Annotated in this window: 147 protein-coding genes; 52 read left to right on the top strand and 95 right to left on the bottom strand. The window is 65.2% G+C overall.

Annotation, left to right across the window (positions count from 1 at the left end; translation table 11 throughout):
* Positions 1 to 102: 102 nt before the first annotated feature.
* The 5 genes from AWB83_RS21680 (at position 103) to AWB83_RS21660 (ending at position 5,896) form a co-directional block, all read left to right on the top strand.
* The gene (locus tag AWB83_RS21680; protein WP_087047662.1) at positions 103 to 1,575 is read left to right on the top strand and encodes an NAD-dependent succinate-semialdehyde dehydrogenase; all 1,473 of its coding nucleotides are present in this window, start codon (positions 103 to 105) and stop codon (positions 1,573 to 1,575) included.
* Entirely contained in the window at positions 1,572 to 2,540 is a 969-nt protein-coding gene (locus AWB83_RS21675) for a M14 family metallopeptidase (protein ID WP_087047661.1), read from the top strand. The genes AWB83_RS21680 and AWB83_RS21675 overlap by 4 nt, the downstream gene beginning before the upstream one ends.
* 10 nt (positions 2,541 to 2,550) lie before the next feature.
* Complete coding sequence (locus tag AWB83_RS21670) at positions 2,551 to 2,895, top strand: cupin domain-containing protein (RefSeq protein ID WP_087047660.1); 345 nt, start codon at positions 2,551 to 2,553, stop codon at positions 2,893 to 2,895.
* Positions 2,896 to 3,139: 244 nt separating this feature from the next.
* On the top strand, positions 3,140 to 4,150 hold the full coding sequence (locus AWB83_RS21665) for an ABC transporter substrate-binding protein (protein ID WP_244197838.1): 1,011 nt from the start codon (positions 3,140 to 3,142) through the stop codon (positions 4,148 to 4,150).
* Positions 4,151 to 4,165: 15 nt separating this feature from the next.
* Positions 4,166 to 5,896: a GMC family oxidoreductase gene (locus AWB83_RS21660; protein WP_087047685.1), complete on the top strand. Its 1,731-nt coding sequence runs from the start codon at positions 4,166 to 4,168 to the stop codon at positions 5,894 to 5,896.
* Between the two features lie 35 nt (positions 5,897 to 5,931).
* Here the strand turns inward: AWB83_RS21660 and AWB83_RS21655 are convergent, their stop codons facing one another.
* The 6 genes from AWB83_RS21655 to AWB83_RS21630 form a co-directional block, all read right to left on the bottom strand.
* Complete coding sequence (locus AWB83_RS21655) at positions 5,932 to 7,359, bottom strand: aldehyde dehydrogenase family protein (RefSeq protein ID WP_087047659.1); 1,428 nt, start codon at positions 7,357 to 7,359, stop codon at positions 5,932 to 5,934.
* An 18-nt stretch (positions 7,360 to 7,377) separates the two neighbouring features.
* A complete protein-coding gene (locus tag AWB83_RS21650; RefSeq protein ID WP_087047684.1) occupies positions 7,378 to 8,178 on the bottom strand; it encodes an ABC transporter permease in 801 nt (266 codons plus the stop codon).
* Positions 8,179 to 8,183: 5 nt separating this feature from the next.
* The gene (locus AWB83_RS21645) at positions 8,184 to 9,095 is read right to left on the bottom strand and encodes an ABC transporter permease (RefSeq protein WP_087047658.1); all 912 of its coding nucleotides are present in this window, start codon (positions 9,093 to 9,095) and stop codon (positions 8,184 to 8,186) included.
* Entirely contained in the window at positions 9,092 to 10,426 is a 1,335-nt protein-coding gene (locus tag AWB83_RS21640; RefSeq protein ID WP_087047657.1) for an NAD(P)/FAD-dependent oxidoreductase, read from the bottom strand. Before AWB83_RS21640 ends, AWB83_RS21645 begins: the two co-directional genes overlap by 4 nt.
* A gap of 2 nt (positions 10,427 to 10,428) precedes the next feature.
* Positions 10,429 to 11,142 (bottom strand): HAD-IA family hydrolase, encoded by a 714-nt coding sequence (locus AWB83_RS21635; RefSeq protein WP_087047656.1) that lies wholly within the window; start codon positions 11,140 to 11,142, stop codon positions 10,429 to 10,431.
* 70 nt (positions 11,143 to 11,212) lie between these two features.
* Positions 11,213 to 12,289 (bottom strand): ABC transporter ATP-binding protein, encoded by a 1,077-nt coding sequence (locus AWB83_RS21630; protein ID WP_087047655.1) that lies wholly within the window; start codon positions 12,287 to 12,289, stop codon positions 11,213 to 11,215.
* A gap of 102 nt (positions 12,290 to 12,391) precedes the next feature.
* On the opposite strand from AWB83_RS21630, the gene AWB83_RS21625 reads away from it, so the two are divergent.
* A complete protein-coding gene (locus AWB83_RS21625) occupies positions 12,392 to 13,363 on the top strand; it encodes a LysR family transcriptional regulator (RefSeq protein ID WP_087047654.1) in 972 nt (323 codons plus the stop codon).
* On the opposite strand, the gene AWB83_RS21620 is transcribed toward AWB83_RS21625, so the two are convergent.
* The 11 genes from AWB83_RS21620 to AWB83_RS21570 all read right to left on the bottom strand — a co-directional run bounded on the left by AWB83_RS21620 (position 13,277) and on the right by AWB83_RS21570 (position 25,685).
* A complete protein-coding gene (locus AWB83_RS21620) occupies positions 13,277 to 13,693 on the bottom strand; it encodes a helix-turn-helix domain-containing protein (RefSeq protein ID WP_087047653.1) in 417 nt (138 codons plus the stop codon). The genes AWB83_RS21625 and AWB83_RS21620 overlap by 87 nt on opposite strands.
* The gene (locus AWB83_RS21615) at positions 13,690 to 14,859 is read right to left on the bottom strand and encodes an NAD(P)/FAD-dependent oxidoreductase (protein WP_087047652.1); all 1,170 of its coding nucleotides are present in this window, start codon (positions 14,857 to 14,859) and stop codon (positions 13,690 to 13,692) included. Before AWB83_RS21615 ends, AWB83_RS21620 begins: the two co-directional genes overlap by 4 nt.
* Positions 14,856 to 16,244: an FAD/NAD(P)-dependent oxidoreductase gene (locus tag AWB83_RS21610; RefSeq protein WP_087047651.1), complete on the bottom strand. Its 1,389-nt coding sequence runs from the start codon at positions 16,242 to 16,244 to the stop codon at positions 14,856 to 14,858. Before AWB83_RS21610 ends, AWB83_RS21615 begins: the two co-directional genes overlap by 4 nt.
* Positions 16,229 to 16,543 (bottom strand): (2Fe-2S)-binding protein, encoded by a 315-nt coding sequence (locus AWB83_RS21605; protein WP_087047650.1) that lies wholly within the window; start codon positions 16,541 to 16,543, stop codon positions 16,229 to 16,231. The genes AWB83_RS21610 and AWB83_RS21605 overlap by 16 nt, the downstream gene beginning before the upstream one ends.
* A complete protein-coding gene (locus AWB83_RS21600; RefSeq protein WP_087047649.1) occupies positions 16,540 to 18,381 on the bottom strand; it encodes an ABC transporter ATP-binding protein in 1,842 nt (613 codons plus the stop codon). The genes AWB83_RS21605 and AWB83_RS21600 overlap by 4 nt, the downstream gene beginning before the upstream one ends.
* Entirely contained in the window at positions 18,378 to 19,319 is a 942-nt protein-coding gene (locus AWB83_RS21595; RefSeq protein WP_087047648.1) for an ABC transporter permease, read from the bottom strand. Before AWB83_RS21595 ends, AWB83_RS21600 begins: the two co-directional genes overlap by 4 nt.
* On the bottom strand, positions 19,316 to 20,272 hold the full coding sequence (locus AWB83_RS21590; RefSeq protein ID WP_087047647.1) for an ABC transporter permease: 957 nt from the start codon (positions 20,270 to 20,272) through the stop codon (positions 19,316 to 19,318). The genes AWB83_RS21595 and AWB83_RS21590 overlap by 4 nt, the downstream gene beginning before the upstream one ends.
* A gap of 79 nt (positions 20,273 to 20,351) precedes the next feature.
* Positions 20,352 to 21,974: an ABC transporter substrate-binding protein gene (locus tag AWB83_RS21585; protein WP_087047646.1), complete on the bottom strand. Its 1,623-nt coding sequence runs from the start codon at positions 21,972 to 21,974 to the stop codon at positions 20,352 to 20,354.
* A 66-nt stretch (positions 21,975 to 22,040) separates the two neighbouring features.
* Positions 22,041 to 23,315 (bottom strand): NAD(P)/FAD-dependent oxidoreductase, encoded by a 1,275-nt coding sequence (locus AWB83_RS21580; protein ID WP_087047683.1) that lies wholly within the window; start codon positions 23,313 to 23,315, stop codon positions 22,041 to 22,043.
* Between the two features lie 25 nt (positions 23,316 to 23,340).
* Positions 23,341 to 24,009, bottom strand: coding sequence for a haloacid dehalogenase type II (locus AWB83_RS21575; RefSeq protein WP_087047645.1), 669 nt, complete (start codon positions 24,007 to 24,009; stop codon positions 23,341 to 23,343).
* Between the two features lie 197 nt (positions 24,010 to 24,206).
* Complete coding sequence (locus AWB83_RS21570; RefSeq protein ID WP_087047644.1) at positions 24,207 to 25,685, bottom strand: aldehyde dehydrogenase family protein; 1,479 nt, start codon at positions 25,683 to 25,685, stop codon at positions 24,207 to 24,209.
* Between the two features lie 247 nt (positions 25,686 to 25,932).
* Between AWB83_RS21570 and AWB83_RS21565 the strand changes: the two genes are divergently transcribed.
* A complete protein-coding gene (locus AWB83_RS21565) occupies positions 25,933 to 26,805 on the top strand; it encodes a GNAT family N-acetyltransferase (protein WP_244197837.1) in 873 nt (290 codons plus the stop codon).
* Between the two features lie 30 nt (positions 26,806 to 26,835).
* Here the strand turns inward: AWB83_RS21565 and AWB83_RS21560 are convergent, their stop codons facing one another.
* Positions 26,836 to 27,390 carry a periplasmic substrate-binding domain-containing protein gene (locus tag AWB83_RS21560; protein WP_244197836.1) on the bottom strand — a complete coding sequence of 185 codons (555 nt, stop codon included), beginning with the start codon at positions 27,388 to 27,390 and terminating at the stop codon, positions 26,836 to 26,838.
* On the opposite strand from AWB83_RS21560, the gene AWB83_RS21555 reads away from it, so the two are divergent.
* On the top strand, positions 27,382 to 28,176 hold the full coding sequence (locus tag AWB83_RS21555; RefSeq protein ID WP_244197835.1) for a LysR substrate-binding domain-containing protein: 795 nt from the start codon (positions 27,382 to 27,384) through the stop codon (positions 28,174 to 28,176). The two genes, AWB83_RS21560 and AWB83_RS21555, sit on opposite strands and share 9 nt — an antisense overlap.
* On the opposite strand, the gene AWB83_RS21550 is transcribed toward AWB83_RS21555, so the two are convergent.
* The 4 genes from AWB83_RS21550 to AWB83_RS36180 all read right to left on the bottom strand — a co-directional run bounded on the left by AWB83_RS21550 (position 28,151) and on the right by AWB83_RS36180 (position 31,708).
* A complete protein-coding gene (locus tag AWB83_RS21550; RefSeq protein WP_087047642.1) occupies positions 28,151 to 29,080 on the bottom strand; it encodes a LysR family transcriptional regulator in 930 nt (309 codons plus the stop codon). The genes AWB83_RS21555 and AWB83_RS21550 overlap by 26 nt on opposite strands.
* 177 nt (positions 29,081 to 29,257) lie before the next feature.
* Positions 29,258 to 30,535 carry an MFS transporter gene (locus AWB83_RS21545; RefSeq protein ID WP_087047641.1) on the bottom strand — a complete coding sequence of 426 codons (1,278 nt, stop codon included), beginning with the start codon at positions 30,533 to 30,535 and terminating at the stop codon, positions 29,258 to 29,260.
* Positions 30,536 to 30,926: 391 nt separating this feature from the next.
* Positions 30,927 to 31,373 (bottom strand): SRPBCC family protein, encoded by a 447-nt coding sequence (locus AWB83_RS21540; protein ID WP_087047681.1) that lies wholly within the window; start codon positions 31,371 to 31,373, stop codon positions 30,927 to 30,929.
* Positions 31,374 to 31,408: 35 nt separating this feature from the next.
* On the bottom strand, positions 31,409 to 31,708 hold the full coding sequence (locus tag AWB83_RS36180; RefSeq protein ID WP_143750086.1) for a hypothetical protein: 300 nt from the start codon (positions 31,706 to 31,708) through the stop codon (positions 31,409 to 31,411).
* A gap of 89 nt (positions 31,709 to 31,797) precedes the next feature.
* On the opposite strand from AWB83_RS36180, the gene AWB83_RS21535 reads away from it, so the two are divergent.
* A complete protein-coding gene (locus AWB83_RS21535; RefSeq protein ID WP_087047640.1) occupies positions 31,798 to 32,037 on the top strand; it encodes a hypothetical protein in 240 nt (79 codons plus the stop codon).
* Between the two features lie 204 nt (positions 32,038 to 32,241).
* Here the strand turns inward: AWB83_RS21535 and AWB83_RS21530 are convergent, their stop codons facing one another.
* Positions 32,242 to 32,574, bottom strand: a complete 333-nt coding sequence (locus AWB83_RS21530) for a cupin domain-containing protein (RefSeq protein WP_087047639.1) — start codon at positions 32,572 to 32,574, stop codon at positions 32,242 to 32,244.
* A 506-nt stretch (positions 32,575 to 33,080) separates the two neighbouring features.
* On the opposite strand from AWB83_RS21530, the gene AWB83_RS21525 reads away from it, so the two are divergent.
* Positions 33,081 to 34,202 carry a GGDEF domain-containing protein gene (locus AWB83_RS21525; RefSeq protein WP_341866729.1) on the top strand — a complete coding sequence of 374 codons (1,122 nt, stop codon included), beginning with the start codon at positions 33,081 to 33,083 and terminating at the stop codon, positions 34,200 to 34,202.
* A gap of 33 nt (positions 34,203 to 34,235) precedes the next feature.
* Here the strand turns inward: AWB83_RS21525 and AWB83_RS21520 are convergent, their stop codons facing one another.
* Together AWB83_RS21520 and AWB83_RS21515 are read right to left on the bottom strand one after the other, a co-directional pair.
* Complete coding sequence (locus AWB83_RS21520; RefSeq protein WP_087047637.1) at positions 34,236 to 35,054, bottom strand: FkbM family methyltransferase; 819 nt, start codon at positions 35,052 to 35,054, stop codon at positions 34,236 to 34,238.
* A gap of 393 nt (positions 35,055 to 35,447) precedes the next feature.
* On the bottom strand, positions 35,448 to 36,359 hold the full coding sequence (locus tag AWB83_RS21515; protein ID WP_087047636.1) for a LysR substrate-binding domain-containing protein: 912 nt from the start codon (positions 36,357 to 36,359) through the stop codon (positions 35,448 to 35,450).
* A gap of 103 nt (positions 36,360 to 36,462) precedes the next feature.
* On the opposite strand from AWB83_RS21515, the gene AWB83_RS21510 reads away from it, so the two are divergent.
* The 4 genes from AWB83_RS21510 to AWB83_RS21495 are packed head-to-tail and all read left to right on the top strand — an operon-like array spanning position 36,463 to position 40,192.
* Positions 36,463 to 37,608, top strand: a complete 1,146-nt coding sequence (locus AWB83_RS21510; RefSeq protein WP_087047680.1) for an NAD(P)/FAD-dependent oxidoreductase — start codon at positions 36,463 to 36,465, stop codon at positions 37,606 to 37,608.
* Positions 37,592 to 37,894, top strand: a complete 303-nt coding sequence (locus AWB83_RS21505) for a (2Fe-2S)-binding protein (protein ID WP_087047635.1) — start codon at positions 37,592 to 37,594, stop codon at positions 37,892 to 37,894. The genes AWB83_RS21510 and AWB83_RS21505 overlap by 17 nt, the downstream gene beginning before the upstream one ends.
* Positions 37,891 to 39,351 carry an NAD(P)/FAD-dependent oxidoreductase gene (locus AWB83_RS21500; protein ID WP_087047634.1) on the top strand — a complete coding sequence of 487 codons (1,461 nt, stop codon included), beginning with the start codon at positions 37,891 to 37,893 and terminating at the stop codon, positions 39,349 to 39,351. The genes AWB83_RS21505 and AWB83_RS21500 overlap by 4 nt, the downstream gene beginning before the upstream one ends.
* A 46-nt stretch (positions 39,352 to 39,397) precedes the next feature.
* Entirely contained in the window at positions 39,398 to 40,192 is a 795-nt protein-coding gene (locus AWB83_RS21495) for an ABC transporter substrate-binding protein (RefSeq protein ID WP_087047633.1), read from the top strand.
* 93 nt (positions 40,193 to 40,285) lie between these two features.
* Here AWB83_RS21495 and AWB83_RS21490 read toward each other — a convergent pair whose 3' ends face one another.
* The 3 genes from AWB83_RS21490 to AWB83_RS21480 form a co-directional block, all read right to left on the bottom strand.
* Positions 40,286 to 41,953 carry a tannase/feruloyl esterase family alpha/beta hydrolase gene (locus tag AWB83_RS21490; RefSeq protein ID WP_087047632.1) on the bottom strand — a complete coding sequence of 556 codons (1,668 nt, stop codon included), beginning with the start codon at positions 41,951 to 41,953 and terminating at the stop codon, positions 40,286 to 40,288.
* Between the two features lie 115 nt (positions 41,954 to 42,068).
* Positions 42,069 to 43,061 carry a hypothetical protein gene (locus AWB83_RS21485; protein ID WP_087047679.1) on the bottom strand — a complete coding sequence of 331 codons (993 nt, stop codon included), beginning with the start codon at positions 43,059 to 43,061 and terminating at the stop codon, positions 42,069 to 42,071.
* Positions 43,058 to 44,413 (bottom strand): MFS transporter, encoded by a 1,356-nt coding sequence (locus tag AWB83_RS21480; protein ID WP_087047631.1) that lies wholly within the window; start codon positions 44,411 to 44,413, stop codon positions 43,058 to 43,060. Before AWB83_RS21480 ends, AWB83_RS21485 begins: the two co-directional genes overlap by 4 nt.
* Before the next feature lie 115 nt (positions 44,414 to 44,528).
* Between AWB83_RS21480 and AWB83_RS21475 the strand changes: the two genes are divergently transcribed.
* On the top strand, positions 44,529 to 45,440 hold the full coding sequence (locus AWB83_RS21475) for a LysR family transcriptional regulator (RefSeq protein WP_087047630.1): 912 nt from the start codon (positions 44,529 to 44,531) through the stop codon (positions 45,438 to 45,440).
* Positions 45,441 to 45,475: 35 nt separating this feature from the next.
* On the opposite strand, the gene AWB83_RS21470 is transcribed toward AWB83_RS21475, so the two are convergent.
* The 12 genes from AWB83_RS21470 to AWB83_RS21415 form a co-directional block, all read right to left on the bottom strand.
* Positions 45,476 to 46,321 (bottom strand): BtpA/SgcQ family protein, encoded by an 846-nt coding sequence (locus AWB83_RS21470; RefSeq protein ID WP_087047629.1) that lies wholly within the window; start codon positions 46,319 to 46,321, stop codon positions 45,476 to 45,478.
* 22 nt (positions 46,322 to 46,343) lie between these two features.
* A complete protein-coding gene (locus AWB83_RS21465) occupies positions 46,344 to 47,249 on the bottom strand; it encodes a ribokinase (protein WP_087047628.1) in 906 nt (301 codons plus the stop codon).
* The gene (locus AWB83_RS21460) at positions 47,246 to 48,373 is read right to left on the bottom strand and encodes a M20 family metallopeptidase (RefSeq protein ID WP_087047627.1); all 1,128 of its coding nucleotides are present in this window, start codon (positions 48,371 to 48,373) and stop codon (positions 47,246 to 47,248) included. The genes AWB83_RS21465 and AWB83_RS21460 overlap by 4 nt, the downstream gene beginning before the upstream one ends.
* On the bottom strand, positions 48,370 to 49,131 hold the full coding sequence (locus AWB83_RS21455) for a glutamine amidotransferase (protein WP_087047626.1): 762 nt from the start codon (positions 49,129 to 49,131) through the stop codon (positions 48,370 to 48,372). The genes AWB83_RS21460 and AWB83_RS21455 overlap by 4 nt, the downstream gene beginning before the upstream one ends.
* A gap of 55 nt (positions 49,132 to 49,186) precedes the next feature.
* Entirely contained in the window at positions 49,187 to 50,284 is a 1,098-nt protein-coding gene (locus AWB83_RS21450; protein WP_087047625.1) for a phosphotriesterase family protein, read from the bottom strand.
* Positions 50,285 to 50,287: 3 nt separating this feature from the next.
* Complete coding sequence (locus AWB83_RS21445) at positions 50,288 to 51,292, bottom strand: ABC transporter permease (protein ID WP_087047624.1); 1,005 nt, start codon at positions 51,290 to 51,292, stop codon at positions 50,288 to 50,290.
* 2 nt (positions 51,293 to 51,294) lie between these two features.
* Positions 51,295 to 52,089 carry an ATP-binding cassette domain-containing protein gene (locus AWB83_RS21440; RefSeq protein ID WP_244197834.1) on the bottom strand — a complete coding sequence of 265 codons (795 nt, stop codon included), beginning with the start codon at positions 52,087 to 52,089 and terminating at the stop codon, positions 51,295 to 51,297.
* A gap of 37 nt (positions 52,090 to 52,126) precedes the next feature.
* On the bottom strand, positions 52,127 to 53,080 hold the full coding sequence (locus AWB83_RS21435; protein ID WP_167389141.1) for a substrate-binding domain-containing protein: 954 nt from the start codon (positions 53,078 to 53,080) through the stop codon (positions 52,127 to 52,129).
* A gap of 181 nt (positions 53,081 to 53,261) precedes the next feature.
* Entirely contained in the window at positions 53,262 to 54,275 is a 1,014-nt protein-coding gene (locus tag AWB83_RS21430) for a LacI family DNA-binding transcriptional regulator (protein ID WP_167389140.1), read from the bottom strand.
* Between the two features lie 118 nt (positions 54,276 to 54,393).
* Positions 54,394 to 55,695: an MFS transporter gene (locus tag AWB83_RS21425; RefSeq protein WP_087047623.1), complete on the bottom strand. Its 1,302-nt coding sequence runs from the start codon at positions 55,693 to 55,695 to the stop codon at positions 54,394 to 54,396.
* Between the two features lie 50 nt (positions 55,696 to 55,745).
* The gene (locus AWB83_RS21420) at positions 55,746 to 56,606 is read right to left on the bottom strand and encodes a sugar phosphate isomerase/epimerase family protein (protein WP_087047622.1); all 861 of its coding nucleotides are present in this window, start codon (positions 56,604 to 56,606) and stop codon (positions 55,746 to 55,748) included.
* Positions 56,607 to 56,651: 45 nt separating this feature from the next.
* Positions 56,652 to 57,545, bottom strand: coding sequence for a phytanoyl-CoA dioxygenase family protein (locus tag AWB83_RS21415; RefSeq protein ID WP_087047621.1), 894 nt, complete (start codon positions 57,543 to 57,545; stop codon positions 56,652 to 56,654).
* Positions 57,546 to 57,743: 198 nt separating this feature from the next.
* Here AWB83_RS21415 and AWB83_RS21410 point away from each other — a divergent pair, with 198 nt between their 5' ends.
* The 5 genes from AWB83_RS21410 to AWB83_RS36525 all read left to right on the top strand — a co-directional run bounded on the left by AWB83_RS21410 (position 57,744) and on the right by AWB83_RS36525 (position 61,029).
* Positions 57,744 to 58,769, top strand: coding sequence for a LacI family DNA-binding transcriptional regulator (locus tag AWB83_RS21410; protein WP_087047620.1), 1,026 nt, complete (start codon positions 57,744 to 57,746; stop codon positions 58,767 to 58,769).
* Positions 58,770 to 59,239: 470 nt separating this feature from the next.
* On the top strand, positions 59,240 to 59,653 hold the full coding sequence (locus AWB83_RS21405; protein ID WP_087047619.1) for a DoxX family protein: 414 nt from the start codon (positions 59,240 to 59,242) through the stop codon (positions 59,651 to 59,653).
* A 234-nt stretch (positions 59,654 to 59,887) separates the two neighbouring features.
* A complete protein-coding gene (locus AWB83_RS21400) occupies positions 59,888 to 60,337 on the top strand; it encodes a hypothetical protein (protein ID WP_087047618.1) in 450 nt (149 codons plus the stop codon).
* A gap of 57 nt (positions 60,338 to 60,394) precedes the next feature.
* Positions 60,395 to 60,541 (top strand): hypothetical protein, encoded by a 147-nt coding sequence (locus tag AWB83_RS36530; protein WP_159463073.1) that lies wholly within the window; start codon positions 60,395 to 60,397, stop codon positions 60,539 to 60,541.
* Positions 60,541 to 61,029, top strand: coding sequence for a caspase family protein (locus AWB83_RS36525; RefSeq protein WP_159463072.1), 489 nt, complete (start codon positions 60,541 to 60,543; stop codon positions 61,027 to 61,029). Before AWB83_RS36530 ends, AWB83_RS36525 begins: the two co-directional genes overlap by 1 nt.
* 460 nt (positions 61,030 to 61,489) lie before the next feature.
* Here the strand turns inward: AWB83_RS36525 and AWB83_RS21390 are convergent, their stop codons facing one another.
* On the bottom strand, positions 61,490 to 62,821 hold the full coding sequence (locus AWB83_RS21390) for an ABC transporter substrate-binding protein (protein WP_374729126.1): 1,332 nt from the start codon (positions 62,819 to 62,821) through the stop codon (positions 61,490 to 61,492).
* A 723-nt stretch (positions 62,822 to 63,544) separates the two neighbouring features.
* Between AWB83_RS21390 and AWB83_RS21385 the strand changes: the two genes are divergently transcribed.
* From AWB83_RS21385 to AWB83_RS21350, 8 genes are all read left to right on the top strand, one after another.
* A complete protein-coding gene (locus AWB83_RS21385) occupies positions 63,545 to 64,294 on the top strand; it encodes an IclR family transcriptional regulator (RefSeq protein ID WP_087047616.1) in 750 nt (249 codons plus the stop codon).
* A gap of 42 nt (positions 64,295 to 64,336) precedes the next feature.
* Positions 64,337 to 65,110, top strand: coding sequence for a transporter substrate-binding domain-containing protein (locus AWB83_RS21380; RefSeq protein ID WP_087047615.1), 774 nt, complete (start codon positions 64,337 to 64,339; stop codon positions 65,108 to 65,110).
* A 17-nt stretch (positions 65,111 to 65,127) separates the two neighbouring features.
* Entirely contained in the window at positions 65,128 to 65,796 is a 669-nt protein-coding gene (locus AWB83_RS21375; RefSeq protein ID WP_087047614.1) for an amino acid ABC transporter permease, read from the top strand.
* Positions 65,793 to 66,557 (top strand): amino acid ABC transporter ATP-binding protein, encoded by a 765-nt coding sequence (locus AWB83_RS21370; RefSeq protein WP_087047613.1) that lies wholly within the window; start codon positions 65,793 to 65,795, stop codon positions 66,555 to 66,557. Before AWB83_RS21375 ends, AWB83_RS21370 begins: the two co-directional genes overlap by 4 nt.
* Positions 66,554 to 67,102 (top strand): HutD/Ves family protein, encoded by a 549-nt coding sequence (locus AWB83_RS21365; protein ID WP_087047612.1) that lies wholly within the window; start codon positions 66,554 to 66,556, stop codon positions 67,100 to 67,102. The genes AWB83_RS21370 and AWB83_RS21365 overlap by 4 nt, the downstream gene beginning before the upstream one ends.
* Positions 67,099 to 68,499, top strand: coding sequence for a formimidoylglutamate deiminase (locus tag AWB83_RS21360; protein WP_087047611.1), 1,401 nt, complete (start codon positions 67,099 to 67,101; stop codon positions 68,497 to 68,499). The genes AWB83_RS21365 and AWB83_RS21360 overlap by 4 nt, the downstream gene beginning before the upstream one ends.
* A gap of 29 nt (positions 68,500 to 68,528) precedes the next feature.
* Positions 68,529 to 69,335 (top strand): N-formylglutamate deformylase, encoded by an 807-nt coding sequence (gene hutG / locus AWB83_RS21355; RefSeq protein ID WP_087047610.1) that lies wholly within the window; start codon positions 68,529 to 68,531, stop codon positions 69,333 to 69,335.
* 194 nt (positions 69,336 to 69,529) lie between these two features.
* Complete coding sequence (locus AWB83_RS21350) at positions 69,530 to 70,156, top strand: dihydrofolate reductase family protein (RefSeq protein ID WP_087047674.1); 627 nt, start codon at positions 69,530 to 69,532, stop codon at positions 70,154 to 70,156.
* A 128-nt stretch (positions 70,157 to 70,284) separates the two neighbouring features.
* On the opposite strand, the gene AWB83_RS21345 is transcribed toward AWB83_RS21350, so the two are convergent.
* The 4 genes from AWB83_RS21345 to AWB83_RS21330 form a co-directional block, all read right to left on the bottom strand.
* A complete protein-coding gene (locus AWB83_RS21345; RefSeq protein WP_159463071.1) occupies positions 70,285 to 70,776 on the bottom strand; it encodes a MaoC/PaaZ C-terminal domain-containing protein in 492 nt (163 codons plus the stop codon).
* A gap of 17 nt (positions 70,777 to 70,793) precedes the next feature.
* On the bottom strand, positions 70,794 to 71,912 hold the full coding sequence (locus tag AWB83_RS21340) for a CaiB/BaiF CoA transferase family protein (protein ID WP_087047608.1): 1,119 nt from the start codon (positions 71,910 to 71,912) through the stop codon (positions 70,794 to 70,796).
* Positions 71,909 to 72,913 carry a ketopantoate reductase family protein gene (locus tag AWB83_RS21335; protein ID WP_087047673.1) on the bottom strand — a complete coding sequence of 335 codons (1,005 nt, stop codon included), beginning with the start codon at positions 72,911 to 72,913 and terminating at the stop codon, positions 71,909 to 71,911. Before AWB83_RS21335 ends, AWB83_RS21340 begins: the two co-directional genes overlap by 4 nt.
* Positions 72,914 to 72,997: 84 nt before the next feature.
* Entirely contained in the window at positions 72,998 to 73,957 is a 960-nt protein-coding gene (locus AWB83_RS21330) for an AraC family transcriptional regulator (protein ID WP_087047607.1), read from the bottom strand.
* Positions 73,958 to 74,135: 178 nt separating this feature from the next.
* On the opposite strand from AWB83_RS21330, the gene AWB83_RS21325 reads away from it, so the two are divergent.
* The gene (locus AWB83_RS21325; protein ID WP_087047606.1) at positions 74,136 to 74,936 is read left to right on the top strand and encodes an SDR family NAD(P)-dependent oxidoreductase; all 801 of its coding nucleotides are present in this window, start codon (positions 74,136 to 74,138) and stop codon (positions 74,934 to 74,936) included.
* Between the two features lie 13 nt (positions 74,937 to 74,949).
* A complete protein-coding gene (locus AWB83_RS21320) occupies positions 74,950 to 75,924 on the top strand; it encodes a LysR substrate-binding domain-containing protein (RefSeq protein ID WP_087047605.1) in 975 nt (324 codons plus the stop codon).
* 20 nt (positions 75,925 to 75,944) lie between these two features.
* Here the strand turns inward: AWB83_RS21320 and AWB83_RS21315 are convergent, their stop codons facing one another.
* The 9 genes from AWB83_RS21315 to AWB83_RS21275 all read right to left on the bottom strand — a co-directional run bounded on the left by AWB83_RS21315 (position 75,945) and on the right by AWB83_RS21275 (position 86,050).
* Positions 75,945 to 77,168: a cytochrome P450 gene (locus tag AWB83_RS21315; protein ID WP_087047604.1), complete on the bottom strand. Its 1,224-nt coding sequence runs from the start codon at positions 77,166 to 77,168 to the stop codon at positions 75,945 to 75,947.
* A gap of 29 nt (positions 77,169 to 77,197) precedes the next feature.
* Complete coding sequence (locus AWB83_RS21310) at positions 77,198 to 77,893, bottom strand: SDR family NAD(P)-dependent oxidoreductase (protein ID WP_087047603.1); 696 nt, start codon at positions 77,891 to 77,893, stop codon at positions 77,198 to 77,200.
* A 62-nt stretch (positions 77,894 to 77,955) separates the two neighbouring features.
* Positions 77,956 to 78,270: a 2Fe-2S iron-sulfur cluster-binding family protein gene (locus AWB83_RS21305; protein WP_087047602.1), complete on the bottom strand. Its 315-nt coding sequence runs from the start codon at positions 78,268 to 78,270 to the stop codon at positions 77,956 to 77,958.
* Between the two features lie 13 nt (positions 78,271 to 78,283).
* Positions 78,284 to 79,525, bottom strand: a complete 1,242-nt coding sequence (locus tag AWB83_RS21300) for an NAD(P)/FAD-dependent oxidoreductase (protein WP_087047601.1) — start codon at positions 79,523 to 79,525, stop codon at positions 78,284 to 78,286.
* Positions 79,522 to 80,721 carry a CaiB/BaiF CoA transferase family protein gene (locus tag AWB83_RS21295; RefSeq protein ID WP_087047600.1) on the bottom strand — a complete coding sequence of 400 codons (1,200 nt, stop codon included), beginning with the start codon at positions 80,719 to 80,721 and terminating at the stop codon, positions 79,522 to 79,524. Before AWB83_RS21295 ends, AWB83_RS21300 begins: the two co-directional genes overlap by 4 nt.
* Positions 80,718 to 81,584 (bottom strand): enoyl-CoA hydratase/isomerase family protein, encoded by an 867-nt coding sequence (locus AWB83_RS21290; RefSeq protein WP_087047599.1) that lies wholly within the window; start codon positions 81,582 to 81,584, stop codon positions 80,718 to 80,720. The genes AWB83_RS21295 and AWB83_RS21290 overlap by 4 nt, the downstream gene beginning before the upstream one ends.
* Positions 81,585 to 81,624: 40 nt before the next feature.
* Positions 81,625 to 83,127, bottom strand: coding sequence for an aldehyde dehydrogenase family protein (locus AWB83_RS21285; RefSeq protein ID WP_087047672.1), 1,503 nt, complete (start codon positions 83,125 to 83,127; stop codon positions 81,625 to 81,627).
* Between the two features lie 34 nt (positions 83,128 to 83,161).
* Complete coding sequence (locus tag AWB83_RS21280; RefSeq protein ID WP_087047598.1) at positions 83,162 to 84,304, bottom strand: acyl-CoA dehydrogenase family protein; 1,143 nt, start codon at positions 84,302 to 84,304, stop codon at positions 83,162 to 83,164.
* Between the two features lie 81 nt (positions 84,305 to 84,385).
* A complete protein-coding gene (locus AWB83_RS21275) occupies positions 84,386 to 86,050 on the bottom strand; it encodes an FAD-dependent oxidoreductase (protein WP_244197833.1) in 1,665 nt (554 codons plus the stop codon).
* Positions 86,051 to 86,410: 360 nt separating this feature from the next.
* On the opposite strand from AWB83_RS21275, the gene AWB83_RS21270 reads away from it, so the two are divergent.
* The 7 genes from AWB83_RS21270 to AWB83_RS21240 all read left to right on the top strand — a co-directional run bounded on the left by AWB83_RS21270 (position 86,411) and on the right by AWB83_RS21240 (position 95,432).
* The gene (locus AWB83_RS21270) at positions 86,411 to 88,066 is read left to right on the top strand and encodes a spinster family MFS transporter (protein WP_087047596.1); all 1,656 of its coding nucleotides are present in this window, start codon (positions 86,411 to 86,413) and stop codon (positions 88,064 to 88,066) included.
* Between the two features lie 22 nt (positions 88,067 to 88,088).
* A complete protein-coding gene (locus AWB83_RS21265; protein ID WP_087047595.1) occupies positions 88,089 to 89,555 on the top strand; it encodes an MmgE/PrpD family protein in 1,467 nt (488 codons plus the stop codon).
* A 67-nt stretch (positions 89,556 to 89,622) separates the two neighbouring features.
* Positions 89,623 to 90,840, top strand: coding sequence for a multidrug effflux MFS transporter (locus tag AWB83_RS21260; RefSeq protein ID WP_087047594.1), 1,218 nt, complete (start codon positions 89,623 to 89,625; stop codon positions 90,838 to 90,840).
* Positions 90,841 to 91,018: 178 nt separating this feature from the next.
* Complete coding sequence (locus AWB83_RS21255) at positions 91,019 to 92,251, top strand: porin (RefSeq protein WP_244197832.1); 1,233 nt, start codon at positions 91,019 to 91,021, stop codon at positions 92,249 to 92,251.
* Positions 92,252 to 92,447: 196 nt separating this feature from the next.
* A complete protein-coding gene (locus tag AWB83_RS21250) occupies positions 92,448 to 93,584 on the top strand; it encodes a CaiB/BaiF CoA transferase family protein (protein ID WP_087047592.1) in 1,137 nt (378 codons plus the stop codon).
* A 31-nt stretch (positions 93,585 to 93,615) separates the two neighbouring features.
* Positions 93,616 to 94,533 (top strand): fumarylacetoacetate hydrolase family protein, encoded by a 918-nt coding sequence (locus tag AWB83_RS21245; protein WP_087047591.1) that lies wholly within the window; start codon positions 93,616 to 93,618, stop codon positions 94,531 to 94,533.
* The gene (locus AWB83_RS21240; protein WP_208636787.1) at positions 94,530 to 95,432 is read left to right on the top strand and encodes an alpha/beta fold hydrolase; all 903 of its coding nucleotides are present in this window, start codon (positions 94,530 to 94,532) and stop codon (positions 95,430 to 95,432) included. The genes AWB83_RS21245 and AWB83_RS21240 overlap by 4 nt, the downstream gene beginning before the upstream one ends.
* A 68-nt stretch (positions 95,433 to 95,500) precedes the next feature.
* Here AWB83_RS21240 and AWB83_RS21235 read toward each other — a convergent pair whose 3' ends face one another.
* The 8 genes from AWB83_RS21235 to AWB83_RS21200 all read right to left on the bottom strand — a co-directional run bounded on the left by AWB83_RS21235 (position 95,501) and on the right by AWB83_RS21200 (position 104,466).
* Positions 95,501 to 97,165, bottom strand: a complete 1,665-nt coding sequence (locus AWB83_RS21235; RefSeq protein ID WP_244197831.1) for an FAD-dependent oxidoreductase — start codon at positions 97,163 to 97,165, stop codon at positions 95,501 to 95,503.
* Between the two features lie 40 nt (positions 97,166 to 97,205).
* The gene (locus tag AWB83_RS21230) at positions 97,206 to 98,264 is read right to left on the bottom strand and encodes a cupin domain-containing protein (RefSeq protein ID WP_087047589.1); all 1,059 of its coding nucleotides are present in this window, start codon (positions 98,262 to 98,264) and stop codon (positions 97,206 to 97,208) included.
* 19 nt (positions 98,265 to 98,283) lie between these two features.
* Positions 98,284 to 99,216, bottom strand: coding sequence for an electron transfer flavoprotein subunit alpha/FixB family protein (locus AWB83_RS21225; protein WP_087047588.1), 933 nt, complete (start codon positions 99,214 to 99,216; stop codon positions 98,284 to 98,286).
* A 14-nt stretch (positions 99,217 to 99,230) separates the two neighbouring features.
* The gene (locus AWB83_RS21220; RefSeq protein ID WP_087047587.1) at positions 99,231 to 99,980 is read right to left on the bottom strand and encodes an electron transfer flavoprotein subunit beta/FixA family protein; all 750 of its coding nucleotides are present in this window, start codon (positions 99,978 to 99,980) and stop codon (positions 99,231 to 99,233) included.
* A 178-nt stretch (positions 99,981 to 100,158) separates the two neighbouring features.
* Positions 100,159 to 101,301, bottom strand: coding sequence for an acyl-CoA dehydrogenase family protein (locus AWB83_RS21215; protein WP_087047586.1), 1,143 nt, complete (start codon positions 101,299 to 101,301; stop codon positions 100,159 to 100,161).
* A gap of 24 nt (positions 101,302 to 101,325) precedes the next feature.
* The gene (locus AWB83_RS21210; RefSeq protein ID WP_087047585.1) at positions 101,326 to 102,120 is read right to left on the bottom strand and encodes an SDR family NAD(P)-dependent oxidoreductase; all 795 of its coding nucleotides are present in this window, start codon (positions 102,118 to 102,120) and stop codon (positions 101,326 to 101,328) included.
* A gap of 68 nt (positions 102,121 to 102,188) precedes the next feature.
* Complete coding sequence (locus AWB83_RS21205) at positions 102,189 to 103,067, bottom strand: enoyl-CoA hydratase/isomerase family protein (protein ID WP_244197830.1); 879 nt, start codon at positions 103,065 to 103,067, stop codon at positions 102,189 to 102,191.
* 118 nt (positions 103,068 to 103,185) lie between these two features.
* The gene (locus AWB83_RS21200; RefSeq protein ID WP_087047584.1) at positions 103,186 to 104,466 is read right to left on the bottom strand and encodes an MFS transporter; all 1,281 of its coding nucleotides are present in this window, start codon (positions 104,464 to 104,466) and stop codon (positions 103,186 to 103,188) included.
* Between the two features lie 206 nt (positions 104,467 to 104,672).
* Between AWB83_RS21200 and AWB83_RS21195 the strand changes: the two genes are divergently transcribed.
* Positions 104,673 to 105,476: a FadR/GntR family transcriptional regulator gene (locus AWB83_RS21195; protein ID WP_087047583.1), complete on the top strand. Its 804-nt coding sequence runs from the start codon at positions 104,673 to 104,675 to the stop codon at positions 105,474 to 105,476.
* Positions 105,477 to 105,507: 31 nt separating this feature from the next.
* Here AWB83_RS21195 and AWB83_RS21190 read toward each other — a convergent pair whose 3' ends face one another.
* The 6 genes from AWB83_RS21190 to AWB83_RS21165 all read right to left on the bottom strand — a co-directional run bounded on the left by AWB83_RS21190 (position 105,508) and on the right by AWB83_RS21165 (position 111,654).
* The gene (locus AWB83_RS21190; RefSeq protein WP_159463070.1) at positions 105,508 to 106,944 is read right to left on the bottom strand and encodes an FAD-dependent oxidoreductase; all 1,437 of its coding nucleotides are present in this window, start codon (positions 106,942 to 106,944) and stop codon (positions 105,508 to 105,510) included.
* A 29-nt stretch (positions 106,945 to 106,973) separates the two neighbouring features.
* On the bottom strand, positions 106,974 to 107,684 hold the full coding sequence (locus AWB83_RS21185; RefSeq protein ID WP_087047581.1) for an ABC transporter ATP-binding protein: 711 nt from the start codon (positions 107,682 to 107,684) through the stop codon (positions 106,974 to 106,976).
* A complete protein-coding gene (locus tag AWB83_RS21180) occupies positions 107,671 to 108,486 on the bottom strand; it encodes an ABC transporter ATP-binding protein (RefSeq protein ID WP_087047580.1) in 816 nt (271 codons plus the stop codon). The genes AWB83_RS21185 and AWB83_RS21180 overlap by 14 nt, the downstream gene beginning before the upstream one ends.
* Complete coding sequence (locus AWB83_RS21175) at positions 108,483 to 109,529, bottom strand: branched-chain amino acid ABC transporter permease (protein ID WP_087047579.1); 1,047 nt, start codon at positions 109,527 to 109,529, stop codon at positions 108,483 to 108,485. Before AWB83_RS21175 ends, AWB83_RS21180 begins: the two co-directional genes overlap by 4 nt.
* Entirely contained in the window at positions 109,526 to 110,407 is an 882-nt protein-coding gene (locus tag AWB83_RS21170; RefSeq protein ID WP_159463069.1) for a branched-chain amino acid ABC transporter permease, read from the bottom strand. The genes AWB83_RS21175 and AWB83_RS21170 overlap by 4 nt, the downstream gene beginning before the upstream one ends.
* Before the next feature lie 71 nt (positions 110,408 to 110,478).
* Complete coding sequence (locus AWB83_RS21165; RefSeq protein WP_087047577.1) at positions 110,479 to 111,654, bottom strand: ABC transporter substrate-binding protein; 1,176 nt, start codon at positions 111,652 to 111,654, stop codon at positions 110,479 to 110,481.
* Between the two features lie 268 nt (positions 111,655 to 111,922).
* On the opposite strand from AWB83_RS21165, the gene AWB83_RS21160 reads away from it, so the two are divergent.
* Positions 111,923 to 113,008 (top strand): alcohol dehydrogenase catalytic domain-containing protein, encoded by a 1,086-nt coding sequence (locus tag AWB83_RS21160; protein ID WP_208636786.1) that lies wholly within the window; start codon positions 111,923 to 111,925, stop codon positions 113,006 to 113,008.
* 21 nt (positions 113,009 to 113,029) lie between these two features.
* Here the strand turns inward: AWB83_RS21160 and AWB83_RS21155 are convergent, their stop codons facing one another.
* The 9 genes from AWB83_RS21155 to AWB83_RS21115 form a co-directional block, all read right to left on the bottom strand.
* The gene (locus AWB83_RS21155) at positions 113,030 to 114,757 is read right to left on the bottom strand and encodes a GMC family oxidoreductase (protein WP_087047576.1); all 1,728 of its coding nucleotides are present in this window, start codon (positions 114,755 to 114,757) and stop codon (positions 113,030 to 113,032) included.
* A gap of 28 nt (positions 114,758 to 114,785) precedes the next feature.
* Positions 114,786 to 116,294, bottom strand: a complete 1,509-nt coding sequence (locus AWB83_RS21150) for an aldehyde dehydrogenase family protein (protein WP_087047575.1) — start codon at positions 116,292 to 116,294, stop codon at positions 114,786 to 114,788.
* An 18-nt stretch (positions 116,295 to 116,312) separates the two neighbouring features.
* Entirely contained in the window at positions 116,313 to 117,542 is a 1,230-nt protein-coding gene (locus AWB83_RS21145) for an NAD(P)/FAD-dependent oxidoreductase (RefSeq protein ID WP_208636785.1), read from the bottom strand.
* A gap of 54 nt (positions 117,543 to 117,596) precedes the next feature.
* Positions 117,597 to 117,794 (bottom strand): ferredoxin, encoded by a 198-nt coding sequence (locus AWB83_RS21140; protein WP_087047573.1) that lies wholly within the window; start codon positions 117,792 to 117,794, stop codon positions 117,597 to 117,599.
* A 44-nt stretch (positions 117,795 to 117,838) separates the two neighbouring features.
* Complete coding sequence (locus AWB83_RS21135; protein ID WP_244197829.1) at positions 117,839 to 119,050, bottom strand: cytochrome P450; 1,212 nt, start codon at positions 119,048 to 119,050, stop codon at positions 117,839 to 117,841.
* Positions 119,051 to 119,070: 20 nt separating this feature from the next.
* A complete protein-coding gene (locus tag AWB83_RS21130; RefSeq protein WP_244197828.1) occupies positions 119,071 to 120,330 on the bottom strand; it encodes a CaiB/BaiF CoA transferase family protein in 1,260 nt (419 codons plus the stop codon).
* The gene (locus AWB83_RS21125; protein ID WP_087047572.1) at positions 120,330 to 121,529 is read right to left on the bottom strand and encodes a CaiB/BaiF CoA transferase family protein; all 1,200 of its coding nucleotides are present in this window, start codon (positions 121,527 to 121,529) and stop codon (positions 120,330 to 120,332) included. The genes AWB83_RS21130 and AWB83_RS21125 overlap by 1 nt, the downstream gene beginning before the upstream one ends.
* A 180-nt stretch (positions 121,530 to 121,709) precedes the next feature.
* The gene (locus tag AWB83_RS21120; RefSeq protein WP_087047571.1) at positions 121,710 to 121,898 is read right to left on the bottom strand and encodes a hypothetical protein; all 189 of its coding nucleotides are present in this window, start codon (positions 121,896 to 121,898) and stop codon (positions 121,710 to 121,712) included.
* A gap of 36 nt (positions 121,899 to 121,934) precedes the next feature.
* Positions 121,935 to 122,174, bottom strand: a complete 240-nt coding sequence (locus tag AWB83_RS21115; RefSeq protein ID WP_087047570.1) for a hypothetical protein — start codon at positions 122,172 to 122,174, stop codon at positions 121,935 to 121,937.
* Between the two features lie 217 nt (positions 122,175 to 122,391).
* Between AWB83_RS21115 and AWB83_RS21110 the strand changes: the two genes are divergently transcribed.
* Positions 122,392 to 123,045, top strand: a complete 654-nt coding sequence (locus AWB83_RS21110) for a TetR/AcrR family transcriptional regulator (RefSeq protein WP_244197827.1) — start codon at positions 122,392 to 122,394, stop codon at positions 123,043 to 123,045.
* Between the two features lie 66 nt (positions 123,046 to 123,111).
* Positions 123,112 to 123,468, top strand: coding sequence for a BON domain-containing protein (locus AWB83_RS21105; protein ID WP_087047569.1), 357 nt, complete (start codon positions 123,112 to 123,114; stop codon positions 123,466 to 123,468).
* Positions 123,469 to 123,677: 209 nt separating this feature from the next.
* On the opposite strand, the gene AWB83_RS21100 is transcribed toward AWB83_RS21105, so the two are convergent.
* On the bottom strand, positions 123,678 to 125,057 hold the full coding sequence (locus AWB83_RS21100; protein ID WP_087047568.1) for a glycosyltransferase family 87 protein: 1,380 nt from the start codon (positions 125,055 to 125,057) through the stop codon (positions 123,678 to 123,680).
* Positions 125,058 to 125,724: 667 nt separating this feature from the next.
* Here AWB83_RS21100 and AWB83_RS21095 point away from each other — a divergent pair.
* The 3 genes from AWB83_RS21095 (at position 125,725) to AWB83_RS21085 (ending at position 128,950) form a co-directional block, all read left to right on the top strand.
* A complete protein-coding gene (locus AWB83_RS21095) occupies positions 125,725 to 127,149 on the top strand; it encodes a UbiA family prenyltransferase (RefSeq protein ID WP_087047567.1) in 1,425 nt (474 codons plus the stop codon).
* Between the two features lie 20 nt (positions 127,150 to 127,169).
* The gene (locus tag AWB83_RS21090) at positions 127,170 to 127,541 is read left to right on the top strand and encodes a DMT family transporter (protein WP_087047566.1); all 372 of its coding nucleotides are present in this window, start codon (positions 127,170 to 127,172) and stop codon (positions 127,539 to 127,541) included.
* A gap of 185 nt (positions 127,542 to 127,726) precedes the next feature.
* Positions 127,727 to 128,950 (top strand): hypothetical protein, encoded by a 1,224-nt coding sequence (locus tag AWB83_RS21085; protein WP_143750084.1) that lies wholly within the window; start codon positions 127,727 to 127,729, stop codon positions 128,948 to 128,950.
* A gap of 251 nt (positions 128,951 to 129,201) precedes the next feature.
* Here AWB83_RS21085 and AWB83_RS21080 read toward each other — a convergent pair whose 3' ends face one another.
* On the bottom strand, positions 129,202 to 130,626 hold the full coding sequence (locus AWB83_RS21080; protein ID WP_244197826.1) for an aldehyde dehydrogenase family protein: 1,425 nt from the start codon (positions 130,624 to 130,626) through the stop codon (positions 129,202 to 129,204).
* A gap of 149 nt (positions 130,627 to 130,775) precedes the next feature.
* Positions 130,776 to 131,927, bottom strand: coding sequence for a helix-turn-helix transcriptional regulator (locus AWB83_RS21075; RefSeq protein WP_087047564.1), 1,152 nt, complete (start codon positions 131,925 to 131,927; stop codon positions 130,776 to 130,778).
* Positions 131,928 to 132,204: 277 nt separating this feature from the next.
* On the opposite strand from AWB83_RS21075, the gene AWB83_RS21070 reads away from it, so the two are divergent.
* Positions 132,205 to 133,548, top strand: coding sequence for a UbiD family decarboxylase (locus tag AWB83_RS21070; protein WP_087047563.1), 1,344 nt, complete (start codon positions 132,205 to 132,207; stop codon positions 133,546 to 133,548).
* The gene (locus AWB83_RS21065; protein WP_087047562.1) at positions 133,545 to 134,132 is read left to right on the top strand and encodes a UbiX family flavin prenyltransferase; all 588 of its coding nucleotides are present in this window, start codon (positions 133,545 to 133,547) and stop codon (positions 134,130 to 134,132) included. The genes AWB83_RS21070 and AWB83_RS21065 overlap by 4 nt, the downstream gene beginning before the upstream one ends.
* A 169-nt stretch (positions 134,133 to 134,301) precedes the next feature.
* Here AWB83_RS21065 and AWB83_RS21060 read toward each other — a convergent pair whose 3' ends face one another.
* From AWB83_RS21060 to AWB83_RS21035, 6 genes are all read right to left on the bottom strand, one after another.
* Positions 134,302 to 135,222, bottom strand: a complete 921-nt coding sequence (locus AWB83_RS21060) for an ABC transporter permease (protein WP_087047561.1) — start codon at positions 135,220 to 135,222, stop codon at positions 134,302 to 134,304.
* Positions 135,219 to 136,001 (bottom strand): ABC transporter ATP-binding protein, encoded by a 783-nt coding sequence (locus AWB83_RS21055; RefSeq protein WP_087047664.1) that lies wholly within the window; start codon positions 135,999 to 136,001, stop codon positions 135,219 to 135,221. Before AWB83_RS21055 ends, AWB83_RS21060 begins: the two co-directional genes overlap by 4 nt.
* 50 nt (positions 136,002 to 136,051) lie before the next feature.
* Positions 136,052 to 137,080 (bottom strand): ABC transporter substrate-binding protein, encoded by a 1,029-nt coding sequence (locus AWB83_RS21050; RefSeq protein WP_244197825.1) that lies wholly within the window; start codon positions 137,078 to 137,080, stop codon positions 136,052 to 136,054.
* A 155-nt stretch (positions 137,081 to 137,235) separates the two neighbouring features.
* Positions 137,236 to 138,612: a protoporphyrinogen/coproporphyrinogen oxidase gene (locus AWB83_RS21045; protein ID WP_087047559.1), complete on the bottom strand. Its 1,377-nt coding sequence runs from the start codon at positions 138,610 to 138,612 to the stop codon at positions 137,236 to 137,238.
* Positions 138,613 to 138,639: 27 nt separating this feature from the next.
* Positions 138,640 to 140,334, bottom strand: a complete 1,695-nt coding sequence (locus AWB83_RS21040; protein ID WP_244197824.1) for a thiamine pyrophosphate-dependent enzyme — start codon at positions 140,332 to 140,334, stop codon at positions 138,640 to 138,642.
* A gap of 49 nt (positions 140,335 to 140,383) precedes the next feature.
* Complete coding sequence (locus AWB83_RS21035) at positions 140,384 to 141,529, bottom strand: porin (protein WP_087047558.1); 1,146 nt, start codon at positions 141,527 to 141,529, stop codon at positions 140,384 to 140,386.
* Between the two features lie 399 nt (positions 141,530 to 141,928).
* On the opposite strand from AWB83_RS21035, the gene AWB83_RS21030 reads away from it, so the two are divergent.
* Genes AWB83_RS21030 through AWB83_RS21015 form a run of 4 tightly spaced genes read left to right on the top strand, consistent with a single transcriptional unit; the run spans position 141,929 to position 147,512 of the window.
* Complete coding sequence (locus AWB83_RS21030; RefSeq protein WP_087047557.1) at positions 141,929 to 142,951, top strand: ABC transporter substrate-binding protein; 1,023 nt, start codon at positions 141,929 to 141,931, stop codon at positions 142,949 to 142,951.
* 2 nt (positions 142,952 to 142,953) lie between these two features.
* Entirely contained in the window at positions 142,954 to 143,718 is a 765-nt protein-coding gene (locus AWB83_RS21025) for an aspartate/glutamate racemase family protein (RefSeq protein ID WP_087047556.1), read from the top strand.
* Positions 143,715 to 145,862: a hydantoinase/oxoprolinase family protein gene (locus AWB83_RS21020; protein WP_087047555.1), complete on the top strand. Its 2,148-nt coding sequence runs from the start codon at positions 143,715 to 143,717 to the stop codon at positions 145,860 to 145,862. Before AWB83_RS21025 ends, AWB83_RS21020 begins: the two co-directional genes overlap by 4 nt.
* A gap of 3 nt (positions 145,863 to 145,865) precedes the next feature.
* The gene (locus AWB83_RS21015) at positions 145,866 to 147,512 is read left to right on the top strand and encodes a hydantoinase B/oxoprolinase family protein (protein ID WP_087047554.1); all 1,647 of its coding nucleotides are present in this window, start codon (positions 145,866 to 145,868) and stop codon (positions 147,510 to 147,512) included.
* On the opposite strand, the gene AWB83_RS21010 is transcribed toward AWB83_RS21015, so the two are convergent.
* Positions 147,493 to 147,942 (bottom strand): phosphate-starvation-inducible protein PsiE, encoded by a 450-nt coding sequence (locus tag AWB83_RS21010; protein WP_087047553.1) that lies wholly within the window; start codon positions 147,940 to 147,942, stop codon positions 147,493 to 147,495. The genes AWB83_RS21015 and AWB83_RS21010 overlap by 20 nt on opposite strands.
* Positions 147,943 to 147,965: 23 nt before the next feature.
* Positions 147,966 to 148,955 carry a LysR family transcriptional regulator gene (locus AWB83_RS21005; RefSeq protein ID WP_087047552.1) on the bottom strand — a complete coding sequence of 330 codons (990 nt, stop codon included), beginning with the start codon at positions 148,953 to 148,955 and terminating at the stop codon, positions 147,966 to 147,968.
* A gap of 336 nt (positions 148,956 to 149,291) precedes the next feature.
* On the opposite strand from AWB83_RS21005, the gene AWB83_RS21000 reads away from it, so the two are divergent.
* Complete coding sequence (locus AWB83_RS21000) at positions 149,292 to 150,719, top strand: aminotransferase-like domain-containing protein (RefSeq protein ID WP_087047551.1); 1,428 nt, start codon at positions 149,292 to 149,294, stop codon at positions 150,717 to 150,719.
* Positions 150,720 to 150,757: 38 nt separating this feature from the next.
* On the opposite strand, the gene moaA is transcribed toward AWB83_RS21000, so the two are convergent.
* The 6 genes from moaA to AWB83_RS36985 form a co-directional block, all read right to left on the bottom strand.
* A complete protein-coding gene (gene moaA, locus AWB83_RS20995) occupies positions 150,758 to 151,861 on the bottom strand; it encodes a GTP 3',8-cyclase MoaA (protein WP_087047550.1) in 1,104 nt (367 codons plus the stop codon).
* A 213-nt stretch (positions 151,862 to 152,074) separates the two neighbouring features.
* Positions 152,075 to 152,986: a bestrophin family protein gene (locus AWB83_RS20990; protein WP_087047549.1), complete on the bottom strand. Its 912-nt coding sequence runs from the start codon at positions 152,984 to 152,986 to the stop codon at positions 152,075 to 152,077.
* Between the two features lie 37 nt (positions 152,987 to 153,023).
* Positions 153,024 to 154,031 carry a cytochrome d ubiquinol oxidase subunit II gene (gene cydB / locus AWB83_RS20985; protein WP_087047548.1) on the bottom strand — a complete coding sequence of 336 codons (1,008 nt, stop codon included), beginning with the start codon at positions 154,029 to 154,031 and terminating at the stop codon, positions 153,024 to 153,026.
* 4 nt (positions 154,032 to 154,035) lie between these two features.
* A complete protein-coding gene (locus AWB83_RS20980; RefSeq protein WP_087047547.1) occupies positions 154,036 to 155,424 on the bottom strand; it encodes a cytochrome ubiquinol oxidase subunit I in 1,389 nt (462 codons plus the stop codon).
* Positions 155,425 to 155,614: 190 nt separating this feature from the next.
* Positions 155,615 to 157,897 (bottom strand): FdhF/YdeP family oxidoreductase, encoded by a 2,283-nt coding sequence (locus tag AWB83_RS20975; protein ID WP_087047546.1) that lies wholly within the window; start codon positions 157,895 to 157,897, stop codon positions 155,615 to 155,617.
* Positions 157,898 to 158,496: 599 nt separating this feature from the next.
* The gene (locus AWB83_RS36985) at positions 158,497 to 158,724 is read right to left on the bottom strand and encodes a hypothetical protein (RefSeq protein WP_087047544.1); all 228 of its coding nucleotides are present in this window, start codon (positions 158,722 to 158,724) and stop codon (positions 158,497 to 158,499) included.
* Between the two features lie 180 nt (positions 158,725 to 158,904).
* Here AWB83_RS36985 and AWB83_RS20960 point away from each other — a divergent pair, with 180 nt between their 5' ends.
* On the top strand, positions 158,905 to 159,120 hold the full coding sequence (locus AWB83_RS20960) for a hypothetical protein (RefSeq protein ID WP_087047543.1): 216 nt from the start codon (positions 158,905 to 158,907) through the stop codon (positions 159,118 to 159,120).
* A gap of 41 nt (positions 159,121 to 159,161) precedes the next feature.
* Here the strand turns inward: AWB83_RS20960 and AWB83_RS20955 are convergent, their stop codons facing one another.
* A complete protein-coding gene (locus tag AWB83_RS20955) occupies positions 159,162 to 161,948 on the bottom strand; it encodes an ATP-dependent Clp protease ATP-binding subunit (RefSeq protein ID WP_087047542.1) in 2,787 nt (928 codons plus the stop codon).
* Positions 161,949 to 162,167: the final 219 nt, after the last annotated feature.

Below are 162,167 nucleotides of genomic sequence, written 5' to 3'. Positions count from 1 at the left end.
TGTCCTGAAGGAAGGACCGAGGACCGGCGATCTCGGCGGCAAGGCAAGTACGCAGGAAGTGGGCGAGGCCATCGCGCATCTGCTCGCGTAAAGGAGACCACCATGACGAAACGATTCGAGCTGAACGACCTGATTCGCGCCGACAATTTCATCGACGGCAAATGGGTGGCCGCCGCGAGCGGCAAGCGCTTCGCCGTCACCGATCCAGCGACGGGCGAAGTCATCGCGCAAGTCGCCGACAGCGGCCCCGCCGATGCGCGCGCCGCGACCAACGCCGCCGCGCGCGCCTTCCCCCCCTGGCGCGATGCGTTGCCGAAGGACCGCGCTGCCGTGCTGCATCGCTGGCATGCGCTGATCGTCGAGAACGCGGATGCGCTCGGGCGTCTCATCTCCCTCGAGCAAGGCAAGCCGTTCGCGGAAGGTCGCGGCGAAGTGATGTATGGCGCGTCCTACGTCGCGTGGTTCGCGGATGAAGCAACGCGCATCTACGGCGACATCATTCCGCAGCAGCAGCGCGGCAAGCGCATGAGCGCGGTCAAGGAGCCCGTGGGCATCGTCGCCGCGATCACGCCGTGGAATTTTCCGCTCGCGATGATCGCGCGCAAGATCGCGCCCGCGCTCGCGGCGGGCTGCACGGTGGTCGGCAAGCCCGCTGAGGACACGCCGCTCACCGCGCTTGCCCTAGTGATGCTCGCGCACGAAGCGGGCGTGCCGGCGGGCGCGTTGAATCTGATCAGCGCATCGCGCGAGAACGCTCAGGACGCGGTCGCCGACTGGCTCGACGACAGCCGCGTGCGCAAGATCACGTTCACGGGCTCGACGCCGGTGGGCAAATATCTCGCGCGTGAATCGGCGGGCACGTTGAAAAAGCTTTCGCTCGAACTCGGCGGCAATGCGCCTTTCATCGTGTTCGATGACGCGGATCTCGATGCCGCCGTCGCCGGACTCATGGCATCGAAGTTCCGCAACGGCGGGCAGACGTGCGTATGCCCGAATCGCGTGTACGTGCAATCGTCGGTCTACGAGCAGTTCGCCGAGTTGCTGACGAAGCGCGTCGCCGCATTGAAGGTCGCGCCGGCGACCGACCCGGACGCGCAAATCGGTCCCATGATCAATGCGCGCGCGGTCGAGAAAATCGAACGTCACGTGAACGATGCGCTCAGGCGCGGCGCGCGCGCGCTCACGGGCGGCCAGCGCCTTTCCGGGCTTGGCGCCAACTACTACGCCCCGACCGTCCTCATCGACGCCACGCCCGACATGCAGCTGAGCTGCGAGGAAACCTTCGGCCCGGTCGTGCCGCTGTTCCGTTTCGATGACGAAGCGCAAGCCATCCACGCCGCCAACGACACGCCGTTCGGGCTCGCATCGTATTTCTATAGCCAGGACATGAGGCGCATCGATCGCGTGTCGCGTCTGCTCGAAGCGGGCATCGTCGGCATCAACGAAGGCGCGATTTCGAGCGAAGCCGCGCCGTTCGGCGGCGTGAAGGAATCGGGCTACGGACGCGAAGGCTCGAAGTACGGCCTCGACGATTACCTCTCGATCAAATATCTCTGCCAGGGTGGACTCGAATGAGCGCTTATCCGATCGAGATCACATTCCCCGACATCGCCGCTCACGAATCGGGCAGCGCGGGCATTCCGTATGTGCACACCTTCGATTCAGGCGTCGCAGGCCCGCATGTGATGATCAACGCGCTCACGCACGGCAACGAAGTGTGCGGCGCGATCGTCGTCGATGCCCTGTTGCGCGCGAATCCGCGGCCGCGGCGCGGCAAGCTCACGCTCGCTTTCGCAAACGTCGACGCCTACCGGAGCTTCGATGCGAGCAAGCCCGATGCGTCGCGCTTCGTCGATCAGGACTTCAATCGCGTGTGGACCGCGAAAACGCTCGATGACGCATCGCGCGATTCGATCGAACTGCGCCGCGCCCGCGCGATGCGGCCTGTCATCGACACCGTGGATTTGCTGCTCGACCTGCATTCCATGCACGAGAAGAGCAAGCCGTTGATCGTCGCGGGGCCGCTTGAAAAGGGCATCGAATTGTCGGCGCGGCTCGGCACGCCCGCGACCGTGATCTGCGACGAAGGGCATCCGGAAGGCCGGCGCATGCGCGACTACGAAGGTTTCGGCGATCCGTCGAGCAGTAGAAACGCATTGCTCGTCGAATGCGGACAGCATTGGGAAGCGAGCGCGGTGACCGTCGCGCGCGACGTGACCGCGCGTTTTCTCGTGCTATCCGGCGTGCTCGACAAGGAAGATCTGCCCGCCGGCTGGATTCAACCCGCGCCGGAAGAAATGCTCGTCGTGCGCGTGACGGAACCCGTCGTGGCCAAGAGCATGGACTTCCGCTTCGCCGATCACTACACCGGCCGCGAGGTGTTTCCCGAAGCGGGCAGCGTGATCGGCTGGTCCGAGGGCGAGCCCGTCAAAACGCCCTACGACGATTGCATGCTCGTGATGCCGTCGCTGCGTCAATTGCGTCCGGGCGTGACGGTCGTGCGGCTCGGCAGGATCGAACGGCGCATCAATTCCCTTTGAAGGCGACTACATGAAAGTTCAGCAGATCAGGCAGAGCATCGCGTTGCAGGGCCTGGAGGACTGGGGCACGGCCGGCCTTCCGGGCACGCGGGAAATCAAGGTATCCGGCGTGCAGAAAGTCATTCCAGGCAGCGAGGCGATCGATACGGGCGTGTTCGAATGCACGCCGGGCGTTTATCGTCGTGCGGTCAAGCAGGCGGAAGTCATGCATTTTCTGACGGGCAAAGGCCGCTTCACGCCCGATGGCGAAGACACGATCCACTTCACCGGCGGCGACACGCTCTTCTTTGCGGCGCACACGGAAGGCACCTGGGAAGTCGATGAGACCATGCGCAAGGTCTATGTGATCTTCTGAAAGCGCGGCACGGCGTGACCATTGCGCTGACATAACACCAAGTCATGGTCACTCCAACAATTCCGGCGTTGATCGCGCGTATTTGACTCAATATATTTTGAATCAGCACGCGTCCTCTTCGCCCGTCGACCAGGTGAAAGCGCGCGCCCTGCATGACGTCCACCGCTTCAACCTTGTCGAGGAAAACGCCGTGATGAAGATTGCAAGGTTCCGCTGTCCGCGCTTCCCTGTGCGCCCGTTGGCCATGACCCTGCTGCTGGGCATCGCGGGCACCGCGCCGACGTTCGCAGCGGGAAAGATCACGTTCGTGTCGCAAGGCGGCGCGTATCAGGAAGCGCAGACCAAGGCGATTCTCGACCCTGCCGCAAAGGAGCTCGGCATCACCATCAGCCAGGACAGCATTCCGGACGCGTGGCCGCAGATCAAGGCGCAAGGCTCGACCGGCAAGCCGATCTGGGACGTCGTCGATACGCCCACGTCCAACTGCCTGCGCGGGGGACGCGAAGGCTTGCTCGAGAAGCTCGATTTCTCGAAGATCCCCAACGCCGCGTCCGTTCCCGAGAAATACCGCACGCCTTATTCGGTGGCTTACGAGTTCTATTCGACGGTCATCGGCTACAACAAGAAGACGCTCAAGAAGATTCCGCAAAGCTGGAAGGACTTCTGGGACGTGAAGAACTTCCCCGGCACGCGCGCGCTGCGCAACGACCCGGTGACGGTGCTCGAAGCCGCGCTGCTCGCGGACGGCGTGCCGCGCGACAAGCTCTATCCGCTCGACGTGGATCGCGCGTTCAGGAAGCTCGCCGAGATCAAGCCGAACGTCACCGTGTGGTGGACATCGGGCGGCCAGTCGGCGCAATTGCTGCATGACGGCGAAGTCGACATGACGATGATCTGGAACGGCCGCGCGAGCGCCGTGATGAAGGACGATCCGGACATCGGCTTCACGTTCAACGATGGCATTCTGCAGAACACGCAGCTGTGCATCCTGAAGAACGCGCCGAATCTCAATGATGCGGTGCGCTTCCTGAATGCGGCGGTATCGCCGGAATTGCAGGCGAATCTGCCGCTGTATATCGACTACGGCCCGGGCAATCCGGCTGCGTTCAAGACCGGCAAGATCACGGACAAGCGCGCGGCGGAGTTGCCGAGCTCGCCCGCGAATGCGGCGAAGCAGGCGCTGATGTCGGAGGAATGGTGGGCGTCCGATGCGGGGGTTCAGGCGAAGGCGCGCTGGTTGAAGTTCATGCAGTAATTGCTGCACGCCGGCGTGTTCGACTATCTGATCCTGGGCGGCGGCTCGGCCGGTTGCGTGCTGGCCGCGCGCCTTTCCGAAGATGCCCGGGCGAACGTGTGTCTCGTCGAAGCCGGGCGTGACATCTCCGCACACGCGATGCCCGATGCGATTCGCAGCCGCTATCCGGGCCGCGCCTATCTCGACACGCGCAATATCTGGCAGCAGTTGAAAGCGCGCATGAGCGAGCGTGGCGCGGTTCGTCGCTATGAGCAGGCGCGGCTTCTGGGCGGCGGCTCGGCGATCAATGCGCTGATGGCCAATCGCGGCTCGCCCGCCGACTACGACGAATGGGAAACGCTCGGCGCGTCGGGCTGGAACTGGCAGACCTGCCTGCCCTATTTTCGCAAGCTCGAAACGGACTGCGATTTCAGCGGCGAGCTTCATGGCGGCGAGGGTCCCGTGCGCATTCAACGCACGGCATGGCCGCGCATATCGCCATTCGTCAGAGCGGTGCTCGGTTCGCTTCGAGAAAGCGGCCATGCGATGCATGAGGACCAGAACGGGCCCTGGGAAGACGGCACGTTCATTGGTTCCATTGCGATGAGCGCGAAGGGCGAACGTATCCCGACATCCGTCTGCTATCTCGACGACGCGACCCGCACGCGCAGCAATCTGACCATACGCACGGACGAGCGGGTCGAACGTGTCCTGTTCGACGGCAAGCGGGCGACCGGCGCATGCGTGCTGCGCGCAGACGGCACGCGTGAAGCGTTGCAAGCGCGACGCGTGATCGTATCCGCGGGCGCGATACACAGTCCCGCGCTGCTGATGCGCAGCGGCATCGGACCCGCCGACGAGCTCCGCGCACTCGGTATCGACGTGCGCGCGAATCTGCCGGGCGTGGGCCGAAATCTGATGGAGCATCCGTCGATTGCCGTGTCCGCGTTTCTGCCGCGCGGCGCGCGCACGCCGTTTCCCGACGAGCACCATGAACAGGCGATCGTGCGCTTCTCGTCCGGCGTGACGGACACCGTGCCCGGCGACATGCACGGCGCGATTCTGTCGCGTTCGGGCTGGCATTCGGTGGGCCATCGGCTCGGCACGATCTTCTTCTGGGTCAACAAGTCGTATTCGCGCGGGCGCGTCACGCTCGTGTCGGCGAACGCGTCCGATGAGCCCAGGGTCGATTTCGCCATGCTCTCCGATGCACGGGATCTCGATCGGCTCAAGCTCGCCTTGCGCTTCGGGGCGATCACGCTGGCGTCGCCTTCGATGGCCGCACACCGCGACGTGATCTTTCCGTCGAGCTATTCGCCGCGCGTGGCCGCCGTCGCTGTTCCGGGGACATGGAACGCGGTGCAGCGCGGCGCATTGAGTGCGTTGCTCGATGTCGCCGGGCCTTTGCGCGGTGCCTTGATCAAACGCGTCGTGACTCAAGGCGTGACGATCGACGAGTTGCTCGCCGACGATCGCGCGATGACCGATTTTGTCATGCGCTCCGTCGGCGGGACGTGGCATCCGTCCGGGACGTGCCGCATGGGAGCTTCGAATGATCCGCTGGCAGTGACCGATTCGCGCGGCGCGGTTCATGGCGTCGAAGGCTTGCATGTCTGCGATGCCTCGCTCATGCCATCGATCCCATGCGCCAACACCAATGTGCCGACGATCATGATCGCGGAGCGTGTGGCCGATTTGCTCCGCAACGAAGCGCGTCATTCGAGCAGCACGACAGCGCGCGATCGAGCCGTTTCCGGCGCGTCATGACCCGGGCAAGAAACCTAAGAACGGCTTCGTGCGCGTCACTCGCCGTAACCGACGATCCCCTTCACTTCGAGAAACGCCTCCAGCCCCCACTCGCCGTATTCGCGCCCATTGCCGGACTGCTTGTAACCGCCAAACGGCGAGCCCGCATCCCAGGCCGGGTAGTTCACATAGACGCTCCCGGCGCGCATCCTGAGCGCGACACGACGCGCGCGCTCCTGATTCCCGGACTGCACGTACGCCGCCAGACCATAAGGCGTGTCGTTGGCGATGGCAATCGCATCTTCCTCGTCGCGATACGGCATGATCGCGAGCACGGGCCCGAAAATCTCCTCGCGCGCGATCGTCATCGACGGACTGACGTTTGCGAAGACAGTCGGCTTCACGTAAAAGCCGCGTTCGAGCCCATCAGGCCGCCCGAGGCCGCCTGTCACCAGCGAAGCGCCTTCCTTGATGCCCACGCCGATCAGCCGCTGCACGCGCCCGAACTGCACGTCGCTGACGACAGGACCCATCGTCGTGTCCGGATCGCTTGCCGGTCCGACGCGATGTTTCTGCGCGGCGCGCAAGGCAATCCCCACCGCTTCATCGTGACGCGACGCAGGCACGAGCATGCGCGTCGGCGCGTTGCATGACTGTCCGCTGTTGCTGAAGCACGCGTTCACGCCAGCAGTAACCGCCGCTTCGAAATCGGCATCGTCGAGCAGAATGTTCGCCGACTTCCCTCCCAGTTCCTGATGCACGCGCTTCACGGTCGGCGCGGCCAGCTTCGCAATCTCGATGCCCGCGCGCGTCGATCCGGTGAACGACACCATGTCGACATCCGGATGTGCGCTGAGTGCGGCGCCGACGGTCGGCCCATCGCCATTCACGAGATTGAAGACGCCCCTGGGGACGCCCGCTGCGCCCATGATTTCGGCGAACAGCACCGCATTCATCGGCGACACTTCGCTCGGCTTCAGCACCACCGCGCACCCCGCCGCAAGCGCAGGCGCAACCTTGCATACGATCTGGTTGATCGGCCAGTTCCATGGCGTGATGAGGGCGGCCACGCCCACGGGCTCGTGATTGACGAGCGTCGTGCCCTTCTTGCGCTGCCATTGAAACCGCTCGACCGTGCGCAGCGTTTCTTCCAGATGCCGCTTGCCCAGCGCGGCCTGCCACGCATGCGAGAGCTTTCTCGGCGCGCCTATCTCGCGCGTGATGACATCGGCCATCTCGTCGTAGCGCGCGAGATACGCTTCGAGAATGCGTTCGAGCAACGCAACGCGTTCCTCGATGCGTGTCCTGGAAAACGACGCAAAAGCACGCCGCGCCGCCGCCACCGCGCGCTCGGCATCGCGCGCATCGCCGAGCGCGAGCTCGCCGATCGATTCTTCCGTGCTCGGATCGATTACAGCCAGACGTGCGCTGCCCAACGGCTCGACCCATTCGCCGTCGATATAGAACTGCTGTAGATGTCGCATATCTTGAGTAGTGGAGAATCAGGTCCGGGCCGCGGCGGAAGAACGCCGGCTCACGACCACGATCATCACGAGGCACAGTGTCAACGCCGTCAACATCGTGCTGATGGCGGCAATGGTCGGATCGATTTCATCACGCAACGTGACGAACATGCGGCGCGTGAGCGTCTGATTGTTGCCGCCGGAAATGAACAGCGCGACGACCGTTTCATCGAGCGCCTGAATGAACACGAACACCGCGCCGGAGATCACGCTGGCCTTGATCTGCGGCAGCGTCACCACCATGAACGCGCGAAAGCGATTCATGCCGAGACTGCGCGCGACCATCTCCTGCGTGCGATCGAACGTGCGCAAATCCGCGCCGACCGAGATCAGCACATAAGGCAGGCCGAGCATCGTATCCGCGATGACGAGCCCGCCCAGCGTGTTCACATAGCCCATCTGCGTGAACACGAAAAACACGCCCACCGCGACGATGATGATCGGCACCATCAACGGCAGCATCAGCAGCGTGCGCAGATAGCGCAAGGACCAATGCGACCCGTACTGAATGCCGTATGCCGCTGCGATGCCGACCGGCGTCGCGATCAAAGCCGCGCACGTCGAAGCCGCGAAGGTCGTCTTGGCGGCATCGATCCACGCGGGGTTGTCGAAGAACGCGTGATACCAGCGCAGCGAATAACCTGGCGGCGGAAACGTCAGGAAACGTGCGTCGGAGAATGACAGCGGCACGACGATGACCACCGGAATCATCAGAAACGCGAGAATCAGCATCACCGATGCGCCGAGCGTCACGCGACCCAACGAAAGTGAGTTCCTCATTTGCGTCATTTCGCCCCCAGCGTCCTTTCCAGCGGAATCACGCGGCTCGCGGCATGGAAGATCGCAAACACGCAGATGAGCAGCACCACGCTCACCGCGCTCGCCGCGCCCCAACTGTTATAGATCTCGACGTTGCGGCTGACGATCATCGAGACCATCATCGACTTGCCGCCGCCCATCAGTTCCGGCGTGATGTAGAAGCCGAGGCACAGCACGAACACGAGCGTCACGCCCGCGAGCACGCCGCTCATCGAAAGCGGCAGGAACACGCGCCAGAACACGTGCAACGGCGAGCCGCCGAGGCTCGCGCCCGCTTGCGAGAGATTCGGCGGAATCTTCTGCATCGCGGAATAGAGCGGCAGCACCATGAACGGCAGCAGGATATGCACCATCGCGATGATCGTGCCGAACTGGTTATACGAAAGCTGCAACGGGCGATCGATCAGACCCATGCCGAGCAGCGCCTTGTTGATGAGGCCCGTGCGCTGCAACAGCACGAGCCATGCATACGTGCGCACGAGCACGCTGGTCCAGAACGGCAGGATGACCATGCCGAGCACGAGCGCGCTCCATCGCGGCGATATCGATGCCGCGAAATAGGCGACCGGATAGCCGAGCAGCAGCGTGATGCCCGTCACGATGAAGCTCAGCTTGAAGGTCAGCAGAAACGTATCGAGATAGGCGCCCGTGAAAATGCGCCGGTAGTTCACGAGCGAGAAGACGCCATCGTGATAGATCGACTGCCACGATAGCCACGCGAGCGGCACGACCAGCAGCACCACGACGACGAGAAGCGCGGGCGCCATCAGCAGCAGCATCGCGCGATCTTCGCGTCGCTGATGGCGCACCGAGGGATCGATCGTGGCGGCATGCATCACGGCGGTGTCCTGGAGAATCCGTTTGGCTGTCGTCATCATGCACCCACGGCGTCTAGAAACTGATACCACGCGGCGACGAGCCTCACACCCGGCGCGCGCAGCGCGTGAAACGGCACGGGCCGCAATCCGTCCTGCGCGAGCAGCGCGAGCTCGGGCTTCTCACCGAGCGCGAGCGCCGCCGCGTGCTGGCCGATCAGACTCGCCATCGCCACGCCCGCGCCGTTGTAGCCGAGACAGAACGTGGTCGCATCGTCGCTGCGGCCGACGTGCGGCAGGGCATTGAACGTCATGCCGACATAACCCGACCAGCGATATTCCACCGGCACGCCCTTCAATTGCGGAAAGAGCGCGACCATCGCGCGTTGCAGCGCATCGAAGCCGGTGGGCTCGCCTTCCTTGCCGAACGCGTCGCGGCCGCCGAACAGCATGCGGCCGTCGGCCTTGCGGAACCACTTCATCATGCGGCGCGTTTCGGTATAGCTGCGGCGATTGACCATCAACTGCGCGTCCAGCTCCGGTGATAAGGGCGCGGTGGCGATCATCGCGCTCCTGAACGGCACGAGCTCACGATGATACGAAGCGGTGGCACCGGTCAGATTCGAATACGCGTTCGTCGCCACGATCACCTGTTTCGCGCGCACCATTCCGCCCGGCGTTCGCAGCACGACGCGGCCATCCTGCGCGCGCGACATGTCGATGACGGGCGTCGCTTCGTAAATCGGCACGCCGCGTGCGGTCAAGGCCGCCGCGATGCCGCGTACGTATTCGAGCGGCAGAATCGTGCCCGCGTCCGCACTCAGCACGCCGCCGACGAAAGCCTTCGAGCCTGTTTCGTATTCCACTTCCGCGCGCGATTGCACGGTCATCGACGTATCGTTGAGCGTCGTGCGCAGCCAATCCGCTTCGGCATGTATCGATGCCAGCGCGCGCTCCGTATGCGCGCAGCGCAAGCTGCCCGTGTGCTCGAAGCACGCGCGCTCCAGCCCGAATTCGTCGATGTACGCTTCCACGGCACGCACACCGTCATGCGCGAGCCGATGCATGCGCTTCGCGACATCGACGCCATGCGCGCTCGCGATCGCCGGAAACGACAGGCGAAACTTCGACGACACCACGCCGCCATTGCGCCCGCTCGCGCCCCAGCCCACGGGATTCGCATCGAGCACCGCACATTGCACGCCACGCTTTTGCAGCGCATACGCGGCGCTCAAGCCCGAATATCCCGCGCCGACGACCGCCACTTCCATGTCGATATCCCGAGCGAGCGGCGCGCCGGTGGAAACGGGCGCGTCCATCGTCGGCACGCGCGCGGCCATCGCTCGCCACAGCGATTCGGGTTGCGGACGCAGCGGTGTGCTGGGAGCGCGCATCGTCACGCAGCAGCGCGCACTTCGCCGTCGACGGCATCCGCGAGGGCGGCGAGCGTCGCGAACCTGAAGGTCGGCGTCGTGACGGCTTCGGGCACCGGCGTCGCACCGAAGCCCTTCATGCCCTGACGCCGCTCGATCCAGCACGTCGCATAACCGAGCCTCGTCGCGACGCCGATGTCGTGGTACTGGCTCTGCGCCGTATGCAGGATCTCCTCGAACTTGTAGCCGAATGCGGCCTGACGTCCGCGGTTGTATGCGAAGAATTGCGGATCGGGCTTGGCGACGCCGGTTTCATCGCAGCACACGGTATCGTCGAACGGATTGCCGAGCGTGTGCGCATAAGCCGACAACGCGACGCGGTCCGCGTTCGTCATCGCCACGAGGCGAAAGTGCTTGCGCAAGCGCTTCAACGCAGCGACCGAGTCTTCGAACGCGGGCCATTCGAGCACGTCGCGCTGGAACGCGGCGGCGGATTGCGCGTCATCCGGCAAGCCGAGCTGCTTCGCGAGATGCAGATACACATTCGCCATCTCGTGGCTCGAACGGCCGGGATATTTCGCGCGCCCTTCCATGTACGGCTCGAAGATCTGATCATCGGTCAGGTCCTTCGCCTTCGGCCCGCCCAGCCGGCGCACCGAATCGAGCACGCCCTTTTCGAAGTTGATCAGCGTGCCGACGACATCGAAGGTCAGGACCTTGAAATCGGTGAGATTCATTGCTTCATCCTTTGCAGTTTGCGTTTGATACGCGACGACGAAATCGCCCGTGCACAGGCGGTGAAAGAAATCAGGCCGACACGACGATCGTGTCCTGCGGATCGAGCGCGACGATCATCGACGCCCCCGGCGCGGGAATGCGCCGGCGCGCGTCATGGCTGCCGGGCTGTCGAAGGCTGATGGCGGTGCCATCGGCGAGCGCGGCGAACACACGCAGGCTCTCGCCCTGATAAAGCACTTCGGTGACGCGGCACGAAAGGCGGTTCGCGTTTGCATGACGGTTCTCGCCGTCGATGACGAGCTTTTCCGTCTGCACGGCGAGCAGCAGCTTATCGCCGCGCGGCAAGGCGTGTGCGGTGCGCAGGACGGTATCGCCGAGACGCACGGCATCGTCGCCGGCGCGCGTGACGTCGAGCATCGTCGCCTCGCCGATGAAGCTCGCGACAAACGCATCGCAAGGGCGGTCATACAGGCGTTCGGGCGTGTCGATCTGCACGAGCCGGCCGTCCTTCAGCACGGCCACGCGATCGCTCATCGTGAGCGCCTCGCGCTGATCGTGCGTCACGTTGACGATGGTCGCGCCAAGCTGGCGATGCAGCCGGCGCAATTCGATCTGCATGGTCTCGCGCAATTGCTTGTCGAGCGCGGAGAGCGGTTCGTCCATCAGGATGAGTTGCGGCTGGAACACGATCGCGCGCGCCAGCGCCACGCGCTGCTTCTGTCCGCCGGAGAGCTGATGAATGCCGCGGCCTTCGTAGCCTTTGAGCTCGACCATCGCGAGCGCTTCGGCAACACACTTCGCCCATGTCGATTTCGGCTCGTGCCGCGCCCGCAGCGAGAACGCCACGTTCTCGCCGACGGTCATGTGCGGAAAGAGCGCGTAGTTCTGAAACACGATACCGATGTCGCGCTTGTGAGGCGGCGCAAATGTAATGTCGCGCTCGCCTACCCACACGCTGCCCGAAGTCGGTTGAACAAAGCCGCCGAGGATGCCGAGCAGCGTCGTCTTGCCCGAGCCCGAGGGGCCGAGCAGCGAGACGAACTCGCCCGGCGCGATATCGAGCGATACGTCGTCGAGCGCCGTCAGCGCGCCGTAGCGCTTGGTGGCGGACTTGATCGAGACTCCGGTTTTCGCGCGTGCGTCCATGGCGTTCGTCTCATCGTCAAGGAGAGGGGGTTGGGAAAATACTAAGTCGCGATGTTTTTGACGGCAATTCCAAAATTGTTGGATCGGGCATAACATGAAGTCATGCCAAACCTCCGCAAGAAACTGCCCAGCGCGAACGCGCTTTTCGTGTTCGAAGCGGCCGCGCGCTGCGGGAATTTCACGCGCGCCGCGCAGGAGCTCTATGTCAGTCAGCCTGCGGTCAGCCGCATGCTCGCGCGCATGGAAGACCATATCGGCGTGCGGCTCTTCGAGCGCGTGCGCGGCGGTATCGAGCTGACGGAAAGCGGCAAGATTCTCTATCGCAAGATTTCCGAAGGCTTCAGCGGAATCGAAAGCGCAATCCGCGAGATCGAGGCGCGCGCGACGGGCGTCGAAACGGTCACGCTTTCCGTTTCCACCGGCTTCACCACGCATTGGCTGATGCCGCGCATGAGCCGCCTGAATCAGGCGTTTCCTTCCGTCGATCTGCGGTTCCAGCTGATATCGGGACGCATCGGCGGGCCGCTCGTTGACGTCGATCTCGGCATGCGCTTTCTGCACGACGAGGATATCGACGAAAACGCCGTGCTCGTGATGCCCGAAACGCTGCTGCCTTTGTGCAATCCGCGTTATCACGAGCTTGCGCAAACGGAAGCGGGGCGTGTGCACGGCGATACCGTCATCGTCATGGATGATGAGGAGCGCGGCTGGCATGAGCGCTTTCGTGCGTTCGCTTCAAGAGAGCGCCACGCCGCGGGCATGCTGAGCTTCAACGACTATGCGATCGTCGTGCAGGCCGCGCTGCTCGGGCAGGGCATCGCGCTCGGCTGGTTGAACGTGACGTCGCATTGGCTCGCGCAAGGCGCGCTCGTGCCTGCCGAAGAAGAATTGATCGTCACGAGCCGGCGCTGTTGTCTGCTCACGCCGCCGAATCGGCCTTTGAGACCCATCGTCGCCGATGTGCGCGCGTGGATCATCCAGGAAGCCTTAAGCGACATGCGCATCGTCGAAAGCAAATACCCTGCGCTCGGGCTGCGCGGCGCGCTTGAGCAGACCGGCATCGCGCTCGGCTGAACACGCCTTGCTACGCGTGCGCTCCACGAAAGCGCTGGGCGTCAGGCCGCAAAAGCGCTTGAAATGCCGCGCCAGATGGCTCTGATCGAAGAAGCCCACTTCAGTCGCGACGACCGATCCCGGCACGCCCGCAAGCAACAACGTCTGCGCACGCCGCACACGCAGTTCGCACAGGTACTTGTACGGCGAAAGCCCGAATTGCTCGCGAAACACGGTCGCGAAGCGCGATACGCTCAGCGCCGAGAGATCCGCGAGCTGCGCGAGGCTCACTGTCTTGTCGAAATTGGCTTCGATATAGGCGAGCGCGTCGACGAGATTGGCGTGGCTCATGGCGAAGTCTCGGAAGTGACCGACTCGGCGCGCGCCGATGACGCGCACTCGAATCGTCTGATGGAAAACGATGCAAGGTCGATCGGCGTGCTGCCGGTGTCGAGCAATTCGGCGAGCGTTTCGCCGACGCCCGGGCCGATCTGAAAACCTGAACCGGAAAAGCCGAATGCATAGAAGAGGCCATCGGCCCTGGAGCTCGGGCCGATCACCGGCTCCGAATCCGGTAGATAGCTTTCCACGCCGCTCCAGACGCGAATCACATGCAGCGGTCGCATCGCGGGCACCATGCGGCGGAACTGTGCCATCTGCGCGACAGTATTTTCGGGCAGGACGGAAGCGCGCCGCGTGGAGGCATCGGCGGGACCGGGCGGACCGCCACCCAGCACGATGTTGCCGCGCGGAATTTGCCGGAAATACACGCTCTCTTCCTTGATCGACGTGTACACGCCCATCGAAAACCTGAAGACGTACGGCACGGGCTCGGTCACCGCCATCTGCGGACCGCGCGCGACGAGCGGCACGGGCTCGCCGAGCTGGGTCGACAGCGCGTTGGCCCATGCGCCCGCGCAGATCAGCACTTGCTCCGCGCGATAGACATCGCCCGCCGCGCTTTCCACGCGAAAGCCGCCCGCCTCCTTTTCGACGCGCACGACTTCCGTGTTCTCGACGATGCGCGCGCCAAGCCGCGCCGCCGCGCGTCCGAACGCGGGCGCGGCGAGACGCGGGTTCGCGTGGCCATCGAGCGGCGAGATCGATGCAGCGAGCACGTCGCGTCCGAGAAACGGAAAGCGACTGAACATGGCCGCACCTTCGAGCACTTCGAGATCGAGGCCATGGGCGCGCGCCTCGGTGGCATAGCGATGGAAGTATTCGGCGTCGTGCGCGTGATAGCAGACGCGCGTGTGCCCCGACGGCAGGAACTCGATGTCTTCACCGAGCAATTCGCGCGAACGACGCCACGTTTCCAGCGCGCGATTCGACATCGCGAGTTGCTCGAGCGCCCGTCCCTGTCGACGCACGCCGCCGAAGTTCACGCCGCTCGCCTGCTGTCCCGTCAAACCACGTTCGAGCAGAATCACGGAGCGCTGGCGGCGTCGCAGGAAAAAAGCGGTCGTCGTGCCGACGATGCCGCCGCCGATCACGATTACATCGGCGCGCTGGTTCATTCGCTCGTCTCCATGTCCTTGTGGGGCGCGAGCGCCATCGGCAGCGGTTTGACGGGCGCCTGGCCGCGCAGCCTTCCCACGGCTTCGAGCGGCACGCGCGCTTCCGCGGCAATCACTTCGGCGCCGGCATGCGCGCAAAAGCGGCCCTGGCAGCGGCCCATGCCGACGCGTGAAAACGCCTTTGCGCGATTCGCTTCTTTCGCGCCCATTTCGTTGACGACCCGGCGAAGCTCGCCCGCGGTGATCGCCTCGCAGCGGCAGACGATGGTTTCGTCCGGCAACGCCGCGGCAAAGCGCGCGGGCCATGGGAATGCGGTGCGCAACCCCGCGGCAAAGCGCGTGAAGCGGGTTAGTTGCACGCGCAACTTTCTGGCCTCGGCGGCATCGTGCGCGACACCCAGATCGTTCAAGGCGGCCAATGCCGCGAGTCGCCCCGCGTGTTCGGCGGCATCCGCGCCGCGCACGCGCGCGCCGTCGCCCGCGACATAGACGCCTTTTATGTGGCTGCGGCCGTCTTCGTCCGCAATCGGCAGCCACTGGTGCAAAGCCCGGTCGAAGTGGAACTCGCAGCCCGCGAGATCGGCGAGCTGCGTCTCGGAACGCAAGTGATAGCCTAGCGCGACCGCATCGCATTCCACTTCGAACATCGAGCCGTTCGCTTGCGTGACGCGCACGCTCTGAACGCCATGCTCGGGCGTTCCTTCAATCGATACAGGCGTGATGCCGCGATGAATCGGCACACCAGCGCGTTTGAGCACGCTCATCAACGCGATGCCTTTCTTCAACGTCGATGGAATCGCGAGCAATTGCGGCAGCGCACGCACGCGTTGCACGAATGTCGACGTATCGAGCACCGCGCTCACCTTCGCGCCCGCTTTCACGTACTGCGCGGCGACGAGATAAAGGAGCGGGCCGGTGCCCATCATCACGACGCGCGAGCCGATCGCGCAGCCCTGCGATTTCAACGCGACCTGTGCGCCGCCCAGGCTATATGTGCCCGCGTGATGCCAGCCGGGAACGGGCATCAGCCGATCCGTCGCGCCGCTGCAAATGATGAGCCCATCGAATGCAATCTTTCGATAGCGCGTGCCGCTCACCACATGCACCGCATTCGGCTCGATGTTCCACACGAGCGTCTCGGGAACGTAGTCGATCCGCGCGCGCAACGCATCGAAATCGCCATGCAATGCTCGAGCCCGTTCGGCTTCGCTGCCGTACAAGGTCTCATACGTGCGCGTAAAACCTTCGGGCTGACGTCGATAAATCTGTCCGCCATCCCTTCTGCCTTCATCGATGACGACGGGACGCAAACCCGCCTGCACGAGCGCCTGCGCCGCGCGCACGCCCGCCGGCCCCGCGCCGATCACGATCACAGTCGCGGCCATACGCCCTCCTGCGCCTGCGCGAAGCGCGTGACGATCGACATGCCTTCGACCGCCTGCGTCGTGCACGCGCGCAAGCGCTCGCCGCTCGCGGTCCAGACCCAGCAGTCCTGGCACGCACCCATCACACAGAAGCCCGCGCGACGGCCATCGCCGAATTCGGAATCGCGCAAGTCTTCCTGTGACGTCAGCAGCGCGACCATCAGCGTGTCGCCCTCGGCCGCGCGCGCACGCTTTCCGTCGATGACGATCTCGAACGTCCTGCGCCCTTTCTCCGCGACTCTCACGAACCGTCCGCTCATGCCGTCACCGTTTCCGTCGATTGCATGCGCGAGAGATCGGCGGCGCTGTGATGGCACAGAATCTCCGCGCCCGAAGGCAATTTCTTCCTGGCAGGCGGCGTGACGTTGCACTTGCCGTCGATGCGCGCCGCGCAGCGCGAACGAAAGCTGCACAGTTCGTGCGCATCGCTTTCCGGGCCGAGCGCGGGCAACGCGGCGAGCGCCATCGCACGACGCGAATCGAGCCAGCCGGGACGCAATGCAGGCACCGAATCGACGAGCAAACCGGTGTACGGGTGATACGGCGGACGCGAAAGCGCGTCGCGCTGACCGGCTTCGACGCACTGGCCCGCGTAGAGCACGATCACTTCGTCGCAGATGGCGCGCACCGTCGAGATATCGTGGCTGATGAACATGTACGACACGTTCAGCTCGCGGCGCAGTTCGGCGAGCAGATCGAGAATCGCGGCGCCGACGACCGTGTCGAGCGCGGACGTCACTTCATCGCAGAGAATGAGTTCGGGGTTCGCGGCGAGTGCACGCGCGAGATTCACGCGCTGCTTCTGCCCGCCCGACAAGCCACCCGGCTGACGCCTCGCGATCGACGCCGGCAGCTTCACCAGATCGAGCAGCTCGAGCATGCGCTTTTGCGCCGCCGCGCCGCGCAGGCCGTGATAGAAGCTCATCGGCCTGGCGAGGATATCGGCGATGGCGCGGCTCGGGTTCAGCGCGGTATCGGCGTTCTGGAACACGATCTGCACGCGACGATATTGATCCAGCGTGCGATCCGACAACTTCGCGGGCAAAGGCTTGCCGTCGAGCAGCACGTCGCCGCGCGCGCGATCGACGAGACCCGCGACCACGCGCGCGAGCGTCGTCTTGCCCGAACCCGATTCGCCGATCACGCCAAGCGTGCTGCCACGCGCGATCTTCAGGCTCACGTCATCGAGCACGCGCACGGCGGGCACACCGCTGGCATCGACGCGGCCATAGCCCGCGCTCAGGTTGCGGATTTCGAGCAGCGGAACCTCGCGAACTTCGTCGGGCGCGGTGAACTCCGCCTCGGGACGACGCGTCGCCGCAAGCAACTGACGCGTGTATTCGTCGGCGGGCGCATCGAGCACCTGCGCCGTGGTGCCGTTTTCGCGCACGCGTCCGGCGTTCAACACGACGATGCGATCCGCCATCTGCGCGACGACCGCCAGATCGTGCGACACATACACCGCCGTCGTGCCGAGCTCGCGGATCACGCGCTTGAACGACGAGAGCACTTCGATCTGCGTGGTCACATCGAGCGCGGTAGTCGGCTCGTCGAACACGACGACAGCCGGATCGGTGATCAACGCCATTGCCGCCATCAAACGCTGCAGCTGACCGCCCGACACCTGATGCGGATAGCGATCGCCAATCGTTTCAGGACCCGGCAACGCAAGCGAACGAAACAGGCCGATGGCCTTCTCGCGCGCGGCGGCGGGCGTCATCAGCTTGTGCAGCAGCGCGGGCTCGGTCACCTGATCCATGATCGTGCGCGCCGGATTGAAGCCCGCCGACGCACTCTGCGCGACATACGCAACGACGCGCGCACGCAACGCGCGGCGGCCCTTCTCATCGAGGGAAAGCACGTCGATATCGCCGATCTTCACCGAGCCGCCCGCGATCGAACATCCGCCGCGTGCGTGTCCGAGCAAAGACAACGCGATGGTCGTCTTCCCCGAACCCGACTCGCCGATCAGCGCGAGCACTTCGCCCTTCTTCACCGTGAACTCGACGCCCTTCACGATCTCGACAACCGGATCGGGCGCGCTGCCCGCGACCACGCGCAGGCCTTTCACTTCGATCATGCTCGTGTTCGTTGTCATTGCCCGCCTCCGTGCGAACGCGCGCCATGACGACGCAAGCTGTCGATGAGCAGATTCACGCCGACGGTCAGCGTCGCGATCGCGACAGCGGGCATCAGCACCGCAGGCGCGCCTTCCGCGAGACCGCCGATGTTCTCGCGCACGAGCGAGCCCCAGTCCGCGTTCGGCGGCTGCACGCCCAGGCCGAGGAAGCTCAGCCCCGAAAGCAGCAGCACGATGAACACGAAGCGCAAGCCGAAGTCCGCGAGCATCGGGTGAATCATGTTGGGCAGCACTTCGACGCGCGCGATGTAGAAGAGCTTCTCGCCGCGCGCCTTCGCGACCTGCACGTATTCGAGCGTCATGATGTTCACCGCGAGCGAGCGCGAAATGCGAAACGCGCCGGGAATGTACGCGAGCGCGGCGACCATCATCAGCATCGGAATGGACGAGCCGAACGCGGCGATCACGACGAGCGCGAGAATCTTGCTCGGGATCGAGATGAGCGCATCGAAGAGGCGGCTCAGGACCTCGTCGACCCAGCGGCCCGACACGGCCGCCACCAGCCCGAAGAACGTGCCGATGACGCTCGCGAGCACCGTCGATGCAAGCGCGAGTCCGACCGTGTATTGCGTGCCGTAGAGAATGCGGCTCAGCATGTCGCGGCCGAGATAGTCCGTGCCGAGCCAGTGCGCGGCGCCATACGAGCCGAAGATTTCCGTCGACGTGAACGCGCCGCCCTTGTACGGCGCGACGATCGGCCCGACGAATGCAACCGCGAGCCAGAACACGACGATGAAAAGCCCGATCAGCCCGAGCACCGAGAAGCGGTTCACGAGGCGCCTCCACACGCTCCGCCTGACGACGGACGCCTGCTCCTGCGGCGCATCGGCGGAGGGCTGCTCGTACAGCACGGTGGTGGCGTGAGAGGAGACGGGAGTTGCGGCGTGTCGGTTCATCGTTGACGCAGCCTCGGGTTGGATACGATCTGGCACAGGTCGGCGACGAGCACGAGCGCGAGATACGCCGCGCAGAACACCATCACGCAGCCCTGCACGAGCGGCATGTCGCGATTGGTGACCGCATCGACCATCAGGCTCGCAAGACCGGGATAATTGAAGATCGACTCGACGATCACCACGCCTCCGAACAGATACGAAAGGCTTAGCGCAACCGCGTTGGCGATCGGCCCGATGGTGTTCGGCAATACGTGCCGCAAAACGACTCGCATCGGCGAGGCGCCCTTGAGCAACGCCATCTCCACATACGACGCGTTGAGCTGATCGAGCACCGCCGCGCGCGTCATGCGGGCCATCTGCGCGACGATCACGCAGCAGAGCGTCATCACCGGCATCGCGTAAGTGCGCACGAGCGCGCCGAACGACGATACGTCCGACAGATACGACAGCGCCGGCAGCCAGCGCAGCTTCACCGCGAAGATCAGCACGGCGATGGTCGCGACGAGAAACTCGGGCACGGCGACCGTCGAAAGCGTGAATACATTGAGCACGCGATCGAGCAGCGAACCGCGATACATCGCCGATACGATGCCGATCACGAGCGCGAGCGGCACGGACACGAGCGCGGTCAATCCCGCGAGCACGAGCGAGTTCGGCAGACGCGTCGCGATCAGCTCACGCACGGGCAGATTGTTCGACAGCGACGTGCCGAAGTTGCCCGTCACTACATGCACGAGCCACTGCACATAGCGCGTGAAGGCCGGCTGATCGAGACCGAACTGATGCCTGAGCGCCGCCACCTGCTCGGGCGTGGCCGCCTGTCCGAGCGCCTGCTGCGCGGCATCGCCCGGCAACAGGCCGGTGATGCCGAACACCACCATCGACACGATCAGCAACGTAAGCAGCGCCAGGCCGAGGCGCGCGGCGATGAGTCGTTGCGCGTGAGCTTTCATCGGATATCGCCTCCCGATTGAGGGTTGACTTCGCGCGCCGCCGCTTTGAAGACGGCGCGCATCCCGTATTGAAGCGCGCTTACGCCTCGAGCCACACGTTCTCCGCGAACATCCAGCCCATCAGGCCCGCGAGCGGAATTCCGCCGAGGCCTTTCAGCTTGGTCGTGTGCGCATCGAGCGAACTCTGGAACATCGGAATGCCGACGCCGCCGTCCTTGTGCACGAGCTCCTGCATGTCGCCGTAGAGCTTCTTGCGCTTCGCATCGTCCGGCTCGCCGCGCGCGGCGACGAGCAGCTGATCGAACTGCGGGCTCTTCCAGTTCGCTTCATTCCACGGCGCATCGGACTTGAAGAACTGCGTGAAGATGACGTCCGCGCTCGGGCGCGCATTGATGTTGCCGAAGCCGAGCGGATGCTTCATCCAGTGGTTCGACCAGTAACCATCGGCCGGCACGCGCACGACTTGCAGATTGATGCCCGCCTGCGGCGCGACTTGCTGCATCAGCACGGCCATCTCGACCGAACCTTCCGCCGCCGGCGATGCATAGAGCTGGATCGGCGCGCTGCCGACTTTCGCCTTCTGGAAGTGGAATTTCGCCTTGTCGGGATCGAAGCCGCGCTGCGGCAAGCCCGACATGTAGTACTTGTTGGTCGGATCGATCGGCTGATCGTTGCCGATCGCGCCATAGCCGCGGAAGATGGTCCTGCGCATCTGCTCGCGATCCATCAGATACATCATGCCGCGGCGGAAATCGGCGTTGCCCGTGACGCCGCCCTCGTCGCGCATGATGAGATCGGTGTACTGGCCCGTCTTCGTCTCCAGCACCGCGAAGCCCGGCGTGCCCTTGATGCGGTCCGTCGAGCGCGCGCTCACTGCGTTGATGAGCTGCACGTCGCCGGACATGAGCGCGTTCACGCGCGCGGGCTCGTCGGCGATGCCGATCAGCTCCACTTCGTCCAGATGCGGCATGCCCGGCTTCCAGTACTTCTCGTTGCGCACGCCGACGGTGCGCACGCCCGGCGAGAACTCCTTCAGCCTGAACGGACCCGTGCCGACGGCCGTCTTGAAGTCCGTCGTGCCGTCCTTGATGATGAGGAAGTGCGAGTCGGCGAGAATCACCGGCAGATCCGCGTTCGCGCCGGTGAGCGTGATCGTCAGTTCGTTCGGGCCGGTCGCCTTGATCTCCTTGAACTGATCCGCCAGCGTCTTCGCCTTCGAGCCGACCGCCGGGTCCTTGTGGCGCATCAGCGAATAGATCACGTCGTTGGGCGAGAGCGACTTGCCGTCGTGGAACTGCACGCCGCTGCGAAGCTTCACGACCCACACCGTCGCGTCCGTCGTTTCGAGCGATTCGGCGAGCGCCATCTTCGCGCCGAGATGCGAATCGAGCTCGGTCAGGCCGCTGTAGAACATGAACGCGCGCGCATAGTCGGTGCCGAGCGCGCCCTTGGCGGGATCGAGCGTATCGGCGGCGGACGACGATTGCGTCGCCACGCGAATCTTGCCGCCCTGCTTCGGCTTGTCCTGCGCGAAGGCCGCGCCGCTCGCGGTGAGCAGGCCCGTGCCCGTCACCGACAACAGTCCGCCCGCGGCCATCGCGCGAAGGACGTTGCGCCGCGACGCGCCACGGCGCGTCAGTTCTTCGAGCCGTTTGCCGGCATCGGCATGGGCAACTGCTTCAGGCGATTGATCGATGCTCATGGACTTCTCCGCGTGAGGGGTGCTGTGATCGTTCGACGGCTCGGTAGGCGGCCGCCTGTCTTGGCTTCAATAGAAAACGTCTTTGATCGAGTAATAGGCGCCGACGAGCGGCAGAAACCACGGCTTGCCGGTATGGCCCGGAATCGCGGGCCAGTCGAAATCTCGCCACGGGTTCGCGGCAGCGTTGCCGTTCATCACGTCGGCCATGATCTGTCCCATGTGCGTGGACATCTGCGTGCCGTGGCCGCTGTAGCCCATCGAGAAATAGATGCCGTCGTGCTGGCCCGCGCGCGGCAGGCGATCGGCGGTGATATCGACGAGCCCGCCCCAGCAATAATCGACGCGCACATCCGCGAGGCTCGGGAAAATCGATGTGAGATTCGCTTGCAGGATGCGTCCGCTCCTGGCATCGGAAGGACGCTCCGATGCGGTGAAGCGCGCGCGTCCGCCGAGCAGCAGGCGCGAATCGGGCGTGACGCGAAAGTAGTTGTGCATCAGACGGCTCGTGGTGTACGAGCGGCGCTTCGGCAGGAGACGCGCGAGCTCGCCGGCCGGCAGCGGCTCCGTCACGATGATGAACGAGCCCACCGGCGCAAGCCTGCGGCGATACCAGGCGAACGGGCCGTGCTTCGAGGGACCGGTTGCGATCAGCACCTGATTCGCGCGCAACGAACCGCGCTTCGATTCGATGCGATACGCGCCGCCTTCCTTCACGATGTTCGTGACTTCGGCATGTTCGTAAAGGCGCGCGCCTTGTCTTGCGGCTGCATTGGCGAGTCCGGCCGCGAACTTGCCCATATGCATCTGGCCGCCGTGACGCTGCAACAGGCCGCCATGGAAAGCGTCGGATTGCACTTCGCTGCGGATCTGCTCGCGATCGAGCAGATCGATGTCCGGATCGACTTCACGCCGGATCAGTTCGGCGGTCCTGGCGATATGTTCGAGATGATGCGGCTTCGCGGCGAGCTTCAGTTTTCCCGAAGCCAGATAGTCGCAATCGATCTGCTCTTCGCGGATCAAGCGCTCGACCGTATCCACCGCCGCCGCATACGCGCGATAGCAGCCCTGCGCACGCTCCACGCCGAGCTGCGCGCGCAAGGCCGCATAGTCCTGCGCAACGCCCGTATTGCACTGACCGCCATTGCGGCCCGACGCGCCGCCGCCCATGCGCCCGGCATCGAGCACGGCGACCGACGCGCCGCGCCTGCCCAACGCGAGCGCCGCCGACAAACCCGTGAACCCGCCGCCGATCACGGCGACATCGACCTGACCGTCGGCCGGGCCTTCGCACGTCGAGATCATGGCGGGCGCGGTATCGAGCCAGTAGGAGTCGAGTTTCATCGGCATTGCTCGCGTGAAGTGGTGATCAGAGACCCAGTTGCGTGGCGAGATCGCCGATGGTGTCCACTTCGTAATACTCGTAGTACGGCGTGCCCGGCTCGTGGCCGCGCTTGACGAACGCCTTGTGCTTGATGCCCATGTCGTGCGCCGTCATCAGGTCGTAGCGCAGGCTCGACGAAACGTGCAGCACGTCTTCCGGATTGCAGTCGAGCTGATCGAACATGTACTCGAAGCCCTGCATGCGCGGCTTGTACGACTGCGCCTGCTGCGCCGTGAACACGCGATGAAACGGCGCGCCGAGCTTGTCGACGTTGCTTTGGATCTGGTCGTTCGATGCGTTCGACAGAATCACGAGCCTGTACTTCGAAGCAAGCCGCGAGAGACCTTCCGGCACGTCCGGATGCGGGCCCCAGGTCGGCACGGCGGTGTAGAACCTCTCGGCTTCCGCCTCGTTGAATGCGACGTTCATGCGCTTGCACGCGCGGCGCACCGAATTGACGATGACGTCGCGATACGGCTTCCACGCCCCAAGCACTTCATCGCGCCGATAGCCTGCAAAGAACTTCACGAATTGCTCAAGAGCGTCGCCTTGCAGGCGGTCGGCGTACATCTCGCGAGCCATGTCGGCCATGCGGAATTTCGTCAGCGTGCCGTAGCAGTCGAACGTGATGTACTTCGGCTCGAAATCGATCATGGTGTCAGTCCTGTCGTGTGATGAACCCGTCCGGAGTTCGGTGTTGAAAGCAAGGAACAGCGATGTGTCGAGAAAAATTTAAACAAGGCAAAAATGTCGGATGGCGTTGAATGCGGGCCTTGCAACCACATAAGTCATGCGTTTTTCGACGCCGCGACAGCAGAAAATGCGGCGCATTTTTCGAACGTTCGTGCGTGTCAGCCTTCTGTATCGATCAGCACGCTCTTGAAGCGCAGATTCGCTTCATAGGCTTGCCGCCCGAGATCCTTGCCGATGCCCGAGCGCTTGTAGCCACCGGTCGGAATCACGAAGTCGCTCGTGCGGCCGTAGCGGTTCACCCATACGGTGCCCGCTTCGATGCCCCGCACCATGCGCAACGCGCGGCCGATGTCCGCCGTATGCACGCCCGCAGCGAGGCCGTAATCGGGGTGCGCGGCCAGTTCGAGTGCTTCCTCCTCGGTGTCGAAGGACTGCACGGTGAGCACCGGGCCGAAGATTTCGCCGCGCACGGCGTCGCTTTCCTGCGTGACGTCGCAGAGCAAAGTGGGTGAATAGAACGCGCCGGGCGTCGCGGCATCCGCGCGCTTGCCGCCGCAGCGCAAGGTCGCGCCGCTTGCGATGCTGCGCTGAACGATCGCGTCGATGCGCTGCGCCTGCGGCTCGGAGATGATCGGCGGCAATGTCGTGCCCGCGGCCCACGTCGGGCCTGCCTTCAGTTCACTGAATGCCCCGGCGATCCGATCGGTCAGATCTTCGGCAATCGAACGCTGCACCAGCAGCCGCGAGCCCGCGACGCATACTTGTCCCGCATTCCCGGTGATCGCGCCCGCGATGCGCCGCGCCACTTCGTCGATGCGCGGCGCGTCCGCGAAGACGATCTGCGGGCTCTTGCCGCCCAGCTCGAGCGTGACGGGCTTCGTGCCCGTTTCCGCGCACGCGGCCATGATCGCGGCGCCGGTTCGCGTCGAGCCGGTGAAAGTCACCTTGCCGATGCGCGGATGACGCACGAGCGCATCGCCCGTCGTGCGCCCATCGCCCTGCACCACGTTGAAGATGCCCGGCGGCACGCCGGCTTCCAGCGCAAGTTCGGCGAGACGCAGCGCCGAGAACGGCGTCATTTCCGAGGGCTTCAGCACGACCGCGTTGCCGGCCGCGAGCGCGGGCGCGGTCTTCCATATGCCCATCACGAGCGGAAAATTCCACGGCGCGATGGCGCCGATCACGCCGTACGGCTCGGCGATCGTCATGCCGAGATGCCGATGGTCGGTGGCCGCGACGTCGCCGCCGATCTTGTCGGCGAGTTCGGCGTAGAAGCGGATGCTTTCCGCGGTGAACGGTACGTCCCAGTTGTACGCATCGCGCACGGGACGCGTCGAACCCAGCGCCTCGAGCGGCGCGAGCGTGGCGGCATCGGCGGCGACAAGATCCGCGAACTTGCGCAGCACGCGTGCGCGCTCGCGCGGCGCGCGGCGCGCCCAGTCGGTCTTTTTGAACGCGGCCCACGCGTTCTGCACGGCATAGTCGATCATCGCATGATCGGCGACGGGCACCGATGCATACACGACGCCATCCGACGGCCGCGCCACTTCGATGCGCGACGCGCCCGCATCGATCAGCTCGCCACCAATGAAATGCCCGCTTTTGATGGAGATGCTGACGGGATCGAAACGGTCCATATGCGAGAGTCCTCCTCCGGGATGTTGTGTTGGCATGACGTCATCGTAGGACCGGACCGCCGGCATATTTCGCCGACAAAATTGCCGAGTCGGCACAACGCGCGCGTTCTTGCGGCCATAACCTCCGGTTTTGCGTTGCACCACGCGTACGGGCTCACCCATGGAGCGGGACAGGAAGATCATCCTAGCCATGTGCGCCGCGCGGTGTCACAGTCACGGTAACTGTCTTCAAAGCGAGGAGGCCGGCGTGCCCGACTCAGGCAAGAACGATGTGATCGAATACAGGGCTTTCACGCCCGACGACATTCCCGCCGCGCATGCGCTGTCGACGGCGGTCAAATGGCGGCATCGCATGGACGACTGGCGTTTCGCAGCACGTCTGGGCAGCGGGTTCGCCGCCGTCGATCAGCAAGGGACGCTCGTCGGCACGGCGCTCGCGTGGCAGTTCGGCACGGATGCGGCGACGCTCGGCATGTTCATCGTGTCGCCGGGGCATCAGCGGCGGGGCATCGGGCGTGGCCTGCTCGATCGGCTGATGGCGAAGCTCGGCTCGCGCACGTTGCTGATTCATGCGTCCGACGAAGGCAGGCCGATGTGCGAGGCGCTCGGCTTCGAGCACATGGGCACGATTCATCAGCATCAGGGTGCGGCGTTTCAGCCGCCGCTCGTTTCCCTGCCGCCAGGCGAGCGGCTGCGCCCGATCGGCGCGAAGGATACACCGCGTCTCGTCGAACTTGCATCGCGTGCGAGCGGGCTGGATCGTAGCGAGCTGCTGCCGCAACTGCTCGACGTGGCGAGCGGCATCGCACTCGATCGCGATGGCGAGCTGATCGGCTTCGCGCTCTTCCGACGGTTCGGCGACGGACATGTGATCGGGCCGGTGATCGCGCCCGAATCGCCGGACGAGAGCCGCGCCAAGGCGCTGATCAGCTATTGGCTTTCCCTGAACGCGGGCATGTTCGTGCGCGTCGATACGCCGCTGCGGTACGGGCTTTCCCCGTGGCTCGAAGGGCTCGGGCTGCCGCTCGTCGATACCATCGAGCAGATGGCGCTCGACGGCCCGCCATCCACCGATGCGACGCTCACCCAGTTCGCGCTGACGAGCCAGGCGCTGTGGTAGCAGAGGCGCGAACATCGATCGGACCGAGCTTCAGGCCTGTTGCAGCCACGCGAACTCGGCGAAGCGATAACCCATCACGCGGCCCGACGGACTGCCTTTCAATCCATGCAGCTTCGAGCTCTGCGCGTCGATGAAGTTGATGAACGCGGGAATCACGAGGCTGTTCTTCTCGTAGACGATCGTCTGCATGTCGCCGTACATCTGCTTGCGCTTCGCTTCGTCGCGCTCGCGGCGCGCCTGCACGAGCAGTTGATCGAACTGCTCGTTCTTCCAGCCCGACTCGTTCCAGTTCGCATTCGACCTGAAGAACTGCGTGTAGAGCAGATCGAGCGTCGGGCGCGGCAGGATCGAGCCGTAGGTCATCGGGTACTTCATCCAGTAGGTGGACCAGTATCCGTCCGCGGGCACGCGGCGAACGTTGATGTCGACGCCCGCCTGCTTCGCGGCCTGCTGGACCATCATTGCGGAATCGAGCGCGGTTTCCACCGAAGGCGGCGCGATGATCTCCGCGCGCGCGCCCGGCGTGCCGGCCTTCTTGAAGTGGAACTGCGCCTTGTGACTGATCGCGGCGCAACATTGCAGCACGCCGTGGCGTCCGGCTTCGGGCAAATCGGCCGTACCATCGACGAGCTCAAGCGCGATCATGCACAAGGCGAGATCGTCACGTTGTCGCTCGCAAGCGGTTTCGCCGCGCTGTGGCTCCTGCCGCGTTATGCCGAGTTTCGCAAGGCGTTTCCTTGCGTCAATCTGCGCTTGCAGGTCATGCCCGGGCGCCTGTACGGACCGCTCGAAGATGCGGACCTCGGCATCCGGCTGCATGGGCCCGGCTCGGACAGGAATCCGTTTTGCCTGTGTCCGGAAGTCATCGTTCCGATATGCAGCCCAAACTATCTCTCCGAGTTCGGCTCGCTCGACGCGCCGAAAAGCGCCGAAGGCCACACCTACATTCATCTCGATGTGACCACGCATTCGTGGGCCGACTTTCATCGAACGACGGGCCTCACCGATACGGGCGTCGGTAAAGCCGTACATCACACCGATCCGGGACTGTCGGTGCAATGCTCGATGCTCGGCCAGGGGATCGTGCTCGGCTGGCTGCTTGCCATCGCGGCGCCGCTCAACGAGGGCAAGGTGATTCCCGCATGGGATCGCTATGTCGAGACGGGCTGCCACTACATACTCGAACATCGCTCGTCCAGTCCTTCCGAGAATACGCGCAAGGTTGCACAGTGGCTCATCGATGAGATGAAAAGGGAACTCGATGACGCGCGGCGCGTGCTTGCTTCATTGCCAGCGGTTCACAAGACCCGTCAGGCGGACGAGGGGCGATCGGGCCCGCATCCGCCTATCTCACCCATCCGCGCTGAATGAGCGGCACGTCCCACGCGGGCTCGGGCCCCAGCCGCTCGGCGAGGAACTCGACCAGCGCCTTCACCTTGAGCCCCTGACGTTGCGTTGCGGGATAGACGGCTGCGAAGTTCAGCGGTGAGAGCGCATAGTCCGCCAGAATCGGCACGAGCGAGCCGTTCAGCAGCGACGCGCTCGCCACCAGCGTCGGCAGGCAAACCACCCCGCCGCCCGTCAACGCATAGTCGTGTAGCAGATGAACGGAATTGGAGCGGATGATGCCGGGCAACTCCATTTCCACGACCTCGTCGCCGCGCGTCATCGTCCAGCGATTGCGCGACGGATAGCCCGAATAGAGAGCCGTCCTGTGCTCCAGCAAGTCACGCGGATGCTGCGGTGCGCCATGCTCGTCCACATACGAGGGCGCTGCGCAAAACAGCCGCCGAACGGTAAAGAGACGCCGCTCGATCAGAGATTCGGAGATCGGCGGGAAGATCTGAAACGCGACGTCGAAGCCTTCCTCGATCGGGTCCACGACCCGGTCATTGACGATCACGTCGAGCTGGATGCCTGGATACCGGCGGTTGAATTCGGCAAGCGATGCGCCGAAGTGGCCCAGCGCGAAGCCCGGCAGCATCTGGATCCGGAGTCGCCCGGTCGGGGTCGCGCGCAACTCGCGCATCTGGTCGGTCAGCTCGTTGACCCGTCCCACGACCTCCGCGCAGTCGCGATAAAAGGCCTCGCCGACGTCGGAAAGCCGCACATGTCGCGTGCTGCGGTGAAACAGCGGCACATTGAGGAACTTCTCGAGTTGCTGGATGCGGTTGGTCACGACCGAGCTGGTGACCCCGAGCTGCCGTGCCGCCTCCGCGAAGCTGCTGGTCTCCGCTACCCGCACGAAGGCCTCGATGCTGAGAAAACGATCCATGCTGGTCCCTTTCGATCGTGTCCAGCACGTCAGTGTATCCGCTGCGGCGTGCGCGAACGAGCGCATGCGGCGGCACATTCCAACGGCTGATGGCACAAAGAAAGAGTGCGCGCGCAGCGCCATGCTTCTTCTCGAAGCAACGGCAGTCGCGCGCGCTTGATCCGCAGGCAGGTTCGCTTACTCGGGCTGCTCGCCTCCGGCGAACTCGACCGCCTGCGAATTCCGGCGCGCTCTGGCGGGAGCGGTTTCTTCGAGCAGCAGGCTTACACCGATACCGACCACCACCGCGCAAATCGGCAGCCATAGAATATTCTGGATTCCAAACCGAGTTGCGACGAATCCGGCAAGCGCCGGCGCCACGCCGCCGCCGAAGATCTCGCCGGCGCCCACCACGATGCCGATCGCAGTCGACACCATGCCGGCCGGCGCCGCCTCCGTCGCGACCGGCCCCGAGAGCAGCGAAACGAGGCCCAGCGTAAAGAAGGCCGCGACGAACAGCACGATGAACAGAACGAGCGGCTGCGAGCCGAGTCCGCGAAACACGTACAGCATGACCGCCGTTCCCGCGAAACCGACGATGCTCGCGAGACGCCGGCCGACGAGATCGGAGAGCCCTGGCAGACCGAACTGGCCGACGAAACCGCCGAAGCCGATGGCCGACACGACGACGCCCATGCGCTGCGTGTCCAGCGCGAGGTATTCGGTGAGGTAAAGCGGCAGCATCGCCCCCAGCACGAAGACACCCGTCATCGCACAGAACAGCGCAGCCATGGCGACGGGAATGTTGCGGCTCTTCAGCACGTCGCGCCAGTTGCCCCGCTCGGGCTGTGCAGCCTTCTGCGCCTGCCGTTCCGGGAGGGCTGATTCGGCCACTGCCGGCGACTCGCGAATCACGAGGAACATCAGCAGCCCCAGTATCAATCCGGGAATGGAGACGAGCGCGAACACCCAGCGCCATGTCACCACGTTGAGCAGTTGTGTCGCGATGATCGGTGAAAGCGCGAGCCCGAACAGCGCGAATCCGCTTTGCTGAAGCCCGAGATTGAAGCCGCGCCGCTTCGGATGGGAAGCGTCCGCGGTCGCGGCGAAGCTGGTCGGGCAGAACGATCCTTCGGCGACGCCCATCAACGCGCGAACGGCGAGCAGGCTGGCGAGGCCGCCTGCCACACCCGAGAAACCCGACAACAGGGAAAAGGCGATGATCGCGGGTATCAACACCTTGCGCCGCCCGATCCTGTCGGAGATGCCACCCATCAGCGCGGCGAAAATGCCCCACGAGAGACCCAGTATGCCGATGCAGTTGCCGACGTCCTGCGCGGTCAGATGCAGGTCCTTCATGATCGATGGGAAGAGCGGCGCGATCAGCCACCGATCGAGGCCGACGAGGCCAAATCCAAGCGCAAGCAGCGTCACGGCTTTCCATTCGTAGGACGTATCCCACCGGGTCGATTTCATCTTTGTCTCCTGAGTCAGAATCGGCGGTCGCCGTCACAAGGACGAGACCGATTCGGCCTCCTTGCAGCGCGGCGCCGCCAATGGCACAGAGAGTGACCCAGGCGCAGTTTGAAAAGAACGGCAGAACCGGCGAATGCGTCATTCGCGAAATGCAAATAATGGCGCGACAGCGGTCCGCGCCAGCGTCGGATAAGGCATTGCGGGCGGTTTCGAACCGGGGCGGCAAGGCTTCCGCCGCAAACTAGGGATACTTCGGATGGACGCCCGGGAACAGGCGGCGACAGCACGCGAGACGTGACGGCCCGCGTCGTCGCGCGCGAAAAATCGAGCAATCGTCATCGTCGACGATGGGCGGCACGGAACTGCGGTCACAGCGTCTGCGCCGACGTCGTCAGTCAGGGATTTCGGGCTCGACCAGTCTCGCCAATTGAACCAGCGACTCCTGCCAGCCGAGGTAGCACATCTCCACAGGAATGACCTCGGGCACGCCCTCCTGCACAATGGTGAGTTCGGTTCCGCAGGACACCTGTCGCAATGAGACGGTGACTTGCATCTGGCCAGGCAGGTTCGGGTCGTCGAAGCGGTCCGTGTAGCGGATCTTCTCGAACGGCACCAGTTCGATGTACTCGCCGCCGAACGAATGGCCGTTGCCGGTGCTGAAGTTGCGGAAGGACATCTTGTGAGTGCCGCCCGCGCGGGCATCCAGGTGGTGGACCTGACAGGTGAACCCGTAAGGCGGAAGCCACTTTGCTATCGCGTCGGGTTCGAGGAAGGCGCGATAGACGCGCTCGGGAGTCGCGCGCAAGACACGGTGGAGATGGATGGTTCCGGTAGTCATGGTGTGCTCACCTTTTGGAGAAATTGGACACACTTCTACGACGATGCATCGAAGCCGGAATCGACATTGGCCGGGATCAGGGAAAACACGGAGGCCGAACCATCCGTCGGGCAGGCTTCAGGTGCGTGCTTGAGGCCCGGCAGACCGATGGCGCGGGTCATCGCCAAGGCGATGATAAGCCGCAGCGCGCAGGCTGATCCCCGGCGTCGTGGTCGCTTACTGCGGACGTGCGAATGTCTGGCGCTCGCCGACAGCAAGCGGTCGAACTGTTGCTCGGAGTACGCCGCTATCCACGTATGGATTCGACCGAAGCCGATAATCAACGGCTTTCGCACTCGTTGGCACTCTTTGGCACGCCGCGTGCAAATGATCGAGTGGTGACTTCCGTGTCGCCATTCACTTTACCTTTGCCAGGAGACCAGCCATGACTACTCTGATGATCATCGATCTGCCCCGCGTCGACACACTCCATCGCGACGCGACGTCCGCCATGCGCGGCGGCATCTTGCAAGTGACCAAACCGGGCAGCGAGAACACCATTCCCGGGATGCCGCCGTCCATGCCGATGTCGTGGCCCGGCGCCGCGCTCTTGAAGGACCTTCACATCCCGGTGCCGTTGCCGACGTCGCCGGAACGCCCGGCGCAGGACCCCCGCCTCCTTTGAGCGCGAGTCGAGTTGGGTGAGGCGCGTCTGCTTCATTCGATGGAGCTACCATCGCAGCGGGCGACCCTCGTGGTCGCCGCGCGGCGCGAATCGCCCGGGAAATATTTGCCCGAGCGGCCATACCACTATGCGCCGTGCGATTGAACCACGATCAGGCGGCCCCTGTCGACGATGGTCAAGGCGGCATATGAATCGGCGCCCGATTCAGCGTTCGTAATAGATCGCAAGCCAGACGGTTTGTTCTTCGGCAAGCGTCGACGCGACGCGATGCCGGCAATGCGGCTCGATCAGCACGTAGTCGCCCGGGCGCATGTCGTGCAGCGTCGAGTCCTCTTCGAACTCGAGCACGGCCGCGCCCGACAGCAGCACAACCCATTCGGCGCGCGAGTCGTCGTACCAGAACCCTTCGGGACTCGCGTGTCCCATCGACACGATCCGCTCCACGTTCAGGCGCTGCCCCGTGATGAGCATGTCGATCCGCTCTTCGCCGCCGCGCTTCGCTTCGAAGCTGAAAAGGTTACCCGTTTGAAGGAGCATGGCTCGACCTCACGTCAACTTTCACTTCACAGGCGCAAGACCGTCGAGCAGCGTCGGGAGCAGCTCGCTGATCGTCGGATGGATGTGCACTGCAAACGGGCTACGCACACGGGAAAGCGAGCGAACGTAAGCCGATCGGCACCCCTCCGACAGGACATCCTAGCACGCAATAACGCCGGTACCACTCTCCGGTATCGCGCAGGAACTGGCTCAAACGAGCCATTGCAGTGACTGCGCTTTCAATCAACAGCCCGCTCGTCTCGATGGGGAAAAGGCTCCGTCCAGTCACATTCAGGCGCGCTTGCGTTGCAATTGGATTGGCCTAACGCATATCTGCGCTACGATACGATCTTTCCGCCAAAGCGACACGTGGCTTCACGTCCATTTCGTTTTGCCTTCATTTTTTGATCACGTCGCGTTAATTCGGTTTTCCCACTCCATTCCGTCCGACCGACCTCATGCTCAGCCCTCTCGCTCTATTCGGGATCTTGATCGTATCTTGCCTGATGAGCGTGGCAATCCTGGGCTCGTTGCGTCGAACCGCAGTGCCAGGCATAGACCGCTGGTGCGCGGCCTACGCGCTACTGGCCGCGGTGTCGTTGTACATGTTGCTCGTCGGCGATCCGCTCAATCCCATTGCGACTGTTGGAGCTTCGCTCGTCACATTCGTGGCCGTGGCGCTGCTCGTACAGGGCACGCGTCAGTTCTTCGGCATGCGCCCCGTGCGGCGCGTCGAGTCGGCGGCATTCGTCATCGTCCTCGTTGCACTGGTGTATGTTACCTGCGTGTCGCCGAACATTGAAGCGAGAGTCGTTCTCGTATCCGCCGTCATGGCCTATGGACGGATCGCTGTGGGTACGCTGGCGCTGCGACACGCGCCGCGTGACGGTGCGCTGTACGGATATCGATTCGTCGCCGCCGCTGCTTATCTCGGCGCACTGGTCCACGTCGCGCGCGCTGTCGCGGTCGGTCTGGGCGTCGCGTCGCCGGTCACGTATCTGCAACCTTTGCCGTGGAGCGTTCTGTTTCTCGGCCTCGCGATCGTTACATTGCCGTGCATGTCGATAGGCATGGCAATGCTGGCTCACGATCAGCTCGTCCGCAGGATGGAAACGCTCGCGACTATCGACGAGCTGACGGGCGTACTCATGCGGCGCGCGTTCATGACAAAGGCAAACGCCTTGCATTCCCGGGCGCTCGCAACAGGCGCGCCGTTATCTATCGCGATTCTCGACATCGACAACTTCAAAGCCATCAACGACGGCTTTGGTCACGCCGTTGGCGATCGCACGCTGACTCACTTCGCGTCGGTTGTGTCCGGCCAGTTGCGGCCGAGCGATCTGTTCGGGCGCCTCGGTGGCGAAGAGTTCGGAATCGTGTTCGTCGACACAGGAAAGTCCGACGCAGAGACGTTGACAAACGGGCTGAGACTCGCTGTTGAGCGATCACCCGGCGCCGGGGTGCGCTGCACGCTAAGCGCGGGCGTCGCCCTCATCGCGCCGGGCGATACGCTGGAGGGCGTCATGGCGCGGGCGGACGCGGCGCTCTATATGGCGAAGGCAATGGGACGCAACCGTGTCATGACATCCCCGGACGTCGATGTGCGGGAGATCGAGGCGCCGACCTGAGCGGAAAGCCGGACAACGCCGCGACGGCCCCTGTCACGGCGGCAAAGACGTATTGGAAATGGAAAATACGCTCTCGCCGAAATGCACGAAGTCCCGCTTCATTTCAATATGCCATTTCAAGAAGTTGCGACTGTTCGATTCCCGCGGGAGCATCCAGTCATGCAGCTCGATGATCACCAATGGAAACCTGTTCAATTCCTCGGAGTGGCGCGAAAAGAGATCGGACTCCGCACCTTCGATGTCGATTTTCAGAATGAACGGCGTTCCGCTCGATTTCGCTATCACCTGCTCCAGCGTCATCGCCTCGACGGCGCAGGAGCGCTCGGTCGGTTGCTCCGCTGTGCGATATCCCCAGGCGCCCGCTCCTGGATCGGTCAGATGCAGCGTTCCACTGTTCGCCGCAATCGCCGCGTTCAAAGGCACGATGGAAGGGAACGAAGTCGAATTACGACTGAGTACTTCGTAGTTCGATACGTCGGGCTCGATGGCGAGGACTTTTGCCTTGGGATACGTTAGTGCAAACCAAACTGCGGCAGCGCCGATGTTGGCCCCGGCATCGACGATGATCGGATCGGGGCTCGACTGGTAGAAGTCGACGATCTCCTGCGACCGGCTGAGATGATCCGTCGCGTAGGATCGTCGAAAGAAAATGTCCCGGCACACCCGTCGGTCCTCCTGCGAAGGCCGATATATGAAGCGCCTGCCTCCGGGAAGGCGTAACCCGTGCAGACCATATCTGACGGTCCCCCAGGCGTCGGAAGTCGCATCGTCAGGGCGCAGCAATCTCAGGATGGCCGGCGGCACCATATCCTTGACGGTGTACTTGATGAAGTCACGCGTAAAGTCGTGCATCTCTGTCTCCGAATGGGTCCATCGGGAGGAGCGTCCTTGCACGAAACGCTCCTGCGATCAGAGTGAAGATCGGGTCGAGATCATTCGATTCGTAGCTGGCTCACACGTCGCATACCAGAACGGCACGCCAGATCCCGGTCCGCGTCGGATTGGCCGTCGCGGGAGCCTCGTATCGACCCCTGGTCCGATTGGGTCATCGGTTTGAAACAGAGTTCCCCGAGCGCCGGAAATCCGTGTTCCGCTGCAAGTGGCGCACCGCTCGATCCCGGGATTGCGTGAGGGTTCGCCCTCAAAAGTGGTAGTTTTTGCGCGCAAGTGCAGACATTGCACGGGCGCACAACGGCACCACGGCAATGCCCGGAAAACCACCATCCCGCGGAGCCAAAGTGCCGCTCACGCGTTGATGCCCGTCACACGCGCGAATGCCTCACGCACGTCGTCGCAGAACGTCTCGGCCACCGCGGACCTCGGCTGCGATGCATTGGTCACGATATAAAAATGATCGGGCACGGCCGGCGCGAAGGCCTTCACCGCCACGCGCTGCCGCGCATAGGCGGCGGTTACCGGATCGATCAGCGCGACGCCCGCGCCGTTCGCGACCAGCGCCACGATGGCCTGAGACAGCTGCGCCTCGACCATGAGATCGCGCGTCACGCCCGCTTCCACGAATACGCGATCGATGGCGCTACGCGCATCGAAGCTCTGCGGAAACGAGATGAAGCGCTCGCCGCGCAAATCCGCAGGACGCAACGATGCCTTGCGCGCAAGACGATGCCCACGCGGCACGATGCAGCGCATGACCGCGTTCGCCAGCCGCTCGCTCTTCACGGCCGGATGCGGGATCGGCTCCGCGATCAGTCCGACATCGCATTGGCCGGATGCTACTTTCTCCACCACCGTCGTGGCGCTGTGCGCAAGCAGATTGACGTCGATGCCCGCATGACGCTCGACGAAGCGCGCGATCACCGCCGGCAGCAGGTCGAGTGCGACAGCGGGCGATCCGGCCACGCGCAGCGAGCCGCGCCGCATCGCGCGAATCTGCTGCGCCGCCTGCGCAATGCGGTCCAGCCCGACGAACGCGCGCTCCACTTCCTCGAACAGCACGCGAGCCTCCGCGGTCGGGGCAAGCCGGCCTTGAAGCCGGTCGAACAGCACGAAGCCGACGCGGCTCTCCAGATCGGCGATGAGGCGGCTCACGGCCGGCTGCGAAATGTGCAGCGACTCGGCGGCACGCGTCACCGTATGGCGCAGCATCACCGCGCGAAAGGCCTCGATCTGGCGAATCTTGAGTTCGGACGTATCCATAACACTGGATTATAGGTGACCGATGAATCGGCATTTGACGGAGAATTTTGCCGCGCACACAGTTTCATCCGTGATTCGTAAAAACAGGCAGGAAACGCATTTCATGCATGACAGGCAATCCCATAACATGGCTCGCCGCTTCGATATCGTCGTCGCGGGCGGAGGGCTCGTCGGCATGGCGATCGCCTATGGCCTCGCGCGCGCGGGCAAGCGCGTCGCCGTATGCGACGGCGCGGACTCGGCGCATCGCGCCGCGCGTGGCAATTTCGGGCTCGTCTGGGTGCAAGGCAAGGGCGGACGCTGTCTGCCGTATGCGCAGTGGTCGCGGGAATCGTCGGAGCGCTGGAGCGCGTTCGCCGCGCAATTGCAGCGCGAGACCGGGGTCGATGCCGGCTTCGAGCGGCCGGGCGGCATTGAGCTCTGCGAGACCGTCGAGCAGCTCGAGGCCGGGCAGCAACTGCTCGAATCGATCCGCGCGCAGGATTCGTCGCTTGCCTACGACGTGCTCGATCTCAAGGCGCTGAAGGCACGCGTCCCCGCCGCATCGGACAGGCTGGCGGGCGCGCTGTATTCGCCGCACGACGGCCACGCAAGCCCGCTCTACACGCTGCGCGCAATGCAACAGGCGTTCCAGCGTCGCGGCGGCACGTATCTGCCTCGCAACGAGGTGCGCGACATCCGCCCACGCTCGGACGGCTTCGAGATCGACGCGGCAAACGGCACGCTCGACGCCGGGCGCGTGGTGCTCGCGGCCGGTCTCGACAACGCGCGGCTCGCGCCGATGGTCGGCATGCACGCGCCCGTCACGCCCCTGCGCGGCCAGATCATGGTGACCGAGCGGCTCGCGCCGTTTCTCGACTATCCGACGCTGGTCGTGCGCCAGACGCCCGAAGGTTCGGTGTTGCTCGGCGATTCGGCCGAGCCGGTCGGCTTCGACGACGGCCAGACGCGCGCCGTCATGGCCGACATCGCCCGGCGCGCGCGCACCGCATTTCCGCTGCTCGCGCATGCGCGCGTCGTGCGCGCGTGGGGTGCGCTACGCATCATGACGCCGGACGGCCTGCCGGTCTACGAGGAATCGCGTACGCATCCGGGCGCGTTCCTCGCGATCTGCCATAGCGGCGTGACGCTCGCCGCCGCGCATGCGGACGTCATCGCGCCCTGGATCGCGGGCGGCGCGCAGCCCGCGATTCTTTATCCCTTCGTTGCCACGCGATTTTCGAATTCGACCGATGCCCACGCTCTTTGAATCTCTCGCCGCCGTGCCGACGCGCGCGGTCCGCATCGACATCGACGGCGCGCACCGACATGTCCCGCCGCATTACACGGTCGCGGCCGCCCTCCTCGAAGGCGGTGCGCCCGCGTGCCGGACCACGCCCGTGAGCGGCGTTCCGCGTGGCCCGTTCTGCATGATGGGCGTGTGCTTCGACTGTCTCGTGGAAATCGACGGCGTGCCGAACATGCAGGCGTGCATGACCCGCGTGCGCGACGGCATGCGCGTACGCGTGATGGCGGGCAAGGCGAGGCTCGCATGACGCACGACGCGATGCGGTTGAAGTGCGACCTGCTGATCGTCGGTGCCGGACCGGCGGGCATGTCCGCGGCCATCGAGGCGCGTGCGGCCGGTCTCGAGGTCGTCGTCGCGGACGAAGGCGAAGCGCCCGGCGGTCAGATCTATCGCAATGCCACGCAATCGCCGCTCGCCGACGCTCACGTGCTCGGCGACGACTATCTCGCGGGACGCGCGCTGATCGGGCGTTTCGCCGCCAGCGGTGCCAAGCATCTGGCGCGTTGCGTCGTATGGCAGATCGCGTTCGAGAACCGGCAGGTCATTGCGATGCTCACGCGCAGCCTGCACGGCGAACAGGGCGGCGGCACGCTCGAGGTAGCGGCGCGCGCGGTGCTCGTCGCGACCGGCGCGCAGGAACGTCCGTGGCCCGTGCCCGGCTGGACGCTGCCGGGCGTGATGGGCATCGGCGCGGCGCAGACGCTGCTCAAATCGGCGGGACTCGCGCCGTCGAACGAGGCCGTGCTCGCGGGTTGCGGGCCGCTGCTGTGGCTGTTCGCCTCGCAATTGCTGAATTCGGGGCGCGGCGTGCGCGCCATCATCGATACGACGCCGCCCGACGCCTGGCGCGCCGCCCTGCCGCATGCGTTGCCCGCGCTCGCAGGCGCCGACTATCTGCTGAAGGGCGTGCGCATGATGCGCGCGGTGAAGCGTGCCGGCATCGCCGTTCATCGCGGCGCGAGCGCGTTCTCGATTGAAGGCGAGGGCCGCGCCGAACGCGTGCGCTTCGTCGATGGACACGGCGCGCCGCAATCAATCGACACGCCGCTCGTGTTGCTGCATCAGGGCGTGATCCCGTCCACGCAACTGCCCCGCTCGCTTGGCTGCGCGCACGAATGGGATGCGTCGTCGGCATGCTGGCGCCCTCGCACCGATGCGCGCGGCCGCAGCAGCCTCGACCACGTCTGGATCGCGGGCGACGGCGCGGGCATCGGCGGCGCGAAGGCCGCGGCGCACGCGGGCTCGCTCGCGGCGCTCGATATCGCGCGCGAGCTCGGCGTGCTCGACGCCCCCTCGCGCGATGCACGCAGCCGCCCCGCGCTTCGTGCACTGAAGCGGCACCTCGCCGTGCGCCCGCTGCTCGACGCGCTCTACACACCGCCCGCCGCGTTGCGCCGTCCCGCCGACGACGTGACGGTCTGCCGTTGCGAGGAAATCAGCGCGGGAGAGATTCGCCGGATCGCCTCGCTCGGCTGTCAGGGGCCGAATCAGATGAAGGCGTTCTCGCGCTGCGGCATGGGCCCGTGTCAGGGCCGATGGTGCGGCACGACCGTGAGCGAGTTGATCGCGCAAGTGCAGAACCGGACGGTCGGCGAAGTCGGCTACTACCGCATTCGCGCGCCGATCAAGCCCGTCACGGTCGAGGAGATCGCCGAGTCCATCGCCCTCGATAACGACTTCACGCGCGGCGAATTTCCGAGCTGATCCGAGACACTCATAGACGAACCGCGACCACCCTTACGGAGCCCACATGAAGACCCCACGCGCAAGGACGATGTTGACCGCCGCCGCACTCACCCTGATGGTAGCGGCCACGATGGCCTCGGCCAAGGAATGGAGCACGATCCGCGTCGGCGTCGATCCGACCTATCCGCCGTTCGAATCGGTCGCGACGAACGGCGCGGTACAGGGCTTCGACATCGATCTGGGCAATGCGCTGTGCGCGAAACTCAAGGCGAAGTGCGTGTGGGTGCAAAGCAGTTTCGACGGCCTCATTCCCGGACTCCAGGCGCGCAAGTTCGACGTGATTCTGTCGTCGATGGCCGCGACCGCGAAACGCCGCGAACAGATCGACTTCACCGAGCGCCTCTACCGCAACCAGACGCGCCTGATCGCGCGGGACAGCGCGCACCTGCTGCCCGAAGCGTCGAAGCTCGCGGGCAAGCGCGTCGCAGTCGAGCAAGGCACGGTGCAGGAGACCTATGTGCGCGAGAAGTGGGCGCCGTCAGGCGTGGAGGCGGTGGCCTATCCGAGCTACGACCAGGCCTACTCGGATCTGGTCGCAGGCCGCGTCGACGCCGTGCTGATGGACGCCGTGCAGGGCAAGCTCGGTTTTCTCACGACGCCGAGCGGCAAGGGCTTCGCGTTCGCGGGCGATGTCGTGTATGACGCGAAGATCATGGGCGACGGCGATGCCGCCGGCGTGCGCAAGTCGGACCCCGAGTTGCGCGATGCGCTGAACGGCGCCATCGCGGACATTCTGCGCGATGGTACATACCGCAGGATCGAAGCGAAGTACTTCGACTTCGACATGTACGGGAAGTAACGGCGACGTTCGTGCACGGGTGACGAAGAGACACCTTCATCATCCCGTGCGCCGTGCGCGACACCGCGTGATGCTCGCCGCATCGCTCAGGTCTCAATCATTTGCGCACCTGAAGCTGGCGGCACTGTTCATATCCCCGCTTCCATACCGCGGCCACATCGGATACCGGCAAAGCGGCCGCGTGCGCCCAAGCGTCGCGCTGTTCAGATCGCTCATCGTCAGGGTTTCGGGCGCGGTGCCCGATTCGACCCATTGATCGAGCGCCGACAGCGAATCGATCGCCGGATGGAATGGCCCGGTGCCGTGACCCACGCCAGGCATCAGATAGAAGCGCACGAAGCCATCCACCGTGCCTTGCCCGAAACGCGCGACGAGTCCGTTGTAATAGTCCGTGCTCGAATCCGTGCTGACGATTTCATCGGCGAGGCCGTGCGTCATGATGATCTTGCCGCCTTTCGCCTGGAACGCGCCGAGGTCGGTGTTGGTCGCATCGCTCAATGCGGACACGGCCTGCACGCGCGCTCGATAGGCGCCCGGATCGAGCGGATCGAAGGTGAGCGAGTCGAACGTCGGAATGCGCGTGACGAAGTACTTCACCCATTGATCGCCGGTGACCCACTGATTGGCGTCGTGCTTGCCCGCGGGATTCGACGGCGTTTTCGAGGTACCGAAATCGCGCGTCGTATAGGGCCCCGCGAATACCGCGCCGCCGAGGATGTTGTAGCCCGCATAGCGCGTGACGCCGTTTGCAAGCGGGTAAGGCAGCGTCATCGGCGCGGCAATCGTGTTGACGGTCGCGATCTGCGCATCCGAGAGACAGGTATCGCCGGCATCCGCGCCGCCCGCGCAGCGCACCGATGCCAGCACCTGAGGCGCCCGCGCCTTGCACGCGGCGACGTTCGAAACGATGCCGTCGGCCAGGCCGTCGAGCGTATCGCATGCCTTCATCACGGCGTTCTGCAGCAGCACGGTCTTCGCGACATCGAGCCAGCCCGCGCCATTGTTCAGATACAGCGCGCGGCCGAGCACCACGTTGCTCAATCGCAAGCCGGTGTAGTTCAGCGCGGGCCGGTTGACCACGATGCCGTCGTAATCGTTCGGCCAGCGCTGGATTTCGGTGAGGCCGTCGCGGCCGCCGGTCGAGCTGCCGAAGAAGTAGGTCTTCGAAGGCGCGCTTGCGTAGCGCGTCTGGATGAGCGTCATCGCGACGTCGTGCGTCTTCTTCAGGCTCAGGCCGCCGTAGTTGGCGAGCGCTTCGTCGTTGGCGGCGAAGGAGCCGTCCGTGATGCTCGAACTCTGGTGGCCCGAGTCGTCACCGAATGTGACGTAGCCGGACGCAAGCGGCGTCGGCGCGCCGGTGGGCGCCATGTCGAGCGGATCGACGCCGGTGATCAGCGTGCCGTCGAAGCCGCCGCCTCCGTAGTGCAGCGCCTTGTGATTCCAGTTCGTCGGCAGGTTCACCTGGAAGTTGATGGCGGGCGCCGTGGGATCGACCGGCGCGATGGTGCCGTTGGTCTGGCAATATTCACCGCTCGTCTCGACGAGCGTCGCGCTCGCGACCTTCGCGCCGTTCGTAGGCGCGCCGATCGATGAGGCGGGAATCGAAAGGCCCGCGAGCGCCGAGCATTGCGCCGCGGCGCTCGGCGGGGGCGTGGAAGGCGAGCCGCCGTCGTCGTGGCCGCCGCCACATCCGCTGATGGTCACACATGCGGCGCATAGCGCGCCGAGGGCGAGCGCCGCCCCCGACTTTCTGCTGGTCATATCCGTCTCCTTGCCTCTTTGTAGTGCGTCGAACTTCCCTGGTTGGCACGGCCGCCCTGGCGTGCTGTCGATTCCGGCAGTCGTGGATCACTTCGGGCAAGCGCCTGCCCGGTCGCTATTCGCTTGCGCCGCCAGCGTCGATCGCGGCGGATCGCACGAGCCGCGTGCCGTCTCCGAACAACGCGCGCACGCCCTGCTCCGATACGAACATCGCCTCGCCGCTATGTCCCGCGCCGGGCACTTCATCGAGCCGATGCCGCAAGCGCGGATGTCGCGCCAGCAGATACGCGTAATACGCCCGCCCGCGCGCGAGCCGATGCGGTCCCTGCGCGTTCGCCGCGCACGAGCGATCGAGCGCCGGGTGCGCCGGATCGCAATCGAGCTCGCCAAGCAGATAGATCACCTCGCTCTGCACATAACGGCTTTCCATGACGCTTGCGGACCGGCCGCACGCATAGCGCGGCAGGCGATCGAGGCCGTACTTCCAGTCGTTCGCTTCGTCGCATGGCGCACCGGGACGCGATGCGTCGAAATACACATACGACGACGGATTCGCGATGACATAGCGCAGCTTCACGTTATCCGCCGAAGCAGCCTTGCCGGCGATCGCATAACGATGCGCCACTTGCGCCCCGCCCGAATGCCCTGCGATCACGATCTCGCGCAGCATCGGCAGGCGTGCGCGATCACGCGCATAGGCTGCGACGAGCGCATCGAGCACGTCGAACGAGCTGAGCGCGCACGGGCCGCGCGCATCGAGCCCGCCCATCCATGCAGTCCACTCCCAATGCAGCAGGTCGTCTTCGAGCGCGTGATGCTCGACGTCGGCGGTGGCAACAAACTGCGGTACGACGAGCAAGGTCCCGCGCGGATCGATCGAGGACGCCGCGAGCGCGTGTTCCGCCGTGCGCAGATAGGCATCGGCGTCGCGCAGCCGGCCGTGCAGCATGATCACGACACGTTCGACCTTCGCGCCATCCGACGCGCCGCCGGTGAACAACGGCACCGTGCCGGCGCCGCGCTCCGTCGCCACCCTGAAGCGCGCAGCGCCGACCACCCGCACCGGCGCTTCGTTGCGCGGGCGCGTTTCGTGTGCCTGCATCGTCATGAGCGCACGCCGTCCTTCGGCCACGCGCCGGGTTCGCGAAACAGACGCCGCCCCGACGCACTCGCGCCGACGAGCAACAAGGACACGACGCCCGCGCAGATCAGATACCACGCCGGCACCATGCGCGATCCGCTCGCGTTGATGAGCGTGGAGACGGTCAGCGGCGCAAGCCCGCCGAACAGCGTCACGGCGATGTTGTAGGAGAGCGCGACGCCCATCGAGCGCGTGGCGGTCGGAAAGAGCTGCGTGAGCATGCCGGGATGCGCGCCGGACATCAGGCTGAGCACGACGGTCGCGATCATCTGCGCGGCGAACACGCGCTCCGGTGTGGGCGCGGCCAGCACCCACGAGAACAGCGGCCACGCGGCGCAGACCCACACCATGGTGATCGGAAAAAACAGTCGATAGGCGCCGAAGCGATCGGCGAGCTTGCCCGCCAGCGGATAGCCGACGATGCTGATGAGCCCCGACATCGCCGTGCCGAATAGCGCATTCCTCAGCGGCAGATGCAATTGCCGTTCGACATACAGCGGCATGTACGAATGCCATAGATAATTGGTTGCCGTACCGACGATGATGACGCCCATCGCGCAGAGCGCCGCATCGCCGCGTTCGCGAAAGAACGCACGCAAGGATTGACGCGGCGCGTTTCCGAGCCGTTCGCGCAGTTGCGCGAATTCCGGCGATTCGGCGACCTTGTGCCGGATGTAGAAGCCGACCGGGCCCACGAGCGCGCCGAGCAGGAAAGGCACGCGCCAGCCCCACGACATGAGCGCCTCGTGCGAAAGATGCGTCGTGAGCAGATAGCCGCACGACGACGACAGCAACAACGCCACGGCTTGCGAGGTCATCTGGAAGCTGCCGAAGAACATCTTGCGGCCGGGAGGCGCGTATTCGGTAAGCATGGCGGCGGCGGTGGCGAATTCGCCGCCCACGGACAGGCCTTGCAGCACGCGCGCGAGCAATACGAGCAGCGGCGCGGCGATGCCGATCGTCGCGTAGCCCGGCGTCAGGCCCATGAGCAGCGTGCTGACGGCCATCAGCAGAATCAGCGCGGACAGGGTCCTGCGCCGCCCATGCCGATCCGCCCACGCGCCGATCGCGATGCCGCCGAGCGGCCGCACGACGAAGCCGATCGCGAAGGTGGCCAGCGTCAGCGTGATCGACAGAAACCCGTTGCCCACCGGAAAAAACACGTGCGCGATGGTCTTCGCGAAGTAACCGTAAATCAGAAAATCAAACCATTCGAGCCCATTGCCGATGACCGACGCGAGCACCGCGCGCCGGACCTGCGAGTTCGTCAGCGGGCGCCCGGCGCTCACGGGCGTACCGGTGTCGAGCACGGATTGCATACGTCTCCCTGGATTTTTATCGTGTGGTTCCAGCTTATGAAGCGCCACGCCAAATGTAAAATACATATCGGATAGTACTGCCATATCCAATGCATATACATCGAGGCGATGAACCATGGAACTGCGTCACCTGCGGTACTTTCTCGCCGTCGCCGAAGAGCGGCAATTCACGCGCGCGGCGGCGCGGCTGCACATGCAGCAGCCGCCGCTCTCGCAGCAGATTCAGGAACTGGAGCAGGAACTGGGCTTCGCGCTTTTCTTGCGCCAGCCGCGCGGGGTGGAACTGACCGCGCCCGGCGAGGCGTTCGCCGAACATGCGCGCGGCGCGTTGCGCATGCTGGAGCAAGGCGTCACGCACGCGCGCCGGGTTGCGCAGGGTCGGGTGGGGCGCGTGCGTATCGCGCTGACGAGTTCCGCCGCGTTTCATCCGCTCGCGCCGGCCGCCATCCGCAACTTCCGCGAGCGCTATCCCGACATTGCGATCGAACTGAGCGAGATCAACGCGGCCGAGATCATCGAGATGATGTTGCAGGGACGCGTGGACGTCGCCATTCTGCGCAAGCCGATCGGGACGCCCGCCGAGCTGCGCTTCGAGTTGCTGGCGCAGGAGCGCATGCTGCTCGTGTTGCCGCTCGGGCACGCGTTGGTCGGCAAGCGCGCGATCTCGATGGATGCGCTCGTCGACGAGCCGTTCATCTTCGTGCGACGGCCGGGCGCACCGGGCATGTATGCCGATTTCATTCGCGCATGCGAGGCGCGCGGATATACGCCGCGTGTGGTCGATGAGGTGCCGCGCATGGTGACGGCCATCAATCTCGTCGCGGCGGGCGGCGGCATCACGCTCGTGCCGGCTTCCATGCAGCGTTATCAGCAGGAGAGCGTGCGCTATTGCCGGATCGTCGGGGATGAGGCGTTTCGCGCGCCGCTGCATCTGGTGACGCGATCGACAACGGAAAGCCCGGCGGCGGCGCGGTTCAGGACTACCGTGCTGACATTTCGCAATGGCAAAGGCGTGGAGCGCCGGTAGCGGGTCCGGCCGGGCGACCGTGCGGCGCGCCCAGACTAAGCCGCGCGCGCGGCTCGAACAAAGTCGCGAACCTTTTCTTCATCGACGGGATTCCACCACACGCCGCCCACCTTCAGCGAGCTGGCGACGATCACCGCATCCACGACCGAAAGAATCGCCGCGACGTTGTCCTGCGTGCAGCCGCTGCCCACCAGCAGCGGCAGATGCGTGGCCGCGCGAATCTGGCGCAGATAGTCGAGGCTGGCGGCATCACCGGTGCGTTGTCCGGTGGCGATGACCGCATCGGCATCGAAAAACTCGACATCGCGCACGAGCTCTGCGAGCGCACGGTCCGCGACGATCGCATGTGCGCCGTGCTTCACGTGGACGTCGGCAAAGACGCGTATGCCTTCCGCACGCAGCCGCGCCCGATAGCGCAACGCCCGCGCCGCCTCTCCTTCGATGAAGCCCTCGTTGGCCACATAGGCGTTCGCCCATTGATTAACGCGCACGAACGCGGCACCGCTCGCCGCGGCGATCGCGAGCGCCGGCACCGACGCATTGGCAAGCACGTTGATGCCGATGGGCAAACCGGTTTCGCGCGCGATCCTGTCCGCTGTCACGGCCATGAATGCGGACGTTTCCGGTCCGATGTCATCCGGCTTCGCGAACGGCACGTCGCCGTGATTCTCGATGATGAGCCCGTCGACGCCGCCCTGCGCATAGGCCCGCGCGTCGGAGAGCGCGGCTTCGTAGAGGGCATCGCTCGTGCCTCCGTCGAAGCGCGGCGCGCCCGGAAAGGCCGGACAGTGGACTACGCCGATCACGATGCCGCGTGCGCGGCCGAAGATGCGCTCGATGCTGTCGGTGCGTCCGCGTCCGACCACGTGTTGAGTGTTCATGAGAGTCCTGTCGACGAATCGTTCAGATGAAGCGAGCCAGTTCGCGCATGCGGCGGCGATCCGGAAAGCTCGCGCGCGTGCCGTGGCGGCCGACCACGAAAGCGGCCACGGACATCGCGTGGGGCAGCACGTCGCGAAGCGGCAGACCGCGCGCAAACCCTGCCACGAGCGTGCCGCAAAGCGCATCGCCTGCGCCGACCGTGTCCACGGCGGTCACGGCCAAGGCCGGCACGTGATCGACGCGGCCTTCGCCACGGCACCACACCACGCCGTTCGCGCCCAGCGTGACGAGCACGTCCGTTGCGCCATCGGCGTGCAAAGAGCGCGCCGCGCGTCGCGGATCCGGCTCGCCGGAAAGCGCAGCCGCTTCGACGCCGTTGACCACGAGCACGTCCACGTCGGGCAGCAGTGGCTTGACATCGAACTGCACCGGACCCGGATTCAGCAGCGTATGCCGGTTGCCGCGACGCGCCTCGCGCAAGAGCGTGGCCGTGACCGCTCGCGAGAGATTGCCCTGCAGCACGATCCAGTCACCCGCCGCGCTCACGGCGTCGAGCGCGGCCGCATCCGGTGCGTAGGCGCTGGCGGCGTCGTTGCGCGTGACGATCGTGTTTTCGCCGGCGGCATCGACGGTGACGATCGACAGATCCGTCGCGCAGTCGAGTTGCGCGATGTGCCGCGTGTCGATGCCCTCCGCTTCGAGCATCGCGACGATGCGCGCGCCGTCCGCATCGCTCCCGACAGCGGCGAGCAGCGTGACCTCGGCGCCCGCGCGCGCCGCGATCACGGCCTGGTTCGCGCCCTTGCCGCCGAAATCGAGCATGCTGCCGAGCGCGAGCGACGTCTCGCCGGGCTTGGGCAGCGACGCGACGCGCAGCGTCAGGTCGACGGCGGCGTTGCCGACCACGCAGACGCGCGCACCGCTCATGATCGCGTCACCCAGTCGTCGAGAATCGCGCGATACAGTTCCACGGCCGCGCGCAGCCGATCGACGCGGCAGTACTCGTCGGTCTTGTGCGCGAGATCCGGCTCGCCCGGCCCGAGGATGATCGTCGGCGGCCACGCCGTCGCCGGTTTCAGCACGGCCGCGTCGGTGAAAAAGCGTGCGGTGCGCGGCGCGGATGGCGCATCGTCGAACGGACGGGCCAGCTCCATCACGCGCGCGATCCAGTTGTCCGACGGCTCCGAGTACACGGGCGGCAGATCGATGATCGGCGAGAGGTCGATCGCGCCGAGCCGATTCCGCAGATGCGAACACACGGAACCGTGCTCGATTCCCGGCACGGTGCGGATATCGACCGTGAACTCGGTGTGATCGGGCACGGAGTTGATGTTGAGGCCGCCGCGTATCGTGCCGACGTTGAGCGTCGGCGTGCCCATCGCCTCGTGTGCGGGGCCGACTTCGAAATCCCACAGCTTCGCGAGCGCGTCGGAGGCGATGCGGATCGCATTCACGCCCTGATCGGGCATCGCGCCGTGCGCGGTCACGCCGCGCGCCACGCCCCTGAGCCACAGCGCGCCCTTGTGGCCGAACAGCACGCGGTTCGCGCTCGGCTCGCCGACGATCAGCGCGCCGAGCGACTGCAACAGCTCGGGCCGATCGGACGAGAGCGCCTGCGCGCCGTCGCAGCCGGTCTCCTCGCCGCCTGTCAGGATCAGATGCACGCCCGAGCCGCGCCGCAGCGTGTCGATCGACCCGGCGCATGCGGCGACGAACGCGGCGATGCCCGCTTTCATGTCGCTGGCGCCGCGTCCGTACAGCAAGCCGTTGTCGATTTCCCCGGCGAAGGGATCGTGCGCCCAGGGCGCCGAACCGAGCGGCACGACATCGAGGTGCCCGGTGAAGCCGAGCGGCGAACCGACGGCCGTGCCCGCAAGCCGCGCGACGAGATTGAAGCGCCGCTCGCCGAACCCGTGCAGCGTGACCTCGAAGCCGATGCGCGCGAGCAGGCCCGCGAGATGCCGCGCGCATGCTTCTTCGTCGCCCGGCGGATTGACCGATTGAAAAGCGACGAGCTCGCGCGTGAGTGCGACCGGATCGAGGAACGTCATGCTGCGCGCGCCTCGGTCAACCAGTCGAGGCAGTTGCGCCACAGCCGCGCATAACCATCCCAGGCGGAAAACTCCGGCGGCAGCCAGTGCACCGACATGTCGCTCGTCCATGCGAGCGTGCGCCCCGCGCCATGCCGGCCCGCCACGAGCAACGGATGATCCGTGTCCGGCACGGTCGCGATGAGCGTCGCGCCAGGCTTAAGCTCGACCTCGTTATAGCCGAGCAGATGCGGCCACTGCGCGCCGAGCCCATCGATCACCGGATGCTGCGCGACGATGCGCGGCGTGAATCCTTCGGGCACTTCGACGCGATCATCCCAAGGCAGGCATTTGACGGGCAGCGCGTCCTCGACCGGCGTATTGCGAAAGCGCGCGCTGCCGTTGATGCCCTGAAAGCTCAGATACCCGCCGATCATCATCAGGCCGCCGCCCGCCTCCACATATTCGCGCAACAGTTTCAGGCGGTTCGGCGTGCGCTTGCTATGCGCCCACGTATCCGGATGCAGCAAGAGCGTATTCGCGCCGATGTCGGACAGGATGATCGCGTCGTAGGCCTGCAGGCCTTCGAGCGTCGCCGGGAATCGTGTCTGCGCGTCGTGGCTCGGCATGTGCGTGACCGCGTAGTCGGAGTCCCTGAACAACGCGAGGAACTGCTCCGAGCCGGTGTGATACGTCACCGACGCGAACAGATCGAAGCCCTTCACGTGCGTGGCCGTGCTGGTCCAGGATTCTCCGGCGAGCAGGACGTTCTTCGTCATTCCGTTTCTCCGTTGGCCGCGGGCCGCTTGTCGTTCGCCCGCGCGATTGAATCTGTCACGCCGGATGCCGTTCCGAGAACACGCGGGCGGGATTGGTCACGAGCATGGTTTCGATCTGCGCGTCGGTCACGCCGTGGCGCTTCAGCCTCGGCACGAAATGCTCGAGGAGGTAGCCATAGCCGAATCCGCCGTAACGCGTGAGCATCATCTTGAGGAACACGTCCTGCGAGAGCAGCAGATTGCCGATGAAACCCGCGTCGATCAGCGCACGGATCGCGCGCGCGTTCTCTTCGTCGGAAGGCGATTGCGCGTCTTCGTCGGCGTAGTAGTAGTCCATGCCGATCATGTCGTACTCGAGCCACGCGCCGCGCCGCGCGATCGAATGCTGATACTCGATGTCCGCATGGCTCGGGTTCATGTGACACAGCACCGTGTGCGCAAGATCGGCGCCTTCGCGCTCGACGATATCCAGCACGCGATGGCCGTGCCGCACCCATCCCGGCAGATGCACCGACAGCGGCACGCGCGTGGCCGCGCTCGCGCGGGCGGCCGCGCGCAGCGACTTTTCCTCCTCCGCCGTGAACGCGGCCGACACGCCGATTTCGCCGATGAGCCCCGCGATCACGTCGGGTTTGCGCTCCGCGCCGCCGACTTCGAAGATCATCTGCTCAGCGAGCTCGTCGATGGATCGGTCGCGCACGTAAGCGGGATGCGAAGGTTCCAGATAGAACCCCGTCGACATGACGATGTTCAGGCCGGTGCGCCGCGCAATGCGCTGCAGCGCGAGCGGATCGCGCCCGATGCCGAGATTGGTCGGATCGACGACCGTCTTGCCGCCGAGCTCGCGGAACTTCATCAGCTCCTCGGCGGCGGCGTCGACGTCGAACAACTGGCAGTTGTCGCGGTTCATCAGCGGGTTCATGCGCAGCGCGCCGAGAATGCCGACATGCACCTTCTGCTCGCCGATGTGCCGCTGGCTGCAACACGCGGGCGCGACCCACTTGCCGGAGGCGTCGATCAGGATGTGCTCGTGCATCAGCGTGATGCCCATGGCCTCGACGGGAATCGGGCCGAGCACCGTCATCACCTGGCCGCTGCCGACGCCGACAGGCAGCGTCGCCGCATGTCCGAACACCGGTTTCGAAGCTGTCATGGCTCAGCCCTTCTTGCGCCGCTGGGGCGAGAAGATCCGCGTGTTCAGCCAGATTGCGAACAGCATGATGGCTCCCTGGATGATCTGCGTATAGAACGGCGACACATGGATCAGGATCAGCCCGTTGCCGAGCACGGCGATGGTCAGCGCGCCGAGAAAGGTGCCGAGAATCGTGCCGCGCCCGCCGAAGAGATTGGTGCTGCCGAGCACGACCGCGGCGATCACCGCGAGCTCGAAGCCGACGCCCTGATTCGACGAACCGCTGCCGAGCCGCGCGGTCGTGATGAGGCCCGCGAGCCCCGCCGCCACGCCGCTCAGCACATAGACCCTGATGATCACGCCGCGCACGTTGACACCCGCGCGCCGCACGCCTTCCGCATTCGTGCCGATGCCGATGATGTAGCGCCCGAAGCGCGTATGCCGCAGCACGACCCAGCCGGCCAGCATCACGGCGACCGCGATCACGGCGGGCAGCGGCAGGCCGAACAGCCACTCGCGGCCGAGCGCGACGAACCAGCCGTTGCTGTCGACGGGAACGGAATAGCCCTGCGTGATGAGCAGCGCCGCGCCGCGCACGATCGACAGCGTGCCGAGCGTGACGATGAACGCGGGCATGCCCGCGATCGCGATGAAGTAGCCGTTGACGAGGCCGATCAGCCCGCCGAGCACGAGCCCGCCGATCAGCACGAGCGTGTCGGGCGCGCCCGCATGCAGCGCGATGGCCGCGAGCGCGCCGACGAACGCGAGCGTCGAGCCGACGGAAAGATCGATGCCGGCCGTGGTGATGACGAGCGTCATCGTCGTGGCGACGATCAGGAGCGGCGCGCTCTGCCGCAGCACGTTCAGCAGGTTGCCGGTCGTGAGGAAGGTGTCGGTGGAAATGGTGAACGCCACGACGCAGATCACGAAGAAGGCCGCGATGCTCGCGACGCCGGCGTGATGACCCAGCCGGTGCGACAGCGAAAGCGTGGGCCGCGCGGGAGATTCGGAAGACACGGTCGTACCCATGATCAGTGTTCGGCGTGTGGGCGCGCGGAGCGCGCGTTGAACTTGTGGCCGACGATCAGATCGACGATCTCCTGCAGATTCGTCTCGCCGATAGGCCGGTCCGCGATGGCGTTGCCTTCGTACATCACCGTGATGCGGTCGCAGACGAGAAAGAGATCCTGCAGCCGGTGGCTGATCAGAATCACGCTGACGCCGCGCGCGCTCACCGTGCGCACGAGTTCCAGCACCGCCTCGACCTCGGCGACCGCGAGCGCGGCCGTCGGCTCGTCCATGATCAGCACTTTCGGATCGAACGAGACCGCGCGTGAAATGGCGATCGCCTGACGCTGCCCGCCCGACAGGTTCTCGACATCGAGCTTCGTATCGGGAATGCGGATGCCGAGGCCATCGAGCATGTCGCGCGCGTCGCGATGCATCTTCGCGTGATCGAGCGTCGGCACGCCGAGCACGCGGCGCATCGGCTCGCGGCCGAGGAACAGGTTGCCGGCGACGTCGACCGTATCGCACAGCGACAGGTCCTGATAGACCATCTCGATGTGATGCGCGCGCGCATCGCCGGGATCGTTGAAATGGACCGTCCTGCCGTCGATCTCGATCGATCCGCTGTCGGGCACGACCGCGCCCGACAGCACTTTCGACAGCGTCGACTTGCCCGCGCCGTTGTCGCCGACGAGGCCGAGCACCTCGCCCGGCGCGACGTCGAGATTCACGCCGCGCAAGGACTGAATCGCGCCGTACTGCTTGGTGATGCCGCGCATGCGCACGCGCAGCGGCGCGGCCTTGTCTGCACTCGTCATCTGCCTGCTCCCGGTTTGCTCTCGATGGCGACGATGCTTACTTGAACACGCTGCGATACTTCGCGACGTTCGCCTTGGTGACGATCGTCACCGGCACGGAAATGTTCTTCTCGACCGGCTGCTTCGCGATCAGCTTCAGCGCCGCGTTCACCGCCGCCTTGCCTTCGCCTTCGGGATCCTGCTGCACGACGGCCATGACGAACCCCTGATCGATGCCCTTGATGGCCTGCGCGCTCAGATCCCAGCCGAAAATCTTCACGCGGTCCGTCGCGCCCTGCGCCGCCACGGCCGCGACCAGACCGATCAGCGCGGGTTCGCCGGTCGCATAGACCACCTGCATGTTCGGATTGCCGGAGATGAGATTCTCGGCGGCCGTCTGCGCCTGGTCCTGCACGTTCTGACCGTCGACGGTCGAGACGATCTTCGCGTTGGGCGCGCTCGCAAGACCGGTCTTGAAGCCGTCCAGACGCACGTTCTGGATATACGAGTTCAGCGCGCCGACGACGCCCACGCTCGCCTTGCCGCCCAGCGACTTCCTGATGTAATCCGCCGTGTACGTGCCGATGTCCTTGCCGACCTTGAGATTGTCGACGCCCACTTGCACGTCGTTGTCGCCGTTTACGATGGCATCGATCGTGACGACCGGAATGCCGGCTTTCTTCGCCTCGGTGATCGCGGGCTTGATGCCGTTCACGTCGATGGCGACCACGAGCAGCGCATCGACCTTTTGCTGGATGTACGTCTCGATCGCATTGTTCTGGGCGTTCGGGTCGTTGTTCGAGTTGAAGATGGCGAGATCGACGCCGGCGGCCTTCGCGGCCTTTTGCGCGCCCTCGTCCATCTGGGTGAAGAACAGCGCTTCCTGATTGATCTGGACCAGCGCGATCTTTTTCTTGTCCGCGGCGTGCGCGGTGCCTGACAGCGCGATCATCGATCCGGCGGTCAGCACGGCGACCGTCGACATGATCCGGCGGAACATCTTGGCGTTCATCGACTTCCCCTCCATCGCAAAGGCGCAGGAACGAGCGCTTCGTTCGGCTGGTCCCGGCATGGGTGAAACTTCAGAACAGGCGCAGAAGATGACCGCGCCCCGCTTTGTAAACCGGTTTACTTAAGGTACTGCCGCTCACCGGCCGATGTCAACGGGTCAAAAAATAAAATTTGCGGGGGCCTTACCGCGCGCGCGGCGGCGCAACCGAAGCGCGTTCGATCAGACGAACCGGGAGACGCCGGACGGTGGCCGGCGCATCGCCCGACAGGCGTGCGAGCAGCATGTCGACGCCCGTGCGGCCGAGATCGCGCGCGGACTGGCGCATCGTGGAAATCGGCGGCATGAGGAGGCTCGCGAACTCCATGTCGTCGAAGCCGACGATGGACATATCGCGCGGAACGCTGATTTCGCGATCGCGCAGCGCTTCGAGCATGCCCACCGCGAGATAGTCGCTCGCCGCGAAAATGGCCGTGGGCGGCGACGGCAGCGCGAGCAGTTCGGCAAGCGCCGTGGCCCCGAACTCGCGCTCGTAGGAGCCGAAGCGCACGAGCGATTCATCGAACGCAATGCCCGCCTGCGCGAGCGCGCGCCGATAGCCCTCGCAGCGCTCCTGCACGGTGAAAAGGCCGCGCGGTCCGCTGACATGACCGATGCGCCGATGTCCTGCCTGAAGCAGATGCTGTGTGGCGAGATACCCGCCCTGCACGTTGTCGACGAGCACCTTGGGCACTTCGGCGCCCGGCACGTCTTCGTCGATGATCACGATATTGCGGCGCTTGCCGATCAGCGCGCGCAGCGAGCCGTCGTCCGGGCGATTCGATACGAGGATCAGCCCGTCGAGATGCTGCGTGTCCAGCCAGCCGACATACAACGACTCGCGATCGAGCTGATTGCGCGTGATGCACAACGAGAGCCCGTAGCCGTGCTCGGACGCGGCGAGTTCGACTTCATCGGCGATTTCGGCGAAAAAGGGATTGGCGACGTCGGGCATCGCGAGGCCGATGGTTTCGCTGCTGCCAAGGCTCAGGCGCCGCGCGAGGCTGTTCTGCCGATAGTTCAGTGCAACGATGGCAGCGTCGATGCGTTCGGCGGTGTCCGGCGGCAAGGAGAGGCTGCCATTCAGGTAGCGCGATACGGTGGCTTTCGAAACCTTGGCGTACTCCGCGACGTCGCGAATCGTGGACACTTTCGGCACAGCGGGTTCCGGAAGGTGAAAGCCTCAGTGTAACGCGGCTTCAGAGCGCTCCGATCACGAGCGCCCCATGCCAGGCTGTTCATCCGGCGCGACGGGCCGGTGTCGAGCGGCAAGCCCGTCATCTGGCAACGACCGCTTCCCCGACTTCCTCCCGATGAGGCCTGGCGCACAACACCAGAACACCGCCAATCAGTCCGCAGCACGCCAGCACCGAAAACGCGAGCTGGAAGTCGCTGCCTTTGCCCGAAAGCAGGCCGACCAGAACCGGACCGACGAACCCGCCGACGAGATTGCCGATCGCGCCGATGAGCGCGGTGCCGACGATCGCATCCGCGGCGGGAAGCAGTTCCGTCACGTAAGTGAAGATGAGCGGCAGGAACATCTCGAGGAAGAAGCCCATTGCGGTGAACAGCGACATTCGCAAGGCGAGCGACGTCGGCGGCACGTTCGCCGCGATCAGCAAGAGCAGGCCCGCGATGAGGATCGGCACGCCCGCATGCAGCCGCCGCTCCTGATGACGGTCGGAACTGCGCGTCGAGACCAGAATGCCGACGATGCACGCCGCCCACGGCAGCGCCGACAATATCCCGACTTCCACCGGTCCCAGCTTTTGTGACGCCGCGATCGAAGTCGGCAGCCAGAGCATGAACCCATAGACCACGAGATTGATGAGCGAAAAGCCGCCCGCGAGGAACCATGTCGCTTTCAGCGAGATGACCCGCCGAATGCCCGAATGGGAGGTCACGCCCTTGAACGAGGCCTGTTCTTCCGCGAGCGCTCTCGTCAAACCCCGCTTTTGTTCATCCGTGAGCCAGCGCGCGGAGGAAATGCTCTTCGGGATGCTGAACCACCAGACCGCGGCCCAGATCCACGCGGGCAAGCCCTCGACGATCATCATCACGCGCCAGTCGTGATGCGCCAGCAGAAAACCCGAGACCGGCCCCGCCAGCAGCGCGCCCAACGGCGAACTGACCACCCATAGCCCGAATGCCTTGCCGCGCTCCGCTCTCACGAACCACGCCGCCGTCAGACTCGAGGCCGCTGCCCACACGGGACCTTCCGCCACGCCGAGCACGAGCCTCACCGCCAGAAGCTCGTTCAGGTTTCGGACGAGGCCTGTCGCCATCGCGGCGGCGCCCCAGCATATCAGGCTCACCATGACGACCCGGCGCGCGCCGTATCGGGACACGAGCCATCCACCGGCAAGAAAGGTGATGACATAGCCCCAGAAAAAGATGCCGCCCACCAGACCCGCATGCGTTGCATCGATGCCCAGATCGCGACGGATCGATGGCAGCGCGAGTCCGATATTGGTTCTGTCGAAGTACGAGATCGTGTACATCAGGAAGATGACCATCACGATCCTGATCCAGCGCGCGGAGCCTGACGAATTCACTCTCGCGAAGCCTGCTTCCTCCATGGTTCGTCTCCTGTGTGTCTCATATGGTTAGGTGCGTCCTGCGGTTGCGACTAGGCTGCTCGTTGCTCCTTGCCGGCTTCCGCCTCGAGATCGGTCCAAAGCTGTTTGACGAGGCCTTTCAGCATCGACGCTTCTTCCCAGCGATCCGAAAGCTCGTAGCCGTTGCAATCGGTCATTGCGTACTCCTTCGGCCCGAGTTCGCAGAGGAACGTCAGCACGGCATCATCCGGAGCGCGCCGGCGCCAGCTTTCGAAGCCGTACTTCCACCACGCGAGGAACAGGTCCAGCCATTCCTTGTGATGCGCAAAGCTGATTTGCAGCTGAATCTGTTCGCGGCTCGCGACGCGCCCATGGAAGCCCCAGCTGTTGTCGAGAATGCGCCGGACGTGCCGGTCGTCTTCCTCGCACACCGGCCATGCGAACTCGCGTCCCACCACGTAATGCGAGATGTCGCCCGTCAAGCGCAGGTCCGGAAAGCAATCCAGCAGCCGCAGCGTGAAGAGCAGATCGGTCGTCATCCGGTTGCGATGCGTTTCGATGTGAACGGCGATTCCGGAATCGTGCGCAAGGCGCCGCCAGCCTTCGATCAGGGGAATGCATTCCTCGATCGAGTACGGCCTGACGTCGGGCTGAAGATTGATGTGATCGGCGCCGAGCTCCTGAACGTGCTCGATGATCGGCTTCAGTTCATCGACGCTCTTCGGATAGCACTGCGCCTGCCACGTCAGCCCGTATTCCTTCAGCGTTCGCGTGACGTCCCGCGCGAAGGCGTAGTCGAAGAAGCGCACGCCCGCGCCGTCGAAGCCCGCGTCCCGAATCATGCGTAGCTGCTCGTCGAGCGGCCACTCCACCCCGTCCGGCCGCCGGCGCTCCATCGCCCACAGCGACTGATACACCTTCAACTGCTGCATGAGGTCTCCCGAAGTCGCGCGATGAGGCGAGCGCACAAGCGCGCGCTACGTCGCCGCAGCCGTCGCCGTCGTTGCGAAGAAGCGGTTCTTGAGCGAGGCCTGGTTTTCGTAGATCGATCCCTGCTTGGGCGCGGGCGGCAACGGCATGATCACCGGCACCTGTTCCACGCGCGGCGTGATGGTGGGCTCGCCCGCGATGATCCGCTCGTCGAATGCTTCGAGCGACCTGAGTTGTCCGGGACCGTCGAGAAGCGGCCAGGCATCGGCGGCGGCGACTTCGTACAGCAGCAGGCGGCGCGGATGATTCGACGTGTTTTCCGCGGAGCCGTGGATGGTCCGCGCATGATGAATCGAAAACGAGCCCGCCTTGCCCGTGCACGGTACCGCCCTGGCGAAATCGACATCGCACGTCGTGGGGTCCATCGCGCCGCAGAAGTAGCCGTCCGTGTGATGGCTGTAGACCTTGCCCTTGTGGCTTCCGGGCAGCACGAGAAGCGGGCCGTTCTCGAGTTCGCAATCGTCGAGCATCACGCCCACGGCGAGCACGTCCTCGTTGGTGTGCGGATAAAAGGCCCAGTCCTGATGCCATTCGACGGGATCGCCGACATGCGCTTCCTTCAGATTCAGCTTCGTGTTGCGCACGCGGAGATTCGGCCCGAGCAGACTCTTCAGCGCGGCGATGAGTTGCGGATGCGTGAGCGCCTCCATGAACACGGGATCGACCTTGATCGGATCCTTGATTCGCCTCACGCGCGGGCGTTCGGCCGTATGCGACGGCGCGAGATCGAAGACGTCGTCCGACGCCCTGATCGAGCGTGATTTCTCGACGAGTTCGTCGGTCACCTTGCGCATCCGCTGCACGAGGTCGGGACTGAAGACATCGGTGACGACGACATAGCCGTCGGTCCTGTACTGCTCTACCTGCTCCTTCGTAAGCACGTTTTGTCTCCTGTTCGATGGGAGCGCTCCCATTCGCTGGTGCCTCCATGCGCGATTTGCACGATTTCCGCACTGCATCAGTGTTCAAGCGCTATGTGCGCGCTCCCATTCAAAGTAAAGTGTATCTTTCCGGGTGTCAAGCGAGCATTTTTCGTTTCGCTCGCGCGTTTTCCCTAGTGCCAACAAGAATCCAGGACCATGAAAAGAAGCGACACCGCGCCCGAAGGCACCCTGCTGCCCCGCCCGACGATGGAAGACGTCGCACGTGAGGCCAATGTCGGCCGCATGACAGTATCGCGCGCGTTGAATCAGCCCGAACTCGTGTCGCCCGAATCGCTCGCCGCGGTGCATGCCGCCATCGAACGACTGGGTTATGTGCAGAACCTCAACGCCGGAAGCCTGGCTTCGAACAAGTCACGCATCGTCGGCGCGGTCATTCCTACCATCGAGCATCCGTTCTTCTCGGACACCATCAGCGGGCTGTCTCAGGCGCTGGCGGTCAAGGGCTATCAGTTGCTGCTCGGCCAGTCCAATTACGATTCAGCCGAGGAGTTGCGCCTGTTCGATGCGTTCGTCGGACGGCGCGTCGACGGCATCATGCTCATTCGCACGTCCACGCCCGCCGACCTGGTGAACCGGATTCGACGATGCGGCGTGCCCGTCATCGAAGCATGGGACACGTCGAACGATCAGATCGATATGCGCATCGGCTTTTCTCATCGCGAAGCGGGCGCGGCGGTGGCGCGCTATCTCGCCGGGAAAGGCCGCCGCTACCTCGGTTATCTGGGAAGTGTCGATGTCCGCTCGTCGGCCCGGTTGCAGGGGCTTCGCGCCGGCGCGAAAGAAAGCGCAATTCCCAAGGTCGAGGCGGTCATGCAGAACAGGCCATCCGGCATCAACGATGCTCCGCGGCTGCTCGCCGATCTGCTCGAACGCCGCCCCGAGCTCGATGCCGTGTTCTGCTCCAGCGACATGCTCGCGGCGGGCGTACTCTTCGAATGTCAGCGGCGCGGGATTCGCGTGCCCGAGGATATCGCCCTCATGGGTTTCGTCGATCTGCCGATCGCGGCGGCGACTCATCCGGGCATCACGACCATTCGTGTCCCTTCGCTCGAAATCGGCAAGCTCGCCGGAAAGATGTTATTGGACTTTCTGGACGGGAAGCGCCCCGCCAATCCGCGAATCGATCTCGGCTTCACGATCGTGGAGCGAGGAAGCACATGAGGCGAGCAGCGCTTCGCGCATCCGTGATTCTTCGATGGCGATCATGCAGGGGAAGATCGTCCTGCTGGCGAGCGTGAGCGTTTCGTACAGGCTTTCTTGCCGACCGATACTTAAGATCGTGACTTCCGCATACGGCAAGCCGGCAAAATCGAAAGTATTTGCACCGCGCCGGCGCTGTTCTGTTGCGGCATACCCCGAACACGTCAGGCGACCGGGTATCCACCAACTTATGCACGCAACGACATTCCTATAATCAAGCATTGCTCAAACGGTGCCGCCACCTTGAGAGATCACCTGGATCAAGCCGTCGAACTTCCCTGGCGGCGTTGCCGGAAAGACGGCACGGCGACAGTATCTCGCCGGCCACCCGAAATGCATGCGAACAAACTTGCCACGGCGTGTACAGATCGCGATCATGGACGCGCTGCCGAACAACACAATGAACAATCGGTCATACCACGGAGCCAGCCATGCGATATCTATCCCTTGAGCAACAGAAAGACCCACTGCTTCTCGTCGCCCGAGTGCTGCTGATGATTCTCTTCGTCCTGTTCGGCTGGCAGAAGCTGATCGGCTTTTCCGGCACCGTTTCCTACATGACGTCAGTGGGCGCGCCGGCTCCGACGTTCTCGGCAATCATCGCGGTCGTGATGGAACTCGTGGTCGGCATTGCCATCGTCCTCGGCCTCTTCACACGGCCGCTTGCGCTGCTCCTCGCGCTCTATACGCTCGGCACGGCCCTGATCGGGCATCACTACTGGACGATGGAGGGCGCGGCACGATATGCAAACACGATCAACTTCTACAAGAACATCAGCATCATGGGCGGCCTGATCCTGCTGTCCATTACGGGGCCGGGGAAGTACTCGTTCGACCGAAGATAGAACGTTCCGTGACAGCGCGTACCCGATCGATTTGCATTGCATGCGCTTTGCGTGTGCCGATCTTGCAGGACATGTCCGAACCTGCCTGATATCTCATCCACCCGATAGCCAGGGATCACGACTCGTCGCGCTTGCCGGTACGCGTCGGACGCGTCAGCAGGAACGGCGCGCGGATCGCCTGTCGATCGTGCATCCAGCCAGACCTGGCCGCCGACTTACACGCACTACGCGCGCGTGATCGACGCGATCGCCGCGCGCAAGCCGCGCGCGCTCTTCGTCGACATCCTGTTCATCGACCGGCGCAACGATCCGGCGATCGCGCGGCTGGCGCAAGGCGTTTGCGCGGCTGCGAGCAGCGGCGTGCCGGTCTATCTCGCCGCCGATCTCGAAGCGGGCGGCGTCGCGCTACGTCCCGAACTGCTGAATGCGCGCGATGCGCATGGCGCGCCGTGCGTGCAGCCGGTCGGCGTCACGTTTCATTCCGATGAACGGCGACAGGTGGAAGCGCCTGCGGTCGATCGAGTGGTCGGCGTCCGCGGCCTGCATCGCCGGCTTGCTGCTCGAGCTGTCGGGGACCGCCGGCGCGGCCGTCGATCAGAGCACGCCCCTTGTCACCGCAACCGACCGTCCGACGGTCGCGCTCTATGCGCGCCCCGACAGCGGCGCGCAGACCGCCACGCGTAGCGCCGAACGGTTGCGCTGCCGCTGCCGCTGCCGATCGTCGCCGAACAGGGCGATTTCGTGCAGGTCGTGCTCGAGGGCAACCGCACAAGGCTGTCGCTGTACGACGTCGCGCGCGATCGCGCCGGGAACTACTGCAAGAAATCGGCACACCGCGAACCGACGACGACGGCGTCGACGCGCGGCATCGGCGACATCTGCCGCTGATGACCGCCGCGCCGGCCGCGCGCTGCACGCGCGTGGGCGATCGTCGTCGCATCGTGCGTAGCGTCGTCCATTCGGCGCACGCGGCAGCGCCCGTGGCGGAAAGCGCGCAGGGAGACGGGGCGCGCGTCGCGCTCGTCATTGGCAACGCGGCCTATCGCGCAGCGGATCGCCTGGCCTCGCCGAACGCGGATGCGCAGCTCGTCGCCGATGGGCTGCGCACGCTCGGCTTCGCCACCGAGACCGTCTTGAACCAGACGCGCACGCAGATGCTCGACGCACTCGAGCACTTCAGCCAGCGCGCGAGCCACGCATCGATCGCGTTCGTTTATTACGCGGGACATGGCTTCGAGAGCGCCGGCGCAAACTATCTGGTGCCGGTCGACATACCGGTGCCGATCCACGACGTCACGCTTGCGGATCGGCAGCGCAGCGCGGTCTCGCTGCGCTATGTGCGCAGCACCGCGAGCCGCGGTGAGCCGCGCTGCTGACGGAGCGCCGTTCGGTTGCCACGACGATCGTGCAGGTTTCGAACGATACGCCGACCAAGGCGGCACTGGATGCCCTTGCCGTCAGCGGCGCGGCGGAGATCGTGCGAATGTCGCAGGGTTGATCGCGATATGCGCAAGCGCGTGAGGGCTGTGGGGCGGGGCCGAGTATGACGTCGAAAGCTTGCTCCGCGCTTTGATGCAGCGTCCGGCGCGTTTCGACCCGGCGCCGCCGTTCGGTCGCGCGCGGAAGACACGGCCGTTCCCAGAGACATTGCGGCCATTCAGACGGATTCCAGTCATTGCGGAAGCCGTTACTCAACTCCCCCCCGACGGCCTATGCGCGGAGCTAGTCATTTGAGCGGTCCAACGACTCATCGTGACACTTCTCGATGCGTTGGTGGGCAGTACCTTTGATCAGAGACCGCGCTGCCTGTTGACTGCGAAAGGCAGCTTCGGGGGCTTACTTCTGATAACCCGCCTGCTTAACAGCTCGATCGGCGGCGGCGTTGCCTGCCTTCAGTGCGGCGTCCAGACTGGTTTGCCCAGCAACGACGCCCGCAATCGCTTGCCCCACCACGGTCCCGAAAGACGGGAACTCTGGAATCCCTACGAATTGAATCCCGTTGTACGGCACTTTCTCGAGCGACGGGTCGTTCGGGTCGGCCGATTCGATGGCTTTCAATACAAATTCTCCGAACGGAACAGCCTGCTTGTACTCGGGACGTGCGAAAGTCGACTTCCTGCTCGGAGGAATGGATGCCCAACCCTCGTCCTTTCCAACCATCTCGATGTACTGTTTCGACGTTGCCCATGTAATAAACTTTTTCGCGGCATCCTGCGCCTTCGAGGTCTTGGGGATCGCGAGTGACCACGACCACAGCCAATGCGACCCCTTCGGCGTCACCGCAACCGGGGCCGCAGCGAAGCCTATCTTGTCCGCCACTTTTGACTGTGCCTTGTTGTAGAGCGTCCCCGCGGCGGCCGTCGCATCTATCCACATCGCGCACTTCCCGGACGACATCAGCGTCAGGTTCTCGTTGAACCCGTTCGAGCTGGCGCCGGGCGGCCCGTCTTTCTTCAAGAGATCTGCATAGAAGCTGATCGCCTTGTGCCACTCCGGCGTATCGATCTGCGCTTTCCAGTTCTCATCGAACCAGCGCCCACCGTAGGTGTTCACCACTGTCGACACATACGCCATGTTTTCACCCCAACCTGCCTTCCCGCGCAAACAGATGCCATACTGACCGTTTGGCTTATCGGTGAGTGTGTCGGCGAATTGCTTGATCTGGTCGTAAGTCGGCTGATCCGGCATCTTGAGCCCAGCTGCCTGAAACAGATCCTTTCGATAAAACGTCATTGAGCTCTCGACATAGAACGGGAGCGCGTAGAGCTGACCATCGTACGAAAGGCCGTCGCGCGCCGTCTTGACCACGTCGTCGAGATCGTAATCGGGCGGCAGATTGGTCATCGGCACCAGCCAGCCGCGCTTGCCCCACTGCGGCGCTTCGTACGTACCAATTGCAACCACGTCAAACTGGCCGCTGTTCGTGGTGATATCGGTCGTCGCCCGCTGACGAAGCACATTTTCCTCAAGGATCACCCAATTCAGCTTGATATCGGGGTTCGCCTTCTCGAAGCTTGCGGAAAGCTTCTTGAGCTCCAGCATGGCCGGACCGTTGAGAGTAGCGATGGTGACATTTGCCGCGCTGGAAAGTTGTGCCGTGCAAGCCGAAAAGCCAGCAAACGCAACCTTGAGAACCAGCGCGCGACGCATTGAGCTTTTCATTTTCATGACAGTCGCTCGATCATGTTCGCCTTTGTTTCAGGCCGCGATGCTCAGATCGGCTCGGTGGCGACGGAAAGCTCGCGAAGGCGGACTCGGCCGGCCTGCGGCGCACAGGGGATCCACTCTGATTGTAGCTTCTCGACAGTAAAACGTAAGGAAAACTGAGACGGTTGTGTAAAGCGCTCACAGACTCGGGAAGAACTGCACGGTGCGCGCCTTTCGTATTCGACTTTTTCGAAGTGCCAACCAAGCAATTAGATCGCGGTCGCCCCGACGATCGCGTCGGCGCGACCTATTGCTTCGGGCTCTTTGGAGGTCGTAGCCGACATTCGAATGTCCGTCGGTAAACTCGCGATAATGGCCGCTGTTGGCCGACACCCGAAGTCCACCGTCTCCCCCGGCGACAGACGGGCCTCCCTCGATTGCATCTGTCGAGTTGCAAGGCGCCGCGCCGGCGCCACACAGCGACGCATTGGTTCGCTGCCTCCGAATCCTCTCGGGCAAGGCTTTTCCGGCATGCGCCATATCAAGCTCGGCCGATGGTGGCAGCCTTCGTGAAAGGCGCCTGCCCCATTCGCCAGCCGCAATGTGCCTGGCACACAGCCAGTCAACCAACCGAGGGAAAACCCTAGCCATTCATTCCCACCTCATGGGAATCTCATTTTTGTCCAGCGGGAGCGAAGTGGCATCCTACCGGTCATCGATCCAGTTCCTCCGGCTCAAGATCACGTGAATCAGGAATCAAGCGTCACCGGAGCCGAGCGCCTGCTGCTCGTGCTGACCGCACTCGCCAGCCACGGCAAGGCCATGTCCGTGAGGGACATGCTCGGGGCGACCGGTCTCGCGCAAAGCACGCTTTACCGCCAAGTGGCGCTGCTCAAGCGCTGGGGCTTCGTCACCGAGGACGCCGGCTATTACGCGCCCGGTCCCATCAGTCTCCAACTCGCGCTCGGCTTCGACATCAATTCGATGCTGGTCGAAGCGAGCCGCGAAGGCATGATGCAGCTCTCGCGCACCACGCAGGAGAGCGTCGGGCTCGTCGTCGCCGTGAACGATCAGGTGATCTGCCTCGAAATGATCGAAAGCACCCACTCGCTGCGCTGCTCGTTCGAGAAAGGCCGCGCGGTGCCGTTGCGCGCCGGCGCATCGGCGAAATCGCTGCTCGCGTTCATGGCCGACAAGGCGCGCAGCGAAACGCTCGAGCGCCAGTTCGCCGGCGACGACGCGGCGCGCGCCGCCCTCGAAGCGGAGCTGGAACACATCCGCGCGCGCGGCTATGCGGTGAGCGACAGCGAAGTCGATCCCGGCGTGTGGGGCGTGAGCGCACCCGTGTTCCGGCGCGTTTCGCGCGGCGCGGGCGCGAGCGCATCGATCACGCTGATGGCGCCGTCCTCGCGCGCGGCGGGCCGCGAACAGCAGCTCGCCGGCTGGACCGTGCGCACCGCCAATGCCATTTCCGCCCGGCTGCAAGCCGCCTGAATGCAACTCAACGACTGACCACACACCCTGGGGAGCCACACCATGAAACTGAAGAACATGCTTTCGGCCGCAAGCCTCGGCATCGCGATGATCTGTGCCGTCATGCCCGGCGCCGCTGCCGCGCAAGACTCGAACGTGCTGAACGTCGCGACCGACGCCACCTTCCCGCCGATGGAATTCGTCGACAAGGGCCAGCGCACCGGCTTCGACATCGACATCATGAACGCGCTCGCGAAGGCGATGGGCAAGCAGATCCAGTGGACCGACATCGACTTCAAGGGGCTGATTCCGGGCCTCGTCGCGCATCGCTTCGACGCGGCGATCTCGGGCATCTACATCACGCCGGAGCGCTCGCAGGTCGTCGACTTCACGCAGTCGTACTTCGCGGGCGGCCTGTCCGCGCTCGTCAAGGCGGATTCGCCGATCAAGACGCTCGCCGATCTCAACGGCAAGAGGGTGACCGTGCAGGTCGGCACGAAGTCGGTGAACTTCCTGCGCGACAACTATCCGCAGGTGCAGCGCGTGGAAGTGGAAAAGAATCAGGAGATGTTCGATCTCGTGGGCATCGGCCGCGCGGATGCCGCCGTGACCGGCAAGCCCGCCGCGTATCAGTTCGTGCGCACACGCCCCGGTTTTCGCGTGCTCGACAAGGAGCTGACGACGGAGGCGTACGGCATTGCGGTGCGCAAGGACGAGCCGCAATTGCGCGATCAGATGAACGCCGCGCTCGCGAAGATCAAGGCGGACGGCACATATGACGCGATCGTGAAGAAGTGGTTCAGCGCGAGCGCCAGCACCACCGCGAACGCGAAGTAATCCGGCGGACCTGACCCATGCAACTCGACTTCACGCCGGCCCTCGCCGGTTGGGCCGATATCGCGCACGGCGCGCTGGTCACGGTGGAAGTGACCGCCGCCGCGCTCGTGCTCTCGTGCCTGCTCGGGCTACTGATCGGCATCGGCCGGCTTTCGCCGCAGCGGCGCTTCATCTATGGCTTCTGCACCGGGTATCTGATCTTCTTTCGCGGCACGCCGCTGCTCGTGCAACTGTTCCTGCTGTTCTTCGGCTTGCCGCAGTTCAACATCCTCCTGCCCGCGTTCGTGTGCGGCATGCTCGGGCTCGGGCTATATTCCGCGGCGTATGTATCGGAGATCGTGCGTGGCGCGATTCAGTCGGTGGATCGCGGACAGATGGAAGCGGCGCGTTCCATCGGCATGTCGGCGGGACAGGCCATGCGCGCGATCATTCTTCCGCAGGCCATCGTGCGCATGATTCCGCCGCTCGGCAACGAGTTCATCGCGTTGATCAAGAACTCGGCGCTCGTGTCGCTTTTGACGATTCACGATCTCATGCACGAAGGACAGAAGATCATCAGCGTGTCGTACCGGTCGCTGGAGGTGTATCTCGTCATCGCGCTCGTCTATCTCGTCCTCACGCAGACGACCAACTACATTCTTCATCGCGTCGAGCGACGGCTGCGCGCAGGAGGCATGGTGCAATGAACAGCGCTCAACCCATCGTCCGCATTCGCGAACTCACGAAGTCGTTCGGTACGCATCGCGTGTTGAACGGCATCGACTTCGATATTCAGCCAAGCCAGGTCGTCGTCGTGATCGGCCCGAGCGGTTCGGGCAAGAGCACGTTTCTGCGCTGCTGCAACGGACTCGAACAGCCGGAGCGCGGCACGATCGATATTTGCGGGCATCGGCTCGTCGATCACGGCACGATGCTCAAGGAACGCGCGCTCAATGCGCTGCGCACCGAAGTGGGCATGGTGTTTCAGTCCTTCAACCTGTTTCCTCACCTGTCGGTGCTGCATAACATCACGGTCGGCCCGCGCATGTTGCGCGGTGTGTCCAAAGCCGATGCCGAAGCGGCCGCGCTCGCGTTGCTGAAGAAAGTCGGTCTGGAGCACAAGGCGCATGCGATGCCCGCGAGCCTGTCGGGCGGCCAGAAGCAGCGCGTCGCGATCGCACGCGCACTGGCAATGGAGCCGCGCGTCATGCTCTTTGACGAACCCACGTCCGCGCTCGATCCCGAACTCGTCGGTGAAGTGCTGCAGGTGATGAAGCTGCTCGCATCCGAAGGCATGACGATGCTCGTCGTCACCCACGAAATGGGCTTCGCGAAGGAAGTGGCGGATGTCGTCGTCGTGATGGACGGCGGCGAGATCGTCGAGGCGGGCCCGCCCGCGCATATTTTCGCGACGCCGACGCAGCCGCGCACGCGCTCGTTCCTGCAAGCGGTGTTGTCGCGGGCATGAACGTTTCCCTGATACGTGGCATCGACCTCGCGGCGTCGCCGTGGAAGAACGGCGGCGGCATCACGCGTGAAGTCGCGACGCGCGCGCATGCGTGGCGCGTGAGCATTGCGGACATCGATCGGCCAGGGCCGTTTTCGCGCTTCGACGGCATCGACCGCGTGCTGGTGCTGCTCGACGGCGCGGGCTTGATGCTCGACGAGCATGCCGTCATGCATGCGTTCGACGTCGCGAGATTCACGGGCGAATCGTCGATCGAGGCGCGTCTGACGGACGGCCCGGTGCGCGTGTTCAATCTGATGACGCATCGCGGCGCCGCGCGCGCTTCGATCGATTTCCGGCGCGCGCCGGCGAGTCGCATCGTCGATGCGGAAACCGTGCTGTTGCATTGCGCGCAAGGCTCGCTCGATGTGCGCGTCGGTCAGGCGCGCGTCACGTTGACGAAGATGGACACGGTGCGCGTCGATGCGGCGAACGACGTCGAAGTGGAGATACAAGGCGACGGCATGCTGTTGTGCGCGTCGCTGGATACCGAAAATCAGTCATGAATTCAGATACGAAAGCGCTTTTCGCCGCGCACGCGCTGCTGCCCGACGGCTGGCGCACCGACGTGCTGCTCGAATGGAACGACGCGGGCACGCTCGTCGCCGTCACGCCGGATGTGCGCGCCGCGCCCGCGAACGTCGCGCACGCCGCGGGGCCGGTCATCCCCGGCATGCCGAACCTGCACTCGCACGCGTTCCAGCGCGCGATGGCCGGTCTCACCGAATATCGCGCGAATCCCACGGACAGCTTCTGGAGCTGGCGCGAACTGATGTACCGCTTCGCCTCGCGCATCACGCCCGATACGCTCGGCGCCATCGCGCGCTGGCTCTATGTCGAGATGCTCAAGGCGGGCTACACGTCCGTGTGCGAGTTCCATTACGTGCATCACGCGGCGGGTGGCAGGCGCCATGCGAATCCGGCCGAGCTCGCCCAGCGCGTCGTGGATGCGGCGAGCGAGACCGGCATCGGCATGACGATGCTGCCGGTGCTCTATCAATACAGCGGCTTCGACGCGCAGCCGCCGCGCGACGATCAGCGCCGCTTCATCAACACGACCGGCGAATTCCTCGATCTTCTGAGTGCATTGCGCGATGCGCGTCCCGAGCACGGCGCGCTGCGTTACGGCGTTGCGCCCCATTCGCTGCGCGCGGTGTCGGAGACTTCGCTGCGCACGCTGATCGAGGGGCTCGACGCGATGTCTCCCGGCGCGCCGGTTCATATCCACATTGCGGAGCAGACGGCCGAAGTGGAGGCATCCATCGCGGCGCTGGGCGCACGGCCCGTGCAATGGCTGCTCGATCACTTCGACGTGAGCGCGCGCTGGTGCCTCGTGCATGCGACGCATGTCGACGAGACGGAAACGGGCGCGCTTGCGAAAAGCGGCGCGATTGCGGGCCTGTGCCTCACGACCGAAGCGAATCTCGGCGACGGCATTTTCCCCGTGATGGACTATCTCGACGCGCAGGGTGCGTTCGGCATCGGCTCGGACAGTCATATCGGCGTAGACTGGCGCGCGGAGCTGCGCCTGCTCGAATACGGCCAGCGGCTCGTGCGGCGTCAGCGCAACGTGCTTGCGTCACAACGAACGGCGCATGTCGCCGACCGGCTTTTTCACGGCGCGCTCCAAGGCGGCGCGCGCGCGACGGGCCGCGCGGTCGGTGCGCTCGAAGAAGGCGCGCGCGCGGACTGGATCGTGCTCGACGCCGGGCATCCGAATCTCGCGGAGCAGACGAGCGCGACGTGGCTCTCGTCCGTCGTATTCTGCGAACATGGCGAAACACCCGTGTGCGATGTAATCGTAGGCGGCGAGCGCGTGGTCCATGACCGCCGCCATCGTGATGAAGCGCGGCATTATGCGGACTATCGCAAGGCGCTGTCGCAGCTTCTCGCCAACGCCTGAACGCAAGCATTCATCCGGATGAAAGCACCATGAACGATCTCTTCTCACTCGAACGCGGCGATGCACCGCTGATGATTTCGATTCCGCACCTTGGCACGCACATTCCCGATTCCTTGCGCGGCCAGTACACGGACATCGCGCTGACGGTCGCGGATACCGACTGGCATCTCGACCGCCTCTATGCATTCGCCAGATCGCTGGGCGCGACGATTCTCGGCGCGCGCGTCTCACGCTACGTGATCGATCTGAACCGGCCCTCGAACGACGAAAGTCTTTATCCCGGACAGACGACCACTTCGCTGTGCCCGACCGAAACGTTTCGCGGCGCGCCGCTGTATCGCGATGGCTGCGCGCCCGATGCCGCCGAGCGCAACCGGCGCGTGGCGACATACTGGCAGCCGTATCACGACACCTTGCGCGACGAGTTGAAGCGGCTGCGCGCCCAGCACCGGAACGTGCTGCTGTGGGAAGCGCATTCGATCGCGAGCGTGCTGCCGCGTCTTTTCGAGGGCAAGCTGCCGGATCTGAACATCGGCACGCAGGACGGCCGCACGGCGGCGCCGTCCGTGCAGGAAGCGGTGCAGCGCGCGGCCGCGGCGGGTCCGTTCACGTGGATCGCGAACGGCCGCTTCAAGGGCGGCTTCATCACAAGGCACTTCGGCGCGCCGCACGACGGCGTGCATGCGGTGCAACTGGAGATGTGCCAATCGACCTACATGAGCGAGGACGCCCCGTTCGACTATCTGCCCGATGTCGCGCAAAAGATCGAACCCGTGGTGCGCGACATGGTGAGCGGTGCGCTCGAGGCGATCGTCGCGCTGAACAGGCCGGTCTGAGGCGCGTCGGCCGTTCATCCCATTCTCGACGGCTCTTGGTCCCCCCTTGCCACGCGTGGAATAGACGACCGTTTCCGGCGCGTAAGGTACGCGCTCTAAAAAGCGATATCGCCACAGACGCATGGTTGTCGATTTGCATGCGAATCGTTCGTCGTATCTACGGACCGATCGGGTCCGTCGATCTGGAGAACACCATGCGCAAGCTCACTGTTTCCGCCTTCGTCAGTCTGGATGGTGTAATTCAATCCCCTGGCGGGCCTCGAGAAGATCCCGGCGGCGACTTCCGCCTCGGCGGCTGGATCGTTCCCTATGCCGATGAAGCCATTGGCCAATACTTGCAGGATCTGCTCTCGCAGCCGTTCGAGCTGCTGCTGGGGCGCCGCACCTACGACATATTCGCGGCGTATTGGCCGCGCGTACCGCCCGATTCGCACAGCCGTTCCATCGCCGACCCGTTCAACCGCGTACCCAAGCACGTGGCCACGCATCGATCCGGTGATCTCGACTGGCAGAACAGTCATGCGCTGACGGGCAATCTCGTCGACGCGATACGCGTGCTCAAACGTCAGGACGGCGCCAATCTTTTGACGTTCGGCAGCGGCGACATGGTGCGCCAGTTGCTCGTAGCCGGCCTGGTGGACGAGCTTCGGCTTCTGATCTACCCCGTCATGCTTGGGCGCGGCAAGCGCTTGTTCGGCGACGACGCACTGGCGTCCGCCTTCACTCTGGCTCACGCCACCAGCACGCCTCGCGGCGTGCTCATCACCCGCTACATGCGCAATGGCGAGGTGCGCACAGGAACGTTCGAGGAAGTCGATTGACGATCCATGCAGCAGGAGCATGCATTCGGGCGTGCGCTCCCCGGGCGCGAATTGCAGCCTGGCAGATCATTCAAGCCGAACTCGTTTGGCGGGTCGGATCGAGACAGCACGGGTCCTCGAAACCGCGCTCATAACGCAAGAACCCTTCCGACCCCTGAGCACGCCAGAGGCCAAACCTGGTAGGAAATATCGGCCTGAAGCGCGGGAAGGTCCGTGCAATCGCATTCGATCGTGCATTCCAGCGTAAACCTCAGCCCGGCGATCTCGGCGCGTGCCCACTTGAGCGTCGCGTCGAGACGAATGCAGGAGTTCACCGGCACCGGCGCGAGGAACCGCAGTCTGTCGATGCCGCATTGCCGGCTCAATCCCACGTCCTCGAGCAGGAAGACGTCGTGCAGCATCGGCGGAACCATCGCGAGAATCAGGCTGTTCTGCGCGATGGTCGTTCCGTAAGGACCGCGCGCGGCTTCATCCGGGTCCACGCTCAGCGCGTCCCGGTCGTCCGTCGCCGCGGCGAACGCGTCGATGGTCGGCTGTCCGATCTCGACCCAGCCGCTCTTGCCGAGATGAAAGCCCGCGTACGCCCTGATTCCGTCGATACCTCTCAGCAGGATCGGCACCTTGTTCCCCTGGTCTCTCAGTCTGCGAACAATTCACCGTTGGCCTCTCCGAGAACCGGAGCGGCGCGCGTGGGCCTGAGCAGTTCGCCGTTGATGCGCGCCGGATAACGGATCGCGCGCAGTCGGCCGGCGCTGCTTTCCAGTTCGACGTACAGTTCGTTGTGACGCACCTGTGGATCGCGCAAATGATCCGACGGCTCGTTCACCGGGCCGGCCGGCACGTCGAGTTCCCGAAAGCGCGCGAGCCACTCGGCCGTCGTCCGCTCCCGCAACGGCGCTGCGATACGCTCGAAGAACGCATGCGTCATCGCCTTTCTGTCGGCGATACGCTTCAATTCCTCCTTCCATTCCGGGTGGCCGAGCGCCTCCAGTGTGCGGCTCAACTGCTTGCCCGACACGGGCGACAGCACCATGTAGCCGTCCTGGGTCGCGAGCACCGGCTGCGGCGCGAGCGTGCAGGGCGCGTCGTCGTCGAGGTAGGTCCGGTTATGGAACATGTCGGGGAAGTTGAAGTACGAGAGCATGTCGAGCATGGACGTTTCCAGGTGCACGGGCTTGCCGGTGCGATCACGCTCGCGCAGTCCCGCCAGCGCCATCTGCGCGGCGAAGATCGCGGCGACCTTGTCCGCGAGGAACGAGTTCGTCGCGCGCGGCGCACCGCCCGCCGCCTCATAGCTCAGCAGACCCGTGCGGCCCTGGATCAGCGCATCGAACGCCGGCTCTTTCGCGAGTTCGCCATCCGCGCCGTAACCCGTGATCGACAGCTGCACGAGCCGCGGATTGAGCTCGCTCAACTGCCCGAAGCCGAGCCCGAGCGAAGCCGAAACATGCGGGCGCCAGTTCTCGATATACAGGTCCGCGTCCACGAGAAGCGATCTGAAATGCTCGAGATCCTTCGGCGACTTGAGATCGAGCACGACGCTGCGCTTGCCGCGATTCGAATTCGTCCAGACCGTGCCGACGCCTTCCCAGCTGTGCCCGAAGTTGCGATATGGATCGCCCGTCGGCGGCTCGACCTTGATGACGTCCGCGCCGAGGTCGGCCAGCATTTGCGCGCAGAACGGGCCGGAGATGTAGCTGCACGCCTCGACGACCTTGCAGCCCTCGAGCGGGCGCGCATTGGCGGATGAATTCATGAAACCTGCTCCTCATTGCGATGTGGATGAATGGCGCGAGCGCGCAGCGCGGCGAGCGCGAGCACGGTGTCGAGCGTCGGCGTGGCTTCGCCCGCGAGCCGCGCGACGGCGCGCAGCGAGCGAACCAGCGGCTCCAGTTCGAGCGGCCGTCCGGCGTCGAGATCCTGCAGCATCGACATCTTGTGATGCCGCGCGCTCAAGGTCGTGGCGATGCGCTGCTCCGGCTGCGGCCCGATCGTGAGCGCGAGGCGCGCGGCGAGCGCATCCGCTTCGCGCATCATCGTTCCGACGAGCGGCACGATGCCCGGCGCATCGCTCATTTCGCCGAGCGTGGCCTCGGTGAGAAGCGCAACGGGATTCCAGCAGAGGCTGTTGACGAACTTGGTCCAGATGGCCGCGCGGATGTCGCCGCTCACCTTCGATGGAATCCCGCTTTCGCTCAAGAGCGCGGCGAGCCGCGTGACGCGCTCCGACGTCCCACCGCCGAGTTCGCCGACCGGACAGCCCGCTTTCTCGCCGTCCTGCGCGATCACGCCGGGCTCGACGACATGCGCGCCGATCCAGTGCACGCAGCCGAGCACCTGCGCGGGCGGCAGCGCGCGCCATTGCCGGCCGCCGGGGTCGATGTCATCGAGTTGCCGTCCGTCGAACGGGCCGCGCGTGCCATGAAAAAAATAATAAGGAATCCCGGTGGTCGGCGGAAGGACTGCCGTTTGCTCGTCCATCAGCACGGCGATGTCATCGAGCGCCGCGTCGAACTGATGCGCCTTCAGTGTGACGAACACATAGTCCTGCTTGCCCAGCGCACGCGCATCGGCCACCGCCTTCACGCGTGCTTCGATCAGGCCTGCGGGCGTGCGCACCCGCAGGCCTCGCGCGCGGATGGCCTCGAGCGTGGCGCCGCGCGCGACCACACTTACTTCACATTGCCCCGCTCGCGCGAGGTGCGCCGCGATATGGCCGCCGATCGCGCCGCCGCCAAAAATGCAGACCTTCAGCATGTCGATTCCGCTCGTCGAATTGCGTTGTGTGAGCAGAAGATAAGGCGCGCGCGCGCCGCGTGGCAAATACGAAAAAACGATGGTTCAAGCGGATCGCTCGATGGTTCGCCAGGCCGCCTGCGACGGCGCCCTGCGGCACGTCTTGCGATAGGACGCGGGCGGCTTGCCGACGATGCGCGCGAATGCGGTGCAGAACGCGCTGTCCGAGAGATAGCCGATGGACAGCGCGATATCGCTGATCGGGCGATCGCTGTTGATGAGCGCATCCTTCGCGAGCGCGATGCGCCAGTTCGACAGATACGTCGCCGGCGCGACGCCCACGCGTTCGACGAAGCGCCGCGCGAACACGGCACGCGACATGCCGGCATGTTTCGCGAGCGCATCCACGGTCCAGTGGCGCGCGACCTCCGCATGCATGCGCTGCAGCGCGAGCGCGATCTGCGGATCGGCCATGCCGCTCAGCCAGCCGGTGCGCTGCCCTTCGATCTGCAGCATGGGCCGGCGCAGCACTTCGACCAGCATGATCTCGACGAGGCGGCTCATCACGAGATCGCGCCCCGGCTGCTCGCACACCGCCTCCTCGCCGATCAGCTCCAGCACGCGCGTGAGACGGCCCGCCTCCTCATCCGATGCGCGCACGTAGATCTGCTGCGGCAGCAGATCGGCGAGCAGCGCCGCATGCTCGGGATCGGTCTGGAAATGCCCGCCGATGAGACGCATCGGCGCGCCCCGAACGGTATCGTCCCAGCGCAGGTAGTCTTCCTGGCGCGCGCGGCGCCGCAGCGCGTCGAGCCTGGGCATGACGTCCAGGTCGCTCGTGAGGCAGTAGCACGTCTTGCCCGCGAGCAGGAAATAATCGCCCTGGCGCATGAGGCGCGGCTCCCCTTCGTCCGGAACGAACCAGCAATGGCCGATCACCACGAGACAGAAGCGCGGCGTCTCCCGATACGGCACGCGCATGCCCCAGCGGCCGCCGGCATCGACCGTTCGCCACAGGACGGTCTGCGGGCGCATCAGCCGGACGATGTCGGTCAGGAGGTCCATGGCGAGCCTGTTCTAGACGATTCGTAAAGAAATCGAGATGATTCATTATGGATCATCTCGATGCGTTTGGATAAGGTAGGCGGACAAACAAGGCCCGCCGCCGTGTCTGGCGAGCGGGGGGCGCCTTCGGCCGCGGCGCGTCCTGCGCGGCCGAAAGCGCACGACGCTGGAGACACGTATGAACAGGCTCAAGGACCGCCTCGTGATCGTCACGGGCGCGGCGCAAGGCATGGGACGGGCCATCGCCATCGAGGCGGCGCGCGAAGGCGCGGCGTGGGTCACCCTCGCTGACCTCCAGCAGGAGAACGGTGAAGCGGCCGCGCGCGCCGTGCGCGAGGCAGGCGCGCAGGCGCGCTTCGTCCGGACCGATCTTTCCCAAAGCGACTCGATTCGCCACATGATCGACGAGACCGCGCGACTCGCGGGCGGCATCGACGTGCTGGTGAACAACGCCGGCGTCACCGACGACGGGCTCACGGGCCGCGCGCCGTCGGTCGAGGACCTTCCCGAGGCCGTCTGGGACACGGTGATGAACGTGAACCTCAAGGCGATGTGGCTCGCGACGAAGTTCGCGGCGCCGTGGCTGCGCAAGTCCCCGCGCAGTCCCGCGATCGTCAATGCGGCCTCGGTGGCGAGCAGCGTCGCGTATCCCGGCCTGCCCGCCTATGTCGCGAGCAAGGGCGGCGTCGTGATGCTGACCAAGGCCACGGCCGTCGATCTGGCGGACGCCGGCATCCGCTGCAACGCCTATGTGCCCGGCGCGATCGACACGCCCATGCTCGCCCGCAGCCTCGAGCACGCCGCCGACCGCGAGCAGGCGCAAAAGCGCCTCTACGGCACGCATCTGATCCGGCGCCTCGGCCAGCCCGAGGAAGTCGCGCGCCTCGTCTGCTTTCTCGCATCGGAGGAAGCTTCGTTCTGCACCGGCAGCACCTTCAACGTCGACGCAGGCACGCTCGCCTGGCGCGGCGCGCACTGAAAGGAGCACCGCGATGAACATGCGCCAGCTGCAATACTTTCTCGCCGTCGCGGCGGAGCTCAACTTCACGCGCGCATCGGAGCGCGTGAACATTGCGCAGCCCGCGCTCTCCGCGCAGATCATCGCGCTGGAGGAGGAGCTCGGCACGCCGCTCTTCACGCGCGAGAAGCGCAAGGTGATGCTCACGCCGGCGGGCGACATTCTCGTCGAGCATGCGCAGCGCGTACTCAACACGGCATCGGCGGCAATCGCGGCGGTGCGTGCGTCCGGGCGCGGCGCGAAGGCGCATCTGATGGTCGGCGCGATCTACACGGCCATCTATTGCTTCCTGCCGAACACGCTGCGCCTCTTCAAGGCGCTCGCCCCGAACTCCGACGTGAGCCTTCAGGAGATGACGATCTCCCAGCAGATCGCCGCGCTCAAGGAAGGCGCGATCGAAGTGGGTCTCGTGCGCGGACACATCTACGATCCGAGCATCGTGACGGAGCTGCTCTACCGCGAGCTGCTGGTGGTCGCGGTGCCGGCGGGCAGCGAGTACGACACACCGGGCGCGGTCGCGCTGAAGGATCTCGCGACCTGGCCGCTCATCGCGGTGGCGCGCGGCAACGCCACCGAGCGCGGCTATGGCGACCGCATCCTCGACATCTTCGAGGACGAGAACCGCAAGCCCACCATCGCGCGCGAGGCCTACGACATGCATACCTCGGCGTGCCTCGTCGCGGCCGGCATGGGCGTGGCGGTCGTGCCCGCCATCATGCAGCTGATGAAGCCGCTCGGCATCGCCTACCGTCCGCTCGACGCGGAGACGCCCGCCGTATCGCTCTCGCTCGCGTGGCACCGCGACCGCGTGCCGCCGCTGCTCGAAATGTGGCGCGAGGCGGCCCGCGAGAACGCCGGAGCCTTGATGGCCCAGCATCCCGAGCTCTTTCTCCATGCCTCCCGGCAGGCGAGCCTCGCACCGCCCGCGCCGCTCGCGCTGCAAGCCTGAGCGGCACGGGCGAGCCGCGATCACCACGTCACCGGCAACGTCTGCAAGCCCTGCACGAAGTGATCGCCCTTGCTGCGGATTTCCTCCGCCGGCACGGCGAACCGGAGTTCCGGCAAACGCTCGAAGAGCGTGCCGAACACCACCTGCAACTCGACGCGCGCGAGCGGCTGGCCGAGGCACTGATGCACGCCATAGCTGAACGCGACGTGATGATCCACCTTGCGGGTGATATCGAACTTGTCCGGCTCGGGAAACGCCTTCGCGTCGTGATTGGCGCCCGCGATGAGCGCGATCACGCCTTCGCCGCGTCGAACGAGCTGCCCTGCCACTTCCACGTCCTCGCGCGCGACGCGAAACGCGTTGTAATGAACGATGGTGTGAAAGCGCAGCATCTCCTCCACCGCGTTGCGCAGCAGGGCGGGCTCGGCGCGCAGGCGCGCGAGCTGGTCCGAATTGGTGAGAAAGCTGTATACGCCGAGCGCCATCTGGTTTGCCGTCGTCTCGTGGCCCGCCATCAGCAGCAGCTCCGCCATGATGACGAGCTCGCGATGCGTCAGATGCCCCGGCCGCACCTGCTCGACGATCAGCCGGCTCAGCAGATCGTCGCGCTTCTCCGCATCCTTCGAGCGTTCGGTGATGAGCGCGTCGAGATAGGCGAGCATGCGCTCCGACGCGGCCTTCGGCACCTCCGGACCGACATCGAGCAGCACCTTCAGACGGCTCTGCTCCTGAAAGAAGCCGTGATCCTTGCGCGGCACGTCGAGCAGCCAGGCGATCACCTCCGAGGTGAGCGGCAGGAACAGGTCTTCCACGAGATTCGCGGGCGGACCCTTGGCGATGAGCTCGTCGAGCAGCCGGTTGAAGATCGTGTCGATCATCGGCCGCATCGCCGTGACCTTCTTCACCATGAACTCCTTCGTCAGCATGCGGCGGAAATGCCCATGCTGCGGCGGGTCCATGCGGATGAACGCGGGCTCCAGTTCGAGCACGGCATTGCGCGCTTCCGACAGGCTCGGAAAGCCGGGCACCGATGGATCGCCGCTGAAGCGATTGTCGGCCAGCACGGCGCGCACGTCGTCATAGCGCGTGAAGAGCCACGCGTCACGGCCGTCCCACATCCGCACCTTCACCGGGCCATCCTGCTGCTGGAACTCGCGATACTCGCGCGGCGGCACGAACGGGCATTGCCGCGCGATCGGAAACGCGGCGCGCGCCGCATCTCCGCCAAATGGACATTGAGACATGTTTTCCCCCCGTCACAGGCAAGCGCGGCTCAGAGTCCGCCGTTCACGTCGAGCGTCGCGCCCGTCACATAACGCGCGTCGTCGCTGACGAGAAAGCCCACCGCCGCCGCGATTTCCTCGGGCTCGGCGGCGCGCTGGAGGCCGGAGCTCGCAATCAGCCTGTCGCGGATTTCCTTCGGCACCTTCTCGCCCATCGCCGTGTTGATCGTGCCCGGCGACACCGCCGCCACGCGGATGCCATGCGGCCCGAGCGGCTTGGCGAGGCTCTTCGTCAGATTGACGACCGCGGCCTTCGAGCCGCCGTAATCGGTCACGCCGCTGCCGGTCGTCGCGACGATCGACGCGAGATTCACGATCACCCCGCCGCCGCCCGCCGCGATGAGCCGCTTCGCGACTTCCTGGCTCAGGAAGAACGGCGCGCGGGTGTTCACGCCGTAGGTGAAGTCGTAATCGTCCGGCGTGATGTCGAGGAAGGTCTTGCCGTGCCACACGCCCGCGTTGTTGACGAGCACGCGGATCGTGCCGTGCTCTTCATCGATGGCGGCGACGGCGGCCCTGATCTGCCCGTAATCGGTGACGTCGCACCGGCGATAGGCGAAGTCGCCCTTGCCCGTCTCACCGACATCGAGCCCGACGACGGCATAGCCGCGCCCGCTCAAATTCTTGCAGATAGCCTGACCCGTGAGGCCATTGCATCCGGTCACGACTGCCACTGGCTTGTTCATGAATCCGTTCTCCTGTATGAATGTTCGTTCGATGTTCGTCTCTTGGTCATGCAACGCACGCGCTACGCCTGCGGCACCGCGACGACGAGCCCGTCGAGCGCGTCGGTCACTTCGATCTGGCAGGCGAGCCTGCGCGCGCCCACCGCGGCGCCCGCCGCGCACAGCATGTCGCGCTCGATCTCACATGCTTCGCCGACGGCCTCGAGCCACGCGGCATCCACGCTCACCTCGCACGTCGCGCAACTGCACGAGCCGCCGCACTCCGCGGCGATCCCTTCGACGAAGTGATCCACCGCGCCCTGCATCACCGAGCTGCCGAGCGGCACGTCGGCGTCTATCGCGCGTCCGTCTGCCTGCACGTATCGGATCATCGGCATGTTTCTCTCCCTGTCATGTCGTTCCCAGAACCGGCGCGGTCCTGAAGAGCATCTTCAAATCGAAATCCTGGTCGGCGAGCGCCTCGCGCGGCGCGTCGATGCGCTCCGCGACGAGCCGCTTGCTCGCCATGAAATCCTGCGGACGGTTCACGCAATCCGCCGCGACGAGCCGGCCGTCCTTCAGGTAGAACGCGCTGAACCGCCGCCCGCTGTCAGCCTCGCCGCGCATCACGATCTCGTCATAGCCCGCGTTGAGGCCCGCGGTCTGCAGCTTCACGTCGTACTGATCCGACCAGAACCACGGCAACGTGCGATACGGCTTCTCCTTGCCGCACAGCGCGGCGGCGGCGCTCCTGGCCTGCTCCGTCGCGTTCGGCACGGATTCGAGCCGCACCTGCCCGTACCACGGCGACGGATGCATCGCGCAATCGCCTGCCGCGACGATGTCGGCATCCGACGTGCGCGCGCATTCGTCCACGCGCACGCCGTCACCGATCGCAAGGCCTGCCGCCGCCGCCAACTCGACATTCGGCACCACGCCGATGCCGACGATCACGAGATCGGCGTCGAGCGAAGCGTCGTCGCAGATCACGCGTTTCACGTCACCGCCATCGCCTGTGAAGCCGCACACCGCGACGCCCGCGCGAATCTCGACGCCCTCTTCCCGATGCACGCGTTCGAAGAACGCGGACACCTGCGGCGCGCTCACCCGCGCGAGCACGCGCGGCGCCGACTCGAGCACCGTCACGTGCATGCCGAGCGTCCTGAGCGCGGCCGCCGTTTCGAGTCCGATATAGCCGCCGCCGACGATCACCGCGCGCCCCCCGGCGCGAACCCGCGCGCGAATCCCGTCGATGTCGCCGATGCCGCGCAGCGTGTGCACGCCCGGGAGGCGCGCGCCCGGCCAGTCGACGGTGCGCACGCGCGCGCCGGTGCAGAGCGCGAGCTTGTCCCAGGCGAGCCGCTCGCCGCCCGCGAGCGTGACCGTCTTCGCGGCGCGGTCGATCGACGCGACGCGCTCGCCGAGCCGGAACTCGATGCCGAGGCGCGCGTAGGCGTCGGCCGTGCGGATCAGCAAGTCGTCCGCGTGCTTCTCGCCGAGCAGATACGCCTTGGAAAGCGGTGGCCGGTGATACGGCAGATGCGCTTCCTCGCCGATCACGACGATGCGCCCCGTCCAGCCTTCCTGGCGCAGAAGCGGCGCGAGCTGGGCGGCCGCATGGCTCGCGCCGACGACGATGCAGGTCCCGTTCATGACGCCTCGCGTTCCTCTTCCCGCGCGGCCCAGGCGGGCCACGCCGCGCCATCGGCGCCCAGAACCGCGCCCGTGTGCTCGCCGAGCAAAGGCGGTGCGAGCCGGATCTGCGTCGGCGTGCCGGAAAATTTCAGCGGATTGTTGATGACCCTGAACGCGCCGCCTTTCGGGTGATGCAGCGTGCGCAACAGATTCTCGACGACATGCGGATCGCTGAACACTTCGGGCCAGGTCCGCACCGCGCCGTAGATGGCGCCCGCGCCCGAGAGCGCCGCTTCCCAGTGCGCGAGGTCGCGGCTCGCGAACACGCGCGCGAGACTCTCGTCCACGAGGGCGCGGTTCGCGAGGCGCGCGGCCTTGGTCGCGTAGCGCGGGTCGGTCTTCCACTCGCTCGTGCCGAGCGCGTCGCAAAGGATCTGCCAGAACTTGTCGTTGATCGTGATGATCATGACCTGCCGGCCATCGGCGGTCGTGTAGGTGTTGTTGGGCACGATGTCCCAATGCTGGTTGCCCATGCGCGTCGGCGTGACGCCCGTCAGATCGAAATAGACGTCGCGCGGCACCTGGCTGAAGATGCTGGCGTCGAGCATCGAGAGATCGACGCGCTGGCCCTCGCCCGTGCGCTCGCGGGCCTGCAGCGCCACCAGAATGCCGATGGTCGCGATGAGCGCGGTCACGAGATCCGAGAACGGAAAGCCCGTCTTAAGCGGCCCGGACGTTTCGGTGCCGGTCACCTGCATCACGCCCGACACGGCCTGAATCACCATGTCGAGCGCGGGCCGATTGCTGTCCGGCCCGCTGCGCCCGAAGCCCGAGATCGAGCAATAGACGAGACGCGGGTTGATCGCCCTCAGCGCGTCGTAGCCGAGCCCGGCGCGCTCGGTCAGCCCGGGCCGGAAATTCTCGACGAGCACGTCCGCCTCGGCCGCGAGCGCGCGCGCCGACGCGCGCCCTTCTTCGGTCTTGAGATCGAGCACGACGCTCCGCTTGTTGCGGTTGACGCCGAGAAAGAACGCGCCGTCGCCGCCGAGCGTGGTCTCGCCCGAACGCCGGAACGGATCGCCATCCGGCTGCTCGACTTTCAGCACGTCCGCGCCGGAATCGCCGAGCATCATCGTGGCGAACGGCCCGGTCATCATCTGCGTGAAGTCGAGCACCTTGAGGCCGCCGAGCGCCGCCTTGTCCACCGTGCTCATGCTCGCTCCTTCTTCACGTAGAAGTCTTCGCGATCGTGGTTCGACGCGCGCACGCCCTTGTCGCGGCGCTGCTTCATGAAGTTGAATTCGTCGGCCTCGTAGCGCACGTTGGTCGCGAGTGAATGCAGCACGTGACCGTAGGAAAACTGGCTCGTGATGCCGAGCGAATCCATCGCGAGGCTGGTCGCGGCCTTGCCCATCACGATGCCGTCGCGCGGCAGGCGCACGATGCGCTCGGCCCACTCCTCGCCCGCGTCGACGAGCGAGGCGAGCGGCACGACCTTGTTCACGAGACCGTTGGCGAGGCACGTCTGCGCGTCCCACACGTCGGCCATGAGGAGAAGTTCGCGCGCCTTGCGCGGGCCCATCGTCATCATCTCCCAGGCCGCGAAGTACGCCGCGCCCGAGAGGCCCAGCTTCTGCTCCGGATGCCCCATCTTCGCGGTATCGGCGGCGATCACGAGATCCGAGCCTTCCGCCAGATACAGCCCGCCGCCGAGGCAATAGCCCTTCACGAGCGAGAGCGTCGGCTTCAGGAACTTGAAGACGCGCTCGAAGCGCTCGAGATAGCGCTTGTCGTGCAGCAGGCGTGCGCGCTGGCTCGGCTTGCGCGGGCGGCCCTTGTCGTCGTAGGTGGTTTCGCCGTACTCGTGGCCGACTTCCGCGAGATCGTGGCCGGTGCTGAAGTCGTCGCCCGCGCCCTGCAGCACGACCACGCGCACGTCGTCGTCGCGCTCCGCCTCGTCGTAGCACTGCATGAGCTGATCGAACATCGCGTTGGTGAACGCGTTCTTCTTCTCGGGCCGGTTGAAGGTGATGTACGCGCGGCCGTCGCGGGCCAGGTAATCGACGCTGCCTGTCATGTGCGTGTCTCCTTGATGATGGTTCGAAGAGGCGTGGGCCTCAGACGTTGAGGTTGACGGCGACGGCCTTGACCTCGGTATAGAGCTCGATCGCCTCGAAGCCGCGCTCGCGGCCCCAGCCCGATTGCTTGTAGCCGCCATACGGCAGCGCGGCATCCGGCGACGACAGCGCGTTCACGTTGACGATGCCCGCGTGCAGGCGGCGCGCGGTCCTGTGCGCGGTGGCGAGATCGCTCGTCCAGATGCTCGCGGCGAGGCCGTAGGTCGTGCCGTTGGCGGCGGCGGCGATGCTGTCGAGATCGTCGTCGTCGGAGAACTTCATCGCGCACAGCACGGGGCCGAAGATCTCCTCGTCGTGCACGCGCATGCCGGGCCTGACGTTCGTGAGCACGGTCGGCCGCACGAAGAAGCCGCGCTCCTGGTCGGCGGCGCCGCCGGCGAAGAGCGTGGCGCCCTCGATCTCTCCGCTCGAGATGTAGCCGGTCACGCGGGCGAGCTGGCGTTGCGAGATCACCGGCCCCATCTCGGTGCCGGCGTCGAGGCCGTGGCCGAGCTTCATGCCGTTGGCGCGCTTCGCAATCGCGTCGAGCACCTGATCGAACGCGCGCTCGTGCACGTAAAGCCGCGAGCCGGCCGCGCAGATCTGCCCCGCATGAAAGAAGATCGACGAGCAGACGCCCGCCGCCGCCGCTTCGAGATTCGCATCCGGAAAGACGATCACGGGCGACTTGCCGCCGAGCTCCAGCGACACGCGCTTGAGATTGCCGCTCGCCGCGTGCAGGATGCGCCGCCCCGTCTCGCCGGAGCCGGTAAAGGCCACCTTGTCGACGCGCGGATGCGCCGCGAGCGCCGCGCCGACCGGATCGCCGAAGCCGGTGACGATATTGAGGACGCCCGGCGGCACGCCGGCTTCGAGCGCGAGCTCGCCGAGCCGCAATGCCGTAAGCGGCGTCTGCTCCGAGGGCTTCATCACGATCGTGCAGCCCGCCGCGAGCGCCGGCGCGATCTTCCACATCGCCATGTTCAGCGGAAAATTCCACGGGATGATCTGCGCGACCACGCCGACCGGCTCGCGCAGCGTGTAGGCGTGCCACTCGCCCGCGAGCGAGACGGCCGGCGTCTCGCCGCCGATCTTCGTGGCCCAGCCCGCCATGTAGCGCAGCATCTCCGCGATGCCCGGCACATCGACGTTGCGGCATGCCGGCAACGGCTTGCCGCTGTTGATCGATTCCAGCTGCGCGAGCTCGTCGGCGTGCGCTTCGATCAGCTCGGCGAAGCGCAGCATGATGCGCGTGCGCGCCGCGGGCGTGGTCTTGCTCCACAGTCCAGCGAACGCGCGGCGTGCGGCGTCGACCGCGCGGTCCACGTCGGTGGCCGAGCCTTCGGCGGCCGTGGCGATCACTTCGCCGGTCGCCGGATCGAGGATCTCGGTGCGCTGGCCGGAATCGGACTCGGCCGCGTGGCCGTCGATCAGCAACAGGTGCTCGCGCCCGAGAAAGGCGCGCGCGGCCTCGCCCAGCGCGGGATGAAATGTTCTCGTCATGTCCATGAGAAATCCTTTTTCGTGAGTGCGGGCATCAGCGGCCGATCAGTTGCCGCGCGATGATGACCCGGTGAATCTCGTTGGTGCCTTCAAGAATCTGGTTGAGCTTCGCGTCGCGCATGAAGCGCTCGACCGGATACTCCGTCGAGTAGCCGTAGGCGCCATGCACCTGCACCGCCTCGAGCGCGACTTCCATCGCGACGTCGGTCACGAAGCACTTGACCATCGAGGAGAGCAGCGTGAGGCGCGCGGTGTCGCCCGCATCGATCTCCTGCGTGCTCGAATAGAGCAGCGTGCGCGCGGCTTCGACCTTCATCGCCATGTCGGCGAGCTTGAACTGGATGGCCTGGAAATCCGCGATGCGCCTGCCGAACTGACGCCGGTCCTTCGCATAGTTAAGCGATTCCTCGAGCGCCGCCTGTGCGAGCCCGAGCGAGGACGCCGCGACCGAAGGCCGGTTCAGATCGAGAATCCTCATGCACGCCTTGAAGCCGCTGCCTTCCTCGCCGAGCAGGCAGTCCGCGTCGATGCGCATGTTCTCGAAGAACACCTGATACGTGGGCGAGCCGTGGCGGCCCATCTTCGTTTCCTTGCGGCCGATCCTGACGCCGGGCGTTTTCGTATCGACGAGAAACACGCTGATGCCGTCGTGCCCGCGTCCTACCGACGTGCGCGCGAAGAGGAGCATGTAGTTCGCCTGCGCGGCCCACGTGATCCAGCTCTTCTGGCCGTTGATCACATACGAATCGCCGTCGCGCCTCGCGGTCGTGCGGATCGCGGAGACGTCCGAGCCCGCTTCAGGCTCGGTGATCGCCACCGCCGACAACGTGCGCCCGTGCGCCGCTTCCGGCAGATAGCGCGCCTTCTGCGCCTCGGTGCCGAAATGCAGAAGCGGAAGGATGAGACCGATCGAATTGTTCGCGCACAACGTGGACGCGGCGAGCGACACGCGGCCGATCTCTTCCTTCGCGATGCACACCGAGGTCAGATCGCCGCCCGGGCCGCCGTATTCTTCCGGCACCCACATCTGCAGCAGCCCGAGATCGCCGAATACGGCGACGAGCTCCTCGGGAAAGCGCTTCGTTTCCTCCATCTCCGCCACGAGCGGACGCACCTGCTCTTCGGCCACCCTGCGCACCATGTCGCGCAGCATGTCCTGCTCTTCGGTGAACTTCATCGACTAGTCCTCGTGCCGCGATCTTGTTTCGTCATGCGAAATACCATGCGTGCGCCCGCGCATCCGGTTCGTGTCGAGCGGCTAGGCGGCGCGCTCCAGCGAGGAAGCGTCCGAAGCGGTCGAATAGACCCCGCGCACCGTGTCGACGAGCGTCTCCACGTCTTTGGGCAGCGCGTCGCCGCGCCAAGCGACATGACCGTCCGGGCGCACCAGCACGAGCTTTCTCGCATAGAGCACGCGCGCTTCCTCGTTGCCGATGTCCGCCACCGTCAGCGGTACGCCCCGGGCACGGGCCGCGTCGTCGAGCGCGGCGACGTCGATGGACGGATCGAAGCGCACGAGCACGAAGCCGCGGCCGAACAGATCGAGCGTCGAGCGCTCCGGCGCGAGCCATACATGCGGCGCGCGATGCCCGGGCCGCGCGGTCTGCTCGTAGGTGTTGACCGTGTCGTCCGGCTCCGGCGTGCCGTCGGGCGCGATGATCGGCGAGCCTTCGTAGCGAAAGCCCAGGTGAATGCCGATCGTGTACCACTCGCGCTTCATCATCTGCGTGTAGGCGTCGCCGAAGATCTTGCGCGCGCGCTCGCCGTCGGGGCCCGGCTCGAAGACCGTCTGATTCAGGTTCTGGCGCGGCGTGAGCATCAGCTTGAGATTGCTGGTCGCCTCGTTGACGTTGCGGATTGCCACCGGCCTGCGCTCGAACTCGTACGTGTCGATCAGATGCGCGCCGCCCCAGCCTTCGACCATCGCCTGCAGCTTCCAGCCGAGATCGACCGCATCCTGAATGCCCATGTTCATGCCGAAACCGCCCGTGGGCGACGTGAGATGCGCGGCGTCCCCGGCGATCTTCACGCGCGCCGTGCCGTAGCTGTCGGCGACCAGCTGGCGGCGGATCCACGGCATCACGGAGACGATGCGAAAGCTGAAATCGTCGCGCCCGACGGCGCGGTGGAATGCGGCCGAGACCTCGTCCCCGGTGAGCGTGACGAGCTTGCCGTCACCGACGATCGAGAAGCGCCACCAGTTGCGCCCGTTGATCGCGACGAGCGTGCTCCAGGTCCCTTCCGGTCCGATGAAGATATAGCGATAGCCCGGCTCCTTGTCGTGCAGCGCCTCGAGCCCCTCGCATTCGATGATCGCGTTGGTCGTGTAGGTCAGCGCGGGCGTGCCGCTCATCGTGATGCCCAGTGCCTGCTTCACGCTGCTGGCGCCGCCGTCGCAGCCCACGAGATACTGGCATTCGATGAGATCTTCCGCGCCCGTCTTCAGATCTCGCACGCGCACCGCGACACCGTCCGCGCGCTCCTCGTGGCCGAGGTATTCGGTCTCGTAGCGAATCGTCACGTTGCCCGTGCTGCGCGCGAAGCGCGTGAGCACCGGATCGAAGAAATTCTGCGGGCAGCGCTCGCGCTTCTGCGGGCTTTGCGGCGGCTTCGCTTCGTCGCGCACGGTCGGGAAGCGTTCGCGGCCGAACTCGTATCCACCGTGCAGCTGCGACACCCATGCGTAGTCCTGCGGATAGTCGCGGTTATAGCCCGCGTTCTCCACGTCCGTCGCGATACCCCAGCGCCGGCAGAATTCCATCGTACGAATGCCGACCATGTCCATCTTGGGCTGGAAGACTTCGCCGTCGCTCTTCTCGATCAGCACGCACGGCACGCCGCGCCAGCCGAGATCGCCGGCGAGCGCCAGGCCGATCGGCCCCGCGCCGACCACCACCACCGGCGTGCGACTCACTGAACTCATCTGCGCCATAGTCTCGATGCTCCTCTTGGCTCCATCCGGGCAATTGCGTCGTCTCATGCGACGCGACACGGACTCACTGTAGCGACAGGGCGCACCGCCTGACCAATACTGTTTGCGAAGGTTTCTAGAAGTTATTCCTCTGGCTCGTTCTTCAAGTTCTTCCTCTAACAGGATCGGAAAATCGTATTGGCGTGAATCCGCGCACCGTGTCTATCCTGTCGTCGCGCGTCATCCAAGGGCGCCGCAAACACTAGAACAAGCAAGACCGGAGACACATCCCATGCCGTCCTCGCCCGATCGCGCGGCCGCCGCGAGCCCGCGGGCGCGCCCCTCCTCCTTTCGACTACAGGCAGATCCAAGATGACTCGTGAACGCCCCTGGTATCGCTGGTACGTGCTGTTCATCCTGACGCTGATCTACGCGTTCAGCTATGTCGACCGGCAGATCGTCACCATCCTCGCGCCCTATCTGAAGAAGGACATGGGCATCTCGGACGCGCAGCTCGGCCTGCTCTATGGCACGTCGTTCGCGCTCTTCTATTGCGTGTTCGGCATCCCGCTCGCGCGCCTTGCGGACGGCTGGAGCCGCGTGCGCACGCTCGCGCTCGGACTGTCGTTCTGGTCGCTGATGACCGCGCTCTCCGGGCTCTCGCGCAACTTCGCGCAACTCGGCGCGGCGCGCGTCGGGGTCGGCGTGGGCGAGGCGAGCGCGACGCCCGCCGCCGTGTCGCTGCTCGGCGACTACTTCGAGCGCGCCCGGCGCGGCACGGTGCTCGCGCTCTACTCGGTCGGCGTGTATGTGGGCGCGGGCGCATCGCTCGCGATCGGCGGCTCGATCGTCGCCGCATGGGAGCGCACCTACGGCACGAGTGGGCTCGCGCCGCTCGGGCTGAGCGGCTGGCAGGCCTCGTTCATCGGCGTGGGCGTGCCGGGGCTCGTGTTCGCACTCGTCGTGCTGCTCACCGTGCGCGAACCCGAACGCGGCCGCCTCGATGCGGTGCCCGCCAGGGCCGATCCGCATCCCTTCGCCCACGCGATGCGCGACCTGGGCGCGATGGTGCCGCCGTGGAGCTGGATGCATCTGGCCGCGCTCGATGCGCCGCGCCGCGAATACGCGCGCAATGTCGGTTATCTGCTGCTCGCCGCGTGCCTGGCCATGTTCGCGACGCACGTCACCAACGGCATGCTTTCGGCCTCGCGCAACGCGCAGATCGGCTCCCTCTACGGCATGCCCGTGACGAGCAATCTCGTGCAATGGCTCGCCATCGCGATCGCGGTGTACGTGTGCTCGAACTGGTATCAGGCCACGCGCCTCGGCGATCCCGCCGCGCACCGTCTCATCACCGGCTCGAAGACCTTCATGTCGATCACGGTGGCGGGCGCGTTCCTCGCCTTCGCGATGAACGCCGTCAACGGCTTCGTGTTCGTCTACGCGAGCCGCACGCTCGGCCTGACGGCTCAGGCGGGCTTGCATCTGGGCATCATCGCGATCATCGCGGGCGGGCTCGGCATCACCGTGAGCGGCTATCTGTGCGATCTCGCCAAGCGTAGGCATGCGCTCGGCCGCCTGTGGTTCGTGTGCTTCACCGCCACCGCGTTTACGGCCGCGAGCGTCGTGCAATACCTGACGACGAGCATCACCACGTTCTATTGCGCCTACGCGCTCGCCACGTTCTTCGTGCCGATGTGGTTCGGCCCGCTGCAGGCGACCACGCAGGACCTCGTGATCCCGCGCCTGCGCGGCACCGCGTTCGCCGCTTTCTCGCTCGGCCCGAACATCTTCGGCCTCGGCCTCGGCCCGTATTGCGTGGGCCTTCTGAGCGATGCGACCGGCGATCTGCGCCTCGCGATCCTGTGCGCGCTCGGCGTGCTTCCGGTGTCGATCGCCGCCTTGATGGTCGCCGGGAGAACGCTCGCGCAAGGCGAGGAAACGGCGCGCGCCGAACTCGCTGCATACGGTACGGCCGGCGTGCGCGACACGCTGGACGTGGCCGTCGAACACCAACTCACGCATTGAGCACACCAGACGAGGATCCGACATGACCGGCCTGACCCAAACACTCGCCGAATTCGTCACCGAAACGCGCTTCGAACATTTGCCGGCGGCGGTCGTCGCCGAAAGCCGCCGCCTCCTGCTCGACACGATCGGCTGCGCGCTTGGCGCCGTGCGCACCGAAAGCGGACGCATCGCGTTCGACTACGTGAGCCAGCTCGGCGGCAAGCCCGATGCGACGGTGATAGGCGCCGCCACGCGCAGCAGCACGGTCAACGCGGCGTACGCGAACGCGCGCCTCGCCAACGTGCTCGACGCGGACGACACGTTCCCCACCTCGACGCACTTCGGCAACGCGACCGTGTTTTCCGCGCTCGCGCTCGCCGAAACGCAGGCGATGCACGGACGCGAACTGCTCGCCGCGATCGCGGTCGGCTTCGACCTCGGCGCGCGCATCGGCAGCTGGATGGGCGCGCCGATGCAGATCGAGAACGGGCGCGTGACCGGCTGGAACGAGCTCGGCGGTCCCGCCGCCACCATCGCGTGGGCGGCGATCGGCGCGGCGTCGAACATCGCTGGACTGAATGCGCGGCAGGCGAATCACGCGTTCGGCATCGGCGGCGCGAACTCGCCGCAGCCGACGTTGCGCAAATGGGCGGAATCCGTCGAGCAGCCGATGTACAAGTACGCCGACGCCGGCTGGTGCGCGCAGGTCGGGGTGTCGGCGGCGCTGCTGGCGAAGCTCGGCAGCACGGGATTCAAGGACTTTCTCGACGGCGACAACGCGTTCTGGAAGACCTACGGCTCGCCCGCTCACGACGACGCCGCGCTCGTCTCCGGCCTCGGCTCCGACTGGCAGATCCTCAACACGACCTACAAGCCCTGGCCGTGCTGCCGCTGGATCCATCATCCGCTGACGGCATTCACGCGCCTCATGGACGAACACGCGCTCGCGCCGCAGGAGATCGAGCATGTGGTCGTGCGGGCGAACCCGTTCGCGCTGACGCCGATCTTCTGCGAACAGCAGCCCGGCGACATGCTGAGCGCCGAGTTCAGCCACGCGCACGCACTCGCGGCCGCCGCGCACCGCGTGCCCGCCGGCCCGCTCTGGTATGCGCCGCAGACGATGAACGATCCGCGCATCGCCGCGTTCCGCGCGCGCGTGAGCGTGGCGGCGGAGCCCGGCGCGGCCAACATCGCCGACTGGATGACGGGCGGCCAGTGGCGCGGCGTGCCGGGCGGCGTCGACATCGACGCGCGCGGCCGCGTGTTCAGCGCGACCGCGGACCACGCGCTCGGTGATCCGTGGCAGGCCGACACGCATTTTTCGGATCGGGCGCTCGCCGCCAAGTTCAACGTGATGACCGGCCTCGATGCGCACGGGGAAGGCGCGCCGGCGCTCGCGCAGGCGGCCAGCGCGCTGACGGACGCCGTGATGAACGCCGAGGACGCGCCCGTCTCCCGCATCACGGATGGCCTGCTCGCACTGGCGGCGGCAGGCGGCGAGCGCTGAAACGCGAGATTGACGGAGGCACGGCGGCTCCATATATTAATGGTTCATCCAATGAAAACAAATCGACATGAACGATCCTGCCGCCGTCACGCTGGTCCGCGCCCCATCGCTCTTCATTCTCGTATGCATCACCCTGTCGGGCACGTTTCCGCTGCACGTGTTCGTGCCCGCGCTGCCGCTCGCGGCGAGCGAGTTGCGTGCGTCGTCGGCGGGTATCGGTCTCACCATCACGCTGTATGTGATCGGGCTGTCGATCGGGCAACTGATCTACGGCCCGCTTTCGGACCGCTATGGGCGCAGGCCTGTGCTGCTCGCCGGGTTGTCGCTCTTTGCCGTCGCGAGCCTGGCCGCCGCGTTCGCGCCATCGCTCAGAAGCCTGGAGTTCGCGCGCATCGCCCAGGCGCTCGGCGGCTGCTCCGGTCTCGTGCTGGGACGCGCCATCGCGCGTGACAGCTCCGGCTCGACCACGCTGATCCGGCGTCTCGCGACGCTCAGCATCGCGATGGCGGTCGCCACGGCGATCGCGCCCGTGATCGGCGCGCAGTTCGTCGAGCACTTCGGCTGGCGCGCAATCTTTCTCGCCCTCTCGATCGCCAATGTGCTCGTGCTCGTCTCCGTGTGGCTGCTCGTTCCCGAGACGCACACGGCCTCGCGGGATCTCGCGACGGGACGCTATGCGCGCAGCTATCTGCGGCTCCTGCGCTCGCCGGTCTTCCTCGCGCATGCGCTGGGCGGCGCCAGCGCCACGACGGGCATCTACGCGTTCCTCTCGGCCTCGCCTTTCATACTGGAAACCCGGCTCGGGCTTTCCGCGCAGGCATTCGGCTTCGCGTATTTCTCGCTCGTGGTCGGACTCGCGAGCGGACAGACCACGGCCAAGCGGCTCGCGGGCAAGGTCTCGGCGCGCGCGGCGCTGATCGCCGCGAGCGTCATCATGGGCGCGGCCTCGCTGAGCCTCGTGGCATCGTGGTATTTCGACACGCTTTCCGTGATCTCCGTGATGGCGCCGATGATCGTGATGTTCTTCGCCACGGGCCTGTCGAGCCCCTTCGCGATCAGCAGCGCGCTCGATGTCGAGCCGACGGTGGTAGGCGCCGCCGCCGGACTCTACGGCTGCCTGCAAATGGGCTACGGCGCGCTGTGCACCGCCGCCGTGGGACTCGCGCCTGGCAACCCGACGCTCTCGATGATCATCGCGCTGGCCGTCTCGAGCGCGATCTCCTGGGCGTCGTTCAAGGCCGTGCCGCGCCGTCCGGGCGGCGCGGAGCCGCAATCGGTCGCCTGAGCGCCGCCCCGCTGACGATTAGGGTTTTTGCCCGTTTGACACGAAAAAACGTCTCCCACATATTTGATGCAATGGTTCATCCAATGATAAATGCAATGAAAAAATGAATCCGGGCGGACAAGGAACGTCTGGCAGGCTTCCAGGTTTGACTAAATAACTACACATCCAGGAGACGAAATTGAACTTTGCGAAACCCTTGTTCGGCGCGCTCGCGCTGACGGCCGCAGGCGGCGCATGGGCTCAGAGCAGCGTCACGCTCTATGGCCTGCTCGACGAAGGCATCAACTATGTCAACAACTCGCAGACGGCCAAGGCGGGCGCGCCGAACGGGCGCACGGGCGGCCCGGTCTGGTCGATGACCACCGGACTCGCGCAGGCATCGCGCTGGGGCTTGCGCGGCACGGAAGATCTGGGCAACGGCTACAAGGCCATCTTCGTGGTCGAAAGCGGCTTCGACGTCGGGACGGGCCGCTTGCAGCAAGGCGGCACGTTCTTCGGGCGCCAGGCCTATATCGGCCTGACTTCGCCGAACTGGGGCAGCGTCTCGCTCGGCCGCCAGTACGATTCGATCGTCGACGTGATCGGCCCGATGCAGGCGGGCAGCTATGCGGGCGGCGCATTCGCGGACCATCCGGGCGACATCGACAACGTGGCGGACTCGCAACGCATCAACAACTCCATCAAGTACACGAGCCCCAAGTTCGCGGGCGTCACGCTCACGGGCCTTTACAGCTTCGGCGGCGCGGCGGGATCGTTCGGCCGCAACAGTATCTGGTCGGTGGGCGCGCGCTTCGATTCGGGTCCGTTGAGCGTCGCCGCCGGCTACATGCACATCAACAACCCGAACCAGTCGTTCTACGGCAACAACTCGACGGGCTCGACCACCGCCAACAATCTCGGCGCGACGAGCGGCGTGCAGGTCAACCCGATCTACGGGGGCTATGCGTCGGCGGGCAAGATGCAGATCGTGGCGTCGGCCGCGCAGTACACGCTCGGCGCGTTCATTCTCGGCCTGGGCTATTCGAACATCCGCTTTCAGAATCTCAACGATCCGGCGTCGGGAACGCTCTCGCTCACCAACCCGTTCGGCTACACCGGCAACGCCGCGTTCAACAACTACAACATCTACACGGCCTACTACATCACGCCGGCGCTCGTCGCGGGCGCGTCTTACAACTATCTGCGCGGCGGCGCGGTGAACGGCAAGGACAGCGCGGCCTATCAGACCATCAACGCTTCGCTCGACTACTTCCTTTCGAAGCGCACGGACGTCTACCTCGCGGGCGCCTACATGAAGGGCTCGGGTGTGGACTCGACAAATCAGCCGTCGGTGCCCTATCTCGTCACGCTGACGCCTGCCAACACGCAAAGCCAGGTGGTCGCGCGCATCGGCATCCGGCACAAGTTCTGACCGCGCGAGGCTTCGCCACGCAATCAGGCGCACGGCGGCCGGCAAACATGCCGGCCGTTTTTTCTTGCACGAGGCGCGCTTGACATCGCGTCGTGACCCGCTCAACATAGCATTGTAGTGTCAAAGGTTGATCCAATGAAAAAAGGCGCGAGCACGATAAGGCTCCATCGATTCGCGCCCGATCCGGAGATGTCAGATGCCTGAAACCCAACCCCGCGCCGAAGACGCCGTCAGGCGCCCGCTCGACGGCGTGGTCATCGTCGAGACGTCGAGCTTTCTCACCGGCCCGTTCGCCGCGATGATGCTGTCCGATCTCGGCGCCGATGTCATCAAGGTCGAGCCGCCGGGCGGCGACGGCTTTCGCAAGTTCGGCCACAACCGCGACGGCTTCGGCGCGTCGTGGACCAATGCCAATCGCGGCAAGCGCAGTGTCGTGATCGACCTGAAGACCGCGGAAGGCGTCGCGCGCCTGAAGGGGCTCCTCGCCGGCGCGGACGTGCTGGTGGAGAACTGGCGGCCGCGCGTGGCCGCGTCGCTCGGCTTGGGCCAGGACGTGCTCGCCGAGCTGAATCCGCGCCTCGTCCGCCTGTCGATCAACGGTTTCGGCGACACCGGCGCGCTCGCCAACGCGCCCGCCTTCGATTCGCTGATCCAGGGGCGCACGGGCATCGTCGCCGCCGAAGGCCGCAACGGCAAGCCCGCGGTGACGCCCTTCAACATGGTCGACAAGGTGACCGGCGTGTTCGGCGCGCAAGCCATTCTCGCGGCGCTCCTCGAGCGCGAAAAGACCGGCCGCGGCGCGCACGTGAAGCTGCCGATGCTCGACGTGATGGGCTATTTCAACTTTCCCGACATGTATCAGCACCGCACGTTCGAGGGCGATACGTCGGCGTGGAAGCCGCCCGCGTCCCAGGTGCTGGAGACGTCCGACGGTCACGTCGTGATCTCGCCCGCAAACGGCGCACAGATGTCGAAGACGCTCAACGCGATCGAGCGCCCCGAATGGAAGGAGGAATTCAAGCAGATGCGCGATCCCGTCGCGATGGCCGAAGAATTTTTCCGGCGCGTGGGCGAAGTCGTGAAGACTCGCAACACCGCATTCTGGCTCGAGCGCTTCGAGAGTCTCGACGTGCCCGCCGCGCCCGTGTTCTCGCTCGACGATTACCTGAACGACGCGCAAGTGAGCCACAACGGCGTGTTCGAGTACGTCGCGTCGCCGGTGGGTCCGATCCGCACCGCGCGCTACCCCGCCACTTTCGACGACCGGCGCTTCGCCGCGCGCTTCGGACCGCCCGCGATCGGCGAGCACGACCGCGAAATCGGCGCCCTTTGATCCCTTTCACCACGACACAGGACACATCATCATGAAACTCGCAAGCTTCGACGGCGGGCGCATCGGCATCGTGGACGGCGCCGATATCGTCGACGTCACCGACGCGGTGAGCGCCATGCCCGGCGCGTGGCCGCCCGTCGGCATGCTGCATCTGATCGGGCGCTTTCCCGAATTGCGCGCGCAACTCGCCGAGCGCGCGCGCAGCGGGCCGCGCCGGCCGCTCGCCGACGTGCATCTGGAAACGCCCATCGCGTGGCCGAACAAGGTGATCGCGTTTCCCGCCAACTATCACGCGCATGTGGAGGAAATGAAAGCAGGCACCGGCCTCATCTCGCCGTTCAAGGCGGACGGCCAGGGCTTCTTCCTCAAGGCCAATTCGAGCCTGAGCGGTCCCCGTGATCCGATCGTGCTCCCCGACATCCCGGGGCGGCAGATTCATCACGAGTGCGAGCTCGCCGTGATCATCGGCAAGGGCGGACGGCAGATCAGCCGCGAGCGCGCGCTCGAACACGTGTTCGGCTATGCCTGCCTCATCGACGTCGTGGTGCGCGGCAAGGAAGAGCGCGTGATGCGCAAGTCCTACGACACGTTCTGCCCGGTCGGCCCGTGGCTCGTGACGGCCGACGAAGTGCCCGATCACGAGGCCATCGACCTCAGGCTCTCGGTCAACGGCGAACTGCGCCAGCACGCGAGCACGCGGGATCTGATCGTCGACATTCCCGAGATGATCCGCATGGCCTCGGCGGTGATGACGCTCTATCCGGGCGACATCATCGCGTCGGGAACGCCGGCGGGCGTGGGGCCGATCGTGCACGGCGACGAGGTCGTGATCGAGATCGCGCATGTCGGCTCGATGACGCTCGATGTCGTGCAGGGCGAGAACGGCGGCCATCCGGTGTGGGACAAGTCGCGCACGGCGCCGGACCCGGCCGCCGTCACCGCATCGTGACGCGCGCAACCGCGGTGCGCGCCGACGCTTCGGCGCCGCCGGCGCACGTGCCGCTCTACGAAGAGCGCATCGAGGCAGGCGACGGCGTCACGCTCGCGGCGAGCGTCGCGGGCGAGCGCGGCCGGCCCGGCGTGATTCTGCTGCACGGCGCCGGCCAAACGCGCCATTCGTGGCGCGGCAGCGTGGCCACGCTCGGCGCGCTCGGCTATCACGCCCTCGCCTACGACGCGCGCGGCCACGGCGACAGCGACTGGTCGCCGAAGCCGGACTACTCGTACGAACGACTCGCGGACGATCTGGACGCAATCGTTCGGCACATGGGCTGCGTGCCCGCGATGATCGGCGCGTCGATGGGCGGCATGACCGCGCTGCACGCGATCGCCCGGACGGACGAAGCGCGCGCCCGCGCGGTGGTGCTCGTGGATATCGCGCCGCGTGTCGATCCGCGCGGCCTGAAGCGCGTGCACGATTTCCTGCACGGGCATCGCGACGGCTTCGCGAACGTCGAGGAAGCGGCCGATGCGGTCGCCGCCTACAACCCGCACCGGCCGCGCCCGAAGAACCCGCGCGGGCTGATGAAGAACCTGCGCCTGCGCGAGGACGGCCGCCTGCACTGGCACTGGGATCCGCGCTTCTTCAGGGAGCGCAACGACGATGCGCGCGATCGTCACGCGGCTCGCCTGCTCACGATGTGCCGCGGCGTGACGATCCCGTCGATGCTCGTCGTCGGCGAGGAAAGCGATGTCGTGAACGGCAAAGGCATCGCGGAATTGCGTGCCGCCTTGCCGCAACTGGAGATCGGTCATGTCGCCGGGGCTGGGCACATGATCGCGGGCGATCGCAACGAGGCCTTCAACGGTGCGATCCTGCCTTTTCTGGAATGCCATCCGGCGCGCTGAGACGTTTTCCCTTTGCGTCGTATTTCGTCGTCGCGCCGCGCCATGCGGCGCGACGACGTTTCACTTCCTCAAGCTTCGCTCTGCGCTTCCTGACCGCTCGGTTCGCCGGCGGCTTCGCGCGCCACCGCGCCGCGCACAGTGTCGATGAGCGCGCGCGCATCCTCGGGCAACGCGTCGCCGCGCCATGCCACCTGGCCATCGGGGCGCACCAGGACGAAGGCGCGTTCGTAGAGCGCGCGCGCTTCGGCGTGGTCGATGTGCGCGATCTCGAACGGCATGCCGACCGCGCGGGCGGCATCGGCAAGCGTATCGACGCCCGCGCGATCCTCGCCGAAGCACATCAGCACGAACGACTGGCCGAACAGATCGAGCGTCGAGCGGCCTTCTTCGAGCCAGACGTGCGGCGCGCGCGATCCGGGCCGCGCCGTCTGCACATAGCTCGACACTTCGTCCGGCGGCTGCGGCGTGCCGTCTGGCACGATGATCGGCGAGCCTTCGTACATGTAGCCGAGGTGAATGCCGATGGAGAACCATTCGCGCTTCATCAGCTCGGTGTACGCGTTGCCGAATTCGATGCGCGCCGCATCGGCCTCGGGGCCTTCGTCGAAGATCGCCGCCGACGGCGACATCACGCGCGGCGAGAGCATGCGCTTCAGATTGCCGGTCGCTTCCGCGACATTGCGGATGGCCACCGGGCGCTGCTCCGTCTCATATGTTCCGAGGAGATGCTCGCCGCCCCAGCCTTGCAGCACGGCGGCGAGCTTCCACGAAAGATTCACCGCGTCCTGAATGCCCGTGTTCATGCCGAAGCCGCCGGTCGGGGATGTCAGGTGCGCCGCATCGCCCGCAATGAAAACGCGCTTCGTGCCATAGCGATCCGCGACGAGCTGGCGCCGCACCCACGGCAGCATCGAGAGAATCTCGAAGTCGAATTCACGGCCGACCGCGCGCACGATCGCGCGGCGCATGTAGGCCTCGTCGTGTGTCTGGCGCGTGGCGTCGCCGACGAGCGAGAAGCGCCACTGGTCGCGCCCGTTGATCGCGACGAGCGTCGCCCACGTGCCTTCCGGGCCGATGAAGATGTATCGGTACGCGCGCTTCTTGTCGTGCAGCGCTTCGAGGTCCTTGCAGCGGAACACGACATTGGTCGTGTAGGTGAGCGTCGCTTCGCCGGTCATCGCGATGCCGAGTGCCTGACGCACCGCGCTCGCGCCGCCGTCCGAGCCCACGAGATACTGCGCGTCGACCGTGCGCTCCTCGCCGCTCAGCACGTCGCGCAGGCGGACCGTGACGCCGTGCTCCGTTTCGGTGAAACCCGCGAGCTCCGTGTGATAGACGATGGTCGCGAGCGACGAGCGCTCCGCGAAGCGCCGCAGCACCGGATCGAAGAAATTCTGCGGGCAGCGCTCGCGTTTTTGCGGGCTCTGCGGCGGGCACTTCTCGTCCTTCGGGCTCGCGAACGCTTCGCGTCCGAACTCATAGCCGGTCAGGCTCGTCACCCACGCGCAATCCTGCGGATAGTCGCGGTTATAGCCCGCTTCGTGAACCCACGGCACGATGCCCCAGCGGCGGCAATATTCCATCGTGCGCACGCCCACCATGTCCATCTTCGGCTGGATGACCTGGCCGTCGCTGCGCTCGATCAGCATGCAGGGCACGCCGCGATAGCCGAGGTCGCCTGCGAGCGCGAGGCCGATCGGTCCCGCGCCCACGATCAATACCGGTGTTTGCATCTCCATTCTCCCCATGTTGGCGCGTCTCGCGCCGCTTCGTTCAGATTTGCGCGTCGGCCGGCTCTTCGCGATACAACCCGAGCTTCTTCAGCGCGGGAATGTCGTTGACCTGGAAGAGCATCGCCGGTGTGTCGGCGGACCGGTTGATGTGCTCGTGGACCGCCCACGGCGGTATCGCCATGAAGTCGCCCGCGCCCCAGTCGAAATGCGCGCCGTCGACGATGGTCGTGCCCATGCCGCGCATCACGTAATACACGACGCTGCCGGTGTGCCGATGCGCCTTCGTATGCACGCCGGGGCGCAGCGACTGCAGCACCGTGCCGATGGTCGGCATGGCCGGGCCGCCCGTCAGCGGATTCAGATATTCGAGCGCGGTGTCATCGTAGGGGTCGGGCGGCAATGCGCTCGCGAGACGCAAGGCTTCCTGCGAGCGCTCGGCCGTGTAGACGAGCAACGGATTGATGTCGGGCACCGGCGTATCGGCAAGGGGCTTCATGATGCCGCTGCCGTACATGCGGTACGAACGGTCCGGCAGGGGCGCGAGCGGCTGGCGCGGCGCTTCCGAGCCTTCAAAAAACGTCGCGTGCATCGAGCGCACGAGCGAGATGTCGAGCACGTCGAGCCAGATCATCGGCTCGTCGCCCTTGTGCTCGTGGTCGTGCCACGTCCACGAAGGCGTGAGCACGAGATCGCCTTCATTCATCTCGTAGCGCTCGCCGTCGACGATGGTGTCCGCGCCGCGGCCCTTCATGATGAAGCGCAGCGCGCTCGCGGTATGACGATGCGCGGTGGCGATTTCGCCCGGCAGGATCACCTGAATCGATGCCCAGAACGTGGGCGTGGTGCCGAACGGCAGCCCGCGATTGGCGAGCCGCAGCGTGCGCCGCTGGCCGCCCGCCTCGAGCTTAAGGTTCGCGCCGATCTTGTCGAGCAGGCGTTCGAGGTCGCGCGCCTTCCAGTGCGCGGCCTGCATCGCCGATTGCGGCGTGCGCGTGAAAAGCGGGCCGTCGGTCGGCTGCGCGACGCGGCAGTTGTGCTGGTCGAGTTCGTCGGCGATCGCCGCGCGTTGCGCCGAGTCGGTCATGACGGCTTCGGTCATGGCGGTTCTCCGGTGTGGTCTAGAGCTGGTTGACGAGATCGGGCACGAGCGCGAACAGATCGCCGACGAGACCGTAATCGGCCACGCTGAAGATCGGCGCTTCCGGGTCCTTGTTGATCGCGACGATCACCTTCGAGTCTTTCATGCCGGCCAGGTGCTGGATCGCACCGGAGATGCCGACTGCCACGTACAACTGCGGCGCGACGATCTTGCCGGTCTGGCCCACTTGATAATCGTTCGGTACGTAGCCCGCGTCGACCGCCGCGCGCGATGCGCCCAGCGCCGCGCCCAGCTTGTCGGCCAGCGGCTCCAGCGTCTTCGTGTAGTTCTCGCCGCTGCCCAGACCACGGCCACCCGACACGATGATGTTCGCGCTCGTCAACTCCGGACGATCGAGCTTCGTCACTTCGCGGCTCACGAACTGCGAGATGCCCGCGTCGGCTGCGGCTTCGATCTTCTCGATTGGCGCGCTGCCGCCTTCGGCCGCGACCGGATCGAAGCCCGTCGCGCGCACCGTGATGACCTTGATCGGATCGCTCGATTGAACCGTCGCGATGGCGTTGCCTGCGTAGATCGGGCGTTCGAACGTGTCCGCGCTGTCGACTGCGGTGATGTCGCTGATTTGCGCGACATCCAGATGCGCGGCGATGCGCGGCGCGATGTTCTTGCCGTAAGCCGTGGCCGGAGCCAGAATGTGCGAATAGTCCTTCGCGATATTCAGCACCGTGCCTTCGATATTTTCCGCGAGGCCCGCTTCGAGTTGCGGCGCATCGGCCAGCAGCACTTTCGAGACGCCCGCAATCTTCGCCGCCTGATCCGCCGCGCCTTGCGCGTTCGAACCCGCCACCAGCACATGTACATCGCCGCCGATCTTCGCGGCCGCCGCAATCGTATTCAGCGTCGCTGCCTTGATCGACGCATTGTCGTGTTCCGCAATCACTAAAGTCGTCATTTGTCTCCGCCCCTTTACAGCACTTTGGCTTCCGTCTTGAGCTTGTCGAGAAGCGCGGCGACGTCCGGCACACGCACGCCCGCGCCACGCGCGGATGGCTCCCTCACGTCGATCTGCTTGAGGCGCGGTGCGACATCCACACCGAGATCGGATGGCTTCATGCTGGCGAGCGGCTTCTTCTTCGCCTTCATGATGCTGGGCAGCGTCACGTAGCGCGGCTCATTCAGGCGCAGGTCGGTCGTGACCACGGCGGGGAGCTTGAGCGACAGCGTTTCCGCGCCGCCATCGACTTCGCGCGACACGGTGGCCTTGCCATCCGCGACCACGACCTTCGATGCGAACGTCGCCTGCGGCAGACCTGCCAAGGCAGCCAGCATCTGGCCGGTCTGATTCGAATCGTCGTCGATGGCCTGCTTGCCGAGGATGATGAGTTCCGGCTTCTCCTGATCGACCAGCGCCTTCAACAGCTTTGCCACGGCCAATGGCTGCAGCTCCTCCGAGGTCTCGACCAACACAGCGCGATCGGCACCAATGGCCAGCGCCGTGCGCAACGTCTCCTGACACTGCGCGACACCGCACGACACCGCGATCACTTCCGTCGCCACACCCGCTTCCTTCAGACGCACCGCTTCCTCCACGGCGATCTCATCGAACGGATTCATCGACATCTTCGCGTTCACGATGTCGAGGCCCGAACCGTCGCGCTTCACGCGCGGCGTCACGTTGTAGTCGAGCACGCGCTTGACCGCCACCATCACTTTCATGTTTTCCGTCTCTCCGTATGCTGCAGAATCAATTGGGAACGTAGACGCGACCGTCCATCAGGCGGCGCGCCGTTCTGTACGCAATCGCTTCGTCTTGCCGTCTGCATGCGCGGCGATCTCTCCGCGCACGCAGACGCAGGGAATGGCGCGCTGTGGATCCATGGCTCGCCTCCCTTCCTCAGTCCGCGAGCAGCCGCCGTGCGACGATCAGCCGATGGATCTCGTTGGTGCCTTCGATGATCTGGTTGAGCTTCGCGTCGCGCATCATGCGCTCGACCGGAAACTCCTTCGAATAGCCGTAGCTGCCGAGCACCTGCACGGCTTCGGTGGTGACTTCCATCGCGATGTCCGTGACAAAGCATTTGGTGATCGAGGACAGCATGTTCAGGCGCGAGTGGTCGCCCGAGTCGATCTCGTCGGCGCAGTTGTAGAGCAGGTTGCGCGCCGCTTCCACCTTGATCGCCATGTCCGCGAGCTTGAACTGCATGCCCTGAAACTCCGCGATCGGCCGGCCGAACTGCCGGCGGTCCTTCGCATACGCGACGGCGACATCGAGCGCGCCCTGCGCAAGACCGAGCGAGGTCGCCGCGATGGTCGGACGGTTCAGATCGAGCACCTTCATGCACGCCTTGAAGCCCTCGCCTTCCGCGCCGAGGCGGCAATCGACGGGCACGCGCATGTCGTCGAAGAAGAGTTCGTGATTGGGCGCGCCGTGGCGGCCCATCTTGTGCTCCTTCCGGCCGAGGCGAAAGCCCGGCGTGCGCGTGTCGACGAGGAAGGCGCTGATGCCGTCGGAGCCGCCCGCCTCCGACGTGCGCGCGAAGAGCAGCACGTAATGCGCGTGGCCGCCCCATGTGATCCAGTTCTTCTGGCCGTTGATCACATAGGTGTCGCCGTCGCGCACGGCGCGCGTGCGGATCGAGGAGACGTCCGAGCCGGACTGCGGCTCGGTCACGGCGATCGCGCTCACGAGCCGGCCTTCGGCGGCGAGCGGCAGCCAGCGGGCCTTCTGCTCCTCGGTGCCGAAATGCAGGATCGGCAGCACGAACGAGATCGAGTTGTTGCCGCATAGCGTGGCGGCGGCGAGCGAAACCTTCGCGATCTCCTCCTTCACGATGCACACCGTCTTGAGGTTGCCGCCCGGGCCGCCGTATTGCTCGGGCAGCCACAGCTGCAACAAGCCCATGTCGCCGAACACCGGCACGAGTTCCGAGGGAAACCGGTCGTCCGCCTCCATGCTCGGGATGAGCGGGACGACATGCTTTTGCACCATGCGGCGAACCGAATCGCGGATGGCGACGAGATCTTCATCGAGACGCATATGAACTCCGTGGACCGACGCCGTTCAATAGCCCGGGAACGAGAGGCCGCCGTTGATGCTGAGCGTCGATCCCGAGACCTGATCCGATTCCTTGCTCGACAGATAGAGGATGTATTCCGCGAGATCCTCCGCGCTGTTCAGCTTGAACTTCACGCGCTGCTCGGCCTTGGTGAAGGCCTTGACGATGACTTCCTGCGAGCCCGCTTCCTTCGCGGCGAGAAAGCGATCGTGCGCGGGCGTGCCGGTCGTCAGCGTGGTGGCGACCGCATTGATGCGGATGCCCAGATGCGCGAGCTCGGCGCCGAGCGCGCGCGTGAGGAACATGATCGATGCGCCCGCCGCGCCGATCATCGATTCGCTCGGGGTGGGGATGCGCGCGGCGTCGGTGGTGACGAGCACGATCTTGCCGTAGCCCTGCTCGCGCATGAAGCGCGTGGCCGCATGCACGGCGTTCAGACGCGGCATCAGGCGGCTCGTGAGGCACGCGATGCCCTCGTCCGGCGCCATGTCGACGAAGAGCTTGGGCTTCGGCTCGCGCGGCCCGCCGCTCGCCACGACGATATCCACCTTGCCGAAGCGCTCCACCGCATGCGCGACCGCACGCTCGATGCCTTCGTAGCTCAGGAGATCGCTGTTCACGAAGACGCGTTCGCCGGAATACCCGCTGCATTCGTCGACGAGCGTGCGCGCCGCGCCTTCGTCGCGACCCTGGATCACGACGCTCGCGCCGCTTTGCGCGAGCTTCACGACCGAGGCGCGCCCGATTCCCTTCGTGCCGCCGAGCACGACCGCAGCCGCGCCGGTGAGATCAGTAAGCATGTTCCGCCCTTTCCTTCTGCGAGCCCGCTCGATGCGGGCGATTGAAAAGTTATCGCCGCGACGCGGCGTCAGTCTTCCGCCTTGTCCTGCCCTTCGTAACGCGATTCGCGCGCGTGCGCCGCGCCCGTCACGCCCTTGTTGCGGCGCTCCCTCATGAAGTTGTTTTCGTCGGCTTCGTAGCGGATATTGGTGCCGAGCGCGTGCATCACGTAGCCCTGCACGAACTGCGAGGTCATGCCGAGCGAATCGAGCGACAGATGCGTGGCCGCCTTGCCGATGGCGATCGCATCGCGCGGCAGGCGCACGATGCGCTCGGCCCAGTCCTCGCCCGCCGCGGCGAGCTCGCCGGCCGGCACCGCCTTGTTCACGAGGCCAATGCGCGCCGCCTCGGTGCCGCTCATGGTTTCGCCGAGCAGCAGGATCTCGCGCGCCTTCTTCGGCCCCAGCGCAAGGATGTTGATGCTCGTCATGTACGACGCGCCCGCGAGACCCATCTTCTGTTCCGGATGGCCGATCTTCGCGTCGTCCGCCGCGATGGCGAGATCGCTCGCCTCGACGATGTAGAGGCCCGCGCCCACGCAGTAGCCCTGCACGAGCGACAGGGTCGGCTTGGTGCAATAGAGCAGCTGGCGAAATTGCTCGACGTGACGCTTGTCGAACGACAGGCGGATGCGCTGGCTCGGACGCCGCGCGCCCGGCTCCTTCGAGAAGCCGTATTCCGCGCCGCCCACCTGGGCGAGATCGTGTCCCGTGGAAAAGTCGCGGCCTTCGCTGCGGAAGATGATCGCGCGCACGTCGTCGTCGCGTTCGGCGCGCTCGACGTGCTCCATCATGCGATCGAACATCTCGTAGGTCAGGGCGTTGCGCTTCTCGTCACGGCAGAACGTGATGTATGCCCGGCCGTCTGTCGCTTCGTATTTCACGAGGTCCCGCAGGTCTTCGCTCATCGTGCCTCCTTCGTTGAATGTGTCTCTGCGCGACCCGGGCATCGGTATGCCTTCGCCGCACCGCAAAATGTTTATTGGTTCAACCTTTGAAACATGGTTGCGCAGAAGTGAGCGGATGTCAAGTGCCCGAACCGGGCTCGGAAGCGCCCGGGCGCCGATCCTCGCGCGCAAATGCGAGCACGAGCGCTCCGGCAAGCGGCCCGGCGGCGATGACGGCGAGCGTCGCGTCCACCGATCGCCCGTGCGCGAACACGTAGCCCGCGACGATAGGCGACACGAAGCTGCCCACCGACCACACGGTGTTGACGAGGCCGGCCGCCGCGCCCGCGAGGCGCGCGCCCGACGCGCGCGTGTAAAGGCCGATGAGCAGCGGCGTATAGCCGTAGGCTGCCGCGCCCAGAAACGGCGCGATCAGGTAATAGCCCGTCATCGACGTGCAAGTGCCGAATGCGATCAGCAATGTGACGAAGCACAGCAGCACCGCGATCGCCATGCTCCTGGCATGCGTGTGCCACCGGTCGTAAAGCCAGCCAAAGAGCGGCTTGGACAGAAATGCGCCGACGCCGAAGCCCATCAGCACGGACCCGGCCTTCACCTGCGATACGCCATGCGCGACCGTGAGCAGTGCGTTCGCCCATGCGACGAAGCCGAGCGTGCCGTAGAGGGCGCCCGCCCCGGCGAACGCCACGAGCATCAGCGCGCGGCTTCTCAGGAGCGACGCCAGCTCCGCGCCCGTGACGCGCGCCTGCACGAGGCGGCGCGGCGCGTTTCTCACGACCAGCATGCATAGCAAGGTGAAAGCGAAAGTCGCGACGCCGAGCCACTGATACGCGGCCCGCCATCCCCACAGTTCGGCGATGCGCGGCACTGTCGCGTTGGCCAGCACGACCGAAACCGAGGTGCCCGTCGCCCAGATGCCGAAGGCGCGCCCCTTGTCCCTGACGAACCACACGGTCAGCACCTTGATGGTGGCCCCGTACTCGGCGCCGGCGGCAAAGCCCATCACCGCGTGCAGGGCGACTGCCGCCGTGAAGCTCTGCACGTAGCCGAAGCAGAAGGTGAGCGCGGCAAGCGGAAACATCGAGAGCGCAAGGGTCGCGCGGCTGCCGAGCTTGTCGGCGAGCACGCCGCCGATCGGGCACGAGACCGTGTAGCCCACGTAGAAGGCCGTGGTCAGCGAGCCGAGCAGGGCCAGCGCGAAGCCGAGTTCATGCCCGACCGAAGCCGCGACGCTCGCCCATGCGAAGCGGTCCACGCAGCTCACGGTGAACGCCGACCAGATCACCAGCAGGATGATCCAGCGATAGCCGTGCGCGTGTGAGTCGATGGCCGTGTCGATGGGCGCGGCCTCGCCACGTTCGGACACCAGTTCGTCAGCCGTCAGTCGGTCGGATTTCATTCCGGCTCCCGTTATGCCGCAGTGGTCCGCGTAAACAAGTAGATTATTTCAATGGTTCATCCATTGTTTCTTTTAAGCAATTAGCGTATACCTCTGGGGGCGGAAGCGACGGCGACCTCGGCCATCCGGCGTTGCTTGTCGATTCCCGGACGAGCGGTTAGCATCTGCCTATCCCTTGAATGGATTAATCATTGAAAGCCTCTGCCATGAATCGCACGCCCCGGCGCGCCGCCGCGACCACTCCTGCTTCGGCCGCGCCGGCGGCCACGGCCGCGCCCGCGCGTCCCGCGCCCGCCTATTCGCCGGTGCAGACGCGCCGGGCCTTCGAAGTCGTCGCCGACCAGATTCGCAGCCAGCTCGCGAACGGCGCGTTGCAGCCGGGTGACCGGCTGCCGTCGGAGCGCGAGCTGGCTGAGTCGTTCGGGCTATCGCGCAACACGGTGCGCGAAGCGCTGCGATCGCTCGAGATCGCGGGCGTGCTCGAATTCCGCAAGGGCGCGACCGGCGGCGCATTCGTGCGCGAAGGCCAGGGCGACGCGGTCATCGCGGGCTTTTCCGACATGTTCCGGCTCGGCGCGATCAAGCCCGCGGATCTCACGGAAGCGCGCCTCATCGTCAGCGTCGCGGCAGCGCGTTTCGCGTGCCTGCGCGGCAACGAGGAAGATTTCGAGGCCTTGCGCGAAAACGTGCGGGAAAGCGAGGCGGCCGTGGCCAAGGGCGACGTGCGCGAGCGCGTGCGCATCAATCTGGAGTTTCATCGGCTGCTCGCACGCGCCGCGCGCAATCCGGTGCTCGTGATCCTCACGGACGCGCTCGTCGAGATTCACGAGCAATTGCTCGAAGTGCTCGCGCCGCTTCCCGACAGCTCCGTGATGCCCTCGCGCAAGCGTCTGCTCAAGCATCTGATGGCGCGCGACGAAGAGAAAGCGGCCGCCGAAATGGAAACGCATCTGAAGAGCCTGCAGAAGCACTATCTCTCGCAGACGCTCGACACGAAGCGCGCCGGCTGAGTCCGGCGCGCCCCGCTTCGTCACAAGCGCGTCAGGCCGGCTCGTCGCGCGCCGCGGCTTCGGCCGCGCGCAGGCCGAACACGGCGGCCTTGATCAAGCCGCCCACATACCCCGAGTTCGCACCGCCTTCTATGCCGCCCGTCGTCGCGCCCGCGGCGTAGAGTCCCGGCACGGGGCGGTCGTGTGCGTCGAGTGCGCGCGCGTCGGCGTCGATCACGATGCCGCCCATCGTGTAGGTCATGCCCGCGCAGAGCGGAATCGCGATATGGCGCGGCCCGCGTATCGGCGCCGCGCCGCCCGCGAGCATCGCGGGCTTCACCGTGCGCGGCGGCTGCAGCGAGGCGAGCCTGCCCTGTTCCAGCGCGCCGTTGTACGTGTCGATGCTGTGCGCGAGCGTGCGCGCATCCATGCCGGTTTCGGCCGCGAGGGCATCGATGCCGGCTGCGCGATGCACCACCGCGCCCAGTTCCTCGAGCGCCGGGTTGGGCGCGAGCAGGAACGCGCGCCCCGCCGTTTCCCAGATGGCTTCATCGAGCACCACGAACGACGAGAGCGGCTCGTCGAGCGCCGCGATGGCGTTGGCGAGCGCGACGCCGCCGAGTCCCTCGTCCGTGAAGCGCCGGCCATCGGCGTCGACGACGATCGCGCACGATGCGACGATATCGAGCACCGGATAAGGCCATAACGATTCGCTGTGCAACGCGGCCTTGTGCTGCACGTGGCCGTAGAAGCGGTCCATGCCCGTGAGCGCCGCACCGGCCGCGCGCGCCATGCGGATGCCGTCGCCCAGGCCGGTGCCCGCCCCGCGCTTGCACAGGTGCTCGGGGCGCGGCGAGATATGCTCGCGCACCATCTCCGCATTCCCTTGAAAACCGCCATCGGCGAGAAGCACGGCATGCGCGCGCACGGCGAGCCGACCGCCGTCACGCGTTTGCGCGATCACGCCCGTGCAACGCCCTTGCGACACGTCGAGGTCCCGCGCCCGCGCACCGCGCACGACGCGCCCGCCCGCCGCGACGAACGCGCTTTCGAGCGCCTGCAACAGGCGGTCGCAGCCCTTGCCGCGCCAGTGGTTCTGGAACCCGGTCTCGCGCAGGCTGAACGGCATCAGCATGTTGCCCATGAACGGATACTCGCCGCCGCGCCCGAACGCGCCGCCGTGCGCCGCGAGCCAGTGCACGACGCGCGCGCCGTCGCGTGCAAGCGCTTCTGCGAGCGACGGGTCGCGCAGGCCCGCGCTCGCGTCGGCGATGGCGTCGGCCAGGGCCTGCGGCGCTTCGTCGAGATCGCGAAAGGCGATATGAAACACGCCGCCCGCGTAGCGCGAATTGGCGGGATAGAGCGCATCCTCGCCCGCTTCGAGCACGACCGCGGACAAGCCGAGTTCCGCGAGACGGTTTGCCGCCACGAGTCCGGCTAGCCCGCCGCCGACGATCGCCACGTCCGCGCTGATTGCATCCTGAGTCATCGAGAAATCTCCGGTGTCGGAAAGCGGCATCAGCCGAGATAGGCTTGCGCGATCGCTTCGTGCCGCCGCAGCGATTCGCCCGTGCCGTGCGCCGCCACGTGGCCGACCGACAGCACGTAGCCGTAGTCCGAGAGTTCGAGCGCTTCGTCGGCATGCTGCTCGACGAGCAGGATCGTGAGTCCCGCGCGGCGCAGCACATGCAGCACGTCGAACATGCGCTCGACCACGAGCGGCGCGAGCCCGAGCGAAGGCTCGTCGAGCAGCAGAAGCTTCGGGTCGGCCATCAGCGCGCGGCCGATCGCCACCATCGACTGCTCGCCGCCCGAGAGCGTGATCGCGCGCTGGTTGGCGCGCTCCGCGAGCTTCGGAAAGAGGTTGTAGACGTAGTCGAGCCGCTGTCGAAACAGCGCGGGGTCGCGCCGCCGCAGCAGCCGGTGAAAGCCGAGCCGCAGGTTCTCGTACACCGTGAGCGCGGCAAAAACCTGACGGCCTTCCGGCACCTGCACGATGCCGAGTTCCACCACATCCGGCGCGGAAAGGCGCGTGATGTCCTCGCCGTCGAACGTGATCCGGCCGCTCGTCACATCCACGAGACGCGAAATGGCGTTGATGAGCGTCGACTTGCCCGCGCCGTTCGCGCCGACTGCCGCGACGATGGTGCCCGCCGCGATCTCCAGCGAGACGCCGTGCAGCGCCTCGGTGCCCTTGTAGCCCGCACGCAGGCCGCTAATGTTGAGCATGCGCCCCCCTTACTCCGAGATACGCCTCGATCACCTTCGGGTCGGACTGCACGGTTGCTGCGTCGCCTTCGGCGATCTTCGCGCCGTGATCCAGCACGACGATGCGATGGCACAGGTTCATGATGAAGCCGATATCGTGCTCGACGATGAGAATCGTCAGTCCGTCGTCGTTCAGCTGGCGCAGCATGCGGCCGAGCGCGGCGGTCTCTTCGTCGTTCAGGCCCGCCGCGGGTTCGTCGAGCAGCAGAATGCCCGGCTCGCTGGCGAGCGCGCGTGCGATCTCGATCAGCCGCTGCTGGCCATGCGGCAGATGCGCGACCAGATCGTGCGCGCGCTGCGCCAGGCCGACGAACTGCAGGAGCTCCATCGCCCGCGCGGCGCAGCGCCTTTCATCGGCGGCGACGCGGCGCATGCGCAGGAGCGATGCGAGAAAGCCGTCGACGAGCGCCGGATGAAAGCCGAGCATCACGTTCTCCAGAACCGTGAGCCCGCCGAAGAGACGCACGATCTGGAAGGTGCGCGCCATGCCCATCGCGCTGCGCCGATGCAGCGGCGTGCCGGTGATGCGCGCGCCCTTGTAGAACACGTCGCCCGAGGTGAGGCCGTCCACACCGGTGATGAGGTTGAACGTCGTGGACTTGCCCGCGCCGTTCGGCCCGATCAGCCCGACGGCCTCGCCTTCGCGCACGTCGAAGGACACGTTGTCGACGGCGCACAGGCCGCCGAAGCGCTTGACGCCGCGTTGCACCGACATCAGCACGGGCGCGTCGATCGCCGCGCGCGGATTCGCCTGGGTTCTCATCGTCCGGCTCCTTTCTTTGCGACTTCGCTCGCGAGCGGCTCGACGATCAGTCCCGGACGGCCGCGGCGGCCGCGGCGCACACGCGCCGCGAGCCCGGCGACGAGGCCGGACAGGCCATTGGGCACGAAGATCAGGAACAGCAGCAGACAGGCGCCATAGGCGAGCGTCTGCAGGTCACCGAAGCGCGCGAGAAACTGCGGCGCGATCACGACGACGATCGCGCCGAGGATTGGCCCGTAGCGCGTCGCCAGGCCGCCCACCACGGCGATCGTGAGCATCGAGACGAGCACAGGGAATTCGCCCATGCCGGGGCTGACCTGCCGGTTGACGACCGCGAACGCCACGCCCGCCACGCCCGCGAGCACCGCGCTGAACACGAACGCGCGCAGCTTCTGCGCCGCGACGTTCACGCCGAGCGCGGCGGCGGCGCGGTCGTCGTCGCGAATCGCCTGCAGCGAGCGGCCCAGATGTCCCGAGACGATGAAGTTCTGCAACGCGAGCGCGATCGTCGTGGCCGCCACGATCATGTAGTAGAGCGTCACGCGGTCGAGCGGCTTGTCGCCGATCGCGAGCGACGGGATCAGGAGGCCGCCCGAGCCGCCCGTCACTTCGATCCAGCGATTGGCCACGCCCGAGACGACGAGGCCGAAGCACAGCGTGGCCATTGCCAGATAGTGCGTGCGCAGCCTGAGCAGCGGTATGCCGATCAGCAACGCGACGAGCGCGCACACGACGAGACTCGCAGGAAACGCCGCCAGCGCGGAGAAGCCCGCCTTCGATTGCAGCAGCGCGTACGCATAGGCGGCGATCGCGAAGAAGCCCTGATGTCCCATCGACACCTGTCCGCAATAGCCGTAAAGCACGTTGAAGCCCATGCCGAGAATCGCGTAGATGAAGATCAGCGACACCAGGCGCAACTGGAAGCCCGTCGTCATGACGAGCGGCGCGGCGAGCGCGGCGGCGAGAAAGATCGCGAACGGCAGCGACGGCGGCACGAGCCGGCGCGCGGGCGGCGCCGCGAGCGAGGGAGAAGAGAGTTTCATCGGCGGGATGCCTCGAAGTCGCCCAGCAGCCCGAACGGACGCACGAGCAGGACGATCAGGATTAACAGGAAGATGATCGGCTCGGCGTACAGACTGCTGCCGTAGCCCGCGACGAACGCCTCGAGCACGCCGATCGCGAGCCCGCCCGCCGCCGACGCGAACGGACTGCCGAGGCCGCCGAGAATCGCCGCCATGAAGCCCTTCACGGTCAGCTCGACGCCCATCGACACTTGTCCGCCGAGCAGCGGCCCGACGAGCACGCCCGCGAGACCGCTCACGAGCGCGCTGAACATGAAGCCGAAGCGCACCACGCGCGAGGCGCGAATGCCCATCAGTTGCGCGACGCGCGGCTGCGCGCCGGTCGCGCGAATGCACAGCCCGAAGCTCGTGCGGTACAGCAGGAACCACGTTATGCCGAGCAGCACGACGAACGCGACCATGATCGCGATCTGCTGGAGATTGGTGGTGAGCGGGCCGAGCGTGATGGGATCGAGCGAGAAGATATTCGGCACGTAGAGCTGATTCGCGCCCCAGATCAGCAACGCGCCGCCGCTCGCGATGATCGCACCGGCGAGCGTGCCGATCATCACCGTGAGCGGCGGCGCGCCGCGCTTCATGAGCGGGCGATAGATGCCGAACTCGAGCGCGAGCGCGCCGGTGAGCACCACGGCGATCACCGCGGCGATCGCGAGCGGCGCGGGCAGGCTGCACGTGACCATGAAGAGAATCGCCGACATCGCGCCCGCCATCACGAAATCGCCTTGCGCGAAATTGATGATGCGGTTGGTTCCGTAGATGAGCGAAAGTGACAGGCCGATCAGCCCGTACACGCTGCCGTTGGTCAAACCGGCGAGCAGGAAAACTGCCATTTTGTCCATGAGGATTGCCCTGTTGCCTGGGCGCATCGCGCGCTTTCACCCGCGATGCGCCGAGCCGGAGGAACGCCGCGTCAGAGCGGCTTGAACTTGGCGAGGTCGGGTTTCACGAGGCGCGCGCCGTCGTTGGCCACTTCCACGAACACGTACCACTTCTCGTCGGGCGAGCCGTGATGCTGCTGCGGGCCGAAGCGATAGCTCGCGCCCTGCTCGCCCTGCAGCCCCTTGAACTGCGTGAGCTTCTCGACGCCGTCGCGCAGCGCCTTGCGCGCCGCTTCGAGGTCGCCGGCATCGAGCGCCTTTTGCACCGGCGGCGTCCCGATCACCTGCAGCGCCGCCTTCGCCGCGTCATAGCCGATCACCGGATAGAGCGTCGGCTGATGCGGGCCATAGCGCCCGTTGAAGTCCGCGAAGAATTTCTGCACGTCGGGGCGCGCGGGGTCGACCGTATCGGGAATCAGCGCGCCGTCGCTGGCCGCTCCCGCGAGGCGGCGCAAGGTGTCGAGCAACGCGCTGCGCGACACGATCACCGGCGCGCTCATGTTGAGCTGGCGCGCGGTGCGCAGCACGCGTGCGCCATCGGCCGCGTACGGAAACACTAGCAGCACGTCGGGCTTCGCCTCGCGCAGGTTGGTAAGCTGCGGCGACAGATCGGTCGCGTTCACGTCGTAGGTCTGCTGCGCGACGACAGTGATGTTCTTCTTCTTGAGCGCGGCGGTGGTCGCGCGCGCGCCGTCGGTCCCGAAAGGCAGCGAGTTGTTGATGATGGCCGGGCGTTTGAAGCCCTGCTTCGCAAGCAGATCGGCGATGGCGGCGGCATCCTGCCGGTTCGCCGGCCCGAAGCGGAAGTGATACGGCGCGGGCGGATCGGTCAGCGAGTCCGTGCCGGCCGAGAGCATGAAGTACGGAATCCTGTTCTCGGTCGCGATGGGAATCATCGCGGCTGCCGGCGCCGACGGATTGCCGCCGATGATGATGAGCGCGCGGTCGTCCTCCGCGCAGCGCGACGCGAAAGTGGCGGTGAGCTGCGGATCGGTCTTGCCGTCGTAGGCGACGAGCTTGATCTTGCGGCCCGCCACGCCGCCCGCGGCGTTGGCTTCGTCGATCGCCATCTGCACGGCCTGATATCCCTGCGTGCCGGTATCGGCCGCCGCGCCGCTGCGGTCGTCGACCGAGCAGATCACGACCGGCTCGGCAGCATGCGCCGATACCGAACAGGCGAAGGCCGCCGCGGCGAACGCGGTCCGCATGGCCTCCCTCCATCGCGAACCGGATTGCGGACGTACTGCGGGTTCTGCGTGACTCATTTTTTTGTCTCCTCAACTTTTGGAAGCGGGAATTACGGCTTTTTAAGGCTCTAATTTGTCATTGGATGAACCTTTGCAATTATCATAGAAGCGTGTATTTTCCGCTGTCAAGAAAGCGCGACTCGGGGTTTAACCTCGGTTGGCCGCGCATATGCTCAGGCTCGAAGCAGTTCCACGAGAAACCAATCGAAAAACCAGCACGGAGACTCCCATGCAAACCAACGGATGCTGCAACACCATGCTCGGCGTGAGGCTCGCGAGACCCGGCGACGTCGGTCTCGCCGAGTTGCCGCGCCCGACGCCCGGCCCCGACGAAGTGCTGCTGCGCGTGCTCGCCGCGGGCCTGTGCCAGACGGATCTGCACATCCGCAGCGCCGCCGACTCGCGCACGCCGGACGGCACCACGCTCGGCCACGAGATCGCGGGCGTCATCGAGCAATGCGGCGACGGCGTCACGCGGTGGAAGCCCGGCGAACGCGTCGTCGTGCATCCGTGCTGGTCGTGCGGCGCATGCGCCGCGTGTCTCGCGGGCCGTCAGAACGCGTGCCGCAAGACGCCTTCGCGCCTCGCGCCGCCGCACACGCCGGGCGTCACCAAGCATGGCGGCATGGCGCACTACGTGTGCGCGCCCGAGCGCGCGCTCATGGCGATCGGCGCGCTCGACCCGGCCGTCGCGGCCACGCTCACCGACGCCGCGCTCACGCCCTATCACGCGATCCGCACCTGCGCCGACCTGTTGCATCCCGGCTCGACCACGGTCGTGATCGGGCTCGGCGGGCTCGGCAATCTCGCGGTGCAGATCCTGCGGGCGACGAGCGCGACGCGCATCGTCGCCGCCGACATCTCCGGGGCCGCCATCGATGCCGCGCGCGCCTGGTCCGACGTGACGCTGCGCGCCGATGCGCCCGACTTCGCCGAGACGGTCGTCGCGATGACGGACGGCTTCGGCGCGGACGTCGTGCTCGACTTCGTCGGCAACGACACCACCCTGCGGCACGCAGCGGCCATCGTCGGGCGCTATGGCGCGATCCGTGTGGTCGGCCTGTCCGGCGGCACGCTGCCCTTCGTCGCGCGCTCGGCGGGCAATGCGTTGCCGCGCGGCGTCACGGTTATGTGCCCTTACGGCGGCACCTATGCGGACCTTGCCGCGGTCATCGCGCTTGCCGAGCGCGGCGCGATCCGCCCGCTCGTCACGCGCTTTCCCCTCGCCGAGGCCATGCGCGCCTTCGACGCGCTCGAAGCCGGCGCCGTGCGAGGCCGCGCCGTGCTGATCCCCGACGGAGGCGCGCAAGCGTAAGCGCGCCCGCGCGCGGCGGCGCTACGCGGTCTGCGCCGCCGCGAAACGCGGCTGACCGATCATCATGTCGGCCACTTTTTCGGCCGCCATCATTACCGGGAAGTTGAGATTGCCGCTCGGAATGTGCGGGAAGATCGACGCATCCACCACGCGCAGGCCGTCCACGCCGCGCACGCGCGCCGCGTGATCCGTGACGGCGAGCGGATCGTCGGCGGCTCCCATGCGGCACGAACACGACGGATGCCACACGCCCACGCATGCGCCGCGCACGAACGCGCGCAGCGCGGCCTCGTCGGCGAGGAGTTCGGCGAGCGTCGCGCCGCCCGCGATCACCTTTCTCATCAGCACCCGGCGCAGCGGCGCGGGGCCGTCGAGCAGCGCGGCCAGCACGTCGGTCACGAGCTTGTTGCGCGGGCTCAGCATCGCCACCTGGCGCACTTTTTCGCTGTAGCTCGCGGGAAACGGGTCGTCCGTGACGGCGCGCACGGACGCTAGCGCCTGCACGGCGGCCATGCGGCGAAAGCCGTCCATCAGCCGTTCGAGATCGCGCTCGTCAGCGAGCATGTTGAAGTCGACCTCGGGCGCCGCGCGCCAGTCGGACGATGCGAGCCGCACCTCGCCGGCGTTCGAGAACGGCTTGTTCACGTACATGAGCATCGTGCCGATGCGCTCGCCCACCGCGTGCCACGACGTCTTCGTGACGATCGACACGAACATGTCGCCCGCCGGCGCGCCGCCGATCCGGGACGAATAGCGCCAGCCGGTCATGATGTGACGGCGCGTCGCGGCGTTGATGCGTGCGCCCCTGCGGATGAACGACGCCAGCGCGATCGACGGGTGCTCCATCAGATGCCGGCCGACGCCCTCGAGCGCGGCCACCACGCCAATGCCGTGCTCGCGCAGATGCGCCGCCGGCCCCACGCCCGAGCGCATCAGGATGGCGGGCGATTGCAGAGCGCCCGCCGACAGCACGACCTCGTTCGCACGGACCTCGGGCGGCAGACCGGGCGCGTCGAGCCGGACGCCGACGCAGCGCCGGCCGTCGAAGACGAGGCTCGCCACTTCGACGCCGGTCCAGATGGTGAGGTTGGGACGTGCGCGCGTCTTGTCGTCGAGATAGGCCATCGAAGCCGATACGCGCTTTTCGTCGACGTTGGAAATCGCGATCGGAAAGTAGCCGTCGCGGAACTCGCCGTTCTGATCCGGCAGATAGTCGTAGCCCGATTCCGCAAGCGCGGCGGCGATCGCCGTCGCGTGCCCGGGCCAGGCCTCGCGATGAATCCGGCGCACCGGAATGCGGCCCGACGAGCCGTGCAGCGGGCCGTCGAAATCGAGGTCGCGCTCGACCTTTCTGAAATACGGCAGCACGTCTTCCCAGCTCCAGCCGGCGACGCCCCGCGCCTGCCAGTCGTCGTAGTCGGACGGTGCGCCGCGGTTGAAGAACTGCCCGTTGATGGACGAGCCGCCGCCGAGAATGCGCGCCTGCTCGTACTTGCGCAGCTTGCGCGGTTCGCTCGAACCCGGCGCGGGCGCGACGGTCGTCACGCGCAATTCGGGCCACAGATAAGCCGGATTCAGATACGCGGTGCCCGGATAGCTGTCGAGAATGGCGGCGGGCAGTCTGTCGTTCGGCAGGTCCGCGCCGGCCTCGCAGAGCAGCACGCGCCGGGAAGGGTCCGCCGAAAGCCGGTTGGCGAGCACGGAGCCCGCCGAACCGCCGCCCACAATGATCGTGTCGAAGGTCGTCATCGCATTGTTCTTCGTTGTGCGTCCGGGATCAGTCGAGACTCACGGCTACGCTCTTCACCGAGGTGTACAGGTCCAGCACTTCGCGGCCGCGCTCGCGTCCCCAGCCCGACTGCTTGTAGCCGCCGAACGGCAGCGCCGGCTCGTTCACCATGTGCGCGTTGACCGACACAGAGCCCGCCTTGATGCGCCGCGCGAGCTTGTGCGCGAGCGACAGATTGCGCGTCCAGATGCCGGCGAACAGACCGAATTCCGTCCGGTTCGCTTCGGCGGCGATGCCCTCGAGATCGTCGTCGTCGAAAGGCATCGCGCAGACCACGGGACCGAAGATCTCCTCGCGGCGGATCGCCATGTCCGGCGCGGTGTCCACGAACACCGACGGCGCGACGAAATAGCCGTCGGAATCGAACACGCGCGGCGCGCCAAACCGCCGCGCGCCTTCCTCCTCGCCGAGCGCGACATAGCGTTCCACGCGCTCCTGCTGCTGACGCGAGATGAGCGGCCCGATCTGACTCGCCGGATCGAGGCCGTGCCCGACCGCGAGCTGGTCGCCGTGCCCGATCACGCCCTCGACCACGCGGTCGAACACCTTCCTGTGCACGTAGAGGCGCGAGCCCGCCGAGCACACCTGGCCGGCGTTGAAGAAGATCGCATTGGCGGCGGCGGGCGTCGCGCGCTCGAGGTCCGCATCGGGAAAGACGAACACGGGTGACTTGCCGCCCAGCTCCAGCGAAACCTTCTTGAGATTGCCGAGCGACGCCTCGACGATGCGCTTGCCCGTCGCAGTCGAGCCGGTGAAGGCGATCTTGTCGACATCTTCATGCGCGGCGAGCGCGGCGCCCGCCGTCGCGCCGAAGCCCGTGACGATATTCACGACGCCCGGCGGAAAGCCCGCTTCCTCGATGATGTGGCCGAGCCGCAGCGCATTGAGGGGCGTCTGTTCCGCCGGCTTCAGCACGACGGTGCAGCCGACGGTCAGCGCGGGCGCGAGCTTCCAGATCGCCATCGACAGCGGAAAATTCCACGGAATGATCTGCCCAACCACGCCCACGGCTTCACGCGACGTATACGCATGCCATTCGCCGGGCACGGAAACATCCACCGTCTCGCCGTTGAGCTTGGTCGCCCAGCCCGCCATGTAGCGCACCATCTCGGCCGTGCCCGCGATGCCGCGCCGCGCGACGGCGAGCGGCTTGCCGTTGTCCACCGCTTCGATTTCGGCGAGCTCGTCGCCGTGCGCTTCGATGAGATCGGCGAGCTTCATCAGCAGGCGCGTGCGCTCGGCGGGTTTCATGCGCGGCCACGGCCCCGTTTCGAACGCGCGGCGCGCGGCCCTCACGGCGAGGCCGATGTCCTCGGCGCCGCCTTCCGGCACGCGCGCGACGACTTGCCCCGTGCCCGGATCGAAAACATCGAAGGTCTTGCCGGAATGCGCCTCGACCCAGCGCCCGTCGATCAGCATGCGATGCGCGGAGCCGATGAAGCGCGCGCTCGACGCACCGAGGGACGCATAACGGGAGGATGACAAAACAGTCGACATAAAGTGGATTCCTCGTGTTCAGGTGACCGGTTCGAGCAGCGTGCGCAGATCGAGGGCGGCATCGCCGACGTGTTCCGGCGTGACGGGCGCGCCCGCCGCAATGAGACGGCGCGCCGCGACGTGATCGACCGGCCGGTTGACGGACTCCACCGCGATCAGGCGGCCGCGCGCGAATCCGTAGGCGGAGAACTTCATGCCGGGGCGGTCGCCGCGCAGCACGATCTCGTCGGCGCGCAGCATGCCGAGGCCCGCGATCTGCAGCTTCGCGCCGCCCTGATCGCTCCAGAACCACGGCACGGCGTCGAACGTGCGCAGCGGGTCCGCGTCGCGTCCCGCGAGGCGTGCGGCGAGAAAGCGCGCCTGGTCGACCGCGTTCTGCACCGATTCGATCCGGCAGTGTCCGTCCGCGAAGCGTGACGGGAACGACGCGCAGTCGCCCAGCGCGAAGACGTGTGGATCGCCGGTCGCGAGCGCGTCGTCGACGACGATGCCGTTCGCGGTCGGAAGCCCCGCCTCCCGCGCCAGCTCCACGTTCGGCACCACGCCGATGCTGATCAGGACGAGGTCCGCCACGATATGCTTCCCGTCCGCCAGTTCGACGCCGCTCACGCGCCCGTCCTGCGCGTGGATCGCGCGCACGCTCGCATCGAAGATGAAGCGCGTGCCGAGCGCCTCGTGGTGCGCCCGGAACGCCTGCGCGACGGGCGCGCTCACCACGCGGCTCATCGGGGCCGGGCCGGCTTCGATCACCTGCACCGGCACGCTTTGCGCAGCGGCGACGGCGGCGAACTCGAGCCCGAGAAAGCCCGCGCCGATGATGACGACCCCGCGCGCCCTGCCGAGCGCCGCGCGCAGCGCACGGGCGTCGTGCAGCGTGCGCAGGTCGAATATCCCGCTTGCGTCCGGAGTGCCCGTGAGCGTGCGGTTGCGCGCGCCGGTGGCGAAGACGAGCTTGTCGTAATCGATGCGCCGGCCATCCGCGGTGAAGATGCATCGCGCTTCGCGCTCGACGCGCTGCACGCGCACGCCCGGCATCAGCTCGATGGCGGCCTTCGCATAGAACGCCTCTGGCTGAAACGTCAGATGCTCCGCTTCGCAAGCGCCGCTCTGAAACGCCTTCGAAAGCGGCGGACGCTGATACGGCAGATCCGGCTCCTCGCCTATCAGGACGACGCGCCGCGTATATCCCGCTTCGCGCAGCGAGGCCGCGAGCTGATAGCCCGCCTGCCCCGCACCGATGATCACCACGCCTCTTTCCGTCATCTCACGACCCCGATCGAACGCATCCAAATAAGGCTGACTTCATTCTTCCTCGTACGTGATGACGAGCGCGGGGCACAGGCGCGCCGCCTCGCGAACCGAGGCGTGCAGCTCGGGCGGCGGATTTTCCTGCAGCACGACGACGAGACCGTCGTCCTCGTTCTGGCTGAACACCTGCGGCGCTGCGACCACGCACAGGCCCGCGCCGATGCACTTGGTTGCGTCGACTTTGATTCTCATGTCCGTCTCCTTGCTGTTTCTGCTGACTGTTTGCGAACGCCGGTTCACCACTCGACCGGCAGCGCGTCCACGCCGTACACGAACGCGTCATGGCGGAAGCTGATCTCCTCGGGCGACACCGCGAGCCGCAGCTTCGGCAGGCGCTGGAAGAGCGTCGTGAAGACGATCTGCAGTTCGGCGCGCGCGAGCGGCTGGCCGAGGCACTGATGCACGCCGTAGCTGAACGCGACGTGATGGAGCGCATCGCGATGAATGTCGAACTCGTCGGGCTGGGGAAACATCTTCGGATCGCGATTCGCCGCGCTGATGAGCGCGAGCACGCCCTCGCCCTTTTTGATCTGCGTGCCGGCCACGGTGACATCCTCGAGCGCGACGCGCGGCCCGTTGTAATGCACGATGGTGTGAAAGCGCAGCATCTCCTCGACCGTGTTGCGCACGAGCGATGGATCGGCGACGAGCGCGTCCTTCTGCGCCGGGTTGAGCAGCAGCGAGAGCGTGCCGAGCGCGATCATGTTCGCCGTGGTCTCGTGTCCGCCCATGAGCAGCAGCTCGATGGTCGCGAGCGCTTCCTCGCGCGTCATGTGGCCGGGCACGACCTGGCTCGTCACCAGGCGGCTGATCAGATCGCTGCGGTTGCCCGGGTCCTGCATCTTTTCGGTGATGAGCCTGTCGAGGTAGTCGCGCATCTCGGCGCCTGCGCGCACCGGCACTTCCGGGTCCGCGGTCAGATCGAGCTTGGCCTTGCTGCGCTCCTGAAAGAACGCGCGGTCTTCGTAGGGAACGCCGAGGATGCGCGAGATGACCGTGGTCGGCACCGCGAGCGCGAAGTCCTCGAACAGGTCGGCGGGCGAGCCCTTCGCCTCGAGCTCGTCGAGCAGCACGTCGACGGTGTTCTGCAGTTCGGGGCGCATCGCTTCGACGTGATGCACCATGAACTCCTTGGTCAGCATGCGGCGATAGCGCGTGTGATCCGGCGGGTCCATGCGGATGATGGTCGGCGGATGCTCGTTCATCAGCAGCGACGCACGCGCCGGCGCGATGAACGGATAACCCGGCGTCGAGGGCACCGTGGAAAAGCGGTTGTCGCCGAGAATCGCGCGCACGTCTTCATAACGCGTCGCGATCCACGCTTTCGTGCCGTCGGGCATCGTGACCCGGGACAGTCCTGCCTGCTTGCGGATTTCGTCGTATTCCGGCGGCGGTGCGAACGGGCACCGGCGCATCGGAAACGCGGGTGCGGCGGTTGGATCTTGCATGGCGGGGTCTCCTTCGTTCTTCAGTAGACGATATGCGCGGCGCGCAGACGCTCGATGGCGCTCGACTCGAGTCCGAGCCGCTCGCCGAGCACGCGGTCGGTGTGCTCGCCGAGCAGCGGCGGCGCCTTGGGCTGCGCGAGCGAGCTTTCCTTGAGCTTCAGCGGCGAATTCACCAGGTTGATGCGGCCCGCGGTCGGATGGTCGATCTCGCACACCATTTCGCGCGCGCGCGCCTCATCGGACGTGAGCGCCTCGAGCACGTTCTGCACGAGTCCGGCCGGCACGCCCGCCGCGCGAAACAGCGGCAGCCATTCGCGGCGCGAGCGCGTCAGGAAGCGCGCGGACATGATCTCGTCGAGCGCATCGCGATTGGCGCGGCGGCCGTCGTTGTCGAGAAAGCGCGGGTCCTGCGCCAGTCCGGGGAGCCCGAGCACGTCGGCGCAGAAGCGCGCGAACTGCTGGTCGCTGCCGACGTGAAACATGAGCGGCCCGTCGGCCGCGTGATAAAGGCCTTGCGGAATGATGTCCGCGTGACTGTTGCCGTAGCGGCCGGGGGCCTTGTTCAGCAGGAGCGCGTTGGCGGCCACCGATACGTGATTCGCGAGCGTGCAGTCGAAGAGCGCGATGTCGATCGCTTCGCCGTGCCCGTTGCGCAGGCGCCGCACGAAAGCCGCGAGAATCGCCTGCGTCGCGTACATGCCGGCAGTGATGTCGCAGATCGGCACGCCCGCTTTCGATGCCTCGCCGTCCGGCTCGCCCGTGATGGACATGAGGCCGCTCTCGGCCTGAATGACCGAGTCGTAGCCGGGGCGCGCCGCGCTCGGTCCGGTGCGGCCGTAGCCGCTCACGGAGCAGTAGATCAGCTTCGGATTCTCCGCCTTGAGCGCTTCGTAGCCGAGTCCGTAACGTTCGAGGGTGCCGAGCAGATAGTTCTCGACGAGGATGTCGCTTTGCCTTGCGAGCGCCTTCACGAGCGCGACGCCTTCCGGCTTCGAGAAATCGATCGCGACCGATTGCTTGTTGCGGTTGATCGCCAGGTAGTACGTCCGCTCGCCGCCCTGAATGGCGGTGCCCCAGTGGCGCGTCTGGTCGCCGCCCTTCGGATGCTCCACCTTGATCACTTCAGCGCCCAGATCGGCGAGCATCATCGCGCAGAACGGCGCGGCGAGCACGCGCGACAGATCGAGCACGCGCACACCCTTCAGCGGCGGCTCGTGCTTCATGAGCGGCGGCAGCCCGCTTCCGGTCGAGTGCATCGTGGCGTCCGTTGTCTCGCTCATCACTGCGCTCCCGCCGATGCGGCGCAGTCGTCCGGCGCGCGCACGAGCTCGTCCGGCTCGATGCCGAACTCGCGCAATATCTCTTCCGTGTGCTGGCCGACCGTCGGCGGCGGACGGCGGATGGCCGTCGGCGTGTCGGAGAGACGGATCGGGTTCGTGACCACCTTGAAGCGTCCGGCCGTCGGATGATCCAGTTCCGCGACGAGGTCCCGCTGCACGCGCGGATCCTCGAAGACTTCCTCGAAGTTGAGCACCGGCGAAAACATGGCGTGCGCCTCGAGCAACGTCTCGTTCCAGTGCGCGAGCGGCATCTTCGCAAACGCGGCCGCAAGCCCGGCATCGACGACATCGCGATGCGCGAGGCGCCCTTCCTTCGTGGCGAGACGCTCGTCGGCGAGCAGTTCGTGCGCGCCCACCGCGTCGGCGAGCACGCGCCAGAACTTGTCGGTGTGGGCGATCACCATGATGTGACGGCCGTCGGACGTCGCATAGGTGTTGTACGGCACGATCTGCCAGTGCGCGTTGCCGATGCGTCCCGGCGTTTCGCCCGTCGCGAAGTAATAGGCGTCGCGCGGAATCATGCTGAAGATGGTCGCGTCGATCATCGAGAGATCGATGCGCTGGCCGCGCCCGGTCTTGTTGCGCGCCTCGACGGCGGCCAGCACGCCGATGGTCGAGAGCAGCGGCGTGATGAGGTCCGCATACGGCATGCCCGTCTTGAGCGGGCCGGTTTGCGCGTCACCGGTGAGCTGCATGATGCCGGACATCGCCTGCACGACCGGGTCCATGCCCGGCCGGATGCTGTCCGGGCCGGTGCGGCCGAACGCGGAGGTCGAGCAATAGATCAGGCGCGGATTGGCCGCCGAGAGTTTCTCGTAGCTGATGCCCAGCTTTTCGGCCACACCGGGCCGGAAGTTCTCGACGACGATATCCACCTGCTCGGCCATCTTCTGTGCGAGACGCTGGCCCTGCCCGGTCGTCAGGTCGATCACGATGCTGCGCTTGTTGCGGTTCAGGGTGAGGAAGTACACCGCATCGTCGCCGAGGAAGGTCTCGCCGGTCAGACGCATCGTGTCGCCCTGCGGCGGCTCGACCTTGATGACGTCCGCGCCGAAATCGCCCAGCAGCATGGTGCCGAACGGGCCGTTCATCATCTGCGTGAAATCGAGGACCTTGAGACCCTCAAGTGCGCTCTTCATCGTTGCTCCTCCTGTTTTGCGCGTGCCGCGACGCGTGCGCGTTCGTCGCCGGCCGAATGATTATTCATGCCGCTCATTGAAAAAGTCATTGGATGAACCTTTGATCTTCATGGCTGCGATACTGCATCGCTGTCCGGTCAGTGTCAAGAACTGACGGGCGGTTTTGGCATGGACAGACGGTTAGTAGCGTTTGCGCTCGCGGCCGAGATAACGGTCGACCGTCTTCCCATCGACCGGCATGCCGGTCAGGTCCGCCATCTGGCTGGCGGCGCAGATATAGAGCAGCCAGTCCCTCGCGCCACGTAACGCGGGAACCATCGCCCGATCGATCCAGCGTCTGAGTTTCACGGCATGCATGTCGAGGTCCATCCGTGCCTCCGCTTCGTTCCGTTCCTGTTCCGAGAGTCAGGCGTGTGACGCGCGCTCGCCCATGCACGGACGACGGCGTTCGGGCGGAAACACCATCCATGAACCGTCGCCATGCCGAAAAAAGCGCATCGACAGGATGTCCGCGGCGCGCATCACTTCGATCCTCACGCAGCGCCGCTCGCCTGCCCGTTCACGCACGATCTTCGCGGGCATCGCCGCTGCCGGCCCGAGCCATTTGTCGACGATCCCGTGCAGGGAATCCGTACGATGGTTCATTTCCCGCCCCTCCGACCACGCTCGTTAATTGGTCCGTTGACCAAACAATAATGGTCAGCTGACCAATAATCAAGGCTCGGAAGATCAGGCTTTTCACCTACATGAAATCCCTAAATTTTCCGCTCCCAGCAGTGCGGGATAGACTGATTCAAAAGGTGCGTATAATTGGTCAGAAGACCGAACCTGCATTCACTTTCTATCGGTCACATGACCTAATATGATGAAATCCCTGACCATCGCACTGAACGATGCAGTCGAGAAGGACGCAAAGGGCGCGCAGCGCGGAAGACGCGAGACGCGCGTGCCCGAAATTCTCGAAGCAGCCATCCGCGTATTCGCCACCGAAGGCAATTCTGGCTTCACGCAGCGGCGGGTGGCTGCGGCCGCCGACGTGCGCCTCGCGACGCTGCAACACTATTTCGGCAGCCGCGACTCGCTCTTGCAGGCGACCATCGAAGAACTGGCCAAGCGTTATCTGAGCCGCTTCAGGCAGATTGCCGAGGACGGGTCGAGAGCTCCCGAGGCCCGACTCGAGGCATTGCTCGACGAAACCTTCGATGTCCTCACCGGACCGGACAATGTCGTGAGCCCGTTCGCGCTGGAGGTCTGGTGCCTCGCGGAGCATCACGAAACCGTGCGCGACATGATGGTCGCCGTGAGCGGCGAGTTTCAGTCACTCTTCAGCGGCATCGTCGCGCAGATGAACCCGAAGCTCGGCGAGAGCGAGTGTCATATCCGCGGCGCGCTGATCTACTCGCACTGGCAAGGGCTCATCGTGTTCCTGCGACGTGCCGGACAGAACACGCCGAATCTCGCGGCGTTCCGTCGCGCGACGCGTGTGGTCTGGAGTGCGCTCAGCACCGCGCCGTGACGCTTTCCCACCGCAGTTGGTTTTGGACCTCTTGGCTTTAACGACGACAGGAATGGAGACACTCAGATGCAGATCAAGAAAGCAGTCGTGACTCTCTTCGGCATGGCGGTTCTGACCGTGTCGACCGGCGCGCTCGCGCAAACAGCGAGCGATTCGGGCGCGGCGGCGGCATCGGCGGCGAAACCGGTTCAGAGCAGCAAGGCCGCAAACCGGAAGCTGTCCAGAGACGTGCGGCGCGCCCTCGCTCATGCCAAGGACGTGAGCATCGGAAACATTACCGTGCGCGCCGCGAGCGGCGCCGTGACGCTCGCGGGCACGGTGCCGGACGAGACGCAGGTCGACAAGGCCACGCGGATCGCTCAAGGCGTGGCGGGCGTGACATCGGTCAGGAACGCGTTGACGGTGCGGCCGGTGGGACAGTAGAGGGAATGCGAAGCGGGCATGGCGCGAGGCGCCAGGCCCGTTTTCTCAAGGCGTCAAGGCGGGTCGGGCGGCGCGAGACGACCGGGCTGCCGCGCGATTCTGGTCTGTGACGCGTAGGCAGTCCCAGTAGCGCGGCGGTAAGGTTGCGCGGGACGTTTCTGTCGCGTGGAACGCCGCTTCGCTCTCTGCCACGGGAAAGCCGCCGGGCTTCACACAAGCGGACCCGAAGCAGGCCGATAACCGACCTGTGCAAGGCCTCCGGATTCGCGAACCGTTGCACCCGACATCGACCAATGGACGAGCCCCAGCGTCGCCAGAACACCGCACAGCATCCACGATCCGCGGAGCCAGAAGTCAGTGACGAAGTATGACGCGATCAGCACGGCGAACGCGATGGAGCGTGCCTTCGATGGCGCACAGTTCGACAGGCTCAGCATCAGCGCCAGATAGACGGCGGGCATGATGCCGAAGTGATGATCCCACGCAATGGGCGACGCAATGGTGAACGTCAACGCGCCGCACAGGAAATCGAATAGCCCGGACCGTGAACGCGTGCGCAACGGCACGAGCAGTGCGGCCGCGATCATGATTCCCGACGTCAATAACGTCCCTAGGTACACAACCGTGCTATACACGGGGAACCCATGCTCTTTCCAGATTTCGGGCGTCGCATCCGTGCCGAGCAGCCTGTTCAAGAAGCCATTGACCGACTGATTGGCGATGAACGCCTCGCCTGTGCGCGACAACGCCTGTAGAACCGTGAAGTAGCCGAGATGGTTATCGAGGCCGAAGACGATCAGCGAAGCCGCGCTCCCGAGCGCCACGACAACGACCCAGCCGGCGCAAAAGCGCCATTCGCGTCGTAACAGGCCCCACAGAATGAAGAGCACGAACTGAGGCTTGAGCAGGCATATCAGCCCGATGAGGCAACCCGTCAGCAACCGTCGATTGAGAGTCCAGGCGAGCGCGGCGAGCGCGAACAAGGCGTTGTTCCAGACCTGCACCTGGCCCAGCGAGAACGCCTTCTGCAACGGAAAGTATGACAGCGTCGCCAATGCCGCAAAGATCGCCCAATGCCAACGGAATCGATCATTGATCTCCGAGCGCGTCGCCAGCACGAATGCGAGGGCCCCGCACGTCACCGAGTTGAGCAAGATCACCCATGCATTGATGCGATTCAACGCTGCATCGGTGGCGTCGAGGGAGAAGTCGTTCAGGATCCGCAGAGGCAGCAAGCTGCTCGGGGGATACTGGAACTTGATGTGCTCGATGAAGAAGAGTTGATGGTAGAGGTTGTCGCCGGAATGCGTGTTCAGCCACACGAGCGCGGCACGCATGGGAGCCCAGGAGTCATCGAGCGCTATAGGGTGCCACAGTATCGAACGAACCCAGATCGCTATGTAGCCGAGCATGGATGCGTAATCCAGATGGAGCCACAAGCGCCGGACGCCAAAAATGGCTAGATCCACGGTGGGCAGCAAGATGAAGACAATGAGCGCGGCGCGAAGCAGAAGTGCACGTGTTCGAGCCGCCGGAGGAGAAGCGCGCGTAGGTCGGGCTTGCGGGCTGACGGTCTGTTGCGAATCCATTGACGCTTTCTCCGTTCTCCAGAACCCTCGATCAAATCAATGCGGCTTGCCCACCACGATGAACAGCGCCATATACGAACGTTCGCCAGGCCGCATCGCGGAGATGCGTTCGCGGTGCACATGATGTCCTCCAACCACGACCTCGACGGTGGGCCAGCGAACGCTGATGGCGCGCGGGCTTTCCCGAGTGCAGGATAGCCGCCCAGATGATGCGCGATGCCGACACTGCCGTTTTCTTCACTTCACTAGGCGCTCGCGTGAGCGCGTCGCGACGCGGTTTTGACGCTCGCAATTGCCGCGCTGTCATCTCGTCAGTATCCCTTAGTTGGAGTTCGAATCAAAAACCGACTCATCGGAAGTATGAAGAATCAAGTTTCTCCGGCAGGCAAGGCGCGAGCGTCGCGTCATGCGGCCACGGCATTGGCATGGAATTCTCCAGCATTGCATCGGCCCCGAACCCTTATGAAATCGCGCGAGCGTTCCAGACGGACGTCACATAGCCCTTGGAATTTTTGACAACGATGGTGGTTTACCGCACCGAAGATGGCATTGCAGACGGTAGCATGAGCGGGCCATCGGCGCAGTTCCAGGCGAGGCGGCGGGCGAATGATCCGGATGCCCGAATAACTACGGGTACTCCCTAAAAGCGATCCCTGAGAGGTAAGGCATGTCCCAGGTGAATGTCCCGATTTGCGTGGATCTAGATGGCACGCTGACACATGCGGATCTGCTCGCCGAGTCATTTCTCGTCCTCGTCAAGCGCAATCCGCTTTACCTCTTTTACTGTTTCGTCTGGCTGCTGCGCGGACGGGCCTATCTGAAGGCCCGGATTGCCGAGCGCGTCGCGCTGGACGTTTCGCTGCTTCCCTACGATGCGAAGCTGGTCGCCTACCTGCGCGAAGAGACGTCGAGCGGGAGGGATCTCTATCTCTGCACGGCGGCGAACCGCCGTCTGGCCGAACAGGTCGCCACTCACTTCGGCTTTTTCAAGGGCGTGCGCGCAAGCGACGAGACGCGCAACTTCTCCGGCGCGGACAAGGCCGGCGCGTTGCGCGACGAATTCGGCGAGCGCGGCTTCGACTATTGCGGCAACGCGCTCGTCGACGTGCCGGTATGGAAGCTTGCACGCATGGCCATCGTGGTGGGCAATCTTCATATCGCCGGCGCGGCGAAGAAGGTCAACGACACGACTCTGGTCTTCGAGCAGAAGCGCTCTTTCCTGCGTCTCGTCCTGCGCGAAATGCGGGTCTACCAGTGGGTGAAAAATTTTCTGATCTTTCTGCCTCTGCTGGCTTCCCACCGCTTCACCGATCTGCGCGTGCTCGGTGCCGAGTGCATCGCCTTCGTCACGTTCTGTTTCTGCGCGTCGTCGGTCTATCTGCTGAACGACATGCTCGATCTCGACGCCGACCGGCGTCACGCGCGCAAGTGCAAGCGGCCGTTCGCATCGGGCGAGCTGCCTCTGATGGTCGGGATTGTGCTGACCGTCGTTCTGCTGCTCGCGAGCGCGGCGCTTGCTGTCCTGCTGCCGGTCGACTTCATTATCGTGCTCGCGTGCTACTTCGTAACGACCGTCGCCTATTCGTTCGTGCTCAAGCGCATGCTGCTCGTGGATGTATTCGTGCTCGCCGCGCTTTATACCGCGCGCATCGCCGCGGGGGGCGCCGCGGGCGGCATCACGCTGTCCTATTGGCTGATCATGTTCTCGGTGCTTATTTTCCTGAGTCTCGCCATGGTCAAGCGCTACGCGGAACTCGAAGCACTCCTCCAGCGTTCTGAAAGCGGCGAAGCGGCGGGGCGCGCCTACCTCACGCAGGATCTGGGCATTCTGCGGTCATTCGGCACCGCGTCCGGCTATCTCGCGGTACTGGTGCTTGCGCTCTACATGAACTCCGCGGACGTCACGCTGCTCTATCGGCATCAACAAGCGCTATGGTTCTTGTTCGGCTTGGCACTCTTCTGGATCAGCCGCATCTGGATGGTGACTTTTCGTGGCCAGATGCATGACGACCCGATCGTCTTCGCGATCCGGGATCGCCTGAGTCTCCTCGTTCTCGCATTGTGCGTGGGCACCGTGATCGTGGCCATCTGATAAAGGACCGTTCTGACGGTATGCCCTTTTTCTTCGTGTTTCTGAGCGGGACCTGCAGTGCCCTCGCGAGTCTGCTGCTGCGCTTCGCGGGGCGCCTGCCGGTCGCGCCGAACGATCTGCTGATTGCCGGCTTCGCTGCGAAGCCGCTTGCATTGCGTCTCGCCGCCATCGGCGCCTACGGCGCAGGATTCGCTTTCTACGCGCTTGCGTTGAAGCAACTCGAACTGAGCATCGCCTATCCGATGATGGTCGCGATCACGCTGGTCGAGATCCTGCTCTTCGACGCCGCGTTGGGCGGCGGACTTTCGCTGCGCACGGCGACAGGCGCAATGCTGCTGCTCGCGAGCGTCATCGTGCTGTATATGCCGGGCGCCGGAATGGTGCGGTCGTAGAGGAGGCGCAAACCGATAACGCAACTCGTGACCGCGACGCGAACGGGTGGCAGCAAGAGCTGACTTTGTCGTCGAATCGGGGGGCGGGGAAGTTCTTCGTACGATTGAGCAAACATGCGCATTCCGTTCGCAACGCTCGCGACTTCCATGCGGTTTGCGGGTCGGGACAACCACTGGAGAATTCCATGCCACATGCACCGGTTGCTCGCCGCGGCGGCCGCTGGCTGCTGTTGGTCGTGATGTATTACTTGATCACGGCGGCAGCATTCCACGGTTATTTTGCCAAATGGAAACTCCGAGACGATACGCCTCAGTTTGCGTTGCCCAGCATGCTCGAAGGAACAGGCGACCGACCGTTCGTGTACAGGCAGCTCTTACCGGCGATCGCGAACGAAGTGGACCACGTTATGCCGGAGAAGCTGCGAGCCCGCGCGACAGACTGGCTTCTCGCGGATGGGCGCGCACACGGCCCGATTGCCTGGTTCTATCCGGACGCCACGGACGCGCGCAATCCCAAGTACGCGCTTCGCTACTATATGATCTTTTACATGTCGTTCGCGGCGCTGTTCCTGGCGATGTTCGCCATGCGCGCGGTGTGCCTCGTGCTGAAGTCTGGGGAAGTGGCGAGCACGCTCGCGCCAATGGCGATCGCAGTCGCTTTGCCCCTCGTTCTTACGGAAGGGGGCTATTTCTATGACTTTCCCGAACTCCTGTTCATGGCGCTCGCGGTCTGGATGGCGAACAAGGGTCGCGTGCTCTGGCTGCTGTCGCTGACCGTGGTCGCGACGCTGAACAAGGAATCTTTCCTGTTCTTCACACTTACCCTATACCCGTTCCTGCGAACCCGTTTCTCAGTGCGAAAGACCTTGACGCTGCAAGCGATCATGCTGGCGCTCGCAGGCGCGGCCAATGTGCTGATCAAGTTGCGCTATGCGCACAACGGCGGCGGAATCATCGAGTATCACCTGCTCGACAACTTCGCTTTCCTCATTCGTCCGATGAGCTACCTGCGCTTCGAATACAACTACGGCGTGGTGACGCCCAAAGGCTTCAACGTCATCTTCCTCGCTGTTGCCGTGTGGTTGCTGCGATCGGGCTGGAGTCGACTGCCGGACGCCGTGCGGCGTCATGTGTGGATTGCCCTTGCCATCAATGTGCCGCTGTTTCTCCTGTTCGGATTCCATGACGAGTTGCGCAACCTCAGCATGTTGATGATGGGCGTGTTGATGATCGTGAGCGTGAACATTTCGCTCTGGCTGGATCAGCGCGATGCCGTTTCCGCAGCTCACGAACAAGCCGGCACCGCCGCGCCGGGCTTTTCGACAACGATCGGCGATCGGTCGGGCGCAGATTGGGCTGTCGGGACCGAACAGTATCAAGCGCGCGGAAGCAAAGGCACCGGGCGGTGAGCCGCGCTCCGCGACGCGTGAGCACCATGCGAAAAGGGGGAGAAGCGACGGGGTTCAGTCGTCGATTTTTCGGCGAAACGCGCACGCCGCAAATGCAGATGCATTGCGGCGTCGCTTTTACGACGCGGCATTCGCCTCCTGCGGGGCTATCCATCATCGCTTGGCCCCGCCTGCCGGGCGTGAGGTCATCCTCAACCTCACCGCCCTGAATTTCCCGTTTCCTTTTCGTGACGAACGTGACGAACGTCGCGTCAGACTTCCGCGAGCTTGTCGAGCGGCGGCACGCTGCCTTCGTTGGCGAGGAGCGCGCGCTTTCTCACATATCGCATGATGCTCGTCGAGCCGTAGCGCGACCCGCCCATGCCTGATTTCTTGAACGCGGTCTTCTCGCCCGCGAACATCATCACGCGCGGGAGTTCCGTGTCGTTGATGCTCACGCCGCCCGCTTCCATCTTCGTCGCGAAATCGCCGGCGGTGTGCGTGTCCGGGCCGAACACCGCGCCGCTCAGGCCAAACATCGAGTCGTTCATCAGCCGCTCGGCTTCGTCGGCGTCGGTGAAGCGCATCACCGGCACGACCGGTCCGAAGGTCTCCTCGGTCATCAGCGCCATGTCGTGGGTCACGCCGGTCACGATCGTCGGGTCGATCCACACAGCACCGTCCACCGTTTCGCTCTTGCCGCCAAGTACGATCTTCGCACCCTTCGCCACGGCGTCATCGAGCTGCGCGTCGATGATTCTGGCCTGCTGCGCGAAGATCATCGGACCATAATGGCCGCCATCGCCCGCGGCGTGGCTGCGCCTGAGCGTCCTCGCCTGCGCGACGAGTTCCGCGACGAGCGCGTCATGCAGCGATTCATGCGCATACACGCGCTCGATCGCATAACAGACCTGTCCCGAGTTATAGAGCGCGCTGCGCAAGATGCTGGTCGCCGCGCGCGCGACATCCGATCCTTCGAGCACGACCGCCGCGTCCTTGCCGCCCAGTTCGAGGAACGCGGGGACGAACGCCTGCGCGGCCGCCGCCGCGATCTTCTGCCCGGTCGGTATGCTGCCGGTGAACACGACGGCATCCGCCTGCGCGACGATCGCCGCGCCGGTCTCCGCCCCGCCGCGCACCAGATTGATGATGCCCTTCAGCGCAGGCACCGCATCGATCGAACGGATCAGCGGTTCCACGAAGCGCGGCGTCACCTCGCTCGGCTTGATGACGACAGCCGCGCCTGCGACCAGCGCGGGAATCGCATCGATGAACGACAGCACGAGCGGAAAGTTCCAGGGGCTGATGACGCCCACCACCGGATACGGCGCGTAAGTCACCTTGAAGACGATGTCGGGATGCGCGTCGAGCTTGCGGAACGGCGTGGCCAGCACTTCGGGCGCGGCCTCGCAGAAGCCATGAATGAAGTGGATCACCGCGCCGAGCTCTTCCTCCGAAATGCGATGGCGCGCGGTATCGACGGCGAGCGCCGCGACGATATCCCGGCCATGTGCTTCGAGCTGAAGGGCCCAGTCAGCAAGTGCCTTGATGCGATGCTCGAGTCCGAGCGCAGCCCACGCGCGCTGTGCGCGCCGCGCTTCGGCCATCACGACGGAGACGTCCTGCGCGCTTGCCGATGCGAACTCGTAATCGTGCTCGCCCGTGCGCGGATTGCGTACCTGGATTGACTTCATCATGTTTCCGGTCTGTTGATCGTCGGCCCCGAGGGCCGGTGGCATAGGGTGAGACGATGCTATCAACAGACGTCGCGGCATGGCAGCCAGTCAGGGGCGATGCGGCCGATTTCCTAAATTTGAATGCCTTGATCCAATGTGAGGCATGCGCCTCACGGTTTGCCCGCGTTCTCGATCCTGGCAGATTGCGCCCTCGCGGGCGCGCTGGCATCGGTCATGCGCTCGGGCGCGAGAGAGGCTTCGCCCGCCGGCGCTTCGTGTCGCTGAATCGCGGGGCTCGCAAGCCGGCGCGCGTCCTTCGGCGCGAACCCGAAGTAGTCACGAAACGCGGCGGTGAAGCTGGTTTGATGCTGGTAGCTGGTCGCAAGCGCCACCTGCCCGACCGGCAACCGCTCCTCGACGAGCAGCCGCAACGCATGATTCATGCGGCAACGATGCCCGTATTCGAAGATGGTCATGCCGTACAGGAACTTGAAGCCGCGCTTCAGTTTCGACGAGTTGGTGCCGACCGCACGCGCCAGTTCCGGGATGGTCGGCGAAACGCGCAGATCCGAGACGATGATCTTTTGCGCCTGTTCGATGAGCCGCAGATCGCGCGCGGAAAGCGTCTCGCCGGGCTTGTCGGCGTTGAGATGCGCAAGCCACATCTCGATGCAGGCGCAGAGGATCTCGGTGCATTTTCCTTCGAGATAAAGCAGTTGCCGCGCGCCGTGATACGGCGAGGCGAGGAGTTGCTCGGCAATCTGCAACGCCTCGACGCTGAACGGCATCTGACGGTTGTAGATCTGGTCGTGACCGATCGTGGCGAGCTCGGAGCGGATCTTGTCGGCCTCGCCGCCGAGCGCATGCACGAGGCGGTCGAAATAGCGCCGCGTCACGTACATGCCAACCGATTGCCACGGCCCGGGCCCGCATGTCACCTGATATTGCACGTCGGTGCCCTGGACGCAGACGAGCAGGTTGGGCGCATTGACGTGCAACTGACCAGCGTCTGAAAAATCCACGCTCGCGGGGCCCGAGAGCGAAAAGTGAAACTCGACGAAGCCCTCCGGCAGAACGTTCTCCGAGCGACTGTGCGCATAGTTGCAATCCGACACGACAAGAAAGATATCGTCGCGGATGCTCGCCATCTTCCAGGCGCCCTCCTCCGCTTCGCCGGGCACCGAGACGATCGCACCGTACAAGCCGAACTCGGGCACGCTCACGCAGTCGGGACGCACCCGTAATTGATAGAACGCTTCGGTCAGGCGTGCCTGCGGCCCCGCCAGCGCGTTTCTGAAGAGGCCCGTATGGTCGTTCGTCATTGCGTTTCCCCGATGAATAGCCGCGCGGTGTCGCTCGTGTCTTGCGCTTCGCCGCGCGCGCTTCATTATGTCCCATCAAGCGGGTTATCCGTCACCGGAAGCATGGCGCCGCATGTCCCATGACGCCGCGTGCGCGGCAAAAAAAACCCATTTCCTAGTTTTGCCGCGCTTTTGCGAATCATCGCGCCACCTTCGTCGGCTATAAGAGAAGCACCTGCGCTCGCCGCCGCTTCGTGCGGCATCGGCGCTCATTTCACGATTCGCGGATTCGCTCACGATGAGACACTACCTCTCCCGCCTGCGCGCGCGCGGCGACCTTTTGACCGTCACACGAGAAGTCGATCCGCGCTTCGAAGCCGCAGCGGTCGCGCGACGGCTTCAGCGGGAAAACACCAAGCCCGTCCTGTTCGAGAACGTGCGCGGAAGCAGGCTGCCGGTGTTGCTCAATCTTTACAGCGACCATGACCGTCTGCGCGAAATCATCCGCTGCGCACCCGATGAAACATTCTGCGCCCGCCTCGATCGCGAAATCTCGCTCGCCTCGACCCTCGAGAGCGCGTTCGAACACATTCCGATGCCATCCGACTGGGTGACGGGCACGCTTTCCGATCTGCCCATCCTCACCTATCACGAGCGCGACGGCGCGCCCTACATCACATCCGGCATCTTTCTGGCGAAGGACCCGGACAGCGGCGTGCCGAACCTGTCGTTTCACCGCTCGATGGTCATCTCCGACTCCGAGCTGCGCATTCGTCTCGGCAGCAGCCACGATCTCGCGCAGTACCAATTACGCGCCGAGGCGCGCGGCGAGCCGCTGGAAGCGGCGATCCTGATCGGCGCGGCACCTGAACTCTTCATGAGCGCATGCGTCTCGCTGCCGCCCGACGGCGACGAGCTGGCGCTCGCGGCCGCGATGCGCGGCGGCCCGCTCGCGATGCGCCGCGCGCTCACGCTCGACCTCGACATTCCGGTGGCCGCCGAGATCGTGATCGAAGGCCGCATCCTGCCGAACGAGCGGCGTCCCGAAGGGCCGTTCGGCGAGTTCATGGGCTATTACGTCGAAGTCGGCGACAACCACGTCTTCGAAGTGACGCATGTCGGCTGGCGCGAAGGCGCCGTCTTTCACGGCCTCATTTGCGGCTCCGACGAAGACCTGCGTCCGCTCGAAGCCGCGACCGCGGCCCGCATCTACAAGGCGGTGTCGGCGCAGGTGCGCGGCGTGCTCGACGTCACCTGCAAGCCGACGGTCATGAACACGATCATCAAGATCGACAAGCAATACGACGGCCACGCGCAGCACGCATTGCTCGCCGCGCTCGGCTCGCATCTCGACTACAACAAGCTGTGCATCGTCGTCGACAAGGACGTCGACATCTACGACATGAACGAAGTCATCTGGGCCTTTCTCACGCGCGGCCGCGCGGACACGCGCACGATGGTGATCCCGGACGTGCCCGGCTTTTATCGCGATCCGCACAAGGACCACTGGGGCCGCCTTGCAATCGACGCCACCAAGCCGTGGGGACGCGAAGCGGAGTTCGAGCGCAAGTCCATCCCGGGCGTCGACACGCTCGCGCTCGACGATTATCTGCCGCACTTCAATCCGCGAGCGTCCCGATGAACCCGCGCCGGCCCCGCATCGTCGTCGCGATCACGGGCGCGACGGGCGCAATCTATGGCGTGCGCCTGCTCGCGGCGCTGCGCGAGCGCGCGGTCGAAACCCATCTGATCGTGTCGCGCGCGGGCTGGCTCACGCTGCACGACGAGATGGCGCTCGAGCGCACGGACGTGCGCGCGCTCGCGTGCGAATGGCACGAGCCCGGCGAAATCGGTGCGACGCTCGCGAGCGGATCGTTCCAGCACGACGGCATGGTCGTCGCGCCGTGCTCCATGAAGACGCTCGCGGCGATCGCCCACGGCCTCGACGACAATCTCGTCACGCGTGCCGCCGACGTCACGCTCAAGGAGCGGCGCAAGCTCGTGCTGCTCGCGCGCGAAACGCCGCTGACGCTCGCGCATCTGAACAACATGACGCTCGTCACCCAGATGGGCGGCATCATCATGCCGCCGCTGCCGTCCTTCTATGCCCGGCCGGATAGCATCGAGGCGCTGGTCGATTACACGGTGCAGCGCGTGCTCGACCAGTTCGGCATCAACGACACGAACGCCTATGCACGGTGGGCCGGGCTGGGCAAAGCGAGCTGATCGCGTACGCGGCCGATGCCGGCATCGCGGCCGCCAGAAATACTCGAAAGCAAAGCTCCCGCTCCTCCCGCGCCGAATCGATAGCCATGCTGGCCGGAAGCCGGCCTTCAAACGAATGGGCCGCACGACATCGTGCGGCCCCCGTCTTGCCCTGCTGCGACGCGTCGCCTCAATTACCCGTCGAACCCACAGGCTCGAGCTTCTTGCGCGCGGAGCCGCGCTTCTTGCGCTTCGCCATGGACAGCAGCGTGACGAGCACGAAAAGCGCCGTGACGAGCTTGAGATCCGACGGCTGGAAGCCGAGCGCGAGCACCGCCGATATCAACTGGAAGTAGATGATCGAACCCAGCACCGGCGCGATCACCTGGCGCGTCATCGAACGATTGCCGATCACGGCCTCGCCGAGCAGCAGCGCGGCCAGGCCGTTCACGAGGACGCCGAAGCCCATGTTCACGTCGGAGAAGCCCTGGTTCTGCGCGAGCATCGCGCCGCCCAGCGCGGCAAAAAGATTCGCGAGGCCGAGGCCGATCAGGGTGTAGACCTTCACGTTGATGCCCTGCGCCTTCGCCATCGACACGCTCGATCCGATCGCGCGCATGGCGAGGCCGTGCTCGGTGCCGAGGAACCAGAGCACGCACGCGGCGATCGCCACGTCGATCACGCCGAGCATCACGATGCGCGGCAGGTAGCCGCCGGCGTCGCCGGGCAGCCACGAGAACACGCTCGGGAACGCGAAGAGCGCGGCGTTCGGTTGCCCCATCACGCGAATGTCGATGGAATAGAGCATCGACAGCACGAGAATGCCGCACAAGAGCGTGTTGATCTTCGCCTTCTCGTGAATGTAGCCCGTGGCGAGTCCCGCGATGAAGCCGGCGAGCGCACCGCCGAGCAGCGCCATGACCGGATTGAGTCCGAGCATCAGGAACTTCGCGCAGACGCATGCGCCGAAGGGAAACGCACCCTCTCCGGTCATGTCCGCAAAACTGAGGATGCGAAAGGGGATCATGATCGCGATGGCGATCAGCGCATAGGTCAGGCCCTGCATCAGTCCCACAGGCACCAGATCGAGGAAGCCGCTCAAAAAGTTCATGAGTTCACCGTGAGTGCCGTTGCCGGCTCGTCGTTGAAGGTTGCCACCAGTTTCTCGACTGTCATCGCGCGTTTCGCGTCGCCCGACAAATCGCCGACGATGCGACCGTCGCGCATCATGATGAGCCGGTTGCCGTAATCGATCGCATGCTGCATGTTGTGCGTGACCATCAGCGTCGTGAGGCTCGCCTCACGCACGACCTGCTCGGTCACCCGCATGACGATGGCGGCCGTTCGAGGATCCAGTGCGGCCGTGTGTTCGTCGAGCAGCAGCAATTCGGGGCGCTGCAGCACCGCCATCAGCAGCGAGAGCGCCTGGCGCTGGCCGCCCGAGAGCAGCGACGCCTTGGTCTTCATGCGCTTCTCGAGCCCGAGGTCGAACGAGGCGATGCGCTCCCGGAGCTCCTCGGACAACGACTGCGTGAGCCCCAGGCTGAACGAGCGCCTGAGCCCGCGCCGGTTCGCCACCGCAAGATTTTCTTCGAGGCTCAGCGCCGCAGCGGTGCCGACCGACGGGTCCTGAAACACGCGCGCGATGTGCCGCGCGCGCCTGTGCGTGGGCAGCGCCGTCACGTCGCAGCCGCCGACGGTGATGGTGCCGCTGTCCGGCGTAACCTCGCCCGCGAGCAAGTTCAGGAACGTCGACTTGCCCGCGCCGTTGCCGCCCACGACGACGGCGAAGTCGCCGGCATGCAGTTTCAGCGAAACGTCCGATAGAGCGATACGCTCGTCCACGGTGCCCGGATGGAACGTCTTGCAGATCTTCTCTGCCAACAGCATGAGTATGGGGCGTTCGCGCATCGTGGTGACCCTGGCCGCAGGGCGGCCGTTTAGTTGATGAAGCATTTGCAATCCTCGAATTCGGCGGGCACCTTGAGCCCCAGCGACTGGAACTGACTCCTGCTGATCGACGTCACGTAGTCCGCGGCCGTAGGCATCGCGGGCGGCAGCGCCGATGTCTTCTCGCCTTTCAGCACGCGTCCCGCGAGCTTCGCGGCGTTCGCGCCCACCGACTCCAGCGAAACCGCGTAGGACGCCGTCGCCATGCCCTTCTTGATCGCTTCGGTCTCTGAACTGAGCACGGGAATCTTCAGGCGCTGCATGCTCGCGGCCACCGCGGGAATCGCGGACTGCACGAGATTCGAGCCGGTGATATAGACGAAGCCCACGCCCTTGAGCAGCTGGGCGCGCTGCGTGATGTCGTTGACCGTGTCGACGCTGACGGGCCTGAAGGCGAGGCCCGCGCGCTGGGCGGCGGCTTCCAGCGCCTTCGTCGTGACGACGTCGTTCGCCTCGCCGGCGTTGTAGAGCGTGCCGAACGACTTCACCCCTGGAAACGCCTTCTTGGCGAACGCGAGCACCGCGTCGAAATCCTGCAGATCCGACGAGCCGGTGAAGCGCTCGCCGCCCTGCTTCCAGTTCGGCACGAGGCCGGCCGCCACCGGGTCCGTGACCTCGGTGAAGATGAGCGGCGTTTTCGGATCGACGACCGCCGAGCGCGCCACCTGCGAGACCGACGTCGTCACCGTCAGGATCAGCGCCGGATGCTTCGCCACGATCTGGGAGAACATTTGCGGCATCAGCGCCTGCGTGAAATTGGCGTCGCTGTACACGTAGCTCGTGTTCCTGCCTTCCACATAACCTTCCTTCGCCATCTGCTGCTTGAAGCCTTCAATGGTTTTCGCGAGCGACGGATGCGGTCCGAGGCTCGCGATCCCGATGACGGTCGTGGAGGGTGTTTCGGCCGCCACGGGTCCCCCGGCCGATGCAAGCGCGACCACCATCGTCGCGCCGAGCGCAGCCGACAGCTTGCGGCAGGCCAGACGCCGGGCCGCGCAGACGCGCCCATTTCTGTTCATGCTCATCTCCATGTTGACTTCCCAAAGTTCGATCGGAACTCCGTTGCGGGAACGGCGGCAGGTCTGCAATGTTTTTATCACCGATAGTTCGCACGGCATTAAAGCGCGCCGAGCAATTGCCGTTTCGCTACAACTCGCTCCGTTTTGCCTACGTTTCAGGCGCTCACGCGCGTTACGGCCGACTGCATGCGTGCAACGAGCGTCTTCGCGGCGCGCTCGCCGCTCGCGCACGCGCCCGTCAGGAGCGCTTGCGAGAGCCAGTCGCCGCAATACACGATCGCGCTCGCGCCGCCTTGCCGGCGGTCTTCCTGCCAGGCCCAGAAATTCGCCACGCGCGCGCCGTATCCCGGCGAGAACACCGGCAGCTTGCGCGGGATCCACTGGTTCGCGACCGCAACCACATGCCGGTCGAAATCGGGAATACGCGCGCGCAGCTCTTCGCGCACCAGCACGTCCAGCTCGTTTTCGAGGCCGCGTCGCACGGCCTCGTCGGCGGCTTCGGGCGTGAGCTGGCAATAAATCTGGTTGAGCGGCCGGCCGCTCGCAGGCGCGGCGGGCAACTGCTGGTAGGTCGCGATCCTGCCGGGCTGGCCGCGCATCGCGAAGTTCATCTTCGGCGGCAGCGGCAACGCGAAGCCGTAGTGCACGACGCCGAGCGCGTTGTAGCGCACGGCATCGAGCATGGTGCGCTCGGCGCTCGTCGGCGCTTCGACCAGCGCCTTCGCAAGCGAGCCTTCCACCGCGCAGACGGCGTAGTCGGCATGCACGCGTTCGCCGTTCGCGAGCGTCAGCTCGACGCCGTCGCCCACGGCGCCGCGCCGGATGGTGCGCACGGGCGTCGAGGTGCGTACGGTCAGCTGCGCGGCGAGCGCGTGACACACCCGGCCCATGCCGCCCTTCAACGTATGCACGGTGGTCTCGCCGATCATGTGCGGCACCGTCGACGCATAGAAGAGCGCCGACAGCGTCTCGGGGTTGAAGCTGCGCGTCGCGCGAAACACAGGTTCGACCATTCGCGCAAGCACGTTGGGCCCGAGGGTCTCACGGATGTACTCGGCGAGCGTGATGCGATCGAGCCGGGGATCGGCGTCGAGTGCGCTCGTCGCCCAATCGGGGTCGACGCGCGGCTTCAGGCGGCGCATCGAAAGCGCGTGCGTGACGAGCCGCAGGCGTTCGCCGGCGGCGAGGCCCGGCGTGGCGAGCGAGCGTGGCGAGGGCATCAGTTCGATGGTGTGCGCGCCGCCGGGGGCGATGCATTGCGCGCTCAGCCGGTGCAGCGGCACCAGCGCATCGCCGAGCGACAGCTCCTCGACGAGCCGGTTGAACGCCTGGCCGAACGGATACACGAGTCGCGCGCCGCTGTTGAACACGAGATCGCCTTCACGGCGATCGCCCATGCGTCCGCCGACGACCGGCTGCGCATCGAAGACGGTCACGCGCACACCGGCCTGCTGCAGGCGGTAGGCCGCCGTCAACCCGGCGATGCCCGCGCCGACGACCGCGACATGTCGATCGGAAAGAGAGTGGCTCATCGTTTGAATTCGGAAACTTGAATACGGTTAGCCGACCGGCTTGGTCACGTCGGCGGACACGCGCAGTTCGATCAGCGACACGCCGCTTGCGGCCAGCGCGCGATGAAGCGCGGGCGCGAACGCGTCGGTCGTCTCGACGGTCTCGCCGCGCGCGCCGAGCGCCCGCGCGAACGACGCGAAATCGATCGCGCCGAGCGCCGTGCCCGTCGTGCGGCCGAACTGGCGGCGCTGGGCGCTCTCGATCGCGCCATACGAGCGGTTGTTCACCACGATCACGAGCAGATCGATCCCGAGCCGCACGGCGGTCTCCAACTCCTCGGCGTGCATCATGAAGCAGCCGTCGCCCGCCACGGCGACCACCCGCCGGGCAGGCGCGAGGAGCGCCGCGCCGATCGCCGCAGCCAGCCCGTAGCCCATCGCTCCGCTCTTCGGCCCCAGTTGCGTGCCCGGCCGGCGATGCCGCAAATAGCGTTGGGGCCACATTGCATAGGCACCCGCGCCCGAGGCGACGAGGGCATCGTCGGGCAGCGCGGCGTCGAGCGTGGCGTAGACCGCGCGCAGATCGAGCGGACCCGGGCAACTCCCCGAGCTCGTGAAAGCAAGGCGCTCCGCCCGCGCCGTGGCGACCCACGTGGCGCGTCCGGCATGCGGCGCGCCGGGCGCCGGGCTCCGCGCGGCGGCATCGGCCCAGGCTTCGACGAACGCGTTCGCATCCGCAGGGATGGCGAGGTCCGCGCGATACGCGCTATTGAGCTCGGCCGGCTCCGGGTGGACGTGCACCAGCACGTTCGACTGGCGCGGCGGCTTCCAGAGCGTGAAGCCGCTGAAAGCGCCTGCCCCGACGGTGTTCAATTCGCCGAGCCGTCCGTTGACCACGATCACGAGATCGGCCTGGGCGATGCGCGCGGCGAGCGCCTTGTCGATGCCCAGCCCGACTTCGCCAACGGAGTTCGGATGCTCGTGATCGATCAGGTCGCGGCGGCGGTAGGTCGTCGCGAGCGGCACGCCGTGCGTGTTGGCGAGCTCGGTCAGCACGCGCAGCGAGTCGTTCTGCCAGCCGGTGCCGCCGACGATCATGAGCGGCCTCTGCGCCGCCGCAAGCAGGGCTCTGAAGCGCGCGAGGTCGGGCGCGGCGGGGGCGGCGGCCGACGGCGACGGACGCGCCAGATCGGCGACCTCGGCCAGCTCGCGCGAGACGTCCTCGGGCAGAACCAGCACGACGGGCCCGCGACGCCCCGACATCGCGACGTGCCAGGCCCGCGAGAGCATTTCAGGAATGCGCGCCGCCGATTCGATCAGTCCGACCCACTTGGCGAGCGGCCCGAATACCTGATGGAAATGGCCGACGCCGAGCATCGCTTCGCGCTCGGCGGCGCCCATGCCCGCCTGCCCGACGATCATCACCAGCGGCGCGCTGTCGGTATGCGCGGTATGCACGGCGAGCGTCGTGTTGAGCGCGCCGGGCGCGCGCGCCGCGAGACAGACGCCCGGCTGGCCGCTCAATTGCCCGATGGCCTGCGCGGCGAATGCCATGCCCGCTTCGTGACGAAAGCTCGCAAGGCGAATCGACGGCGCGCGCACCGCGAGTTCGTCGACGAGCTCCAGAATGCCCTCGCCCGGAATGAAGGTGACGACGGGCACTTCGAACTGGCGCAGCATATCGGCCAGGATCGCCGCGCCGCTGCGGCTTTCGCGCGGCGTCGGCAACATGTTGTTCAGCACTTGACCATCCTCGTGAATGGGCGGCGCCGGCCGCCCGCAATGCGTTCGCTCAAAAGCGATGGAAGATGCCCGCCGTCACCGCGAGCTGACGCTTGCTGGTTGACGCGCCGCCGCTGCTCGCATATTCGATGTTCGCGTGCTGCGCGTCGCCCGCGGCGAGCTGGAAGATCGCGTCGACGTAGAGCGCCGTGCGCTTGGACAGGAAGTAGTTGTTGACCAGCACGAACTGATGATACTTCGGCGAGAAATCGGTAGGTTGCACCTTGCCGAGCGTGTACACGTAATCGAACGCCGACTGGAAGGCCGGCGTGAAATAGTGGCTCACGTTCGCTTCGATGTTCGTGTAGCCCGCGCGGCCGTGCGTCAGGCCCAGTTGCGCGACGCCCAGGTCGTCGTAGCGGCTGTGGGTGACGACCAGGCTGAGCGTGGTCTGTCCGAGCACATACGAGCCGCCGCCGCCGTAGATTTCCATGCTCGACGGCGCGAGCGCGTAGGAGAAGGTGGGCGACTGCGCCGAGATCGACGGGAAGAGCGCGGTGTTCCAGATCCCTTCGCTCGCCGCCACGGAAGGATGGTTCATCCGCATGTACGCCGCCGAAAGCGAGAGCGGGCCGCTCGCATAGTTGAGGCCGAAGCTCACGGCGCTCTGATTGCCGAAGCTGCCCGCGACGCCGCCGAAGCTGTACATCGCCCCGCCCTGCAGCCCGCGATAGTTCGGCGACACGAATTTCACGGCGTTGTTCGTGCGGAACTGGAAGTTGAAGTTGTTGTTGTCGCCGACCGTCGCCGCATATCCGTTCCAGCGGAGCGGCGCCGAGTATTGCGCGAGCCAGTCCTGCGTGAAGTCGTACTGGCGCCCGAAGGTGAGCGTGCCGAACGTGTCCGACTGCAAGCCGACGAACGCCTGCCGGCCGAATTCGCGGCCGCCCTGCGACATCGTGCCGGTGTTCGGATTGAAGCCGCCTTCGAGCGTAAAGATCGCGCGCAGCCCGCCTCCCAGATCTTCCACGCCTTTGAAACCCCAGCGGCTCGGCCCGTTGGCCGTCGCAACCGACGGGCCCTTCAGTGAATTGTTCGTGTAGATGAGGCCTTCCATCAAGACACCGTACAGCGTGACGCTGCTCGACGATGACGTCTGGGCGTGTGCGGCGGTGGCCAATGTAAGCAGCAGCATCGCAGGGCAAATTCGTTTCATGCTTTTATCCCGTGTAGGCGGTGATGACTCTGGAGTCGAACCTGGTCTCGAGTGCGGTGAAGCGGCGCATGGGTGCGAGCGCCAGGACTGGAGACTAAAAACCGGCGCGCCGGCCGACAATCGGGTCAAAAAAGTTAGAACCGAAATCCTCCAATTGAGGATCGGATGACTAGCGGGCGCCACGAGCGCATGCGGGCAAACCCGCACGTTCTGCCGCGCTGACGCCCGGCAAGGCGCGATGTGTACGCGGCGGCGCGCAGGCGCAGGCCGCGAATCGAGGGCAGACGCCCAAATAGATAGGCAATCGGATTTGTTTGGGTTGCCGGCCTGCCCGCGCGCGGCGCTTCTTTACACAATGGGCGGCAGTCGAGCGCTCCCATCCACTTCAGGTTCCACTCCATGCGTCCACTCGTTCCTCAATCCGGCATCGCCTCATGTCTCTCGTCGCTCTTGCGCAAGCTGCCGGCGCTCGCCGCCGCCGCGGCGCTCATTCATGCGAGCGGCGCGGCCGCCCAGGCCACGACGGTGATCGGCATTGCGAACTTCGGGCCGCATCCCGCGCTGTCGCGCACGATCGCCGGTTTCAAGGAGGAGATGACGAAGCAGGGCTACGTCGACGGCAAGAACGCCGAGTACGTCTACAGCGACGCGAACTTCACGCCGGGCTTGATACCGCAGACGCTCGCGCAGATCGTCGCGCGGCATCCCGCCGTGATTCTCACCGTGACGACGCCCGTCGCGCAGGCCTCGGTGCGCAACGTATCGGATCACTCGGTGCCGCTCGTCTTCACGCAGGTGACCAACCCGGTCGCCGCCGGCCTCGTGCCGGACTGGGCGCACGGCAGCGACCGCATCACCGGCACGGCGAGCGTCACGGACTACGACGCCGTGCTCGCGTTCGCCAGGAAGGTGTTCCCGAAGGCGACCTCGTTCGGCGTGCTGTACAACGCGGGCGAAGTCAACGACGTCGCCGCGATCGCGAGCCTCAAGACAGCCGCGAGCAAGGCCGGGCTCGAGATGCTCGCGACTTCCGTGGATTCGACCGTCGACGTGCCGCAGCGCACGGCCACCATGAAGGGCGTCGGCTTCTTCTATGCGATCGGCTCGAATCTCGTGCAGTCGTCGCTGCCGGCGGTCGCGTCGGTGACGGATCGCATGAAGGTGCCGATCATCAGCGCCGAGCACGAGATGATCAAGAAGGGCGACATCGTCGCGGTCGCCTATGCGCCCTCCTACGAGTCGCAGGGCGCGCACGCCGCCGACCTCGCCGTGAAGATGCTGCGCGGCACGAAGCCTTCCGCGCTCCCGGTCTACCGGCCGCAGCCGGGCGACTACGTGGCGATCATCAATCGCGCGAAGATGAAGGCGCTGAACCTTCCGATCGCGCCGTCGCTCGATAGCTGCAACTGCTTCATCAACTGACCATGCGCGCGAACGCTTCCGCCCCGCGCACGCGCACGATCCATGGCGTGAGCATCGGCATCCTGATGCTCGATACGGGATTCATGCGTTTGCCCGGCGACATCGGGCATGGCGCGACCTGGCCCTTCCCCGTGCAGTACGCGCTGGTGGAGGGCGTGAGCGGGCCGCAGGTGATGGCCGCCGCGGCCGGCGACAACGAGGCGGCCGCGCCGCTGCTCGAGCGCTTCGTCGACGCGGCGAACGGACTCGCCCGGCTCGGCGTGGACGCCGTCACGACGAGCTGCGGCTTTCTCGTCCTGTTCCAGCACCAGCTTGCCGCGCGCTGCGCCGTTCCGGTGGCGACGTCGAGCCTGCTGCAGATTCCGCTGGCCGCGAGCCTTCTGCGCCGCGGCCAGCGAGTGGGCGTGCTGACGGCGAAGCGTTCGGCGCTCACGGCCGCGCATCTGCTCGCGGCGAACGCGCCGCCCGATCTGCCGGTCGCGGGCCTGCCCGAAGCGTCGCGCTTCTTCCAGAACAACCTCACGAACGCGGCGCAGGTGAGCTTCGACGAGCAGGCAAAGGACATCCTCGATTGCGCTCAGCGTCTCGTCGACGAGCATCCGGACGTCGGCGCGATCGTCAGCGAATGCGCGAATTTCGCGCCGTATTCGGCGCTCATCGCCGCGCGCTTCGGTGTTCCGGTATATGACATCGTGAGCCTCGTCGAGTGGTTTCACGCGGGTCTGCGTCCGCGTGTCTACCGCCATCCAACGGAGTTGAAGATTTGACGAACGCATTCCGCGACCCCGCCGCCCACAGACACACGCGCTGCCGCGTTGGCATCGACATCGGCGGCACCTTCACCGATCTCGTGCTCGAGACCGGTGAGCGCCGCATCACCCACAAGCTGCTCACGACACCGCTGGCGCCCGAACGAGGCGTGCTCGACGGCCTCGCGGCGCTGCTCGCGAAGGCGGACGCGGCGCCCGGCTCGCTCGACGCGGTGATGCACGGCACGACCCTCGCCACCAACGCGCTGCTCGAACGACAGGGCGCAAGGACCGCGCTCCTCACGACGGAGGGCTTTCGCGACGTCATCGAAATGGGCACGGAAAGCCGCTGCGACCAGTACGACCTGATGTTGCGCAAGGCCGACCCGCTCGTGCCGCGCGCGCTGCGTTTCGCGGTCACGGAGCGCATGAGCGCGCGTGGCGACGTACTGCTGCCGCTCGATCACGCGATGGTGGAGGCTCGGGCGCGGCAGATCGGCGAAAGCGGCGCCCGAAGTCTCGCGATCGGCTTCCTGCACAGCTACGCGAACCCCGCGCACGAACAGCAGGCGGCGGAGATCGTCGCGCGCATCCTGCCCTCGCTCGACATCAGCCTCTCGTCCGATGTCTCGCCCGAAATGCGCGAGTTCGAACGCTTCTCGACGACTTGCGTGAATGCCTACGTGAGGCCATTGATTCGCGGCTATCTGGACCGGTTGCGCGCGGGCCTCGATGCACTCGGCGTGCGCGCGCCGCTCCTGATGATGCTGTCGAACGGCGGCCTGTGCGACGTCGCGACCGCATGCCGCCATCCGGTGCGGCTGCTCGAGTCGGGACCGGCGGGCGGCGCGCTGCTCGCCGCCCGCCTGGCACGGGAACATGGCTTCGACCAGGTGCTGTCGGTGGATATCGGCGGGACCACGGCCAAGCTGTGCTTCATAGACGGAGGCGAGCCGCAGACCGCGCGCTCCCTCGAAGTCTCGCTGTTCTATCGCTTCAAGGCGGGCAGCGGCATTCCGCTGCGCATTCCCGTGATCGAACTCTCGGAGATCGGCGCGGGCGGAGGCTCGATCGCGCGCGTCGACGATCTCGGCCGCGTCGCCGTGGGCCCGGAAAGCGCGGGCTCGCAGCCCGGCCCCGTGTGCTATGCGCTCGGCGGCGAGCGGATCACGCTCACCGACGTGCATCTGCATGCCGGTCGCCTCAGCCCCGAATACTTCGCCGCGGGCACGATCGCGCTCGATGCGGCAGCGGCCTCGCGAGCACTCGACGCGCAGATCGCGCAGCCGCTGCGTGTCGATGCCGACGAAGCCGCTTACGCCGTCGCGGAGATCGCCGATGAAGCGATGGCGCAGGCCGTGCGCGAGCACGCGGTCGATACGGGCCGCGGCGTCGCCGGCCGCACGCTGATCGCGTTCGGCGGCTCGGCGCCCTTGCACGCGGCGCGCCTCGCGGACAAACTGCAGATCGACCGCGTGCTGATTCCGGCTCAGGCGGGCGTTGGCTCGGCGCTCGGCTTCCTGCACGCGGCGCTCGCGTTTGAAACCACGCAGAGCCTGCATCAGGACCTCGAGCGCTTCGATGCATCTGCGGTGAACGCGCTGCTCGCCGAGCTGACCGCACGCGGCCGCGCCGCGCTGGGCGCGCTCGATCCGGACATGCCGAGCACGGCGACGATGCATGCGTTCGTCCGCTACAAGGGACAAGGCCACGAGCTGCGCGTGCCGCTCGCGGACGTCTCGTTCGGCGAGGACGGCGGCCAGCGCCTGTCGGCCGCGTTCGTCGACGAATACGTAAAGCGCTATGGCCGCTCGATCGAAGGCGCGGGCATCGAGGCGCTCGGCTGGACCGTGACGGTGACCGGCCATGAAGCGGCCCGCGCGGCCGTCGTCGCGCGCCGGGTGCAAGGCGCGCTGACCGGCGCCGCGCCGTCGCGAAGTGTCGAGACCCGCAAGGTGCTCGATCAGGCAAGCCGCCGGCGTGCGGATTTTGCGGTGGTCGCCCGCGACGCGCTCGCGACGGGCGCGAGCGCCGCCGGGCCGATGATCCTCGTCGACAAGGAGACCACCATCGTCGTGCCGCCGGCCTTCGACATCCGCGTTCTCCACAACGCCGACATTCTTCTCGAGCGCAAGCCGCTCGCTTCCCGCGCGGAGGCATGACACATGTCCTTTCAGGCCGGAGACGACATCGACGTCGTCACGCTGCAGATCGTCTGGAACCGCCTCATCTCGACCGTGGAGGAACAGGCGCGGCTGCTCATGCGCACCGCCTTCAGTCCGACCGTGCGCGAGGCCGGCGACTTGTCCGCGGGTGTCTTCGATGCGCGCGGCCGGCTCGTCGCGCAGGCCGTGACCGGCACGCCGGGTCATGTCAATTCGATGGCGGCGGCCGTGCGCCACTTCGTCGAGCGCTTCCCTGCCGGTTCCATCGGCGAGGACGATCATCTCATCACGAACGACCCGTGGCTCTCCTCGGGCCATCTGCACGATGTGACGGTCGTCTCGCCCGTATTCGCGAAGGGCGAGCTGATCGCGTTTTTCGCCTGCACGTGCCACCAGGTCGATATCGGCGGCCTCGGGCAAGGGCCGGATGGACAGTCGGTCTACGAAGAAGGCCTTTGCATTCCGGTCATGCGGCTGATGCGCGCGGGGGCGCCCAACCAGGATCTGCTGGATATCATACGCGCCAACGTGCGCCAGCCGAATGAAGTGGTGGGCGACCTGCTCTCCTACGTGACGGCGAATTCGTTGAGCGGCAGGCGTCTCGTCGACACGCTCGGCGAATACGGCATCGACGACTTCCAGGCGCTCGCGGACGTCATCATCGAACGCTCCCTGCGGGCGACGCGCGCGGCGATCGCCTTGTTGCCCGACGGAACATATTCCTACGCGATGCAGATCGACGGTTATTCCACGCCCGTCGATCTCGTCGCGGAACTGACGATCGACGGCGACCGGCTCAGTGTCGACTACGCGGGGTCGTCGAAGGCAAGCGCGCGCGGCATCAACCTCGTGCTGAACTACACCCGCGCCTACACGCTTTATGCGCTGCGCGCGGCGATCGCGCCCGAGGTGCCGAACAACGCAGGCTCGCTCCAGCCGTTCGAGATCGACGCACCCGTGGGCTCGATTCTCAACGTGCAGCATCCGTGGCCGGTGAGCGCGCGGCACATCATCGGGCAATTCTTGCCGGACGTCGTGTTCGGCTGCCTCGCAGCCGTGATGCCCGAACGCGTGCCGGCTGAAGGCGCGTCGTGCGTCTGGGGCGCCCAGTTGCGCGGCGGTCCGCAGGTCAGCGCACTCGCCGGCACGCCCGAGCACGCGACGCCCGCGTTCGAGACGCTTTTCTTCAACAGCGGCGGCTCCGGCGCGAGACTGGGCGCCGACGGACTCTCGGCGACCGCCTTCCCGAGCGGCATCAAGGCGATCTCATGCGAGGTGATCGAAGCCGGCAACCCGATCGTGATCTGGAAAAAGGAATTGCTCGAAGACTCGGGCGGCATGGGCCGCTGGCGCGGCGGGATGGGACAGCGCATCGAGATCGGCACCATCAACGGCGCGCCGTTCCAGTTCTTCGGGATGTACGACCGTATACAGCGACCCGCGCGCGGCCGCGACGGCGGAGGGGCGGGCCGATGCGGCTGGGTCGGTCTTGCGGATGGCACGCCACTCCCGTCGATGGGTCTGCAGACGATTCCGGCGCATGCGCGTCTGCGGCTGGACGTGCCGGGCGGCGGCGGCCACGGTGCGTCTGCCGAATCAGGAGAAGCGCCCGCGTCCGATTTCCGAATCAAGGGTGGGAATCCGTGAGCTCGTCGCGCCCCTCATCGTCGCGCGCGGGATACCGGTGTTGGCCAAATCGGAGGACAACGGCGCTGATCGCCAGCACTGCGATGCCGAGCGTAGTAACGAGGATATGCTGGTCCGCCGTGTCGCCCCGGTTCAGAATGAGATCTCGCGCCAGCGACGCCATGGCGATATAGAGCGGAAATCGAACCGGCAACTGGCCAAGGCGTAGATATCGCGCGTCCATTGCAAGGACTTCGAGATACAGGAACATCAGCAGCAGGTCGGTGAGCGAGACGGTGCCGGCCCTCAGGACCTTCCAGGTCTCCTGAGCCATGGCAAACGCCGTGGCGAGGCCGATCAGGATCAGCACCGTCAGCTCGACCACGTTTATCACGTGGTCGAATCTTCGTCGGACGCTTTCGGTCAGGCCTTGTGTAAAGTGCTCTTTCATTGGGGACCGGGCATCATTGGAATTCAACGCAGCAACGACGAGTCCAGAAGCCTGGAAGCGTCATCGTTGGCAGGCGCTTCAAGGCAGTCTTCTTCCTTGCCGCGAGCGACGTACATCCTTTCCAGGATTTCAGGAATGGATGTCTTCAGCAACGTCACGATCGCGCGTACCCGCGGCGGCACCGGACGTTGTGCCTGGATCAGCAGGTTCAGCTCGAAAGACGGTACCTCGTACTGAGGCAGGATCCGGACGAGCCGGCCGTCTGCGAGCGCATCGGCGCAAGCCGGATCCTCCAGCACGCCGATCCCGACGCCGGAGAGAATCGTTTCATACACGGGCCGCCAATGACTGGTCCTGATGACTGTGCGAATCGACGCGTTTTCCACGACGGTCGCGTCGTGCCGGAGCGGCAACTGGTCCGTGCCGAACATGCCCTGTAACCGAATGAACGGATGCCTGATCAGATCCGACGGCTCCAGAATGAGTCCGTGCTGGCTCAAGTAGCCCGGCGCGGCAACAAGCGTACGCCCGATCTGCCCGAGCTGACGGGCAATGAACGCGCCTTCTCCAAGCGGTCCCAGACGAAACGAAATGTCCACGCCCTCCGTCACGAGATCGGCGACCCTGTCGTTCAGCATCAGTTCCAGTTCGATCTGCGGATATGCCGCGCGAACGAGCGCCAGCGTCTTCGTGACGACGGTTTCGCCAAAGCAGTGAGGCGCCGCGAGGCGAATCGTTCCTCTGACTGCTTGCTCATCATTCGACATTTCAGCCACCGCCTGTTCTACCGCAGACAGAATTCTCTTGCTACGCTCGTAGAAGGCGATGCCGTCGGGCGTGCAATTGAATGCGCGGGCACTGCGAAGCAGGAGCCGGCAACCGAGATATTTCTCGAGCCGCTCGATGCGTTCGCTCGCGGCCGGCTGTCCGATGTCGAGGTCTCTCGCCGCGTTGGAGATACTCCCGCGTTCGACGACCCTGACGTATATGCGCATGGCTTCCAGGAGATTCACTTTATTCGCCCCGCCTTTGCGCCGTCACAATGATGAGCCGCCCGGCCTGCGGGCCGCCGATGGTCTGCGCCGGTTGATTCCTTCCAATTTGCCTTTTTCATTCTCCAGCCTCGATCGTTGTGCGCGGGTCCCGCCATCGGGATCCCGAATCGTGTATTCGATGGAGGAAAGAGTACGGCCGGCGCGCCGGTCGCGAAGTGCACAGATCGGGCTGGCTCCCGTCATTACAGTTTTGCTACGATCTCGGCACCGGGCGACAATCTATCGGCGCGAGCGCGCCCGCGCCAGGAAGGCGGCCAACACCACTCACACAGCGGACGTCACGGGAGTCGTCGGATGAATCTCTACGAGAAGCTTGCAGACGACATCGAGCGGTCGATCCGGCAAGGCGTATACCGTCATGGAGAGCGCCTTCCGTCGGTTCGTCAGACGAGCCAGCAACATCGGATCAGCGTCACGACCGCCATTCGCGCGTACTTGTTGCTCGAAAGCCGCGGCCTGGTGACGAGCAAACCCCAGTCCGGCTATTTCGTCAATTTCCACGGCGACGCGGGCGAGCGCAAAGTGCTCGAGCTCCGCCCGTCGAGACCGATCCCCATCTCGTCGCCGGTCGACGTCAGCCGACTGGTGTTGTCGACGCTGCGTTCGATCGGCGTCGACGATGCGGTGCCGCTCGGTTCGCCCTACCCCGATCCCAGTCTGTTTCCGTTCGAGCGGATCAACCGCTATGCCTATGACGCGGGACGGGGCAAGGCGCAATGGGGCGTGACCGATGCGCTGCCGCCGGGCAACGCGAAGCTCGTGCGGCAAATCGCGCGTCGCTACCTCGAGAACGGCATGGCGGTCGATCCGAATGAGATCATCATTACGGTCGGCGCGACCGAGGCCATCAATCTCTGTCTTCAGGCGGTCGCAAGGCCCGGCGATGTGATCGCGGTCGAGTCGCCGACGTTTTATGCGATGCTCCATGCAATCGAACGCATGGGCATGAAGGCAATCGAAGTATCGACTCATCCGGAGTACGGCATCGATATCGAGGCGCTTGCCGCGATCGTGAAGTCGCAGACGGTCACCGCCTGCATGGTCATGCCCAACTTTCAGAATCCGCTTGGCTTCCAGATGCCCGACGAGCGCAAGCGGGAGCTTGTTCAGTTCCTGACCGCGCAGGACATCCCGGTCATCGAGAACGGCGTCTACAACGAGCTGCACTTCGACCGCGCCCATCCGAGCACGTTGAAGTCTTTCGATACCAAGGGACTGGTGCTTCACTGCTCCTCGTTCTCGAAGAGCCTGACGTCGGCCTACCGGATCGGCTGGGCTTTGCCGGGGCGCTATCGTGATCGCGTCGAGAAGCTCAAGTTCCTGAATACGCTGACCTCGCCGTCGATTCCACAACTGGCGATAGCGGAATTCCTCGAACGCGACGGATACGAGCACCACCTGAGACGGGTGCGGAAGGCCTATGCACAGCAGGCCAATCTCATGAAGGCGATCGTTTCGCGTTTCTTTCCCGAGGGGACGCGCATATCCAACCCCACGGGGGGATACGTGCTGTGGATCGAATTGCCCTCCAGCGTCGACGCGATGCGTCTCTACAAGCTCGCGCTCGATCAGGGCATCACGATCGGTCCGGGCTACATGTTCTCGATTTCCGAGTCGACCTACCGGAATTTCATACGGCTCAACTACAGCAGCCCCTGGTCGAGCGAGATCGAGCAGGCCGTGATTACCGTCGGCAAGCTCGTCGCAACGTGTGCTCGCTAGCGTCTCCCGCTTTGTCCGCTGCACGGGCTGGCACGCCGTCAGCCCCCGACAAGCGACATGCGGACCGTCGGATAGACTCGTCCTGATCCCCTTTTGCGCTGCGTCGATCGAAGTTCGGAGTAGCGGTCATCGCGCTGGACCCACTGGCTGCGGATGGCCACGGCCAGTTGCTCGACCGACGCGGCATCCGTGAGCCATGGCGTAAGGTCCGTACCTTCCTTCGCGAACAGGCATGAATAAAGCCATCCGTCGGCGGATATGCGGGCGCGCGAGCACGAACCGCAGAACGGCTGCGATACGCTCGCAATGAATCCGACGTCACCTTCACCGTCGGCATGGCGATAGTTGACCGCGGTGCCCCTCTGCTCGGTAGCAGCGAGAGGAATCAAGGGAAACTCCGACTCGACGACGTCACGAATCTCGCGAGCCGTGATCACCTTCGCGTTCGACCACTCCGCCGCGCCCCCCACGTCCATGTATTCGATGAAGCGCACCGCCACGCCGGTGCCTTTGAAAAGCCGCACGAGCGGCAAAATCTGGCTGTCGTTCACGCCTCGCTCGACCACGGTGTTCACCTTGATCGGATCGAGCCCGACCGCGCGCGCCGTCTCGATCCCGTTCAGTATGCGAGACACAGGTATGTCGATATCACTCATCTGGCGGAACACCGCGTAATCGACGGCGTCGAGACTGACCGTAACACGGCCGAGACCGGCGTCACGAAGCGATCGCGCCTTCGCGGCAAGAAGGGAACCGTTCGTCGTGAGCGCGAGTTCCATCGCCGTGCCGCTTATGGTCGTCAGTTTCGCGAGCTGCTCTATCAGCGATTCGAGGCCGCGCCGCAAGAGCGGCTCGCCGCCGGTGATGCGTATCTTTTCCACGCCGAGCAATGCGAACGCCCTCGCGAGCTTGAGCATTTGCGCGAACGGCAGGCGTTCCGAAGACGGCAGAAACGGATAGTCTGCGCCGAACGTGTCCCGGGGCATGCAGTAGGTGCAACGAAAGTTGCATTGATCGATAACCGACAGCCGCAAATCCCGCAGGGGCCGATCGAGCCTGTCGAGAATGGGTGTGGCATCACCGGCGGACAGGCGATCACGGGAGGCCGTATCAGCTGGTATCGGCTGGTCGATTATCTTCACGGTCTATTCGAGAATGAACTGCGAGTGGTAGGGCCGCGCAGCGGCCGTCAATGTTCCGAGCGAAGAACCTCTGCCCGGCGCATTGGCTGTACTGCAGGATAGCTGGTTGGCGCGTGCATGCGACGAACAGTTCGTGTCGACATCCGGAAGCACAGTCTTGCGCACATTCGACTCTCGCGCGCCCGCCACGACGCGGCCCAACGCACCGCACGATCAGGTCAGTTGATACGGGCGTACGGGTACGACCTCGTCCGGAATCTCGCATCCGCACAGTTCCAGAACGGATCGTTCAATGTTGCGAGTCATGGCGTCGAGCGCCAGCGCATTCGGCGCGACAGAAAACGGCTCCGCGACTTCACTCGCGATCGCTTCCAGCGCAATCAGCGTGTACGAGATAAAAACACAAAGCAGAGGTGTGAAAAACTCCGTCGAATCGACGAGACCGAACGGGAGCAAAATGCAATAGGCGTAGACGGTCCGATGAAGCAATACACTGTAGGAAAACGGAATAGGCGTCGATGCGATTCGCTCGCATCCGCCAATTGCCTTGCCCAATTCGTTGATCTGCGCGTCGAACATCCAGAGCTTCGTCTCCGAAGCCTGCGCGCGCGCCTGCAAATCGGCCACGTCCCGACGAACGTCATTGAGAAGCGCAGTGGGCTTATAGCAGGTGTGCTGCAACGCCTCGGTCCGCGCGCGCCCGAGCAGGGGGAGAAGATCCGGAACCGGATCGGTTCGACGCAGCTCGTGCTTCAGCGCATAGATGCAGGCGATGAGCGTGCGGGCTATGTTCGTCTTGTCCGCGCCGGACGGGACGTAGCACAAAATCTGCGACGTCAGGGACCGCGCGGAGATCAGAAGATTGCCCCAAAGATGGCGCGCCTCATTGAACCGTTCGTAGCTCGCGTTATTGCGAAACGCGAGAAATATGGCGAGAGCCAGACCGAACAACGTGAAAGGCGCCGTATTGAGCGGAATCTTCTCGCCGAAAATGCGCCCCTGCGTGAGCACGGCGAGACTGCTGACGATCCCCATGAAAACCAGCTGCGGGATAATCGATTGCAACACGGAACCGTTCCAGACGAACAGCAATCGGAACCAGTTTTGGTTTGACCTCACGATCATGATTTGCTCTTTTGATGTACCGATTGCGCCGTTGCCGTCAGTGATATCCTGCGTCCCCTTCCCTCACCTTGCCGCGGAACACGCGGTATTGCATGGCGTTGTAGACGAGGATGATCGGCAGCACGATGACCGTTCCGACAAGCGCGAATAGCTGGCTCGAGTGACTTGAAGAGGCTTCCCAGATAGTCAGCGAAGGCGGAATCATGTTCGGCCAGATGCTGATGAGCAGGCCGCTGAAACCGAGGAAGCACAGTGCGAGCGTAAGAAGGAACGGCGTGGCCTCGTGCTTCAGCCGGACCGCACGGAAGATGCCCCAGACGCAAAGAAGCACGAGGATCGGCACCGGAAGAAACCATCCGAGATTGCCGCTTCCGAACCAGCGATGTGCCACCGCCGGCAATCCGATCACCGTCCAGAGACTGACGACGGCGATCGCCCCAAGCAGCACGATCACGATCGGCCTCATCAGCTCGCGCATCTTGCGTTGCAGTTCCCCGTCCGTTTTGAGGATGAGCCAGCCGCAGCCGAGCGTTGCATACGTGATGAGCACGCCGATTCCGCAAAACAGGCTGAACGGCGAAAGCCAGTCGAACGGTGCACCGACAAAACGGCCGTCGACGATCCGGATGCCTTGCAGAAGAGACCCCAGCACGATCCCCTGGCAGAGCGCCGCAAGTGCGGAACCGCCGATGAAGGCGAGGTCCCAGGCGTGCTGGGTCCGGGTGGCCTTCGCTCGCAACTCGAACGCCGCCCCACGGAAAATGAGTCCCACGACCATCAGGATCAAAGGCATGTAGTTCGCCGGCAGCAGCGTCGAATAAACCACCGGGAACGCGCCGTAAAGCCCGGCGCCGCCGAGCACGAGGAAGGTCTCGTTCCCGTCCCAGACCGGGGCGATGGTATTGAGCATGACCTGCCGCTCACCTTTCCCCTCGAAAAACGGGAACAGCAGGCCGATGCCGAGATCGAATCCGTCCAGCATCACGTAGATGAACACGCCGAGCCCGATGATCGCGGCCCACACAACGGGAAGGTCGATTTGCATGGCGTCATTCTCCTTCCAGTGCGTCGAGCGGGCGATTCCGCAACACAGGGTATCTGCGGGACAGGCGGCGCTCGACGTGCTCCTCCGGTCCGCGCTTCATTATCTTCATCATGTAGTACACCCCCGTTCCGAACACCAGGAAATACACCAGCACGAAGATCAGCAACGAAACGCCTGCTTGCTGCGCGCTGATCGGTGAAAGGGAATCCGCGGTCCGCAAAACACCGTAGACGGTCCACGGTTGCCTGCCCACCTCGGTCGTGATCCAGCCGGCCAGCAGCGCGACGATTCCCGACGGCCCCATGCAGAGGACGAAAATCTGATACCAGCGCGCTTCATAGAGCCGGCCGTGCCTTCTGAGCAGCAGACCAAGAACCGCGGTCAGCAACATCAGCATTCCCAGACCTGCCATCACGCGAAACGTCCAGAAGACAATCGGTGAATACGGGCGGTCCTTCGCGGGAAATTCCTTCAGCCCGCGAATTTCGCCGTCCCAACTGTGCGTCAGTATGAGACTGCCCAGATGCGGGATCTGGATCGCGTATCGCGTCACCTCTGCGTCCATGTCGGGCAGACCGAACAGATTGAGCGCCGTGCCACCGTGCTCGGTTTCCCAGAGACCTTCGATTGCAGCGATCTTCGCCGGCTGATATTCACGCGTGTTGAGCCCATGCGCATCGCCGACGAGAATCTGGACTGGCGTGAGCAGGAGCAGGATCCACAACGCCATCGAAAAGCTGCGCTTGACGGGTTTGTCTCGTCGACCATACAGCAGATGCCACGCGCCGCAAGCCGCGACAATGAAGCCCGCGACGATGAACGCGGCGATGGTCATATGCGCGAGGCGATACGGGAACGACGGGTTGAAGATCACCTTCATCCAGTCGACCGGCACGATACGTCCGTTCTCGATGGCGAATCCCTGCGGCGTCTGCATGAAACTGTTCGATGCGAGAATCCAGAAGGTGGAAATGAGCGTGCCCACCGCCACCATCAGCGTGGCAAAGAAGTGAGCGCGCGGGCTGACTCGCTCCCATCCGAACAGCATGACGCCGAGAAACCCGGCCTCGAGAAAGAAGGCCGTCAGCACTTCATACGTCAAGAGCGGTCCGGTGATGTTTCCGGCAACACTGGAAAACCCGCCCCAGTTGGTGCCGAATTCATAGGCCATGACCACACCGGACACCACGCCCATTCCGAAGCCGATCGCGAAGATCTTCGACCAGAACAGGAACATCTCCTTGTAGGCAGCGTCGCCCGTCAGCAGCCAGCGCCATTCCAGCACGGCGAGGAAACTGGCCATGCCGATGCTGATCGCAGGGAAGACGATATGAAACGAGACCGTGAAGGCGAACTGCAGCCTGGCGAGGTGGAAGGCATCGAATAATTCCATGGCTGAACAATTTGCTCCTGGTTGTAACGGCAATTGCGGCAAGAGAAGGGTTGTGAGACGACAATCGGCCTTGCCGCTTATTGCTCACGGTCGTGAGGAGGTCGTGCGTAGCCGAAGCATCCGGCCAGGCGTGCCTGGCCGGATGCTTCGCGCAGAACTGCGTTCGATCCGACGCGTCAGGTGCTCGCGGTCAGGCTTGCGCCGAACGTACGACGTGAACAGGAACGGACTTGTACGAAGGCGTGCCGCTTTCCTTGTCGATATAGTCGAGCGGCACCAGCACGTTCGCTTCGGGATAGTAGGCGGCCACCGAACCCGGCGCGATGTCATAGACAATGGCCGTGATGTTCTTCAGGCGCAGCTGTCTGCCGGATGCGATCGTTTCGATGTCGACCAGGTCACCATGTTCGAGCCCGCGCTCGGCAAGATCCGCTTCGTTCATGAACAGCACGTCGCGCCTGCCAAACACACCCCGATACCGATCGTCGAGGGCATAGATCGTGGTGTTGTACTGGTCGTGGCTGCGGATCGTGATGAGGCGCAAGACACCGGTCGCGCCGAGCACGTCCGCATCTTCCTTCACTCCACGGTACACCGAGAACATCGCCTTTCCTGACGGCGTGGGCCATACGCGCTCGGTGGGAGGCAATGGCATGCGGAATCCTCCGGGCGTTCTGATTCGCTCGTTGAACGCTTCGAATCCCGGCACCGTTTGCTCGATCAGATCGCGAATCTTGTCATAGTCGGCGATCAGGTCCTTCCACGCCACCTTGCTGTCCGGCAGCGTGGCGCTGGCGATGCCCGCAATGATCGCGGGCTCGGACAGCAGATGCCCGGATGCGGGCGTCAGTTTTCCCGACGACGCATGGACCATCGACATCGAATCCTCAACGGTGATGGACTGCCGCCCGGTCGCCTGCATATCGAGCTCGGTGCGACCCAGGACCGGCAGCAGATAGGTTTCCTTCGCCACCAAAAGGTGTGATCGATTCAGCTTCGTGCCAAGGTGAACGCTCAGATCGAGCTTGCCCATCGCGGGAAACGCCAACTCGGGGTCGGGTAGCGCAACCGCGAAATTGCCGCCCAGGCAAATGAGGGCCTTGGCCGAGCCGGCGACCATCGCCTGCATCGCCTGGACGGCATCGTGCCCGTGCTCCCTGGGCGGCTCGAACCCGAACACGTCCTCGATCTTCTGGAGGAAGGTCTCGGAAGGCTTTTCGGTGATGCCGACCGTCCGGTTGCCTTGCACGTTCGAATGCCCGCGCAAGGGACAGATACCCGCGCCAGGCTTGCCGATGTTGCCTCGCATGAGCAATAGATCGGCGATCAGTCGGACATTGGCTGTTCCCTTGTTATGCTGGGTGACGCCCATGCCGTACGTGACGATCGTCGCGTTCGATTTGGCATAGGCAATGGCGACCTCCTCGAGATGTTCACGTTCGAGCCCGCTCGCCTTTTCGATATCGTCCCATGACGTTGCTTCCAGATCGGCTGCGCACGCCTCGAAGCCCTGGGTATGAGTGGAAATAAACTCGTGATCCAGCACGGTTCCACCCTGCTCCGCGTCCATCTGGAGGAGCGCCTTCATGATGCCTTTAAGGGCGGCTGCGTCTCCGCCGGCGTCCAGCTGAAAATAGGTCGACGCGATGCGAGTCGAGCCGAACGTCGCCATTTCAACGACGCTCTGCGGATCGGCGAAGCGCTCGAGCGCGCGCTCGCGCAGAGGATTGAATACGATGATGGGGACGTTGCGCCGTGAGACTTCGTGGAGCGTTCCCATCATGCGAGGGTGATTCGTCCCGGGGTTGTGGCCGATGGAGAGGATGAGTTCGGTCTCGTCGAAGTCGTCCAGCGATACCGTGCCCTTGCCGATGCCGATCGACTGGGGCAGCCCGACACTGGTCGGCTCGTGGCACATGTTCGAGCAATCGGGGAAGTTGTTGGTCCCGAATTCGCGTGCGAACAGCTGGAAGAGATACGCCGCCTCGTTCGAGGCTCTTCCCGATGTATAGAATTCGGCTTCGTTCGGAGAAGATAAACCGCGCAGAACCTCGCCAATGCGCGCAAACGCATCTTGCCATTCGACGACCCGAAACTTGTCCGTGGCGGCATCGTAGACGAGAGGATGCGTCAGCCGGCCGAGACCCTCCAGTTCGAAATCCGAACGTTGCAGCAGCGATGACACGGTGTTGTTTTCAAAAAACTCGGGGGTCACCCGCTTGGTCGTCGCTTCCCACGTGACCGCTTTGGCGCCGTTCTCGCAGAACTGAAAAGTAGACTTGTGCTCCTTGTCTGGCCAGGCGCAACCCGGACAATCGAAGCCATCAGGCTGATTGGTCCGCAACAGCGTGATCGGCGCCTCGAAGCTTTCCATCTGGGTTCGGACGGCCTGAGCTGTCGCACGGAGCGCGCCCCAGCCCCCTGCAGGTCCGTCATACGGTCGGATTCCTGGCACTTCACGTCGCGTGGTCATATGAGACTCCATGAACTTCCCAGATGACTGGGAGGCTGTTTTAACAGCGGGTTGCGCCTTCATCTCGGCATGGTGCCGAGGTGCGTTCAGTCTAGCCGGGCCGTTGGCTCGCGACAGATACAGAACGAGCGATGGCGAGCAAGCACAGAACACCGTGATGGCGTCTGCTTCCTCGAGCGATCAAATGCCGGGGCTCCGGTCTTCGAGGAGCATCATCGCGCCCTCCATGCCGCATCTGTGACACTTCAGCGGACACAGCTCCCGGTCGGCGAATCGATCCGGATCAACGAAGCAGCCTCGAATTTCGGCGCACGGTTTCTGCGCATGCCTGCGCACGGTCGCAATGCCATGCATCAGGAAGGCGTGGAGACAAGGAAGTCTGGTGACCAACGCGCCCCTCCACCGTTACCATCGAAGCGACGCCTCGATGTTCTCGGAATTTTAAGGACGTACCACGCGCAAGTTAATATCGGCTTTGCCGATGATAAGAATTGGAAGGCGAACCTCAGTCAACGCCGAGGCGATCGCAACGCGCTCGCTGCATTCAGCCGCACAGGCCGGCGTGAATCGATCAGTGCGTCCTTGTCCCGCATCGGGTATCAGCGATGGATGGCCGAGGAGACAAGAAGATGGAAAGGAAGCACCAGCAGCGCGGTAGAAACGACCCCGAGGAGCCATAGTGCAATGAACCAGAGCAACTGCTTCGCGTATGGCCGACTGCCCTCGTGGCCCGCACCAGGGTTCGCGCCGTTCCGTGGCGAGTGCCGCCCTCCCTCGCGCTGCTCGCCGACAGGCTCGTCATCGGGTTCGCTTTGCCGGATGGTCATGATCGTGCTCCCGAGAAGAACAGAGTCCGGAAAACGCGTTCCGGGTTCGCGGAAGGAGTTCTAATCGAACCTGCGTTCCTTCGTTTTGAGTGCGTAGGTGCTTCACTAAAAAATCGCTCTTTGGCCGTGACGTGGGCTATGCTGATTGAAACACCTTTTTAAGCGATCAGGAGGTGCGCCATGCAACAGCAACAAGCGGAGTTCGACTTCTACATCAACCTCGCGAAACCCACGCTCGGGCTCTACGTCCGCAAGGGCGCGGGCCTGCCTGATTTCGCGGCGGCCGAAGCAAAACAGTGGCAGTTTTCCGGGCATATCTGGCAAAGCGAGCTGTCGCCCGAAATCCTCAAGGAACTCGATGCGAACGGCCACGCCTTCCAGGAGCTGGGCAGCTGACATCGCCGCCCGGCTCCTTTGGAACGCCTACGCCCGCGCGATCAGGATTCGCTCCTGGCGGACTCCTTCTTGCCTTCCCCGGACTTCGCCGCGCTCTTCTTGCTCGCCGGCTTGGCCTTCTTCTCCTTCGGCTTCGCTTCGGATTCGACCTTGTTGAACACTACCTTGTCCGTCTCCTTGTCGTAGCTCACGTCCACCGTGTCTCCGGATTTGAGCTTGTCGCCGAGGATTTCCTTCGCGAGCCGGGTTTCCAGTTCCTGACGAATCTGGCGCTTCAACTCGCGCGCGCCGAACTCCGGCCGATAACCGACATCGGCGAGATGATCGATGACCGAATCCTGCACCTTGAGCGTGATGTCCTGCGCCGCAGCCGTTCGCGTGACGCGTTCGATCTGGATCTGCACGATCGCCCGGATGTTCTCGCGCGAAAGCCCGTGAAACACGATGATTTCGTCGATGCGGTTCAGGAACTCCGGCCGGAAGTGGCCCTTGAGCACATCCATCAGCTTCTCGCGGATCGCCTTCTCCGAGTCGCGGTCCTTCTCGCTCTTCTCCAGGTTGTCCATGATGATGGACGCGCCGAGATTGCTCGTCGAAATGATGATCGTGTTGCTGAAGTCGACCACGCGGCCCTTGCCGTCGGTGAGGCGGCCGTCGTCGAACACTTGCAGCAGCACGTTGCTGACATCGGGATGCGCCTTCTCGATCTCGTCGAGCAGGATCACGCTGTACGGACGGCGGCGCACGCGCTCGGTCAGCTGACCGCCTTCGTCATAGCCGACATATCCCGGCGGCGCGCCGATCAGCCTCGCGACCGCGTGCCGCTCCATGTACTCCGACATGTCGATGCGGATCACCGCGGACTCGTCGCCGAACACGGATTCCGCGAGCGCCTTCGCGAGCTCGGTCTTGCCGACCCCGGTCGGCCCGAGGAACAGGAAGGTCGCGATCGGCCGGTTCGCCTGACCCATGCCGGCACGTGACAGACGCACCGCATCGCTCACGGCGGTCACCGCTTCGTCCTGCCCGACGACGCGCTCGCGCAGCTTGTTCTCCATGTCGAGGAGCTTCTGGCGCTCTTCCTGCGTGAGTTCGGTGACCGGTATGCCGGTGAGACGCGAGACCACTTCCGCCACCGACGCGACCGTCACTTCGAGCGTCTCCGAGCCGGTCTTGCGCTGCCATGCCTCGGTCTGCTCGTCGAGCTTCGCCTGCTTTTCCTTGATGCGCTCCTCGAACCCCTTCGCTTCATCGAAACGCTTGCGCGATGATGCGTAATCCTGCTCGCGCTTCATCTGCGCGATCTCCGCCTCGAGCTCCTGGATCTCGGCCGGCCGCGAGGTCGAGCCGATGCGCACGCGCGCCGCGGCCTGATCGATGAGATCGATCGCCTTGTCGGGCAGATAGCGCGACGTGATGTAGCGATCCGAGAGCTCGGCGGCGGCGACGAACGCATCGTCCGCGAAGCTCACCTGATGGTGCGCTTCGAGCTTGTCGCGCAGCCCGCGCAGGATCACGATGGTCTGCTCCACCGTCGGCTCCGGCACGAGCACGGGCTGGAAGCGCCGCTCGAGCGCCGCATCCTTCTCGATGTACTTCTGATACTCATTGAGCGTCGTCGCACCGATCAGGCTCAGCTCGCCGCGTGCGAGCGCGGGCTTGAGCACGTTGGCGATATCGAGCCCGCCTTCGCCGCCGCCCTGGCCCGCGCCGACGATCGTATGCAGCTCGTCGATGAACACGATCAGCTCGTCCTGCTTGGCCGTGATCTCGTCGATGAGCTGCTTGGCGCGCTCCTCGAACTCGCCGCGATACTTCGCGCCCGCGACCATCGAGTTGATGTTGATCTCGATGAGCCGCTTGTTGCGCAGATCTTCAGGCACGTCGTCGTTGACGATGCGCTGCGCGAGCCCCTCGACGATCGCCGTCTTGCCCACGCCCGGCTCGCCGATCAGCACCGGATTGTTCTTCTTGCGCCGCGCGAGCACTTCGATCGTGCTCTCGATTTCCTGCGCGCGTCCCAGCACCGGATCGAGCTTGCCTTGTCGCGCCATCGCCGTGAGGTCGCGGCCGAACTTGTCGAGCGTGGGCGTGCCGGTCGGCGTGTCGACGCGGCCGTCTTCCGCGCCCTTGCCGACGACCTTCACCACTTTCTGGCGCAAGGCCTCGGCTGTGACGCCGTATTTCTTCAGCAGCGCGCCCGCGATGGAATCCGGCACGGCCGCAAGCCCGATCAGCACGTGCTCGGGACCGACATACGAATGCCCGAGCTCGCGCGACGCCTGGAACGCATACTGGAACGCCTTCTTCAGGCGCGGCGAGATGGTCATCTTCTCGACGGGCGCATCGGGGTCGGCGTTGCCCTTTTTCGCGTGCTCGTCGATGTAGCGCTTGATGTCCTCCGGCGATAGCTTCAGTTCCTTGAAGAGCGCCTGGACGATATCCATGTCCGCCAGGACATAGAGCACTTGCTCCGTATCGAGCTCCGTTTTCTGCAGCTCGTGCGCCTTTTCCGCGGCACGCTGCAGCAGTTCCATCGTCTGCTCGCTGAAGGCGTCGGTGACGTCGACGGATTCGCGCGGCACCGAAGCGACGAGACCTTCGTCGTCTTCATCGTCCACGCCTCCCGAGCCGGGCATGCCGCCCAGAAGACGCGACAAGCCGCCGCCGCCCAGGAGGGAATCGAACGGATTCAGCATGCTTTGATGCCGCATCAGTTGACGGTAGTCGTATTCGCAGATCGACATCGACTTGCGCTGACCGTTCTGCACCACCGCCACTTGTGCAACCGCGGGCCGGACATGACAAATTTCGCAAAGAGCAGCCATGATCAATCGTCTCCGTGTTCTGGGCAGTTCACCATCGAGCGCGCCGACATGCGACCATCGGCCCGGCTCGACCCGAACCACCGCGTGGTAGCCAGGTCCTTCTCCCCAAGGTCTTTTATGGCGTCGTGCTGTCCGATGCGGCCGGGCGTCATTCCCCCGCCGCGATGGAAACCGAAGCCTCGCTCGTCAACATCAGGAACGTCAGTGTCTCGCGCAGAT

The organism is Caballeronia ptereochthonis (assembly GCF_001545075.1).
GTDB classification, from domain to species: Bacteria; Pseudomonadota; Gammaproteobacteria; order Burkholderiales; family Burkholderiaceae; genus Caballeronia; species Caballeronia ptereochthonis.
This window is presented reverse-complemented; position numbering and strand designations above follow the sequence as displayed.

Bases quoted from the DNA above. Each gene is read 5' to 3' on its own strand.
- AWB83_RS21175 (WP_087047579.1), bottom strand. From the start codon at position 109,529: ATGAAACTCTCTTCTCCCTCGCTCGCGGCGCCGCCCGCGCGCCGGCTC.
- AWB83_RS21480 (WP_087047631.1), bottom strand. From the start codon at position 44,413: ATGCAATCCGTGCTCGACACCGGTACGCCCGTGAGCGCCGGGCGCCCG.
- AWB83_RS21620 (WP_087047653.1), bottom strand. From the start codon at position 13,693: ATGAGCCACGCCAATCTCGTCGACGCGCTCGCCTATATCGAAGCCAAT.
- AWB83_RS21165 (WP_087047577.1), bottom strand. From the start codon at position 111,654: ATGCGGACCGCGTTCGCCGCGGCGGCCTTCGCCTGTTCGGTATCGGCG.
- AWB83_RS21195 (WP_087047583.1), top strand. From the start codon at position 104,673: ATGAATCGCACGCCCCGGCGCGCCGCCGCGACCACTCCTGCTTCGGCC.
- AWB83_RS21505 (WP_087047635.1), top strand. From the start codon at position 37,592: ATGCCCACGCTCTTTGAATCTCTCGCCGCCGTGCCGACGCGCGCGGTC.
- AWB83_RS21140 (WP_087047573.1), bottom strand. From the start codon at position 117,794: ATGAGAATCAAAGTCGACGCAACCAAGTGCATCGGCGCGGGCCTGTGC.
- AWB83_RS21170 (WP_159463069.1), bottom strand. From the start codon at position 110,407: ATGGACAAAATGGCAGTTTTCCTGCTCGCCGGTTTGACCAACGGCAGC.
- AWB83_RS21360 (WP_087047611.1), top strand. From the start codon at position 67,099: ATGAATTCAGATACGAAAGCGCTTTTCGCCGCGCACGCGCTGCTGCCC.
- AWB83_RS21235 (WP_244197831.1), bottom strand. From the start codon at position 97,165: ATGCAAACACCGGTATTGATCGTGGGCGCGGGACCGATCGGCCTCGCG.
- AWB83_RS21515 (WP_087047636.1), bottom strand. From the start codon at position 36,359: ATGGATACGTCCGAACTCAAGATTCGCCAGATCGAGGCCTTTCGCGCG.
- AWB83_RS21470 (WP_087047629.1), bottom strand. From the start codon at position 46,321: ATGAACACTCAACACGTGGTCGGACGCGGACGCACCGACAGCATCGAG.
- AWB83_RS21365 (WP_087047612.1), top strand. From the start codon at position 66,554: ATGAACGTTTCCCTGATACGTGGCATCGACCTCGCGGCGTCGCCGTGG.
- AWB83_RS21125 (WP_087047572.1), bottom strand. From the start codon at position 121,529: ATGAAGAGCGCACTTGAGGGTCTCAAGGTCCTCGATTTCACGCAGATG.
- AWB83_RS20990 (WP_087047549.1), bottom strand. From the start codon at position 152,986: ATGATCGTGAGGTCAAACCAAAACTGGTTCCGATTGCTGTTCGTCTGG.
- AWB83_RS21030 (WP_087047557.1), top strand. From the start codon at position 141,929: ATGCGTCCACTCGTTCCTCAATCCGGCATCGCCTCATGTCTCTCGTCG.
- AWB83_RS20955 (WP_087047542.1), bottom strand. From the start codon at position 161,948: ATGGCTGCTCTTTGCGAAATTTGTCATGTCCGGCCCGCGGTTGCACAA.
- AWB83_RS21000 (WP_087047551.1), top strand. From the start codon at position 149,292: ATGAATCTCTACGAGAAGCTTGCAGACGACATCGAGCGGTCGATCCGG.
- AWB83_RS21070 (WP_087047563.1), top strand. From the start codon at position 132,205: ATGAGACACTACCTCTCCCGCCTGCGCGCGCGCGGCGACCTTTTGACC.
- AWB83_RS21075 (WP_087047564.1), bottom strand. From the start codon at position 131,927: ATGACGAACGACCATACGGGCCTCTTCAGAAACGCGCTGGCGGGGCCG.
- AWB83_RS21440 (WP_244197834.1), bottom strand. From the start codon at position 52,089: ATGACGAGTGCAGACAAGGCCGCGCCGCTGCGCGTGCGCATGCGCGGC.
- AWB83_RS21120 (WP_087047571.1), bottom strand. From the start codon at position 121,898: ATGGACCTCGACATGCATGCCGTGAAACTCAGACGCTGGATCGATCGG.
- AWB83_RS21245 (WP_087047591.1), top strand. From the start codon at position 93,616: ATGAAACTCGCAAGCTTCGACGGCGGGCGCATCGGCATCGTGGACGGC.
- AWB83_RS21340 (WP_087047608.1), bottom strand. From the start codon at position 71,912: ATGAATTCATCCGCCAATGCGCGCCCGCTCGAGGGCTGCAAGGTCGTC.
- AWB83_RS21095 (WP_087047567.1), top strand. From the start codon at position 125,725: ATGTCCCAGGTGAATGTCCCGATTTGCGTGGATCTAGATGGCACGCTG.
- AWB83_RS21605 (WP_087047650.1), bottom strand. From the start codon at position 16,543: ATGAGCGGACGGTTCGTGAGAGTCGCGGAGAAAGGGCGCAGGACGTTC.
- AWB83_RS21445 (WP_087047624.1), bottom strand. From the start codon at position 51,292: ATGGGTACGACCGTGTCTTCCGAATCTCCCGCGCGGCCCACGCTTTCG.
- AWB83_RS36985 (WP_087047544.1), bottom strand. From the start codon at position 158,724: ATGACCATCCGGCAAAGCGAACCCGATGACGAGCCTGTCGGCGAGCAG.
- AWB83_RS21670 (WP_087047660.1), top strand. From the start codon at position 2,551: ATGAAAGTTCAGCAGATCAGGCAGAGCATCGCGTTGCAGGGCCTGGAG.
- AWB83_RS21595 (WP_087047648.1), bottom strand. From the start codon at position 19,319: ATGAACCGACACGCCGCAACTCCCGTCTCCTCTCACGCCACCACCGTG.
- AWB83_RS21185 (WP_087047581.1), bottom strand. From the start codon at position 107,684: ATGCTCAACATTAGCGGCCTGCGTGCGGGCTACAAGGGCACCGAGGCG.
- AWB83_RS21600 (WP_087047649.1), bottom strand. From the start codon at position 18,381: ATGACAACGAACACGAGCATGATCGAAGTGAAAGGCCTGCGCGTGGTC.
- AWB83_RS21350 (WP_087047674.1), top strand. From the start codon at position 69,530: ATGCGCAAGCTCACTGTTTCCGCCTTCGTCAGTCTGGATGGTGTAATT.
- AWB83_RS21035 (WP_087047558.1), bottom strand. From the start codon at position 141,529: ATGAAACGAATTTGCCCTGCGATGCTGCTGCTTACATTGGCCACCGCC.
- AWB83_RS21100 (WP_087047568.1), bottom strand. From the start codon at position 125,057: ATGGATTCGCAACAGACCGTCAGCCCGCAAGCCCGACCTACGCGCGCT.
- AWB83_RS21065 (WP_087047562.1), top strand. From the start codon at position 133,545: ATGAACCCGCGCCGGCCCCGCATCGTCGTCGCGATCACGGGCGCGACG.
- AWB83_RS21575 (WP_087047645.1), bottom strand. From the start codon at position 24,009: ATGATCGATTTCGAGCCGAAGTACATCACGTTCGACTGCTACGGCACG.
- AWB83_RS21205 (WP_244197830.1), bottom strand. From the start codon at position 103,067: ATGAGCGAAGACCTGCGGGACCTCGTGAAATACGAAGCGACAGACGGC.
- AWB83_RS21650 (WP_087047684.1), bottom strand. From the start codon at position 8,178: ATGAGGAACTCACTTTCGTTGGGTCGCGTGACGCTCGGCGCATCGGTG.
- AWB83_RS21215 (WP_087047586.1), bottom strand. From the start codon at position 101,301: ATGCGTCTCGATGAAGATCTCGTCGCCATCCGCGATTCGGTTCGCCGC.
- AWB83_RS21290 (WP_087047599.1), bottom strand. From the start codon at position 81,584: ATGACAGGCAGCGTCGATTACCTGGCCCGCGACGGCCGCGCGTACATC.
- AWB83_RS21320 (WP_087047605.1), top strand. From the start codon at position 74,950: ATGAACATGCGCCAGCTGCAATACTTTCTCGCCGTCGCGGCGGAGCTC.
- AWB83_RS21500 (WP_087047634.1), top strand. From the start codon at position 37,891: ATGACGCACGACGCGATGCGGTTGAAGTGCGACCTGCTGATCGTCGGT.
- AWB83_RS21335 (WP_087047673.1), bottom strand. From the start codon at position 72,913: ATGCTGAAGGTCTGCATTTTTGGCGGCGGCGCGATCGGCGGCCATATC.
- AWB83_RS21485 (WP_087047679.1), bottom strand. From the start codon at position 43,061: ATGACGATGCAGGCACACGAAACGCGCCCGCGCAACGAAGCGCCGGTG.
- AWB83_RS21150 (WP_087047575.1), bottom strand. From the start codon at position 116,294: ATGTCGACTGTTTTGTCATCCTCCCGTTATGCGTCCCTCGGTGCGTCG.
- AWB83_RS21230 (WP_087047589.1), bottom strand. From the start codon at position 98,264: ATGACCGAAGCCGTCATGACCGACTCGGCGCAACGCGCGGCGATCGCC.
- AWB83_RS21545 (WP_087047641.1), bottom strand. From the start codon at position 30,535: ATGAAATCGACCCGGTGGGATACGTCCTACGAATGGAAAGCCGTGACG.
- AWB83_RS21390 (WP_374729126.1), bottom strand. From the start codon at position 62,821: ATGAAAATGAAAAGCTCAATGCGTCGCGCGCTGGTTCTCAAGGTTGCG.
- AWB83_RS21370 (WP_087047613.1), top strand. From the start codon at position 65,793: ATGAACAGCGCTCAACCCATCGTCCGCATTCGCGAACTCACGAAGTCG.
- AWB83_RS21190 (WP_159463070.1), bottom strand. From the start codon at position 106,944: ATGACTCAGGATGCAATCAGCGCGGACGTGGCGATCGTCGGCGGCGGG.
- AWB83_RS21270 (WP_087047596.1), top strand. From the start codon at position 86,411: ATGACTCGTGAACGCCCCTGGTATCGCTGGTACGTGCTGTTCATCCTG.
- AWB83_RS21285 (WP_087047672.1), bottom strand. From the start codon at position 83,127: ATGACGAGAACATTTCATCCCGCGCTGGGCGAGGCCGCGCGCGCCTTT.
- AWB83_RS21490 (WP_087047632.1), bottom strand. From the start codon at position 41,953: ATGACCAGCAGAAAGTCGGGGGCGGCGCTCGCCCTCGGCGCGCTATGC.
- AWB83_RS21460 (WP_087047627.1), bottom strand. From the start codon at position 48,373: ATGACGTTCCTCGATCCGGTCGCACTCACGCGCGAGCTCGTCGCTTTT.
- AWB83_RS21530 (WP_087047639.1), bottom strand. From the start codon at position 32,574: ATGCTCCTTCAAACGGGTAACCTTTTCAGCTTCGAAGCGAAGCGCGGC.
- AWB83_RS21250 (WP_087047592.1), top strand. From the start codon at position 92,448: ATGCCTGAAACCCAACCCCGCGCCGAAGACGCCGTCAGGCGCCCGCTC.
- AWB83_RS20960 (WP_087047543.1), top strand. From the start codon at position 158,905: ATGCAACAGCAACAAGCGGAGTTCGACTTCTACATCAACCTCGCGAAA.
- AWB83_RS21610 (WP_087047651.1), bottom strand. From the start codon at position 16,244: ATGGCCGCGACTGTGATCGTGATCGGCGCGGGGCCGGCGGGCGTGCGC.
- AWB83_RS36525 (WP_159463072.1), top strand. From the start codon at position 60,541: ATGACCGCCGCGCCGGCCGCGCGCTGCACGCGCGTGGGCGATCGTCGT.
- AWB83_RS21375 (WP_087047614.1), top strand. From the start codon at position 65,128: ATGCAACTCGACTTCACGCCGGCCCTCGCCGGTTGGGCCGATATCGCG.
- AWB83_RS21680 (WP_087047662.1), top strand. From the start codon at position 103: ATGACGAAACGATTCGAGCTGAACGACCTGATTCGCGCCGACAATTTC.
- AWB83_RS21300 (WP_087047601.1), bottom strand. From the start codon at position 79,525: ATGAACGGGACCTGCATCGTCGTCGGCGCGAGCCATGCGGCCGCCCAG.
- AWB83_RS21380 (WP_087047615.1), top strand. From the start codon at position 64,337: ATGAAACTGAAGAACATGCTTTCGGCCGCAAGCCTCGGCATCGCGATG.
- AWB83_RS21630 (WP_087047655.1), bottom strand. From the start codon at position 12,289: ATGGACGCACGCGCGAAAACCGGAGTCTCGATCAAGTCCGCCACCAAG.
- AWB83_RS21295 (WP_087047600.1), bottom strand. From the start codon at position 80,721: ATGAGCACGGTGGACAAGGCGGCGCTCGGCGGCCTCAAGGTGCTCGAC.
- AWB83_RS21455 (WP_087047626.1), bottom strand. From the start codon at position 49,131: ATGACGAAGAACGTCCTGCTCGCCGGAGAATCCTGGACCAGCACGGCC.
- AWB83_RS21435 (WP_167389141.1), bottom strand. From the start codon at position 53,080: ATGAACGCCAAGATGTTCCGCCGGATCATGTCGACGGTCGCCGTGCTG.
- AWB83_RS21520 (WP_087047637.1), bottom strand. From the start codon at position 35,054: ATGCACGACTTTACGCGTGACTTCATCAAGTACACCGTCAAGGATATG.
- AWB83_RS21450 (WP_087047625.1), bottom strand. From the start codon at position 50,284: ATGACAGCTTCGAAACCGGTGTTCGGACATGCGGCGACGCTGCCTGTC.
- AWB83_RS21050 (WP_244197825.1), bottom strand. From the start codon at position 137,080: ATGAACAGAAATGGGCGCGTCTGCGCGGCCCGGCGTCTGGCCTGCCGC.
- AWB83_RS21135 (WP_244197829.1), bottom strand. From the start codon at position 119,050: ATGCAAGATCCAACCGCCGCACCCGCGTTTCCGATGCGCCGGTGCCCG.
- AWB83_RS21220 (WP_087047587.1), bottom strand. From the start codon at position 99,980: ATGAAAGTGATGGTGGCGGTCAAGCGCGTGCTCGACTACAACGTGACG.
- AWB83_RS21085 (WP_143750084.1), top strand. From the start codon at position 127,727: ATGCCACATGCACCGGTTGCTCGCCGCGGCGGCCGCTGGCTGCTGTTG.
- AWB83_RS21105 (WP_087047569.1), top strand. From the start codon at position 123,112: ATGCAGATCAAGAAAGCAGTCGTGACTCTCTTCGGCATGGCGGTTCTG.
- AWB83_RS21585 (WP_087047646.1), bottom strand. From the start codon at position 21,974: ATGAGCATCGATCAATCGCCTGAAGCAGTTGCCCATGCCGATGCCGGC.
- AWB83_RS21410 (WP_087047620.1), top strand. From the start codon at position 57,744: ATGAAAAGAAGCGACACCGCGCCCGAAGGCACCCTGCTGCCCCGCCCG.
- AWB83_RS21115 (WP_087047570.1), bottom strand. From the start codon at position 122,174: ATGAACCATCGTACGGATTCCCTGCACGGGATCGTCGACAAATGGCTC.
- AWB83_RS21640 (WP_087047657.1), bottom strand. From the start codon at position 10,426: ATGCGCGCTCCCAGCACACCGCTGCGTCCGCAACCCGAATCGCTGTGG.
- AWB83_RS21200 (WP_087047584.1), bottom strand. From the start codon at position 104,466: ATGAAATCCGACCGACTGACGGCTGACGAACTGGTGTCCGAACGTGGC.
- AWB83_RS21535 (WP_087047640.1), top strand. From the start codon at position 31,798: ATGACTACTCTGATGATCATCGATCTGCCCCGCGTCGACACACTCCAT.
- AWB83_RS21225 (WP_087047588.1), bottom strand. From the start codon at position 99,216: ATGACGACTTTAGTGATTGCGGAACACGACAATGCGTCGATCAAGGCA.
- AWB83_RS21045 (WP_087047559.1), bottom strand. From the start codon at position 138,612: ATGAGCCACTCTCTTTCCGATCGACATGTCGCGGTCGTCGGCGCGGGC.
- AWB83_RS21260 (WP_087047594.1), top strand. From the start codon at position 89,623: ATGAACGATCCTGCCGCCGTCACGCTGGTCCGCGCCCCATCGCTCTTC.
- AWB83_RS21615 (WP_087047652.1), bottom strand. From the start codon at position 14,859: ATGAACCAGCGCGCCGATGTAATCGTGATCGGCGGCGGCATCGTCGGC.
- AWB83_RS21080 (WP_244197826.1), bottom strand. From the start codon at position 130,626: ATGATGAAGTCAATCCAGGTACGCAATCCGCGCACGGGCGAGCACGAT.
- AWB83_RS21275 (WP_244197833.1), bottom strand. From the start codon at position 86,050: ATGAGTTCAGTGAGTCGCACGCCGGTGGTGGTGGTCGGCGCGGGGCCG.
- AWB83_RS21655 (WP_087047659.1), bottom strand. From the start codon at position 7,359: ATGCGACATCTACAGCAGTTCTATATCGACGGCGAATGGGTCGAGCCG.
- AWB83_RS21675 (WP_087047661.1), top strand. From the start codon at position 1,572: ATGAGCGCTTATCCGATCGAGATCACATTCCCCGACATCGCCGCTCAC.
- AWB83_RS21055 (WP_087047664.1), bottom strand. From the start codon at position 136,001: ATGCTGTTGGCAGAGAAGATCTGCAAGACGTTCCATCCGGGCACCGTG.
- AWB83_RS21310 (WP_087047603.1), bottom strand. From the start codon at position 77,893: ATGAACAAGCCAGTGGCAGTCGTGACCGGATGCAATGGCCTCACGGGT.
- AWB83_RS21420 (WP_087047622.1), bottom strand. From the start codon at position 56,606: ATGCAGCAGTTGAAGGTGTATCAGTCGCTGTGGGCGATGGAGCGCCGG.
- AWB83_RS21540 (WP_087047681.1), bottom strand. From the start codon at position 31,373: ATGACTACCGGAACCATCCATCTCCACCGTGTCTTGCGCGCGACTCCC.
- AWB83_RS21425 (WP_087047623.1), bottom strand. From the start codon at position 55,695: ATGGAGGAAGCAGGCTTCGCGAGAGTGAATTCGTCAGGCTCCGCGCGC.
- AWB83_RS21210 (WP_087047585.1), bottom strand. From the start codon at position 102,120: ATGCTTACTGATCTCACCGGCGCGGCTGCGGTCGTGCTCGGCGGCACG.
- AWB83_RS21160 (WP_208636786.1), top strand. From the start codon at position 111,923: ATGCAAACCAACGGATGCTGCAACACCATGCTCGGCGTGAGGCTCGCG.
- AWB83_RS21645 (WP_087047658.1), bottom strand. From the start codon at position 9,095: ATGATGACGACAGCCAAACGGATTCTCCAGGACACCGCCGTGATGCAT.
- AWB83_RS21015 (WP_087047554.1), top strand. From the start codon at position 145,866: ATGTCCTTTCAGGCCGGAGACGACATCGACGTCGTCACGCTGCAGATC.
- AWB83_RS21025 (WP_087047556.1), top strand. From the start codon at position 142,954: ATGCGCGCGAACGCTTCCGCCCCGCGCACGCGCACGATCCATGGCGTG.
- AWB83_RS21090 (WP_087047566.1), top strand. From the start codon at position 127,170: ATGCCCTTTTTCTTCGTGTTTCTGAGCGGGACCTGCAGTGCCCTCGCG.
- AWB83_RS21325 (WP_087047606.1), top strand. From the start codon at position 74,136: ATGAACAGGCTCAAGGACCGCCTCGTGATCGTCACGGGCGCGGCGCAA.
- AWB83_RS21465 (WP_087047628.1), bottom strand. From the start codon at position 47,249: ATGAGCGGTGCGCGCGTCTGCGTGGTCGGCAACGCCGCCGTCGACCTG.
- cydB (WP_087047548.1), bottom strand. From the start codon at position 154,031: ATGCAAATCGACCTTCCCGTTGTGTGGGCCGCGATCATCGGGCTCGGC.
- AWB83_RS21155 (WP_087047576.1), bottom strand. From the start codon at position 114,757: ATGACGACCTTCGACACGATCATTGTGGGCGGCGGTTCGGCGGGCTCC.
- AWB83_RS20980 (WP_087047547.1), bottom strand. From the start codon at position 155,424: ATGGAATTATTCGATGCCTTCCACCTCGCCAGGCTGCAGTTCGCCTTC.
- AWB83_RS21110 (WP_244197827.1), top strand. From the start codon at position 122,392: ATGATGAAATCCCTGACCATCGCACTGAACGATGCAGTCGAGAAGGAC.
- AWB83_RS21635 (WP_087047656.1), bottom strand. From the start codon at position 11,142: ATGAATCTCACCGATTTCAAGGTCCTGACCTTCGATGTCGTCGGCACG.
- AWB83_RS21525 (WP_341866729.1), top strand. From the start codon at position 33,081: ATGAGCGTGGCAATCCTGGGCTCGTTGCGTCGAACCGCAGTGCCAGGC.
- AWB83_RS21130 (WP_244197828.1), bottom strand. From the start codon at position 120,330: ATGAGCGAGACAACGGACGCCACGATGCACTCGACCGGAAGCGGGCTG.
- AWB83_RS21495 (WP_087047633.1), top strand. From the start codon at position 39,398: ATGAAGACCCCACGCGCAAGGACGATGTTGACCGCCGCCGCACTCACC.
- AWB83_RS21060 (WP_087047561.1), bottom strand. From the start codon at position 135,222: ATGAACTTTTTGAGCGGCTTCCTCGATCTGGTGCCTGTGGGACTGATG.
- AWB83_RS21010 (WP_087047553.1), bottom strand. From the start codon at position 147,942: ATGAAAGAGCACTTTACACAAGGCCTGACCGAAAGCGTCCGACGAAGA.
- AWB83_RS21510 (WP_087047680.1), top strand. From the start codon at position 36,463: ATGCATGACAGGCAATCCCATAACATGGCTCGCCGCTTCGATATCGTC.
- AWB83_RS21330 (WP_087047607.1), bottom strand. From the start codon at position 73,957: ATGGACCTCCTGACCGACATCGTCCGGCTGATGCGCCCGCAGACCGTC.
- AWB83_RS21405 (WP_087047619.1), top strand. From the start codon at position 59,240: ATGCGATATCTATCCCTTGAGCAACAGAAAGACCCACTGCTTCTCGTC.
- AWB83_RS21315 (WP_087047604.1), bottom strand. From the start codon at position 77,168: ATGTCTCAATGTCCATTTGGCGGAGATGCGGCGCGCGCCGCGTTTCCG.
- AWB83_RS21590 (WP_087047647.1), bottom strand. From the start codon at position 20,272: ATGAAAGCTCACGCGCAACGACTCATCGCCGCGCGCCTCGGCCTGGCG.
- AWB83_RS21570 (WP_087047644.1), bottom strand. From the start codon at position 25,685: ATGGACCGTTTCGATCCCGTCAGCATCTCCATCAAAAGCGGGCATTTC.
- AWB83_RS21280 (WP_087047598.1), bottom strand. From the start codon at position 84,304: ATGAAGTTCACCGAAGAGCAGGACATGCTGCGCGACATGGTGCGCAGG.
- AWB83_RS21265 (WP_087047595.1), top strand. From the start codon at position 88,089: ATGACCGGCCTGACCCAAACACTCGCCGAATTCGTCACCGAAACGCGC.
- AWB83_RS21550 (WP_087047642.1), bottom strand. From the start codon at position 29,080: ATGGATCGTTTTCTCAGCATCGAGGCCTTCGTGCGGGTAGCGGAGACC.
- hutG (WP_087047610.1), top strand. From the start codon at position 68,529: ATGAACGATCTCTTCTCACTCGAACGCGGCGATGCACCGCTGATGATT.
- AWB83_RS21625 (WP_087047654.1), top strand. From the start codon at position 12,392: ATGCCAAACCTCCGCAAGAAACTGCCCAGCGCGAACGCGCTTTTCGTG.
- AWB83_RS21180 (WP_087047580.1), bottom strand. From the start codon at position 108,486: ATGAGAACCCAGGCGAATCCGCGCGCGGCGATCGACGCGCCCGTGCTG.
- AWB83_RS21580 (WP_087047683.1), bottom strand. From the start codon at position 23,315: ATGAAACTCGACTCCTACTGGCTCGATACCGCGCCCGCCATGATCTCG.
- AWB83_RS21475 (WP_087047630.1), top strand. From the start codon at position 44,529: ATGGAACTGCGTCACCTGCGGTACTTTCTCGCCGTCGCCGAAGAGCGG.
- AWB83_RS21665 (WP_244197838.1), top strand. From the start codon at position 3,140: ATGACCCTGCTGCTGGGCATCGCGGGCACCGCGCCGACGTTCGCAGCG.
- AWB83_RS21305 (WP_087047602.1), bottom strand. From the start codon at position 78,270: ATGCCGATGATCCGATACGTGCAGGCAGACGGACGCGCGATAGACGCC.
- AWB83_RS20975 (WP_087047546.1), bottom strand. From the start codon at position 157,897: ATGACCACGCGACGTGAAGTGCCAGGAATCCGACCGTATGACGGACCT.